205 protein-coding genes and 2 other RNA genes (2 of these 207 running past the window's edge) are annotated in these 230,686 nt (G+C 46.3%); 112 read left to right on the forward strand and 95 right to left on the reverse strand.

The genetic code is table 11. The features are described 5' to 3' along the window. On the forward strand, nucleotides 1–218 hold the final stretch of the coding sequence (locus GV64_RS05240; RefSeq protein WP_020581196.1) for a multiheme c-type cytochrome. Its footprint begins 1,939 nt before the window's first position; the window shows 218 of its 2,157 coding nt (coding positions 1,940–2,157); the start codon falls outside the window, past its left edge; its stop codon occupies nucleotides 216–218. A gap of 2 nt (nucleotides 219–220) precedes the next feature. Here the strand turns inward: GV64_RS05240 and GV64_RS05245 are convergent, their stop codons facing one another. Next, on the reverse strand, nucleotides 221–916 hold the full coding sequence (locus GV64_RS05245) for a response regulator (RefSeq protein WP_020581195.1): 696 nt from the start codon (nucleotides 914–916) through the stop codon (nucleotides 221–223). Between the two features lie 26 nt (nucleotides 917–942). Continuing rightward, nucleotides 943–2,532, reverse strand: a complete 1,590-nt coding sequence (locus GV64_RS05250) for an ATP-binding protein (protein ID WP_236632920.1) — start codon at nucleotides 2,530–2,532, stop codon at nucleotides 943–945. 224 nt (nucleotides 2,533–2,756) lie between these two features. On the opposite strand from GV64_RS05250, the gene GV64_RS05255 reads away from it, so the two are divergent. The 3 genes from GV64_RS05255 (at nucleotide 2,757) to GV64_RS05265 (ending at nucleotide 5,852) form a co-directional block, all read left to right on the forward strand. Further along, nucleotides 2,757–3,746 carry a tripartite tricarboxylate transporter substrate binding protein gene (locus GV64_RS05255; RefSeq protein ID WP_020581193.1) on the forward strand — a complete coding sequence of 330 codons (990 nt, stop codon included), beginning with the start codon at nucleotides 2,757–2,759 and terminating at the stop codon, nucleotides 3,744–3,746. 82 nt (nucleotides 3,747–3,828) lie between these two features. Continuing rightward, nucleotides 3,829–4,311 carry a tripartite tricarboxylate transporter TctB family protein gene (locus GV64_RS05260; protein WP_020581192.1) on the forward strand — a complete coding sequence of 161 codons (483 nt, stop codon included), beginning with the start codon at nucleotides 3,829–3,831 and terminating at the stop codon, nucleotides 4,309–4,311. Nucleotides 4,312–4,313: 2 nt separating this feature from the next. Further along, nucleotides 4,314–5,852 carry a tripartite tricarboxylate transporter permease gene (locus GV64_RS05265; RefSeq protein WP_020581191.1) on the forward strand — a complete coding sequence of 513 codons (1,539 nt, stop codon included), beginning with the start codon at nucleotides 4,314–4,316 and terminating at the stop codon, nucleotides 5,850–5,852. Between the two features lie 71 nt (nucleotides 5,853–5,923). On the opposite strand, the gene GV64_RS05270 is transcribed toward GV64_RS05265, so the two are convergent. The 4 genes from GV64_RS05270 to grpE form a co-directional block, all read right to left on the reverse strand. Next, nucleotides 5,924–6,346 (reverse strand): N-acetyltransferase, encoded by a 423-nt coding sequence (locus tag GV64_RS05270; RefSeq protein WP_020581190.1) that lies wholly within the window; start codon nucleotides 6,344–6,346, stop codon nucleotides 5,924–5,926. Between the two features lie 74 nt (nucleotides 6,347–6,420). Continuing rightward, complete coding sequence (dnaJ, locus tag GV64_RS05275) at nucleotides 6,421–7,563, reverse strand: molecular chaperone DnaJ (RefSeq protein ID WP_020581189.1); 1,143 nt, start codon at nucleotides 7,561–7,563, stop codon at nucleotides 6,421–6,423. 329 nt (nucleotides 7,564–7,892) lie between these two features. Next, nucleotides 7,893–9,824, reverse strand: a complete 1,932-nt coding sequence (gene dnaK / locus GV64_RS05280) for a molecular chaperone DnaK (RefSeq protein ID WP_020581188.1) — start codon at nucleotides 9,822–9,824, stop codon at nucleotides 7,893–7,895. 213 nt (nucleotides 9,825–10,037) lie between these two features. Beyond that, complete coding sequence (gene grpE, locus GV64_RS05285) at nucleotides 10,038–10,655, reverse strand: nucleotide exchange factor GrpE (protein ID WP_033402705.1); 618 nt, start codon at nucleotides 10,653–10,655, stop codon at nucleotides 10,038–10,040. A 232-nt stretch (nucleotides 10,656–10,887) separates the two neighbouring features. Between grpE and recN the strand changes: the two genes are divergently transcribed. Next, nucleotides 10,888–12,606, forward strand: coding sequence for a DNA repair protein RecN (recN, locus tag GV64_RS05290; protein WP_020581185.1), 1,719 nt, complete (start codon nucleotides 10,888–10,890; stop codon nucleotides 12,604–12,606). Between the two features lie 217 nt (nucleotides 12,607–12,823). Here recN and fur read toward each other — a convergent pair whose 3' ends face one another. Continuing rightward, on the reverse strand, nucleotides 12,824–13,231 hold the full coding sequence (gene fur, locus GV64_RS05295) for a ferric iron uptake transcriptional regulator (protein ID WP_033402704.1): 408 nt from the start codon (nucleotides 13,229–13,231) through the stop codon (nucleotides 12,824–12,826). 95 nt (nucleotides 13,232–13,326) lie between these two features. Between fur and GV64_RS05300 the strand changes: the two genes are divergently transcribed. Next, nucleotides 13,327–13,701 (forward strand): outer membrane protein assembly factor BamE, encoded by a 375-nt coding sequence (locus GV64_RS05300; protein ID WP_020581183.1) that lies wholly within the window; start codon nucleotides 13,327–13,329, stop codon nucleotides 13,699–13,701. A gap of 35 nt (nucleotides 13,702–13,736) precedes the next feature. Here GV64_RS05300 and GV64_RS05305 read toward each other — a convergent pair whose 3' ends face one another. The 3 genes from GV64_RS05305 to GV64_RS05315 form a co-directional block, all read right to left on the reverse strand. Then, the gene (locus GV64_RS05305; protein ID WP_020581182.1) at nucleotides 13,737–14,075 is read right to left on the reverse strand and encodes an RnfH family protein; all 339 of its coding nucleotides are present in this window, start codon (nucleotides 14,073–14,075) and stop codon (nucleotides 13,737–13,739) included. Beyond that, on the reverse strand, nucleotides 14,068–14,499 hold the full coding sequence (locus GV64_RS05310; protein WP_026258057.1) for a type II toxin-antitoxin system RatA family toxin: 432 nt from the start codon (nucleotides 14,497–14,499) through the stop codon (nucleotides 14,068–14,070). Before GV64_RS05310 ends, GV64_RS05305 begins: the two co-directional genes overlap by 8 nt. Before the next feature lie 68 nt (nucleotides 14,500–14,567). Beyond that, on the reverse strand, nucleotides 14,568–15,926 hold the full coding sequence (locus tag GV64_RS05315; protein WP_020581180.1) for a sodium-dependent transporter: 1,359 nt from the start codon (nucleotides 15,924–15,926) through the stop codon (nucleotides 14,568–14,570). Between the two features lie 688 nt (nucleotides 15,927–16,614). On the opposite strand from GV64_RS05315, the gene smpB reads away from it, so the two are divergent. From smpB to GV64_RS05360, 11 genes are all read left to right on the forward strand, one after another. Then, nucleotides 16,615–17,094 carry an SsrA-binding protein SmpB gene (gene smpB, locus GV64_RS05320; protein ID WP_020581179.1) on the forward strand — a complete coding sequence of 160 codons (480 nt, stop codon included), beginning with the start codon at nucleotides 16,615–16,617 and terminating at the stop codon, nucleotides 17,092–17,094. 454 nt (nucleotides 17,095–17,548) lie between these two features. Further along, nucleotides 17,549–17,915: a transfer-messenger RNA gene (gene ssrA / locus GV64_RS24155) on the forward strand. A 279-nt stretch (nucleotides 17,916–18,194) separates the two neighbouring features. After that, nucleotides 18,195–19,103 (forward strand): hypothetical protein, encoded by a 909-nt coding sequence (locus tag GV64_RS05325; RefSeq protein ID WP_152553929.1) that lies wholly within the window; start codon nucleotides 18,195–18,197, stop codon nucleotides 19,101–19,103. Between the two features lie 112 nt (nucleotides 19,104–19,215). Then, complete coding sequence (locus GV64_RS05330; RefSeq protein ID WP_033402553.1) at nucleotides 19,216–19,899, forward strand: tRNA (adenine(22)-N(1))-methyltransferase; 684 nt, start codon at nucleotides 19,216–19,218, stop codon at nucleotides 19,897–19,899. Nucleotides 19,900–20,055: 156 nt separating this feature from the next. Then, complete coding sequence (locus GV64_RS26175; RefSeq protein WP_020581176.1) at nucleotides 20,056–22,248, forward strand: immunoglobulin-like domain-containing protein; 2,193 nt, start codon at nucleotides 20,056–20,058, stop codon at nucleotides 22,246–22,248. A gap of 259 nt (nucleotides 22,249–22,507) precedes the next feature. Further along, the gene (locus tag GV64_RS05340; protein WP_020581175.1) at nucleotides 22,508–23,542 is read left to right on the forward strand and encodes an oxidoreductase; all 1,035 of its coding nucleotides are present in this window, start codon (nucleotides 22,508–22,510) and stop codon (nucleotides 23,540–23,542) included. Between the two features lie 4 nt (nucleotides 23,543–23,546). After that, nucleotides 23,547–24,011: a GNAT family N-acetyltransferase gene (locus GV64_RS05345; RefSeq protein WP_020581174.1), complete on the forward strand. Its 465-nt coding sequence runs from the start codon at nucleotides 23,547–23,549 to the stop codon at nucleotides 24,009–24,011. A gap of 8 nt (nucleotides 24,012–24,019) precedes the next feature. Then, nucleotides 24,020–24,274 (forward strand): lysozyme inhibitor LprI family protein, encoded by a 255-nt coding sequence (locus GV64_RS25530; protein WP_201772467.1) that lies wholly within the window; start codon nucleotides 24,020–24,022, stop codon nucleotides 24,272–24,274. Between the two features lie 6 nt (nucleotides 24,275–24,280). Continuing rightward, nucleotides 24,281–24,448 carry a lysozyme inhibitor LprI family protein gene (locus GV64_RS25535; protein ID WP_201772468.1) on the forward strand — a complete coding sequence of 56 codons (168 nt, stop codon included), beginning with the start codon at nucleotides 24,281–24,283 and terminating at the stop codon, nucleotides 24,446–24,448. Nucleotides 24,449–24,699: 251 nt separating this feature from the next. Then, nucleotides 24,700–25,302 carry a pentapeptide repeat-containing protein gene (locus tag GV64_RS05355; RefSeq protein ID WP_020581170.1) on the forward strand — a complete coding sequence of 201 codons (603 nt, stop codon included), beginning with the start codon at nucleotides 24,700–24,702 and terminating at the stop codon, nucleotides 25,300–25,302. Between the two features lie 161 nt (nucleotides 25,303–25,463). Then, entirely contained in the window at nucleotides 25,464–26,282 is an 819-nt protein-coding gene (locus GV64_RS05360) for an enoyl-CoA hydratase/isomerase family protein (RefSeq protein ID WP_020581169.1), read from the forward strand. Nucleotides 26,283–26,508: 226 nt separating this feature from the next. On the opposite strand, the gene rlmF is transcribed toward GV64_RS05360, so the two are convergent. From rlmF to GV64_RS05375, 3 genes are all read right to left on the reverse strand, one after another. Beyond that, on the reverse strand, nucleotides 26,509–27,522 hold the full coding sequence (gene rlmF, locus GV64_RS05365; RefSeq protein WP_020581168.1) for a 23S rRNA (adenine(1618)-N(6))-methyltransferase RlmF: 1,014 nt from the start codon (nucleotides 27,520–27,522) through the stop codon (nucleotides 26,509–26,511). 196 nt (nucleotides 27,523–27,718) lie between these two features. Continuing rightward, on the reverse strand, nucleotides 27,719–28,021 hold the full coding sequence (locus tag GV64_RS05370; RefSeq protein ID WP_020581167.1) for a hypothetical protein: 303 nt from the start codon (nucleotides 28,019–28,021) through the stop codon (nucleotides 27,719–27,721). Between the two features lie 346 nt (nucleotides 28,022–28,367). After that, on the reverse strand, nucleotides 28,368–28,553 hold the full coding sequence (locus tag GV64_RS05375) for a hypothetical protein (protein WP_020581166.1): 186 nt from the start codon (nucleotides 28,551–28,553) through the stop codon (nucleotides 28,368–28,370). Between the two features lie 415 nt (nucleotides 28,554–28,968). Here GV64_RS05375 and GV64_RS05380 point away from each other — a divergent pair, with 415 nt between their 5' ends. The 4 genes from GV64_RS05380 (at nucleotide 28,969) to GV64_RS05395 (ending at nucleotide 33,493) form a co-directional block, all read left to right on the forward strand. Continuing rightward, complete coding sequence (locus GV64_RS05380; protein ID WP_020581165.1) at nucleotides 28,969–30,027, forward strand: M48 family metalloprotease; 1,059 nt, start codon at nucleotides 28,969–28,971, stop codon at nucleotides 30,025–30,027. A gap of 448 nt (nucleotides 30,028–30,475) precedes the next feature. After that, the gene (locus GV64_RS05385; RefSeq protein ID WP_026258055.1) at nucleotides 30,476–31,831 is read left to right on the forward strand and encodes an MATE family efflux transporter; all 1,356 of its coding nucleotides are present in this window, start codon (nucleotides 30,476–30,478) and stop codon (nucleotides 31,829–31,831) included. Nucleotides 31,832–32,103: 272 nt separating this feature from the next. After that, a complete protein-coding gene (locus tag GV64_RS05390) occupies nucleotides 32,104–32,544 on the forward strand; it encodes a hypothetical protein (RefSeq protein ID WP_020581162.1) in 441 nt (146 codons plus the stop codon). A 193-nt stretch (nucleotides 32,545–32,737) separates the two neighbouring features. Beyond that, nucleotides 32,738–33,493 carry an SDR family NAD(P)-dependent oxidoreductase gene (locus GV64_RS05395; protein WP_020581161.1) on the forward strand — a complete coding sequence of 252 codons (756 nt, stop codon included), beginning with the start codon at nucleotides 32,738–32,740 and terminating at the stop codon, nucleotides 33,491–33,493. Nucleotides 33,494–33,592: 99 nt separating this feature from the next. On the opposite strand, the gene GV64_RS05400 is transcribed toward GV64_RS05395, so the two are convergent. Next, entirely contained in the window at nucleotides 33,593–34,558 is a 966-nt protein-coding gene (locus GV64_RS05400; protein ID WP_152553930.1) for a hypothetical protein, read from the reverse strand. A 247-nt stretch (nucleotides 34,559–34,805) separates the two neighbouring features. Between GV64_RS05400 and GV64_RS05405 the strand changes: the two genes are divergently transcribed. Beyond that, a complete protein-coding gene (locus GV64_RS05405) occupies nucleotides 34,806–35,204 on the forward strand; it encodes an acyl-CoA thioesterase (protein ID WP_020581159.1) in 399 nt (132 codons plus the stop codon). A gap of 55 nt (nucleotides 35,205–35,259) precedes the next feature. Here the strand turns inward: GV64_RS05405 and GV64_RS05410 are convergent, their stop codons facing one another. Then, nucleotides 35,260–35,853 (reverse strand): HvfX family Cu-binding RiPP maturation protein, encoded by a 594-nt coding sequence (locus tag GV64_RS05410; protein WP_020581158.1) that lies wholly within the window; start codon nucleotides 35,851–35,853, stop codon nucleotides 35,260–35,262. A gap of 107 nt (nucleotides 35,854–35,960) precedes the next feature. On the opposite strand from GV64_RS05410, the gene GV64_RS05415 reads away from it, so the two are divergent. Then, nucleotides 35,961–36,557, forward strand: coding sequence for an RNA polymerase sigma factor (locus tag GV64_RS05415; RefSeq protein ID WP_020581157.1), 597 nt, complete (start codon nucleotides 35,961–35,963; stop codon nucleotides 36,555–36,557). Beyond that, on the forward strand, nucleotides 36,551–36,784 hold the full coding sequence (locus tag GV64_RS05420) for an anti-sigma factor family protein (RefSeq protein WP_020581156.1): 234 nt from the start codon (nucleotides 36,551–36,553) through the stop codon (nucleotides 36,782–36,784). Before GV64_RS05415 ends, GV64_RS05420 begins: the two co-directional genes overlap by 7 nt. Before the next feature lie 17 nt (nucleotides 36,785–36,801). On the opposite strand, the gene GV64_RS05425 is transcribed toward GV64_RS05420, so the two are convergent. From GV64_RS05425 to GV64_RS05440, 4 genes are all read right to left on the reverse strand, one after another. Further along, nucleotides 36,802–37,800 carry a C45 family autoproteolytic acyltransferase/hydolase gene (locus tag GV64_RS05425; protein ID WP_020581155.1) on the reverse strand — a complete coding sequence of 333 codons (999 nt, stop codon included), beginning with the start codon at nucleotides 37,798–37,800 and terminating at the stop codon, nucleotides 36,802–36,804. 80 nt (nucleotides 37,801–37,880) lie between these two features. Next, complete coding sequence (locus GV64_RS05430; RefSeq protein WP_020581154.1) at nucleotides 37,881–38,639, reverse strand: HvfC family RiPP maturation protein; 759 nt, start codon at nucleotides 38,637–38,639, stop codon at nucleotides 37,881–37,883. Further along, nucleotides 38,632–39,483, reverse strand: a complete 852-nt coding sequence (locus GV64_RS05435; protein ID WP_020581153.1) for an HvfB family MNIO-type RiPP peptide maturase — start codon at nucleotides 39,481–39,483, stop codon at nucleotides 38,632–38,634. The genes GV64_RS05430 and GV64_RS05435 overlap by 8 nt, the downstream gene beginning before the upstream one ends. Next, nucleotides 39,483–39,833 (reverse strand): HvfA family oxazolone/thioamide-modified RiPP metallophore, encoded by a 351-nt coding sequence (locus GV64_RS05440; protein WP_020581152.1) that lies wholly within the window; start codon nucleotides 39,831–39,833, stop codon nucleotides 39,483–39,485. Before GV64_RS05440 ends, GV64_RS05435 begins: the two co-directional genes overlap by 1 nt. A gap of 280 nt (nucleotides 39,834–40,113) precedes the next feature. On the opposite strand from GV64_RS05440, the gene GV64_RS05445 reads away from it, so the two are divergent. Further along, entirely contained in the window at nucleotides 40,114–41,502 is a 1,389-nt protein-coding gene (locus GV64_RS05445) for a PP2C family serine/threonine-protein phosphatase (protein WP_020581151.1), read from the forward strand. A 29-nt stretch (nucleotides 41,503–41,531) separates the two neighbouring features. Here GV64_RS05445 and GV64_RS05450 read toward each other — a convergent pair whose 3' ends face one another. Continuing rightward, nucleotides 41,532–42,590, reverse strand: a complete 1,059-nt coding sequence (locus GV64_RS05450) for an aldose epimerase family protein (RefSeq protein WP_020581150.1) — start codon at nucleotides 42,588–42,590, stop codon at nucleotides 41,532–41,534. A 417-nt stretch (nucleotides 42,591–43,007) separates the two neighbouring features. Between GV64_RS05450 and ssrA (GV64_RS24160) the strand changes: the two genes are divergently transcribed. Continuing rightward, nucleotides 43,008–43,413: a transfer-messenger RNA gene (gene ssrA / locus GV64_RS24160) on the forward strand. A 39-nt stretch (nucleotides 43,414–43,452) separates the two neighbouring features. Here the strand turns inward: ssrA (GV64_RS24160) and GV64_RS05455 are convergent. Both GV64_RS05455 and GV64_RS05460 read right to left on the reverse strand, forming a co-directional pair. Then, on the reverse strand, nucleotides 43,453–44,550 hold the full coding sequence (locus tag GV64_RS05455; protein ID WP_020581148.1) for a phage integrase: 1,098 nt from the start codon (nucleotides 44,548–44,550) through the stop codon (nucleotides 43,453–43,455). Nucleotides 44,551–44,582: 32 nt separating this feature from the next. After that, nucleotides 44,583–44,915 (reverse strand): helix-turn-helix domain-containing protein, encoded by a 333-nt coding sequence (locus GV64_RS05460; RefSeq protein ID WP_020581147.1) that lies wholly within the window; start codon nucleotides 44,913–44,915, stop codon nucleotides 44,583–44,585. Between the two features lie 143 nt (nucleotides 44,916–45,058). Here GV64_RS05460 and GV64_RS05465 point away from each other — a divergent pair, with 143 nt between their 5' ends. The 11 genes from GV64_RS05465 (at nucleotide 45,059) to GV64_RS05505 (ending at nucleotide 51,480) form a co-directional block, all read left to right on the forward strand. Beyond that, nucleotides 45,059–45,280, forward strand: a complete 222-nt coding sequence (locus GV64_RS05465) for a hypothetical protein (protein WP_081622039.1) — start codon at nucleotides 45,059–45,061, stop codon at nucleotides 45,278–45,280. A 68-nt stretch (nucleotides 45,281–45,348) separates the two neighbouring features. Next, complete coding sequence (locus GV64_RS05470; RefSeq protein WP_020581145.1) at nucleotides 45,349–45,597, forward strand: hypothetical protein; 249 nt, start codon at nucleotides 45,349–45,351, stop codon at nucleotides 45,595–45,597. A gap of 59 nt (nucleotides 45,598–45,656) precedes the next feature. Further along, complete coding sequence (locus tag GV64_RS25190) at nucleotides 45,657–45,818, forward strand: hypothetical protein (protein WP_157236914.1); 162 nt, start codon at nucleotides 45,657–45,659, stop codon at nucleotides 45,816–45,818. 238 nt (nucleotides 45,819–46,056) lie between these two features. Continuing rightward, nucleotides 46,057–46,344 carry a hypothetical protein gene (locus GV64_RS05475; protein WP_152553931.1) on the forward strand — a complete coding sequence of 96 codons (288 nt, stop codon included), beginning with the start codon at nucleotides 46,057–46,059 and terminating at the stop codon, nucleotides 46,342–46,344. Continuing rightward, complete coding sequence (locus GV64_RS05480) at nucleotides 46,344–46,556, forward strand: hypothetical protein (RefSeq protein ID WP_020581143.1); 213 nt, start codon at nucleotides 46,344–46,346, stop codon at nucleotides 46,554–46,556. The genes GV64_RS05475 and GV64_RS05480 overlap by 1 nt, the downstream gene beginning before the upstream one ends. A gap of 23 nt (nucleotides 46,557–46,579) precedes the next feature. Further along, complete coding sequence (locus GV64_RS05485) at nucleotides 46,580–46,783, forward strand: major capsid protein (RefSeq protein ID WP_020581142.1); 204 nt, start codon at nucleotides 46,580–46,582, stop codon at nucleotides 46,781–46,783. Between the two features lie 28 nt (nucleotides 46,784–46,811). Beyond that, nucleotides 46,812–46,946 (forward strand): hypothetical protein, encoded by a 135-nt coding sequence (locus tag GV64_RS26065; RefSeq protein ID WP_020581141.1) that lies wholly within the window; start codon nucleotides 46,812–46,814, stop codon nucleotides 46,944–46,946. Further along, nucleotides 46,943–48,265, forward strand: coding sequence for a virulence factor TspB C-terminal domain-related protein (locus GV64_RS05490; RefSeq protein WP_020581140.1), 1,323 nt, complete (start codon nucleotides 46,943–46,945; stop codon nucleotides 48,263–48,265). Before GV64_RS26065 ends, GV64_RS05490 begins: the two co-directional genes overlap by 4 nt. 26 nt (nucleotides 48,266–48,291) lie before the next feature. After that, nucleotides 48,292–48,603: a DUF2523 family protein gene (locus GV64_RS05495; protein WP_020581139.1), complete on the forward strand. Its 312-nt coding sequence runs from the start codon at nucleotides 48,292–48,294 to the stop codon at nucleotides 48,601–48,603. Nucleotides 48,604–48,750: 147 nt separating this feature from the next. Continuing rightward, nucleotides 48,751–50,055, forward strand: a complete 1,305-nt coding sequence (locus GV64_RS05500; RefSeq protein WP_020581138.1) for a zonular occludens toxin domain-containing protein — start codon at nucleotides 48,751–48,753, stop codon at nucleotides 50,053–50,055. 117 nt (nucleotides 50,056–50,172) lie between these two features. After that, a complete protein-coding gene (locus GV64_RS05505) occupies nucleotides 50,173–51,480 on the forward strand; it encodes a hypothetical protein (RefSeq protein WP_020581137.1) in 1,308 nt (435 codons plus the stop codon). 80 nt (nucleotides 51,481–51,560) lie between these two features. On the opposite strand, the gene GV64_RS05510 is transcribed toward GV64_RS05505, so the two are convergent. Then, entirely contained in the window at nucleotides 51,561–51,779 is a 219-nt protein-coding gene (locus GV64_RS05510) for a hypothetical protein (protein ID WP_020581136.1), read from the reverse strand. A 732-nt stretch (nucleotides 51,780–52,511) separates the two neighbouring features. On the opposite strand from GV64_RS05510, the gene GV64_RS05520 reads away from it, so the two are divergent. The 10 genes from GV64_RS05520 (at nucleotide 52,512) to GV64_RS05565 (ending at nucleotide 61,513) form a co-directional block, all read left to right on the forward strand. Next, on the forward strand, nucleotides 52,512–53,423 hold the full coding sequence (locus GV64_RS05520; RefSeq protein ID WP_152553932.1) for a hypothetical protein: 912 nt from the start codon (nucleotides 52,512–52,514) through the stop codon (nucleotides 53,421–53,423). Nucleotides 53,424–53,540: 117 nt separating this feature from the next. Beyond that, nucleotides 53,541–54,242: a hypothetical protein gene (locus GV64_RS05525; RefSeq protein WP_020581132.1), complete on the forward strand. Its 702-nt coding sequence runs from the start codon at nucleotides 53,541–53,543 to the stop codon at nucleotides 54,240–54,242. 111 nt (nucleotides 54,243–54,353) lie between these two features. Continuing rightward, a complete protein-coding gene (locus GV64_RS05530; protein WP_081622028.1) occupies nucleotides 54,354–55,856 on the forward strand; it encodes an AAA family ATPase in 1,503 nt (500 codons plus the stop codon). 2 nt (nucleotides 55,857–55,858) lie between these two features. Further along, entirely contained in the window at nucleotides 55,859–56,488 is a 630-nt protein-coding gene (locus GV64_RS05535) for an HNH endonuclease (RefSeq protein WP_020581130.1), read from the forward strand. A 90-nt stretch (nucleotides 56,489–56,578) separates the two neighbouring features. After that, nucleotides 56,579–57,496: a DUF6731 family protein gene (locus GV64_RS05540; RefSeq protein ID WP_020581129.1), complete on the forward strand. Its 918-nt coding sequence runs from the start codon at nucleotides 56,579–56,581 to the stop codon at nucleotides 57,494–57,496. 4 nt (nucleotides 57,497–57,500) lie between these two features. Next, nucleotides 57,501–57,959: a hypothetical protein gene (locus GV64_RS05545; RefSeq protein WP_020581128.1), complete on the forward strand. Its 459-nt coding sequence runs from the start codon at nucleotides 57,501–57,503 to the stop codon at nucleotides 57,957–57,959. Nucleotides 57,960–58,177: 218 nt separating this feature from the next. Then, a complete protein-coding gene (locus tag GV64_RS05550) occupies nucleotides 58,178–58,765 on the forward strand; it encodes a DUF6988 family protein (RefSeq protein ID WP_201772469.1) in 588 nt (195 codons plus the stop codon). A 60-nt stretch (nucleotides 58,766–58,825) separates the two neighbouring features. Beyond that, nucleotides 58,826–59,254 (forward strand): hypothetical protein, encoded by a 429-nt coding sequence (locus GV64_RS05555; protein WP_020581126.1) that lies wholly within the window; start codon nucleotides 58,826–58,828, stop codon nucleotides 59,252–59,254. Nucleotides 59,255–59,436: 182 nt separating this feature from the next. Further along, a complete protein-coding gene (locus tag GV64_RS23605; RefSeq protein WP_152553933.1) occupies nucleotides 59,437–60,666 on the forward strand; it encodes a restriction endonuclease in 1,230 nt (409 codons plus the stop codon). A gap of 85 nt (nucleotides 60,667–60,751) precedes the next feature. Continuing rightward, entirely contained in the window at nucleotides 60,752–61,513 is a 762-nt protein-coding gene (locus tag GV64_RS05565; RefSeq protein ID WP_020581124.1) for a nuclease-related domain-containing protein, read from the forward strand. Between the two features lie 323 nt (nucleotides 61,514–61,836). Here the strand turns inward: GV64_RS05565 and GV64_RS05570 are convergent, their stop codons facing one another. From GV64_RS05570 to GV64_RS05600, 7 genes are all read right to left on the reverse strand, one after another. Next, a complete protein-coding gene (locus tag GV64_RS05570; protein WP_020581123.1) occupies nucleotides 61,837–64,173 on the reverse strand; it encodes a hypothetical protein in 2,337 nt (778 codons plus the stop codon). 440 nt (nucleotides 64,174–64,613) lie between these two features. Next, nucleotides 64,614–66,458, reverse strand: a complete 1,845-nt coding sequence (locus tag GV64_RS05575) for a cholesterol oxidase substrate-binding domain-containing protein (RefSeq protein WP_020581122.1) — start codon at nucleotides 66,456–66,458, stop codon at nucleotides 64,614–64,616. A gap of 290 nt (nucleotides 66,459–66,748) precedes the next feature. Next, nucleotides 66,749–67,621, reverse strand: a complete 873-nt coding sequence (locus GV64_RS23610; protein WP_020581119.1) for a dienelactone hydrolase family protein — start codon at nucleotides 67,619–67,621, stop codon at nucleotides 66,749–66,751. A gap of 228 nt (nucleotides 67,622–67,849) precedes the next feature. Beyond that, entirely contained in the window at nucleotides 67,850–68,143 is a 294-nt protein-coding gene (locus GV64_RS05585) for a SemiSWEET transporter (protein WP_020581118.1), read from the reverse strand. A gap of 247 nt (nucleotides 68,144–68,390) precedes the next feature. After that, nucleotides 68,391–69,170 carry a metal ABC transporter permease gene (locus GV64_RS05590; protein WP_201772470.1) on the reverse strand — a complete coding sequence of 260 codons (780 nt, stop codon included), beginning with the start codon at nucleotides 69,168–69,170 and terminating at the stop codon, nucleotides 68,391–68,393. A gap of 2 nt (nucleotides 69,171–69,172) precedes the next feature. Further along, on the reverse strand, nucleotides 69,173–70,111 hold the full coding sequence (locus GV64_RS05595) for a metal ABC transporter solute-binding protein, Zn/Mn family (protein WP_020581116.1): 939 nt from the start codon (nucleotides 70,109–70,111) through the stop codon (nucleotides 69,173–69,175). Further along, on the reverse strand, nucleotides 70,101–71,219 hold the full coding sequence (locus GV64_RS05600) for a membrane protein (RefSeq protein WP_026258053.1): 1,119 nt from the start codon (nucleotides 71,217–71,219) through the stop codon (nucleotides 70,101–70,103). The genes GV64_RS05595 and GV64_RS05600 overlap by 11 nt, the downstream gene beginning before the upstream one ends. A gap of 353 nt (nucleotides 71,220–71,572) precedes the next feature. Between GV64_RS05600 and GV64_RS05605 the strand changes: the two genes are divergently transcribed. Then, nucleotides 71,573–72,010, forward strand: a complete 438-nt coding sequence (locus GV64_RS05605; RefSeq protein ID WP_020581114.1) for a hypothetical protein — start codon at nucleotides 71,573–71,575, stop codon at nucleotides 72,008–72,010. A gap of 155 nt (nucleotides 72,011–72,165) precedes the next feature. Here GV64_RS05605 and GV64_RS05610 read toward each other — a convergent pair whose 3' ends face one another. Next, entirely contained in the window at nucleotides 72,166–72,651 is a 486-nt protein-coding gene (locus GV64_RS05610; protein WP_020581113.1) for a hypothetical protein, read from the reverse strand. A gap of 59 nt (nucleotides 72,652–72,710) precedes the next feature. Next, nucleotides 72,711–73,049: a hypothetical protein gene (locus tag GV64_RS05615; protein WP_020581112.1), complete on the reverse strand. Its 339-nt coding sequence runs from the start codon at nucleotides 73,047–73,049 to the stop codon at nucleotides 72,711–72,713. A 739-nt stretch (nucleotides 73,050–73,788) separates the two neighbouring features. Here GV64_RS05615 and GV64_RS05620 point away from each other — a divergent pair. Together GV64_RS05620 and GV64_RS05625 are read left to right on the forward strand one after the other, a co-directional pair. Continuing rightward, complete coding sequence (locus GV64_RS05620) at nucleotides 73,789–75,429, forward strand: hypothetical protein (RefSeq protein WP_152553934.1); 1,641 nt, start codon at nucleotides 73,789–73,791, stop codon at nucleotides 75,427–75,429. A 253-nt stretch (nucleotides 75,430–75,682) separates the two neighbouring features. Next, entirely contained in the window at nucleotides 75,683–75,892 is a 210-nt protein-coding gene (locus tag GV64_RS05625) for a cold-shock protein (RefSeq protein WP_020581110.1), read from the forward strand. Nucleotides 75,893–76,023: 131 nt separating this feature from the next. Here the strand turns inward: GV64_RS05625 and GV64_RS05630 are convergent, their stop codons facing one another. Beyond that, nucleotides 76,024–76,413, reverse strand: coding sequence for a response regulator (locus tag GV64_RS05630; protein WP_020581109.1), 390 nt, complete (start codon nucleotides 76,411–76,413; stop codon nucleotides 76,024–76,026). Between the two features lie 177 nt (nucleotides 76,414–76,590). Continuing rightward, nucleotides 76,591–76,884 carry a hypothetical protein gene (locus tag GV64_RS05635; RefSeq protein WP_020581108.1) on the reverse strand — a complete coding sequence of 98 codons (294 nt, stop codon included), beginning with the start codon at nucleotides 76,882–76,884 and terminating at the stop codon, nucleotides 76,591–76,593. 279 nt (nucleotides 76,885–77,163) lie between these two features. Between GV64_RS05635 and GV64_RS05640 the strand changes: the two genes are divergently transcribed. Further along, nucleotides 77,164–78,219, forward strand: a complete 1,056-nt coding sequence (locus GV64_RS05640; RefSeq protein ID WP_152553935.1) for an MBL fold metallo-hydrolase — start codon at nucleotides 77,164–77,166, stop codon at nucleotides 78,217–78,219. A 105-nt stretch (nucleotides 78,220–78,324) separates the two neighbouring features. Here the strand turns inward: GV64_RS05640 and GV64_RS05645 are convergent, their stop codons facing one another. Next, nucleotides 78,325–79,086 (reverse strand): hypothetical protein, encoded by a 762-nt coding sequence (locus GV64_RS05645; protein WP_020581106.1) that lies wholly within the window; start codon nucleotides 79,084–79,086, stop codon nucleotides 78,325–78,327. Nucleotides 79,087–79,426: 340 nt separating this feature from the next. On the opposite strand from GV64_RS05645, the gene GV64_RS05650 reads away from it, so the two are divergent. Both GV64_RS05650 and GV64_RS05660 read left to right on the forward strand, forming a co-directional pair. After that, nucleotides 79,427–79,939 (forward strand): ProQ/FINO family protein, encoded by a 513-nt coding sequence (locus tag GV64_RS05650; protein ID WP_020581104.1) that lies wholly within the window; start codon nucleotides 79,427–79,429, stop codon nucleotides 79,937–79,939. A 229-nt stretch (nucleotides 79,940–80,168) separates the two neighbouring features. Beyond that, the gene (locus GV64_RS05660) at nucleotides 80,169–81,233 is read left to right on the forward strand and encodes a calcium/sodium antiporter (protein ID WP_236632921.1); all 1,065 of its coding nucleotides are present in this window, start codon (nucleotides 80,169–80,171) and stop codon (nucleotides 81,231–81,233) included. A gap of 111 nt (nucleotides 81,234–81,344) precedes the next feature. Here GV64_RS05660 and GV64_RS25810 read toward each other — a convergent pair whose 3' ends face one another. Together GV64_RS25810 and GV64_RS05670 are read right to left on the reverse strand one after the other, a co-directional pair. Next, nucleotides 81,345–81,755, reverse strand: coding sequence for a hypothetical protein (locus tag GV64_RS25810; protein ID WP_020581101.1), 411 nt, complete (start codon nucleotides 81,753–81,755; stop codon nucleotides 81,345–81,347). Between the two features lie 184 nt (nucleotides 81,756–81,939). Beyond that, nucleotides 81,940–82,800: a methyltransferase domain-containing protein gene (locus GV64_RS05670; protein ID WP_157236910.1), complete on the reverse strand. Its 861-nt coding sequence runs from the start codon at nucleotides 82,798–82,800 to the stop codon at nucleotides 81,940–81,942. A 362-nt stretch (nucleotides 82,801–83,162) separates the two neighbouring features. On the opposite strand from GV64_RS05670, the gene GV64_RS05675 reads away from it, so the two are divergent. From GV64_RS05675 to GV64_RS05685, 3 genes are all read left to right on the forward strand, one after another. After that, a complete protein-coding gene (locus tag GV64_RS05675; RefSeq protein WP_051087772.1) occupies nucleotides 83,163–84,647 on the forward strand; it encodes an alanine/glycine:cation symporter family protein in 1,485 nt (494 codons plus the stop codon). After that, a complete protein-coding gene (locus GV64_RS05680) occupies nucleotides 84,644–84,919 on the forward strand; it encodes a hypothetical protein (RefSeq protein ID WP_020581098.1) in 276 nt (91 codons plus the stop codon). The genes GV64_RS05675 and GV64_RS05680 overlap by 4 nt, the downstream gene beginning before the upstream one ends. A gap of 336 nt (nucleotides 84,920–85,255) precedes the next feature. After that, a complete protein-coding gene (locus tag GV64_RS05685) occupies nucleotides 85,256–86,725 on the forward strand; it encodes an alanine/glycine:cation symporter family protein (RefSeq protein WP_020581097.1) in 1,470 nt (489 codons plus the stop codon). A gap of 65 nt (nucleotides 86,726–86,790) precedes the next feature. Here the strand turns inward: GV64_RS05685 and GV64_RS05690 are convergent, their stop codons facing one another. Then, nucleotides 86,791–87,456 carry a hypothetical protein gene (locus GV64_RS05690; RefSeq protein WP_020581096.1) on the reverse strand — a complete coding sequence of 222 codons (666 nt, stop codon included), beginning with the start codon at nucleotides 87,454–87,456 and terminating at the stop codon, nucleotides 86,791–86,793. A 2-nt stretch (nucleotides 87,457–87,458) separates the two neighbouring features. On the opposite strand from GV64_RS05690, the gene GV64_RS05695 reads away from it, so the two are divergent. The 3 genes from GV64_RS05695 (at nucleotide 87,459) to dxs (ending at nucleotide 90,890) form a co-directional block, all read left to right on the forward strand. Continuing rightward, on the forward strand, nucleotides 87,459–87,722 hold the full coding sequence (locus tag GV64_RS05695) for an exodeoxyribonuclease VII small subunit (protein ID WP_020581095.1): 264 nt from the start codon (nucleotides 87,459–87,461) through the stop codon (nucleotides 87,720–87,722). A 2-nt stretch (nucleotides 87,723–87,724) separates the two neighbouring features. Then, nucleotides 87,725–88,636, forward strand: a complete 912-nt coding sequence (locus GV64_RS05700; RefSeq protein ID WP_020581094.1) for a polyprenyl synthetase family protein — start codon at nucleotides 87,725–87,727, stop codon at nucleotides 88,634–88,636. 316 nt (nucleotides 88,637–88,952) lie between these two features. Beyond that, nucleotides 88,953–90,890, forward strand: coding sequence for a 1-deoxy-D-xylulose-5-phosphate synthase (gene dxs, locus GV64_RS05705; RefSeq protein WP_020581093.1), 1,938 nt, complete (start codon nucleotides 88,953–88,955; stop codon nucleotides 90,888–90,890). Between the two features lie 120 nt (nucleotides 90,891–91,010). Here dxs and ribA read toward each other — a convergent pair whose 3' ends face one another. The 7 genes from ribA to ribBA form a co-directional block, all read right to left on the reverse strand. Beyond that, nucleotides 91,011–91,604, reverse strand: a complete 594-nt coding sequence (gene ribA, locus GV64_RS05710; protein WP_020581092.1) for a GTP cyclohydrolase II — start codon at nucleotides 91,602–91,604, stop codon at nucleotides 91,011–91,013. Nucleotides 91,605–91,718: 114 nt separating this feature from the next. Further along, nucleotides 91,719–92,351: a retropepsin-like aspartic protease family protein gene (locus tag GV64_RS05715; RefSeq protein WP_020581091.1), complete on the reverse strand. Its 633-nt coding sequence runs from the start codon at nucleotides 92,349–92,351 to the stop codon at nucleotides 91,719–91,721. Between the two features lie 125 nt (nucleotides 92,352–92,476). Beyond that, nucleotides 92,477–92,950 carry a phosphatidylglycerophosphatase A family protein gene (locus GV64_RS05720; protein ID WP_020581090.1) on the reverse strand — a complete coding sequence of 158 codons (474 nt, stop codon included), beginning with the start codon at nucleotides 92,948–92,950 and terminating at the stop codon, nucleotides 92,477–92,479. 22 nt (nucleotides 92,951–92,972) lie between these two features. Then, the gene (gene thiL / locus GV64_RS05725) at nucleotides 92,973–93,974 is read right to left on the reverse strand and encodes a thiamine-phosphate kinase (protein WP_020581089.1); all 1,002 of its coding nucleotides are present in this window, start codon (nucleotides 93,972–93,974) and stop codon (nucleotides 92,973–92,975) included. A 340-nt stretch (nucleotides 93,975–94,314) separates the two neighbouring features. Then, nucleotides 94,315–94,800 (reverse strand): transcription antitermination factor NusB, encoded by a 486-nt coding sequence (gene nusB, locus GV64_RS05735; RefSeq protein WP_020581087.1) that lies wholly within the window; start codon nucleotides 94,798–94,800, stop codon nucleotides 94,315–94,317. 59 nt (nucleotides 94,801–94,859) lie between these two features. Beyond that, complete coding sequence (locus tag GV64_RS26180) at nucleotides 94,860–95,051, reverse strand: 6,7-dimethyl-8-ribityllumazine synthase (protein WP_081622037.1); 192 nt, start codon at nucleotides 95,049–95,051, stop codon at nucleotides 94,860–94,862. Nucleotides 95,052–95,166: 115 nt separating this feature from the next. Then, complete coding sequence (gene ribBA, locus GV64_RS05740; protein ID WP_026258049.1) at nucleotides 95,167–96,285, reverse strand: bifunctional 3,4-dihydroxy-2-butanone-4-phosphate synthase/GTP cyclohydrolase II; 1,119 nt, start codon at nucleotides 96,283–96,285, stop codon at nucleotides 95,167–95,169. 117 nt (nucleotides 96,286–96,402) lie between these two features. Here ribBA and GV64_RS05745 point away from each other — a divergent pair, with 117 nt between their 5' ends. Then, nucleotides 96,403–96,690: a hypothetical protein gene (locus GV64_RS05745; RefSeq protein ID WP_020581085.1), complete on the forward strand. Its 288-nt coding sequence runs from the start codon at nucleotides 96,403–96,405 to the stop codon at nucleotides 96,688–96,690. Between the two features lie 62 nt (nucleotides 96,691–96,752). On the opposite strand, the gene ribD is transcribed toward GV64_RS05745, so the two are convergent. Further along, complete coding sequence (gene ribD, locus GV64_RS05750; protein ID WP_020581084.1) at nucleotides 96,753–97,898, reverse strand: bifunctional diaminohydroxyphosphoribosylaminopyrimidine deaminase/5-amino-6-(5-phosphoribosylamino)uracil reductase RibD; 1,146 nt, start codon at nucleotides 97,896–97,898, stop codon at nucleotides 96,753–96,755. Nucleotides 97,899–98,161: 263 nt separating this feature from the next. On the opposite strand from ribD, the gene GV64_RS05755 reads away from it, so the two are divergent. Continuing rightward, a complete protein-coding gene (locus tag GV64_RS05755; RefSeq protein WP_152553936.1) occupies nucleotides 98,162–99,538 on the forward strand; it encodes a hypothetical protein in 1,377 nt (458 codons plus the stop codon). A 190-nt stretch (nucleotides 99,539–99,728) separates the two neighbouring features. Beyond that, nucleotides 99,729–102,539: an ankyrin repeat domain-containing protein gene (locus GV64_RS05760; protein WP_020581081.1), complete on the forward strand. Its 2,811-nt coding sequence runs from the start codon at nucleotides 99,729–99,731 to the stop codon at nucleotides 102,537–102,539. 55 nt (nucleotides 102,540–102,594) lie between these two features. On the opposite strand, the gene GV64_RS05765 is transcribed toward GV64_RS05760, so the two are convergent. Continuing rightward, on the reverse strand, nucleotides 102,595–103,116 hold the full coding sequence (locus GV64_RS05765; RefSeq protein ID WP_020581080.1) for a HugZ family pyridoxamine 5'-phosphate oxidase: 522 nt from the start codon (nucleotides 103,114–103,116) through the stop codon (nucleotides 102,595–102,597). Nucleotides 103,117–103,468: 352 nt separating this feature from the next. Between GV64_RS05765 and GV64_RS26075 the strand changes: the two genes are divergently transcribed. The 9 genes from GV64_RS26075 (at nucleotide 103,469) to GV64_RS05810 (ending at nucleotide 128,699) form a co-directional block, all read left to right on the forward strand. Next, nucleotides 103,469–110,125, forward strand: a complete 6,657-nt coding sequence (locus tag GV64_RS26075) for a cadherin-like domain-containing protein (protein WP_020581079.1) — start codon at nucleotides 103,469–103,471, stop codon at nucleotides 110,123–110,125. An 83-nt stretch (nucleotides 110,126–110,208) separates the two neighbouring features. After that, on the forward strand, nucleotides 110,209–117,453 hold the full coding sequence (locus tag GV64_RS05775) for a cadherin-like domain-containing protein (RefSeq protein ID WP_034844070.1): 7,245 nt from the start codon (nucleotides 110,209–110,211) through the stop codon (nucleotides 117,451–117,453). A 281-nt stretch (nucleotides 117,454–117,734) separates the two neighbouring features. After that, complete coding sequence (locus tag GV64_RS23615) at nucleotides 117,735–119,624, forward strand: hypothetical protein (protein WP_020581077.1); 1,890 nt, start codon at nucleotides 117,735–117,737, stop codon at nucleotides 119,622–119,624. 475 nt (nucleotides 119,625–120,099) lie between these two features. Further along, the gene (gene dapB / locus GV64_RS05785) at nucleotides 120,100–120,903 is read left to right on the forward strand and encodes a 4-hydroxy-tetrahydrodipicolinate reductase (protein WP_020581075.1); all 804 of its coding nucleotides are present in this window, start codon (nucleotides 120,100–120,102) and stop codon (nucleotides 120,901–120,903) included. 229 nt (nucleotides 120,904–121,132) lie between these two features. After that, nucleotides 121,133–122,263 carry a glutamine-hydrolyzing carbamoyl-phosphate synthase small subunit gene (carA, locus tag GV64_RS05790; protein WP_020581074.1) on the forward strand — a complete coding sequence of 377 codons (1,131 nt, stop codon included), beginning with the start codon at nucleotides 121,133–121,135 and terminating at the stop codon, nucleotides 122,261–122,263. A gap of 27 nt (nucleotides 122,264–122,290) precedes the next feature. Further along, a complete protein-coding gene (gene carB / locus GV64_RS05795) occupies nucleotides 122,291–125,527 on the forward strand; it encodes a carbamoyl-phosphate synthase large subunit (RefSeq protein ID WP_020581073.1) in 3,237 nt (1,078 codons plus the stop codon). After that, the gene (gene greA / locus GV64_RS05800; RefSeq protein WP_020581072.1) at nucleotides 125,524–126,000 is read left to right on the forward strand and encodes a transcription elongation factor GreA; all 477 of its coding nucleotides are present in this window, start codon (nucleotides 125,524–125,526) and stop codon (nucleotides 125,998–126,000) included. Before carB ends, greA begins: the two co-directional genes overlap by 4 nt. 281 nt (nucleotides 126,001–126,281) lie before the next feature. Then, complete coding sequence (locus tag GV64_RS05805) at nucleotides 126,282–127,748, forward strand: hypothetical protein (protein ID WP_020581071.1); 1,467 nt, start codon at nucleotides 126,282–126,284, stop codon at nucleotides 127,746–127,748. A 126-nt stretch (nucleotides 127,749–127,874) separates the two neighbouring features. Further along, nucleotides 127,875–128,699 carry a M55 family metallopeptidase gene (locus GV64_RS05810; RefSeq protein WP_020581070.1) on the forward strand — a complete coding sequence of 275 codons (825 nt, stop codon included), beginning with the start codon at nucleotides 127,875–127,877 and terminating at the stop codon, nucleotides 128,697–128,699. A 282-nt stretch (nucleotides 128,700–128,981) separates the two neighbouring features. On the opposite strand, the gene GV64_RS05815 is transcribed toward GV64_RS05810, so the two are convergent. Beyond that, nucleotides 128,982–129,596, reverse strand: coding sequence for a trimeric intracellular cation channel family protein (locus GV64_RS05815; RefSeq protein ID WP_020581069.1), 615 nt, complete (start codon nucleotides 129,594–129,596; stop codon nucleotides 128,982–128,984). 346 nt (nucleotides 129,597–129,942) lie between these two features. Between GV64_RS05815 and GV64_RS05820 the strand changes: the two genes are divergently transcribed. After that, the gene (locus GV64_RS05820) at nucleotides 129,943–131,121 is read left to right on the forward strand and encodes a hypothetical protein (protein ID WP_020581068.1); all 1,179 of its coding nucleotides are present in this window, start codon (nucleotides 129,943–129,945) and stop codon (nucleotides 131,119–131,121) included. 96 nt (nucleotides 131,122–131,217) lie between these two features. Next, on the forward strand, nucleotides 131,218–132,363 hold the full coding sequence (locus GV64_RS05825; protein ID WP_020581067.1) for a hypothetical protein: 1,146 nt from the start codon (nucleotides 131,218–131,220) through the stop codon (nucleotides 132,361–132,363). 243 nt (nucleotides 132,364–132,606) lie between these two features. On the opposite strand, the gene uvrA is transcribed toward GV64_RS05825, so the two are convergent. The 3 genes from uvrA to GV64_RS05840 form a co-directional block, all read right to left on the reverse strand. Then, nucleotides 132,607–135,444 (reverse strand): excinuclease ABC subunit UvrA, encoded by a 2,838-nt coding sequence (uvrA, locus tag GV64_RS05830; protein WP_020581066.1) that lies wholly within the window; start codon nucleotides 135,442–135,444, stop codon nucleotides 132,607–132,609. A gap of 38 nt (nucleotides 135,445–135,482) precedes the next feature. Further along, the gene (locus GV64_RS05835; protein ID WP_020581065.1) at nucleotides 135,483–136,340 is read right to left on the reverse strand and encodes a hypothetical protein; all 858 of its coding nucleotides are present in this window, start codon (nucleotides 136,338–136,340) and stop codon (nucleotides 135,483–135,485) included. A gap of 208 nt (nucleotides 136,341–136,548) precedes the next feature. Beyond that, nucleotides 136,549–137,070 (reverse strand): hypothetical protein, encoded by a 522-nt coding sequence (locus GV64_RS05840; protein WP_152553937.1) that lies wholly within the window; start codon nucleotides 137,068–137,070, stop codon nucleotides 136,549–136,551. A gap of 566 nt (nucleotides 137,071–137,636) precedes the next feature. On the opposite strand from GV64_RS05840, the gene GV64_RS05845 reads away from it, so the two are divergent. From GV64_RS05845 to GV64_RS05855, 3 genes are all read left to right on the forward strand, one after another. Next, nucleotides 137,637–138,980, forward strand: coding sequence for an MFS transporter (locus GV64_RS05845; RefSeq protein WP_020581063.1), 1,344 nt, complete (start codon nucleotides 137,637–137,639; stop codon nucleotides 138,978–138,980). 266 nt (nucleotides 138,981–139,246) lie between these two features. After that, nucleotides 139,247–139,810 (forward strand): single-stranded DNA-binding protein, encoded by a 564-nt coding sequence (gene ssb / locus GV64_RS05850; RefSeq protein WP_020581062.1) that lies wholly within the window; start codon nucleotides 139,247–139,249, stop codon nucleotides 139,808–139,810. Further along, nucleotides 139,791–140,375 (forward strand): 5-formyltetrahydrofolate cyclo-ligase, encoded by a 585-nt coding sequence (locus GV64_RS05855; protein ID WP_020581061.1) that lies wholly within the window; start codon nucleotides 139,791–139,793, stop codon nucleotides 140,373–140,375. Before ssb ends, GV64_RS05855 begins: the two co-directional genes overlap by 20 nt. Before the next feature lie 329 nt (nucleotides 140,376–140,704). On the opposite strand, the gene GV64_RS05860 is transcribed toward GV64_RS05855, so the two are convergent. Together GV64_RS05860 and GV64_RS05865 are read right to left on the reverse strand one after the other, a co-directional pair. Further along, on the reverse strand, nucleotides 140,705–141,532 hold the full coding sequence (locus GV64_RS05860) for an SDR family oxidoreductase (RefSeq protein WP_020581060.1): 828 nt from the start codon (nucleotides 141,530–141,532) through the stop codon (nucleotides 140,705–140,707). A 408-nt stretch (nucleotides 141,533–141,940) separates the two neighbouring features. Next, the gene (locus GV64_RS05865) at nucleotides 141,941–142,735 is read right to left on the reverse strand and encodes a hypothetical protein (protein WP_152553938.1); all 795 of its coding nucleotides are present in this window, start codon (nucleotides 142,733–142,735) and stop codon (nucleotides 141,941–141,943) included. A 583-nt stretch (nucleotides 142,736–143,318) separates the two neighbouring features. On the opposite strand from GV64_RS05865, the gene GV64_RS05870 reads away from it, so the two are divergent. Beyond that, on the forward strand, nucleotides 143,319–144,050 hold the full coding sequence (locus tag GV64_RS05870) for a copper homeostasis protein CutC (RefSeq protein WP_081622027.1): 732 nt from the start codon (nucleotides 143,319–143,321) through the stop codon (nucleotides 144,048–144,050). A 151-nt stretch (nucleotides 144,051–144,201) separates the two neighbouring features. Further along, nucleotides 144,202–145,146 (forward strand): hypothetical protein, encoded by a 945-nt coding sequence (locus GV64_RS05875; protein ID WP_020581057.1) that lies wholly within the window; start codon nucleotides 144,202–144,204, stop codon nucleotides 145,144–145,146. 52 nt (nucleotides 145,147–145,198) lie between these two features. On the opposite strand, the gene GV64_RS05880 is transcribed toward GV64_RS05875, so the two are convergent. From GV64_RS05880 to GV64_RS05890, 3 genes are all read right to left on the reverse strand, one after another. Then, complete coding sequence (locus tag GV64_RS05880) at nucleotides 145,199–145,588, reverse strand: Dabb family protein (RefSeq protein ID WP_020581056.1); 390 nt, start codon at nucleotides 145,586–145,588, stop codon at nucleotides 145,199–145,201. Nucleotides 145,589–145,812: 224 nt separating this feature from the next. Beyond that, on the reverse strand, nucleotides 145,813–147,825 hold the full coding sequence (gene rep, locus GV64_RS05885) for a DNA helicase Rep (RefSeq protein WP_020581055.1): 2,013 nt from the start codon (nucleotides 147,823–147,825) through the stop codon (nucleotides 145,813–145,815). A gap of 99 nt (nucleotides 147,826–147,924) precedes the next feature. Further along, a complete protein-coding gene (locus tag GV64_RS05890; RefSeq protein ID WP_152553939.1) occupies nucleotides 147,925–148,581 on the reverse strand; it encodes a hypothetical protein in 657 nt (218 codons plus the stop codon). A 349-nt stretch (nucleotides 148,582–148,930) separates the two neighbouring features. On the opposite strand from GV64_RS05890, the gene GV64_RS05895 reads away from it, so the two are divergent. Further along, nucleotides 148,931–150,400, forward strand: a complete 1,470-nt coding sequence (locus GV64_RS05895) for a hypothetical protein (RefSeq protein ID WP_020581053.1) — start codon at nucleotides 148,931–148,933, stop codon at nucleotides 150,398–150,400. A gap of 805 nt (nucleotides 150,401–151,205) precedes the next feature. Here GV64_RS05895 and GV64_RS05905 read toward each other — a convergent pair. Further along, nucleotides 151,206–151,967, reverse strand: a complete 762-nt coding sequence (locus GV64_RS05905; RefSeq protein WP_020581051.1) for an SDR family oxidoreductase — start codon at nucleotides 151,965–151,967, stop codon at nucleotides 151,206–151,208. Between the two features lie 197 nt (nucleotides 151,968–152,164). Here GV64_RS05905 and GV64_RS05910 point away from each other — a divergent pair, with 197 nt between their 5' ends. The 4 genes from GV64_RS05910 to groL all read left to right on the forward strand — a co-directional run bounded on the left by GV64_RS05910 (nucleotide 152,165) and on the right by groL (nucleotide 155,803). Then, nucleotides 152,165–152,878, forward strand: coding sequence for a HugZ family pyridoxamine 5'-phosphate oxidase (locus tag GV64_RS05910; RefSeq protein WP_034844074.1), 714 nt, complete (start codon nucleotides 152,165–152,167; stop codon nucleotides 152,876–152,878). An 80-nt stretch (nucleotides 152,879–152,958) separates the two neighbouring features. Next, nucleotides 152,959–153,453 carry an FxsA family protein gene (locus tag GV64_RS05915; protein WP_020581049.1) on the forward strand — a complete coding sequence of 165 codons (495 nt, stop codon included), beginning with the start codon at nucleotides 152,959–152,961 and terminating at the stop codon, nucleotides 153,451–153,453. 348 nt (nucleotides 153,454–153,801) lie between these two features. Continuing rightward, on the forward strand, nucleotides 153,802–154,095 hold the full coding sequence (locus GV64_RS05925) for a co-chaperone GroES (protein ID WP_020581047.1): 294 nt from the start codon (nucleotides 153,802–153,804) through the stop codon (nucleotides 154,093–154,095). A 64-nt stretch (nucleotides 154,096–154,159) separates the two neighbouring features. Beyond that, nucleotides 154,160–155,803 carry a chaperonin GroEL gene (gene groL, locus GV64_RS05930; RefSeq protein ID WP_020581046.1) on the forward strand — a complete coding sequence of 548 codons (1,644 nt, stop codon included), beginning with the start codon at nucleotides 154,160–154,162 and terminating at the stop codon, nucleotides 155,801–155,803. A 151-nt stretch (nucleotides 155,804–155,954) separates the two neighbouring features. Here groL and GV64_RS05935 read toward each other — a convergent pair whose 3' ends face one another. Beyond that, the gene (locus tag GV64_RS05935; protein ID WP_020581045.1) at nucleotides 155,955–157,400 is read right to left on the reverse strand and encodes a hypothetical protein; all 1,446 of its coding nucleotides are present in this window, start codon (nucleotides 157,398–157,400) and stop codon (nucleotides 155,955–155,957) included. Between the two features lie 368 nt (nucleotides 157,401–157,768). Between GV64_RS05935 and GV64_RS05940 the strand changes: the two genes are divergently transcribed. Next, nucleotides 157,769–160,075: a hypothetical protein gene (locus GV64_RS05940; protein WP_020581044.1), complete on the forward strand. Its 2,307-nt coding sequence runs from the start codon at nucleotides 157,769–157,771 to the stop codon at nucleotides 160,073–160,075. Between the two features lie 98 nt (nucleotides 160,076–160,173). Here GV64_RS05940 and GV64_RS05945 read toward each other — a convergent pair whose 3' ends face one another. After that, on the reverse strand, nucleotides 160,174–161,319 hold the full coding sequence (locus tag GV64_RS05945; RefSeq protein WP_034844076.1) for a cupin domain-containing protein: 1,146 nt from the start codon (nucleotides 161,317–161,319) through the stop codon (nucleotides 160,174–160,176). 388 nt (nucleotides 161,320–161,707) lie between these two features. Between GV64_RS05945 and GV64_RS05950 the strand changes: the two genes are divergently transcribed. Beyond that, nucleotides 161,708–162,349, forward strand: coding sequence for a glutathione S-transferase family protein (locus GV64_RS05950; RefSeq protein WP_020581041.1), 642 nt, complete (start codon nucleotides 161,708–161,710; stop codon nucleotides 162,347–162,349). A gap of 131 nt (nucleotides 162,350–162,480) precedes the next feature. Here the strand turns inward: GV64_RS05950 and astB are convergent, their stop codons facing one another. The 3 genes from astB to astA all read right to left on the reverse strand — a co-directional run bounded on the left by astB (nucleotide 162,481) and on the right by astA (nucleotide 166,516). After that, on the reverse strand, nucleotides 162,481–163,821 hold the full coding sequence (gene astB / locus GV64_RS05955; protein ID WP_020581040.1) for an N-succinylarginine dihydrolase: 1,341 nt from the start codon (nucleotides 163,819–163,821) through the stop codon (nucleotides 162,481–162,483). A 78-nt stretch (nucleotides 163,822–163,899) separates the two neighbouring features. Then, the gene (gene astD, locus GV64_RS05960) at nucleotides 163,900–165,381 is read right to left on the reverse strand and encodes a succinylglutamate-semialdehyde dehydrogenase (protein ID WP_020581039.1); all 1,482 of its coding nucleotides are present in this window, start codon (nucleotides 165,379–165,381) and stop codon (nucleotides 163,900–163,902) included. A gap of 76 nt (nucleotides 165,382–165,457) precedes the next feature. Then, nucleotides 165,458–166,516: an arginine N-succinyltransferase gene (astA, locus tag GV64_RS05965; RefSeq protein WP_020581038.1), complete on the reverse strand. Its 1,059-nt coding sequence runs from the start codon at nucleotides 166,514–166,516 to the stop codon at nucleotides 165,458–165,460. Nucleotides 166,517–166,764: 248 nt separating this feature from the next. Here astA and GV64_RS05970 point away from each other — a divergent pair, with 248 nt between their 5' ends. Beyond that, nucleotides 166,765–168,036: a hypothetical protein gene (locus tag GV64_RS05970; RefSeq protein ID WP_020581037.1), complete on the forward strand. Its 1,272-nt coding sequence runs from the start codon at nucleotides 166,765–166,767 to the stop codon at nucleotides 168,034–168,036. Nucleotides 168,037–168,178: 142 nt separating this feature from the next. On the opposite strand, the gene GV64_RS05975 is transcribed toward GV64_RS05970, so the two are convergent. Continuing rightward, a complete protein-coding gene (locus tag GV64_RS05975) occupies nucleotides 168,179–169,177 on the reverse strand; it encodes an NAD-dependent epimerase (RefSeq protein WP_020581036.1) in 999 nt (332 codons plus the stop codon). A 118-nt stretch (nucleotides 169,178–169,295) separates the two neighbouring features. Next, nucleotides 169,296–170,630 carry a UDP-glucose dehydrogenase family protein gene (locus GV64_RS05980; protein ID WP_020581035.1) on the reverse strand — a complete coding sequence of 445 codons (1,335 nt, stop codon included), beginning with the start codon at nucleotides 170,628–170,630 and terminating at the stop codon, nucleotides 169,296–169,298. A 182-nt stretch (nucleotides 170,631–170,812) separates the two neighbouring features. Between GV64_RS05980 and GV64_RS05985 the strand changes: the two genes are divergently transcribed. Genes GV64_RS05985 through GV64_RS05995 form a run of 3 tightly spaced genes read left to right on the forward strand, consistent with a single transcriptional unit; the run spans nucleotide 170,813 to nucleotide 173,858 of the window. After that, nucleotides 170,813–171,592: a glycosyltransferase family 2 protein gene (locus tag GV64_RS05985; RefSeq protein WP_026258045.1), complete on the forward strand. Its 780-nt coding sequence runs from the start codon at nucleotides 170,813–170,815 to the stop codon at nucleotides 171,590–171,592. A 20-nt stretch (nucleotides 171,593–171,612) separates the two neighbouring features. Further along, complete coding sequence (locus tag GV64_RS05990; RefSeq protein ID WP_020581033.1) at nucleotides 171,613–172,758, forward strand: glycosyltransferase family 4 protein; 1,146 nt, start codon at nucleotides 171,613–171,615, stop codon at nucleotides 172,756–172,758. 8 nt (nucleotides 172,759–172,766) lie between these two features. Continuing rightward, on the forward strand, nucleotides 172,767–173,858 hold the full coding sequence (locus GV64_RS05995) for a glycosyltransferase family 4 protein (protein ID WP_033402684.1): 1,092 nt from the start codon (nucleotides 172,767–172,769) through the stop codon (nucleotides 173,856–173,858). A 101-nt stretch (nucleotides 173,859–173,959) separates the two neighbouring features. Here the strand turns inward: GV64_RS05995 and GV64_RS23625 are convergent, their stop codons facing one another. The 12 genes from GV64_RS23625 to GV64_RS06050 form a co-directional block, all read right to left on the reverse strand. After that, a complete protein-coding gene (locus GV64_RS23625) occupies nucleotides 173,960–174,226 on the reverse strand; it encodes an LbetaH domain-containing protein (protein ID WP_020581031.1) in 267 nt (88 codons plus the stop codon). A gap of 90 nt (nucleotides 174,227–174,316) precedes the next feature. After that, nucleotides 174,317–174,508 carry a hypothetical protein gene (locus GV64_RS23630; protein ID WP_020581030.1) on the reverse strand — a complete coding sequence of 64 codons (192 nt, stop codon included), beginning with the start codon at nucleotides 174,506–174,508 and terminating at the stop codon, nucleotides 174,317–174,319. A 57-nt stretch (nucleotides 174,509–174,565) separates the two neighbouring features. Then, nucleotides 174,566–175,567 (reverse strand): hypothetical protein, encoded by a 1,002-nt coding sequence (locus tag GV64_RS06005; protein ID WP_020581029.1) that lies wholly within the window; start codon nucleotides 175,565–175,567, stop codon nucleotides 174,566–174,568. A gap of 37 nt (nucleotides 175,568–175,604) precedes the next feature. Next, nucleotides 175,605–176,744: a putative lipopolysaccharide heptosyltransferase III gene (gene rfaQ, locus GV64_RS06010; RefSeq protein WP_020581028.1), complete on the reverse strand. Its 1,140-nt coding sequence runs from the start codon at nucleotides 176,742–176,744 to the stop codon at nucleotides 175,605–175,607. Nucleotides 176,745–176,899: 155 nt separating this feature from the next. Further along, the gene (locus tag GV64_RS06015) at nucleotides 176,900–178,213 is read right to left on the reverse strand and encodes an O-antigen ligase family protein (RefSeq protein ID WP_020581026.1); all 1,314 of its coding nucleotides are present in this window, start codon (nucleotides 178,211–178,213) and stop codon (nucleotides 176,900–176,902) included. 215 nt (nucleotides 178,214–178,428) lie between these two features. Next, nucleotides 178,429–179,241: a DUF1338 domain-containing protein gene (locus GV64_RS06020; RefSeq protein ID WP_020581025.1), complete on the reverse strand. Its 813-nt coding sequence runs from the start codon at nucleotides 179,239–179,241 to the stop codon at nucleotides 178,429–178,431. Next, complete coding sequence (locus GV64_RS06025) at nucleotides 179,238–180,509, reverse strand: hydrolase (RefSeq protein ID WP_020581024.1); 1,272 nt, start codon at nucleotides 180,507–180,509, stop codon at nucleotides 179,238–179,240. The genes GV64_RS06020 and GV64_RS06025 overlap by 4 nt, the downstream gene beginning before the upstream one ends. A gap of 76 nt (nucleotides 180,510–180,585) precedes the next feature. Next, the gene (locus GV64_RS06030) at nucleotides 180,586–181,800 is read right to left on the reverse strand and encodes an aspartate aminotransferase family protein (RefSeq protein ID WP_020581023.1); all 1,215 of its coding nucleotides are present in this window, start codon (nucleotides 181,798–181,800) and stop codon (nucleotides 180,586–180,588) included. 116 nt (nucleotides 181,801–181,916) lie between these two features. Then, nucleotides 181,917–185,000, reverse strand: coding sequence for an efflux RND transporter permease subunit (locus GV64_RS06035; RefSeq protein ID WP_020581022.1), 3,084 nt, complete (start codon nucleotides 184,998–185,000; stop codon nucleotides 181,917–181,919). A gap of 4 nt (nucleotides 185,001–185,004) precedes the next feature. Next, complete coding sequence (locus GV64_RS06040; protein ID WP_034844083.1) at nucleotides 185,005–186,120, reverse strand: efflux RND transporter periplasmic adaptor subunit; 1,116 nt, start codon at nucleotides 186,118–186,120, stop codon at nucleotides 185,005–185,007. Between the two features lie 252 nt (nucleotides 186,121–186,372). Further along, complete coding sequence (gene aes / locus GV64_RS06045) at nucleotides 186,373–187,341, reverse strand: acetyl esterase (RefSeq protein ID WP_020581020.1); 969 nt, start codon at nucleotides 187,339–187,341, stop codon at nucleotides 186,373–186,375. A gap of 117 nt (nucleotides 187,342–187,458) precedes the next feature. After that, nucleotides 187,459–188,133 carry a hypothetical protein gene (locus GV64_RS06050; protein ID WP_020581019.1) on the reverse strand — a complete coding sequence of 225 codons (675 nt, stop codon included), beginning with the start codon at nucleotides 188,131–188,133 and terminating at the stop codon, nucleotides 187,459–187,461. Between the two features lie 148 nt (nucleotides 188,134–188,281). Here GV64_RS06050 and GV64_RS06055 point away from each other — a divergent pair, with 148 nt between their 5' ends. After that, on the forward strand, nucleotides 188,282–188,488 hold the full coding sequence (locus GV64_RS06055) for a DUF2061 domain-containing protein (protein WP_020581018.1): 207 nt from the start codon (nucleotides 188,282–188,284) through the stop codon (nucleotides 188,486–188,488). Here the strand turns inward: GV64_RS06055 and GV64_RS06060 are convergent. Further along, nucleotides 188,469–189,326 carry a 6-pyruvoyl trahydropterin synthase family protein gene (locus tag GV64_RS06060; protein WP_020581017.1) on the reverse strand — a complete coding sequence of 286 codons (858 nt, stop codon included), beginning with the start codon at nucleotides 189,324–189,326 and terminating at the stop codon, nucleotides 188,469–188,471. The two genes, GV64_RS06055 and GV64_RS06060, sit on opposite strands and share 20 nt — an antisense overlap. Before the next feature lie 243 nt (nucleotides 189,327–189,569). Between GV64_RS06060 and bioA the strand changes: the two genes are divergently transcribed. Both bioA and ribH read left to right on the forward strand, forming a co-directional pair. Next, nucleotides 189,570–190,862, forward strand: a complete 1,293-nt coding sequence (bioA, locus tag GV64_RS06065; RefSeq protein ID WP_020581016.1) for an adenosylmethionine--8-amino-7-oxononanoate transaminase — start codon at nucleotides 189,570–189,572, stop codon at nucleotides 190,860–190,862. A 170-nt stretch (nucleotides 190,863–191,032) separates the two neighbouring features. Continuing rightward, a complete protein-coding gene (gene ribH, locus GV64_RS06070) occupies nucleotides 191,033–191,518 on the forward strand; it encodes a 6,7-dimethyl-8-ribityllumazine synthase (RefSeq protein ID WP_020581015.1) in 486 nt (161 codons plus the stop codon). Between the two features lie 32 nt (nucleotides 191,519–191,550). On the opposite strand, the gene GV64_RS06075 is transcribed toward ribH, so the two are convergent. Beyond that, nucleotides 191,551–192,786, reverse strand: a complete 1,236-nt coding sequence (locus GV64_RS06075) for a dicarboxylate/amino acid:cation symporter (protein ID WP_020581014.1) — start codon at nucleotides 192,784–192,786, stop codon at nucleotides 191,551–191,553. 391 nt (nucleotides 192,787–193,177) lie between these two features. Between GV64_RS06075 and GV64_RS06080 the strand changes: the two genes are divergently transcribed. The 5 genes from GV64_RS06080 (at nucleotide 193,178) to GV64_RS06100 (ending at nucleotide 196,677) form a co-directional block, all read left to right on the forward strand. Continuing rightward, nucleotides 193,178–193,504, forward strand: a complete 327-nt coding sequence (locus tag GV64_RS06080; RefSeq protein ID WP_020581013.1) for a hypothetical protein — start codon at nucleotides 193,178–193,180, stop codon at nucleotides 193,502–193,504. Nucleotides 193,505–193,575: 71 nt separating this feature from the next. Then, on the forward strand, nucleotides 193,576–194,235 hold the full coding sequence (locus GV64_RS06085; RefSeq protein WP_020581012.1) for a histidine phosphatase family protein: 660 nt from the start codon (nucleotides 193,576–193,578) through the stop codon (nucleotides 194,233–194,235). Between the two features lie 120 nt (nucleotides 194,236–194,355). Next, entirely contained in the window at nucleotides 194,356–194,997 is a 642-nt protein-coding gene (locus GV64_RS06090; RefSeq protein ID WP_020581011.1) for an MBL fold metallo-hydrolase, read from the forward strand. A 52-nt stretch (nucleotides 194,998–195,049) separates the two neighbouring features. Further along, nucleotides 195,050–195,709: an OmpA family protein gene (locus GV64_RS06095; protein ID WP_020581010.1), complete on the forward strand. Its 660-nt coding sequence runs from the start codon at nucleotides 195,050–195,052 to the stop codon at nucleotides 195,707–195,709. 167 nt (nucleotides 195,710–195,876) lie between these two features. Beyond that, entirely contained in the window at nucleotides 195,877–196,677 is an 801-nt protein-coding gene (locus tag GV64_RS06100; RefSeq protein WP_152553941.1) for a hypothetical protein, read from the forward strand. Nucleotides 196,678–196,723: 46 nt separating this feature from the next. Here GV64_RS06100 and GV64_RS06105 read toward each other — a convergent pair whose 3' ends face one another. The 5 genes from GV64_RS06105 to GV64_RS06125 form a co-directional block, all read right to left on the reverse strand. Next, nucleotides 196,724–197,869 carry an acyl-CoA dehydrogenase family protein gene (locus GV64_RS06105; RefSeq protein ID WP_020581008.1) on the reverse strand — a complete coding sequence of 382 codons (1,146 nt, stop codon included), beginning with the start codon at nucleotides 197,867–197,869 and terminating at the stop codon, nucleotides 196,724–196,726. A 22-nt stretch (nucleotides 197,870–197,891) separates the two neighbouring features. After that, nucleotides 197,892–199,451, reverse strand: a complete 1,560-nt coding sequence (locus tag GV64_RS06110; protein WP_020581007.1) for a long-chain-fatty-acid--CoA ligase — start codon at nucleotides 199,449–199,451, stop codon at nucleotides 197,892–197,894. 65 nt (nucleotides 199,452–199,516) lie between these two features. After that, nucleotides 199,517–200,428: an HpcH/HpaI aldolase/citrate lyase family protein gene (locus GV64_RS06115; RefSeq protein WP_020581006.1), complete on the reverse strand. Its 912-nt coding sequence runs from the start codon at nucleotides 200,426–200,428 to the stop codon at nucleotides 199,517–199,519. 5 nt (nucleotides 200,429–200,433) lie between these two features. Then, on the reverse strand, nucleotides 200,434–200,913 hold the full coding sequence (locus GV64_RS06120; RefSeq protein WP_020581005.1) for a MaoC family dehydratase: 480 nt from the start codon (nucleotides 200,911–200,913) through the stop codon (nucleotides 200,434–200,436). Nucleotides 200,914–201,008: 95 nt separating this feature from the next. Continuing rightward, nucleotides 201,009–203,048, reverse strand: coding sequence for an acetoacetate--CoA ligase (locus GV64_RS06125; protein WP_020581004.1), 2,040 nt, complete (start codon nucleotides 203,046–203,048; stop codon nucleotides 201,009–201,011). A gap of 232 nt (nucleotides 203,049–203,280) precedes the next feature. Between GV64_RS06125 and GV64_RS06130 the strand changes: the two genes are divergently transcribed. The 6 genes from GV64_RS06130 to GV64_RS06155 all read left to right on the forward strand — a co-directional run bounded on the left by GV64_RS06130 (nucleotide 203,281) and on the right by GV64_RS06155 (nucleotide 209,606). After that, the gene (locus GV64_RS06130; protein WP_020581003.1) at nucleotides 203,281–204,801 is read left to right on the forward strand and encodes an acetyl-CoA carboxylase biotin carboxylase subunit; all 1,521 of its coding nucleotides are present in this window, start codon (nucleotides 203,281–203,283) and stop codon (nucleotides 204,799–204,801) included. Next, nucleotides 204,801–205,349, forward strand: a complete 549-nt coding sequence (locus GV64_RS06135) for an acetyl-CoA carboxylase biotin carboxyl carrier protein subunit (RefSeq protein WP_020581002.1) — start codon at nucleotides 204,801–204,803, stop codon at nucleotides 205,347–205,349. Before GV64_RS06130 ends, GV64_RS06135 begins: the two co-directional genes overlap by 1 nt. Further along, on the forward strand, nucleotides 205,349–206,956 hold the full coding sequence (locus GV64_RS06140) for an acyl-CoA carboxylase subunit beta (RefSeq protein ID WP_020581001.1): 1,608 nt from the start codon (nucleotides 205,349–205,351) through the stop codon (nucleotides 206,954–206,956). Before GV64_RS06135 ends, GV64_RS06140 begins: the two co-directional genes overlap by 1 nt. A 119-nt stretch (nucleotides 206,957–207,075) precedes the next feature. Next, on the forward strand, nucleotides 207,076–208,248 hold the full coding sequence (locus tag GV64_RS06145) for an acyl-CoA dehydrogenase family protein (RefSeq protein ID WP_034844086.1): 1,173 nt from the start codon (nucleotides 207,076–207,078) through the stop codon (nucleotides 208,246–208,248). Between the two features lie 5 nt (nucleotides 208,249–208,253). Continuing rightward, nucleotides 208,254–209,114: an SDR family oxidoreductase gene (locus tag GV64_RS06150; RefSeq protein ID WP_020580999.1), complete on the forward strand. Its 861-nt coding sequence runs from the start codon at nucleotides 208,254–208,256 to the stop codon at nucleotides 209,112–209,114. A gap of 240 nt (nucleotides 209,115–209,354) precedes the next feature. Beyond that, the gene (locus GV64_RS06155) at nucleotides 209,355–209,606 is read left to right on the forward strand and encodes a hypothetical protein (RefSeq protein WP_020580998.1); all 252 of its coding nucleotides are present in this window, start codon (nucleotides 209,355–209,357) and stop codon (nucleotides 209,604–209,606) included. Nucleotides 209,607–209,645: 39 nt separating this feature from the next. Here the strand turns inward: GV64_RS06155 and GV64_RS06160 are convergent, their stop codons facing one another. After that, nucleotides 209,646–210,356, reverse strand: coding sequence for a TetR/AcrR family transcriptional regulator (locus tag GV64_RS06160; protein WP_020580997.1), 711 nt, complete (start codon nucleotides 210,354–210,356; stop codon nucleotides 209,646–209,648). Between the two features lie 246 nt (nucleotides 210,357–210,602). Between GV64_RS06160 and ptsG the strand changes: the two genes are divergently transcribed. Both ptsG and GV64_RS06170 read left to right on the forward strand, forming a co-directional pair. After that, entirely contained in the window at nucleotides 210,603–212,066 is a 1,464-nt protein-coding gene (gene ptsG, locus GV64_RS06165; protein WP_085931357.1) for a PTS glucose transporter subunit IIBC, read from the forward strand. Between the two features lie 162 nt (nucleotides 212,067–212,228). Next, nucleotides 212,229–213,011: a hypothetical protein gene (locus GV64_RS06170; protein WP_020580995.1), complete on the forward strand. Its 783-nt coding sequence runs from the start codon at nucleotides 212,229–212,231 to the stop codon at nucleotides 213,009–213,011. A gap of 215 nt (nucleotides 213,012–213,226) precedes the next feature. Here the strand turns inward: GV64_RS06170 and GV64_RS06175 are convergent, their stop codons facing one another. Beyond that, nucleotides 213,227–214,105, reverse strand: coding sequence for an SDR family NAD(P)-dependent oxidoreductase (locus GV64_RS06175; protein ID WP_020580994.1), 879 nt, complete (start codon nucleotides 214,103–214,105; stop codon nucleotides 213,227–213,229). A 191-nt stretch (nucleotides 214,106–214,296) separates the two neighbouring features. Here GV64_RS06175 and GV64_RS06180 point away from each other — a divergent pair, with 191 nt between their 5' ends. Next, the gene (locus tag GV64_RS06180; RefSeq protein ID WP_020580993.1) at nucleotides 214,297–215,580 is read left to right on the forward strand and encodes a cytochrome P450; all 1,284 of its coding nucleotides are present in this window, start codon (nucleotides 214,297–214,299) and stop codon (nucleotides 215,578–215,580) included. 2 nt (nucleotides 215,581–215,582) lie between these two features. Here GV64_RS06180 and GV64_RS06185 read toward each other — a convergent pair whose 3' ends face one another. The 4 genes from GV64_RS06185 to GV64_RS23635 all read right to left on the reverse strand — a co-directional run bounded on the left by GV64_RS06185 (nucleotide 215,583) and on the right by GV64_RS23635 (nucleotide 219,495). Next, the gene (locus GV64_RS06185) at nucleotides 215,583–217,106 is read right to left on the reverse strand and encodes a YifB family Mg chelatase-like AAA ATPase (RefSeq protein WP_020580992.1); all 1,524 of its coding nucleotides are present in this window, start codon (nucleotides 217,104–217,106) and stop codon (nucleotides 215,583–215,585) included. A 176-nt stretch (nucleotides 217,107–217,282) separates the two neighbouring features. After that, a complete protein-coding gene (locus GV64_RS06190; protein ID WP_020580991.1) occupies nucleotides 217,283–217,624 on the reverse strand; it encodes a hypothetical protein in 342 nt (113 codons plus the stop codon). Nucleotides 217,625–218,168: 544 nt separating this feature from the next. Next, nucleotides 218,169–218,477, reverse strand: a complete 309-nt coding sequence (locus GV64_RS06195) for an accessory factor UbiK family protein (RefSeq protein ID WP_020580989.1) — start codon at nucleotides 218,475–218,477, stop codon at nucleotides 218,169–218,171. Between the two features lie 61 nt (nucleotides 218,478–218,538). Further along, entirely contained in the window at nucleotides 218,539–219,495 is a 957-nt protein-coding gene (locus tag GV64_RS23635) for a 2OG-Fe(II) oxygenase family protein (protein ID WP_020580988.1), read from the reverse strand. Nucleotides 219,496–219,993: 498 nt separating this feature from the next. Here GV64_RS23635 and glnK point away from each other — a divergent pair, with 498 nt between their 5' ends. Further along, entirely contained in the window at nucleotides 219,994–220,332 is a 339-nt protein-coding gene (glnK, locus tag GV64_RS06205) for a P-II family nitrogen regulator (RefSeq protein ID WP_020580987.1), read from the forward strand. Between the two features lie 106 nt (nucleotides 220,333–220,438). After that, complete coding sequence (locus tag GV64_RS06210) at nucleotides 220,439–221,689, forward strand: ammonium transporter (RefSeq protein ID WP_020580986.1); 1,251 nt, start codon at nucleotides 220,439–220,441, stop codon at nucleotides 221,687–221,689. A 138-nt stretch (nucleotides 221,690–221,827) separates the two neighbouring features. On the opposite strand, the gene GV64_RS06215 is transcribed toward GV64_RS06210, so the two are convergent. The 3 genes from GV64_RS06215 to GV64_RS06225 all read right to left on the reverse strand — a co-directional run bounded on the left by GV64_RS06215 (nucleotide 221,828) and on the right by GV64_RS06225 (nucleotide 224,213). Continuing rightward, nucleotides 221,828–222,589, reverse strand: coding sequence for an isocitrate lyase/PEP mutase family protein (locus GV64_RS06215; protein ID WP_020580985.1), 762 nt, complete (start codon nucleotides 222,587–222,589; stop codon nucleotides 221,828–221,830). Between the two features lie 116 nt (nucleotides 222,590–222,705). After that, nucleotides 222,706–223,800 (reverse strand): bifunctional DNA-binding transcriptional regulator/O6-methylguanine-DNA methyltransferase Ada, encoded by a 1,095-nt coding sequence (ada, locus tag GV64_RS06220; protein ID WP_020580984.1) that lies wholly within the window; start codon nucleotides 223,798–223,800, stop codon nucleotides 222,706–222,708. Nucleotides 223,801–223,904: 104 nt separating this feature from the next. Next, nucleotides 223,905–224,213, reverse strand: coding sequence for an antibiotic biosynthesis monooxygenase family protein (locus GV64_RS06225; protein WP_020580983.1), 309 nt, complete (start codon nucleotides 224,211–224,213; stop codon nucleotides 223,905–223,907). A gap of 108 nt (nucleotides 224,214–224,321) precedes the next feature. Between GV64_RS06225 and GV64_RS26080 the strand changes: the two genes are divergently transcribed. Then, entirely contained in the window at nucleotides 224,322–224,450 is a 129-nt protein-coding gene (locus GV64_RS26080; protein WP_269078655.1) for a hypothetical protein, read from the forward strand. A 75-nt stretch (nucleotides 224,451–224,525) separates the two neighbouring features. Here the strand turns inward: GV64_RS26080 and GV64_RS06230 are convergent, their stop codons facing one another. Beyond that, complete coding sequence (locus GV64_RS06230) at nucleotides 224,526–225,392, reverse strand: DNA-3-methyladenine glycosylase family protein (RefSeq protein WP_020580982.1); 867 nt, start codon at nucleotides 225,390–225,392, stop codon at nucleotides 224,526–224,528. Nucleotides 225,393–225,395: 3 nt separating this feature from the next. Beyond that, a complete protein-coding gene (locus GV64_RS06235) occupies nucleotides 225,396–226,244 on the reverse strand; it encodes an AraC family transcriptional regulator (protein WP_020580981.1) in 849 nt (282 codons plus the stop codon). Nucleotides 226,245–226,467: 223 nt separating this feature from the next. Between GV64_RS06235 and GV64_RS06240 the strand changes: the two genes are divergently transcribed. From GV64_RS06240 to GV64_RS23640, 3 genes are read left to right on the forward strand one after another with little or no spacing between them, the layout of a single operon-like run. Continuing rightward, on the forward strand, nucleotides 226,468–228,933 hold the full coding sequence (locus tag GV64_RS06240; RefSeq protein WP_020580980.1) for a DMSO/selenate family reductase complex A subunit: 2,466 nt from the start codon (nucleotides 226,468–226,470) through the stop codon (nucleotides 228,931–228,933). Nucleotides 228,934–228,935: 2 nt separating this feature from the next. Then, nucleotides 228,936–229,556: a DMSO/selenate family reductase complex B subunit gene (locus GV64_RS06245; RefSeq protein WP_020580979.1), complete on the forward strand. Its 621-nt coding sequence runs from the start codon at nucleotides 228,936–228,938 to the stop codon at nucleotides 229,554–229,556. 2 nt (nucleotides 229,557–229,558) lie between these two features. Then, entirely contained in the window at nucleotides 229,559–230,362 is an 804-nt protein-coding gene (locus GV64_RS23640) for a dimethyl sulfoxide reductase anchor subunit family protein (RefSeq protein WP_051087771.1), read from the forward strand. Between the two features lie 191 nt (nucleotides 230,363–230,553). Here the strand turns inward: GV64_RS23640 and GV64_RS06255 are convergent, their stop codons facing one another. Beyond that, nucleotides 230,554–230,686, reverse strand: the 3' end of a protein-coding gene (locus tag GV64_RS06255) for a DM13 domain-containing protein (RefSeq protein ID WP_020580977.1). The gene runs 347 nt beyond the window's last position; the window shows 133 of its 480 coding nt (coding positions 348–480); the start codon falls outside the window, past its right edge — the gene reads right to left on this strand; it ends in the stop codon at nucleotides 230,554–230,556.

Raw genomic sequence — 230,686 nt, forward strand, 5'->3', positions numbered from 1 at the left:
TTTATCTGGTGCGTCAGAAGCAACGTGAAGCATCCATTGTTTACCTGCAAAAGGCGGCCGATTTAATGCCGGATAACCCACGGTTTATTTATATATATGGTGTTGCATTGCATTCGACGGGCAATAGTCATAAAGCTATTAAGGTGCTGACACAGGGACGCGAGCGCTTTCCTGATAACCCGGATATAAACAATGCACTGAAAGCTTATGACAAATGAGCTTAGGCAATATGATTTTTAGCGAGGAGGTATCTTCGCTCGGGTCGTCCCACGGTACCGTATACGATTTCAGCCTGTAGCTGCTGCTCACTGGTCAGGTACTCGAGATATCGGCGGGCAGTGGTTCGGCTGACGCCAATGCACTGGCCGACCTCTTCAGCATTGAACGTACTGTGACTGCTCGAAAAGACACTGCGAACCTTGTCCAGCGTTAGCGCATCAACGCCTTTTGGTAAACGGCTCGTTGCTTTTGGAGATGATGATGATCCCGAGTCGTGTAGCAGGGTATCAACATCTTTTTGAGCGAGCGTCTCTAGGGAGGAGAGTCTTTCAATATGTGTCTTATACTTCTGGAGTGAGGCTTGCAGCCGCTCAAACACCAATGGCTTCAATATATAATCCAATACGCCGCCGTGAAGTGCCTCCCGCAGAGTATCAACCTCCTGGGCTGCGGTGACCAGAATCACATCCGTCCCCCGGTTGCTGGCGCGCAGCCAGCGTAATAGCTCAAGACCGGTGCCTGTTGGGAACTGGATATCCAGCATAAGCAGATCAGGTGAAAGCACCTCGACCATATCTCTGGCATCAATCAGGCTGTGGGCCAGACCAACGACCTCAAATCCCTCTATACGTTCAAGGAAACGACGCTGGATCTCTGCAATCTGTCGATCATCTTCAGCTATGACGACACGTACCATCGCTTGTTCACACTCCTTTTAATGTCTTAAACTTGTTTTTTTACAGGGGGTATTTTGGGTATAAAGACAATAAACCGGCTTCCGCCATGGTCTCCGGGTTCTACAATAATCTGCCCATTCAGTTCATCCAGCTGTTTGCGAACCAGGTAAAGCCCAATGCCATGGCCTGCCCCCTTTTTGCTGGTTACCCCTTTTTCAAAAATACGGAGCTGGTCTTCTGGTGTAATACCAGGACCATCGTCATCCATTTCAAAAATAAGGTCGTTGCCCAGATCGGTCATGCTGAGCCGGACCTCTCCACCTGTACCATGGTGACGAAGGGTTGCTTCCAAGGCATTATCCAGCAGGTTGCCAATAATAGCGACCAGCTGCTCTCTGGAAAGGTCATCCGGTAGCTCGGCCATATGACTGCTTTCATCCACCGTCAGAGAGAGCCCAAGCTCTCTCGCACGGTTATATTTCCCTAAAAGACAGCCAGCAAGTATGGGATCAGGCACTGCCTCAACCAATAGTTGTATCAATGCCTGATGGCTCTGATTTTCCTGACCAATAAACGTCAGTGCCTGCTCAGTAGCACCAATCTGAATCAGTCCGGCAATGGTATGCAGTTTATTACTGTACTCGTGGGCCTGACTGCGCAGTGAGTCAGCATACTGTTGTACCCGGTCCAGCTGCTGACTGACTCGGTCCAGCTCATCTTTGCGGCGAAAGCTTGAAACAACCCCTGTTATCTGACCACCATTTGTCAGTGGAATACGGTTGACGATTAATTGTTTTCCCTGCATCCAGACATGCTGGTCGTAGTGGGGCTCTCCAGTAGCCAGAACTTCCAGAATATTGCTATCCGGGAGGACCTCTTGCACTGGAAGGCCAATAAGATCCTGACTGGTGGGTAAACCCAGGGTAGCCAGTGCTGTTTGATTACAAGTGGTGATTCTGCCATCACCATTAATGGCAATAATTCCTTCCCGGACCGACTCCAGAGTTGCGTTTCGTTCCTGGTACAGTCTGCCGATCTGATCCGGTTCCAGTCCAAAAATAGCCCGCTTAACGTAGTCAGCAAAAGCAATGGCCATCACCGCGCTGACCAGAAAACCGAGAATAATGACCAGAGCCAGAGTCTGACGGTATCGATTAACGACGCTGGCAATGCGATCCGTAAGGTACCCTACCGATACAACCCCAATGACTTCGTCAGTATCCGGGGAAATGATGGGCGCTCTGGCTCGCATTGAGGTCCCGAGACTGCCCTGGGCGGTATAGGCATAACCTTTGCCACCGGGGAAGGTCAGTGGGCGTTCATCGGGCTCATCATCCAGCATGGATAATCCGATGGCATCAATATCGGGGTGAGCCAACCGGATTCCTAGATGGTCAGCAATGACGACATAACGTGCACCGTTCTTTTCAGCCAGCTTCAGGCTCAATGGGTGTAGAAAGTTGCTGTCACGTTCTGTCACGGCACGCTGAACGGACGGTATGTCTGAAATGGTGTTAGCCACATGCATGGCTTTCTGAGCCATCTGCTCATCCAGTGCCTGGCTGAGATAGGTCAGGGCAAAACCTCCCACCAGGCCTGTCTGAATCAACACCATGACACCCAGAATTAAAATCATCCGGGTCTTCAACTTGACTATGCGCTTAAAGAGCAGCTGTTTGACGTTATTTGTGAGATTCATGCTCAATATTTTTTGGCGACGTCCATAAAAAAGCAGTCGTGAACTTTATGATCAAAATACCCGTTAAGTTCAAAAGCTTCAGCTCATGTGAAGGTCTGGGTAATCTTTATTTAAAGAAATAAAAACCTCAATAATCATAACAATCTATGAGGGTGTCCCCGATGATTCGCTCTATTTCCAGAAAAAAGCGTTCCTCTCTTCTTGCCATAGCACTGACTGGTTTTCTCACTGCAGGCGCTTCGATACATGCAGTTGCACTGGATGAACTTCACTTTCTGATTCCCGGTGGTGCAGGCGGTGGCTGGGATAGCACTGCCCGTGGAACCGGTGAGGCTCTGACCAAATCAGGCCTGGTGGAATCAATCTCGTATGAAAACATGTCCGGTGGTGGTGGTGGCAAAGCCATTGCTCACCTAATTGAAACAGCTGCTCAGCAGGATGACACCCTGATGGTGAACTCCACCCCGATTGTTATTCGCTCGCTGTCGAAAGTGTTTCCCCAGTCTTTTCGTGATCTGACACCCGTGGCGGCTACCATTGGTGACTTCGGTGCTTTTGTTGTTCGTGCTGACTCCCCTTATACCAGTTTCCAGCAGGTGGCAGAAGATTTTGTTAAGAACCCACGTTCAGTAAAAGTGGCAGGCGGTTCCGCACGGGGCAGCATGGATCATCTGGTGGCGGCAATGGCCTTTAAAGCTTCTGGAGGTGACCCGCGTCGTGTGAAGTATGTCGCTTATGATGCGGGCGGTAAGGCGATGGCCAGCTTATTGTCTGGTGAGACGGATATTCTTTCTACCGGTCTGAGTGAAGCCTTGAGCCTGGCAGATGCTGGTGAAGTTCGGGTACTGGTGATGACAGGAGAAGAGCGTTCTGATGCTGCTCCTGAGGTGCCGACTCTGAAAGAGCTGGGTTATAACAGCAGTTTTGTTAACTGGCGGGGCTTTTTTGGCGCTCCAGACCTGAGTGAAGAGAAAAAAGCGGAGTTTGTGAAGACCCTTGAGAAGATGTACGAAACAGCCGAGTGGGAGCAGGTGCGGGCCCGTTATGGCTGGTCTGAAATCTTCAAACCTGACGCTACGTTTGTCGCATTCCTTGGCAATCAGGAAAAAGAAATGGGGACTCTGATGCGCGAACTGGGCTTCCTGAAATAATTTTCCCAATCTTGCGGGGATTGTTTAATCACTCCCCGCCTTTTCAATATGCCCTTATCTGATATCGCCTGAGGTTATTCACATGACGTTGAGTAAGGATCAGATTGGTTCTCTGGTATTTCTTTGTCTGTCACTCAGTTATGGCTATTACGCAGGTCAGATTCCCCTGTTGCCGGGTGACGAGTTTGAGCCTTTCCATGCTCAAACACTGCCGTACGCCTTGGCAGGGCTGGGAGCACTGTTCTCGTTTTTACTGTTAGCGAGCAGTTCAATGGCAGGAAGTCGCAGTGAGGCAAAGTCATCAAACGCATCTCTCGATTTTTCGTTGGTCGCAAAACTTCTGGCTTTGATTGTTCTTTTTGCCATTGCGTTGCAGTGGATTGGTTTTCTTCTGGCAACAACCATGTTCCTTATTGGTGGTTACTGGCTACTGGGCGAACGTCGTCCAAAGGTTCTGATTCTGGCTTCACTACCATTTGCGGCAGGCATTTGGGGAGTATTGACTCAGTTGCTTAATATTTATCTGGCTCCGGGTCAGCTGTTGATCATGGTGACGGGAGGCTGATTATGTTGGATGGTCTGTTTACTGGATTAACAACGGCCATAATGCCGTTCAATTTGTTAATGGTGGTGGTTGGCTGTTTTGCAGGCACATTCATCGGTATGTTGCCGGGCCTTGGGCCTATCTCTGCTGTGGCATTGATGATCCCCATCACCTACGGTCTAGATCCTTCGTCAGGCATTATTCTGATGGCGGGCGTTTACTATGGTGCTGTTTTTGGTGGTTCGACATCATCGATTCTGATCAATGCACCAGGGTGTGCCAGCACGGTAGTGACCGCGTTTGATGGCTATCCTCTGGCGCAGCAGAATAAGGCGGGTAAGGCTCTTGCTCTGGCCGCTTATTCTTCTTTTACCGGTGGCACTATCGGCGCCATTATTCTGCTGTTTGCAGCACCCTTTCTGGCCTCTGTTTCTCTCAGCTTCCAGTCTGGTGATTACTTTGCCCTGATGCTCCTTGGTTTAACAGCCGTTGCCGCATTTTCAGGAAAAGGTCAGACGCTCAAAGCGATGATCATGACCGTTTTTGGGTTGATGATTGCGACGGTGGGAACCGATTTGATGTCAGGCACCACACGGTTTACGTTTGGGAATGTAAACCTGATTGATGGTGTCAGTTTTCTGTTGCTGGCGATGGCCACCTTTGCCTTGGCAGAAGTTCTGATGTCGGTTATGAAAGGCGCTCATCGAGAGCAGGATCAGGCGATGGATAGTGAAGCGCTGGGCAGTATGAAACTCAGTCGTGATGAAGTAAAAGAAGTGGCGCCAACGGTCGCCCGTTCATCTGTATTTGGCTTTCTGGTCGGTGTGCTGCCGGGGGCTGGTGCAACGATTGCCTCTTTCCTGGCTTATGGTCTTGAGCGCAACCTGGCCAGCGCCAAACAGAAGTTACAGTTTGGTAAGGGAGCGCTACGTGGGTTGGCTGCGCCTGAGTCTGCCAATAATGCAGCCTCTACGGGCTCCTTTGTTCCCCTGCTAACGCTGGGTATTCCAGGCTCTGGAACCACAGCCATTATGTTGGGTGCATTGATCGCCTATGGTATTCAGCCTGGGCCTCGTCTGTTTATGGATAATCCGGATGTGTTCTGGTCCGTCATTATTTCCATGTACTTTGGCAATCTGGTGCTGTTGATTCTGAACCTACCATTGATTCCATACATCTCCAGGTTACTGGCGATTCCAAGGCCTATATTGATTCCACTGATTCTCTTTTTCTCCATTACCGGCGTTTACCTGGTCAGCTTTAATACTTTTGATATTCATATGATGGTTGCGATTACCGTTATTGCCCTTGGGCTGAAGCTGCTGGATTTCCCTATGGCGCCAATGCTGCTTGGGTTTATTCTGGGTGGAATTCTCGAGAATAATCTCAGTCGGGCTCTGACGCTTTCCGATGGAAGTTTGTCTTTCCTGTGGGAGCGTCCACTGACGCTGAGTATTTGCCTGATTACCCTGGTTCTGCTTCTCTTGCCAGTACTTCGCAGCCTGCTGGACATGAAAGCAAGAAATCAGGAAGTACCGGGTGCGAATGTCGGTGAAGGTTGAAGCTAACAGAACCTGATCTGGATATTGAATAAAAAGCCCTGGTGTCAGGGCTTTTTATTCATTGTTTTTGTTTAGCTTAGGTTCATCGTGTATTCAGGATGCCCGGTGTGCGGGTCGGCCTGTTCACTGGCCTTAACGAACCCTTGAGACAGGTAAAATTGATAACTGGCTTTGTTTTCCTTGTAGACTGAAAGCGTTAATTCAGACCTTTGACCTTTTGCATGAGTGATCAGGGATTTTCCGATTCCCTGCCCTTGAAACTCCGGCAGCACAAAGATTGCAGCCAGAGTATTTTCATACAGTGCGTAAAAGCCAAGAACTTTCCCTCTCTGTTCATATACCCAGCTTTCTGAAGCCGGCAGATAGGTATTCCGCATATTGTCTAACTGAGAACGCCAGAAATCAGCTTCGATAAAATCATGAGCTTTGATTGAAGCATTCAGCCAGATAGTGAGAACAGTATCAGTATCGTTCTCGTTGGATCGTCTAATCATCGGAGAGAATAATTAACAGAGGGTATGGATATAAAAAAGCCCCTGAGTTCAGGGGCTGATGATTTGCGAGGATATCACGAAGTCATGTCATCAAAGAATTTTTTCACGCCATCGAAGAACGACTGCTTCTTCGGTGACTGACGACCAGTGCCTTCTTTTTGGAAGGTTTCTTCCAGTTCCTTCAACAGTTCCTTCTGACGCTCAGTCAATTTAACCGGAGTTTCAACCACCACACGACACATCAGGTCACCGGCACTACCACCTCGTACCGGGATAACACCCTTGCCGCGCAGGCGGAACAGCTTGCCAGTCTGCGTCTCTTCAGGAATCTTCAGTTTCACACGGCCTTCAAGGGTTGGAACTTCCAGTTCTCCGCCCAGGGCTGCATCCACAAAAGTAATGGGTACTTCACAGTACAGGTGTTTGCCGTCGCGCTGGAAGATCGGGTGATCGGCAACACTGACCTGAACATAAAGGTCTCCAGCAGGACCACCATTGCTGCCGGCTTCGCCTTCACCCGCGAGGCGGATGCGGTCGCCTGTATCAACACCCGGTGGAATTTTAACAGACAGAGTCTTGTATTCCTGAACTCGGCCTTCACCGTGACAGGCGTGGCAGGGATCTTTGATCATCTTGCCCGTGCCGCGACAGTCAGGGCAGGTTTGCTGAACAGAGAAGAAGCCTTGTTGCATACGCACCTGGCCAATGCCCCCACAGGTGGTACAACCAACAGGCTGGGTGCCTTTTTTCGCGCCGGAGCCGTCACATTCAGTACAGCTGACCAGCGTAGGAATACGAATTTTTTTGGTGACACCGCGAACGGCCTCTTCAAGGCTCAGTTCCAGCTGATAGCGGAGGTCTGCACCTCTTTGTACAGAGCTGCGGCTGCGGCCACCACCTGCACCGAAAATGTCACCAAAGACATCTCCAAAAATATCGCCAAAGTTACCACCGGCAAAACCGCCAGCCCCGCCCATGCCACCCATGCTTGGGTCAACACCAGCATGGCCATACTGGTCGTAGGCGGCTTTTTTCTGGCCGTCGGAAAGTACTTCGAAAGCTTCATTAATTTCCTTAAAGCTCTCTTCGGCCTCTTTATCACCAGGGTTACGGTCCGGGTGATGCTTCATGGCCATACGACGATAGGCCTTTTTTATGTCCTTGTCCGAAGCGCCCCTGTCTACACCAAGCACTTCGTAATAGTCGCGTTTTGCCATCAGTAAAACCCTGAGCTAACTGCATTCACCAGTCGAGCATGAAAACACAGAACTCACTGGATTCATGGTCAAGTCTGACAAAGCCTTCATTTTTGATATATACGACAACGCGGGAGTTAAACCAATCGCGTCTTTTGGAGCCGTATTGCACTGGTAACCTGAACTGAAATCCATCGTTAATGCTACTTACCATAGTGACGACTATGACTCGTTGCTTCGTTGTCTTTCAATCCAGCTAACCATGCTCATAACGGGGTTAGAAGACTTGATCGGTATTAATCCCGCGTTGTGGCCAATCCAATCATCAGTCATTGATGATTGCCATGGTCTTACTTCTTGTCATCCTTTACTTCTTCAAACTCAGCGTCGACAGCATCGTCTGCAGCGGAGTCGCCTTTGCTGCCTTCGCCACCTTCAGCCTGGGCTCCACCCTGCTGTTGCTGAGCTTCCGCATACATCTTCTGAGTCAGGCCGGCAGACGCTTCAGAAAGAGCCTTGGTTTTAGCATCGATCTCTTCTTTATCGTCACCTTTGGCAGCTACTTCCAGCTCTTCAACGGCTTTGTTGATGGCTGTTTTCTCTTCTTCAGTCGCCTTGTCGCCTGCTTCTTCAAGCATTTTGCGGGTAGCGTGTGCAAGACCGTCGGCCTGGTTACGTGCAGTTGCCAGCTCTTCAAACTTCTTATCGTCTGCGGCGTTGGCTTCTGCATCCTTAACCATCTGATCGATTTCTTCGTCAGACAGACCGGAAGATGCCTTGATGACAATAGACTGTTCTTTACCAGTTGCCTTGTCTTTTGCAGAAACATTCAGAATACCGTTGGCGTCCAGGTCGAAGCTGACTTCGATCTGAGGCATGCCACGCGGTGCAGGAGGAATATCTGCCAGGTCAAAACGACCCAGTGATTTGTTGTGAGTCGCCTGTTTACGTTCACCCTGCAGAACGTGAATGGTCACTGCACCCTGGTTATCGTCTGCGGTAGAGAAGGTCTGTGATTTCTTGGTAGGAATCGTGGTGTTCTTCTCGATCAGCGCAGTCATTACGCCGCCCATGGTCTCGATACCGAGGGTTAGAGGTGTAACGTCCAGCAGCAGAACGTCTTTAACGTCACCCGCCAGAACGGCAGCCTGGATAGAAGCACCCATGGCAACGGCTTCGTCTGGGTTAACGTCCTTACGCGGCTCTTTACCAAAGAACTCAGCCACTTTCTGCTGAACCAGTGGCATACGGGTCTGACCACCCACCAGGATAACTTCGTCGATATCAGACAGATCCAGGTCAGAGTCTTTAACCGCGATACGACATGGCTCCAGGGAACGGGCAACCAGATCTTCCACCAGAGATTCCAGCTTGGAACGGCTAACTTTAACGTTCAGGTGTTTAGGGCCGGTAGCATCAGCAGTGATGTATGGCAGGTTGACGTCAGTCTGCTGAGTAGAAGACAGCTCAATCTTGGCTTTTTCAGCGGCTTCTTTCAGACGCTGCATCGCCAGAGGGTCGCCTTTCAGGTCGATGCCCTGGTCTTTCTTGAATTCGTCTGCAAGGTATTCGATCAAGCGCAGGTCGAAGTCTTCACCACCCAGGAAGGTGTCACCGTTGGTCGCCAGTACTTCAAACTGGTGCTCACCGTCTACGTCGGCGATTTCGATAATGGAAACGTCGAAAGTACCGCCACCCAGGTCATAAACCGCGATGGTCTGGTCGCCTTTCTTCTTGTCCATGCCGTATGCCAGTGCCGCAGCAGTTGGCTCGTTGATAATACGCTTAACGTCCAGACCCGCGATACGGCCGGCGTCTTTAGTGGCCTGACGCTGAGAATCGTTGAAGTAGGCTGGAACAGTGATAACCGCTTCGGTGACTGACTCGCCCAGGTAATCTTCAGCCGTCTTCTTCATTTTCTTCAGAATTTCGGCAGAAATCTGAGGTGGAGCTTTTCTGTCGCCTTTAACCTCAACCCATGCATCGCCGTTTTCAGCTTCGGTGATCTTGTAAGGCACCATCTTGATGTCTTTCTGAACCACTTCATCTTTGAAGCGGCGACCAATCAGGCGCTTGATAGCAAACAGGGTATTGTTAGGGTTGGTTACCGCCTGACGCTTGGCTGGCTGGCCTACCAGAATTTCACCATCGTCAGTGTAAGCGATGATGGAAGGTGTGGTTCGCGCACCTTCAGCGTTTTCAATAACTTTTGCTTTTTCGCCATCCAGGATCGCCACACAGGAGTTGGTGGTGCCCAGGTCAATACCAATGATTTTACCCATTTTTTCTGTCTCCATTGCCTTGAAGCCAAGGCGGAATTCTTTGAAATCAGTGATCGCTTCCCAGTGGTTTCAGCAGATTATGAAGTCTGTTGAAACAGCGTCTATGTGGTGATTACCACGATCTTGGTTTGCTATATGGGAGCGGCATTTTCTTTTTCAAGGGGGCTGCTCCAAGAATCTGGTCCTTAAAACAGCCTTGCAGCGAGATCTACCTTAGGCGGCGCTGGAAACTACAACCATTGCCGGGCGAATAACCCGTCCATTAAGCGTGTAACCTTTCTGGAAGACGTTCATCACCGTGTTAGGCTCCATATCCGGGTTCGGTACCATGGAGATGGCCTGATGAAAGTTCGGGTCAAAAGGCTCGCCTTCCGGGTTTACCTGCAGTACCTGGAATTTTGCGAGCGCATCCAGCAGCTGCTTATGAGTCAGGCGCATGCCTTCCAGCATGGTCTCGTGAGAACCGTCACCCTGCTCGGCACTTTCAATGCCTTTTTCCAGGCTATCAACCACCGGGATCAATTCGTTGACGAACTTTTCCAGTGCAAACTTATGGGCCTTTTCCACATCCTGCTCAGCACGGCGCTTGATATTCATGGCCTCGGCATGAGCCCGCAGAGTCTGGTCTTTTGACTGGGCAAGCTGCTCTTCCAGCTCTTCAATACGTCTCGCGGTATCGTCAATGACCTGTTCTTCGGCTTGCTCTTCTGAAGCAGCCGCTTCCTCCAGAATAGGGTCAACGACTGCTGCTTCAACATCTGCAGAGGTTTCAGCCTCAGTGGCTTCAGGCTTCTCGACCTGATCTTCTGCTTTGGTGTTTTCTACAGTCATTCCAGCGTTTCTCCGGATTTCAATCCAGCCTGACATGCTGGCTGGAGCTTGTCTTCATTTGATAGCCAAGCGTTGTGAACGGTCACTCGGCATAAGTAAACATCAACTGATAGCCTAATATGGGGGTCATGGCTGCTTATTCAAGGGGAAATTTTCTTTACCAATTCAGCTTTTGCGTTTACTGTATAAATAAACAGTAATCCAATATTGTATTGGGATCGTGAGAGCTGCCATGCTGAACCAAATCTCCATCAGCAACTATGCCATCGTTGACCACCTGAACCTGGACATCAATCCCGGAATGACAGCCATTACCGGAGAAACCGGTGCCGGTAAATCCATCATGCTGGATGCTCTCGGACTGGCACTGGGAGGACGGGCCGACAGTGATTGCGTTCGGGATGGTGCTGACCGTGCGGACATTCAAGTCTGTTTTGACCTTGAGCGAATTCCCGTAGCCAGACAGTGGTTGATAGAGAAAGAGTATGACAACTGTCCGAAGTCTGAGCGCTCTAATTACACAGAAGGTTCTGACCAGACTGCAGAATGTATCTTGCGCCGGGTGATTACCCGTGAAGGCCGCTCCCGGGGCTATATCAATGGTACTCCGGTTACGCTTTCTGAATTAAAGTCTCTGGGTGAGCTGTTAATTGATATCCACAGTCAGCATGCCCATCAATCACTGTTAAAAAAGACCAACCATTCTGAGCTGGTGGATCAGTTTGCCGGCTCATTGCCTCTGGCCAGAGAGGTTGCAAGGGTTGCAGCAGCGTATCGTCAGACGCGAGACCAATTGCACAGCCTGTTGTCTGATCAGCAGGAAAGAGAAGAGAAAGTGCAGCTGTTAAGTTACCAGCTGAATGAGTTGGAGCAGCTTGGCCTTCAGCCGGGTGAGGTTGAGTTACTGGAGCAGGAGCACAGGCAGCAGTCTCAGGCTGGTGCAACTCTGACGGCCTGTCATCAGGTAACCCAGATCTGCACCAGTGATGAAGGTGATAACCTTCTACAGCAACTCTCTTCCTGCCTTCATCGTCTGAGTGAGTTGCAGATTGAGCACTCTGCCATCAATAACGCCGTTGACATGCTTTCATCCGCACAGATTCAGGTGGAAGAAGCCGTGGGTGAGTTGAATCATTTTATTGATCACTTCGATGCCGATCCTGCAAGAGCCCGTGAAATTGAAGAGCGGCTCAGTGCCATTTTTGATCTCGCCAGAAAACATCGTGTTCAGCCGGAAGAGCTGCTTGAAAGGCAGCAGCTGATCAGTGAAGAGCTGGAAAAAGTGCAGTGCCATGACGAGCAGGTAGCAGAGCTGGAACTCTCTCTGGAGCAGCTGCAGAAACAACATAATCAGTTAGCAGAAAAGTTATCTGTCAGGCGCAGAACAGCCGCCCGCAAGTTGGAGAAACTAGTTTCAGAGCGAATTGCATTGCTGGGTATGCCCAAAGGGAAGTTCTGTGTTGAGCTGACCGAAATTCCGGAGCGTACCGTTGCTTCCCAGGGGTTTGAGTCTATTGAGTTTCTGGTGACCACCAACCCCGGGCAGGCACCCCGCCCATTAGGGAAGGTGGCCTCTGGTGGTGAATTGTCCCGTATCAGTCTGGCGATACAGGTGATTATTGCCCAGACAGCATCAACACCCACTCTGGTGTTTGATGAGGTGGATGTCGGTATTGGTGGTGGAACTGCAGAAATTGTTGGTAGCATGCTGAGAGAGGTTGGCAAAAGCGGACAGGTGTTGTGTGTTACACATCAGCCTCAGGTGGCTTCCCAGGCTCATCAGCATCTGCATGTCAGTAAGAAAGTCAGCAGGAAAACCTCAAGTACCCGTATTCTTGAGCTGGATGGCGATCATCGTGTTCATGAGATTGCCAGAATGCTGGGCGGTGTTGAGCTGACGGCCCCGACTCTGAGCCATGCCCAGGAAATGTTATTTCAGGCTCAGGCATAATCAACCACAAATATACATGACGATTCTCTGTTACATTCAGCAATAAGCTTTGGCCACAAAGGCACTGAGTCACAGAGGAAAAGCCTTTTCTTTTCTCCATATCTTTTGTCTCTGTGGCAATTTTCTTTCACGGCAAACATTAAAACAAACCCCCGGCAACAAGGGCGGGGGTAAGTCATCTCACAGGTTAGAAAATCTGGCAGCTTCTACCTTTCTTTTACTTTTTCTTCTTTGGACGCACATAGATCACAAGGTTGTGATCAACGATTTCAAAACCGTGCTTTTCAGCAATCGCGTGCTGACGTTTTTCAATCTCGTCATCAATAAACTCGATGACGTCTCCAGTCTCCATACAAACCATATGATCATGATGCTCACCACGGGACAGCTCAAACACTGAGTGACCGCCATCAAAATTATGGCGAACCACAAGGCCTGCACTCTCAAACTGGGTCAGTACCCGATAGACTGTCGCCAGTCCCACATCCTCTTCCGCTTCCAGCAGAGCCTTGTAGACATCTTCCGCAGACAAGTGCTTGTCCTTAGCGGCTTCAAGGATCTGCAGAATCTTTACTCGAGGCAGGGTGACTTTCAATCCTGCTTTGCGCAACTCTTGATTTTCCAACACGTTTCCCTAACCCTTTGCAAGATAATCCTGCTATTATCACATTTTCGTGCAAGTATTTCATTTTTGAGCAAGATAGTGGAAGTCTGAAACCGATGCAAAAAACCACGATCGCCCTGGCCGCCGCACTTTTTTCAACCACCCTGCTGACAGGGTGCGCCAGCTCTACGGACAGTGGTTCGAAGCTTATCAGTTTCCCCGGCGCCTATAAAATTGATATTCAGCAGGGAAATGTCATTACCCAGGAAATGATCAATCAACTCCGCCCTGGAATGACCCGCGCCCAGGTTCAATACGTTATGGGTACTCCATTACTGGAAGATACCTTTAACCGCAACCGCTGGGACTATATCTACAGCCTGCAGCCAGGTGGCAAGGATCGTGAGCAGAAAACAGTAACACTGTTTTTTGAAAACGATCAGCTTCGTTCTATCCAGGGCGACCTCAAACCTGAGAATAATCAGCAGTAGTGACTACTGGTGTGGCTTTGACAATAAGCGTATTCTCAGTTCGCACTTTCCTGTACTGACTTTTTCTGCTTTGCCTGTTCAGCCCTGCGCTTGCGGACCTCTTTTGGGTCGGCAATCAACGGGCGGTAAATCTCGACGCGTTCACCTTCCTTTATAGCCTGCTCTGCTGGTTTGGCTACTGCTTTGCCAAAGATACCCAGTTTGGCCTCATCCAGATTAATTTCCGGAAAGTAGTCAACAATACCCGATTGTTGTACGGCTTCGAGCAGTGTAGTCCCCTGTTTGACCTGAACGGAAATTATTTTCTGTTCATTAGCTCTGGCGTAGGCTACTTCCACGCGGATCTTAGGGTCATCCATCATCATCTCAGCCATAAATCTGCTTCGCTCTCTTGCCAAAGGCATCCACCATGGCGTTCATCATCTGCCCGATCACGGAGCCCAGGGTTGCCTGGGTGAGCTTACTGCTCATCTCGAACTCAAGATCCAGAGAAACCTTGCAGCCGCTTTCTCCCAATGGCTGAAACGTCCAGATGCCAGACAAATGTTTGAATGGCCCTTCCAGCAGTTGCATTTCAATAGACTTCCCGGGCGTCATTTTGTTCCTTGTGGAAAAGCTATGGCGCAAACCAGCTTTGGCAACCTCAAGTGTTGCTTCCAGTCGCTCACCTTCCTGATGATCAATTCGTCCACCAGCACAACCGGGCAGAAATTCGCCATACGCTTCAATATCACTGACCAGATCATACATCTGTTGAGCGGAATACATGACCAGCGCGGAACGGGAAATCCTTGGCATAGAACAGGCCTTTCATAAAAAAGGCCGGATAGGATAACCCATTCCGGCCTCGGATAGACAGATGGTTCTTAGAAGAGAGTAGTGATCAGTACAGTCAGCACACACAATGGCACAACTACGCGGATCATGGCGCGCCACAGGTTGAACACGCCGACACTGAGTCCCAGCTCTTTCATCATGGTTGAACGCTTCATTACCCAACCAGCAAAGACAGAGATCAGCAGACCACCCACAGGTAGCAGAATATTACTGGTGAAGTAATCCAGCAGATCAAAGAAGTTCTTCTCGAACAGGGTGAAGGTCAGGTCACCACTCATGGAGAACACTGTACCCAGGCCAACAAACCAGATGGCAGCGCAGAGAATCACCGTGGCAACCGTACGGCTCAGAGGCGTGCGTTCAATCAACCAAGCCAGTGCCGGTTCAACCAGAGAGATCGCAGAGCTCAGTGCTGCAATCCCCACCAGAACAAAGAACAGGAAGCCAAACAATTCACCCATTGGCATATGAACAAAGGCAGCCGTCAGGGAGACAAACAGCAGGCCGGGGCCAGCAGAAGGCTCCAGACCATAGGCAAATACAATCGGGAATACAATCAGGCCGGAGATAATAGCCATCAGTGTATCCAGCGCCGCAACATTAATGGCGGTTCTCGGAATGGAGTTATTCGCCGGCATATAGGCACCGTAGGCCATCAGACAGCACATACCCAGGCTCAGGGTAAAGAAGGCCTGCCCCAGCGCCGCGACAAAGGCTTCACCAGTCACCTTGGAGAAATCCACAGAGAACATAAAGTTGAAGCCACGCATGAACTGCCCGGTTTCCAGCATACTGTAACCCAGCATGACTAGCAGAAGGGCGAACAGGGCGGGCATCATAACCTGCAGGCCTTTCTCAAGACCTTTGTGAATGCCCCGGGCGGTAATCAACAGCGTTATCAGCATAAAGGTGGTGTGCCAGAAGATCTGACGAGGTGCTGATGACACCAGCCCACCAAAGGCATCACCAACCTGGTCGGTGGTCATACCGTTAAATGCACCAGTGACAATATCCCAGGCGTAGGAAAGCGACCAGCCCGCGATAACACTGTAGAAAGAAAGAATCAGGAATCCAGCAAGCATACCCATCCAGCCAATAATCCCCCAAAGCTTTGAAGCCCCCAGGTCGCTGGTGAGTTTTTTAATGGCGTTCAGTGGACTCAGACGGGTATGACGGCCAATGGCGGTTTCTGCCATCAGTAGTGGAACACCCATAATAGCGATACAGAGCAGGTAGAGCATGACGAAGGCGCCACCACCGTATTGCCCGGCGATGTAAGGAAATTTCCAGATGTTGCCCAGACCGATGGCAGAGCCTGCCGCAGCGAGCAAAAAGGTCCAGCGATTGGCCCAGGTTTTTTTCGATGTCGTTGGATTTTGTCCAGACATGAGTTCCCCAATGAGTCGAATTATTTTATTAACTCAGAGGCCGTTTGAAAGACAGGTAAGGTCAGGACAACGAAAAACAACAATGAAGCTATGTTATGGATAACCCGCTGTAATACAGCAGAGATCATCTTTATCAATCAGGGCCAGTTGTCGAAGACCAGAGCAGTCACACTGCATTTCAGACGGCTTCTTGAACTATTACCACGCGAGAATTTCACGGGAACAACACAATCCCAGTAAATCCTCCAAACCGTGCAACCAGCGATAAAGACTACCTTCAGGGCCTGTTGACGTTTCGTCCTCCGGATGGCCCAGAAAAGTGCCATCTACTTTGTCAGACTTGCTTGATGTAGCGTAACTACGGTTTGCGTAAGTCTTTCGTGCATATGACACTTTTCTGAGCCACTGAGTCTCGTAACGAAACGTCAACAAGCCCTGATAAAACAGCCTGCTGACAGAAGAACGGAGAAGATCAGACAGGGTTGGCAGTCATTGTACCGGTTAGGCATTACATCTCAACCGTTTTTGCCGTCCATATGGTCAAAATAGAGTTTTTTGAATACGGTAGTTATTAAATACAGAAATATTCACTATGCTAAACATTCGTTGATCCGACGCTATTGCTGAAACTGGCCCGGATCCCCCAGAATAAGTGACTTTACATCAAGCTACTCCTATAATCCGCGCCATGGCAAAAAGTTCAAAGAAAGGCAAACAGGGCGATTCATCCATCGTCGTCAACAAGAAAGCCCGTCATGACTATCACATTGACGAAACTTTCGAGGCAGGTCTGTCCCTTGCTGGCTGGGAGGTGAAAAGCCTCCGGCAGGGCAAGGTTCAGCTGGTGGACAGCTACGTCCTGCTGAAAGATGGCGAAGCCTGGCTGATTGGTGCCCAGATCACTCCATTAACCACGGCGTCTACCCATGTGGTAGCGGATCCGCTGCGTGATCGAAAACTGCTGCTCCATCAACGAGAGCTGGCAAGGCTGTTTTCTGAAACCCAGCAGAAGGGCCACACCTGTATCGCTACCAAGCTGTACTGGAAAGGTCATTTGATCAAATGCCAGATTGCACTCGCGCGAGGCAAGAAGGAATTTGATAAACGTGCCGCCACGAAAGAGCGTGAATGGAATATTGAAAAGCAGCGGGTCATGCACCGCGGCTGATAACCCCTTTACCTTTAGGCACACAGTTTCACTGTGTGCCGATAATTTATCCTTATCCTTCTTGATTTTCCTCCTGATATTGCACTCTTTTTAAGCCTTCACCATAAATACACAGAGGTACAAAGAAAAGAAGGGCACGGTTTGTACTACAGGTCGAGTTAGTTCCCATAATCTTGATATTCTCACGAGATCAGCAGAGGCTTTGGAGCCACGACGCAGCCTTCTCATTAGCGCTCTTCGTGTTCTTTGTGGTTCCAAAAAAATGCTCTCGAGATATCCCTTTCTGCCTTTTGATTCCACCTTAGTTTAGAAACTCATGTAAAGGTCAGTTACAGTCTTTTCTCAGAAATATTTAACGACAATAGACTTTTTTAAAGTGTAAAAGTACTTATGTACTAATCACGGTTGCATTTGTTATTCGTTTTTGGCATAAATACGACAGTGTTTTGTTACTGGGGGCGATCAGGATTCGACGACGGTTACGAAACCTAAGGTGCATGTCGAGCGTGTAGTGACGCTCGTAAATCAAAACACTACAAACGTATTAGTTGCTAACGATAATAGCTACCACGGAGCTATGGCTGCCTAATAACAGCCGACTCCCGATCACTCTGTTTTGTCTATTGGGTGGAAATGATCGCAATCGAAAATAGAATCGTCACATCAGTTTTCCTGTAGCTGTTGGATTAAAACCTTTCAGGATCGCGTGGTTCACCCTGACCGTTGGGTCGTGCTGCGTTAATTTAAAAACGGAAGCTAAGCATGTAGAGCCGAAGGCGTAGAGCTGGCGGACGCGGGTTCAAGTCCCGCCGCCTCCACCAAATATAAACCCCGTAGATCATCGATTTACGGGGTTTTTCTCTATATAGGATTTGTTAAATCTGGCAGGGTGTCGAAAATTAATTTCGGTCAATTTTCAATATCTACGACTTTGTCGTTCAAGACTTGTCAGGGGGTTAAGTTCTTCGGCTGCCATGAAGTGGTCGGGGACAAATTAAGCCACATAGGAGGAAACCTCTAAAAACGCCATAACTGTTTGCTTTGCATCATAGAAGAAAAATGAGGTTTGATTTATAAGACACACTTTTGTGTCGCACTGTATGACAAGATATCCCCTGCTATATCTGCTGTTACTCTTGTCTTCGATGGCTCAAGCTATCGGGAGACTCAGTATTGGCAATACAGACCTGCCCCTGGTTGAAACAGAGTGGATACTGGGTCAGCCATCAATATCGACATCAATTGATTTGTGTTTGGTCTCATCTGTTTATTGGGCCTTTAGTGGGTGGAAGCCGGAACCATTCTGGGTGGAAGTACGCCCGAAATCTGCAGGAAATGGATACCATCTAGGGGATAACCAACAAATTCCCGTAACTTTTACCTTTCAGAAGAATGGTGAGGGTGCCAGAGACATCAAAGAAGGACAGCCTTCTGCAAATATCGCTGGTAACAATCAGTGTAATGGAACCAATCTCTATAAGCTAAATGTCACAATGTATGTTGATGGTCATGAATTCTATGGCTCTACATATAGCGGTGCTTTTACCCTCAGGTTAGGTTGGAGTCATGATGGTCAGACGGCAGAAATTGGTTTCGACCTGTCACTTGTCGTGCCGGAGGCGGCGTATGTTTCTGGTTTGGAGCATTTGACTCTTGTCGACTCCGGATCAGGCTGGACTGATGAGAATAACTTTGTCTGTGTATATTCTTCAACCAATAATGCCAAGTATAATGTTGAAGCCTCTGGAGAGAATAGTACAACTGACTTCAAACTGAAGATGGATAATAGTGATGCAGCTCCTATTGACTACACCCTTGAATGGAAAGATAGGAATGGTAGATGGCGAACATTCACTCCAGGAAAAATAATCCAAAACCGGAAGGGAAGTTCTTCTGTGGACTGCCTTGATGGCCATTTATCTGGTGTAAAAGCAACAGCATACCCCGATGGTACCTCTCAGCCAGGTGTGTACCAAGATACGGTGACGATAACGGTTTACCCAAGATAGTAAGGAGCGTCTCGCAAAAAATTAAAGTGATAGTGCGTCGACTCTCATTACGGGCATCATCACTACAATCCCTCCTTTTTCACCATTCGGTTCATCGGGCAGGTTGTGTCTATTGAAACTTAGCAAACGACTCAAACAGATCGATTCCATGGTTGCCTCTGGGTACACTCATATCTGGGACTGCTGCTGTGACCATGGCTTTCTGGGGGCTGCACTGTTATCAAGACAGGCTGCAGAGTGCATTCATTTTGTGGATATTGTACCCGAGCTGATGGTTGAACTGAGCCGTAAGCTGGAACGCTTTTTTCCACATTCATCTTCAGCCTGGGAAGCCCATTGTCTGGACGTGAAAGCATTACCGTTGAATCAGTATGAAGGGAGGCATCTGGTCATCATTGCCGGTGTCGGCGGTGATCTGATGGTTCAGTTTATCAATGCTCTGGTTCAGTACTATCCGGATCACGCTATTGATTTCCTGCTCTGCCCTGTCTATCACCAGTATATGGTACGGCAACACTTGATTGAGCTCGGCTTTAGCCTGAAGCAGGAAGTGCTGGTAGAAGAAAACCAGCGGTTCTATGAAATTCTGCTGGTGTCGTCAGTTAGTGATGTTCAATCAAAAATCAGCCCCTTTGGTGATGGAATCTGGAAAGCCGATAATGCACAGCAGGCTTCAGTAGCCAGAAGGTATCTTAATAAAACGTTGGGTCATTACCAGAGGATTCAACGAAGCAGCGCTGACAACGTCCAGCCCGTGATTGATGGTTATCAACGTGTAATCATTTCTTCGTCGTGAACCTTTTTTTATTCCAGTTCTCAAAACCGATAGCTTGTTGAGTTCTATTCAGAGCTTTATCCGTAATCTGTGAACGGGATCCTTTTGTGACTATTGCCTTATTAATCAATAATCTATAAAAAGCGCGGGCAAATGAAATGTGTAAGGAACAGAAATTTGTTCAAGCGTAAATTATTACAACTGGCTACTTCCACTGTACTGGCTGCCATGGGTGCAAGTGCACAGGCTAATGGTTCGGCTATGGTCAATCCTGACAGTGGCGTTGTTGTGGGCTATTGGCACAACTGGTGTGATGGCGCAGGTTATCAGAGGGGTAATGCTCCCTGTGTGAAGCTGGATCAGATTGACCCGATGTACAACGTGGTTAACGTCTCTTTTATGAAGGTGTACGACACGGCGGCAGGTCGTATTCCGACATTTCATCTGGATCCGGCCATTGGTCTCTCTGAACAGCAGTTTATTAATCAGATTGCAGAACTCAATAACCAGGGGCGCTCTGTGCTGATTGCCCTCGGCGGTGCTGATGCGCATGTTGAATTGAAAACAGGTGATGAGCAGCCCTTCGCGGATGAGATTATCCGTCTGACGGACATCTACGGTTTTGATGGTCTGGATATCGACCTGGAGCAGGCAGCGGTTACCGCTGCAGATAACCAGACGGTGATCCCAGCAGCATTGCGCATTGTTAAAGACCATTACAAGGCACAGGGTAAAAACTTCCTGATCACCATGGCACCGGAGTTTCCTTACCTGACCACCGGTGGCAAGTACGTTCCCTATATCGAAAATCTGGAAGGTTACTACGACTGGATCAACCCTCAGTTTTACAATCAAGGTGGTGATGGTATCTGGATTGATGGTGTTGGTTGGATTGCCCAGAACAACGACGACCTGAAAGAAGAGTTCATTTACTACATTTCTGACTCTCTGGTGAACGGCACCCGTGGTTTTCACCAGATTCCTCACTCCCGGCTGGTCTTTGGTATCCCGACCAGCAATGATGCGGCCGCTACCGGTTTTGTTAAAGACCCGCAAGATCTTTACAACGCCTTTGAACGTCTTGATGCACAGGGGCAGGGGCTGCGTGGTGTGATGACCTGGTCGGTAAACTGGGATATGGGCACCGATGCATCGGGCAAGGCTTATAACGAGCAGTTTATTAAAGACTACGGCCCGTTTATCCACAGTAACTCGCCAACGCCACCACCGGTTGATGGAAAGCCGGTATTCAAAGGCATTCAGAACTCCCGCATTCTGCACGGCAGTGATTTTGACGCGATGGCCGGAGTAACCGCCATCGATAACGAAGACGGCGATCTTACGGGTGCTATCCAGCTCGATGGCTATGTCGATACCCATGAGATTGGTACTTATGCCCTGACTTACCGTGTGACAGATAGCGATGATAACGCAACATCCATCGTTCGATCTGTGGAAGTGTACAGTCTGAAACCTGTCTTCACCGGGGTAGATAACACAATCATCCAGCTCAATACCCCATTTGATGAAATGGCGGGTGTTACGGCTACCGATGCTGAAGATGGTGATCTGACATCAGCCATCCGGGTATCCGGTTCTGTGAACACATCAGTCGTTGATGTTTATACATTGAACTATTCCGTCACTGACAGTGCTGGTCAGGCGGTATCAGCTAAGCGCAAAGTTACCGTATCCGACGGTACCAGCTGTGCTAACCCCTGGGGTGCAGGCACTGTCTACTTAAAAGGTGATGAAGCATCTCATAACGGAATTCTGTGGCAGGCCGGCTGGTGGACCCAGGGTGAAGAGCCGGGAACCACCGGTGAGTGGGGTGTATGGCGTAAAGTCTCTGACAGCTCCTGCGGTGGTGGTGGCCAGCCCGATCCTGAGGCAGAAATGACAGTTTCTGGTGTTGCTTCTGAGTACATGGCAGACAATGGTCAGGTAAACCTGTCACTTCAGGTGACCGTTAATGAAACGATGGATCTGAACGCTGTCATCACTGACTCGAACGGTGATGTGGTGAGCGATGCCAGTCTGTCGGTTACTGATAATGCCAGCCTTGCTTTGACCATTAATAATGCAGAAGCGGGTCGTTATGCCCTTACTGTAACCGGCACCACCGCTGATGGTGAAACAGCCAGCTACGAGGCAGGCTTTACGGTCAAAGTTGATGGTGGCGTAACACCGCCTCCGGGTGAGTATCCACTGTACGATGCCAATGCCAGCTACGCGGCCGGTGATATTGTGCTCGGCAGTGATAATGCCCTGTATGAGTGCAAGCCATGGCCTTACACCGCCTGGTGTTCAAGTCCGGCTTATGCACCAGGCAGCAGCCAGTATTGGCAGGATGCCTGGATCAGACTGTAATCGTGTAGTGAAATAAGAGAAGCGGTGAGTGATTACCGCTTCTCAAGCACCGAATAAATATATCCTCACCCTCATGAAACTTTTCTCCCAGGCGGTGTTGGCCGGCAGAGCTCAAACCTGAATTCTGCTAGAGTGGCTGCCGGATAAATCCAGTGTCATTTGAGTCTGTGTGTTACGTAATCTGGATGGTGCACGGCATAGGCGAGGCGTGAGGCTTCGTTCTGTCGCGACTCGTTTTCATGAATAAGGTGTAGTGAAAGTGATAAAAGTAGGTGTGATTGGCTATGGTTATTCTGCAAACACTTTCCATATTCCATTGATTGAATCAATCGAGTCAATGGAATTGACGGCTATTAGCAGTTCTAAACCAGAAGTCATAGAAGCTGAGCACCCCTCCGTTACCGTATTTGATTCGGCAGAAGCATTAATTACCAGTGGTAATGTTAATCTTGTGGTTATTACCGCGCCAAATCACGTTCATTTTTCATTGGCAAAACTGTGCTTGGAAAATGGTGTACATGTGGTTGTTGAAAAACCAATGGTGACCACGAGTTTGGAGGCGGAAGAGCTTGAGTCCATCGCTGAAAAAAGTGGATTAGTGCTATCAGTGTTTCACAATCGGCGTTGGGATGGTGACTTTCTAACGGTGCAAAAACTGTTGAGGGAAAATGCCTTAGGAGACCTTAAGCTCTTTGAGTCGCGCTATGATCGTTTTCGCCCGATTGTTCGTCAACGGTGGCGGGAAGAACCCGGGCCTGGAGCCGGTATCTGGTATGATCTGGGTTCTCATCTGGTTGACCAGTCAATTACCCTGTTCGGATTGCCAGAGGCGTTGACGGCAAGATGCTTACCGTTAAGAGACGGTTCAAAAACAACCGATTATTTTCACGTACTGCTTCATTATCAAGGCTTTGAAGTCATTCTTCATGCCAGCTCCTTTTCAGCTGCACCCAATAGTCGCTTTCGACTTGAAGGCAGTCAAGGCAGTTTTGTTAAGTATGGATTTGACCCCCAGGAAGCGCAGTTGAAAAATGGTATGGTGCCATCTCAGTCAGGGTATGGCATTGAAAATAAAGAGCAGTATGGCAGTCTCTACGGTGATGCCGCTGTTGAATGCATTGCAACAGAAGCCGGTTGCTATCAACACTATTACCAGGATGTAGCAAACGCAATAATTACTGGCGATAGAAATCCGGTTAGCCCCAGTGATGCTGTGGAAGTGTTAAAAATTCTTGAGTTGGCTGAAAAAAGCAGCCAGCAGGGCCAAACACTTTCTGTGTGTGAGGCAGATTGAACTCATGACTATAACTGAAGTAAGAAGAGCGACCGGGCAAGATCTTGAAACGATCCAGAAGATCGCCAGAGAGACCATTGATAAGAGTTATCGCTCTTTTCTGGGTGATGAAGCGGTTGACTGGTACATCAACAGTGGCGAGTCCGACAAAGAGCTGGCAAGTTATTTGGATCGCTGTGATGTGCTGACGCTGGATAATGAGATTGCCGCCTTTACCATCTATTTTGATGACCTGATCCATCTGATGATGGTGGATGTGAAGCTGCACCGCAGTGGGTTGGGTTCTACACTGCTGGCACATTCCGGTGCCCAGCTGTTTTCCAGAGGCCATCAGGTTATTCGACTTGAAACTTTTCAGGGCAACACCCAGGCTATTAACTTCTATAAGAAGAACCACTGGTTGGTAGTGAAAGAAGAAAAAGACGAGGCATTTGGTTTCGTTCGTGTGTTCTTTGAAAAGCGGGCATAGTCGGGGAAATGATGAAAAAGGGCTGGGGTATCATTCTTGCTTTGATGGCATTTACCGCCTCGGCAGCAGAAACTATAGATTGTAGTAAGGCCTATACGACCATTGAAATCAATCAATGTGCCACCATTGAGCTGGGTGTAGCTCAGAAGGAAATGCAGCGTTATTTTGACGCTAGTTTAAAGCATAATAGCTTTGATACTGAGCTGGTTGCAGCGATTAGAGCAGCACAAAGCGACTGGGAGAAGTACTACAATTCCCATTGAGATGCTGTGTATACGCAGTGGCGTGAAGGGACTATTTGGGGAGTGATGGCGCTTTCCTGCCAGACAAAACTGACCCGACAGAGAACCCATGAGCTGTGGGAAAATTTCCTGACGTATATGGACAGTACGCCGCCAGTGTTGCCTGAACCTAAATTCAGCAGCCAGGTGCTTTAATTTCTCTGCGAGCCTCAGAACTAAAGGCTCTCCGCGGAGTTACCTATTCACCTTTTGGGGGATCGGCTATAACGCTCTGCGGCTTTCTGAAAAATTTCAGCGCCCTCCGCTGCGTTGTGCCATTTGCCAAGGACTACGGCCATTGGCTGCATGACGCGCCTTGCTGAGAACACTGAAATTTCCCAGAAAATCCGCATCCAACTGCTGAATTTCGCCTGAACCAAACCATTAATCGGTATAACAAAGACAGTATGAGCAACCTTATCGAGAGTAGTGCTGAATATCTTTCCATAACGTTCAGTGATGGTGATTTTGCCCACGGGAAATTCCAGGATATTGAGTTTGATGCCTGTACGTTCGTGAACTGTGACTTCAGCGAGACGGTGTTTGAAAAGTGCCGGTTTATTGATTGTGAATTTGAGAAATGCAACCTCAGCCTGGTTAAGCTGAACCACAGTCGGTTTTCGGATGTTGTCTTCAAAAACAGCAAGATTATCGGTGTGGACTGGACGAAGGTGGCCTGGCCCAATATTTCTGTGGCTTCGCCTATCCAGTTTTTTCAATGCATTATCAATGACTCCTCTTTCTTTGGACTCAGCTTAACCGAGATCACCCTGGAAGAGTGTAAGGCGCATGAGGTCGATTTCAGAGAAGGTGATTTCAGAGACGGTGTGTTCGATTACACCGATCTCACCAATAGTCTTTTCAGCAATACCAACCTATCTTCGGCCAGCTTTGCTGAGTCAACCAATTACGATATTGATATCAATGTGAACAAGATAAAAAATGCTAAATTCACCCGCCATGAGGCAATCCGGCTTTTAGCCAGCCTGGATATCGAACTGCTGGACTAACATTTTTGTGTTGTGCGTTGGGAGGCCGTCAAGCAACGGCTGATTTTAGCCTGTGAAACCAATCCCTTTTAAAATCCTCTGCTGGGGATGGTCTATATTAAAAGGCACGTGTTTGGTAAAAATGCCTGCATTCTGCTCAATCAGTAGAGGAATTCATCTCGATGAGCGTATTAGATGTTACCAGGGAAGCCAGTGTCACTACTGCTTTATTGAATAACCCTCCCGCCAATGTGCTCACTATTGACCTGATCAATGAGGTCAACCATTTCCTCGCTTCTGTTGATAATGAACAGGATACTAAAGTGGTGGTGTTCAAATCTGCGAACCCCCTGTTTTTTTCGGCTCATTTTGATTTGAATCTTATTAATGGTACAGCAGAAGGGCATGCTGGCTGTATGGCATTCAGCCAGATGATCAAGAGCCTGAAGCAGCTCAAGCCCCTTTCAATAGCGGTAGTGGATGGCTGTGCCCGTGGTGGCGGTGATGAGTTTGTGATGGCGTGTGATCTTTCTTTCGGTACCGAGAATGCTGTTTTTGCTCAGCCGGAAATTGGTGTGAATATTCCTACGGGGGGACAGGGTGGTGTGCAATACGCACGTCGTATGGGGCGAAGCAAGGCGCTGCAGTCTTTATTAACCGGGCGTGACCACTCTGCCCAGGAAGCCGAGCGATTAAACATCATCACCCAATATGTTCCCAAAGCGGATATGGACAGCTTTCTCGACAGTCAGCTTGCTGTGATTAACAGTCTCGATCGGCGTGATATTGCGATGTATAAGGATATTGTGGCTACTTCCATTATGGATGAAGATGCTGGTGTTGAGTTGGAGCTGAAATACTTTCTGGATCGGGCCGGAGAGGAAAAATCACAAACCATCTTTAAAGCTTTTCTTAAAAGTGGTGGCCAGACGGAACGTGAAGCCACCGACTTTATGGGGATTTTTGCCGACACCGTGGCTGAGTTAAGCCGACATTCTTAGTATAGAGGTTAAGGGCTTCCATAAAGGCTTCTGGGGGGGCAATGCCAGTAAGATTACTGCTTGTCTCTGACCTATTGATTCACGCTGGGAGCCAGAGCATGCTGCGGGGATTCTTTTTTGAACCACTGAGATCACAAAGAGCACAAAGGAAAAGCAAAGCTCTCCTTCGTGGTCTTTGTGGTTCAATCGATAACCCATGGAAACAGGGAGTAAGTGCTTAATGTCTTCACCCCCAACGCTCCTCTCTCCACTGTATTTGCTGCTCTTTGGATAGAAATGTCCATGCCACAATACGAGTCAGCTTTTGACCCTGCACCATTTTAATAGTGCGAACATCAACAGCATTCACTTGTTTAAGGACTTTATAGAGTGCTGGTAAGTTTTCTTTCTTAGACACCAGGGTCGAGTACCAGAAGCAATTTTCAGGCTTTTCTGAGCTTTCGATAGTCATTCGCTGAATAAATGCAGCCTCACCACCAGGGCACCAGAGTTCCGCTTTTTGACCACCAAAGTTTAAAACGGGTTTTATGGCATGATTTTTTGAGAAAAGACCTCTATTCCTGCCGCTGCCTTTCTTACTTGCATTGGCCCTCAGGTTGCGAACCTTGCGCTCAGACCCTACTGTTGCTTCTTCTAATGATGCATGGAATGGAGGGTTACATAGGGTGAAATCAAAAACATCGTGATCGTTTATTATCCCGATAAAAATATTATCTGGGTTTTTCTGTAGCCGACACTGAATAGCACCGGCCAATGATCGGTTCGACTCAACAATCAGTGTTGCTGATTTTACTGATAATGCATCAATATCTGAGCCTGTAAAACGCCAGCCATAAGTTCGATGACCAATGATCGGATAAACGCAATTAGCACCCATACCAATGTCCAGGCCATGAATATGCTTGCCTTGAGGAATAACCCCTTTGTTAGAGGCGGCTAATAAATCAGCCATATAGTGAATATAGTCAGCACGCCCGGGAATTGGTGGGCACAAGTAACCTGGAGGGATATCCCAGTTCTCGACCTTATAAAAATGGTGTAATAAGGCTTTGTTCAGCATTTTTACTGCAGCAGGATCGGAAAAATCAACCGACAGATTACCAAATTGATTTTTGGCCACAAATGGGGCTAAGCCGGGACAGCTTACTATCAACGCATCAAAATCATAGCGTTGATTATGAAGGTTGCGAGGGTGTAGGCCTTCTTTCTTCTGCGTTGGCTGGTTTTTCTTTGGGGCCATTACACATTACCAATGGGGTATGATTTCATAGAACTGGATAGTTAACAGCCGGTGGGCGTTCGGGTATCGTGCAGGCGCTGAACACGTTAATCACAAAGCTGTTAATAAAAACAGAAGGCTATCTTGAGTCTTGCATTTCTTCAAAATTAAAGGCTATCCGACCTTGCTTTTGTGATCAACAAGCATAACCCATGCTTCATGACAACTCACTTATCCACCCCCGTCCTGTTTCTGTCAGAACGTATCGCTCCTGCGCAACCGGCTTGTGGATAAAACCTATCGCTTTTTTGTTTTTCCCGGATGCTAGCACCAGCATCCTCAGCAACTCCCTGACTTTATCTGGCCCGAAGCCGGTTCGCTCACACAATTCCTCAAGATTCATGGGAGACTCTTTTAAAATCAGCAGGATAACTAGCTGAGCCATGGTAATGTTGTAGTTGTGGGAAATACTGATGTATTTCTCTAGTCTTGCCAAGTTGTCAATCAGCTTTGCCGTCATTACATAAGATACCTGAAGAAAAACTGCCTATGGTCGTTTTGTTCTACTAATTATCCACAATAAGTCATCCAGAATTTGTGTGGATAATGTTGTGGATAAACCGTTAGGTGATTAACGAGAGCATGAATTCATGTGGTGCTGTTAAAATTGATTGTTTTTTGATCAAATTTAGAGTCTGTGTTCTGATGCAGGCTTCACACTATACCAGCCTATGCTCAAAGAATGATCGGTATATGTACTAGGAGACAAGTTTGGCAAAATATAGGTGGAAGTCTTGGTGGAAGTGATCATGGTATGAACGCTCCCTGATAAATTTGGTATTTGGGAGCGTGTGCTTCGAGAAAGCTCAGCGGTTAAGATAAGCCCAGATCTTGGGCAGTGATTCGGAACCTATCAGCTTGATCACTTTATCAATGATGATTTTTTCTGAGTCGGTAGCGTTTTGATAGAGGGTGTTCAGGTCTTCTGCTCTCTCGAATTGATCCTTGTAATTATTAATAGCCAGTTCAAGCATTACTCTTATTTCATTCATTGTGCTACTCCATAGCGATAGATATCCACATCATTTCTATAATTTTGATGCGATCTCAAATGACCTGCTCGTTTATGTTTTTACCGATCGAATAACCCTATGTAAATGCTATATCAGAGAAAAAACTATCAAGAATATTGGTTATTAAGAAAAGATATAAATGGCCTATTTTATTGCAACTACATCATGTGCTGAGAGATTTTAGAAAAAACAAAAATTGCCCTGATAAAGTTTCTGAATTCATGGCGGCAAAGTCATCTGACTTTGGTGTTTTACTTACTGTTGTACGATTATCGTGGATCTCAATCTTGCTTGGCATTTTTCGATGACTTCTAGAAAGTATTTCATTGTTGGAACTATTGTAAAGTTGGCTGAGTCTGACCTGAATTAGTATAGGGGTTAGATGAGGTATGTGATGCATCGAACTGTTGGCTGTATTTTTATTATTTTTATTTTTTCTCTCATACCTGTTGCCGCTTTTTCTGAAGAACCTTCGGAGGGTGGAGGTGCAAATCCGGTTGAAGCGATTGGCTGGGATAGTGAAGAAGCAATTATATTCAAGCTTCGCAATGCAACAAATAGAGGCCTTTTGGATGAGATTGCCAAGACTGGTTTTGCATCCATTACCGGTGGTATTGTTGGTTCTGTTTTTGGCTTTAGCTGGCCGGGGCTATTAACGGTACTGCAAAGTGGTGGGCCTGGTAACCTGCTATATCTTAACTTTTTTGCTGGAGCTATTCTAAAGGGTGCGGCTTTGGGTGCACTTTCTATGATATCAAGGGTGTACCTGAGAACTCCTGCTGATTATATTGCCTGGCCCTATTCATGGTATGTAATTACTAAAATAAGGTTAAAAAACTGGGTCTTTTATGAAGACCCTGCTCCTAAGACACAGCAGGATATGTCGGCCTATATAGATCCGGTCGCCAGCCGTTTAAAAACAGTGGTTGAGCAGATTTTCCAAATCCCTGCCAGTTCATGGACGATAGTAACTTTAGCAGGTGGTTCTCCGAATGCCTTATCTGGAATAGGCTATAAAGTTATCCTCTTTTCTCCGGTACTTTCTATCGCCAAAAATCAAGCAGGGCTTTCCTGTGTTATTGCTCATGAAATGGGGCATGCTCTGGCACAACACATTGCACAGGACAATTTGGATCTGCTGTTTTTTCAAAAATGGGGAATAGCGAGTATTCCTTTTACCAAAGCTATATCACAGGAAAGGGAGCTTCAAGCTGATGAAATAGGTCTTTATCTTACAGCTCTAGCGGGGTATGACCCATCCGAGTGTGCGGCGGTTTGGCGCAGGATGAGTGTTGCAACTGGAGATATCAGACCAATTGTGAATATGTTTATCTCAGACCACCCTACCAATAAAACACGGTTTGATGAAATGAAAAAGTTAAGTGATAAATTAAAGGGCTATCACTTAAGAAATCCTGACTCTCTAGGTTTGGGAATTGAGTATGAACTGTAATGCTTATTCCAGTTACATGAAACTATGAAGCATATGGCAGCTTTTACCTGTACAGATAATACTATTTCCTCGGCTTTGGTAGTTTGATTGCTTGTCTTCAAAGAAAGAATGGTTCCATTCTGGTAGATGGTCTCAGCAGGAAAGAGGCGGGATTTTTCTTTTCTGAATGCAGTGCCTGTAAGGAAAAGGTTTATAGATGGAACCATTGACCTTTCTCAGGCCTCCAATGAAAAAGTTGAAATAGAATCAGGCAAAGGTGATATGACTGGTTAAGCCACCATCGACGAAGAAAAACAGGTTATAGGGTAGCTGCTCTGCAGCTGGCCCATTTAAACGAAACCCTCAGGGTGATAGTATTCCCGCCGCCAAAATGGCCGCATCCTGCCCCTGCTCACTTTGCCATCCTGCCTGAATCCGAGCCTGTGTATTGGTGTGAATGCTCTGATTAATGCAAATGTTATCTTCCCGCTTTCATCATTTTATTGATGAATCCAAAGCACTGTTAGGCCTTTCGTTACCGATTATTGTTACTCAGCTGGCCACCAATGGTATGAATTTCGTCGATACCAGTATGGCAGGCCAGGCCAGTGCCAGAGATCTTGCTGCTATTGCTGTGGGCACCAGTCTATGGTTACCGGCCAGCTTATTACTGCGTGGCATCCTGATGATGCTGACGCCGGTGACAGCACATCATCGTGGAGCTGGTAATAACCCGGGTATTAGCAAAGATCTGGGGCAAACGCTATGGATAGCCTTGCTCTGTTCCGCAGCCTTGATCAGCTATCTGAATTTCAGTGAAGACATTCTTGTCTATATGACGGTCGCACCGGAGATTATCCCGGTGGGGGTTGGTTATCTTCATGCATTGGCATTTGGTTTGCCCGGTATCGCCCTTTTTTACATGCTTAACAGCTTTCTGGAAGGTATGGGCAATACCCGTGCACCGATGGTGATCTCCCTGTTGGGGCTACTGGTGAATATTCCAGTGAACTACGTGCTGATTTATGGAAAGTTTGGCCTTCCTGAATTAGGGGCTGTGGGCTGTGGCTGGGCGACCAGTATCGTTTATTGGATGATGTCTATACTGATTTTTCTATATATCCGAACACATCATCGCTACGAGCATTTGCTGGATTTAAGAGCGACACTTCCTGACTTTACACGAATCCGGGAGTTATTCCGTCTGGGGTTGCCTATAGGAGTTAGTATCTGTGTCTGCGGCAGTATTTTTGCGGTGATTGCTCTGCTGATAGGTAAGCTGGGAGCCAACAATATTGCAGCTGCCCAGATTGCCCTGAACTTTTCCAGTATGACGTATATGGTTCCCATGAGTCTGTCGTTTGGCATTACCATCAGAGTGGGCCACTCACTGGGTAAAGGACTGAATGATGAAGCCAGAATACAGGCCATCTGTGGCATTCTGACGGCTGCGTTGATCGCTGTGCTTTCCGTACTTTGCATCTTGATATTCCGCCAGCAAATCATCAGCTTATATACCAATGATCCGCTTATTGTTAAAGGGGCTTCGGTGTTGCTGGTCTGTGCTGCGATGTACCAGATCAGTGATGCAGTACAGGCATCAGCCAGCGGGGCTCTTAGGGGCTATAAAGATACCCGTGTTCCCATGGTGCTCTCATGTGGTGCTTATTGGGGCATTGCCTTACCTGTAGGGTATGCTTTTGCTATGACGGATATTTTTGGAGCTCCAATGGGTACTGAGGGTTTCTGGGTTGGTATTATAAGCGGACTCACTTTAGCTGCAGGTTTATTGTTAGGTCGCTTGGTTCGTTTGATGAAATTGTAAATACCATGAGGGGGCTTTATGATCTGTCTTAGATTGTAAAGCCACCATATCAGATATGCCTGCTTGATTGTTTTCGGTAGGGCTAATTAAAAACTGCACGTTAACTTATGGAATTTATTATCGAATATATTTGCCATTGATTTATTAGAATTTTTTAGAAAGCTGAATCAATGGTTTATCTTGATAAGGTTGTTGAGAAAATCAAAAAAATAGAATTCTTCAATAAAATTGTATAATGTCTTTAGAATGTCTTATTTTTTCCGGGAGGTGACATGCTGAAGGCAGGGTTGGCAGGTTTTGCAGTCTATGTTTCTTCAATGTTTAATACAATATTCGTAGCTTCTCGTGGTTCTGGGTGGATATCCAATACTATTCCTCAGTTCATTAAGGTGGCTCTGTCAAATATGACACTCGAGATTTTATTTTTACATTTACCTTACTATTTTGTTGGTATATATGTTTATAAGTTGATTGCCAGATCCACACTGTTTAAAAAAATGCTTGTAATTACTCTTCTTATTTTACCTGTACTCGATACAGTTATTTTTCGTGGTTTGACCTTCAGTATTTTTGCTTTTCCTCTTGCATTTGGCTATGGGGTTTCTGAAGTGAAAGCAATAGCACTGGTCTACTCAGTGTACGCAATTTTCCTTGCGTGGGGGTTATATAATTTGAACCGAAGGCCATCTGAAGAAAATAGACAGGAGGAATAGAGTTCTGTGTGGTTGTAGGCTCTTCTCCAAGCTAATGAACCATCTGATAGTGGGCTTGGAACACACAATAAAACCTTATCTCACTCTATATCAACAATGCATTACATCTATGAAATCCCCTGAATGGATTACGCCCTTTCCTGCCAGTCTTATTAAGCTAGGCGACAGTGACTTATCCGGATGCATAAAAACAATGAAAAAACTAACGGGAAAGATTGCCCTGGTGACCGGAGGCGGTCAGGGCGTTGGTCAGGGTATAGCGCTTTCTCTGGCTAAGGAAGGGGCTGTTGTGGCGGTCGCTGGTAGAACGCTTGCAAAATGCGAAGCCACCTGTGAACAGATCCAGGAAGTGGGTGGTAAAGCCATTGCTATTGCGATGGATGTAAAAGATCCAGCATCTTTGACCACTGGTGTTGATCGTATTGTCAGTGAATTGGGTGGGCTGAATATTCTGGTCAATAATGCTCAGGAAATTGCGCTTGGCACTCTGAATAAAATTACTGATGAAGCATTTGAAGCGGGCTGGCAGTCAGGACCATTGGCTACCCTGAGGCTCATGCGCCTCTGCTATCCGCACCTTAAAGGTGATGGTGTCATCATTAACCTGGCGTCCACTGCAGCCAAGCGTTGGGATATGTCTGGCTATGGGCCCTATGCGGCGGTAAAGGAAGCGATTCGTTCCCTGAGTCGTGCCGCAGCCTGTGAATGGGGGCCAGATAATATTCGCTGTAATGTGGTGTTGCCTCATGCCAAATCCCCAAGCCTTGAGTGGTGGATGAATGCGAACCCTGAGGAGGCAGAGGCGTTTGTGAATGCCATTCCCATGCGCCGGGTCGGTGAGTGTGAAGACGATATTGGCAGGGTAGTGGCTAATCTCTGTTCTGAAGATATGCGTTATATCAATGGTCAAAGCATCGCTGTTGATGGTGGTCAGGCGTTTATGGGGTGAATTACAAGACGCTGACTCTTTTTTGCAGTCTTGGAGATAGTCGCTTTAAGCGTCAGAGCTCTGCAGGTCTCCCATCAGGGAGACTCTGTTGGTTAAGTATCAGTCATCATCACTGTCGCTGAATACGGGGGTATCTTCTGTAGACTCAATAACAACAACGCCGGAATGCACGGAGCTTCCAGTGCTCTCGACACTTGACTGGGGTTTCAGTCTGCCAAATAGCTGTGATTCTGATGTTGTCCCATCCAATAACTCACTGATAAAAGGAGGGTAGAATATTTGATGATCCTCCCTGTATGCCTTAAATAAATCAGGCATCTTCTCCCGGTAAAATGGATAAATATTTGAATAACTTTCAGCTATCACTGTTGCCGAAAGTATTTCTTCTCTTAAAATATCAGTGATTGTTTTATCTTTTTCTTTTAAGAGTTTGTAGATATTAAAAAATAGCTGTAAATGCAGTTGATCTATTTTCTCGAAGTCTTCTTTAAAGTGGTTGTGGCATCTATTGTTTTGGTCCAGACACCTTTCTTTATATCTGCAGTAAATCAATAATGTCGTTTTAATGAAACAGCTGAGTCTTTCAGGATTACCTGTCAGAGTAATCGGTGTATCGCGAAACTCCTCGAAATAACCTTTGACCCTGTCGACCAGGTGGGCTTTTAAACCGGTAAAACCAAAACCTCTAATACAACAGGCCTGGTATTTACTTCGATATTTTTCAGAAAGTTGTTCATAGAGTTCTTTATAGTGACTGTATTTTGGATGAGTTGCCCCCTCTGATTCTGTTGATCCTGTCCGCCTTTGATGAATGTTAACTATGGGGATAGGGGCATGCATTGGCGTTATTGATTTTTCTGTGTTGTTTCCAAATGTCAGGGTCTTTCCCTGAAATACTCTGCAGGTGGGTGGTGTTTCAGAACATAAGGCATCATGTGCTGGGCTTGGATACTCCTTTGCTGAGTGAAAAGACGGACTGCTTCGTTCTGGGCTACTGGGTACGGACATGTTAATAAACCTGTTCATTAGCAAAAGGCTCAGGACTACTTCAAGTGTTGGCCCCATGAAATATTGAGCTATACCGCAGTCATTAAAAAAGCGCAGTATTGATGTTATTAAATCGACGCTCGGTGTTTTCCTCTTAGTCAGAAGGTTAGTTGTGCAGCTTCATTTTGGCGAGCTGGAGCTGGAGGATATTGAGTGTATCAATGTCTATTGATGCTGAATAAATACAGCTGAGAAGTCATAGTGGCATATTTCACTTATGATAGTGATCCCGGTTTAAGTTGATCATTTTTCAAGAGAGTAAACCATGCCATTCAGTTTGGAGATGAAGGTTCGCGACTATGAGTGCGACCTGCAGGGAATCGTAAATAACAGTGTCTACTTCAACTATCTTGAACATGCACGCCATGAGTTTCTGCACGCCAATAACATCGACTTTGCGAAGCTGGCAGCAGAAAAAATTAATTTAGTCGTGCTGAGGAGCGAGATGGATTACAAAATGTCGCTGGTGCCAGGGGATGAGTTTTATGTGGAAGTGGAACCGGTTCGGCTCTCCAGACTGAAATTTGGATTCAAGCAGAAAATCTTCCGTAAACGGGATAACAAGTTGGCCATTGATGCATTGGTGGTAGGGACTTCGTTGAATGCTAAAGGCCGGCCTTTTGTATCGGAAGATATTGATCGGGTGTTTCCGTTTATCGACTGAGAGTAAATGCAAAAATAAAGAAACGTCAGAATTCATCTGACGTTTCTTTGTCCATTTATTTTTTCAACAGCTTTCTTCCCACAAAGTAATCCACGCTGACATAGCGTCCTGCACCCTGGAAAAAGAGCACCAGCAACATAACCAGATAGGTTGCAGCAAACTCAATACCATTGTTCAGAATCACCGGCTTACCAAACTCGGTAATGTAGTTGTAGCGGCCAGGATGGTTCAACTTCAGCCAGCCCAGAAAACCATTCAGTCGTTTTGCTGCTTCCGCAGCATTTTCATTGGGTGCAAAGCTGCCTGGATCAGCAATAGCCTGCCACCCGTGGGGCCAGTGCACGGCAAAAATAGCAACCAGCATAGTGATGATCAGCGGAACAGAGATCAATCGAATACCCAGGCCTGCGACCAGTAAAACCGCACCAATAATCTCTGTCCAGGTTGCCAGGGCGGCCATCAGCCAGGGTAAGGGCAGGGCAAGCCCATGTTCAAACCACATCACAATATCTTCAAAATGCGCCAGCTTATTGGTGCCGGCAATCCAGAAAATGGGGGCAAGGTATAGGCGAAGGGCCAGCAGGGGTAGTCCATCAGCGTGATGGAGGCAGTCCACTGTTTTTTGGTAGAGTGACGGGATCGTATTCATGGCTGACTCCCTGAATCTTGTTTTTATTGGGTTATTAACTCAACGTATGAGTGGGATGGTTGTTACAGCATGAAGGTCATTTTTTTCATTCCCGGGTTTGTAACGGTATGGACGATGAAGCGTTATTAATAAAACAGGCACAAAATGGTGATCAGCAGGCGTTTACGGTGTTGGTGCGGCATTATTACCGCCTGATGAGCTTTGTTGCCCTGCCCATTGTGGGTGAAAGCGATGCCGATGAAATTGTTCAGGAAGCCTGGTTGACGGTGCATCAGAAGCTGCCGGAATGGGAGCCCAGAGGCAGCTTTAAAGGGTGGTTGCTGACCATTACTGCCAATGAAGCCCGTTCCCGGTATCGCAAACAGAAGCGGGAGTTTCTGTCAGATGCTCCGGAAGAGGAACCTATGGCTCACCGCTTTAAGGCCAACGGCCATTGGCAGCAGCCTCCGTCTAACTGGGACCTGGGAGGGCCAGAGGCATTATTGGACAAACGTGAACTGATGGACTGCCTGAACCATAAGATCACCGCGTTGCCAGAAAAACAGCGTCTGGTGTTTGGCTTGAAAGATCTCAGCCAGATGTCACTGGAAGAGATCGCTGGCTTTATTGATGAGTCGGCGGCGAATGTCAGGGTTCTGCTGCATCGGGCACGAGCCAAGTTGTATTCCGGTATTGAACATTTTCAGGAGACAGGCATATGTTGAAATGTCGGGATATTGAGCGCATGGCGGGTCAGCTTCAGGATGATGAGCTGAACTGGCGACAGCGCTTTAGTATGCGGATGCATCTGATGATGTGCCATCATTGTCGCCGTTTTGTCAGGCAGTTTGCTGCCATAAAAAAACTGGCCGAGCGCTCTGTCAGTGAGCAGGCTTCTGATGATGAAGTACAGTCAGTGATGGATAAAATCAACGATCCGCAGAAGGGTTAGAATAACCCTTCGTTATGTTAAAGCGTATAACTCTCAAAATTGATCATTGGATTAAAACCTTCTCTTAACTGCATCTGCCGTCTACCCAGATCCATCATTAGCGTAACCAGCGTACCGCCATTGCCAGTCAGCTCATGATAGCTGTAGGGCCTCAGTATTGGATAAGGTTGCTCATTGTTATCCAGAAGCAGCTGTATGGCTTTCAGGCTTAACTCCGGATTTTTTTGATGATTTTCCTGCAGTTTTTTCAGGCGGGTTTCTGTGCAGGTTCGGGTGGTTGTGGGTAGCGCCTGCCCTGGTTGCAGATAGTGGTTGGTATGGAAATAGGTGGTCTGCTCTGTTGACTGAAACCAGGGTTGATCCGGCGCCAGCTCCACGGCAATCGTCGTTTTTTTGTCGGCCACCATCACATGGCTGGCCTTGCCTGCACCATGTATTTTGATCATTGCTTTGGCCTCCTGCAGAGTCTGGCACTCAAGCAGCGCCCTGAGCAGGAAGTGTACGGGCAGACCGGTCAGCTTCTGGTTAGCGGGCAGAATATTCAGGCAGACGCCAAGGCCAGCAGAGTTCATACCAATTTTGGCCAGCATACCCGGTTCGGTCATGGTTAATAGGCGATGGCCCGATTCCAGCTCAATGTCTACCAGCGCCAGTTGACCTTCCAGAGCCTGAGCCCAGTCCCAGTTTTGACCTATTAAGCCCTGTTGGGGAAAGGCAATGGATGAACATTCCGTGGGAACGGGCGATGACATCAATTCACTGCGGGCGTTAATACAGTAGATCCAGAATGGCTCAACACCAGATGCTTTGGCAATGGCATCCATTTCAACCTGATACTCTGGTCTGAAAGCGATCAGCTGCTGCATCAGCAGATCTACATGACTCTGCAGCTTTGCCCTGTCCGCCAGGAAGCGGGAGCGGTAATAGTCCAGAACGGTGTGGATTTCTTCACGCATCAGCTCGCCATGAAGGTGTCCACGGTCTTTGGCTGATCCTTTCAGCAGCAGCTTTTTCATTGGTGGTAATCCAGCGCTCAGTGACTCCTTATTATTGCTCTGTTAGCAATGGCTTTGACAAGAGCTTTTACCAGATATCTTTAAGGGCTATGCCCCAGAATCAAACCCAGTTGATAATAGTTTACCAGTGCCTGTTCGGCATAAGGTTTAACTCGAGCCTGCTCTGTCGTCGTCAGGTGCTCCAGGGTCTGGTTGATAAGCATCTTCTGGTTAGCTGGTCGGTCAAGATCGCAAGCCGCTTGAAACAGCTGCCAGGCCAGCGCATCCACGGAAAGAAAGCGAGTCTCGTTTTCCTGTCGGTAAATAATCAGAAGCGTTGGTTGTTCGGGAATAGTCTCTGGCTGAAAGTCCTGGCTGATTTTATGGACGGGGTATTGATAGGCTGCGGCCACAGCATTCACTGACCAGATAAGTTCATCTTCACATTCTGAAAAATAGTTGATCAGCATTGCTGGTGGTTCGTCCTGCTCGTTACCCAGCAAGACGGTTTCGAGCCATTCGTAATGTGCCAGTTCCTGAAGGAAGGGTGGCAGAGTCCGGTCTTCATCGGTCACTGGTCTTGTATTAAGCCAGGCCAGAAATTCAGCCGAGATATCGATAAAGTAGGGAGAACCTGCGTGATGCCCAGCAATAAAGCGATCAATCAGACTACTGAACTGTGCCTCGGATAATATCTTCTTCAGCACAGGGTAGCCCTGGCTGACAAAGTTAAAAATATTATTTCGGATTAACCTTGAATAGACGGCAAAGCCTTCAGGCTTGATCTGGTCGAAAGGATTATCTGCCTGATGACGTATAGCCTCAGTGAACTGTTGCTGAACCTTTTGAAAATCATCCACAGGCGTACTCCTTCTGCTGATTCATCTCAGCCTGCTGTATACGATGAATGGTGGTCAGCTCTTCGACCAGTTCCTCCAACGGGGGAATATTAAAATCCCGTTCCAGCAGGGTCGGGAAGACTCCGTGGTGCTTATAGGCTTTGTGGAGCAGCTGCCAGACATCATCCCGCACCGGTGCTCCGTGACTGTCGATAATCAGATCTGGCTGTTCGACAAAATGACCGGCAATATGGCCATAGCTGATGCGCTTCGAGGGTAGCTGCCTCAGAAACGTATCCGCGTCATAACCATGATTGATGCTGTTCACAAAGATATTGTTGATATCCAGCAGCAGCTCACAATCTGCCAGTTCCAGAATCGTGTTAATAAACTCAATTTCTGGCATCTGCTGCCCGGGAGCACAGTAGTAAGAGACATTCTCCACCGCAATAGGCTCCCCCAGAAAGTCCTGAGTCTGCTTAATGCGGTCTGCAACATAATGTGCTGCGGCTTTGGTAAACGGGATGGGCATCAGGTCATAAAGGTGCCCCTGGTCAGAGCAGTAACTGAGGTGCTCGGTATAACGCACCACACGGTGCTCTTGAAGAAATGTTTTGATCTCTTTCAGCAGGTTCATGTCCAGAGGTGTTGGTCCGCCCAGTGACAGAGAGAGACCATGACAGACCAGTGGCGTCTGTTCCAGGATTTGTTCCAGCAGCTGGCGCCTCTGCTTTGGGGCTTTAATCCAGTTTTCCGGAGCCACCTCCAGAAACTGAACGGTGGATGGCACCTCTCTGGCCATAGCCTGAAGGTGCTCCCGGCGCAGGCCAAGGCCTGCACCGCAGAGTGAGTGAAGAGGCTTCATCAGGCGGCTCCGCACTTGCCTTCGCCACATTTGCCTTCTTCATCCTTGCTGGCCGATTCGCCACATTTGCCCTCACCGCACTTGCCTTCGTCCACTTTGGTCGCATTGTCGCCACCGCATTTCCCTTCGCCACACTTGCCTTCTTCTGTTTTAGCAGAGGTTGATGAGGCACCGCATTTGCCTTCCCCGCACTTGCCCTCTTCGAGCGTTCTCTCCGCCAGAACAACACCTTCATAGCCCTGATTCAGCGCTGTGATTGAGCCTGTCATATCAGCGCTGACGGTGATTGATGCGGCGGATACGAGAGTGGCTGCAACCAGTGTGGTCAGTTTATTGGTTCTTGTAGTCATTGGTGACGCTCCTGTCGTTTTTATCAGGCCGCAAATCGCGGACTTATCAATACAACGTGGGAGTCGGAGAGATGTTACAAAAAAAGTTAAAAAAGTTTGAGGTAGTGGTTTAGTACTATCAGTTCAACCCAGTTCTTGTGGGTAAAGAGATGCTTTGTTCATTATTTCTTCAGGAAGGCTCAAAAACTGGTCTTATGGTTGTTTAATCTTGCTGTCATTGAACTGTTTTCCAAGAACGATTTCTAAATAAAGAGAATTATAACGTTAACAGGTCTGACAAATGTTAAATCTTGATATTTCAAACGCAGTTCTGAATCAAAGCTCCTGGAAAAGTGAGTCTGTTGCCAAAAAGCACCGTGGCAGTGATGAGAATACGCCGCCGCCCGATCTATTCAGGGAGGCGAGCCCATTCAATACTGAGACTCAATACGACCTGGGCTATGAAGTTAATCATAATACCCTCAAAGATGGATTCCGTTTGATTGACTCACATCCTAGAGTGCTGGAGAACCCTGAAAATAAAATTAGTAATATTGAGCAAGATGAGCTCAGGAAGTTTGAAGAAGGCAAAGCTGAGTTTTTTATAAAGCGTGCAGGAAGCACAGATCAACAGAGAATGGAGCGGTGGGTTGAGTCAGTTTTAGCTGAAAACCTCGAGTATGCCAGAGACCAGAAAGATAACCCGATCCGTAGGCCTGATAGTCAGAGGCAGACTAACCCTGTCTTGGAGGCTGGGCCTCACTTCCTTTCTGACAGGGCAGTCAGTTTTGGTTGGCAATATAAAAGCAAGAAAGGAGAAGATTTCTGTATAGCTGGAAGATTTGAGATCCTTGTTTCCGGCGAGAGGGCGCCTTTTTTCTTTTCCTGTGTTTGTGATGGGCATGGAGGTCAGGAAGTTGCGCGGCTGGTTCAGGCAGAGATTCCTGCTGTTCTTTCAAAAGCTATGACGCTTTCCTGCAAGAATGGTATTGATCCTGCCAGTGTTTATTATGCTCTGAACTTAACGTTCGAACATTTGCAGAATCAGGTGGATGAACATATAAAATCAATGCCATTGGCGGTGGTTAAGAAAGGTAAGGGAACTACCGTCAACCTGATGGTTCAGGAAGGAAAACATACCTGGTTTGCCAATGCTGGTGATAGCCGTGGTTGCGTCCTGAAACGGGATTTCTCCGGGATTATACAAGCTACTGAAGATGCAACCTGCAGTAAGCCAAGGTTTGTTGAAAAAGTTACAAATATGGGCGGGTTTATTGCTCCGAACAAGAAAGTTAATGAGGCAGTTGCTACGCCCTGCGCTATCGGAACGTACTATATACGAAAGTCAGAATATACTCAGGAGCGGGGATTTATAAAAGTGATTGACCATGAGCCTGCCATTACACGGGTGGTCACTGGAAAATATCCTTGGGTCGTTCAGGCTTCCGATGGTTTGTGGAATGTGGTGTCCACAGAAGACACTCAAAAGTTGATTCTTAAACATCAGTTGAACAAGCCTGATTACATTGCCCAAATGCTATTGAAAGAGGCGCACAGCCGGTGGGATAGGGATTTAAAGCGGGTACCTGAATATAAGCGTCGTCCCATAGATGACATTACTGTCCAGGTGACCATTTTCTCCACTCCCAAGGTACTCGGCCTGTCGCAGGAAGTAAGTACAGACAACTGATGCCTGTACTATCGGTAACAAACTTCGACTCACATTAAACCAAAACGGAAAACTGTTTTCTCTTGATAAGTGTCACCCGGGTTCAGCTGAGTGGATGGAAACTCTGGCCTGTTTGGTGAATCCGGAAAGTGCTGAGTCTCCAGACAGAAACCTGCCCGCATTCCGTACTGAAGGCCTCCCCGAGCAGGCTCGCCTTTCAGGAAGTTGCCTGTGTAGAGCTGCACACCCGGTTGGGTGGTGAGCACTTCCAGGGTTCGGCCACTTTCTGCCTCTTCTGCCAGTGCGACAGGTTTCAGAGAGTGATCACTGCCTCTTTCCGTCCATATGACCCAGTTGTGGTCATATCCCCTGGCCTGTTTCAGCTGGACAAAGTCTTGACCAATATCTTGGCCGATGGGCTTCATGGTGGTGAAGTCCATGGGGGTGTTGATAACAGGCTCAATCTCGCCATAGGGGATGGAAGTTTCATCAGTAGGTGTGAAATGGCTGCAGTGAAGTTGCAGCTGGTGGCTCAGGCAGTCTTCGCTGCCGTTAAGGTTGAAATAGGCATGGTTGGTCAGGTTAACCACAGTAGGGGCATCCGTCGTTGCCTGATATTCAATCCCCAGCTCATTCTGGTTATTCAGGGTGTAGATCACATTGACTTTCAGCGTCCCGGGGTAACCCTCTTCACCATCCTCTGACTCATAATAAAGAGACAGTGTGCAGAGGTTGTCGCTTGTATGATGTTCAGCCCGCCAGAGATGATGATCAAAGCCCACCTTGCCACCATGCAGATGATTGGGTGCATCGTTACAGGCCAGCTGAAACCGCTCACCATTCAGTTCAAATTCACCTCTGGCAATACGGTTGGCATAACGGCCAACAATGGCGCCAAAATAAGCACCTGAGCGTTCATAGTCTGCCACTGAGTCGCAGCCCAGGGTGACTTCGCCCAGATCGCCAGCTCTATCCGGAACACGAATGCTCTGGATAATCCCCCCCATGGTCAAAATGGTGACTTCCATGCCTTTCTGGTTACAGAGCCTGAAAGCATAAACCGGTTCACCGGAGCGATTGGCTCCAAACACTTCCTGAAAAATCTTCATAAATACGCCATTGCTCTGGAACACAAGGTCTCCAACATTCACAAAACGTGGAGTCAGGCTTCGTACGTAAAGAGAAATTTACGTAGTCAGCGGTATCACCAAAGATAGCCATAGTATCCAGAGTTTGTATATCAATTCACTGCTTGGGGTCATGGCAGAGGGCCTTCATGGTGTATTCAGTAACCAGAGTTCAAAAAACATCCAGCAGAATTAGCGTTAAGCCTGCAGTTGACGTGGTGGTGATCGATCGGTACAGGCAGGCTAATCTGGGGAAGGAGGCTCAACTGGTCTGGCCCGGTTTACTTTGCCGGCTGGACCGTACCGACCCATCATGGCGGGAATAACCGGTCGATATGTCCACTGATTATGCTCCAGCCATTGCGACATCGAGCTCAGTGCTCTATAACTATTAGTTCCGGGGGCGATTCGGATTCGACGACGGTATCGAACCCTTAGGTGCATGCCGAGGGCGTAGTGGTTCTCGTTAATCAAAACACTACAAACCTATTAGTTGCCAAATCAAGCAACTTCGAAAGCGCAAACGACGCTGAGTACGCTCAGCTGAAACTTGCTTAATCGTAGCTAAACCCTACGAGCTTTCCAGTCTAACCGGTTCGTTTGCTGGCTGGTATTCAGACTGTCATCGTAAGCAAACTCGCCACGATCAGCAGGTCTCTGGCTGACGGGCTAAAACTTGTGGGAATCGCATCGCAGAACCCCGACCACTGGGTCGCTGTGGTGTTAAATCAAAGGTGGATCTAAGCATGTAGAGCCGAAGGCTGAGAGCTGGCGGACGCGGGTTCAAATCCCGCCGCCTCCACCACTATAAAGACCTCGTAGGTTACTGATCTACGGGGTTTTTTTATGGCTGAGGGATTGGGCTATTTGTCGAAGTGTCCAAAAAGTGTCCAACTGCTTTGTTGGCATACTTGTCGGAGGTATGGAGGTTGCACAGTTGGGAGGAAAGCGGGTTGAGTCTGGTGGCATCTTTCAGGTGTTCAGGATCAAACTTTGCATACCTCATGGTCATGGCAATGTCTGAGTGCCCCAGTATTTTTTGCAGTACCAGGATATTGCCGCCATTCATCATAAAGTGGCTGGCAAAGGTATGCCTTAATACGTGGCTTGCCTGTCCTTTGGGCAGTTGGATACCGGATCGCTTTAACGCCCTTCTGAACGCGCCTATTGATGACTCAAAGCGTTTGTAGACTTTCAGGTGTGCTGAAATCTCGTCAAACAATTGAGAATCTACAGGGATTGAGCGTATCCGCTTACCTTTGGTATTGGAGTACTGAACACGGTAGTCCTTGAAGTGATAAAGCTGCCTGCTTTCGACTTCTCCCCATCGAGCACCGGTACTCAAACATAAACGAGTGATCAGTCCTACATGGGGGTTACTGCATCCCGTGTCGATGTGGAAAAGCAGTGTTTTGATTTGATCATTCGTCAGGTAGGCAAGCTCCGGCTGTTGCGTCTTGATCATCTCGGCTTCTTCCAGAGGGTTGCGATAGCGAATGTCTTTGCTTTTGATCAGCGTGTTATACATCGCTCTCAGATAGCCCAGATGATTGTTTACGGTTTTATCCGCAATGGGCTTGTCTGTCGCACTCCCAGCCTTCTTGATGTTTTTGTATTCGTGGAAGTCCTTGATGGTCAATGCACGGGCAATAGGGTTATCAAGAATGTCTGCCATCGCCAGTAAAAGCCGTTTTCTGGGTTCTCCATCGGATAAATCGCAGCCTTTGGCTTTGTACCAGATGTCGATCAGTTCAGTTAACCGGCGATTGTCAGCGGCTTCGGCCTTCCACGGCTTCCCTTCCTGATATTTGGCTTTGAGAAAGTCGATGTACTCAATGCATTCCCGTTTTGTCGTGCAGGTTTTTCGGTAACGCCTTCCGTATTTCCCTACCCTGACATCAACTTTCCATAATCCTGATACTTTGTCTTTTGTTATGCTCATACAGTTCCTCGCTTTTTGCCTTGTTTTAAAGGCTATTCTTTAAGTGGGTTTTTTCTATACGTTCTCCGACGTTTAGATATTTCCGTATCTAAATCTTCAATAGATTCAACTTCTTGGGCTAATTGCTTAATTTTCTCCTTCTCTTTTTTGGTGAATTTAATTTCGGCTTTGCCGGTGATGAGGTAATTGCTGGCAAATGGGAAAAGAATACAAAGCTGCTCCACCAGGTCAGCCGGTGTGCGCTGTTTTCCAAATTCAATGTTCTCCAGCGATTGCTCTGAAATTCCACATTTTTGAGCTAATTCCCCTCTGGTTAGACCTTCTAATTTGCGAATTAGTTCGATTCTCTTGTTTATGTTACTCATTGATTTTAAACGCCATTTTAATTTTTTTAATAAATGTATTTGTATACTGTACGGAAATAAAGTATACCTTCTAATCCGTATATATAACGGATTATATATACATTTGACTAATACTATCCTGTTTCATGGAGGAAATGGCAACTATGGAAAACTCTGGATTGTTCCAGACTGCTGAAGGCTTTGCCGCCGATCTTGGTGTGACTGTGCGCACGGTGGAAAGTTGGATGGAGCGAAATCTCTTACCTACCCAGAAAATCGGCAAGCGCCGATTGATTAACCTCTATCAGATCAAAAAGAATCTTGATGCGGGTGAGCCAATTAATAAAACGACAATAGCGAAGTTCTTAAAGAAGTCTAAAAAATAACGCCGCGACGTTCAGCATTTCGGTAACTCATTAAAAAATCAAAGTCATTACTTTGGTAGGGGAATCTTATGTCTGAAAAAAATAAATCTATGATAGAGGTGTCCGAGCTGTGTAAACAGATTCAATTGATCTGCTACTGCTTGAAGCTTATCAGTGATGAGCGGGAACGAATTAAAAAAAGTATTTCCGCATTTAATCAATACACCAGCGATGATGATCGTGGGCTTTGGCTTTCGGAATTGAATGAGTGTGATCTCAATTATGCAGAGCTGCAACACTGGCTATCGGATTTAATTGCTTCTCTTGGTAATGCATGAGAAGAAGCCAGTCAAAGGTCAAGCCAGGTTGCAGCCTTCGGGAGCGTCATGATGAAGCAATGGCTAGACTTAAACAGTACGGCCATCATCCACCCTCTCTGCAAATAAAGCACACCACCCGTAATAAGTACTGGCGGTGTGTTTACCACTGGAATGACCGGAAAGGGGTCATTATTGGCGATGAGCCACCTAACGACACATGGCCAACCCATAACCGATGAATTTTTTTCTTGAACTGGAATAAGGCAAAGACAGACTTTGATCGCAGTCAAAATCCATTTTGACTGCGAGCGAAGCGATTCGTTTTTGCCTTAAAGGTTCCAGATCAAGAAAAAAATTCACCCCGGTTTTTACGCTTTATTACTCATTAACCGGAATTTTATTTTTGCCTATTGTTTTTAATTTTTTTGAGAGCTATAGATTAACAGGCCAACTAATCAAGCATGGAGAGCTTAAACAATGTATTCATACGTTAATGCAATGTACCTGGGAATCAAAGTCACCGAATTTGAAACCAGTCGTTATTTAAAAGTGTTTCTTGCTGTACCTCCCGATCCTGAAAATAAAAACATTTCTGGCCTTGATGTAATGATTTGTTCTGCGGATGTGGAAAACCTTTTCGAGTACGAAAAGCTCGAACCCAAAAAGAATTATGAGTTTAAAACCAAAATTCAATCCGGTGCACAGAACAAGATCTCCATCAGGGTTGTTGGTATCAAACAAGTGCCTGCTAAACAGGCTCAGTAATGCAACTGCTTCTGTGTGAGGGTTTCAGTTTGGATGCCGAAGGGCGGATTTCCTGCTCTGGTGAGTCTGCAACCATCACACTTGAAGAGGTGCGGGCGATCCCTGCATCGAATGGGCTGACGAAAGAGCAGGCGGATGGCCTGATCAGTGCCACTCTCCTGACGCTGGTTATCGGTTTCATATTTGCCCTGATCCTTCGTCAATTACGTTAACCAAAACCACAAGGACGTGAGCTATGAAAAAGCTAAAGCACCTTGGTCTGTTGGTGGCTTCTGCCCTGATGTCATCCAGCGTTTTCGCTGCAATTGATATCAGTGCTGCCACTACCGCTCTGACAACTGATGGTTCTGCTGCGATTACCGCCGTTGGAACCGCTCTGGTTGGCCTGGCGGGAATTGCCGTGGTCTTCAAGTGGGTGAAAGGCGCGATATTCGGCTGACACCTGTTTGTATGGGGAATGGGAGGTAATGCCTCCCATTTTTACAACGACCAGCGATGGTCATGAACAACAACACAGGGATGACAGAAACATGATGATTCCAGACTATGGATGGTTCTATGTGCTGGTTGTCCTGATGGCTGTCTGGGTCATGCGGCCATGAAACTATTTTTACTGATTATATTTCTATCTACCCTCAGCCTGGACTCTTTCTCTTATCAACAAGGAGCAGCTGACTGTACTTCGCCGATTGGCCAGACCTATTCCGAAACTTCCGGTTCAACCTATTCGGTTCGTTTGCTGTCCCATGTTCATAATGGCTTAAACCAATATCCAGGCAGCACTCTATATAACTACTGTGCTCCTGATGATCAGTCTTCAAACTTCACAGCACTCTACAATTTCAGCACAGCGCCTGAGTGTGAGGTGTATGACGAAACGGGTGCTTGTACTTCTTCCTGTTTATCAGCGAGACCCATCACCAGTTCCACCGATACCCAAACCGCCTGTTTTAACCAGTGCAGCTACACCTCATTAGGCGGCTTTCGTGACTATGACAATGCACTGGCTCCCATCGCTTATGAATACATTCCGACTGGTGGTGCCTGTACCGGCAATGAAGAAACCACTCAATTAGCGGGTGTCAGCGAATACACCGAAATCAATGAAGATGAACTGCCTTGTCGTTCTGATGGCAGTACTCAAGTGTGTATCAGTGCTGACCAGACCTGCAAACTGATTAATGGGGTTCCTGTTTGCATTGATAATGAAACACGGGAAGACCAGTTCAACTGCGGAACCTTTAACGGCGAAGTTGTCTGCTTCGAAAAGAATGCTTACAGCAACTGCCAATACGTCAATGGTGAATACCTTTGCACTTACCCTGAAGGTGATGTCGTCGATCCTAACTCTGTTGATCATCCTGCCAATGGTGGCAATGCGAATGGCAGTACCACGGATGATATTCTCGATCAGCAGGATCTCACGGACAACACACCAGAAGCTCAAAGCGTCCAGCAAATTGTCAAAGAAACGGGTATTCGCCAGCAGGCCGAAAAACAGGCAGAAAAAGACAATCCCAAATCGGCGTTTTCCGGCTTTGAATGCGATAAAGAAGTGACCTGTTCAGGTGATGCAGTTCAATGCGCCATTGCTCGAATGGAGAAGAAGCAGCTGTGCCTGTCGGAATTTAACGACAGTGAAATCAGCACCATCATCAGCAGCAATACAAACATGTCTCCATTGGGAACACTGCCAGGTGACACGTTGGAAGTGCATGTGGACGATTTTCTGGAAACGGACGAATACGTGTCATCGGATAACCAGTGCCCTGACCCTATCGGTTTCAATGTACTCGGGACTGACTACGACATTGCGCTGAATCCACTCTGTGACCTGGCTTCCTATATTTCCTATTTCATCATTTTTGCCACCTGGTTCTCGATGTCCGTCGTGTTGGCGAAATCCCTCGGTAATGGATAAACGACAAAACGGATAAGGAGCCGATCATGGGCTACATACTCACTTTTATTGTTTCCACCATTGTTCCCATTGCCTGGCTACTACTGCGTGGTCTGGGTGCAGGCGTGGTGACTTATTTTGGGTTAGACCTATTGATTGATTACCTCGGTGATCAGATGCAGGCCAACTTTGATGGTATGCCAGTGGCCATGTTCCAGATGCTTTCTCTTCTCGGCATCCCCAAAGCGGTCAATATCGCACTGTCGTTTATCACCGTCATCATGGTGATCAAGGGTGTCTCCTATTTTAACGGACGGCCAAAACAAAGCGTTTCCTTCTGGAAAGGCTTTGGTGGCTAGTCCTGAACCACGGGTTGTTAACGCTGTCTATTGAGCCGCTGGAAACGGTGTTCTTTTCCTGAAAAGAACTCGGTTTCCTGCGGAACCCAAAATCAGCAGCCATTAACAATCCGCAAGGATGACCACAGGAGAAAAGGGACACGTGCGATGCTTCACTTCATTACCGGCAGGCCAGGTGCCAGCAAAAGCCTGAATTGCTTCAAAACCGTCTGCACCGATAAGAAATACGCTGGCAGACCCAAGTTCTACAACAACATCAAACTGAACCTGCTGGACTATCAGCAGTGCCAGACCTTTCAGGCGTTTTTCTACGACATCTATCTACCGTCGCTGACCAAGAATCAGAAGTCCGTCATCGCACCCATGATTCAACCGATCCATGAACAAAAGCGATTTGTGGAACTCAAGGATGCGCCATTTCTGGAAGCGGTTTTTAAACAACACGATCCATTGAGACAATGGCTGAAGTGGGTCAAAATCTGTTATCCCGCTGCACAGGTTCAGAAGGTCTCTGAGATCGAGAAGAACGCTCCTGAAGGTGTCGAACTCACCTTCAAGGACTTCGAGCATCTGAACCTGCACTGGACACATTTCCCTGATCCTCACCAATGGTATGATCTGCAAGGCTACTCGGTACTGGTGATTGATGAGGCACAGGAGTTCTTTCCGGTACGCTCCGGCAAAGACAAAGTTCCATTGTATGCATCACGCTTTGAAAAGCATCGCCATGACAGCTTTGATGTCATCTTGATAACCCAGCATCCGAACTTTCTTGATGTACACCTGAGAAGGCTGTGCGGACACCATACCCACTACTTCAATTTCTGGGGTTCCTCTAAAGTTACCCGATATACCTGGGACAAGTGCGCTGACCCCGATGATCACTTTGCCAAGAAAGAAGGGCAAAAGACCGTCACTGGCAAACCTAAAAAATACTTCGGGGTTTACTTCTCTGCTTTTGAGCACACCCACAAGCTGAGCCTGCCGCCGGTGATCTGGCTGATCCCGATACTGCTCGGTGCTGTCGGTTTTGCACTCTATCTCGGCTACACCACGCTTACCCCTGATCAACAAGGCGAAGCCGCACCGGCACCAGAACCCTCCGGTTCTCTGCTGCCGGTTGCTGACACCGAGCCTCAAAGCCGTGAGCAGTATCTGGAAGAGCGCAAGCCGAGGATCACCGGCATGGCTCATACGGCGCCGGTCTACGATCACCTGACCAAACCCCGTTCCTTTCCCAAACCACAAAACTGTGTGCTCTGGCGGGAGGGAACCGCACAGGAAGTCTGCATCTGTTACTCCCAGCGGGTGACTCGCATGGATGTGCCGGACTACCTGTGCAAGGCCATTGTCCGCAATGGCTACTTTGACGAAACACTCTCGGATAAACGACACGACAGAAACAGTCGCCGCAGCAGCAGAAGAGAAGTTGAGCCTTATGACGAACTCTAGAGTGGGCACTGTGCCAGGCTGCAACGCGCAGCGCAGCCTGCACAGGCAGACGTCCCTGTAGCACGTCTTTAAACCAAACCAGTGGAAATTATAAAAGTTATAAGAAAAGGAGTTTTTATGAAATCGTTAGAACGATACGAACTGTCCGAGGACAGAAGCGAAACCATACCCAGTGAAAAAGGGCTGCTATTTGTTCATCCCAAATTTGGGAAAGTGGCAGATTTTTATCAAGACAATTTCCAGATTGTCGGAACCTATGTGGATACATTAAGGCAGTTATTCAAAGGGCAGATGAATTTGGACTTCATCACTGACTGTGAACAGTCTTTGAGTCTTGGTGAGAAAACCTACCGGTTTTTAAGCGTTGACTGGTTGCTGGGTAAAAGCTCCAAGTCCTCTGGCTATCAGTACCGGCTCCAGAACAATCAGCTGGGGATCATCATCTTCTTTAAGATGTACCACACCAAAGCGGAGTCTTACGGCTCCCACCTGAAAATCGAATGCTCCCCGTGGTTCCTGGATAACCGGTCTCCGAAAAAGGTGGATCAGTATCTAAACAGGATTGCGAAAAAAGTACTGGTCGGTGCAGAAGCCCATTATCCAGCGATTCATCTGGCTGTGGATATTCAGGGTTGGAGACCTGATAACGAACTGTCTGAAAGGATGCACTGTCGATCAAGACGCTCTGCACAGTTCAATGGGTTTGATAAAGCAGAATTTAACCTGTCTGAAATCTCCTGCACCTACGACCGCTCACAGTCATTCAAGTTTGGTTCTGCCGGTGCAGTCCAGTTAGCGATTTACAACAAAACCATACAGGCCAGAAGCAACGATAAGCTGGATTACATGGAACACAAATGGCAGGAAACCACGAAAACCACGGATGGCTCATTCGGTTATGAACAGGATAAAGATGTCTTCAGGTTCGAGCTTCGTTTCCACCATTCAGTAATACAGCAATTTGCCCTGGGTAGCTGTGATGTCAAAACCGGAGAGGTGGGTGTCAAAATGAACACGTACTCAGAGGTAATACAGCATATACAGGCACTCTGGAACTACGGCCTGACCACTTTCAAGCTCAAGTACAACAGCAACTATATAGACCCTATCTGGACAGTGCTTCAGGAAGACATTGTCTTCCGGTTTCCTGAATCCTCTTATAAAGACAACCTGCACTATAAGCGGTACTACAAAAAAGCCACGTCCTTCTCCGGCAAAAATTACCAGCTCTATGTGGGCAACTTTCTCTCAGCCTGTGCCAGAAAGGGAGCCACCTTCCACAAAGTGCTCACAGAACTTCAGAAAAGCTATATCTGGAACGATATTGCTCTTCACTATGAGAGCAATGACACAACAGAGCACCAGTTGATCGAACGAATGAAGGAGTCGTACCAGGAAAGACTGTTGCTGGGGTATAGCATCTAATCAGTAAGCCCTGAAAATTGCTCCTTGCATTTTCAGGATAGATTACATCCCTGTAAATAAGAGGGGATAACCCCTCTGAGTTATTTCTTGGTGGACTTCGGCTTATCATCGTGCAGTTTGAGAACTGAGTCGAGGATATCCTTGATGGCCACCAGTTCTTCCACTTCTGAGTTATAGCTCTCTCGGATAACTTTGGTGGTGTACTGAGAGAGGTTAGCAATCTCCTGTCTTTTGGTTTCCAGCTGGTTTTTGGTCAAGTGAATCAGTGTGCAGAGCATAGAGTTAGTGAGTGTTTCCATGATGTGTTACCTCTTTTTTTTGAATGTAATTTGTCCAGGAACAGCAAGAGAACGTGTCCAAAAAATGTTTTGTCCACAGGACAACAGATATTTTTGAGTAAGTACGATGTTGTTCAAAATTACGGCAATTCAAAAAAAGGGGGATGACAGTGATATGGAAATCATTCTTTTAACGTCTCTGTGATGGCTGATGCAGCTCATCAGAGCTGGAAGAAAAGATACTGAGAGCGTCTACTTATCCACATTGATGTAGAGAGCTGAGGTACAGAGAGGGCAAAGGCTGTAGCTGTGTATAGCTGGATAGGTAGATCCACTGTAGTGGATGGAGAAAAAAGAAATAAGAAGCAATATAAAGATGGACGGAGCGATGGTACTATTTGCAGCTTATGAAATTAAACATTATATGTCGTGCAAAAAGAGCATTATCTGACTATTCCTGGAGATGTCTGGACGGGCGGTAGCGTGGGTTTTAGTACTGAGAAAAGTTAAAGAGCTCAAAGCCCAGAAGATCAAAATTTTCATTCATATCTTTACTCCAGCACTAGATATCAAGTTTGCCTTGCTCAGCAGTAAGGTGCTTGGGACGCCTTCGACACCTCACATACAAGCGTTAGACTCCACACTAAGAAAAAGATGAAGAAAACTAGAAAATATCTTTCAGAATACAGTGTACATATATGTAGTTCGAAGTGGCTTATGATGCCATCAGATCAAATTCAGTCCGAAGGAACAATGGATGAAGAAGCTGAGAATGTCTCAAAAACTTGCCACATCTACTTGATTTGTAGGAGGCCATCCACGTATTTCATCAAAGATACTATGAAGCATGATGGTGAAACTTTAGAAGTTGATGTGGGATACAAAATTGATGGAAAAGAAGAAAAATTTAGCTATAAGGGTGAATTTCCATTATTAGATGGCGCTGTTACCCTAGCCGTGAGTGATTATCCGCATAGAGAAATTACTACTTATGACCAAGAGGGGAAAAAAGTAAGGGGATTACCTGCGAGTGTGATTTCTGTAAATCAGGGGTGGGAGAGCCCGCTCAAACAGCTCGAAGTACTTTACATCGGTCAAGCATTTGGAAATGGAACAAGGTCTGCTCACGAAAGGCTAAAAAGCCACTCAACGTTACAAAAGATACTTGCTGACAGCTACCATAAGTATCCTGACAGTGAAATATCAGTATTGATGGTGAAGTTTGAACCATACCAATTGCTTATAACTATGGATGGCAGTTCAAATGTTAAAAATGATAATAATGTAGAAAATAACCGTTTCCGAAGCATTCTGGAAAACTCTTTATCTGAAAAGCAGCAGATAGGTATCGTGGAAGCTGCATTAATCCGGTATTTTCAACCATTCTATAATGACAAGTTCAAAATTAAATTTCCTTCTCCAAAGGTAAAAGTATTAAAAAAGTGCTATGAACTCGATTTTTCGGGGCTTGTTGTAGAGATAAATACACAAGAGCTTATGTTCCTTCTTTATTCAAAAGAAAGAGGGCTTAGAGATCATCATATCTGTAATGTTGATATTTCTGATGAGAAAAGTAGAGCTGGATTTTTTTACGTAAATTTGGGTTCAGGGAATATGGTTAAAATAAGTGATTGCATTGAACCTAGTTCTTATAGAAAAAGCTAATAAGGATAAATACAATCATTCTATTTAAAATAGTATATTGAACTGAGCAGCCTTGTCCAAGTTTCGGCCATTTGTGTTGGCGGTATTAGGTTTTAGAATAAATTAAAGGGGGTTGAGTTGTTTGAGAAACTACCAAATGTAATCACCGGTTTTACTGCTTTGGTTTTATCTATATCTGTAACTTATGATTTTGGTTTCTTCTTCTGGTATGGAGTTTCATTTTCTGAAATACCTACAACCTTATCTGATCATTTGCGGAGTTCTCTAATATGGATTCCATCAACGTTTTTTGTCATTTTTATAATAATAGCTAATGAACTCATTTCGAGAAGGATTGAGCGTGCTCATACAGAAGAAGAGATAATTCAAAGTTCCAAAAATCCAAAGTTACTAGCACTTTGGCGTCGATCACCGATAATTCCTTTTATTCTATTAGCAGCATTCCTTCCATTTGCGTATTTTATGGAAATTGAAGTGCCTCTGTTTGGTTGGATGTTTGGGCTAATTACGTGGTGGTTTTTTATTCACGACTTTAGCTTTAGCCACAAAATGGTTGTAGAAAGAACAAGTACTAATTTTTATTTTTTTACGCGCTGGTTTCCAGTAGCTGCAATATTAATACTTTTTTCTGGTGCAATATCAGCTCAAAGACTGCCCGAGGGAGAGCATTACTACTTCGAAATTGGTAAGAGTAAAAAAGAGTATGTGATTGCAAGAGCTTACGATAAATATTTTGTCTTATGGAATGTTGAGAGTAAAACTTTAGACTTTATCCCTTCCTCACAAGTACAAAAGTACTACTCTAAAGAAAAAATCTAATTACTTACGTCACTTACGGTAGAAGCAGCCTGAGACGCCTGCAGCGTGCCGAATAAGGGTGTTAGTTGTCAAATCAGTATTGAGTAAAACATCACTTCTTAAGGAGTTGAAGTGTCATTTAGAGTGAATAAATTTAGAGTGCATAGTGAAAGTTTCACATGCCCACATGTAGATTTAACAAAAAGTATTTCTCAAGAAAATTATTTTAGTGTGATTATTGGAGATAATGGGACAGGTAAGAGCAGGTTTATTTCAAATTTAGTTAACGCATTTTTAGAAAATATTGAAGGAAAACGAAGGAAGCCTATTGAATACGAGATAGAGTATGAGCTTGATAAGGAGGTCGTAAAAATAGAACGTTTTTTTAAAATTAACGATGAGAATAGAAGAGCTAGTGAGAATTTAAAAGTCAAATTCCCGAACAAATTGATTGCTATCTCAACAAGTCTTTCCGATAAATTTCCTCTAGATAGACAAAGCAGGAATAAAAACTTTGAAAATAGATTGAATTCTAAAGAAGAATTTTACACGTATCTGGGTACAAAGAACCGTGTGAATGCATCCTCAAGTCGTGCTCTAATGGACCGTGCGATTGGTACCATGCTTGAAAATATGCACGAAAATAACAACAATGAACGGTATCGTGAAATATTTAATTACTTGAATTATGAGCCAGTTATTAAATTATCATATCGCATACGAATACCTGACTTCATAAAGAATCACAGTCTTTTTGTTTTTAGTGGGAATGACCTAAAATCATTATTAAAAGATTGGTCTGAGAAAAGAGGTGGGTTTAGAACGAGTTTCTATAATAGGGCTATTGAAATATATTCAGATACTTACTGGGATGATCTTGCCAGGTTTTATGCTGAAACATTAGATAAAACTATTTTTAGTGGTAAGCGTTCTGAATATTCTTTCATAGTAAACTTTTCAGAAAAAAATAGTATCAGGTATGAAAACAATTTAGACTTTCATGAAAGTAATAAGTATTTCTTTTTAGAAGAGCTAAAACGGTATGATTTGGTAAGGGGGCCAGAAATAAGTCTATATAAGATCGGAGGAGGAGAGTTTGATTTTTATGATGCTAGTTCTGGTGAAGCTAGCATTCTTTCAACTCTTATAGGTCTAATTCCAAATCTTACAGATAATTGCTTGGTGGTAATTGATGAGCCAGAGATTAGCCTTCATCCGACATGGCAATATCGTTATGTAAATCTGATTGATAGAATAATTAGTAAGTTTAAAGGTTGTCATGTCATTATCGCAACACATTCACACTTTATTATTTCAGATTTACCTTTATATCGTTCACATGTCATTCATTTTAAAAATGATAAAAGATCAAATATCCAAGTTAATTATATAGATCATGAAACACATGGTCTGTCAGCTGAAGATGTACTTCTGAATATCTTTGATTTGCCTTCAACACGTAATTATTTCTTATCAAAAGAGGTTTCAGAAGCTCTAGAACTTCTTGCTGATGGTAAAAAAACATCAGCTAGATATATTGAGCTTTCTTCTAGGTTTGCTAGATATTTACCAAATTTAAAATCTATAGATCCTATGCATGAAATTCTCAGCATTCTAGTATCTTCGAGAAAATAACGATGTCATCAAGAATACTGGAAGCATATCAACTCACTGCTAGTGAAAAAAAAATTATAGATACTCATTTTTCCACACACAAAGATTGGGAAAAATCAGTATTTGAGGGAATAAAAGAAAATCTAGTTAATGATCTTCGTATAAAGCAGAATAATAAGTGCTGTTATTGTAGAAATGAATTGGGTTATGACATTAAAGCTGTGGATATTGAGCACATTTTGCCAAAATCAAAGTATGAGAAATTCACATTTCACACCAAAAACCTCGCTTTATCTTGTCCTGGATGCAATACGTCAAAAGGGTCAAAAGAAGTTTTAAAGTCACCTATCAAAAAATATCCAAGGACAGGGACCAATATAATTATCGTACATGCTCATTTCGATAACTATGAATCAAGCATTGAAATTCACTCAGGCTCAATCTACGAGGGACTGGATGAAAAAGGCTGTGAAACAATAAAGCAGTGTAAGCTTTACAGGTTGAAACGAGTTCATAAGAAAGCTAGAAAAAATTTATCAAACAGCTCGCCTATACAACAACTTGTAGAAAGTCTGCGTACAGCATCAGATGCAGATAAGCAGCTTTTTATTAATCAAATGCGTGAAATGACTAACCAGTTTCAAGGTCCCTAAAAATTAAATTCAGGTGAAGTATGAGGGCTGCCTGATTTAGGTGTTAGGGGATTGTGAGACCTAAGTTTTAAATATTAAAAGGAGTAATAAATGGTAAAAGTTACAACAAAGAAATTCTATTTTGATTTCTATCAGTGTGATGTTAGAAGTTCTAATCAATTGCCAACAATGAGTATGGAAGGGATTTTATCTCACTTTAAGTCCTTATTTGATGGTTTAGAAACGAATACTGTCCGAAAAGTTGCTGGACGTGAAATTGAATTGAGAAGTATTGAAATTACTGATTATGGTTATCGTGGTACTGTCGGTAAATACAGAAAGGCCAATTTACCACATGCAGCTGTTCCAGGAGGAGAAGAAAGAGAAATAGATTTGAACGAAAATGAACATTTGTTAGAGAAAGCGTATTTTAAATATTTTAGTGATTATTCATTAATAATCTTCCAAAGAAATCGTTATGCTATAAGTTCAGATTATTTTTCTCATTATTTGTCAATTAATGGTTATAATGTTTCTCTTAATCCAATAATTGAACCGGCTGATCTTCAAAGATTAATGGATGATGAAGTTCAACTCAGAGCTGCGACATTGACTATCGCAAGGCCAACAAATCCAGCTCTTTTTGAAAATGTTGAGCATGATTTTAATAATACTATAATTCAGAGTTTGAACAGTTCAAATGCCGCAACAGTAAACCTAATTCTTAGAGGGGATGGACATTCTGGAGATCCAGAAAAGCGTTATCTTGACTCTTCGCTTAAGCGTGCATTCCTTGAGTTAAAGAATAAGTTTGATGTCAAAAAGGCTGATCTGGTTCTTGAGGATGGCGGTATTTCTCATCCGCTTGATCTCGTGACAGATAGGTTAGTTTTTGATAAAGATATTACAATTAGCGGTCGATACCCTTCAAGTTCTGATATGTGGTCGGCAATTTGGGAAGCCCGTTCAGAAAAAGAAGTTGAAGTGTCAAGTTATTTTGGAACTTTAGACCAAGAAAGGCTGGCCTAATGCTATGAAAAAACGTGAGGCGGTGACTTATCTTATGATTTCTACTGCTGTAGCTTATGCCTCATGGTCTGTAGTACCAACCATGAAAATTGCTCAAATCCAACCCATATCATCTACTGTGGCAACTGTTGCAGGGATTTTATTTGGCTTTGTTATGGCATCAGTAACAATGATTGCTTCAGCCAAAGGTAATAAACTTGTCCAGAATACTCAAAAAACAAAATATCTTCCAAAGTTAGTTAAAAAGCTACATACGACTATGGGTTTTTTACTATTTGTATGTGTCATTTTTTTGATTTGTCTTTTTATACCTGATCAAAAAATGGTGGCTACTACAGGCCTTTTTTCAACAGTAAAAATTTTGAGTGTTATTTTAGTGTTTGGAGTATTCATTCTTAGCTTTTCCATATGCCAATTTATTAGTGTGTGGAGAGAGTTTTCAAAATTTGCATCTCATATGTGATCTACCCCTAACAAAAATGTCCTGCGGACATTCACTCCACTTTTACCGCTAAGTTTGTTGTTAGGCCCTCAAAGGCTGCTCAAAGGCTGGTGTCAGGTCTTGAAACTTGAATTTATTGGAAAAAAGGGCTTGATCTTTGAATTATTTTTCAGAATTACAAAATAAGGCTTTTTAAAATAGACATCCTACTATCCAGATCTTCAGATTATGAGAAATTTGTGACTCATATTTTGCAGCAGCCAGCGTATGATAGCTCTGACAGAATCAGAGTCAGTAAAATAATGTGCAGTGTGTCTCTTGAACACGCTGAGAGTTTCAAAATATTGTTAGCTTCAAGAAACTTTACTTCTGCGATCAGTCTATTGAGATTACAGTTTGAGTCTTTAGTCCGAGGTATGTGGGTTCTCTATGCTGCTTCTGATACAGCGTTAAGGAAATTGACTGCTGACTTAACTGAAGAAAGCCAGAAGAGGGCAAATAACCTTCCTATGTTATCTGAGATGATAAAACAGCTGGAGGGTAAAGCTCCAAAAAATGCAATTGATCCGATACTTGAATTTAAGGAATATTCCTGGAAGCCTTTAAGTTCGTATGTACATGGCGGGCTTCATGCGATTGATCGACACAGTAAGGGATATCCGCTTGATATTTTGATTCAAGCCCTTAAAGCTTCTAATGGTGTAAATGGTTTGGTCGCAATATTTGCGTCAGTCCTGACTGGCCAGAGCGACTTAACTAAAGATGTCTACAGGTCTCTAGAGGAGTATTCTGACTGCTTTCAAATGAAAGTAGAGATTGCTTTATAAAAAATTCTGTGTGCAATTGAAGATTAGGGCAGTATCAATATGAATAAGGAGAATTAGGCGTTGATCGAGAGTATTCCAAAGTTTGCTGAATTAAAAACTTTGAAGGAACTGAGTAAAGTTCTTGTAGTACCTTTACTGGTGACAGCATTTCTTACGCAGACAAACTTCACTTTTTTTGGTTTAGAAGTTGATTTGAAAACTTCAATGAGTATCCAGATATTTCAATTCATTGCTGTTCTAGTGTCGGCCATTGCTGTTATTGGTGGCATTGCCTGGGGAGTACACGATCTTTTGGTTTATCTTCAAATAATAACGCAATCAACAGCGCTTCTTATTTTATCAACGGTTTCTATAACGTTGGGCCTTCTTGGAATATTCGGTGAAAAAATACCGTTATTGATGGATTTGAATCATCTATGGTTTTATGGTTCATTTGTCTGTGGTTTCTACTTTTTAGCACGAGCTGCAGATATTGAAAAAATGTTGTAATAAATATGTGCTGCCAATTCATTTTGGCTTCAAGTAAAACTAGGGTCTAGTCTTGAATGTTGAATTTATTAAAATGAAAGATCTGACCATCATGACTACGAAGGTGTTTATTTTTTGCAAAGTCTAGATAATATCGGGAGCAAGTCTTTCATTGAGCGAAATCTATTATCAGGTCTTTAATCTTGTCTCATCTAACAATTAATCATCTTCAGGAAATGGACTGGAAACGGTTCGAAGAGCTTTGTCATCAATATTTCCTGCATAAAGGTTATGATTCACAATTAACGGCTTCTGGTGCAGATGGGGGTGTTGATGTTGTACTGAAAAGGACATCTCCTGAAGGTAAGCTTGTTAAGGTTTACGTTCAATGCAAAGCCTGGTCAAATCAAAAAGTTGGAGTGAAGGTTGTTCGTGAACTCTATGGTGTCATGGCTGGAGACCAGGTTCCTATCGGTATTTTTATCACTGCCAGTGATTTTACTGACGATGCTATGGCTTTTGCGAAAGGGAAGAAGCTGCAACTGATTTCTGGTGAAAGGCTTTTATCGCTTATTAGCCAGTTACCTGAAGATCAGCACAAAGAGCTGGCTGATCAAGCTCTGGCTGGAGATTATACCACCCCAAGCTGTCCGAAATGCGAAGTTAAGATGGTGCTTCGTACTGTCTCAAAAGGTAAAAATAGTGGAGAGCAGTTCTGGGGGTGTCGTAACTTCCCTTCATGTCGTCAGAGGCTGCATGTAAAAGGAGGCCAATCTAAGGCAAGCGATAGTGATGATTTCTATGACCGTATCTTCAATACATCCAGAAATCGGTCAAGGCAATACACAGGTTCTTCCAATAATAACTGGTCATCTGGTGGCAATGACCAAACCAAATCTTCCTATAGGTATTCAGGTGCTTCTGCATCCGCTGAAGCTTGGGCTGCTGAATCCAGTGGCGGAAGAAACTCTAGGCAGAGCTCGAAAAGTAGAAGTAATGGCAAGGTGCTTTTGGTTAGCATTGTTCTTTCCATTGGTCTTGTCGCAGGAGCTATAAAAGCCATTGGCTCTGTGTTTGACTGGTTCGGCGCCTCTATGGTGGAAAATGCCCAGAACGTTCAGCAAGGTGTGCAACAATCCCATAAGCAGAGTGAGAGTGGGCAACAGAGGACTCAAACTGCTTCTTCTGTTCAGCCTGTAACTGACTCCTATGATGAGCAGGTGTTTGCTCTTGAACGTAAAGCAGCACTGGCCTATGAGCTTGAGCTGGCGCAGGAGATGCAAAGAAAATCAGAAGCATGGGAGAAATGGTACGAACTCCCTTGGCGTTGTGATGACTGGCGCTCCGAAGATCACATGGTTGAGTGTGTTAACCACAAGCGAAAAGCAAAAGAGGCGTTCGATATACTCTGGGCTGAAGGGAAATTGAAATAATTCTTTGCGGGGTTTATCTATGCCTCCAGTGACCTGTGCATACACCGATATATCTATGTCGGAGACCAAAATGGTATAGATCAGTATGCGCAAGGGCTGGCGATCCCCTCTCAAGGAAAAGCCTTTAAGGAATCCAGGGCAATCTCTGGATGAATATATTCAAAATCTACTTGATGTTGAAATCAATTCTTATCTTGTTGTTGCTTTAACTGCTTTGGTTTTAGCTTTCTACGAATGGTACCGCTGGTATACTGATGTTGGCTATCATCCCGTAGCGTTGACTATTATCGCTGTTTTGGCTGTCTTATACAGCGCATGGAAGATCCGCCGGCTGATGGTTAAGGTTAATCGGCTAAAGCAGGGCAGGGATGGCGAGAAGATCGTAGGCCAATACCTTGATAACCTGAAAGCCAGTGGTTATAGAGTCTTCCATGATATCGTCTGTGATGACTTCAATATTGACCATGTGGTGATTTGTGAGCATGGCCTTTTTACGATTGAAACCAAGACTTATTCCAAGCCAGGTTCAGGAAGTTCGGCAGTCGTTGTCAAAGGTGATCAGATTACGGTGAATGGCTTCACCACTGAAAAAATAGTTCATCAGGCAAAAGCAGAAGCCGACTGGCTAAGGCAGCTGCTACTTGAAACAACCGGTGAAACGCATCCTATACGGCCTGTCGTTTTATTCCCCGAATGGTATGTAAACTCCTCCCAAGCAAACCGTGATATTTGGGTCTTGAATCCCAAAGCCCTACCTACCTTTATTGCCAATACCCCCAAGCTGCTTTCAAAACAGCAGGTCATGCAGGCGACTTACAGTGTATCCAGATACATCAGGACTACCTGATCAGTCTTCATTTATCCCCCTTTTCAAGTGTCCAAAAAGTGTCCAGAAAATAGCGTATTACTGCGGGAAATAGCGGGAAAACGGCTATTTCTTGATGTCTGAAATTGGTTAACTTATTGAAAAATAAAGAGAACCCTAATTTAGAACTAGGGTTCAAATCATATCTTTTTAATAAATACCAACTGTCTAACTTATTGATGCTTGTTGCTTTTATTCTGGTAATACCGTTATCGAAGTTTATAAAGTCCAGGAAGTGTCCAACAAATTTAACCTAAGCGATAGTTAACGGAAGTATTCGCTCTCAGCCTGCAAGTTTGAATCACTTATCTGACAGCATTCCAGTTGTCTGAAATCATAGGTAACCCCATTGCCTTGTAAATGTAGTTACTTCCTTTTTCCTGGTTGAGGCACTCAATAGCCAGTCGATTTACCACCTTTACAGGGAAAGCCTGCCCCTTGTTTCCTGCGCTTTTGCCAATTACCAGGAAGTACCCACCCTTTCTTCTGTCGTTAAACAGTGCGACGACCATGCTGTTAATGTGTTTGACTCTGGCTCTTTCAACAGATTCGTGAGGCAGCGTTGTTTTCGTTCTGACTCCTTCTACTATTATCTGTTTAAGCGTAGACATCACCTCTGTGCCAAAGAGTGTTTCCAGAAATTTGTGCTTTTGCTGATCTGTGAATACATCCAGACGCTTGCAGTCTCTAAAATCAAACAGCGGCTTGCCAATAAACCTGTCGTACATGACGTTAGCCATGAGTTCGAATTCTTCGTCAGCCGGTGTTGCTTTGCGCTCCCTGTCAAATCCCCAGCCGAATGGATACTGCTTCAGCTTGAAGAGCTTTAAAATATCATCAACGTACCTGCGAACACATTGTCGCTGACTTTCCGAATGCATTGAGGCTCCTTTTTCAAACTCAGCCAAAAATTCCCTGCGTGTCCATTTTGCTGGATCACCTTTTACATCCCAGCTTTTTGGAAAGACTACTGACTGTTTTAGCAGGTGCAGCATGGTGCCATCAATATTGCCGTCCTTACTGGGGACTTTTTCATTCTCTGCTATTTCAGAGAGTTTTCTTGCTGAGGGTGGAGCAATCTGTTCGGCAATCTGGCGGTAGCCTACGGTTTCTGAAAACTTGTGGACAGATTCACTGGGTTTCATCGCCTGCTTTTTGACCTGGTTAAGATCACGGACAATGGTTTTTGATTTTTCTGCACAGCGCTCTTCCAGAAATTTATCAAGCTGTTGTCTTTCACGCTCGCTTTTACAGTTTTCTACAAATTTCAGCACTGCATCTGCAATAGCCATGTCTCCCTTAAGCTTGCGGATGTCTGCGATTGATGGGTAGGTTTTAGTGACAACAGCAGGAGTAACAGGCTTTGGTTTTTCCTTTGCTATGGGTGGTCTGCTGGCAACAGGTTTAGGTTTTGCTTCAGGCCTTGGAGTAGATGGTTTTGGTTCAGCTGCTTCTTCTTTTTTTCTTTTTGACTGCTCGAGAAATTTAGCTGTATCTTCGAGCATTTTATCGAACTCCTCCATTGCTTTTTCTGTGGCTTCCTGATGCTTTCTTTCCAGCTCTGAAAGCTTTGAGCTTGAGGCTTTATCAGTAGTGTCTGTGTTGTCCTGCTTTTTATGACTTGTTGATGGTTGATCAAGAGATCCAGCTACAGGCTCTTTTGTGTCTTCATCGTCAGATTCTGGTTCATCGAGACCAGAATCACATCCAGGATCTCCATCATCGGGAGCTGAAGGTGCCGAAACTCCAGAATCTCTTGCCAGTGCGTTAACCTCATTTTTCATAAAGTTAAAAGCGGAAAGTGCCTGTAGCCTTCTGAGAAGAGACTTATCGGTATCCGATTCTACCTTCTCCTGAGCATCTTTAAAGGTAGGATTACTGAAGGCTTTGGCTATGCAGGCAGTCCTGACATCATCCATGAGCATATCCATTTTGTCAGTCATTTGCTCTATGGCATGCCGGACAACCTCACTTTTCGCTTCCATACTTGCTGGCATTAGCTTGTCGAGCTGATAAACACGTCGAACATACTCAGTAAAGTGGTGTGTGGCTTTTGTTTTGTCAGGGGTAACAAAGTCATGGGCACTATTTCTGAAAAATGCTTTTAATTTCTCTGTGGCCTTTTCTCCATTGCCCTCTCTGATTTGTTGTAAGTCTTGCTGCAGTTCTTTATCAAATCTCTGGTAGCGAACATCAGGTGCTTCCCAAACTTCTATGGGTAGTTCCAGATCCATCTCTAAAAACTCGTCCAGTTCTGAGTCTGAAATGTGAAGGTCATCTAATAGCCTTTGAGAGTTCGGTTCTTTAGGCTTTTCTGACTCTTTGTTTTTCTTTTTTTCTGCCGGTTTTTCCATTTCTGGCATCATCATTCCAAGCAGTTTTTCATGTTCCAGATGGGGAGTCTTTTCAATATCAGAGAAAAAAGGGTGTACTTGTATAACAGTCTGAGGATTGTACTTGTTGAGGCTTTTGTGGGGAGGAGTAGGCGCCAGGTTATTAGTGAGAATAGATTTTTGGCCAAGCAATTCATCTCTTTGGTGGCAAGTCCATCGCCCTGTATGTGCAGAGTTATTGTCATGGAGAGCAGCAGAGGAATAGTGTGAGTTAAGGTGGTATGGTAAGAGCTGGTTATTAGTATCCACTTGATGATCCCTGACTTTAAATAGCTTGATTCAGTGAAGTTGGAGTTTTATTAATCCAAAAAATTCAATGCCAGCCCAGGTAATTCGTGATTATTTCGTAAATTACTGAATAAAAAAGTTATTTTATACTTCTTTAATACATGCATTGTTAGGAATGATAGTGCCTATTAGCTGTTGATTTAGTCGATCTGAAGTGTCCAAAAAGTGTCCAGAAAATTGAGTATTACTGCGTAAAATAGCGTAAAAACGGTGATTTTTTGATTGAAGATTTTTCATAATTAACTGAAAAATATAGAAAACCCCAATCTAAGACTGGGGTTCAAATCCCGCCGCCTCCACCAAATAGAAACCCGGTTGATCCTGGATCTTCCGGGTTTTTTATTGCCTGATATTTTTCAGATATCAAGAGGGGAAAACCTTAGTTCCCTTCGACGTGTACTTTATTGCAAAAGCTCGTCGAGCATGGCGTTCGAATACAGGTTCATTGGGTCATACTCCTGCATAATGCGAACGGTGCTGACGAAGCTTCGTGGCGTTTTTGCAAATGATGCCGGGATTTTGGTGCGCAAAATATCACTATCCGTCCATGGGCCTTTATCATCGGTGTATCCCCATCCCTTTGACCATTCCGAACGCATTTCTGCAGTAGGGTATCTGTCGTATAGCCATTGCTCAATTTCCCGATAAAGGGCATTCGATGCAGGGGCTCCGGGCAACGTCAGTAAGTCAAGCCACACCGCGGTATCAACCTTTGAGTCACTGGTGCTGGATTTTGTTAAGGCTGAAATAGCGGGTGGTTTGGGCTTTTGTCCATTGCGGGTTTTCAGGCTGCCCGTTTCTTCCAGCCCGGTGACCCGGATTTCCATAGGGCCAGCCATGGGGTATAGCCCCCGCTGGGCGTACTCTTTTGCCAATGACTGATACTTCTGAACAAAATCATGAATCATTTTCTGGACATCAGCCCTTGGGAGATGAATGGCATAACCATTGGCAGTTACTCTCAGGGTCGATTTTTTCACATAGAGCAACGTGTGCCAGGCAGGGCCCCAGAGATCATTCAGTCGGATTACGCTGGCAGGCGTAGTGGATAAATCAAGCTCTGAACTGTCTGCGTCGTTCTTAGACATGGCATTTTTCAGCTCGACACTGGTCAGTTTTCCATCAAGGGCAAGGTCAACCAGACAGTATTGAAACTGTCCAAAGCTCGGTACCAGGCTGGGGCTATCGTTGACGATAGATTTGATCAGGCGGCTTCCTATCACCGGTATTTGATCGGCAAAGGCATAGTTATAAGGGCCCGTTGTTACTTTTGATTCCGGTGGTTTGGTCGGGCTGTTTTCCCAGATTTTCAACCATGGGTATTCTGTGAATGGGAACCAGATCGTTTCCATCCGCCCGTAGCGGTCAAGAATACTGGCAACAGTTAATGCACTGTTATTGGCATTTTCATGAAACAACTCTTTCCAGCTGACGTTGGTGTAACTTCGACAGCGCAGGTTGAAGTTAGGCACAGCCTGAAGCGTCACTTCTGTAATTAACAGGCGACCCATGTGGGTGAGGAAAACATCGGTATCTTCTTCGTCTCTGTGAAAGGTTTTGGCTTCATACTTCCCGGTGCCCCGATTGTAGACGATGGCTCTCAGTGACAAGACCGTATTACTTAAACTGCCATGAAAGTTAGGGTCTTCATTAGAATTATTATATTCAACACCGGTTCCATGGCCGTTAATCGCCAGTATACCTGCAATGGTAATATCACCGGGTGCCGGCGTATTTTGGAATGCGTATCCCTGGCTGGCTCCACCGGGCGTGCGGTTGTCCGATAAGAAACGATATAAATCTTCCGCAAGGGTGCCAGAGCCCGCTCGCACAACACCGTAATCTGGCAGGGCTTTTACCATCTCCAATTGGTTGAGCAGGGATGTATCCACCAATAATATTTTGTCGTCTTTCGTGGTGCCCTGGGTAATGATGAGGGGGGACCAGTTATGCATTTCCCCAAGCGGCCTTACCTTGTAGCCATTTTCTGCCGCCCACTGCACGATGGTTACCGCATCACTCTCATTGGTGGGTTTGGTTGCCAGCATATCTTTGGCCTGTATGTTTTCAGACCAATTGATAAAGTTGATTTTGTAAAAAGTCGCATCACAGCCTGTTAATAAAGCAGACATGGGTAAAGCTGTGGTGACCAGCGCGGTAAAGGTCAGGGTTGATGAGTTTTTCAGGAATTGACGTCGGCTTTTGTTGACTTCAGGAGAGATTGTTTCGCTGCGATTTTTCTTCATTGAGACCTATCCGTGGGCAAATGGAAGTTTACAGCTATCAGTTTCTGAAGGTATCGAAGATTGTTGGGAAAATGAACCGTTTCAAGAAACCTTCACAAAATAATTTGATGCACTGGTAGTCTTTAAGGCATCTTCGGTCACTTTATTGAGTGCTCTATGCTTTTTCTGAAAATTCACAGTCTATTGGATGTTGAGGTTAATACCTGCCCGGTGGTTGCGCTCAGTACTCCGGTGCTGGTTTTTAGGAATGGTTTCGTCGGTTTATTGATGTAGGCTGCCATCCGATGACGTTATTCGGGAGCTGGCTTTTCTGCTTTTGGCGAGAACGCTTCATTCAGAAACTGTGCCACGGCACTAAGCGCTTGTTGGTGGACTGTGGGGTTAGCGTTTTTATGGCCAGAGATATCAAAACCGTGACCGGCTTCCGGGTAGGTAATGCTTTGCACAGGCAGGCCCCGGGTTATCCATTTATCCGCCATTGCTTCACATTCAGCGGGGTTAACCGTTGTATCCTCACCGGCATTAATGATGAGCAACGGCGTAGGGTTGCTGTAGGTATAGCGTGCCCTTGAAGGAAGCCCACAGTAGGGGTAATACACAATAGCGGCTTTGACGGACTGTAATGCATCTGGCGGTGCTGAGGCCAAAGCATAAGGTGTATCTCCTTGGTAGGACAGGGCGTCGTGAATGGCCCAGCCTCCATGGGAATAACCAAGTAACGCGATATTGCTGGTATCAGCCTTTGGGTGCTGGCGGATGGCTTCTAAAGCAACGTATATATCTCCTGCCCGTTCAGCTCCCCAGAGTGCATGGCCACCACACACAGTGTCTTCATCAAGTCCACGTCCTTTATGGCTATCAACCATGACGGCCATGTATCCTTGTTTGACCAGCCACTCCATCCTCGGCTCAGCCCTTTCAGGTTTAACGCCCTCACAGCCGGGTATAATCAGCACGACAGGAAAAGGGCCGCTGCCAGTGGGCGTCTCAATTGTCATATGCGGTATGACGATATCGTTTAGCTGTTGCCAGCTGTGTGCCCTAGCAAAGATGGCGCTTTTAAACGGCCAAAGCCCGATAATAATGAGCAGTAATACTGTTAGAAAAAGGGGAATAAACAGTCGAAAGACAAGGTTTCGAGTACGGGATTTTTGACTGGTCATGATTTTTTACTCCGTACTTTCTAATTGTATCAGTAAGTTGAACCTTGATTCTAAAGCACAATAATCCATGCAGGATAAGTTTGTTTATCATCGAAGGAGAAGATCAAGTCTTAGATAGTGGATGCTTTCGAAAACGGTCACTTTCAGTAGTTGCTACTGCAGCAAATACCTTCCATAAAGTGTCCAGCTGGAATTCCTGGCAACTTTGCGATTGTGAATTTACCCTGATTAAAATGTAAAGCCCACACGATCAATAATCCCTGCGACCATCGCCAGATACATTAAAAAGCCCAGACCATTACCGACCCAGATGGTAGGGTTTTTGTGGTAAAGGCCATAAATCGTCCACAAAAGGGCGATGAAGGAATACATCGACCATGTTGTAAGAGACAGTCCCAGGGCGTATTGCCCATGGGAGAAGTAGAGCTTGTAAAGCTGGGGGAGTGTTGCAAGTGGGCTGATTAGCCCCATAAGGAGCATTACGGGTTCGAGTGCTTTTCCAATGCGTTCAATCAGAGTCATCGCAGTCTCATCGATGGTTTATTTCTATCAGCGTATTTGGTGATCATAGAAATGCTCGCAGGAATCATCAAACCCGGTTTTTGATCAACCGTCTCAAGCGAAGAGAGCAGCCTTATCTTTATAATTGCTCTAATGGATAACTGAGATCTAACTCCTGGGTCCAATTAAAAAGCCTTGTAGGATTTAATCTACAGGGCTTTTTTATCAGTGCTTGCATCAGCAGGAAAGCGCATGATGCTTATGATGGTTAAAATAAACGCCAGAATAATTGTCGGTGTAAGTGTGTCAATAATATAAACAGCGCACCTGATAAAAACAGGGTAATGACAATACTGGCTCCGCTGGGCAGGTCAAACACCGCGGAGGCTGCCAGCCCACTTAAAATGCCCACGCTGCCTAACAACAGGCTAATCCACAGCGCTGCCTTTCCCTTTAATGAGGCGGTAAATAATGCCGGGATAACCAGCAGTGCAAACTCCAGATAGATACCTGTCAGTTTTACGGTCACTGGCATCAGAATGGCAAAGATCAAATAAAAGCCCCTGCCTTTCATTAGTAAAGGGCGGTAAGCAATGATGGTCAGTATCAGTGCGGTAATCACACCCAGATAGACGACGTCACTCCAGGTTGCCCAGAGCAGTTGACCATTGAGAATGGATTTCAGAAAGTCTCCACCGTGAGGGTCTTTGCTGACCAACAGCATCGCCAGAGACGCTGTAACCGCAAACAAGCATCCGATCATGGCCTCAAGGTGTTGCTTCCAATGATCTTCCAGTAGCGCGATAAGAAGACAGAACATAATGGAGAGCACCCATGGCCCCAGCATTTGTCCCAGCCAGCTGCTGGAGAACACATCAAATTGTGTAAACCAGTATTGGCTTAATGCTGCACCTAATGCGGCTACCTGTGCGACCGCCAGGTCGATAAATATGATTTTTCTTTCCAGTACCTGCTGACCAAGAACGATATTCCCAATAAGTGCAATATACCCGCAGAGCACTGCGGGGAGGAGCCATAGGTAGTCCATGATCACTGTTCGATACTCTTTTGATCACTATTAACGACAAGTACCTCCAATAGCCCTGCCAGCGTTTGATCCACAAGGTCTGTTAACTGCTCATTACCAGACACTGTGAGTGGTAATTTAATCACTGGTTTACCCGTTTGCCGGTGTAACCATTCTGCAGGTTGATGATCCTGGTGCGAGGAAAAGACAATGGCGTCATAACTTGCTTTGTCCAGTCTGGTCAGTGATTGAAGGTGTGCTGTTGTCGGTGAAAGGCCCGGTTTTGGCTCCAGGTCTGCGACTTGCTCAATGTCAAGCCATTTGAACAGGTAGCGATAGGTAGCGTGCTGTCCAACCACCTTTTTCCCTTTCAGCGGTTTACTGAGCTCTCGCCACTCATTGACATGCTGACGCCAATTGGCACGGAAACGAATGCCTCTTGCCTGGTATTGGTGAGCATTACCTGGATCAAGTGCCTGCAAACGTTGGGTGACCACTTTGGACAGTTCAGGGATATCATTAATCGCAAACTGAACGTGAGGGTTGCCATGAGCGTGGATATCCCCCATGGAGCGATCAACATGCTGATGGGTATCCAGCATGGCTACATGATCCGAGGCAAAGATCATGGTTTCAGCATCGTTTTGCACAGACAGGTTACCACTGCGGCTCTGCAGCATGGGTAGCCAGCCAATCTCAAGCTCAGCGCCGGAACACATGGCCAGGTCAGCCTGACGCATTTTGGCAATGAGTGATGGCCGGGCCTGAACATAGTGGGGATCCTGCCGTGCCGTGGTGGCAGAAAAAATGTTGGCATCGGGTGCATGGGCTGAAATGAGGGCTTGCCATTCGGGCTGGCAGACGAAGATATTCAGGGCTGCTGCGGGTGTGCAGAAAATGGCTGCCGAAGCAGCCAATACAGCCTTTAAGCCCTTGGACGGTCTCAGGATGTTAGAAAGCATGGGCACCGTGCGCTCCAAAGCTCATGACATACTGAAGCATAAAGACGTTATCCTTCTCTTTATCCTGGTCTTCAGTCCTTGAGAACTGTGCCCTGATGGTGCCAAAGTGGGAGGAGTTCCAGGCCACCATTGCCGTCGCTTCTTTTTCTTTCTGATCAGTGAAGTGCACATGGTCACCATGGGCGTGTCCATCGTAAGTTTCAACCTCGCCGTAGCGAATGCCTGCAGACCAGCTCGGGCTGAAACGATAGACGCCAGACAGGTAGTAACCACTCAGTTTATCAGGAGCGTGATCCTCATCTTTGAACTTGTTATCCACAACGCCATCGAGCAGCATATATTCGGCAGCCAAGGTCAGGTTCCGGTATTTGTAGTTACCATCGGGAGCCCATTTCCAGACAAAATCAGTACCGTAGAGGTGTTTACCAGTCTTCCTTGCATCGTGAGAGTGGTCGTGGCCATCGTGGCTGTGGTCACTCTCTTCAAAATGGTCGGCAGTGCCATTTTTGTTGTGCAGGTAGCTCAAGCCGAATTGCCAGCTTGATGACTCAGAGATGTCGCCCCCCATCTTCATTGCTGCTGTATATACGCCAACGCTGTTCTGGTCTTCAGCGTGTTCGAGCGCTGACATTTTGTCACCACTGAACGCTTCTGCACTGAGGCGGATATAAAGATCGGTAGGCAGTACGATACTGGCACGTAGACCATCATCATAATAATGAGTGCCCAGGTAGTCTCTATAGATACCGGGACGGGTCGTAAAGTTATCGGTATGCATATGCTGGTTATTCATATAACCAAAGTTCGATAGAAAACGTCCCGCGCGAACATTGAAACCATTGGGCAGAGCAATTGTTTCAATAAAAGCCTCTTCAAGCAGAAACTCAGTATCGTCATCGTGTGTCTCGATAACCGACGTCAGTACGCCATGAAACTTGTCGTCAATGTTGGCAGACATGCTGAGCTCAGTGTGGCCAAGACTGAATCCGTCACCCTCTTCGAACCGTCCATCAAGGACAACACCAATCTGTGGGTTAGACAGAACATCCGCTGCCACAGACATGGAAGTTAAGGAGGCCATTAAAACTGGTAATAGCTTTATTCTCATTAGTGAGTCCATTTATTACGAGGTGAAATTGTTATGTTATAACATTTCTTTTTCGGGGCGGGATCATACGGGTAACTACTGAGTTGAGTCAATCAAGGGAGGGGGATTTTTCCGGGAATCTGTCGGTGTCTGAATTGGCGTTATCAACTGGGCATACAACCAGTCAGATGTACAATTGGTAACACCCCCAATAAAAAAAGATGGCCATAAAGGCTGCAAATACTCGCCTGTCTCAAGCGGTAAGAACCCTCTTTAGACTTTAGGTGATGCCTGAAAATGACTAACCATCTTGTTAGTTAATTGCACAGGTAATAACGGTAAGGTACTTGAAATCGTTTAAAGGACTTATCGATATGGCCAGACCTTACTTTTTTGAAGAGCCGTCACTCAACGGCATATTTTGGGGGGACAGAGACAAAATCCCTCTTCACCTGATGAACCCTGACATTGAAAAGGCGCTAAAGATCTTCCGCCAGATGGAAGAGTTCCTGTACATCGAGTTTAAATTGGGAAAGCCTACTTATGTATTTCTGATGCAGGATATCTGCCCATCCACAAGGTATGACTGGGCAAAGGTCTCGATTACTGATCGTAGCGATATGAAGTACGTGTTCGTTTACAATGACCCTCATCCTGAAGAACGGTGGTGGATTGATTACCAGCCCGTTGATGAGTCCGGTATCCCGGTCAGTACCGAGCGGTGTGTCGGCTGGTTTATTAATGAGTTTGCAGCATTTAAAAAGGCCAAGGAGATACTCGCGCAACCGGACAGGGTCAGCAAAGTAAACTGACAGGTGGTGTTGTTGCCCCTAGGTTATTTGACCAGCGTTATAACGCTGTACGATCTTACGACTGTATGGAAACAGGGCAAAGCAAGGAGCCGTTTCTGGGAGCGGCTGTCCAGTGAATCGGATGGTATGATGTCATGTGGTTAAGTTCCTGCTTATTACGAGTAACCTGACTCACATTCACCCTTAAACGGTTCCGTGGTTTGATGCAGCAGTTCTAAACGGCCATTCTCAATGATGTAGTAATAGGTAAATGCCCAGTCTGGTAGATCTTCGTCGTAAGTATCAGCGATGTATGGGTTAATAATCAGTAGTTTGCTGTTTTTCGAATAGCATGATCCATCCGATGAATTGACCGGCATCGTAATATTACCAGTATCCACATCGACTATTGTTACTACCTGGCACGCAGTGCCGCAACCAAAGGCTGTCAGGATGTATTTACCAGCGAAATTTGGTGCTCTTCCAATCAGAAGCATAAGTTTGTCTTTTAAATATTCAGCATCAGGGTGGCTATCAAGATTGACTTGTTTAAGGGTGCTGTTTGAGTAGGAATCGGTGGGGAAGTCATTAAAGCGATATTCTTTTGCTCCCGCACTGACGGTAATGAATAGTGTACTTATAGTGATGAGTAATCTGAGCATTATTCTTTCCGTGAATTATGAATGCGGTATTCAATGACCTGTTCGCTGCAATTTTTTGTTCATGGCTGATTTGTGAATGTTATCACTGGCCACTCTGCCTCAAAACCAATAACGATGTCACGACAGCACAGACCGAAATGCCAGGCTGGGTGATTGCTGGGTTTAGAGTCAAATCGAATAATGTCCCATGGCAAGTTGAAATCCAGAAAGGTGTCCAATGGATCTCGTTCCGCCTCTATGTAGCTGACTTTCAAGTGGTTAAATACGGCGGTTCCTTCATTATCCAAATCATCCCAGGGAGCAACGGTTAATTCTAACCGATCTTCCGATATGCTCAGTCTCTTGACTGCATGGGTTCCAAGTGAGCGAAATAACAATTCTGAGATGGATGTTGTCATAAATAGAGTTTTTTCCCGTGCGTGTTTTTCCTTCAGTATGATGAATCAGGCACGTTTATGCGACAGTCAATAGGAAGGGAGGGTGGGGATTCTTGCTATATTTGCAAGATGCATCACAAGCAAGTTACCGGTTATCCATATTTTTAAATTCACAGGATTGAAATAAACAGTATTCATCACGTGAACGCATTGTCTAAAAATAAATGAGCATGAAATTGAATATGTCCCAGAACATTTGTAATGTTCTCGCTTGGTAAACTTCATATTGTCATTTCCTGATGAGTTACGTGTATAGAGTTATCCCCAAATTCTCATCAAGGAACTTCCTGCCTTCTTCTTACTCAAAAGCGCAAGAGTGTGTTGAGCTTAAGCCTGATTGATCAGTTTTAAAACATCGAGTTTGAATCATCCAATGTTTCGCTTTCCTAATAGTTTAGATAGTCCAAAATCAGATACGTTTACCCCTGATCCAACTGCAGACAACGGTCATTACCGACACTTTCCATATCCTCAGGGAAGGTATAGGGCTCATGGAGTTGTGAATCTTGGTTCTCAAGGCGTCGTACCCTATTCAGCCTCAAGCTTGCATCGCCAGCCCTATGCAGTTAGCGAAATGCCACAATCAATTAATCTTTTTAAGAGGCCAGTAACAATCAGCTCTTCGGGCACCACTGATCTTTACACTGGAACCCGTGTATTTCAGTATTCAGAAGCCGATTTGGCCTCACAAGCTGAACAAATGAGCTTTGCTGACAAGGAACCTGCAACCAGATCAAAGAGAGCGATTACCACGAGCGCAAACAATGATGTTCCTGATACGGATATGAGAAATTTCCCGGCTGTTGATCATTGGAATAACCAGCTGGCGGAAGAGCAGGGCAAGGTGAGTCAACCAGTTGAAAAGCTGGCTGTGAGCACTGGTTTACAGCGTTCGGCTGCTTTTCGCCATCAATCACCAGCAGGCCGGGTTTGCCCAAACGACACAAGAAGTCTTTCAAGAGCACCTTTTTTGCAAAAAAATCATCAGATATGGCCAGAGGGTCAAAGGGGGGCATTGAGCCAGTTTGCTGGTTCCCAAAGACCTGAACGTAACCAGTCTATCGCTCATGTTTATAGCAGCTCCAGACATGTACCAGTCAGGGCGGAGTTCATTGACTCGGCAAAAAAAACAATCAATGCCGCTTATAACTCATTAAAAACAAATCCTTTAAACGCTGAAGCAGAGTTTAGAAAAGTATACCCAACCATGCTTGGCAGCTTAAATCGGAAAGATCAGTGTCGATTGGTTGCCGGGCTGGCAAGAGCAATTAAGGATCAAGGTGGTATACATAACTGTCAACGGGCCGTTGAAACTATATTGAAATTTAAGGGAGAAAGGGTTCATCCAACGGTACCTTCGGGCTTTCACTCTTTAGATATAACTTTGGCTAAGGCTTGGGAGGGCTTGGGCATATATAGGTGGGCAGAAATGCTACTACTGGCGATGGTTAATAGGGGTAGGTTTGTGCCAGTGGATGTATTGAGCCAACCTACCGGCAATCGTGATATTGATTTGGCCCTGATAATGCTGTGGCAGGCGATGGGTAAACAAGATCTGGCTCAAAAGCTGCTTATGGCGATAAGAGTCAAGAACCCGAACCAAATGCAGTTAGCTATAGCAGACAAGAATCCTGAGATGACAAAGGAAGATGCTGAGACCATTCTATGCAAACCCACTGGTGACTCCGATCTTGATTTGGCGCAGGCAAGACTCTGGGAGTCCATGAAGCAATATGCTCTGGCTGAAACACTGTTGCTGCTGATGTCAGGAAAGGATCCGTATGAACTGAGGTTGGCTATGGTAGGCAAAAACCCGAGGATGACAAAAGCCAATGCTGAGGCCGTACTGTGCACACTTTCCGGCAAGCAAAATATGGATCTGGCTAGGCTCTGGCAGGCTATGGACAAAAAAGAGTTGGCTGAAAACCTGTTCCTGGTTATGGCAGGAAAGAATCCAAAAGAGCTCAAGCTGGCCATGGCAGGTGAGAACCCGAGAATGACCGCAGAAGAAGCCGAGGCTGTGCTCTGTCACCCCTCTGACAAGCATGATATCAATTTAGCGCTGGCAAGGCTCTGGGAGGATATGGAGAAATATGATGAGGCCGAAAACCTGTTGCTGGCTATGGCGGGCAAGAATCCTAAAGAGCTCAGACTGGCCATGGCGGGTGAGAACCCGGGGATGACAAAGGAAGAGGCTGAGGTTGTGCTCTGCGAACCTTCCAGCAAATACGATGTCAATCTGGCACTGGTTATGCTTTGGGGGATTATGGACAAACAAGCGCTGGCAGAGAAGCTACGAGCGGCGGCCGGAATGCCGTCTTTGAAGAAGAGCGTCAGTTGATAACTCCTCCTGATTACCTGTGACTGGATTTTCAGGTCAAGAAATATTTCAAGATAAGGTAATTCCTGATGAGTTTTGCGCTTTAAGGGTGTATGATGGTACAGCGTTAAAAGTGATATTAGTTTTTTATGAATAGATTTGATGTTCCGAGTTCAGGCTCTCGACATATCCTTCATAAGCAAAAATAAAGCTTCTAGCAACATGGTTTTGCTCGCAAGGCCGCTCTTACTTATTTGAATTTTAGGATATGACGATGTCTACCTCTAAAGGAACCGTTAAGTGGTTTAACGACGAGAAAGGTTTTGGTTTCATCAGCCAGGAAAACGGTGGACCAGACGTGTTCGCTCACTACCGTCAGATTGCTGCTGAAGGCTTCAAGACTCTGACTGAAGGCCAGCGCGTTGAGTTCCGTGTAACTCAGGGCCAGAAAGGTCTGCAGGCTGAAGAAATCCGTCCTCTGTAAGACGAATTTCGAGATGGTTCAATAGCCTTCTGGTGAATTGGACCATTAAAAATAAAAAAGGCAGCCCTTTTGGAGCTGCCTTTTTTTATGCCTCTTCCTATTGTGTAACCCTGATTAGCGAGGTTGCAGAGCTACTGTAAGTACTGGCTCAGTAGCTGCATCATTTTGTCTCGCTCAATGGGTTTTGTGAGGTAATCATCCATCCCACTGGCCATAGCTTCATTGGTTGATCCGGTAAAGGCATTGGCGCTTAGCCCGATGATCAATCCTTTCTCCAGTCCATTTTCCCGTTCAAATTGCCTGATGGCCTCAGTAGCCTGATAGCCGTCGATTACGGGCATTTTGCAATCCATGAATACCAGGTCCCATTCAGCGTATTTGCTTTTATACATTTCAATGACTTCTTCACCATTTTTGGCAAATACCGGAGCAATGTTGACCTTTTTCAAGAGTTGCTTGATGACAAACTGGTTCGCCATGTTGTCTTCAGCAATCAGGATGTGTTTACCGGATAAGTCCATAGATAGCCCCAGGTTGTGGATTCAGCGCTGCTCCTGCTTACCCGGAAAATTAAGTCCAGTGGTAATACGGAAAAAACAGTCCTTTCTGTAAGACTAGCAAAGGCATGATGTCTTCATCCTTTGGTGCGTGTGCTGTGGGGCAAAATGGGGACATAAAAAAAGCATAATTACCGGGAATCATGCTTTTCTTTTAGCCTTCTGGCCTGCCAGTAGCGGACTCAATACCTGTTCCGGACCTTTATCATCATAACCAGCGTTATTAAGGGGCTGACACAGTACGGTTTGTGGGTCTTCCCAAGGGCTGGTTTTTTTCTTTCCGGGGTGAATGGATCGGGTTATGTAGAATTCATTGGTACCGAGCTGGCGGGCATGTTCTTCGCTGTCTGCTCTGACAATTGCCTCTCCGCGGTAGCGGCTGCTCTGCCACTTCATGGGGGCGTGATCCACAGGATACAACTTATAAATAGCCATAACGACCTCCCTGTCAGATATATGCGCTTTTTATAAATCTAGCAATGGTTTAGAGAAAGTGTTTGTCCGTACTGTAAAAAAATTTGGTCTTACTGGTCGTAATATGACTGAGGCTCTGTTTTTTTATGAGCTTTTACAGAGGGTTAGCTCTCTTTCTCTGCAGTGGGGAAATCTAAAGATATTAAGGTGAATCAAAGGATGCCTGATACGGCCTTTCAGGGTGCACGTCCCTTATGGGGTTGGTATTCTTTAGACCATCAAATTTTTCCGGAACTGAATATGAAGAAGAAAACTGCGATATTTGGGCTTGCGAGTATCTTAGGGATTATGGTTGCAGCAGTCATGCTGGTTGCCTGTTCTTCCGGAGGATACAACGGACCGGTATCCGATCACTTTGATGGCAGACAATTTCATAATCAGGTCAAAACCCATGAGAAAACGGTGATGGATCTGCTGAAGTGGCGCTTTAACAGAGATCAGCCTGAGGGTGCCTGGCAGCGAGTAGAGGAAAAGGCCTCGGTTACCGTTCCAGAACGTAATGCTGATGGTATTCTTGCCACTTTTATCAACCATGCCACTGTGTTGGTTCAGATTGGGGGGAAGAATATCCTGACGGATCCCGTGTGGTCTGAGCGGGTCAGCCCTGTGTCGTTTATAGGGCCGAAGCGTTTTCATCCACCGGCGCTGGCCATAGAGGAACTTCCCCCTATAGATGCGGTGGTGATTTCCCATAACCATTACGATCACCTTGATCTGGCAACATTAACGCAGTTAGAGAAACACTCCCAGCCAGTGTTTATTGCAGGCCTTGGTAATCGAGAATTGCTTAAAGGTGTGGGGCTAACCCACGTTGTTGAGCTGGACTGGTGGCAGGAGCATGCCCTGGGGAATCAGGTGGTTATTACCGGCACCCCTGCCCAGCATTGGTCCACCCGAACACGAATTGATCATAACCGGACGCTCTGGCTGGGGTATCGGATCGGTGATGGCCGTTCGCAGCTTTTCTTTGCAGGTGATACCGGGATGGGGCCTCACTTTGCCCAGATTCAGGAACGTTTTGGTTCCATGGATCTTTCTCTGCTCCCCATTGGAGCGTATCTACCCCGCTGGTTTATGAAGGATAACCATTTGTCACCAGATGATGCGCTGGAGGCTCATTATGACCTCCGGTCGCGTCAGAGTATGGCGATTCATTTTGGCACATTTAATTTGGGCGATGATGGTCAGGATACGGCCAGTCAACGTCTGAGGGCTTTATTGGAGGATGAGCAGCATCAACAGGTCCACTTTATGATTCCTGAGCCTGGAGGGCAGGTTCATCAGAAAAGTGGGTGATAGACGACGTTGAGCTGGAAGGTTGTACCGGACTTTGTTGAATGGACTGACTACTGTCAATGTAAGAGCAGTAGTCAGTGAATTTATCGCTGTTGGTAACGTCCCCTAGATTAGAGACTCCCTTGCCGGTAGTATTCTGGATACTTCTGGCAGAACAACAAAGGTTCTGAATCCTTCCTTTTCCTGCTTTTTTCTCTGTTCATGCTTGGCGATTCGTTTTTGGAAACGTACCAGTACTCGTTTGGACTCCTCTGGTGTCATAGATGAATACTCTTCCTTACCATCAAGAAAGTTTTTCAGGTCCCTTTTGGTAACGTCATCCAGATCAGAAGAACGGAGCAGCTGTTTTGCCTTTTGGGTATAACTGGTAAAAAAAGCCTCGTTTAACTCCCTGCGTATATCACCCAGGGGTTTTTCAAGCTCGGTTTTCTTGTTCTGTAATTTTTGCCAGTTAGGCATCCGCTTTAGTCCAATAATTACTTGCGAGCGCTCATTGAGGTTCTCTTTATTTTCCCTGTGGTACTGAGCTTTGGATAACGCAAAAGGTAGATCTTTTGTCTCACCGACAAAGCTCCTCACTTGCTGCATGGTTTTGTCATCCGGTATGCGGTCACCATCATCATTTATTTTATGGAAGGTTTGCAGCTGGATTGTTTCTGTAACGGTGGGCTTTTGGGGGTGTCTGTGACGAATTCTGATCCGGAAAATAGAACCGATTTTTTTAAGAATATGTAGCAGTTTTCTTGCATGAGTCCCTACGACTTTTCTCAGTTTAAATTTTCCGTATTTGACTCGTTTTCTATTTTTTGACTTGTTTCGATATTCTCCGCCAATACCCGTGGTTGGGGAGGTCGTATAGCGATTCATAATTCCACCCTCCTTGGTTGTGTAACAATTGCATTATGCGCCTCCGTTGTTGGTATTGCTAAACAGGGTTGTTAGGCATACTAACATTTCCAGTACTTGATTTGTCGGTATGGCTGACGGAATGGACAGTGGTATTAGCAGGTGGTTCTTTGATGTCTGCCAGCTGATTGGTACGGTTTGTTGACAAATTACGCTTTTATGGTGGAGCTGAATCCGTCATTATAGTGCTCCCGTTGGCACAGGCTGATGGCGTGTTGGTTTTCAAGGGCATCTCAGAAAAGTTATTACATGACTTATTTATTTTTCTGAAGTGCCCAGGATTATTTGGGCAAGGCAGTCGATGACAGCAGAAAAAAGTAATATTTCTGACCAGAGCATCCAGGAACAGGAAAAGCAGCTGGCACCTGAACAGGATGGCTCCGTTATGAGTAATGAGCTTCCGGAAGAGGCCAGGAAAATTCTTGAGAGGCTGCATAACCGGCCTGAAAGTGATGTCATGAACTCTGAAGCTCTCCGGCTGGTTCGGATTCTCTGGCCTAATGCGTTTAATGTTTCTGACCCCCGGCCACTCAAGATTGGCATTCACAAAGAAATGGCAGAGGCAAATCTGTTACCTGCTCATATCATTCCTGTTGCCTTGCGCTTTTTCACCTCCATGGAACGCTACCTTGAGAAGGTTAAGCCTGGAGCAAACCGGATTAATCTTCAGGGGCAGGCGGCAGGTAAGGTGAAACTCCGGGAAGCGGTGGATGCCGAGATTAAGCTGTATACTCAGAGTAGTGATTTTATTACCACAAGAGACCGGGTCATTATCAAGAAGATTCGTTTGCTCTCTGTGAATAAGCAGCCTTAAGGTGATAAAGCAGTGTTGAGTTAGTGTTTTTATAGTAAAAATACTTGCTCATACAGGCTTAAAAACTGCTTTCCTCCCTCACTGTAATCGCTATAATCAGTGCATTCTTGAGGGAGTAGCCTGCTTTAGCCAGTTTTGACTGGCGGGTGTATACATCAACATGCATTAGCCGTTCGGCTATGGTGTATACGATGCTTGCTAAACAGCAGCATTTGGCCAGACTCAGATGGTGGATGTCAGCAAGAGGGCCTGGCACCTGTCGTCTGATTGTCATGCCCTCCGTACTTTCCCATTCATGATTTCCATTCTTCAATTTATTCTGGCTGTTGCCGCAGGCTTTATTGCGCTTTGCTGGAGTGCAAACCGTCTGGTTGAGGTCGCATCTACCCTGGCCTTTCGTCTTGGTATGCCTTTGCTGACCATCGGTGTCACCGTGGTTGCTTTTGGTACTTCTGCACCTGAACTTATGGTGTCGTCGGTTGCGGCATTTAATGCTTCCGGGGGAATCGCCATCGGTAATGTGGTGGGCTCCAATATCGTCAATATCGGTCTTATTCTGGCGATTGGTGGTCTGATTGCGCCGTTGGTGGTCAAAGCCCGCATTGTTTACCGTGAACTTTCTATTTTATTGGTCGCCACTCTGGCAACGGCCCTGATGCTTTTGGATGGTGTGTTAAGCGTTTGGGATGGCGCCATCCTTTTCGTTGTTTTTATTGCTTATTGTTTCTATTTGCTCAAGTCATCCGCAGGTCAGGAAGGCGAGCAGGACATACCGGTTTTGCCCATCAGTACGCTCAGGGCTTCCATGGAGTCTCTGGTGATGCTGGTTATCCTGGTGCTGGGTTCTCAGCTTTTGGTTTGGGGAGCTAAAGGGATAGCGCTGGCGATGGGTGTTAATGAATTGGTTATTGGTTTAACGCTGGTGGCTTTTGGTACAAGCCTTCCGGAGCTTGCCGCAGTGGTGGTCAGTGCTCGAAAGGGGCTTCATGATATGACAGCGGCTACCGTCATCGGCTCTAATATCTTTAATATCCTGGGTGTGCTGGGTGTGTCTGGTATTATTGGTCAGGGTATTACCGTGGATGCAGTCGCACTTCGTATCGATATACTGACCATGGTGGTGATGACAATACTTTTAGCTGTTGTCGTGTATTCCAGTAAGGCATCGTTTGAATCTGAAAAGCAGCATGGCAATCTTCCGGCCAGTATCTGGAAGATTTCAGGGTATAAGTGCCTTATTCTTCTGTTCACATTTGTGGCCTATATGGCTTGGCTGATTGTTAAATCCATGTAGCAACCTGATGTTATAAACGCAATCGCTCAATGTATTTACCCGTTGGGCGATTTGCTGCTGAGCAAAAGTATTTTTATAAGGCAGAGAGCCTGCAATCTTGGTCAGGGAATGTTATGACTGTTCTTTATGAACTTGTTGCATGAGTTCAATAATTTGGCTTGAAGAGGCAGAGGTTGAAAATATACCTTTGCCATCATAGTCCTGGCTGGATACTGAAGAGATGGTTCTGGCGAGGGTAGGGATTTCAGGGGAACTCTTTCTGGTCTCGTCTATCCATTTTTGCACTCTACCATTTGTATCGTTCATTGAAATGCTCCTGATGCTGTTTGATGGTGATTCAATGCTTTTTGTCTCATCAAGCATTTCAACAGAAACCTCTCTGGGATATATCTTCTGGCCAAATGGTAAGCACATGCACCACCAGCTGACAGACTGCTTTTTTATAGGGTGATGGTTGATCCTGACGTTAGTCGTGCCTTCTTGCTGTGAAGCAGCTGCACCAGTTAATGCTGAAATATCCATATACTTAATGTCCCCATGCTTCAAGATATGGAATCTGAGTGTAGTCTGAAAATAGGGGGGGCGGGAGTGTATGAATTTTGATCAGTTAAGGGTGAGTGCCTCTGTTAACGGAGCTTTAGGCATTGTCCATAATGTTGTCACAAGTTTATCCACAGAAGATGTGGATAAACTATTCTCAGTCCTGCTATCGGGCAATAATCATCAGGTAACGGAGTTGTTCCCGGTGAAGCATCCAGCGAATAAACCAGACTTGTAGCCGAAGCCTTATCCACATTTTTGAGCGGGTAAATGACGAAAGATTCTGGTAATGCTGGCCAAACCAGAAGCAGAAGCCGGACAGGACATCATCGGTAATATCCATGATCTCAACCTGCTCGAACTGGTGTTGCTTAAGGAGGTTTTCATAGGTCTCCTTGATGGGCATATCTTCTACCAGAAGGCCTGATATACGACCAAGCTTGTTTAGTAGGCGTTGTTCCCGGCGATCCTGAAAGGGGCGGGCCAGCACCATATCGGTAAAAGCCAGTGTACCGCCTGATTTGAGTGCTTTTCTGGCATGATTGAAGAAGTGGGAGCGGGACTCAAGGTGGTAAACACAGTCCAGGGAAACTAACTTGTCGCAGCTGTCTTCCGGTCGTTCTGCCAGCGCCTTTTCACCACCTCTGATCAGTTTGAGCGTGTTGAAATGTCCACAATGTTCCAGTGCTCTGGCCATCTGTTGCTCGTCACTGGCAATGGCTGTCAGGTGTTGAACCTGATAGTAATCCAGCCAGACCAGTAATTGATCGTGGCTGGTAAAACCAACATCGAGAATTTCATCCTGACTCGAGATACAGGCTTTATCTGCCAGAAGCCCTGCCATTTCTGAACATGCCTGACGATATAGGGAGGTGTCTTTCCAGTAACCTAGCAAGCGCCACCCAGAGGAGGGTTGCACAGGGTTGTTTAACAGCCACTGATCAACCTTCAGCTCACGTTCACGGCTTGAAGATGGCCACCAGATACGTATAAACAGTGCCAGGCCTTGAGCCATTAGACCTGACATGAACAGCCAGGTCAGGAGCACTCCGAGGAGAAATGAAAGAATTGGCATAAGCTAACTTTTAGTTATATCCATGCTTTTTTAATTGAGTACGGATAATAGATAGATCATTCAGTATTTGCCAGAACTGCAGTTTTGCTTATCTCTTGGTTTCAGGGTGATCTCAGTATTTGTGTACTTTGGTTTCAATTATTCTTGTGGCTTTTTTCAAGGTGGATATTTCTGAATGCTGGTTGCTAACCGTTGATTAACAAAGGCATTTTTTACTTTTTGGTTTTTTGACCAGTCTTTATTCTGGAAAAGCTCCCTTTCGATTAAAAATCCTCTGCTATCCTTGTGTGGTGTAAAAAATCATAGGGGCTCAAATGAGTACATTCGTTTCAGGAATTACTACAGTTATTTGGGAGTACTTGCTGATCTATTTGCTTCTTGGAGCAGGTGTTTACTTTACTATCAGAAGTCGTTTTGTTCAGTTACGTTACTTTTTTCATGCATGGAAGTTAATGCTGGGGTCTCGTAAGACCTCTAAAAATGAAATCTCGTCTTTTCAGGCTCTGTGCACCAGTCTGGCTGCGCATGTTGGCACAGGTAATCTGGCGGGTGTTGCCATTGCTATTTTTCTTGGTGGGCCGGGTGCCGTATTCTGGATGTGGGTCGTAGCCTTACTTGGAATGGCCTCCAGTTTTGTTGAGAACACACTGGCTCAGTTATACAAAACCAATAATCAAGACGGTACTTTTCGTGGTGGTCCAGCTTATTACATAGAAAAAGCGCTGGGTCTTCGCTGGCTCGGTATTCTCTTTTCTGTGCTTTTACTGGTGACGTTTGGCTTTGTATTTAATGCGGTACATGCCAACTCTGTCTCTCAGGCAGTCTCCGGGCATATGGAGCTGGACCCCTTCATTATCGGTTTAGCCATTGCGGCCATTACTTCTCTGATTATTTTTAGAGGAATTCACTCTATTGTGCGTTTTGCCGAGCTGGTTGTTCCTATTATGGCGCTGGCGTATCTGGCTATTGCTATCGGTGTTGTGGTTGTCCGGCTGGATGAAATGCCTGCAGTTATTTCTCTGGTAATAGACAGTGCTTTTGGGCTTCATTCTGCGACTGGTGGCGTTATTGGTTATTCCGTTGCACAGGCTATGATGCAGGGCATCAAGCGTGGGCTCTTTTCCAATGAAGCCGGTATGGGGAGCGGGCCTAATGCTGCTGCAACTGCAACGCCAAAACCGAATCATCCTGCAACCCAGGGTATTGTATCCATGATTAGTGTATTCATTGATACGATAGTCATCTGTACTGCTACCGCTGCCATTGTCTTGCTGTCAGGCCAGCTGGAAGCCGGAACGACGCTTAATGGTATCCAGCTAACCCAGGCTGCATTGGGTGGTATTGTTGGTGGCTGGGGACAGTGGTTTATTTCAATCGCAGTGGTATTCTTTGGGTTTACTTCTGTTATTGCCAACTACTATTACGGTGAATCCAATCTACTGTTTATTCGTAATAGCCCACGGCTGTTGATGGCCTATCGTGGAACTGTCGTATTTTTAGTGTTCCTGGGCTCAATTGCTTCACTGGAAGTTGTATGGATGGTTGCTGATTTGGCCATGGGGCTCATGGCGCTGATTAATCTGGTCATTATTGTTCTTTTGAGTGGTCCGGTAATGCAGGTTCTGAGGGATTATGATCAGCAATCAAGGTCAGGTTTGACTCCAGAGTTCAATCGGATTCGTTTTCCATTTCTGGACCGAACTATTGATAAAGATGTTTGGGTGAGTCAGGACAATGATCCAGAGATTCCTATGGATGATATCAATAGTGGCGATTTGCAGGAGTCTAAGTCCTGTTGACTGGTATCTCTGGTAAGTTTTTTATTGAAAAAGCTGAGTATCGTCTCGGCTTTTTTTCGGTTTACTCTACAACGAAACGTCAATACGCCCTAAATATTGATCAATTAATTATCAATATTTCCTTATTGAAGGAATATAAGAACAAGGTAATCTGGTTTTCTCCTCATTTTAATACTGACTGTAATAAGTCAGTGGCTTATTGTTCAAGGTCTGTGGGTGTTAACCACTATCTTAGTTTTGATGATTTGTTTATCGTTGAAAAAACACTTTGATAGTTTGTTATTCTGAAATAGTGGATAAAAGCAGAATTATTTAAGGAATGTTCTATTTTCTCGTAAAGATATTCTAAATATTTGTTAAGGCTTTCAGTGTTGTGGGTTGTTGATTGTACCTATGTGCGCCTCGGATTTTACTATTTTTTGCTTTGATTGATCAGTGCCTTTGTAAGCACTTTAAGCCTTATAAACTCAGGGGTTCTATTGATTATTCAGTACGAATGCCTTGCTTTTATCGTAAGTGATAGTACTCAGTACGTAAGGTTTATTCCCTAATGTTATAAATATTGATTTGAAATAAAAATCGGGAATACAAAATGCGCCGGAAAATTTATGAATAATTTAATAGACTCCATCAATGGTCTGCTATGGGGCAGCATTCTCATGTACCTGCTGTTGGGTGCAGGCCTTCTTTTCACCGTAAAAACCCGCTTTGTGCAAATTCGCCGCTTTTCCATGGCGTTGAAAATTATGCTGGGAAGCCGGGCTACTGACTGTTCTACCCATGTCTCTCCATTTCAGGCGTTCTGCACAAGTCTTGCTGCACGAATTGGTACCGGAAATATGGCCGGTGTTGCGGTAGCAATTACCATGGGAGGCCCAGGTGCTGTCTTCTGGATGTGGTTGATTGCTGTCCTCGGTATGTCGACCAGTTTGGCAGAAAATATTCTGGCTCAGCTGTACAAGACCAATAATGGTGACGGAACCTACCGTGGTGGCCCTGCCTACTACATCGAGAAGGCTCTCGGTCAGCGTTGGCTGGGTATCATCTTCTCGATAGCGCTGATTATTGCATTTGGTTTTGCCTTTAACAGCGTTCAATCCAATTCGATTGCTGCTGCTTTCACTGGTTATGGTATTCCTTCTGAAGCCATTGGTATCGGGCTGGCGATGTTGAGTGCTCTGATTATCTTTGGTGGTATTCGTTCTATTGCCAAAGCTGCTGAGATGATTGTTCCTGTCATGGCTTTCGGTTATCTGGGCGTGGCTCTGGTAGTCGTGTTCATGAATATTGGTGAGCTGCCAGCGGTATTTACATTGATTATCAAGAGTGCTTTCGGTCTGGAAAGTGCTGCCGGTGGTGGTGTTGGCTATATGGTATCTCAGGCCATGCAGCAGGGTATTAAACGCGGACTATTCTCTAACGAAGCCGGTATGGGTAGTGCTCCTAACGCAGCAGCAGCAGCACATTCTAATCACCCGGCCAACCAGGGTTTGATGGGAATGCTGGGCGTATTTATGGACACCATTATTGTCTGTACTGCAACGGCTTCCATCATTCTGATGTCTGGTGTTATGGATGGCTCAGGTGTTACCGGTATTGAGCTGACTCAGCTGGCTCTGGTGAGTCAGGTTGGTCCGGTTGGTCAGCACCTGGTGGCAGGCGCTATCCTGCTGTTTGCTTTCAGTTCGATTATTGCCAACTACTACTATGGTGAGTCTAACCTGCGATTCATTATGGATAACAACTGGCTGGTCAATGCTTACCGGGTAGCTGTTCTGGGCATGGTTATCTGGGGTGCTACCAGTAATCTGCCAACCGTATGGGCGTTTGCAGATGCATCCATGGGTATTATGGCGTTGATCAACCTGACCGCCATTCTGGTTCTCTCCGGTATTGTTGTTAAGGTGCTTAAGGACTTTGATGATCAGGTCAAGGCAGGTGTCACTCCGGTATTTAACCGTCGAAAATTCCCATTCCTTGATAAAACGATGGATGCGGATGTCTGGACTGAGCACAGCTCAGGTCCGGTAGAGGCTGATAAGGCGAAGATGAAGCGTAATCCGCTAGCGGATGCCTGATCGAGTCTTTGATCGTTTAAGAAAAAAGGCCACTTTGTTTTAAAGTGGCCTTTTTTGCTTTAAGGCTAAGGTAAGGCTGTATTGTGTTGATCGTGTATGGCCCGGATAAATAGCCGGGCATTTGAAAGGTCAAGATCGTCCAGAGTTAAATCCTGATAACTTCCTGATTCGGGTATTTTTAAACGAAGTCCGTCAAAGTTCAGCTCTCCGAGGGAGCTGTGGATGCGAAGTTTAAGTAAATTGTTGTCTTTGATCTCTATGGATATCTTGTCTGGTGCATACTCGAATGGGGTTTTGTTTCTTGTTGATGGATGTGTGAGTAGCGGTGTGATCAGGTTTTCCAGAGTACTGTCTAATGGTTTTTTACTTTGTTTTCCAGATAGGAAATTGTCAACAGGCTTAAGCAGAATCATTGCCAGTGAAGCCGATAAACGCAGTTGAATTTGGCTGGAAAGAGCCCTGCGTAACTGCCACCGTGAAATAATGCGATGCTCGATTAAATATTCCCCCAGCAGTTTGCTGTTCGCTTCCTGGGAGAGAACTGCTTCATCCAGTTGTTGAGGGGAAATATACCCTTTTTTTATCAGGATCTGACCCAGCCTGGATTTATGATATGCTTCTGTCCGTTTCTGTTCTTCCATCGCCAAAAATCCATCATGAGCCCGAGCATTGCTTTCACTATCGGCCAACTGGATAATGGTTTTATTGAACGATTTCTTCAGCAGGCTCATTCATGTCAAAAAATACAGAAAGTTTTGCTTTTGAGCAGTCATTGGCTGAACTGGAGACTCTGGTCCAGAAAATGGAGTCTGGTGATATGAGTCTGGAGGCATCCCTTAAAGCATTTGAGCAGGGGATTCGGTTAACCCGAGATTGCCAGAAAGCGTTAACCGATTCCGAGCAAAAAGTTCAGAAGCTGTTAGAGCAAAATGGTGAACTGACCACTGAGCCCTTCAATGCAGTAGATGGAGAGCCATCAGCGGATAAGGAGTACTAAAGATGGCAAGCTCAGAGCCTCTTTCAGAATTTATTGAGCAATGTCGTATAGAAGTTGATCATTCTCTGTCCGCGGTTCTGCCTGAGGAAAGTAATGTCAGCCCACGATTGCTGGAAGCGATGCGATACAGCGTATTCAACGGGGGGAAACGAATCCGGCCAATTCTGGCCTATGCAGCCTGCCATGCATTGGGTGGCTCCATTACACAGGCGAGTCCTGCTGCCTGTGCTGTTGAGCTGATTCACGCATACTCTCTGGTTCATGATGATCTTCCTGCCATGGATGATGATGATCTACGCAGGGGGAAGCCAACCTGTCACCGGGCATATGACGAAGCGACAGCAATACTGGTTGGGGATACCCTTCAGAGCCTGGCTTTTGAAGTCCTGGGTAATGCCCGGTTATGTCCGGAGTCAGAGCTTACTGATGGTGTCCGGCTGCAGCTTGTAACAGCGCTGAGTCAGGCTTCTGGGTTGACTGGTATGGCTGGTGGTCAGGCGATGGATCAGTGCGCCACAGGCAGCGTCTTAAATCAGCAGCAGCTTGAGTTGATGCACTCTCATAAAACCGGTGCTTTGATACGTGCAAGTGTTCGTATGGGCGCCTTATGTGCAAGCGCTGTGATTGAAGATGAACTGAAATCCCTTGATCACTATGCCAGAGCGATTGGTCTCGCCTTTCAGGTTCGTGATGATATTCTGGACGTCGTAGCTGATACTCAGACGTTGGGTAAAAATCAGGGGGCCGATATAGCTCTGGATAAACCAACCTATGTTTCTTTAATGGGGCTTGATCAGGCCAGAGCCTATGCAGAAGAGCTTCATCATACGGCTATCAGTGCCCTTTCAGGGTTTGATCATACCGCTGATTATCTTCGCCAGATTGCCGATTACATTGTTAGAAGAAGCTACTAGGAGCCTGTTGTACTTTGCCGACTATAGCGAGAAAAAGTCCGGTTTGAGACAGTTTTTATACTGCTATTCAACAAAAAGCAGTATAAAAAATGGCCAAATCCGGCTTTTCCGCAGTAGGTCAGTAGTAAGTCCAACAGGTTCCTAGGTCAATAGAACCTAAAATCGCCGTTGGTTTCTTCAGGGGCCAACCTGTCCCTTAGTCAATTTAACGAGAAGTAATGGGCTAGGCTGCACAATGAGATTGTGCGATGCTATTCACATCAGGTTGGGTGTACAATGCCAGCCGGCAGATTAGCCCAGACGTTATTACGAGCACATGTTTCACGAGATACCCAAGACACTGCCTGAGACCCCTCTTCTGGATCAGGTAAATAACCCGGAACAACTTCGCGCACTTGATGAGTCCCAGCTACCACAGCTAGCTCGGGAACTGCGGGAGTTTCTGTTGTATTCCGTTGGTCAGACGGGGGGGCATTTTGGTGCCGGGCTCGGTGTGGTTGAGCTGACCATTGCACTGCACTATATGTTCAATACACCCGAAGATCGGTTGGTCTGGGATGTTGGCCATCAAGCTTATCCTCATAAAATCCTGACAGGCCGGCGGGAGCGAATGTCCTCTCTGCGCCAGAAAGACGGTCTGGCTGCCTTTCCGAAAAGAGATGAGAGTGAATACGATACGTTTGGTGTCGGACACTCAAGTACTTCAATCAGTGCTGCCCTGGGAATGGCGATTGCTGCACGGGCAAAAGGTGAAAAGCGACGAGCTGTTGCTGTTATTGGTGATGGTTCCATGACTGCAGGTATGGCTTATGAAGCGATGAACCATGCTGCAGATGTGAAAGCCAACATGCTGGTTATTTTGAATGATAATGATATGTCCATTTCCAGAAGTGTGGGTGGCCTATCGAATTACCTTGCCAAAGTGTTGTCCAGCCGAACCTATCACCATATTCGTGAGGGCAGTAAAAAAGTCTTGAATGTCATTCCTCATGCCTGGGAGCTGGCGAGGCGGACAGAAGAACACGTCAAGGGTATGGTAATTCCCGGAACACTGTTTGAAGAAATGGGTTTTAACTACATTGGCCCCATTGATGGGCATGACCTTCCCATGCTGGTTCATACATTGAAAAACATGAGAGACCTGGAAGGCCCTCAGTTTCTGCATGTGGTTACCCAGAAAGGGAAGGGGTTTAACCCAGCCGAGCAAGACCCTATCGGTTATCACGCGATTACCAAGCTGGAGCCAAAGGCAAAGCAGTTGCCGAAAATCGTGGCGCCTAAAAAGCCTAAATACGCCAATGTTTTTGGTCAGTGGCTGTACGACATGGCTGCAGCAGATGAGCGCTTGCTGGGTATCACTCCCGCAATGAAAGAAGGTTCTGATCTGATTCGTTTTGCTGATCATTTTCCTGAGCGCTATTTTGACGCAGCCATTGCTGAGCAGCACTCGGTAACGCTTGCGGCAGGAATGGCTTGTGAAGGCCTTAAACCTGTCGTTGCTATTTACTCTACCTTTTTGCAGCGTGCTTACGATCAATTAATTCATGATGTGGCTGTGCAGAAAATGGATGTGCTGTTTGCCATCGACCGTGCAGGAATGGTGGGTGAAGATGGTCCTACTCATGGCGGTTGTTACGATATAGCTTATCTACGCTGTGTTCCGGGGATGGTTGTGATGACTCCGGGCGATGAGAATGAAACACGACAGTTGTTATCGACTGGTTATCTTCATAATGGGCCTGCATCGGTTCGTTATCCCCGGGGTACTGGGCCGGGTGTTAAGATTTCTACAGACCTTGAACCTCTCCCCATTGGCAAGGGTGAAATTCGCCGGAAGGGGAACCGGATCGCTCTTCTGGTCTTTGGTACATTGTTGGGTAATGCCCTGGAGGCTGCTGAGTCTCTGGACGCTACTGTTGCTAATATGCGATTTGTTAAGCCCCTGGATGAAGCCCTGGTAAGGGAACTGGCAGCCAGCCATGAACTACTGGTGACTATTGAAGAAGGGTGTATTGCTGGTGGAGCGGGTTCTGGTGTTATGGAATACCTGCAGAGGCAGGAAATCAATGTGCCAGTCTTGAATCTCGGTATTCCCGATCACTACATTGAAGCCGCTAGCCATAAGGAACAGCTGGCTCAGTGTGGTCTGGATAAGATGGGTATTATTAGCTCAGTGCGTGACCGTATGGAACGGATTGAGCTGAAGTCATTCAGTCTTGGCAAAAAAGCGACTGCTACGTCTGCATTGGGATAATTTCTTTTTCCTGCAGAGGGCGCTGAGTGAAGAGCAAAAGCTTTTTATCATCGCTCCCTGTAGGGAAAACGGCATAAAAAAACGGGAGCCTGATGGCTCCCGTTTTTGTTATCTTTTTTCTCAAGCCATGTTGTACATGTGACCAAGCTTCCAGACTTTGGTTGCCAGATAACGTTCGTTATGTGGATTCTGGCCTGTCTGATGTGGAATTCGTTCCGCAACCTGAATGCCAAGACTTGTCAGGGCCTCGACCTTACGTGGGTTGTTTGTCATCAGTTTGAGGCTGGAAACACCAAGATGGTCCAGCATGGTTTTGCACATATCATACTTGCGCATATCTGGTTCAAAGCCCAGCTCTTCATTCGCCTGAACCGTGTCCATACCACTATCCTGAAGATGGTAAGCACGAACCTTGTTCAGCAGGCCAATACCCCGGCCTTCCTGTCGTAGATAAAGCAGGACGCCGTGGCCTTCCTCGGCAATACGCTCAAGAGCGGCCTGAAGCTGAGGCCCGCAGTCACAACGCATGCTGAAAAGTGCATCACCAGTCAGACACTCGGAATGAACTCTGGCAAGCACCGGTTCCCCCTGGCTGACATCCCCCATGGTTAATGCCAGATGCTCCTTGCCCGTACCACTGTCTTCGAAGCCATACATGATGAATTCGCCATAGGGCGTGGGTAAGCGAGACTCTGCAACAAAACTAACAGACACTCACTGCTCCTTAAGTAATTCGTGACTGGATTGTACCAGTCTGCGAAGCTTCTAGCGAGTATGGTAATAAGGCAGAAAGATAGAGAGAACTACAGGCTGATCTGGGTCAATAGACTAAAATACAGATTCAATCTGCATGACTCCACGATGTTCAGACAATTTGACGTGTTTCAGGAAGCTCATCCCCAGTAGCACGATATCAGGGTAGGAACCTTCGATAACCGTTGCTTCTACATGGTTTACCCGAATACTGCCAATAGAAACGCTTTTTAGCGTTACATGGTATCCGTTAACAAGATCGCTGGCTGTTTCCACTTGGACGGGTTTACCTGCTTGGTAATTGATCCCGAGGCGCTTGGCATCTATTGAATTGATAGCCAGCACATTCGCTCCGGTATCCACAAGAACATCAATGGACTGGTTGTTAATCATGCCTCGGGTAATATACTGACCCTGATTATTGCGGGTGATGCTGATTGTGGCTTTTTCTGGTTCTTGAATACCGCCGTTCATGTCTCGACTGAGCTGAAAAGTACGGGTTTTGCCATTGATTTCAAGGGTTGCACTGTTGCTGGACGCTTTTAGCAGTTTTACTCCTGCTACTGGCTTTCCATTTGCAGACAGTAAATGCCGTTGGCCATTAATCATTACCAGTGCTTTACCGGAAAAAAGCCCGACAACCTGGACATTGCTGGCATAGCTATGAGTAGCAAATATCAGTGCAAAAAGGAGTGTTGGCAGTCTCATTCTGTGTTCATTTTTTTTATGGTTACTGCACTTAATGATAACAGAGGCTTGAGCCTGGCTGTGACCTCTGTTTTACGGTTTTGCAATATTAAGCGAATATCCCCATCGCTTTGGGGGGCTGGTTATCACGCTATTACATGATAAATGGCTTGTAGCGAAACAAAAGCGAAGACACCGGCTACCAGGTCATCAACCATAATACCAATGCCCCCGTGAACCTTTTTATCAAGCCAGCCAATAGGCCATGGTTTCCATATATCAAAAAGCCTGAAAAGCCCAAAGCCCAGTAAAATCCATTGCCAGCCTGCCGGAGCAGCAATCATGGTAAGCCAGAACCCACAGAACTCATCCCATACAATGGCGGGATGATCGTGAACTCCCAGATCTTTTGCCGTGCGGTCACATAGCCAGAAGCCGATCAGTGTTGCGACAACCAGCACTCCAAGATAGACCCATAAAGTCAGCCCCTGCAGTAACAGGTAAAAAAGAACGGCGGCTATTGTGCCAAATGTGCCCGGGGCTTTGGGGGCCAGACCGCTTCCGCAGCCAAAAGCTAGGAAGTGAACCGGGTTTTTCCAGCAGGTATCTTTTGGTGTCATGAATACGATGATCTTTTGGAAGTCAGAAGTGAGTGTAGGCTTTTTCGGTTAGCAGGTTGCCTTGAGAGTCTCTGATTATGCCTGGCTCATCATTGATCTGGCCAATACAGGTGATATGACAGCCATCTGCCAGTGTTGAGGGAAGCTTTTGGGCAAGTGCTCGGGGAATGGTAAAGCAGAGTTCATAGTCATCGCCACCGGTCAAAGCTAATTTCAAAGCGGTTTTCTGATCATATTGCTGCATCAGGGATGAAGATCTTGGTATCAATTCTGGAGCGATTTCTGCGCCTACGTGGCTGGCTTTGAGAATATGCCTGAGATCACCAAGTAATCCATCTGAGATATCCAAAGCCGCAGTGGCACCCATCTGGCGCAACCATTGTCCGGCGAAAAGACGGGGGGATGGATACCAGTACCGATTAAGCAGATATTTAAGGTGGTCATCGCCGCAGGTTTTCGGGGTGTCGCCCTGAAGTACTGAGGACAGTGCGCCAGCAGCATCTCCCAGCGTGCCGGTAACACAGATCAAGTCCCCGGGGCTGGCTCCACTGCGTAACAGAGCCTTACCTTTAGGGACAAGCCCTTGTACCTGAAGAGAAAGAGTGAGAGGGCCTCTGGTGGTATCTCCACCAATTAACGGTGCTTTAACTTGCTGGGCAAGCTGGGCAAGCCCTTCAGAAAATTCTTTGAGCCAAAGTTCAGAAACCCTGGGCAGAGTCAGGCCAAGGGTAAAACTGTGAGGCTCTGCGCCCATCGCGGCCAGATCACTGAGGTTAACGGCCAGGGCCCGATAACCCAAGGCAAAGGGGTCGCACTCTTTGGGAAAGTGAACACCTTCAACCAGCGTATCCAATGATTGAGCCAGTTGCATATCCGCAGGGATATCGAACAGCGCACAGTCATCCCCAATGCCGATAAGTCCGTCGGTGTATTGTCCTTGAATCTGTGAGATTTCAGGTCGAGCAAAATAGCGTTTTATCAGCTCGAACTCATCTATTTCACCAACAGCTTCACCGACGTCCATAAATCCCCATTAAATGATCAAGTCGTTTTATTAAGTGCTAGGGTCTGTTGGCGTTTCGTTGTGTGCTCAGCGTATCAGGGCGCCCCTAAGACTAGGCGCGGCATTGCAGGAAGGCTGGTTGCCTTTCAAATGCTGTAACAACGTCATAGGGGCGCCCTGATACGCCCTTCGGGTGGCCCAGAAAAACGCCATCTGCTTTGTTAGACTTGCTTGACGTAGAATAACTACGGGCTGCGCAAGTCTTTCGTGCATATGGCGCTTTTCTGGGCCACTGAGCTTCGCAACGAAACGTCAGCAGACCCTTACCATACCCAGCTTCAAACAGGGATGAAGAGCGTGCCTACTTTTTGCGATAGGCTTTGACTTCCTCTGCGCGCAGGCGCGGAGCCAACTTGTCGAGGATGCCATTGATGTAGCGGTGTGAATCTTGGGCACCAAAGCGTTTGACCAGTTCAATGGCTTCATTGATGACGACGCGGTAAGGGACATCCTTCCGGTTGATCAGCTCAAAGCAACCAATGCGCAATGCGGCCAGCTCGACAGGATCCAGCTGGGTCAATGGGCGATCAAGCACTGCTGACATCGCTTCGTCCAGCTGAGTTGCCTGATTTGGAACACCATGAACAATAGCGCTGAAATAGCCCTCATCCACTTTGCTGAAATCATTGTCAGTACGAAACTGTGCTTCAATCTGAATCAGCGGTGACTTGGCAATCTGCCACTGATAGAGGGCCTGAAGAGCCAGCTGTCTGGCTCTTCTACGAGCCGACGGACTGAGCCGATCGGCACTCTTTTTTTGAGAGGTTTTAACTTGTGGGTTGTTCATTGGCGAGGTGCTCACCTCAAGCCTCCAGTTTTTTAACAGGGATACCACAGCAGAGACTGCTAGCAGCCTCTTCGCCCTTGTTGCCCGTTTTGGATACCCGCAGACTCAATCGCCTGTTCAAAGGCATCCTCAGTCAGAACACCAAAAGCGACTGGAATTTCATATTCCAGATTAACCTGAGACAGCCTTTTAACACATTCGTTAGCAACGAAGTAAAAGTGCGGTGTACCACACGGAACAGGGTTGAAAATGTAATTATCGCATTAATATAGAGATGGGCGATATTTGATCAGTTTATATGATCACTTATCGCCCATCCTGATTTATATCCATTAGGGTCTTGGATATGTCTGTCTGCCAGAGAATTTACTCTCCGAATGGCAGGTATTCTACGACTTCAAGGTCAAATCCGGAAAGGGCTGCAAATCGAATAGGGGAGCTCAGCAGGCGCATTTTGCCGACACCCAGATCCCGTAAAATCTGTGATCCAGTACCAATCGCCTGATAGGCTCGGGACATGCCGTCAGATGAAGAGCGATCATTGTTATCGATAAAGCGCTCTAGTGCCATGCCCAGATCCTGATGACTGCCGGAATCCAGCAGTACCACAACCCCAGCCCCTTCTTCAGCTACTTTGGCCATTGCTTTGTGAAGAGACCAGCTTGTACGTCCCCCTTCACTATGAGCGGCCAGAAGATCACGGAATGGCTCCATGGCGTGGACTCGAACCAGTGTTGGAGAGTCTGGTGTGATATAGCCTTTACTCAGCGCGAGATGTTTACAGTCGCTGATACTGTCCTGATAAACCGACAGATCAAACTGCCCAAAGTCAGTATTGATCACCCGCTGCTCAATTTTATCCACCGTTTTCTCATGAAGAATACGGTAATGAATCAGGTCTGCAATGGTTCCAATCTTCAGGTCATGCTTTTCAGCAAAAGCTTCCAGGTCGGGGCGGCGAGCCATTGAACCGTCTTCATTCATGATTTCAATGATGGCCGCCGCAGGTGTAAGCCCGGCCAAGCGAGAAAGATCACAGCCAGCCTCTGTATGACCGGCACGGCTGAGAACGCCACCAGGTCTGGCACGCAGAGGGAAAATATGGCCTGGCTGTACAATGTCTTCCGGGCGGGAAAGCGGGTCCACAGCGGTTAAAATGGTCTTGGCTCGATCCTGAGCAGAAATACCGGTGGTAACACCTTCTGCAGCCTCAATGGATACGGTAAATGGTGTGCCATATCCGGACTGGTTGTCAGAAGCTCCGACCATTTGAGGCAGACCAAGGAAGTCGCAACGATCACCGGTCAGTGTCAGGCACAGAAGCCCCCTTGCCTCACGGGTCATGAAATTAACAATTTCCGGGGTGATTTTTTCCGCAGCGATGATTAAATCACCTTCGTTCTCACGGTCTTCATCATCCATCAGTATGACAGGCTTACCGAGGCGAATGTCCTCTAGAAGTTCTTCGATGGAGTTCAGCTGCATAATGTCCCTCTGATAACCGGTGTTTCCGGCGCGATTTTTATCAGCAATAAGCAAATAGTTTTCTGACGGCTATTCTACTCTTTTAAACGATGGTTAAAAGCTGTTTATGGGAGAGCTATGGATAAAGTAGATCAACAGCCGGCTGGTATGAATGCTCAGGGCTATGATGTCTGTGATCATGATGTTTGTGTTCATATGAGAGAGGTGAGGGCCACCTGGAAAACCCGGATGGGGAGATCGTGCTGCGTTGCAGCAGCTGCTATGGGATGTTATCTGACTTGGGGAGATGGCGTGTTTTGGACATCTATCGGTAGTGTGCTTTGGGGGGCTTTAGGAAAAACGCTGGGGGAGCGCTTAATTGGCCCTCAAAAGTGTAACCATAAACTTGCGGCAAAGATGGAATAAAGCCTGATCGCAGCAGGCTTTGGTACCCGGTTGTGAGAAACGTACTTTATTGATTGGTTCAATCAAGATGCTTGTGATATTGGTCGGGCAGTGATTTTCCAGTCATCACCCACAGCCCGGATATCTTTGATAATTAGTTCTTTTTTTTCAGACATGCTGTGCAGAGGTAAATTAAACAGTGGCCTTGCTTCTGATCCCATCAGAACTGGTGCCATGAAAACAATGAGCTCATCTATCAGGTTTTCAGAAATCATACTGCCAGCCAGTTGAGCTCCGGTTTCCAGAAGTACTTCATTACACTCCCTTCTTCCCAGCTCTTTCAGTACTGCCTTAAGGTCTACTTTGTCATCAGTATTGTTATCAGTATTCTCTAATATCAATACTTCTGCACCCGCTTGCTCAAGCTGTGCTTTTTTCTCGGGGCTATGTTGTGAGGTTGTAACGATCAGGCATTGTCCCAAGCCTGAAATCACTTTTGCACCAATGGGTGTTTTGAGGGTTGAATCCAGTACAACTCTTAATGGCTGGCGCTTACAGATGTCTTCTGCATTGGCCAGGCCCAGTTCGCCGGGGCGAACCGTCAGTGAAGCGTTATCTTTTAGGATAGAGCCCACGCCAGTGATAATTGCGCAGCTCTGTGCCCTGAGCTTTTGTACTTCACTGCGTGCCGCAGGCCCGGTAATCCATTGGGATTCACCGCTGGCCATGGCCGTCCGGCCATCCAGGCTCATGGCAAGTTTTGCCCTGACAAGCGGAAGGCCTGAAGACATTCGTTTGAAAAAGCCTTCATTCAGAGCTTTGGCCTCTTCTTCAAGAACACCTGATCGGGTTTCAACCCCCGCTTCCTGAAGAATGGCCATACCTTTACCGGCTACCGCTGGGTTCACATCCTTTACTGCAGCAACAACCCTTGCAACACCTGCGGCTTTGAGGGCCTCTGCACAGGGCGGTGTCCTGCCAAAGTGGCTGCAGGGTTCCAGTGTTACATACGCGGTAGCCCCTTTTGCTCTGGTTCCAGCCATACGCAGTGCATGTACTTCAGCATGAGGTTCTCCAGCTCGTTCATGCCAGCCTTTACCAATAATATGACTATTGACGTCTACTATTACGCAACCTACTCTCGGATTAGGCATGGTCGTATACCAGCCTGAGCGAGCCAGCTCTATTGCTCGGGCCATATAGTAGTTGTCTATCGCTTCTGGAGTCATTTGAACCTCAGTGGAAGTGCCTTGACCTTCTGGAAAAAGACACTTTTGTGTCTGGAGCTGTTAAAAATAAACGCCTAATTTATTGATTATCGACTTTCATCTTACCATCGTCTTTTAGACAGCAAATATGTCAGTTGTTTAATAATACCTTCTGCCATTTTTTTTGAACATTTTGATTGGTACATCAATAGAGTAATTGAGCCCTCATGAATTAATTTGTCGACTAAGATTAGCCGTGCACCAACCGGACATAGGCCAGCATCATGATCAGTCGCAGATTGTTGTTGTGGTTGTTACCCGCCTTTTTACTCACAACATTTCCGATAAGTACAAAAGCCAGCGTGCCTGACTCTGTAGACAGCACAATTGCCCAAATGTGCCCCTACATTGAAAAAACTCCGGTGGGGGTATATATGCAGAATCAGGAGAGCCCCAAGCAGTTCAACCGCCTAATGTTAGATGTCCTGTCCAGGGTGGCCTCTCATGCTCCTGGGCTGCTGTTGGCATATTATCAGCATGGTATCGCATACAATTTGCTTGTACCTCTTGCAGGGTTTGCCCTATGGGATGTGGGTATCTCTGTTGGTAACTATTTAAGGCCTGACCGTGTCACTCCTGACTCGGCCACACCGGGTTTTCTGGTGGATTTTCTTGGCTCAGCCTATCAGAGTATCTATGGTATTGCTGTCGCAGCATCGACAGCTGCACAGTTTAAGGCAGGCTTGATCTTCCCTGCATTGTTTGCCTGGAAATATTTGACCAGAGCACAGACGGTGAATATTGCTGACATAGCCTATTACCGAAATCGCATAGCTTTTAAAAGTGCACCCGCAAATTCTTTGGTGAACAAGATTGCCAGGTATAATGGACGTTTGAGAATGTGTACTAATGTAGGAAGTGTAAATAAAGCTTCTACTAATTCTCTGGTGCAATTTGTTGTGGATCATAAGCGTGATAATGTGGCGCTTATGCGACATGTTTATCCACGCTTGGATCCTTGCCGTAATATCGAACAGTTAAACGATCGCGAACAAAGAACTTGTCATCATATTCTGAAAGTTCAGAACCTTTATGAAAGAATCAGAAAACCCAATATAAGATCCCGATTTAAATCAAGCCACCGATCAGCAAGAGGTGTGGTTGCCACCTTAATTCATCAAGATCTTGGATTAAGTATGACGCTGTTAAGACCTCAAACAAATTTGGTAGATGAAATCTTTGAAGATACATTGGTTTCAGAAGATGGGTGGCGGATGCTGGAGTTCAGTGATTATGATGACTATCAGTCAACAGCAGACCTAATGAATGATTACTTTCAATACTTGATAACAGTTGTTGGTAATAAAAAATACTATATTTTCTTGGGAATGGAAGTTCGCCCGGTAGTAGATGATGATGGCATTATGACTAACACATTGGTCTATCTTTCACCCTTTGGATCAATCAGTCAGCATCCTTCTATGGTTGCAATACCCGTTGAGTTTAATAATCGGGAGGATGTTTTTCGCTTTGCTGAGGCTCTCATTGGAATGTTTGACGGTAACAGGCAAAGGGTGCTCTTATTCAAAATTGGGCCATCTGAGAAAATCTCAAGCTTACATGATCACGCACCTGTTTTAGATGAAGAAGAAGGTGGATAGCAATTAATGAGAACTAGTCTCATGAAGTTTTTGCAGGTTCGTAATAGCTGATAGTTATTTATTGGATAGGATGGCTAATTCTTGAATTTCAAGATGTTAGCCGGTTATTACACCGGTTTTCTGATCTTATTAAGAGCAATCATTCGTTGCCTATAATTGTAAATGGACTGAGTGCTTTTAAGGGATTACTATGGATGGTTGCATTAGTAGAGGCTATCACTGTTATATACCTGATTTTGGTCAAGTTGGATTACCATGCCAGGGTAGCATTGCTGCTGGGCCATCAACCTCTGTTTCATCTTTAAAAGAAACGTCGAACTCTCCAGAGTTGCCAGATAGAAAACTTAGTGACAGGGAGGTCTCTGTAGCTGATATTCCTGACGATACTGAAATTGTTTTGAACCGTTTAAAGCACCGAAAGCTTGAGCTTTTAGATAGAAAAGCTAACGTTCAGAATGATAGAAATGATCAGGAAATAGATGCTTGGATTAGAGAAATAGAACAATGTAGCTGTGATTATGATCAGAGTGAAAATGAGTTTGAGCGGTTGGTTGAAAATTTGACGGACTTGGCAAAGCATAAGGATTTCGAAGATCTTAATCTTCTTGATGCTAAAGAGGGTATCTGTTATGCACTGGCCTTTAGTCATATTCAGTCAGTTCTCACCGGTGCTCAGAAAGAGTTTGCAGAAGCTCTGCAATTATTAAGTCGGTCTTCTACGGTTGGTTGGCTTTATCGTGGAACAGTCTACAATAGTCTGGTTGAGCCTATTAATCATTCTTTTAATGATTACAGGGAATATGTTTCACTTAAAGCTGGTCAGCCGGTTCCTGAAGGGAAATCGCTTTTCTTTGATTTATTTGCAAAGGATCATCCTGATTCTTTTAAATATATGCAAATTCTGGCAAGGCTGAATAGTTTGAGCGTCTATCAGGTGCCAGACAAAACATTCCTGAGAACATCACTAAAAAGCCCGGATGGGGTTAAAGCATCTACAGTCCTGCACCCATGGGTTATGAAGGATGCTCCTGCCGATCAACCTCCTTTTCAAGCAACCCGGGAGTGGGTGATGACGGTAACTCCTGATGGTCTTGAAGGAATATTAGGTTGCTTGTCTACGGGAACATATCTTCTGCTAATAGATGAGCATGCCTTATCTATTGATATTGCTGATGAAGCTATCACTGTTTTTAATCAGAATGCCAGGTTATATTTTCTTCAGGCAAAACGAAATGAACATCAATCTTTAAAAATGCTAGCCAAAAAGTTACATCATTGCTTATCTGGAAGTGTGGTTGAAACAGATGACTTAACCCCTGTTCCGTTTAGTATACAACGGATTGATCAGCAGTCGGATGACGGCGAGGAACAGGAACAGGATCAGAAGCTGAAGGATATATTGAAAAAACATGGAAGTCATGTCACTTCATGGTCTCTGGGGAATAAGGCACGAATAGCTCTTGAATTAGCGATTTGTGCAGATAATTTAGAAAGTGTCCAATCTTTTTTACCTGGAAGGTCTTTAGATAAAGAGCCTGATCAAGGGGAGCCATTTTTAATGATGGCTCTGAATAGCGGTGCTGGAGTAGACGTTGTTAAGACACTGATGGATGCCGGTGCGAATCGGGATAAAAATCGGGAATATTGGGAAATGCTCCGGGGACAGAAAGCAGGTACTCGACCTGGTGGTAGGCGGCGGCTGGTTCACCGGCCTCGAGAGGGGACTAGAGACTTTCGTCGGGATCTGCTGATTTCTGCAATTGAAGGGAATAATTTGGAAACTCTCAGGTGGATTACCTCCGGAGAGTTCAAATTTCTTCCTGCTGGAATCATTAGAGATAATAGCCTGTTGAAAGAAGCACTTGAAATTGATTCTATGAATGCAGCCAGAGTGTTGATCCAATTAGGTATGCCTGACAGATTTGGTCATCCTGACTCGGAAGAGCTTATTGGAATCGCTATCAGTAAAGGTGCGCATGATATTGTTGATAGTCTTCTGGCTAAATGCGGTTGGCCATCTTCTCGGTCTGACTTATTGAAAATGGTAATTACCCATCCAAATGGAGATCTGTATGGTGAGATGCTCTCTGTTTTATTGAAGTATTTGCCCAAAGGGGAAATAAACTTGGCTCCGTCCGGTAAATCAGCGCTTTATCATGCCGCCAGTGCTCAGAACTTTAATACTATTCAAAAACTGTTTGAGTATGGGGCAACCATTAATCCTGAGGGAGAGCCTCCTTTGATTGCTGCAATAGAAACAGGTTCGCTAAGTTTAGTAGAATTTCTGCTAGACAAAGGCTCAAGCCCTAATCAATCCAGGTCGGATGAAAAACATCCTCTTCAGTGCGCAATAGAAGGTGCAATAAAAAGTCAAAAATTGGATATCGTCGATTTGTTGCTAAATAGAGGAGCTGTTCTTAGTTATGATAATTTCGAAAAAGCCGTAGATGTTGGGAATTTATCACTGGTTAAATTTTTGTTAAGTAAAAGGAAGGGGGGGGGATTAGGCACTATTCCTGCCTCACTTATCAAAGTAGCAATATGTAAAAAGCATTTTAAAGTAGCTGAATTTCTTGTTAAGGGTGGTGCTTCCCTTGATTCTGATGATGGAGCGGTGGCACTGGATATCTCAGTGTCATATGGTTATCCGGAAATGGTCGAGCTACTTTTAGTTAATGGTGCATCAACAGATAAAGTTGATTATTCGGGTAATTCGATATTGCATACTGCGGTTGAAATTGGTCGGGATGATATCGTATCAATTATTCTGAAATATTGTCAGCCAAATACAGTGAGTAGTGTATTAAATCGAAAGAACATAGAAGGGTTAAATCCCTTGGATATCGCTATTAAAAAAAATAGAACAAAAGAATATTGTAATATAATCGGTGCTTTGAAAGAGTGTGGTTTCGAAGCAAGTAAAACCTCAAGGCCAAAAAATAGATCTGCACAACCACGAACAGGTAGAAGGTCAAGAAGAGGAGGCTTTGATATATCCTGAAGTAGCTTAGGTAAAGACTGAAAGCGCCAGGTATGGCGCTTCGTCTTACTTGGATTTATTTTTTCTTATCGATAACAATATGGCTGAATGAGCCATCTGCATTGATTTTAAACGCTTTACCAAAACCAACAGTGTATTGCCCATTCTGAGGCTTCAGGGCAAAGAGGTGGAAGTCTGGCAGGTTACGCAATACTTCAACGGTATTACCAAACTTTTCCTGAATCAGGTCCAGCCAGTGATCACATCTCTCGGTTCCTCGTGGCAGCTCTTCGGCCTGACAGTGGAAAAAGACGCGCTCGCGGGCAAACAGGTTTTTAGTTTCTGACTCTGGGGCTGCAAACAGGATTGAGCAGAGAGGGTTGGCCTGAAGATTGGGGGTGTGATGCGCCAGCTCACTGATGAATATATAAAAAGTGCCATCTTCCCCGCGAAGATACGGGGTGTAGCTGATTTCCGGCTTTCCATCCGGTGACAAGGTTGAGAGTGTTAACGTTTTATGGCTATTGACCAGCTTCTGACAGCTCTCAGCAATGGCCACAAGCTCTTCACCTTCGATTACTGCTACTTTCTTGCTCATGATTACCTTAAATGAGAATCAACATCATTAGCGGCGTACTATAACTCATCATGAACTCTAATGCTTCTCCATTAGTGAGTGATGTGTCTTTGGTGGTCAGGAGCTGGAGTAAAAACCATGAATCTGCTCCGGGATCGTAGGATATAAGTAAAGGTGTAGTGTTTTTGACACTTCTACATATATAGATAGTCATCTTTTATCTCAATAAAATTTCTTATTAATCATGAAGATGAGGCTTTTCACGCTAGGATATCCGCTATTGGCTAACATTAATTAGATAAGACCAAAATCGTAGAGTCCTTGGGAATTGGCTCTAGTAGTGAGTGGTAGCTGTAAGGGAGTACACTTAATCATGAATTCCGAGAATAACAATAATACCCATACTCTTGATAACCCTGAAGTTATTCAAACGCTTGATTTCCGTTCTGACGATTCTCAGCAGGATGTGTTGGATATTAGCCAGCTTTTGCCGGAAAGTGGGGTTAGCTCTTCCAATTTAAAGCAGTTTGTCAAAATCAGCTCATCTGGCATTTTTGTAGATTCTTCTGGTGCAGGGCAATTTTCCGCAGATAATCAAGTTGCGCGGTTTGCATCGGGTAACCCAGCGCTTAATGCCATGGTTGCTGTTCAGGTTGCAGATACTTCTGTCATTCATTTCGACCGCTCTGTTACAGCCAATGACCCTCTGATTGATGAATTATCTATTGAAGATATTGATCTTAATGAACTCAATGAAGTTACCGGAACAGCTCAGCAGGACTTTTTAGTCGGTTCTGCATCTGCAGATGTCTTGTATGGGTCCAGAGGTGATGACGTTCTTGAAGGTGGTGCTGGTAATGATGTGTATATTGGTGGAGCGGGTGCTGACCGATATGTGCTGAATGATCCAGACTCTGTTGAACTTCTGGACTTCAAATCTACGCGCTTTGAAAAAGATGTGTTGGATGTTAGTCAGTTACTTCCGGAAGGAGTTGATGCCAGCAACCTAAGCACCTTTTTAAAAATCACTGAAAATGGTGTTTTTATTGATGAGTCAGGCCTTGGGGATTTCGGTGAAGATAACCTGGTTGCCCGTTTCACTGAAGAAAGTATTTTTTCCCGAAACGAGATCATTGTTGATATCGGCAATAATATCCAGGTGGTTTTCAATGTGTTTGCACAGGCTGGTGTCCGCTTAGAGGAAGGAGAGTCATTCCAGAGTTCAGAGGCCTTAGCCAGCCGAACTGATAAATACAACCCAAGAGCTTCCAGCTTTGAGCCTGACAGTGGTCCAGATGGTAATACCAATACTGCATTTCTCCGAAGCCGTGAAGGAGAACTGTTTAACTTCCGCCTGGATGAACAGCAGGTAGAAGAAGCCCATGGTTATGATGGCGACGAAATTCTGGATGCGACTCAGGTTGCTGAAAGCTCTCAGGCTAAAAACGATGATGTAGCTGATCATAAACTCTGGACCTATGGTCGTTCAGGCAGTGACACGCTTCAGGGTAATGCGGATGGCGTTTACCTGGATGGTGGCCTCGGAAATGACCTGATTGATGCAGGCCGAGGGCGTAACTTTGTCACTGGTGGTGCGGGACAGGATGAATATGTGCTTCAACTGGAGACCACAACCGATGACGATTTAAGGTCAGACCTTTTATACGACTACACAAGTATAGAGGGGCATCGTGATCTGATTGACTTGCAGCATATTCTGCCGTTAGAGGCGACAGCTGAGAACATCCACTCTTATGTCAAGGTAACTGACGTTGGTATTTATGTAGATGTCACTGGTGCAGCAAGGTTTGATAAGTCGAATGAGCTGGGTCGTTGGGGGGAACGCGTTGATATCGATAACCTGATCACTCTGAGGCTGGCAGATGGTTCCAATATTGAACTAAACCGTGAAGATGCGCTGTCTGAGTTTATTGCTGATGAGAATGGCGGCCTGCTGCGAGGTGGGCAGGGAAGCGATATTCTCCGAGGGCAATCCGGTGATGACATTATGGACGGCGATGCTCTGTCGCAGGAAAAAAGTGCAGACCATCTCTATGGTGGCGCAGGAAACGATCAGCTAACGGTTGATGGTCTGGATTTAGCTTCAGGAACCGTAGAAGGGGGAACTGGATACGATACCGCCAGACTTCAGGGCGCAACCGGAGACACTCTCGATCTTGATTTGAAAGCCAGAGGAATAGAAAGGGCCTTTGGTGGTTTCAGTGATGATGTGTTGGATGGTTCCGGGTATACCGAGCAGTCTGGTTACAACAGAAATACCGGGGAATTTGAAGGTGACAGTGCGCAGCGTCTTGGCCTCTATGGAAAATATGGTGATGACACCCTAAAAGGCGGTGTGGGGAATGATTACCTGGATGGTGGTCAGGGCGATGATGTGATTGCAGGAGGCCTGGGAAAGGACTTTCTTGCCGGTGGGGCTGGCAGCGATACATTTATCCTCAGTGATGATGGTGAAGTTGACACTATTTGGGATTTTTCCTCGGGTGGTGAACAAAGGGACGTTCTGGATATCAGCGCATTTGTGCCTGAAGGCTTTGAACTGGTGGATCTGGATCAATACTTCAACTTTGATAACCAGTTTGTGTACTTTGATCAAACCGGTCAGGGGCGATTCACGTACGATCAGGCCATTGCCAAATTTGGTGGTGCATCTGCACTAGGCTCTCCGGTTTCTATCATCCTTGGGGATGATATGACCATTGTCCGGGATCTCAATGGTCGGCTTCATGCAACCACGTTGCGCGATACGGTCGAAGAAGATGGCAGCTACACCATTACCGAAGCGAGTTTGTTCGGTGCGGTTTATGGAAATGGTAACCCGGATTTAAGTCTTTCCGGTCTTGAGGTCACCAATGGTTCCGGTGAGTTGGTGAACAACCAGGATGGTACCTATACCTTTACACCCACTCCGGACCTTGGTGGTGTGGATGCCGAATTTGGTTACACCGTGTCCGATGGAGAATCTGACATTGATGTCGTGTTCTCTCTCGGGATTACCGCTGTTGCCGATGCACCAATACTGTCAGTCACTGACAGTGATGGCAATGATATGGCGGGACAGGCTTATTACACAGAAGCTGGTGGCAGTGTTGAACTTAACATTGCCGCAGAAACGCTGGATCAGGACAACTCTGAAAGTGTGACCGTGACGGTTGATGGGTTGCCAGAGTCGTCAGTTATACACTTCGATGGTCAGGCTATTTTCGAGGAACAGAGCAATGGTTTGACCAGCTATGCGGAAACTGAAGTAACCGTCACGTTTCAGGGGGAGTCTGCTGGCTTTCAGAATGCTGCGGGCTATTACATGGTCAATGCTGATGGTTCCATTGGTGACGTTCATCTGGTTTATGAAAATGCCTCTCAGCAGGGTGGTGGAGGTGATTTGGTTCCTGGTCAGGAATCGTTCAGCTTTAATGTTGGAGAAGGTGAGAGCTTCAACCTGTTTATTGTTCCCAATGGCTACAACTACAACGACTTTTCTCAGCTTCAGGATGGTACCTTTGAATTGAGGTCCTCAGACGGTTCACCCGTCACCATGCAGACGAATGATCCACAGTTGGTATTTGTTGGTAATGATGGCTCGGAAACGGTCATTCAAAGTCAATTTGGAGATGCTGTTTTCCATGGCAGTTCCAGCTACAACCTCAATGAAGATGGCATTGTTCATGTTCAAACAACCATCAACAATGATGGGGACATTGTCTATGGTTTTGAAGATCTCTACGGTGGTGGTGACAGAGACTTTGCTGACTTTAACTACACCATTGATATGGGTGAGGTTAACAAGCAGGTTTATACCGGTGCTGTGGTGGTGGGTGATGACGGACCCGCTGTCATTCCAACCCCAGCTTTGCAGCAAACCATGCAGATCGATCTGGCAGAGGGACATAATGGTCAGTTGGATGTCGTCATAACCGCAACTTCTTCTGAGCCCTCAGCAGAAGGGGAGGCATCAGTCTCTCAAAACATTCATATCAATGCTGGCGCAGAACTGCAGGTTGCAGACCTGGAAGCGTCAACCTCAGAAGACAGCAGCTTAACCATTCTTGAAGCTGACTTGGTGAGCACTGTTACCGGCTGGGGGTACTCAGATCTCAGTGTGTCCAGTGTGCAGGTAACCAATGGTGCTGGTGATGTGATCAACAACCAGGATGGGACCTTTACGTTCAGACCGGGTTATAACCTGGGTGGAACAACGGCCCAGTTAAGTTTCACGGTTACTGATGGAACCTATGAGACCAGCGGAAACTACGCGATCGAGATTGCAGCTGTTGCGGATGCACCAAAACTGTTAATTAAGGCGCAGAGCGTTGATGAAGTGATTGTGCCTGTGACCGATGCGGATTTCTCCAATGCCACTGGAAGCGTTGTCTTTGATGCAACCGTTGGTGACTATCAGTCAGTGGGTGGTGGTGTAATTCGCAATGTATGGGATGTTAATGAGATCACCGGCTCAGCTTATGATGATACCTTTAAATTTGAAAATTTGCAGGCGGGTGATGTCATTAACCTTAATGGTGGCGCTGGTAGTAACACAGTCGATTTAGGAAACTTCAGATCGGATCAGGTAACACTGGACCTTTCAACAAAGACAGCAACGATTGATGTTGATGGCACAGGAAATACGGCGACCATTAATTTCAACAATGTGGATTTGTTTCAGTTCAGAACGGATGTCTTCGATGGTACTCCACATGCTATTGAAATCGATGATTTTCCCTGGGTCATTAATGGTACCGGCCTCTCTATTGACTCTGACAGTAGTAGCAATAATTTCCCTGTGACTTTAATTAATTATGAGGGGACTATTTCCGAATCGTTCACTCTTGATGCTCAGGTTAAAACCAATGCCAGTGACTCTGGCTGGTATAACGGTGGGATTATTTTTGATTATCAGGATGAAAATAACTACAAGTTTGTGATGGCAAGAATCGGTGCACAAAAATGGAGTATTGAACAGATAATCGATGGTGTTCATTCCAATGTTGTTGCTATACCCGCAACGATTCCCAAAAATGTGTATGTGCCTATTCAGCTCAGGGTTGATGGGACCGTTGCTAATTTTTACTCAGAGGGTGAACTTAAAGTTTCACACGATTTTGGTGAGCCATTGAATGATGGTCGTATCGGTGTTTTGAATAATAATGCTGACACAGACTTTATCTTGGAAATGTCCCCTTCCAATTGGGCTCCTTCCGTTGAAGACTACCAGTTTGAAATGCAGGTTCAGGATGGTGTTCTGACAACCAACAATGTATTTGATGGTGCGGTAGACCCTGCAAATGAGGTGCTCTCGGTTTCTGGTTTTACCAACGGAGTCAATGGTTCAGTTACATACAATGGTGATGGCACCTTCAGTTACACACCGGCAGATGGCTTTGTTGGTGCAGATCAATTCAGTTATCAGATAACCGATGGCACCAATGTGACTTCGGGCACGATTGATGTGGTAGTGAGTGATAATGCGAGTGTCACCATTGATGAAGGTGGTGCATTTCAGGTTGATCTGGGGGCTGAGTTGGTGGATACCGATGGCTCAGAAACTTTGGAAGTCACTTTATCAGGTATACCTGAAGGTGCACTGGTCAGTGATGGAGCAAACAGTGTCACGCTGTCGAGCAGCGATCAGGTTGTTGATATCAGTACCTGGGATATTAATAGTCTTCTTATCACACCTTCTGAGCATTATTTTGGCAATTTCAATGTGGATGTTTCCGCCACATCAGCAGAATCCACTGGAAGCACTTCCGTTTCTTCCAGTTCATTGACGGTCTATGTATTACCTGTTGTAGATGCACCGGTTGCGGGGGACGTTACGATCTGGCAGGTAGTAGAGAGTGCCAGCTCAGGCAATACTATCAATGGTACTGATGTAAGTAATATTCTGGTGGGTGATGGAGAAGACAATGTTATTAATGCCGGTGCCGGTGCTGATATTGTTGTTGCTGGTTTTGGTAATGATGTGATTGATGGCGGTGAGGGGAATGATCAGTTAAATGGTGAATACGGTGATGACACGATTACCGGTGGCGCCGGTAATGATCAGATCAACGGTTCTTTTGGTAATGACACCGCTGTTTTCAGTGGTGCAAGAAATGAGTACACCATTGAAGAAAGAGTCGGTGGTGGCTTTATCGTTACCGATACTGTTGTTGGCCGGGATGGCGCTGATCAACTAACCGCTGACGTTGAACAGTTTCAGTTCTCCGATGGTATTTATGACCAAAATACATTGTTAAATGGGCAGCCTATTGCTCAGCCAACTAACAACTCTTCATCACTGACAGGTACTGTATTTGTTATTACCGCAGAGCAGCTTTTGGCAAACTCGGTAGATTATGACGGTGATAATCTGACGGTTCAGGAAGTCACATACTCCGGTTCTAATGGTGCATTAACCAATACTGGAGAGGGGATCTGGGAGTTTGAACCCAACGATAGCTTCAGTGGTTCAACGGAATTCAGTTTTACTGTCACCGATGGCGAACTTACGAATACTGCAGTGGCGACATTGAATACCCAGAATGGCAGTAGCTCTGTTACAGGGGCTGAGGGTGTTGATGTTGTACTTGGATCTTCAGCGGCAAATAGTATCAATGGCAGTTTCGGCAACGATACGCTGATTGGTAATGCCGGAGATGACCTCCTCTTTGGAGGGGCTGGAGATGATCGCATGACAGGGGGAGAAGGCTCAGATACGTACTCGTGGGTATCATCTGACCTTGGTACTGCTGCTCTGCCAGCAGAAGATTTAATTACCGACTTCCAGACCGGTCCGGGTGGCGATGTTCTGGATCTGGCGGACTTACTGGATGAAGCTGATCCTCTGGATAACTATTTGAGCTTTAGCTTTGAAGACAGTGACACTGTTCTGGAAGTCAGGTCTGATGCATCTGATGTTACCCAGAGAATTACCCTTAAAGGCGTCGATTTGTCAGGGTATGGCGGTGGAACCTCTAATATGGAAATTATTAATAACCTGATTGATGATGGAAACCTTCAGGTTTGATTGATAGTAAAACTTATTAAATAAAAATAATGAGAAATAATTAAACCAGTTTTCGCGGTGAACATAAGGGAGTATGTGACGTTATGGATACCAGTTCGGGTAATAACCGGCACACTATCGATAATCCAGAATCTATCCAAACACTGGATTTTAAGTCAGATAACAATCAGCAGGATGTTCTGGATGTCAGCCAGTTGTTACCTGATAGTGGCGTCAATGCTTCCAATTTAAAACAGTTTGTTAAAATTACCGGCTCTGGTGTATTCGTGGATTCTTCCGGCAGTGGCCAATTCTCAGTGGACAGTCAGGTCGCCCGTTTTGCTTCTGGGGGCCCGGCTTTGAATGCCATGGTGGCCGTGCAGGTTGCAGATACTTCCATTATTCATTTTGATCACACTGTTAATGCAGATGACCCCCTCAGTGATTCTCCAGCTATTGATTCATTCGATCAGGGTGATTCCAATGAAATTCGAGGCACGCATCAGTCCGATATGCTGACGGGGTCTTCCAGTGCTGATGTTATGCACGGTTCCTGGGGGGATGATGTTCTGGAGGGGGGCGCTGGCAACGATGTTTATATTGGTGGTGCGGGTTCAGACCGTTATGTCCTGACGGATACTGGCTCGGTGGAAACTCTGGATTTTAAGTCAACCCGCTTTGAAAAAGATGTTTTGGATGTCAGCCAGTTACTTCCCGAAGGAGCAGATGCCAATAATCTTCTCAGTTATTTAAGTATTACCGAAGAAGGGGTGTTTCTTGATACTGCTGGCAATGGTGACTTTTCGGAGGAAAACCAGGTAGCCCGTTTTACTGAGGACAGTGTTTTTTCCCGTAACGAAATTCTGATTGATATTGGTGACAATGTACGTGTTGTATTCAATATCTTTGCTCAGGCAGGCGTTCAGCTTCAGGATGGTGACGCATTTCAGGCCTCAGATGTGCTGGCCAGCCGGACCCAGAAATATAACCCCCGTGGACAGGATTATGAGTCCGACAGTGGTCCTGGTGCTGATGCCAGTACTGCCTTTATCAGAAGTAAGGCTGGAGAGCTGTTTAACTTTCGTCTGGATCAACATCAGGTAGAAGAAGCGCACGGCTCCGATGGTGGTGAAATTCTGGATGCTGCTCAGGTTGTGCTAAGCAGTGACGAAAAAGACGACAATGTAGCGGATCATAAGCTCTGGATGTACGGTCGCGATGGCGGCGACACCCTGCAGGGTAATGCCGATGGTGTCATGCTGGATGGGGGCCGTGGTAACGACCGCATTGTTGCCGGTGGTGGCCGTAACATGCTGATTGGTGGCGAGGGACGGGATGAGTTTGTACTTAACCTGGAAACGACCACTGGTGATGATCTCAGGTCCGACCTGTTATACGACTTTACCAGCCTGGAAGGCCACAGAGATCTGATTGATCTACAAACTGTTCTGCCTGAAAACGTGGTGGCTGAAAACATCCACGCCTTCGTTAAGGTAACGGATGCGGGGGTATTTGTTGATGTGAATGGTGGCGGACAGTTTGACGCCTCTAATCAACTGGCTCGCTTTGGGGAACGTTCGGATATCGACAACCTTGTTCGCTTCAGACTTCCTGATGGACAGGAGATCGAATTTAACCGTGAAGATGCCTTGTCAGAACAAGTGGGGACTCGTAGCGGTGAACAGCTTCGTGGTGGTGAAGGTGGAGATGTTCTTATTGGTCTTGCTGGTGATGATGTGTTGGATGGTGATGCCTTAACCAATGATGAGAGCGCAGATCATCTTTATGGTGGTAGAGGCAACGACACCCTGATAGTTGATGGGCTCGACCTTGCACAGGGAACGGTAGAGGGGGGCGACGGTTTTGATACTGCAAAAATTCAAGGTGATACTGGCGAGAGTCTTTCCCTGAACTTGCAAGCCGCTGGTATTGAAAGAGCCTTCGGTGGCTTCAGCGATGATGTTTTGGATGGGTCCAGTTATACCGGCCCTGATGGGTTTAATAAAAACAGCGGAGCCTATGAAGAAAATAACGCTCAGCGGATAGAACTTTTTGGTAAATATGGCAATGACACACTGAAGGGAGGTATTGCTAACGACTACCTGGATGGCGGTTATGACGATGATGTGATCGCTGGTGGCGCTGGCCGGGACTTCATGGTGGGTGGCAGCGGTAATGATACCTTTGTGCTCAGTGATGATGGTGAAATTGACACAATATGGGACTTCAAATCGACGGCAGATCAACACGATGTACTGGATCTCAGTGCCTTTTTACCTTCAAGTACGTCATTGGACGATTTAAGCAGTCATGTCCATATCGACAATAAGTTTGTTTATTTTGACCCGGAAGGGAACAGTCAATTCAATTATTCAAATGCTGTTGCGAAGTTTGGAGGAGCCTCGGTTGTTGATGAGCCAGTAAAAATCAGTCTTGGTGATGGTAGGGTATTCAGTAAAGAGGCTGGCTGGTCTTCTGATGTTGTGAGTACACAGAATGATGGGGCATTTATTATTACCAGTGAGTTATTGATTGCCAATTCTTCATTGAGCTCCGCCTCAAATGTCTCAGTAACCAATCTTTCCAGTGATAGCGGTCAGCTGACTGATAATGGCGATGGCACCTGGACGCTGATGCCTAACGCTGACTTTAATGGTCAGCTGAGTCTCGATTACCAAGTAATAGAAACGACAATGGAGGCTGATCAGCTTCTGTTCTCCACCGATTTTGCCAATTTTTCTTCAGCGACCGCAGGTGCCTCTGTACTTGAAGCAAACACCGGATGGCAAACCAGTAATCCGTCAGGGAATGTGGAGTTGCACTATGAAACCGTCTACGGTGGATCTGATGGCTCTAACAGAGTGATTGAGGTAGAAGCCGCTGTAGGTGATAACAATCTCTACAGGAATATTTCTACGGAAGCCGGGCGTAGTTATGAACTTAATTTTGATTTCTCAGCCCGTCAGGGAGTTGTTAGCTCAGGTATCGATGTGTACTGGGGGGGAGAAAAAATCTCTGGGCTGGATGGCAGTTCAGGGCAGTTCAACTGGCAAAATCAAACGCTGACACTTACCGGTGATGGTTCTGAAAAACGTCTCGAATTCAGAGCAACCAGTAATGAGGGCGCAGGTGGGCTTCTGGACAATATCCAGTTAACCCAGGTTGGCATTGAGGTAGAGAGTGACCCAGTTGAAACCTCCGTCATGGTTTCTGCCAATACACAATGGTCTGTTGATGGAGCCCATATTATTGCAGATGGCAGTGAAGATCAGGTTTTGCGATTTACAGAGTCAGACTTACTCTCCAGTTCTGGTGAAAGTAACGGGCAGTCTGAAGTCAGCAATGTTCGCTATGAGGGTAGTGATGGTTCGCTACTAGAGGTTGCTCATATTGAGTTTGGTTCTGGTACAGATGGGCGAATTGAGCTTGATCAGCGGCTGTCAGAATACGATGCTTTTTCCATTGAGTTTGAATACACATCAACGGGGGCTCATTCCGGTGGTATTGATAACGTTGTGAGTGCGCAAGTCCCTTCCAGTGACAATATGTTGAATATCTATATCCAGAATCATGATGGTTCATTGCACCTCGATCTGGGGGGGACTGGCATTGATTTTGATGGTTTGAATATACAGGATGGGGGGATGCATACCATCACCATGACCTGGGATAGCCAGAATGGCGCTATCAACGTGTTTGATAATGGTATTTTGATCGAAAGCAATACGTTCAAGCAGGGGCTTACGGTTCCGTCTGGTGGCTGGGTGATGGTTGGTCAGGAACAGGATAGTTATGGCGGTAGTCTCGATAGTACTCAGTCCGTGACCAATACTCGAATTGGTTATGTTGCCATGTCTTACGATGCGGTTTCCCAGGGGCTGGTTGAGTCTGGCATCAGTATTGTTGATGGCAGCAGTGAACTTGCATTTGATCTGCGGGCTCGGAATGGAGAAGTGGTTGATACCACAAATAATTTCTCCGTCAGCACGACAGGAGATGTTGATGCTGTTCATGAGTATTTTGAGTTTACTCCGGTCGATGACTTTGCTGGAAATGTCAGCCTGAGTTATGACGTGTCAGATGGAGGCAGTACCGTTTCCAGCAATGGCATTTTGAGTTTTGCCCCCGAGAATGATGGGCCAGAGTTGCAGGTTCATAGCCTGAGTAACCATATTTATGCGGCCTACAGTTTTACAGATTTATCGGATATTTCAGGCAATGGTCATGGGCTTGCGTACTCAGGCAGTGCTTCTGTTGGCACTGGGCGAAATGGTGACTCTTCTGCTTTTGAGATGAACGGAACATCCGGCGCTGCTGAAATCAGTGATTTGACGACGGGTGGAGCAATGACGGTTACTGCATGGGCCAAATTTGACAGCTTTGACCAGTCCTGGTCGAGGGTGTTTGATTTCGGTGATGGTGCAGCTAATAACAATATTCTGGTTGGACATGTTGGTCAGACTAACGCTTTGGGTTTTCACCTGCACGATGGGCAGGGGGGAGCACCAGAACTGAATGTTGAGAACTTCTTTGAAGCCGGGCAATGGGTTCACGTTGCTGTTTCTATTGACTCTGAAGGGGTTATGAGAGCCTATAAAAATGGCGTACTGGCGGGTGAGGCTCAGGGGTATGTGCCCACGGAAGAAGTTCGTTCAGGTAACTATATTGGTAAAAGCCACTGGGATGTTGATGGTCATTTAGATGGCTCTATTGATGACTTTGTGATTTTTGATGGGGCTTTAACATCTGAGCAGATATTGCAGATCTATGAGGCGGGTTCTGTAGATAATGTGGTAGACAGTGTTTTCTCAGTGCCTGAAGGTAGCTCAAACGGAACTGCGGTAGGACAAGCTACCGCCAGTGATATAGATGATGCGGATTCCCTGACTTTTTCTCTGAGTGATGATGCGGGTGGTCGCTTTACTATTGACCCATCAACAGGAGAGATTACTGTTGCCAACGGCGCACTGCTAGATTTTGAAACCTCTGGCTCTCATGATCTTACGATTCAGGTCAGTGATGGCAGCTTGACCAGTAGTCAGCAAATAACAGTGCATGTTTCTGATGCGAATGAAGCGCCAGTGGTGAATGCGCCCATAGACCTTGGTGTGATGACAAGTGTAGACAACATGATCATAACTAAGGCTATGTTATTGGCTAATGTTTCAGATGAGAACGGTGATGATTTAAGCATTCTTAATCTGTCGTCCAGTAATGGCTCAATTGCTGATAATGGCAATGATTCCTGGACATTCACGCCTGGCGGAGACTTTACCGGCGCAGCAAGCCTTGATTTTGATGTTTCTGATGGGCAGGCGGTAAGCGCGTCACAGGCAACACTGAACGTTAATCAGGTTATCTCTGAAGATAACTTCAATACAGGCTCTGATGGCTGGAATCAGTCCACCAGTACCAGCGGTAACTTCAATACCGGCAATATGCTTGGGCGGTTTGGCGGTACTGAAGGCAATGAAGCGGTCTATAAAACATTTGCTGTGCCTGAAGGCGCTTCTGAAGTTACGCTCAAATTTACCCTGTATGAAATTGACTCCTGGGATGGTGAGCAGTTCCAGATGTTTGTCGATGGGCAGCAATACCATGCCAGAAGTTACTCTCATGGCAGTAATGCTCCGGGGGTAGAAGTGATCGCTGACGATCAGGGAAATACGATTGGACAGATTGAGCATGGTCAGGGTGGACATGTAGGTTTTTATGGATGGGTTGATCAGGCTCATACTTACAGTATGACAATTCCAGTTAGCTCAGATCAGAGTTCTCTTAAAATTGGTTTTGGGTCAACCCTGAACCAGGCTCTGAATGATGAATCCTGGGGGATCGACAACCTGGTTCTTTCCATTTCGCAGTATGCCCCTGAGTCTTCAGATAACAGCCTTATTATTCAGGGCGGCAGTATTTATCATTTCTCGGTTGCTGATTTTGAATTCTCTGATTCTGACGCTGGTGATGCACTTCAATCAATAATTATTACGTCATTACCGCAGAACGGTTCGCTGATGTTGAATGGTACTGCTGTCACTGCTAACCAGGGGATTGCAGTGACAGATATTGGTAATCTGACGTTTGAATATGGTGATGACAGTGTTTCACCAACGGGCTTTGGTTTTACTGTGAGTGATGGTCAGCATGTCAGTAACGAGCATCAATTTTCAATAAGTCAGGGCACTCAGGTTCAGTCAGAGGATCTCAATAGCTATTCAGCTGGTGATGTGGATGGCCAAAATGGCTGGTCTGTTCAGAAATTTAATACTTCCTCTTCTATCACAGTGAATGATACTGCAGGTCATGATGGTGGTAAGGCGATGGTTTTCAACTCCAGTGGTCCTGGGGTTGGTGCCAGTGCAACACTTCCAGATTCAGACGTTGGTATCCTGCCTGATTTCAATGTCACTTCTTCTTTTGCCCTGGAAGTTGATATCAAGAAAAACTATTGGGGTTCGGTTTTTGGGGTTGGTGCTGATGGTAATAATGATGGTCAGATTACCGCCAAAGGAAGCAACAGTGAACAGGGACTGAAATTCAGTTTTGGTAGCTATAACAACAGTGCTATGTATATAACTCTGGCTGATGGCACCACGGTTACTACCAGTGCAGGTAATGGTTCCGGGTGGTTACGTTTTCGGTGGGAAGTCGATATCGCAGCAAATGATGGCCAGGGGCAGGGCTCATTGATGTTCAAGAGCCTGACGGATGGTGCTGCAGAGTGGACAGCTTTGCCCGAGCTGACTGGTTTGAACCTGGGGTTGGATCCAGAGTCATCGGATGCCAGTAACCCCGCCAACTGGGATGGTTTTTTCCTTCATTTTGAGGGAGCTGGCAGTGGGTTGGATGGGCTCAGGGTTGAGACAACGTCACTTTCTGGCACAGTTGACAGCGACATAGTTCAGGGTACATCAGAGGCCGATCAGCTAATGGGTAGCCTGGGAGATGACACGCTGTTGGGGGATGGTGGAGGTGATATCATTTTCGGTGGTGCTGGCGATGATGTGATGACTGGTGGAGACGGATCAGATACGTTCTCATGGCAGTTAAGTGATGTTGGAAGTGCCCAGAATCCTGCTGAAGATATGATTGCTGATTTTCATGCCGGACAAGGAGGTGATGTGTTGGATATCAGTGATCTGATAACGGAAGAGGAGAGTGCCGTTGAAGATCTCCTGGCTCTGAATTTTGAAGATGGGAGTACAATCATTGGTATCAAATCTTCTGAAACAGGAGATGTTACCCAGAAAATTAAACTCGATGGTGTTGATCTATCCAATTATGGGGGCGGCTCCACGGATATCGAAATCATAAATAATCTTATTGATGATGGAAATCTTCAGGTTTAATGAGTTTATTGCTTATCAATCAATAAAAAGTTTTGAATGATAAATAAAAGAAATTTTTAAGGAAAAAAAGTCTCTGTAAATTACTTTCAAGATGTTATTCATAATTCCGGGTTGGCCATAGACCCGTCAGATTTTGGGCTTGCGGGCGAGTTATCAATCTGAAGGAGCTAACTTAAATCTTAGTCAGAAGACGTAATGCTCTAAATTACGTTGATCTATGACAATATGAGTTAAATACAGTTGTTTTGGATATCATAATAGTAAGGCAAGGATGGTGAGTTATGAAAATAGTGGGTGGAAAAGAAAGCGAGGTATACCCTAATACTCCAGCTGTTCTTTGCAAAGATGATGGTGTAGTTGCTAAATATGGACAAAAAGATACTACAAAAATTGATGTTGACGAGGATGCAGCAAGTCTAAGAAGAAGATTCGACCGAGACCGGATTCCTGTAAAAGTAATTGAAAGGGAGATAGAAGGCCTTAAAGAGTTAAATAATCATATGAAAAATACTGGTCATAAATCGAATGATACTGATTTAGATAGAGCAATTAGGTGCCTGGTATTAGTGTGTAAGGATTATGAAAGGATTTTGTTACATGGTTATTTTAATACAACCAGCTTAAAAAGCATTAATCAAAAAATAGATGAGATTGGAAAAAAAATTTATGACCTGGTTGAAGATGTAAATTATTCTGTTTATGAAAATACTATTGATATGAGTGTTATAGAAGATGGAACTGATAATATCCTAAAAGATGTAGGTGAGCTTCTTGATTTCGATCCGGAATCAGAAGATTGTGATGATCTGAATGAATCCCAAATAAAGGTAGTAGAAAATAGTGATGGTGTCTGCGATGTAGAGCAAGGCCCTATAAATCTGAATAATAGTGCAAGAAAAGAAATGCAATACTGGATTTATAATGAAACACCTGTAACTGTTTTCAGAGGCGATGGTAGAGCACCTGAAGAGATTATAAAGGTTGGAGGGATGCGCCCTAGAAAATTTAGTTTGGAAAGCCTTGAGTATCATTTGTCAGGTTCAGCATACAAACAAGGCATGCAGTGCGGTGGAGCGGTGTCAACAACCAAGAGTCAGCATAAAGCAGAAGATTTCATGAAAACCATCAGGAAAACAACAGGAAAGGAGTCTTATTTATACAAAATTGAGCTCAAAGAGAGTCAAGGTGTAGATATGTTGAAAACAATTCAGGGAAAAAGCCGTGGCATAAATAGATTCGGTCATATTGTTTCTCCCCCAGAAAGGGTTTCACCGGAAAGTTTGCAATGGGCTATGAGTGAGCAGGAAATAAGTATTATTGGATGTGTTGGTGTAGATCAAATATCCGTGTGGGATGACAGAGAGAGGTGTTTTGTGCCTCTGAGCAATGCATCTACTCTTAAAAAGCAAGCACCAGAACCGATCTTAATTCCAGTCAAAAAAGATGAGCCTCTTCAGGTAGCGCCAAAAAATATCCACCCCAAATGGAGTGATCTCACTAAGATCGAGGGCCAGAAAGGGTCTAACCCCGGCGGTGTTTATCAGGACTCAGTCACGGGCAAAAAATACTATATTAAAGAACCCGCCAGCGAAGATATCGCCAGAAATGAAGTAATGGCAGCAAAACTATATAAAGCTGCAGGTGTGGATGTACCCAATGTTTTCCTGCTTAAAGACGGTAAACGGATAAAGGTTGCTTCGGAAATCATCGATGGCATACAGCAGGGGGGGAGGCAACTGACCAGCGACAAGATCCAGGGTATACGGGGTAACTTTATGGTGGATGCATGGCTGGCCAATTGGGATGTTGTGGGTCTTTTTTACGATAATTTTATAATACAAGACAGTAAGGCCATTCGTATCGATACCGGGGGGAGTTTACGTTACCGCGCTCAAGGTGGTCTGAAGGGTGAAGCCTTCGGAGGGAAAGTTCTTGAGATAGAGAGTCTGAGGGACAGTACCATAAACCCGCAATCGGCTGAAGTATTTGCCAGTGTTACCCGAGAGGATATGATTGCCGGAGCCCGGAAAGTATTGGTATTGGGTAAAGAACAAATCACCGAACTTGTGGAGTATTACGGACCGATCGACAAGCAGGAGTGTACCAGTCTAATCAACATCTTGGTGGCTAGGCAGAGATACATTGCGGAGCGTTATCCTGAAGCGAAGTAACACAGTGTATTGGTTTGAGAATGCTTTTGAGTGAGATTATGAAAAAGTTGAGTTGCTATTTTATGATTAATTCTCGGAATGGGTGAGGGGAGATTGGCTTATTTAAGCCGTAGATACTTACTTGTATGTAACTTGACCATCTGTTGCGAGGCTTTGGTTTTCAATCTTCAAAAGATCTGCGCTTCCCGAATCATTACTGAGACAGTTTTCAGAATTACCAGTGCCAGAATCAGCCTGGGTGCCCAGTGCATATCCCGAACATCTTTCATAAACTGCTGGATCATATTTTTCACCTACAACCGGTATGGGATGCTATTTGGTGGTAGGTTATCGTTTTTTTCTTAAAAAATAAAAGATGGACTCGTATTTTTCTCAGTTGGCTTGCTGTTTGTGCGTAGTCCGATAGACTGTTTTCGTTTTTCAACGATTCGTGTTTCATAGGCGGATTCAAAAGCCAGACCAGAGGGATTGTGACGTGACCAGAGTTGCCGTTGTGGGTGCTGCCGGAAGAATGGGGCGAATGCTTGTGGAAGCCGTTGCGGGTGATGAGCAGTGTCAGCTGGGAGCAGCTATTATCAAACCTGACGATAGTCTGCTTGGGGTTGATGCGGGTGATCTGGTGGGTGTTGGTTCACTGAGCGTGGCTTTAACGGATGATTTGACTGCGGCTATTAATGATTTTGATGTTTTGATTGACTTCACTTCACCTGATTTGACCATGCAGAATGTTGAATTGTGCAGGCAGCATGGTAAGGGTATCGTCATTGGTACTACGGGTCTCAATAGTGACCAGAAAGAATTGCTGGCCAAAGCTGCAGAAGATACGGCTGTTGTTTTTGCTCCTAACATGAGTATCGGCGTCAACCTGGTGTTCAAGCTTCTGGAGATGACTGCCAAAGTGCTTGGTGATGATGCAGATATTGAAGTTATTGAAGCACACCACCGCCACAAGGTGGATTCCCCTTCTGGTACTGCTTTAAAAATGGGGGAGGTTGTTGCAGATACTCTGGGACGTGATCTTGAAAAGTGTGCGGTATATGGTCGTGAAGGATATACCGGACCACGGGATCGTGAAACGATAGGCTTTGCAACCGTCCGTGCTGGCGATGTGATTGGTGACCATACTGTGCTTTTTGCTTGTGAAGGGGAGCGAGTTGAAATTACCCATAAGGCCAGTAGTCGCGTGATCTATGCCCGCGGCTCATTACGTGCGGTTCGCTTTATTTCTGATAAGCGTTCCGGCCTTTACGATATGCAGGATGTACTGGGTCTGAAGTAGGTTTATATGAATTGAATGACCGTTCAGAATTAATCATGGACAAGTCGGGTATCTTGTGATTAAATGCGAAAAATTTGCATTGAATTTATGGTGTTGGCGACAGAATGTGTGATCACAAGCGAGATGGTTTTTAAAAACATCTCGCTTTTTTTGGGTCTGCAAACTGGAGGATATACGGCACCATAGCGTTCGGGCATAAGACGCTCAGGTTCAAATATGGGAGGATCCTTTGACTAAGACGGCTGTTTTAGCTCTGGAAGATGGTAGTATTTTCCGGGGAATTGCCATCGGTACTGATGGTGAAACCAGTGGTGAGGTGGTTTTTAACACGGCAATGACCGGTTATCAGGAAATTCTCACTGACCCTTCCTATTCCCGCCAAATTGTTACGCTGACCTATCCCCATATTGGTAATACCGGTATTACTCCGGAAGATGAAGAGTCTCCTCAAATTCATGCGGCGGGTCTGGTTATTAAAGACCTGCCACTGCTGGCCAGCAACTGGCGCAGTAAGATGTCCCTGGATGAGTATCTGAAGTCTCGAAATATTGTTGCGATTGCTGGTATTGATACCCGTAGGCTGACCCGTATTCTGCGGGAAAAAGGGGCTCAGAACGGCTGCATTATCGCAGGCGACTCTGTTGATGAGGCTCTGGCGCTGGCCAAAGCCCGTGAGTTCCCAGGCCTTAAAGGTATGGATCTGGCGAAGGAAGTCACCACTGACCAGGCTTATCCGTGGACAGAAGGTGTCTGGAGCCTGGAAACTGACAGTCATGCTGAAGTGACTGACCTGCCTTTTCATGTCGTTGCCTACGATTTTGGTGTTAAGAGAAACATTTTGCGCATGCTCGCTCAGCGAGGCTGTCGCCTGACCGTTGTTCCAGCCAAAACACCGGCCAAAGACGTTCTGGCTATGAATCCGGATGGTGTTTTTCTCTCTAATGGCCCTGGTGATCCTGAACCTTGTGATTATGCCATTTCTGCCATTAAAGAGATCCTCGAAACCCCTCTGCCTGTCTTTGGTATCTGTCTGGGTCATCAGCTGCTGGCGTTGGCCAGTGGTGCGAAGACTGAGAAGATGAAGTTCGGGCATCACGGTGCCAACCATCCAGTTCAAGATCTCAAATCCGGACAGGTTCACATCACCAGTCAGAACCATGGCTTCGCGGTAGCTGAAGACTCTCTGCCGGAAACGCTGAAAGCAACCCATAAGTCGTTGTTTGACGGCAGTTTGCAGGGGATTGAGCGGATAGATCGTCCTGCTTTCAGCTTCCAGGGACACCCTGAAGCAAGTCCTGGCCCACATGATGTTGCCGGACTGTTTGACCGTTTTGTTGAGATGCTTAAGGCAGCGAAATAACCAACCCCGTTTTGATGTGAGAGAAAGATGCCAAAACGTACTGATATTGAAAGTATTCTGATACTCGGGGCTGGTCCAATTATTATCGGCCAGGCCTGTGAGTTTGACTATTCCGGAGCGCAGGCCTGTAAGGCTCTGAAGGAAGAAGGTTACCGGGTCATCCTGGTTAACTCTAACCCAGCTACTATCATGACCGACCCGGCTATGGCGGACTCAACCTATATTGAGCCGATCCGCTGGGAAACGGTAGAAAAAATTATTGAAAAAGAGCGTCCTGATGCGATTCTCCCGACCATGGGAGGCCAGACCGCTCTGAACTGTGCCCTGGATTTGTTCCATAAAGGCGTGCTGGAAAAGTATGGCGTCGCCATGATTGGTGCCAACCAGGAAGCCATCGATAAGGCGGAAGACCGGCAGTTGTTTGACAAGGCCATGAAAAACATTGGTCTTGAAACCCCTCGCTCCGGTATTGCTCATACCATGGAAGAAGCCCGTGCTGTTCTCGATGAGCTGGGCTTTCCATGTATCATTCGGCCGTCGTTTACCATGGGCGGAACCGGTGGTGGTATTGCCTATAACAAGGATGAGTTTGAAGAGATCTGTTTCCGTGGGCTTGATCTTTCACCCACCAGTGAGTTGCTGATTGATGAGTCGTTAATCGGCTGGAAAGAGTATGAGATGGAAGTGGTGCGTGATCGCAAAGATAACTGCATCATTGTCTGTGCCATTGAAAACTTCGACCCTATGGGGGTTCATACCGGTGACTCTATTACTGTCGCACCAGCCCAGACGCTGACCGACAGGGAGTACCAGATCATGCGTAACGCTTCTATTGCGGTACTGCGTGAAATTGGTGTGGAGACGGGTGGTTCCAACGTACAGTTCGGTATCTGCCCGAATACGGGCCGTATGGTGGTCATTGAAATGAACCCCCGTGTGTCCCGTTCTTCTGCCCTGGCTTCCAAGGCGACCGGTTTCCCGATTGCCCGGGTAGCCGCGAAACTGGCAGTGGGCTACACCTTGGATGAGCTGAGCAACGAAATTACCGGTGGCGTGGTTCCTGCCTCTTTTGAACCATCTATCGACTATGTTGTTACCAAGATTCCTCGTTTCGCTTTTGAAAAGTTCCCTCAGGCTGATGATCGTCTGACCACTCAGATGAAGTCTGTGGGTGAAGTGATGGCCATTGGTCGGACTTTCCAGGAGTCTGTGCAAAAAGCGTTGCGTGGTCTGGAAACAGGAGCCACCGGATTTAATCCGATGCTGGATCCAAAGCAACCTGATGCGTTGGATATTATCCGTCGTGAACTGGTGACGCCAAAGGCTGATCGAATCTATTACGTTGCGGATGCTTTCCGTGCCGGCCTTTCCCTGGAAGAGATCTTTGCCGAGTGCAAGATTGACCCCTGGTTCCTGATTCAGATTCAGGACATTGTTGAGGAAGAAACCGCTCTGGCCAGCGAATCGCTTGCTGACGCTCCTCTCAATGGGTTGACTAAAGAACGTTTGTTCCGTCTGAAACAAAAAGGCTTCAGTGATGCCCGTCTGGCGGAGTTGCTGGATGTAAAAGAGGTGGAGGTAAGAAACCTTCGTCGTGAGCTGGGCGTGAAACCGGTATTCAAACGTGTTGATACCTGTGCTGCCGAGTTTCAATCCACGACTGCGTACATGTATTCATCTTATGATGAAGAGTGTGAAGCAGAGCCTTCTGACCGTGAGAAAGTCATGGTCATCGGTGGTGGCCCAAACCGGATTGGTCAGGGCATTGAATTTGATTACTGCTGTGTACATGCGGCTCTTGCAGCACGGGAAGACGGTTACGAAACCATTATGGTTAACTGTAACCCTGAAACCGTTTCCACCGATTATGATACGTCTGATCGTCTCTACTTTGAGCCGGTAACTCTGGAAGACGTGCTGGCAATTATTGATGTTGAGAAGCCCAGCGGCGTTATCGTTCAGTACGGTGGGCAGACCCCGTTGAAGTTGGCTCGTGCACTGGAAGCGGAAGGCGTATCGATTATCGGTACCAGCCCGGAAGCCATCGACCGTGCAGAAGATCGTGAACGCTTCCAGCAGATGATTCAGAAACTGAATCTGCTGCAGCCAGCCAATGCTACTGTGCGCAGCGAAGGTGAAGCCGTCGCTAAAGCCGCAGAAATCGGTTATCCACTGGTCGTCCGTCCATCTTATGTTCTGGGTGGTCGCGCTATGGAAATTGTAGCGGGTGAAGATGAGCTGGTGCGTTACATGAAAGAGGCGGTTCAGGTATCCAATGATAGCCCTGTATTGCTGGATTCTTTCCTGAACCGTGCGGTAGAAGTGGATGTGGATGCAGTTTGTGATGGCAAGCAGGTGGTGATTGGTGCCATCATGCAGCACATTGAGCAGGCAGGTATTCACTCTGGGGATTCCAGCTGCTCACTGCCGCCATACAGCTTGAGTCGTCGTCATCAGGATGCTATTCGCGAGCAGGTTCGCGCTATGGCTATGGAGCTGGGTGTTGTTGGTCTGATGAACGTTCAGCTGGCCATCCAGGATGACGAGATCTACGTGATCGAAGTTAACCCCCGTGCTTCCCGTACCGTGCCTTTTGTTTCCAAGTGTATCGGCCACTCTCTGGCCAAGATTGCTGCACGGGTCATGATGGGCAAGAGCCTGGAAGAGCAGAACTTTACCACTGAGATTGTGCCACCATACTACAGTGTGAAAGAGGCGATCTTCCCATTCAATAAGTTCCCGGGTGTGGATCCAATTCTCGGCCCTGAGATGAAGTCTACCGGCGAAGTGATGGGTGTTGGTGCAACGTTCCCGGAAGCGTTCCATAAAGCCCAGCTGGCAGAGAATATGCAGTTACCCAGTGGTGGTAAGGTCATTCTCACTGTGCGCGACTTTGATAAGCCTGAAGTGCCAATGATTGCTCGTCTGCTGATGGATATTGGCTTTGAACTGCTGGCCACTTCAGGTACTGCTAAAGTTATTGAAGAAGCTGGCTTGCCGGTTACCACCATCAATAAAGTACATCAGGGAAGACCGCATCTGGTGGACATGATTGTTAATGGTGATATAGCCTTCATGATCAATACCACTGAAGGTCGTCAGGCCATTGCCGATTCTTACTTGATTCGTCGCTCCGCATTGACCAATAAGGTGCTATATACAACCACCATGGCGGGAGCAGAAGCGATTGCACGTTCAATCGCCTTTGGATCAGAAAGATTGGTCAGACGACTTCAGGATTTACACGAAGGTAACGTTGGATGAAAAGAATTCCCATGACTGTGGAGGGAGAAAAAGCCCTCCGTGAGGAACTGGCCCATTTGAAAGGGGTTGAGCGCCCGCGTATTTCTGCAGCCATTGCAGAAGCCCGGGAGCTGGGAGACCTGAAGGAGAATGCTGAGTATCACGCAGCCCGTGAGCAGCAGAGTTTTGCAGAAGGTCGTGTTAATGAAATTGAGGCCAAGCTGTCTAATGCTCAGGTGATCGATATCACGTCCATCAACAAAACCGGTAAGGTCCTTTTTGGTACAACAGTTGTACTGATCAATATGGAAAATGATCAGGAAGTGGAGTACAAAATTGTTGGTGATGATGAATCGGACATCAAGGTGAACAAGATCTCTGTGAACTCGCCCATTGCCCGCGCAATGATCGGTAAAGAAGAAGGTGATGTCGTTGTGGTAAACACACCTTCTGGCGGTGTTGAATATGAGATCGATGAAGTGAAGCATGTTTGAGTTGTTGTTTTCACTAGTCGCTATTTGAGTATCAGTTTTTCTGATTATCTCTAGAATGAGAACAAACCCTGCTCTATAAAAGATGAAATAGAGTGGGGTTTTTTTATGTCATTTTGTAAGTAATGGAATACTTTTAGATTCTATCTTAATGTTCTACAGAAATTGTTAGGGTTCTAATTAATTTTGAGACCTATTGATTAATGTAGTGGTCAAAAAAGCTGTTTGTTATGATTGTTATTAGCATTCCGGGAAGTTGCTCTGAGTCATAGGTGGTTATAAATATGCAAGGTAATTATCGGTTAGAGGGGAGTGAAGGGAGTCAATTTAATAAATTACCGAGGGGCAGTACGGCATCATATTCGAGTCAAGTTGCTGAATGTGTTGGTGCTACAGGGCAATATCTAGGATATCAGATCAGTTCTTACAACGGTCGAGAGAACTCGATTATGAGCCCTAGGTCACATTATCCGTCAATACGGCGCTTAGCAAGAGTTTCTGAGGCTCTGCAAACACTTAGAGACCCCTGGCGGGAGCTTCAGCGTGGAGCGGCTACGGATAAAGAATCATTAAAGGCGCGATTGAGCCGTGGTGAAATAGGGATTGGTGAACTCAAAAGCTTTGTTGATAATTTAGACAGGTTGGATGAGAAGGGCAGAGGTTTTTTTAAGTCAGGTGATTTAGTTGATCCTGATACTATACAATTTTGTTTAGCTATACGTGAGCAAGCATTACAAATATTTGAAGAGCATCTCGAAAAGTTCCCAAAGTCAAAAAAAGCGGAAAATGGGAAGCTGTTTCTTTTAAAAAGATTAGGTGAAGATCGTAAGCTATTAGATTACTGTGACCAGTTGCTTTGTAATGGCCGCAGAGTCGAACATATTGAGTTTAAGAGAGTCGAGGCTTTGACTGCGCTTGGGGATTTTGAAAGAGCATATGGTCATTTAGAGGATATAAAAAAGTTTTTTAGGGGTAGGGTTCAGGCAGATATTTCTGATATCCAGATTGATATGGCTAAGAAGGAGTGGGGGATAGCTAAGCAAAAACTATATGAACTGAAAAAAAATATTGACCCAAGAGATCAGCGGTATCTTCCTGTGATTGATTGGATGATTTTTTGCAGTGATAATCCTGAACGATATAATATCGACCCTGTCTATTTACGAAACCTATCATTGGCTCAGTCATCAAGGATTGAAAGTGTAGCCAGTTTATCTGGCGATACAGATAATGGCTTAAACAGTTTCTATTCTAGAGAATTAGATTCGACGCCCGAAGGTTTAGGTAATGATTTTTTAAGAGAACCTCATGCTGAACCAGTAGAAATGACAGCAGAGGCAGGGGCTGCCTATTGTCTCGCTCATCATGAGAATCAAATAGATCTGCTTAATAATGAGGTTAATAGGCCTGATCAACCCACTTCTGAGACGCATCTACCTGACTCTGAAACATACTCACATGCTTCTGGTGATATAGATAATTCAAAAAGCAGTGACTTTAATATGATTATGGAAGATGTATACAATTTTGTTGATTTTTCCTTGGGGGAGGATGAGCCTGATTTATTAATTAAATACCAGCTTAGTGATTATGAATGTCAACAATTGTCTCATGCTTTAGATTGTTTTAATGATAAAAATTATGGGTATGCATTGTTAGCTATTTATCGAATTAAAGATAATCATTTGAATCAAGAAAATACTGAGGTAGATATGTTGTTTAGATCTTGTATAAAGGAAATATGGGGTTAATACTTGGTGTTTTTTCTAAATTTATTCTAATAAGTACTCTCATTAGAGATTTTTTGACTTGCATCATTTTAGTTTCAGCTTATGGACTAGCATTATGAACTCCCTGGCTAAGGGGAGAGTATATAAATGAAACTGCTGATCATTGCGGATATTGAGGGTGTGGCCGGTGTCTGCTGTCGGGAGCAGACTGTTTCTGGGAATGCAGAGTATCAGATGGCTCGTCAGCTGATGGTTGAAGAGGTTAATGCCGTTGTTGAAGGTGCTGTGCGAACAGGTATTAGTGAGATTACGGTGATTGACAGTCATGGGCCTATGATTAACCTGCCTATTGATAATTTATCTCCACAGGCAAAGCTGGTTCAGGGCAAGCCCAGGGCGTTAGGAATGATCGATGGCATTCAGTTTGCCGACTATGATGCCTTGATGATGGTTGGCGCACACAGTGCTGCTGGTGAATATGGCGTTCTTGCCCATACCATAAATAGCCGTGCTTTTTTAAAAGTGGAGGTCAATGGCCAGGTAATGGGAGAGGTGGATCTATATAGCAGTTTGGCTGCTGAGTTTGGTGTTCCTCTTTTGATGGTTTCTGGAGATGATCACCTAAAGGCTCACGTTGCTGAAGCATTCCCGGAAAGTGAATATGTGCAGGTGAAAAAAGCCCGTGGAGCTTATGCTGCAGAGAGTTTGCCGGTGTCAATTGCCAAGGAGTTGCTGTCAGCAGCTGCAAGACAGTCATTATTGAAAAGGCACCAGCCGAAAACAGCATTTTGCCTGGAATCTCCCTATAGGCTGACTGTCTCTTCTATCTCTCAAGCCCAGTCTGATCTCTATGCATTAGTGCCGGGTGTAGAGCGGGTTTCTCCCAACCAGGTGTCCTATGAAGCAGGCAGCTTTAAAGATCTGGTAACTTTGCTCAATAGCTTATCTGCCATGAGTGCATCTGTTCCATAAAATAGCAGGTTCTGTTGAAAGCCTTATGTTAACAGATCTTCTTAGACTGGCTTAAAGATTGAACCACAGAGATCATAAAGTGCACGAAGAAGAGCTTTTCTTTTCCTTTGTGCACATTGTGATCTCTGTGGTTCAAAAAAGAATCCCTGTAGTACGGCCAGAACCTTAGAGTGAATCAATGGCTCAGAGGCAGGCAATGGCGTTATTGGTACTGCCCTCCAGAAGTATTAAGGAAAGCCCTTAATGTCTACCCGAAGAACAGAAGCTGAAGCCAGTCCCGGATTAATGGGGCGATTCTTTGTAAACAAATTTCGGAAGTTCAAGCTTAAAGCGTACAGCGATCATTCGGAACACAAAACCGAACACCAGTGTTGATATCACGGTGACGTTTGGGTCCACTCCCAGCAGTTGCAGGGTAAAGTAAAAGCCAATAGAGATCAGGGCGACACTGGCGTATAGCTCTTTACGAAAAACCAAGGGAACGTTATTACAGAGAATATCCCTGAGAATTCCACCAAACACCCCGGTAATGACGGCCATAACGCTGGCAATAATATAGCCATGCCCCAGGTCCAGTGTTTTTTGTGCTCCGATAATACTGAAAGTGATAAGGCCTACAGCGTCCAGTACCAGAAACACTTTGAACATATGTTTCATATATCGTTGCAGGAAAATGGTCAGGATAGCGGCCGCCGTTGTAATGACGATATACATTGGCGTTTCGACCCACGTCAGGGGATAGCTGCCTAGCAGCATATCTCTGACAGAGCCACCACCGATGGCGGTGCAGCAGGCAACAAAAATAACACCAACTGGGTCCATGCCTCTCCGTCCGGCTGAAAGAGCTCCGGTCATGGCTTCTGCCGTGATGGCGATTACATAGAGGACTGTCAGCATGGCTTCATCCGTTGATCTTAAACGAAGTGATTGTAGGAACCTGATGATGACAACACAAGGAGTGGCTGGGGAGGGCTTTCCGAAAAACGTTGTCGTGATCTAACACTTATATCTGTGTTCTTTCCTTAGGCAACGGCTTATAGCTAATCAAGAAATGAGAGGCGAGATTTGTTGTCTATACTTGAGAAAATTGTTGGTAATTCTTGTTCTAATATTATCTCTTTATATACTGGTGCTGAATAAGTCGATTTTTAATACGAATTTCGTCGTGTGGTCTCTCCTTTCTAAATTCCTGCCTTTATTTTTGTTCAATCTAACTGTGACATTAGTTTCCGGGAGATATGTAATGCCCCTGCTGAAAAAAAAATCGCTGTTATTGATTGTTATTTTTTCTGGAACCGGACAGTTATTTGCCAGCACTTCTCTGTCGATTCTTCCACCTGAAGATTTATCCAATAACTTCAATGATCTGGTTCGAGAGGTCAGGCCAAGCTGGTGGGGGAACTGGAACCTGGATCTGGCCATTAAACCCGGGGCAATAGGTGTCATTGATACCAACACTGGAACATTTCACCCGGCAGGCCAGCAAATTGCGAATATTTCCGTAGTTTCAGGCGTTATTTCAGAGGAGTTGAAACTATCGACCAGCGACGTTAAAGGGCCACAGGTCGCCTCATTCACGATGAGTGACCAGTCATCAAAGGTGAGTGTAAATACTGACCTTAAATGGCAGTTCAGCAAACGGGGAGCGATGATGGCTCAATGGGACCTGGTTCAGGAACAGAGCCTGAAGGGACCATTTCAGGTCATTAATGAAAATATGGATCTTTTAAAATCTGTCGCAGCGGATATGGATATGTACGACCCTGAAGCCGGTGCTATTTCACAGGGTTTTGGAGTGGTAACCAGTGTGCTTCTGGCAAAAAGTGGTATGAATGTAGCATCACTTTCAGACTCTTCACAGTGGAGCATTACTGGTCAGGCCGATAGTCTTCAGAGCATGTTGGGCCGTGGTTCTGCAAAGGCGTCATATTCCAGTGCTGGGGGTGATAGTGATGTGATGAGTATGGTCTGGCCCAGCCAGCCAAACACAACAACCGATGACCTTGTGCCCGTTGCTTACACTTTTGCGTCAATCAATGGTGAACAGATTATTCCTTACTGGATAGAAGAGATCGAAGCGTTTCAAATCATCTTTGAAAACAAGGGAAGTTATTTTGTCAAAGCAACCTTGAAATACCAGACTCCGGGGGGCGAAAAAGAACTGCATCAGGATATCGTCGGCTTTATGACCAGAAGTATGGATAACATCCCGTTGGATGCAACAGAATTGACTCTGGAAATGGAGTTTGTGGATGCGATACCCAGTACCACAGACTTCTATCATTGGGATACTCCACTGGGCACATGGTCGACTGGTAAAAGGCATGTCGAGATTGACGGGTGGTGGCCAGGGCAGCCTTCATTCGTTATTCAGGAGGATCGCACTAATACAACATCACTAAGAGTCGCAATAGACAAATGAGAGCACCCCTTGGCCATTCAATATTGAATGGCCAGACCGATAGCCGGGGCGGAGGTTTTGCTGGTTCGATTTATATCGACTTCCAGGAGTGGCTCTATGTTGATGCTTATGCGTTGTTTGATCGTTATGGTAGGTGTACTGCTCACTGAAGAGATCTCTGCCAGTCAACATATAAAACCCCTTGACTCTGGTTACATAACCAGAACCTTTAACCAGTTGATTCGAGAAAGTCATCCGAACTGGTGGGGGAACTTTAACCTAGATCCGATGATAAAACCGGGGGCTATTGGCGTTATTGATATTGGCAGTGGCGTATTTCAACCAAGTGGTGAGTATTTAAGTGATTTTGAAACGATCATTTCTCCACTGAGTGAAGTGATGAAACTATCTTCTGAGCATGTTCGTGAGCCAAGGCTTGTGGTGGGTGGAAAAGGGCGTCTGGCTCAAATGGGGGATGCCCAGGTTCAATTGAAGTGGGAGCTCAGCAAGCGGGGAGCAATGACATCAAGATGGGTCCTGGTTGAGAAGCAGAGTATTAAAGACCCAGGTAAAGTACTAAGGGGGCATCTGGACTTATTAAAATCCATTGCCAGCTATGAGTCGATGTATGATCCGGGGAATGGTATTTCTCAGGGCTTTGGTGTGATTACCAGTGTCATTATGGCGCAGGCGGGTATGAACGTGGTCGCCCTGAGTGATGGTTCTAACTGGAGCGTTAGTGGTCAGGCTAGCTACCTGCAAAATATGTTGACCCAGGTCGGTGGGGAGGCATTGTATTCGAAAGCTGAGTATGAAGGGAATGTTCTCAGCTTTCTCTGGCCAGGGCAGGGAAACCAGTTCAGTTCGATCCTGGTGCCTGTTGCCTATACCTTTGCTTCCCTTGATGGAGATAAGGTTATGTTGCATTGGATCAGGCCAATTGGATCATTCAGGATGATCTTTAACAATCATGGCGATCATTATGTGGGTATTTCTCTTTCTTATACGACCCCTATTGGAAGTCAGCATGTAGATATTGGACTACTGCCATTTCTCAAACAGGAAATAGATAATATTCCGTTGGACGCAACGAACCTGACAATGACTTTAAACTATCTTCGCATTATGAAAACGGTGCAGACTCATCGTTGGCAAACGCCATTGGGATCCTGGCCAACAGGAGACCGTCATATTGATATCAAGGGGTCGTGGCCCATGTATCCGTCTTTTTCCATCAAGGAGGAAGGGTACTCTTCACAATAGGTACAGATAGCTCATCTGTACCTGAGAGGCTGTCCGAGAATAGACTGCCCTACGCGGCGACTGCTCCTGTGTTGTTCTAGCTCTTGCATCCATGCAGTCGTGCGGTGGTAGTAATTGGTCTAAAAAAATCCGTTTGCTTGGCAAATAGAACCACTATTCACCTTACAAAACGATTTGTTTATCCTCAATTTTCTGCCATCCTCGCTACGTGCGCTATTCTCGGACAGTCTCCTGGTTAGCGTGTTAAACCAGCATCGGTTTGAGGAAGCGCCCGGTGTGAGACTCTGGGATTTCTGATACCGCTTCCGGTGTACCGGAGGCAATAATCTGACCTCCGCCATCCCCACCTTCCGGACCCAAGTCAACGATCCAGTCTGCAGTTTTAATAACATCAAGGTTATGCTCAATAACGACAACGCTGTTTCCGTGATCTCTCAAACGGTGGAGAACGGATAGTAGTTGCTCAATGTCGTGAAAGTGCAGCCCGGTGGTTGGCTCATCCAGAATATAAAGGGTTTTACCGGTATCCCGTTTTGAGAGTTCCTTGGCCAGTTTTACCCGCTGCGCTTCACCGCCTGACAGGGTGGTCGCATTCTGTCCGAGATGGATGTAGGAGAGACCAACATCCATAAGGGTTTGAAGCTTGCGCTTCACTGCAGGGATCGGGTCAAAGTACTGAAGAGCCTCTTCTACCGTCATTTCAAGAACTTCGTGGATGCTTTTGCCTTTGTATTTCACTTCCAGGGTTTCACGGTTGTATCGTTTTCCCTTACAGACGTCACAAGCCACATAAATATCCGGTAGAAAGTGCATCTCTACCTTGATAACACCATCCCCCTGACAGGCCTCACACCGTCCACCCTTAACATTGAAGCTGAAACGACCGGGTTTATAGCCCCGTGAACGGGCTTCCTGAGTACCGGAAAACAGTTCACGTATGGCGGTGAAAATGCCGGTGTAAGTAGCAGGGTTGGAACGCGGCGTCCGGCCAATAGGGCTCTGGTCAATATCAATGCATTTATCAAAATTACTGATCCCTGACAGTTTCTTATAAGGGGCAGGGGTTAGTGTTGTTGCTTTGTTCAGGGCTGTGGCGGCCAGTGGATACAGTGTTCCATTGATTAGTGTAGATTTTCCAGAGCCAGAAACCCCGGTAATACAAGTCATCAGACCCACCGGAATTTCCAGTGTGACGTTTTTAAGATTGTTGCCGGTACAACCGCTGAGCTTAAGTATTTGCTTTGGATCAACGCTCGTTCTTTCAGGTGGTACATCAATCTTGCGAATACCAGAGAGGTATTGCCCGGTTAAGGAAGCTGCTGTATCCATCACCTGCTCGGGTGTCCCCTGTGCGACGATGGCACCTCCGTGAATACCTGCACCGGGGCCAATATCAATCACGTGGTCTGCAGAGCGAATAGCATCTTCATCATGCTCAACCACAATAACGGTATTACCAAGGTCTCTCAGGCGAGTCAGAGTATTGAGCAGACGCTCATTATCTCGCTGATGCAGCCCAATACTGGGTTCATCCAGAATATACATGACACCAACCAGGCCAGCGCCAATCTGACTGGCCAGTCGTATTCTCTGAGCTTCGCCACCGGAAAGTGTGTCTGCACTACGGTCCAGTGTTAGGTAGTTCAGGCCGACATTCACCAGGAAGCTGAGACGGTCGCAAATTTCCTTCAGAACCTTTTTAGCAATCTCCCCGCGACGACCAGGCAAACTCAGGTCCTGGAAGTAGGCTAGTGCTTTTTCAACGGGTAATTTAACCAGATCCGGCAGGCTTTCATCCAGCAGGAAGACATTCCTGGCTTCTTTACGGAGGCGGGCGCCCTTACAGGAGGGGCATGGTTGTGTGCTCAAATACTTGGATAGTTCTTCCCGGACAGATTGAGACTCTGTATCCCTGAAGCGACGTTCAAAGTTAGGGATGATGCCTTCAAAGATGTGTCGCTTTTTGTAGACATCACCCCGGTCATTCACGTAGCTAAAATTGACTTCTTCGTCATCGGAGCCATGAAGAATGATGTGCTGCTGTTCAGGGCTTAAATCATCAAAGGGGGTATCAATACTGAAGCCATAGTGTGCGGCCAGAGATTTCAGCAGATGAAAGTAGTATACGCTGCGGCGATCCCAGCCTCGTATGGCACCTTCAGCAAGGGTAAGTTCAGGGTGTTGGACTATACGGTCCTGATCAAAGAATTGTTTAACCCCCAGACCATCACAAGTAGGGCAAGCACCTGCAGGATTGTTAAAAGAAAATAGTCTGGGCTCCAGTTCGTTGATGCTATAGCCGCACTCTGGGCAGGCAAATTTGGAAGAGAAAACAATGTCATTTTCTTTCTCTTCTTTAGAGTCATTCTCCATGTAGCTAATGGTTGCCAGACCGTCTGTTAACTCCAGGGCTGTTTCAAACGATTCTGAGAGACGCAATTGCAGGTCGTCACGCACTTTGAATCGATCAACAACCACTTCAATTGTGTGTTTTTTCTTTTTATCCAGTTTTGGTGGTGTATCGAGGTCTGTGACGATTCCGTTGATTCTGGCCCGGATAAATCCATTGCTTCTCAGCTCGTTGAACACATGCAGGTGTTCACCTTTTCTATCCCTGACAACTGGAGCCAGTAGCATCAGTTTTGTGCCTTCTGGCAGAGCCAGTACCTGATCAACCATCTGGCTGACTGTTTGAGCTTCCAGGGGCAGGTGGTGGGTTGGACAGCGTGGAATACCAGCACGGGCGAAGAGCAGACGAAGATAATCGTAGATTTCTGTGATGGTGCCGACAGTAGAACGCGGATTATGGCTGGTGGATTTCTGTTCTATGGATATGGCTGGAGAAAGCCCTTCAATATGATCCACATCCGGCTTTTCCATCATGGAAAGAAACTGGCGGGCGTAGGCTGACAGTGATTCTACATACCGCCGTTGACCTTCTGCATAGAGCGTATCAAAGGCCAGTGATGACTTGCCAGAGCCGGATAGGCCGGTTATTACAATCAGGCTGTCACGGGGCATCTCCAGGTTGATGTTCTTTAGATTGTGTGTACGGGCGCCCTGTACGGTAATCTTTTCCACAGCCTTTTCTCCGTGCCAGATTGGAAGCGAACGGAGTATTATAAATAGTCAATCGCCAAGTCTGTAGTAAAAATCGCGACATTTAGCAAAAGCATCCAAAGGTGGCCATTAAAATAAAGGCCTCCTTTGGCGTCAGTAAAATAGCCAGCGCATCGACAGTCCCATTTAAATGCGGCTGAGTCGAGGGCAAGTGACAGAATATGGCTGGCATAGGGGTGTTCAGTGAATGTTGAAATGATGCTTGTCAGGGTTTCAGCCCAGCCTTCTGCCCTATCGTTTAACGGATGATTAGCATTGTCATTCGTGCTATCTATGTCTCTGTGCGCTTTTTGTTCAGGCAAAAGGTAAGGGCTCAAGTAGCTCCACCCATGGTGCATCAGGCTGGTAATATAATACGTGAAGAAAAACTTTTGTGTGTTTGTCACTATTTTGGGTTGTCCTGAACAAGGGCAAACGGGAGGCCATAATATTCTGCTTCCGGAGTCCCATACTTTGTATAGGTGAACTGCCATATAGGCCCATGTCAGCAGGTTTCGGGTGGTTATTAAGATCTGTTTTGTCTCATGGTAAGGACTATGACTGATCAAAATGACTGACTGATCATTATTTTCATTTGAGACAGGGAGTTTGCAGTCGGTATTTTTCAGCTCATTCAGCGTTTCAATGCTGTCGTTACTTGAAATTGTGCAGAGCGTTACTTTTCCATGTTCATTGGTCGTTGTATAGCTTGCTGAGATTGGAAAAATTGTATTTTCTTCTTTTAACGTGTTGGATACCCCTGAGAACGAAAGCATCAATAATAGTGGAAGAATACATAGAGTCTGAAAATACAACAAACTTCGAAGTTTTTTATTGTTTATTTTATCAATGGAAGGGGCGAGTATTTTTTTTGACATAAATGGATCTATACCTCTGGATCAATACCTGTGGGGTGTGCTATCCGGTTTTGGATAACCGTTATTAATGGGTGTTGTAATGAAGTAATGCTTATATATTTAATGTCCGCCTTTTCAAGGCTTGGTTTCTTGGACATACTTTATTAATAAGCAAGTTTGTTTGGGTATCTTTTCAGTAAGGCATTCATATGTGAATGCCTGGTGCTGTTTAGATGGCCATGTCAAGAGCAAAGTGTAATAAGTCCAGACCGAGCATCAGCCGGTTAATATTAAAGCCAGCAATAGGAACATCTAACCACCACATGATTAGATCTGATCCAATGATCAGGATATGGCCGCCAATACCGACTTTTTCTATTTCCTCATTGCTGTTTTCGATCTCTGCTTCACCATTTTTATCCTGCCCATCAGGATAAAAGTAAGAAGAAAAGTGTTCTCCAAGAAATGGGTAGAGTGTTTGCTTTGCATTACGGGAAAGGCCAACGTTATATAATGCTGAGTAAGCTAGGTATCCAAGTGAGTCAATAGGGCGAAGATCAACCAGGCTTGTTACAGCAAATGGTAAGTTTCGAATAATATTAACCGCATGAAGCCCACTGTTTAGCCACATTAAATAGTATTTGGAAGTCAGTAGGATAGATTTAAAACCACTGTTGGTTTGTAATGTAACCTCGACTTCAATATCACTGTCCTTTCGGAGAGTTTCCAGAGTACAGCCTCTTTTCTGCATGCTTTGTCGTTCTTCTTGTGTTTCATTACCGGTTACGATGCAATGGGTTTCTGATCCATCATTATTTAGCTTTGTGAATCGAGCTGAAATAGGGGGTTCAGGTTTCGAAGAAGAATCAGATAACGCGGTAGCTGCAAAAAAAAGCTGCAGTAAAAGGATGAGAATAGAACAAACTATTTTTCTGGAAATATATTTCATGAATTGATCTACCCATTTGAGGATAGCGTCCCAAGTCTCTGAAGCACTTTTCAGGCTAAGGCCGCTATCATTAGATAAATGCCTGACCTCACCAGTCAGGAAATGTCTGAGGATAGCAGTCAGTTAGCTGATCATTTTTTAATAGGGTTACAAGTCAGTCGGCCTGCTCAAAGTTATGGACTTAAGGTTACCGAGCTATGTATAGGCAAAATATCACCGATCAGGCAGTGACATTTTGCCGCAGATAATCGCTATAATCTGTGAATTTCTCCCTGCATAGCATCCGGGATCCAAATCCTGATAGACTTGCGGCGACACTATTTATCAGTAATAACTACCAAAATAATTCAGGACTTTGCTGTTACCCCATGTCATTTGTTGAATTGAAAGCAGCTGTATCCCTTACCATGGTCTTTGTCTTTCGAATGCTTGGGCTTTTCATGGTATTGCCAGTTCTGGCACTCTTCGCTGAGGATCTTCAAGGAGCTTCGCCCAGCCTGATTGGTGTGGCCATTGGCGCCTATGGATTCAGTCAGGCGTTGTTACAAATTCCTTTTGGCTGGCTTTCAGATCGCTGGGGAAGGAAGCCGGTTATTCTACTTGGGCTTTTTATTTTCTTGTTGGGAAGCCTGCTGGCTGCTGAGGCTACAACTATTGGGGGTGTCATTGCCGGGCGTATTTTACAAGGTTGTGGAGCAATTGCCGGAGCAGTGACCGCCTTAATGGCTGACTTGACACGCGATCAGCATCGAACTAAAGCCATGGCAATGATAGGTATGGGTATTGGTGTTGCTTTTGCCGTCGCCATGGTATTAGGGCCGCTGGTCAGTCATGCGTGGGGATTGTTTGGGTTGTTTATCTCAAATGCTCTGATGGCTGTGGCTGCAATGCTGGTCATTATTTTCCTTGTGCCAACCCCCGTAGTTAAGAGGAGGGACCTCAACTGCTCTGTTGATCAATCGGGTGTTCGACAGGTCTTTGCCAACATGGAGTTGTTGAGACATATCATCGGTATTTTTTCGCTTCACTTTGTTCTGATGGCTTTGTTTGTTTTCATACCAGAGCTTCTGAGTAAAGACTTTGATCGGTCTGCGCATGGTGGTATTTATCTGGTTGTAATGGGGCTATCGTTTATCATGATGATACCTCTCATCATATTCAGTGAGCGCCAGCGCCTCCTGAAACAGTGCTACTGTTTTAGTATTGTCATGCTATTTATTGCTTTTGTCCTGTTCTATCAAGGGGTTCTCAGCTCAGCGATGTTGCTGGCAGGATTGTTTGTTTTCTTCTTTGGTTTTAATTTTCTGGAAGCAACTCTACCTTCGCTGGTAAGTAAGCTTGCTCCTGCTGGGACTCGTGGCACTGTCATGGGGGTTTATTCGACCAGCCAATTTCTGGGCGCTGCCCTGGGGGGAAGTCTTGGGGGCGTAGCCATGGAGTATGGTGGTGTTATTGGAGCAGTCGCTCTTTGTACAATTCCCACTGCCCTGTGGTGCTGGTTGTCTGTTACTATGAAACAACCACCTTATGTGAGTACTATGGTAATGGCTTTGAACCCTGATCTTGGAGACATAAGCTCAATAGGTGAGCGACTTTCCGATATTGTTGGTGTTCAGGAAGTTACTGTGCTTTCAGCAGAGAAAACAGCTTACCTAAAAGTTGATAAGCAGACATTGGATTGGTCTGGACTGAAGCAGTTTGGCCAGTGCTAGGCTCAGTTGACAAAGCCCTATAGGCCTCAGGCCTGTTTTCCGGTAATAAGGTTCATTAGAATCAGTTGATATGCTGGTCCACAAAGTAAGTTTGTTAGCTTACAGAGAATAAAAAGCAAGGAACCAGGTATAGAGCTGTGGTTCTAATAAAGTGTTATTGATATGGAATGACTGCGTTAAGAAAAGATGTCATTCCATGGCGTCTTCACTGAATGTAAGGTTCTTGAAGGCTACTTGAATTTGAATGAAATCGGCGGAGAAGCTAAATGGCTCGAGGCGTTAATAAGGTAATACTGATAGGCAATCTGGGTAACGATCCAGACGTACGTTTTACCCCTAATGGCAGTGCCGTTGCAAACCTGAACCTGGCTACCAGTGAGTCCTGGAAGGACCGCAATACTGGGCAGCAGCAGGAAAAAACAGAGTGGCATCGTGTTGTTGTTTTCGGAAAGTTAGCGGAAATTGTACAACAGTACCTTCGTAAAGGCTCAAAAGTATATATCGAAGGGAAGCTCCAGACGCGTAAGTGGCAAGGGCAGGACGGGCAGGACAGATACACAACTGAAATTGTTGTCGATGGTTTCAGTGGGCAGCTGCAAATGCTGGATGGCCGTCAGGACGGAGGTATGGGAGCCCCAATGAGTGGAGGTTACCAGCAACAGCCTGCGCAGCAGCAACAGCAGCAATCATATGCTCCACAGTCGCAGCCTCAGCAGTATGGTAGTGCTCCTCAGCAGCAAACTGCACAGCCGCAGCAGCAAGTTGCACCTCAGCCTCAGCCTCAGCCCGCTGGTGGCTTTGACGATTTTGATGATGATATCCCGTTCTGATTTAAGAGCTGCTCTTCGTGAGCGCCGTCGGGCGTTGAGTGCTGACCAGCAGGTCAGCGCAGGTGAAGGTCTTTATAAAACCCTCAGCGCTCGCCCTGAGTTGTTTGATGGTCAGCACATTGCGGTTTATATAGCCAACGATGGTGAGATAAACCCCGATGCTCTCCGGGATTATCTTTGGGCATCTGGCAAGCAGTGTTACTTACCGGTTGTTGGTCAAGGTAGTAGTAAAGATCTCATGTTCATTGAGTATCTTCCAGATACCCAATTGGCTTTGAACCGGTTTGGTATTCCTGAGCCGTCTCATCACGGTGCCAGGCAGATTTTGCCTGAAGAGCTGGATATTGTATTTGTTCCTTTAACCGGCTTTGATACATCAGGCAGGCGCTTGGGGATGGGGGGAGGCTTTTATGATAGAACGTTTGCCTTCACCCGCACTTCAGAAAAACCAAAGTTGATTGGCCTTGCTCATGAGTGTCAAAAGGTGGCCTCTATTCCAGTAGAGCACTGGGATATTCCAATGGCTGCTATTGCAACGGACTGTCAATTTTATCTAATGCCTTAGCCGGAGTACCGGCTGAGTCTGAAACCTTATACCAATTGCATTTTTTAAACCCTCTGTTGCGCTTCAGAACTGAACAGAAATCCCACTCTGGTCGTGAGTTGGGAAGTCAGTAGAGCGTATACCCATCGTGCTTTCTAACTACGCTTATTACGTTAGTTAGAAGGCTTATTTGTATTACTCACAATTTCTGAGTTGCAGTTTTTTTAACCTGATCCAAAAGTGTTTGTATGATCTTCACTGTATAAAAGCTCACTTGAGTATTTATCCAGAAGATTCGGCTGCCGTAGACAGCCTTATGTCGTCAGTGGATGTAGTTCAAGGAGGGAGTTTTACTGGTCGATATATAGATCCATGAAGAAGTCCGTAGTACCAGGGACAACAGCATAGTGATCAAAATCTGTCATGCCTTTTTCCCGCAAAATATCCTCGTCAATGCAGTGGTTGCCAGTGAATTCAGTTCCACTTGTTAAAATGGAATAAGCTGCATCGGCCATGATGGCTGGCTTTCTTGAAACGTTGAATAATTCCTTTCCACCGGCCTCGAATTCAACGGCAGCCGTTGCAATACTGGTTTTTGGCCAAAGAGAGTTAACAGCGATATTTTTTGAACGAAACTCTTCAGCAAGACCCAAGGTTAGCATCGACATACCGTATTTTGTGATGGTATATGGAGTGTAGTTCCTAAACCATTTCGGACTCAGGTTGATAGGCGGAGAAAGGTTAAGAATATGGGCTGTGTCAGATTTTTCCAGATAAGGCATGGCAAGCTGGCTACATAAGAGCACTGCTCGGGTATTGATTTGATGCATCAAATCAAATATTTCGATTGGTGTATTTTCTGCAGGCGTCAGTCGGATTGCTCCTGCGTTATTAATTAACCCATCAATCCCACCAAAATCCGAGACGGTCATTTCAATCATTTTTTCGACAGAATTTTCATCTCTTACATCTACTTGAATAGGCAGAGCCTTACCACCTGCCGAAATGATTTCATCTGCAACCGAGTAAATAGTACCAGGAAGTTTTGGGTGGGGCTTGACCGTTTTGGCAGCTACAACAACATTGGCACCATCCATTGCACAGCGAATGGCAATTTCTCTACCAATACCACGGCTTGCACCAGTGGTAATAATGGTTTTTCCTTTAAGTCTCGACATTTTGAACTTCCTTATTGTTATTGCATGTACTGATTGTTCGATAGAAAACTAAAAGCAGAATTGGAATCATTACTTACGAGAGAGTTAAATCAGATGGCGAAAGAAAATTTTCATAATTTATGGATTGTTATATTTCTGAGATTAAGGTTCTAGAATTGCCTAATACTACTATATAGACTGATTAATCTGTATAGCATCCAGGAGAAAAGATCATTTGATATGTCATGTACGACACTTGATGCGGAATGACGAGAATCAGGAGCTCACTGAAACTGGAAAAAATCTGTATGTGAACTGTTAATTTTTTGTGGTGTACTGCAAAGGAAAACCACCCTGTCTAGCTAGAAGAGGGTGGTCTTGTTTCGTATTTTTTGAGATCAACCAATCATTATTACCTTGGTTGACGGATCAGTAGCTCTCACATGCTTCTCCTGGGATGCGCATCAGAGCTGGCTTTCCGTATGCAGCAGTTAGCGCTGTTAGTGTTGATACTTTAGAGTCAGTACCGGAGTTAGTCAGGCAAAAGGATATATCATCGCCTTTGATCACAGAGGCATGAGCTTTACCATAGTTCCATAATGTACATGAGCTTTTCTGAATATTGATGGTAGAGGTTTGACGGCCATCGGAAACCGTCACGTAGAAGTCAATTGGGTTCTCAGTAATATAGGCGCTTCCTGCTGTTGTCCAACCAGTCATTTGTTTGACTAATAGAAGGTTAGTGATACCTCTGTTTTTAGGGACATAGAGGTTGTCACCAATATGCTCGAACTGTGAATCATTCTGTATCGATCCCTGATTAACCAAGACGCTGTCAATGTAATAACCATCCTCAGTAGTCAGTGTCATCATGCCGCAGACATAATCATTGGCTACAGGAAGAAGCCTTAAGGCTTGGCTTAAGAGGACACTACCAGCAGCACGGTTCAGGAAGCGGTTTGATGCATTAAAGTCATAAGCAGAGTTGGCATATCCCAGCGCTTTTGTAAAGACATTGGTTGCGGGTTGCTCCCCAGACCCCAGAAGTATTGTGAGGTGAGCAAGACCTTCAAGTAAAGAGAAAGTACCACTGCCAATGGTTGACAAAGCACTCCCGCTAGAACGCCCATGCTCGATCCCAGTGCTTGCATCTGGAGACGATCCCCAAGATGCCGATGTGATCGATAACAATAAGACGATGGATAAACACTTTCCTCTAAACATGCTAACCCCTTATCCGGATGGCTGTTTTAATTAAGTAAATACGGTTCCACCTTAAATAAAGATCAGAACCGAACGGTTGGACAGTAAGCAGTCCTTATTATTCCGAGCTTTAAATATATTTTTTTGAAATATTTCACTGCTGTTTATTAGTTTTTAAGCCCGATAATGGAACTTGTTTACTGTATAAAATGATACTAAAGGGATTCTAGAGTAATATTTTATTTCCGCAAAATGGTCTGGCTATATAAAAAAATAAATAAGTGTTTTTTTTTCATATGAAGAGATTTTCATAATCAATATATATAAGGCAGTTGTTGTTATATTTCTATGAGTGTTTATTTTGTTTCGCACTATGGTTTTTTAAATAGTGATTAATGAAATGTTTTCTCTACTTTTGTAATGTTGCAATGTGATTATTTTTTGGAATTTTGTATGGTGTGCAGGTTTCATCGTTATTAAAGCGAAAAAAGGGCAACTTTCTTGTTCATGATGCATGTATAATAGAGTTTTAAGGATATTCCCTTCATTTTAATAGAAGGGATCCTGTTTAGTTAACCTGAATAGATATACTGTCTAAAATTACATGATACCTATCGAAGTTTGTGTTCATAGTAAAGATGACTTTTACGTTTTCAACTCGGTTTCCAAAGCATGGGAGGGAGGAGCTGATAGAATCGAGTTATGCTCCCATATGGAACAGGATGGTTTAACGCCTTCTGTCAGACATATAGAGCTAGCAAGAAATGCATTTAAGGATCGCTCCGGACTGTTGGTTATGGTTCGCCCTATAGGCGGTGACTTCTTTTATACCCCGGATGAAATTGTCTTAATGGAACAGCAGATTCAAGATGCTGCTAAGGCGGGGGCGGATGGCGTTGTCATTGGTGTATTGGATGAGAAGACATCGGCTGTTCACCGGACGTATTGTGAGCGACTGATAGGAAAGGCTCGGGAGTATGATCTGACAGTCACATTCCACAGGGCTTTTGATGCAACGCCAGATTGGCAATACTCGCTTGAAACTCTGATTGATCTTGGTTTTGATCGGGTATTAACCAGCGGTATTGCCTGGGGAAGTACTGGAACAGCGCAAGATGGCATTAAGCAGCTGGTAAATATAGGGGTATTTGTCTCGGGTGGGCTTGAAGTTGTGGTCGGGGGGGGCGTGTCTCTGGAAAATGCGCTAGGGATTATCGACGGGCTGAAGACTGAGTTAACACGTTTTTCCCTGCATACATTTAGTGCGGTGCTTGAAAACGGTAACGTCAGTTCTGCAAAAGTTCAGCAACTGAAGTCTTTGCTAGCTCCAAACTAACGTGCTGCTCTGTTCATGATCACTAACCTTCGTTATCTTAGGAGAAAAGGCATACGAGTACTGATGCACAAAGCAGGAGCTAAGGTGAGTCTCGGAGCTGGCCGATTCTTTATGACAGGGAATGTCAAAGGACAATACAGGGACGTCTGTGATGAAACGGTTGCCGATCATCTTATTGATAATGTTTTTTCTTATTCCGGTGGGAAACTCTGCAGATAATACCTCTGAAGAGCATGTCCTATCTTCAGGTGAAGAAGGCCAGCGTGGCGAAGCTCCATGTGTTAATGGAAAGTGCTCAGGCAGTACCGGTGATTCGATTGCAGTAGACAATAGAGGCTGGTGGCTGACTGGAACATTAGTTGGACAGCAAGGTTTCAGAGAGTGGGTTGATGGGATTCTCTGGAGTTCAGGAGAGCTGGAGGTGCATACAAGTACAAAGGAACAGCTTTCCAGCTACCCATCTTTTCAATATTCACTCTCGGTCGAAGAGCAAAATAGTGAACTTTGGCAGGGGGTGACAGATATTCAAGACTCTCGGAGTCTTGTTTTTTCCTTCAGAAGTAAAGCTTTTTGGGGCAGTCCTTTCAGTTCTGAAAGTAACTTCATTCTTACTGGTATTTCCGATAGCGATGAAAGCTTTTTTGATTCTCGATCTTTCGAGGAGTTCCCGGAAGGGGTTGAAGCCGGATGGGATTATCGCGGTACCTGGTTTTTCCGTGAGAAAGTTTCCAAAGGACTGGTCACTCGGGTTCAGCGTATAAACAGAAGGTTGTTAAGTAATCAGTGCGTTATTGATGTTCATTTAGGTGGATCCCGTAATATTGCGCACTACAGGAATGAGTGGATACCTGAACAGAACACTGCTGGCGAAACAGATATTGAAGAGGCTCGGAACTACCTGATTTCACGCAAGCAGTACAGCTCTGTTCCGGATGTGGGGCAGTTTACAACGTATCAGGAAAGTCTCTGCCGCTACGCAGAAGATGCTGCAGTCTCAAATCAGGAAGTGAGCATTCTCTATTCGGATTTTTGGGATTCAAGAGAAAGCCTGGTCGAGGCAGAACTCTATAAAATATGGGTTGAGACTTCAGAATAAGCGGATATCAATCACCTTATTCAATTAATGAAGTCTCAGGCTTGGGGCAGTGTTAATAGCGAATGTCATATATGAGAATTTTACGGCTTAAAGGAGCAAAGTGGGTTTTTACCTTTTGTTGATGAAGTGGATGTTTGATATAGGCATCCATACTTTCCTGATCAGAGAATGTCATAACCAGCCCTACGTCAAAACTGTCATCAACAATTTTTCGATCACTTGGAACACTGAGGCCTACCTGTAAGTCAAGCAGACCGGGAATTGAACGAAGGTCTTCAGAGTGTTTGATAATCTCAGCGCGATCCTGCTGGTTACCGGTATTTTCTAACCAAACCAGGACAATATGTTTAATACCGTTAGGTGGAGAGGTTTCTGCAGTTGATGCACAGCCTCCGAGTAATACCAAGCTAATGAGTAAAATTGAGTTGAATAAATGTTTCATGCTTCCTTCCAGGAATCAGCGTTGGACGACTTGAACATGGAACCAGCATGCCTTTGGGGCCTGCGCTGTTCGCCTTGCTTGAGTGCTTATGTGATCAACTGGTCTCATGGCGAATTGTGAACACCCCGTAGTGGCACATCAGGCAAAAGGCAGTGTATTTATTCTGGTTTTAGTGAGTTCAGCAGAAACCAGGAGTGGTTACCCTTGGCTTCTGCTTGTCATCGTCATGCGCCAATTGATTTATACAGGGCATCAAGTCCCATTTTACCCGCCATTTTTTTCGTTTCCTGACGAGATGACTCATCAAAGCCTGTGTACACTAAGTCTTCCTGAGGAAGTTCATCCAGAAAGCGACTGGGCATCGTATCAATGATTTCGCCAAACTGTTTTCTCTGTCCAGCCAATGTCATTGTTAAGGATTTTCGAGCCCTTGTAATGCCTACATAAGTCAGGCGACGCTCTTCTTCAATATTGTCCTCTTCAATACTGGTACGGTGTGGAAGCAGTTCTTCCTCCATTCCCATCATATATACATGGGGATACTCCAGGCCTTTGGAAGCATGAAGGGTCAGCAGCTGAACACGATCCGCATCTTCCTCTTCCTCGTTACGTTCCAGCATATCCCGAAGAATCAGCCTGGCAATAGCGTCTTCGACTGTTCTGTCTTCGTCACCCCGTTCCAGTGTTTGTTGCAATGCATCCACCAGAAACCAGACATTAGCCATGCGCTTTTCAGCTTGGGCTGGCGTTGAGGAGTGCTGCATCAACCAGTTTTCATAATCGGTATCGGCAATCATTTCACGAACTACCTGCATAGGATCTTCGCTGGTTTGCAGCCGTCGTGAAACATCATCCATCCACCCGGTAAAGCGGCGTAGCTTTTCTGCATACTGAGGTGCAAGGTCTTCTTCCAGAGCTGCTTCTTCACAGGCTCTGTACATACTGATGTGATGTTTATTGGCGTAGTTGCCCAGCTTTTCCAGTGTGGATGGGCCAATTTCCCGCTTTGGCGTATTTACAACCCGTAGAAATGCATTGTCATCATCCTGGTTAATCAGTAGTCGTAGATAAGCCATGATGTCCTTCACTTCTGCCCGGGCAAAAAACGAAGTACCGCCATTGATATGGTAGGGAATACCATGGTGCTGAAGTTTTAATTCCAACAGTCTTGATTGAAAATTACCTCGGTATAGCACTGCATAATCTTTATAGCTGTTCTCGTGTCTCAATTTGTGAGCCAGAATCTCCGTAGCAATCCGTTCACATTCCATCTCGTCATTACGGCATTTGATGACACGAATCTCATCCCCAACCCCCATCTCACTCCAGAGGGTTTTCTCAAACACGTGGGGATTGTTGGCAATCAGAGTATTCGCTGCTTTCAGAATACGGCTGGTGGAGCGGTAATTCTGTTCCAGTTTGATAACCTTTAAGCTGGGATAATCTTCTTTTAGCTGTGCAAGATTTTCAGGCTTAGCACCACGCCAGGCGTAAATGGACTGGTCATCATCACCTACTACGGTTAACTTACGGCGGTCACCTACCAGTCGTTTGACCAGCTCATACTGAGCACCATTGGTATCTTGATACTCATCTACAAGCATATAGTGAACTTTATCCTGCCAGCGTTGCTGAACTTCAGGGTAATTTCTGAATAGCTCGACCGGTTTCATGATCAGGTCATCAAAGTCTACTGAGTTATAGGCTTTCAGCATACGGTTATAGTGTTCATAGACAATCGCTGCAGTCTGCTCCCAAGGCTGCCTTGCCATCTCTAGTGCCTGAGCCGGTATGATCAAATCATTTTTCCAGTTGGAGATACAGTGTTGAATCTGATCAACACCATTGTCATCTGCAGAGGCATCCCGTTGCATCAAATCAGTAATCAGTGATCGGGCATCCTGCTGATCAAAAATCGAAAAACCGGGTTTGTAGCCCAGTATTTTGTACTCACGACGGATAATATTCAGACCCAGGTTATGGAAAGTAGACACCGTCAGCCCTGAAGATGCTTTGCCTTTGACCAACTTGCCAACCCGCTCTTTCATTTCTCGGGCGGCTTTATTGGTAAAGGTAACGGCCACAATGTTTTTGGCGCTGATGCCACACTGTTGAATCAGGTATGCAATTTTGGTGGTGATAACACTGGTCTTACCACTGCCTGCCCCTGCCAGTACTAGCAGGGGAGTATCGATATATTTTACGGCCTCGGCCTGTCGATCATTGAGTCTTTGCACGCGTTCAGTTTCAGGCAAGTCATAGGGGGAGTGACTCAGTATACCAAGGTTAAGGGACAGGACGATATGTCTGGTTATCAGACAACGTTATAGAGAGATCTACTTAAACCAGTTCTCAATAGTTTGTTGGGCTGCCTTCTGTGATAGCTTCTCGGTAATGGTATCGGTTAACGTATCTTTCAGCTCTTTTGTCCAGTTGTGATTACTCTCCTGTGAATCCGGATCATTAAACGGCAGCAGAACATAAGCAGGGGTGTAGTTGGCTTTTTTGTGAAGGTCAGTTAATTTGCTATGACTGTCCCTTTCGGACTGGTAAACAGTAATGCTCATTGGGTTTCCTGCTTTTAGTGTGACAGATGTCTGCCCGGTTTGAAGTGCATTACAGACCCCTTTGGTCAGGTGAAATGTGGTTATGTTAGAGCCATGAGGCTGGGCAATCACCATTTCTGCTTCAAGGGGGAATTCCATGATAGAGAGCTTTTCCACCTTGCCATCATCAATGGCCTGTTTGAAATGCGCAAGTGTTGTATTGGCAAACTTAGGGACAAAGGCTGACTCATCGCCTTCCTTTTGCTGATATAAGCGAGCGTTTTGTAATGAACCTTTTTTTATATCAATAGATACAATGGACCAGTCTTCCTGAAGTTCAACAATCATCGACCCGCAATGAAACTGGTTGGCTTCTGCACCAAATAGCTCATCACCGAGTACTATGGAAGAAAGCAGTAATAACAAGTTTGAAGAAAATATTTTCATATATCTAAACATCATAGAAGTCCTGTGATTTTGGGAGTGGGCTACAGGGTATCAATTTAGAGCTGGTTATTTGTTTTAGCACTAATTTTAATAGTAAATATGAATACTAAATAGACGGCTCTAATAATGTTTAATAAAAATCTTATTGTTCGTTCGTGTTAAATAAATACTTGCCTGCTAAACATTGTTAAAGGGCTTTGGTTAAGTTTTTTAGAATTAGTTTTGTTTTCTTATGGTTATTTGGAATTAATTTGCAATCTAAATGATAATGATTATTAGAATTAAAATAATTTAGAAACTAAATAGCTTTTGCTCTGTCTATCAATTGTCAGGAAATTGCATGCATTGAGTGTTTATCAGTCTGGTGATTTCTTTCTACAAACAGAACTTGCAAGGGGAAAATATGGAAACGCTACAAAGTGATCCAGTTATGTTTGATAGGTCCTCTCAGCAACCAGTCCATCGTAATGCAGGTCATCAAGAGGGAAGTGGTAAAATAGGGTGGTTTTCAGTGAGGAATTTTACCGGGAGTACATGGAGTTCTTTAAAAGAGGTCGCAGGAGCATCATACAATCGTGGTAAAAGTATGGTTGATAGAGCGGTGAGCATACCAAAAGAGGCTCGGCCAGCAATCTACGAACTTGGTAAATCTGTATTAAGTAGGGCTGTTACGATAAATAAAGTTGCTCAACCAGCAATGGCTAAGTATTTATTAGGTTCTCTTGTGTGTGGTGCTGTATTTAAAGGAGCAGGAGCAGTCAAAGATGCACTTATGGCACCTGTGTGTCCTGATCCAAAATTAACTGATGTATACCAAGCTTTTTCAAATGGGTTTGGAAATAAAACACTCCTAATGGATCTTAGGGGGAATGGTACAAGTGTTTTACGAGCTTCAGCTGAAGTAGCTAAAGATTACCGTGATTTAACGACAGCGGTAAATGCTTGGGGCGGGACAGGCCCAATTAAAGATCCGGTCACTTCAAAAATAACAGGGCAGCCAATAGAAAATCCTATCGAGTATGTGTGTGATCGCTTTGCTGAGGGCACTAGGAAAGGAACCCCCCCTTATCGAGATCTTGGGCATATTATCGAGGATGAAGCAGCACAAACAGGAGTCGTTTCCAGAGATATGGCAAGAGCAACGAGGGCAACGTGTTTGCCCAGCAATGCAATGACAGCGAGTTGCAGTGATTTGAATCAAGGTCATTATGCTGAATTTTTAGGGGAGCACATTGGTCATGATACTGAGATGTATAATGGCCCGGCGTCGACAAGTGACTTTTCTGCGAAAGTAAATCGGCTGAATACTACCAACCAACCTTTAGCTGAATCAGCACATGAATTTTATCAGGACTCCGAGGCTCTTTCTCCATCAATTACGTTAAAGCATGGAGAGAATGCGGGGCTGAAAGCGGGCTCACCGGAGAGGTATGCTATGGATCGTTGGATGAATGATGGTAAGCCAAGGACGTTTGGCCACCTTAACGCTGATGAACTTAATAGAAACAAGCCTATGCCAGACTATCAAAAAATGGCGATAAGGCCCGACTGCTTTGCCCCTTTAACTCTTACAGAAAGAATCATAGTGAAAACCTCCATCCCTGTTGCTGGAGCTATTGCACTTGGTAGCTCTTTTGGAGGTGGTCTTCTTGTCGGTGGGATTTGGGGCTTTAAAACTTGGTACGATAGCCGTCGTGCAACACCACCTCAGCCAGATAGCTTTGATCTTCAAAGTGTACAAGGGAGTCAGCGAGACCTTTCCAGACATGCAACTCCCATGGGGCAAGCGGATGCTGTTGGGATGGCTGAAAATGCTTAATTTGATCGAGTGATTTTGATAGTAAATTTTTTATCTAATTACTTCTGGTAAATATCATTGATGGCTTTCAGAAGCAAAATTCTGGAAGCCTTAGTAATCATGTTTTGTTTTGAATGATTTTCAACGGTTCTATATGTTACCTGTTCTAAATACCGCTAGGTATAATTATGAATATGATAAAAATAATTTGGACTTACAAGGTGTTAAGTCTGGATTGTTGGGTAGGTTTTCTGTTCATAGACAGTCCGATTCATTATTTAATAAGCTTTCATATAGTATGAAACAATTGCTTAATGAGTGTGTTAACAGTTTTGATTCTCGAAGTATTGCTCGCTTCGCATCAATCGTAGTAACAAATTATGTGCTCCAATATATGGTGGCTTCCAGTGACGCCTTACATATAGAAAATGAATATGATGATAGTGCTCGGCAGTTGTGCTCTCCTAATGAATATACATGTGATCATGGTATGTGTATTCCTAGAGAGTTTTTATGTGATGGGGACAACGACTGTTTTGATTATTCTGATGAGTTATATTGTTGAAGATGCTTTAATAATGGTGCTTTCTAGTACATGGTTGTTGATAATATGTAAATTTTTCTCTGATATGAATGTTATTGCTCCTGAAAGGCACTAGGGGGTGGGAATACCTGACCATTGACATTGACTAGATTGTCACCCATTAGTGATAGTGATATAGATCACTAAAGCATAGTTTAATTATTCTGGCTTCAAATTTAATAAATAATGCTCTGCTTCACCTTTGAACGGAAGCAGAGTTTGATTTGTATGATATAGTTAAATTCAGAGTTTTAACCCACCATCCAGCTCCAGTACACGCCCATTGTAATAATCATTTTCAAAAATAAAGCCAACGGTCTGGGCAATCTCTTCCGGTGTTCCCATTCGTCCAACCGGTATACCAGCGGTTAATCTGGCTTTGGCTTCTGGCTTCATGCTGCCAGTCATTTCCGTTTCAATAACTCCTGGAGCAATGGCTGCACAACGGATGCCGTATTTGGCCAGCTCCTTGGACCAGGTTACCGTCATGGCTGAGACACCGGCTTTGGCAGCAGAATAGTTGCTTTGGCCAAAGTTCCCTTCACGGGCAATGCTGGCGATATTGACGATAACGCCCTGTGAACCACTTTCAATCATGCTGGCTGCGACTTCACGGCCGCAGAGGAATACACCGGTCAGGTTAACATTTATGACGGCCTGCCATTTGTCGAAGGAGAGTTTGTCCGTCACTTTGCCGTCTTTGGCTTTGATCAGGAGACCATCCCTGAGAATTCCAGCATTATTGACCAGACCATTCAATGGACCCAGTTCTGCGGAGGCTTTCTGGACCGCGGCTTCAACCTGAGCCTCTTCAGCAACATTGGCTGGTAGTGCTATAGCATTAACACCTTTTGAACGACAGAGTTCTGCTGCTTTATGAAGCTCGGGAGTATCAAGGTCAATAAGGCCAATATTGGCACCACGTTCTGCAAGCGAGTTAGCCATAGCCAGGCCGAGCCCTCTGGCGGCACCAGTGATCAGAATATTTTTATCTTTAATGTTCATAATTGTTCTTATACTTCTGTGGTGGACGGTACAGTGATCATCCTGAAACGAAACTGAATAAAAGACAACATCCATAATGGTTATTGATAATAAATCTCATTCCCATATAATGCGGTCAACGCACCAACAGTGGTTGATTTTTCAACAGTTACACTGTTAATAAACGATAATGAATAAACACCCAGAGGAGTTTAGTTATGATGGATACCAAGGAAGCGGCGGCATTTGAGGCCAGAAAACTGCTGCTTGGGGAATACCACGGCATTTTGTCTACGCACTCCAAGGATGTTCCGGGCTATCCCTTTGGTTCTGTTATGCCTTATTGTCTGGATGCCAATGGTTGTCCAATCATTCAAATCAGTACCATTGCTCAGCACACCAAAAATATCGAAGAAAACCCAAGGGTTTCTCTTATCGTCAGTGATACGGACACTGATGATGTTCATACTGCCGGGCGCCTGACCTGGATGGGGGACGCTGAAAAAATTGAAGATCCTGAAGAGGTTGCCGAACACTACTTCAACTTTTTCCCTCAGGCCAGAAACTACAGCAATACCCATAACTTTGACTTTTATCGTATCAAGCTGGTGAAAGCTCGATTCATTGGTGGCTTTGGTAAAATTTTCTGGGTTAAAAATGAATTGCTCTGCAAAGAAAACCCATTCTTTGGTGAGGGTGGAAAAGGCATGATTGATCATATGAATGAAGATCATGTGGATGCCATGGTGAAGTATTGTCTGGCTGCTAAAGTTGTTATTCCTGAAGGGGTTAGTCCAAAAATGGCCGGAGTCGACTCAGAAGGCATGCATATCCTGCTGGGGAGAAAAGTAGTCCGTATCCCATTTCCGGGGAATGCTGGAAGTGCGATGGAAGTTCGCCAGCAGCTGGTTGCCATGGCCAAAGCTGCCTGATGTTACTCTGAACTGACAACCCTTGAAAAAAAACGACACCGCCTCTATATAAGAGGCTCCAATGATTAACGGGGCCTTTTATGCGCTTCCTCTTTCTACTATTTATTCTATTGCCCATTCTGGAAATGGTGGTGCTGATCAAGGTGGGCAGTATCATCGGAGCCTGGAATGCGGTTGCGCTGGTTATTCTGTCGGTATTTATTGGCATCGAAGTGATTCGCCGCCAGGGCTTCAAAACAACATTAAGAGCCCGGCAGAAGATGGCCGCAGGCGAACTGCCCGCTATGGAAATGCTGGAAAATCTGGCCATTGCCTTAGGGGGCTTGCTGATGTTGATCCCCGGCTTTATTACCGACTTCCTGGGGATATTCCTGTTGATTCCTCCAGTTCGCAGGTTTCTGGTTCGTCGCTGGTTGACAGCGACAGGTATGAAGGTCCAGCAGACCAATATTTACGAAGCAGAGTTCCACCGAGAGCCTACATGGCAGAATGATCAGACCCATATCCACCACACCATTGATGGGGATTATACCCGGGAGCAGGATAAGGAAGATCCTGAAAACAGGAATTGCTAGGGCTTGAAAGTCTCAAGTCTCTGAACGTTTTAAGAATTTGCCAGTCTATTTGGAGAGCGTGCCTGGGGTTAACTGGGAAAAGTCAGTTTTTTTTCCACCTGCCTCTTGAAAATAGCATTGGCCACCCATACTAAGTGGAACATCTGATAAGACTTCGGCAAGGGCTCGAACCTACTGGAAAGACCTGCGCCAAAGTAGATTTCACTCTTGGTGAATACCAGGGGGGTCGGGTAAACCGGGCCATAGTGAGTAGTGAAACGATAGTTCATCATTTCACTGCCATTAAGTTGATAACGAGCAGCCTCTAAAAGGTTGCACGGCATAAGCAAACTGTTGGAGAAAGAATCGATGAAAATCCGTCCGTTGCGTGATCGCGTGGTCGTTCGTCGTGTCGAAGAAGAAACTACCTCTGCTGGTGGCATCGTACTGCCAGGTTCTGCAACTGAAAAGCCTAACCAAGGTGTTGTGGTTGCAGTCGGCGATGGCGTGTTCCTGGACAATGGTGAAAAGCGTCCTGTTGGCGTTAGCGTTGGTGACAAGGTCATCTTCGGCAAGTATGCAGACTCAAACACCGTGAAGATTGATGGTGAAGAGCTGATCATTCTGTCTGAAAGTGACATTTCCGCCGTTCTGGAAGGCTGATTGTTAGTTAAACAATCACACTGCATTTTTCCGATTTCACAAATAGTGCATAGGGTCACCAACCATGGCAGCTAAACAAGTTAAATTCGGCGACGAAGCTCGCAAAGAAATGCTCAAGGGCGTCAACATTCTGGCTGACGCTGTAAAAGCAACACTGGGTCCAAAGGGTCGTAATGTCCTGCTGGAAAAATCCTTTGGCGCGCCAACCATCACTAAAGATGGTGTTTCTGTTGCTAAGGAAATCGAACTGAAAGACAAGTTCCAGAACATGGGTGCTCAGCTGGTTAAGGAAGTGGCTTCTCAGGCTAACGACCAAGCAGGTGACGGTACTACCACTGCTACTGTATTGGCTCAGTCCATTCTGAACGAAGGCCTGAAGTACGTTGCCGCTGGTATGAACCCAATGGATCTGAAGCGCGGTATCGACAAAGCAGTTATTGCTGTTGTTGAGCAGCTGAAGGTGATGTCTACTCCTTGTGCAGACAGCAAGTCCATCGCTCAGGTAGGTACTATCTCTGCGAACTCTGATGAAGTGGTTGGCCAGATCATCGCTGAAGCCATGGAAAAAGTGGGCAAAGAAGGCGTTATCACTGTTGAAGAGGGCAGCGGTCTGGAGTTTGAACTGGAAGTCGTTGAAGGCATGCAGTTTGACCGTGGCTACCTGTCTCCATACTTCATTAACAACCAGGAAAGAATGTCTGCCGATCTGGAAGCTCCTTTCATCCTGCTGGTTGACAAGAAAATCTCCAACATCCGCGAACTGCTGCCGGTGCTGGAAGCCGTTGCAAAAGCTGGCAAGCCACTGCTGATCATCGCTGAAGATGTTGAAGGCGAAGCCTTGGCGACTCTGGTTGTGAACAACATGCGTGGTATCGTTAAGGTAACTGCGGTTAAAGCTCCAGGCTTCGGTGACCGTCGCAAGGCCATGCTGCAGGATATCGCTATCCTGACTGGTGCTACCGTTATCTCCGAAGAAATTGGCCTGTCCCTGGAAACAGCGACTCTGGATGACCTGGGTTCTGCCAAGCGCGTTCAGATCACCAAAGAAGATAGCACCATCGTTGACGGTGCAGGCGTTCATGCTGATATCGTTGCCCGTGTTGAGCAGATCCGCGCTGAAATCGAAAACTCTTCTTCTGACTACGACAAAGAGAAGCTGCAGGAGCGTGTAGCCAAGCTGGCTGGCGGTGTTGCCGTTGTTAAAGTTGGCGCTGCTTCTGAAGTTGAAATGAAAGAGAAGAAAGCCCGCGTTGAAGACGCCCTGCACGCTACCCGTGCAGCGGTTGAAGAAGGTGTGGTTGCCGGTGGTGGTGTTGCGCTGGTGCGTGCTCTGTCTGCCATCAACGTTGAGACCATCAACGCTGAGCAGCGTGCTGGTGTTGAACTGATCCTGCGTGCTCTGGAAGGTCCAATCCGTCAGATCGCCAACAACTCCGGTGATGAAGCTTCCGTAGTAGTTGACAAGGTTAAAGCCGGATCCGGCAACTTCGGTTACAACGCAGCTACTGGTGAATACGGCGACATGATCGAAATGGGTATTCTGGATCCAGCCAAGGTAACCCGTTCTGCTCTGCAGGCGGCTGCTTCCGTTGCAGGTTTGATGATCACGACTGCTGCCATGGTTGCTGATGAGCCACAGGACGACGCTCCAGCTATGCCTGATATGGGTGGCATGGGCGGCATGGGTGGTATGGGCGGCATGATGTAATGCTCCCCGGCAGATGGTAAACAGAGCCCAGATAGCTCAGTCTTATCATCTGTAATGTCAGAAATGACAACTCTGCTTATATGGCTCAAAGTGAAACCGGCGTCTGATTTCAGACGCCGGTTTTTTTGTTCAAAGCTAATCTCCCAGCTTATTATCTAGCCTCCACAGACTTAATCCGCTGGACTCTGATTGGCATGGTAATGGTTCCCCCGCCAACCCTCACCTTCAGTAGCAGTGCTTCACGATCTACAGCAAGAAGCTCGCCGCTGAAACTCTTTGATCTTTCCACAAAGACTTCCACCTGACGGCCAATATGGTCGGACAGTTTGTAGACAGGAATATCCCTGGTCTGGGGCTGGCGATGCAGAAAAGCCGTTTCATGCTCTTCTAAAGGCTGCTCTTCAATGAAGGTTGATGAGAACGTACTTTGCTCATTCGCAGATTCTGGTTCCCAGTCCATCTCAATTTGTGGTTCGGTATCCATAGAAGGGTCTTCAATAGCTTCAAGATCGTCCCATCCATCTTGAGCCATTTCAAAGCCTTCAAATTGATCGACCATAAATTCGGAAGGATCTGGGGTAATGAGTTCAAAAGGTGAAACGACGTTGTTGTTTACTTTCAGTGAAAGTCCCAGGGTTGAGACCCAATGTTCGGTATCGTATACAGCGAATATCATCGGGTTAAAATTGGGTGGAAGATATGAGGTAACACTGATGCTTTCCGGCTTTCTTAAAAAATCAATATAAGCCTTTTTCATCGCTTCATTTGGAATAATCCCAATAGTGTGGAAGTAATATTCGTCAGGAAGAGAGGTGTTACGTTGGATGTACTCATCGACAGAAATACCAGATTGCTGGGCGCAGTATTTATTTGTTGTGGGAACCAGCCCCTGGTCTTGATATACCATTTCTACGCTGGAGATCTGGGGCATTTGCATCAGGTCTTGAATACCAATAGATTGTTGGTTGGAAATATTAATTTTCATTGACGCTGTGTAAAGGTCGGTGGCGCTAAACCCAAAGCTGGCCATTAATTTCTGATTGTCTTTATTGTATTTGTATTCCCAGTAAAAACCGGTTATCAGACTGCTGATCCCCATTTTTTTATAGTCATCTGGGCCGATTATGTAATCATCTCCACAGATGGGTTCACTGGTATTTTTAAGTTCTTCCCTTAAAAAGCTATTTCGCTCTTGGGTGATACCCGCATAAATACTTCGATCGTCAATAAAGGGGTCATTGATTCCATCAAGCTGGAGTCGCAATGATTCTGGCATTTCAACATCATTCCCCATTCCTACGTTATACATCAGTTTGATCATTTCAAATGTACTAGGAAAAATAAGTGATATTTTCTCTGCGTGAAATGGATCTTCAGAAATGCTGACCGGCGTTATTTCAATATTTGAAATGGATATCTTTCCAGTTATGTGAACGGTTACATCTTCAAAACGAATGATTGCCTGAGAAGACGCAATAAAAGCAAGCTGGTTTAACTTTTCAGATATCTGGCTTTCAGAATAAAATTTAAATCCAAACCATAGTGCTGACAGGAGAATAGAGAGTACTATGAGTCGTCTAATTAGTATGTTAATCATTGAGTCACCTGAATACTGCAGAACTACGTTAAGGTGAATTCAGATTATTATGATATTTTTACTATCTAATAAAAGATTCACATATTAATAAGAATACGTTTCAGTTTTTTGTTTTCAAGTCTGGTTTTTATAGGTTGGTATTTTTTTTTATATTCGTTATTTTAATGTCGTGAGCTTCTGGTTTTTATTGATTGTTTGATTTGTTGTCAAAAAAATATCGTGTTTAACATTATGAATTCTATTGGGTTTTATTATTGGCTTTTGCTTCTTTGGTTATAATTGCTTTCATTAATACATTGAATTAAAAAATTAACCCCGCATAGTTATTGTTGCTTAATGGGTGGGCTTGTTTTTAAAAGGAATTTGTTATGCCAGGACCGATACAGGATAAATCTGTTCATTCAGCAACGGTAGGTGAAAATGCCAGCCCAGTTCCTGAAACGAAAAGTAAAAGTGGAGATACAGGAACTCGTAAAGTAGATTCAGTTCCTGATTCTGAGGTGACACGTGAAATCTCCAAAGTAGAACATAGTGGAACAAAGAGTGAAGTGCTTGATGGTGCTCAGCCAACGGAGGGCAAGAGAGTCGTTGGTGCAAATAATGATGCGTCAGCTGAGGCACAATTAAACGCAATTTTGTCAGACGATGAATTGGCTAAATGTTATAAATCACAGGCTAAAGATACTTATTTTTATGCTTCTGATCATGCATTTAGAAAATTGCAATCGAAGATGGATATGGTTGACTCGGACGATCCAAAAAAAATGGCGAAAGAATTCAAGCAGGCTTTGAAAGAAGTAAGACAAGATTTGAAACGCTTTGAAAGAGATGCCTCTGACTTAAAAGTTACTGTTACAACGCAAGATAGTGGTTCGGTTCAGCTCATTCCATTTAAATTGAAAGAGATAGATCCTGATTTGCTGAAAGAGTTACTGAAAAAAGCATTAGCGCTAACAGAAAATGCTATGGCGCAGAGAGAGAGTGATCCAGACTATAGATCAGCAGATGTCTATAAAGGAAAAATTTCCAGTTGTTGGAGCCAGATTCCTCCCCTTTTACAGCAAGTGGATGAGAAAGCTAAGACTACATTCGAATCCAGTTTTAAACTGCTGCAGTTTCCAAGAGTAGAAATACGTTTTGATGCCAGTGCTTTCAGGCCGGTAGAAAAGCCTCAGGCTCAAAGCAGCGCTCCGACCAGTATCCCATCAGGTCAATTGGATGTTGAGAATACAGGGGATTTTTATAACGAGAAAGAATCTATAGAAGAGGCTGAAGAGAACCCTGAGAATCTCGCTCCTGATGAGCTGTATCGACAGAAAGTGCTGAAAAATGCTCAATTAGCATACCGAAAACAAATTGAAGGCAATGGAACTGCAGCAGACGCGGATCAAGCTATTGCTAAGCAGGCATCAGTCAATGAGGAAGTGAAGCGGGCTCTCTCAGATGTTCCTTTTAGTAGCTTTGGTGGATCAAGTTCGCAAAACACAGAAGCACCTGTACAGACAAATAAACCAAATGTCAGTGAGGTGACAGTAGAGGAGAGTCAGCCACAGGTCACTGAGAAGCCCATGCAGGCAGATAAGCAACCGGTAGGTGTAGTGCCTCCTCCCCCGAAACTGGGCCCGGATGAAATCCTTCTATTTGAAGGTCCTGAGAATAAGGAAACTTCTCTTGAGGTGATGGGTGAAAAACAGAGGCTTCTCTTTAGTGATAGAAAGCTGTGGGTTTATCTAGAGCCTGAAGAGGTGGGGTATATCGCATTACATGCGGATGGTTTGAAGGAACTCATTCCCGGTGATGTATTTACGCAAACACCCAAAGTTGAGAAAAAGAGTGATGTACCTAATGCACGCCTTAACCCTCTGCCTACACTGGGTGATATAGCAAAAAGATTCTGGGCTGACCCTAGAAAAGATACTTATCAGGTGGAACCAAAGGAGGAGCACCCAGAGGATAGCAAGCTTGACATTCGACCTGTACTTGTCAGCGATAAGCCTCAGAACTCACCCTCTGGTACCGACATTCTAGTGATGTCCAGCGACCAGCAACGCTCTTTCAGAAAGAATAAATTGTGGAAATATATGGAGCCAGGTCAGGTTGTGAAGCTATACAGCACACATAGAGGCCTGGTTACCACAGACGGTTATAACGAAGTAAAAGGCGTGGCAGGTATAAGCCTTACTGACGCATCAAAGAGCGATATTGTTTTACCAACACTTGAAGAGTTATTAGCAAGGCATAAGGAAGCTCAGGAACCGATATCCCAACTCAGCCTTTTTAGGGGCTCAAATAGTGAGCAGCCACTGAATATGATGACTAAGCAGCAGATGGACTTTTTTGACGAGAAAAAACTATGGCAGTATCTGGAGAGTTCTGAGATTCGCATGATAGATAATGTGCCCGACGTAGGAAGTCATTTCAAACACTTGATTCCTGATAATGTGTTTGAAGAAGCTCGCAATGCTAAAGCTGGCAGTTCTAAGGGTATTAGAAAAATGCGAACGCCAACAATTGGTGAATTGGCTGATAGGTATGCTCAGGTACAATCAAGGTCGGAAGAGCCAAAGGGGGGTAACCAGGACGTTCAAGCGGTTATAAAAGGCGACCAGGCATCTCCACTTCCACCGGGCTTTGAGGGTTTCGATCAGTGGGCCGATGATCAGGAAAAAAAATGAGATCATGATTGATGAAATAGGTTTATCGTTTGTATCTTACGTGTAAGTGACGATGCAGATTCAGACAGGTCTCTTTTAGCCTGTCTGAGTTTTTTATTTCAAACATTTTCTATATATAGTATTCCCCGATTAAGTAGCTCTAGCAGCCACTGTTGGCTTCCTTCAGGTTTGCAACCGCACCATTCTTCAGGTTGCAAATGTTGGTGACTACAGAGTTTTTTTGCCAGCAACAGTCGTTGTTCATCTGTGCAGTCATGGCATTCACCATCAGCAAATACGACAGAAGGTGAACCTTCATAAAAAGCAAGCCTTGAGCCTTCATTCATTCTCAGGTTACAAGTACCAAATTCAGAGGTTAATTCTGACCATTGTTCAATTGTCTCTTCTTCACTCTGTGGATGCTTTGTTTGAGTCATCGCTGAGCCAAACCACCGGGTAATCAGGTTTCTGTCTTCTGTGTATTGGCGAAGTACTTTCTGTATCCGGTCTATTGCCTGTTCATCTATTTTTCCGGGATTGCTTACCGGCTGCTGATCGGCATCTGAGTAGCGGAGGCTTTCACTGAGCTGGTCAGCCACAAAGTCGGTAAACTGCATCAGAATATCCCGATGACTGGGCGCCCGAAAACCAACCGAAATGGTCATGCATTCACCCTGAGCTACGCCATGATGACCAACGCCGGGCGGAAGGTAAAGCATATCACCGGGTTCAAGTACGTAGTCTTCAAGAGCATCGAATTCGGAAAGAATATGCAGTGGCGTGTTTTTAACCATGGGTGTCTGATCATTATAAACTGGCCCTATCTGCCACCGGCGTTTACCTTCTGCTTGAATCAGAAAAACATCAAACTGGTCGTAGTGAGGCCCGACATTCCCACCGTCAGTCGCATAACTGATCATAATATCTTCCAGACGCCAGCTGGGTAGAAAGCGAAAGTACTCCAGCAGCTCATGCACTTCCGGCACCCAGTGATCAACCGCCTGAACTAATAATGTCCAGTGACTTTCTGGCAACGAGCTGAACGTCTCTTCAGTAAAAGGCCCGTGGCGAAGCTCCCAGGGTGTTTCTCCATGTTCAAGGATCAGCCTTGATTCAACGTCTTCTTCCAGAGACAGGCCGGCAAGCTCGTCTGCAGAAATCGGGGGCGAGAAATCAGCTATCGCCTGTCGAATCAACAGGGGCTTTTTTTGCCAGTATTCACTGAAAAAATTATCTGGAATGAGAGTTTTTAGTGCTTTGCTCATTGCGCAGTGGCTCGATTTATAAGGGCAGGGAGATCATGCTCTGGTTTTCTTTATATTGCAAAGGCTGTGGCGAGAGGTAGGATAGCCCTAGGCTCTGTTGACATAAGGTTACAGGCTCAGTGGCTCGTATAGCCGTTTTCCATAAGGCGGGCTGGTGCAGGTTTAGTGATTCTACATCAAACCAGTCCAACGCAGCTGGAAGACGGCTATACGAGCCACCCTTCGGGCTAAAACCAGAGCGTCCGTGCCGTCGTTACAAGAACTTGAAAGACGTTGGTATTCCTTCATTCTTGCGCCTGGCCACGAACGCTCTGGTTTAAGCTGAGCCAGCAACCTTATGTCAACAGAGCCTAAGCTCAAGATAAAACTAATTATAAAGGATATGTCCATGAGTAAGCTTTATGGTGTGCCACTATCACCCATGGTGCGCAAGGTGTTACTGGCTCTCGAAATAAAGCAGATTGACCATGAAATGGTGCCGGTCACCCCTTTCAGGAAACCTGAGGGCTTTGAAAAAATCAGCCCTTTGAAGAAAATTCCTGCCTGGGAGGATGAAAGAGTGACTCTGGCCGATTCTACGGTTATTTGTGAATACCTTGAGGACCGTTATCCCGAACAGCCGCTTTATCCAAAGTCCCCTGAGGACAAAGCTAAAGCCCGCTGGTTTGAAGAATATGCCGATACGGTCATGCTGCCAGTACTGGGAACAGTCTTTTTTGAGCGTGTTGCCAAGAAGCTGGTGAGCCAGCCTGCTGACGAAGTCAAAGTGCAGGAAATTTTACAAACCAAGCTGCCAAAGACCTGTGCCTATCTGGAGTCTCAGGTTCCGGAAACCGGGTTTCTATTTGGGGTAAGTCTTCAATTGGCAGATATTGCACTGGCCACACATTTTATTAATCTTGCCCATGCTGGAGTGAACATTGAGTTTGCTGAATACCCAAGGTTGGCGGCTTATATTGATCGGCTTTTCCAGCATCCGGCAGTGGCGCACAGGATAGCAGAAGATAAAAAGGTATTTGGTGGTAAGTAGGACTGATTAAAAAAGTTTCATTTTTTCAACACAAAGACAGCAAGGTACAGAGAAGTGCTTTTCTTTGTGCCTTGGTGTCTTTGTGGTAGAGAAGTAAACTTTACCTGCTTAAATACATTTGATGGATATTATTAATTCTGAAATGGATAAACAGAACCCAGGTTAAGAATTCCTGTCAGTTCGTCCAGGGCTGCCCGGGATTCAGTCAACAGTAATGGATCAGCCAGATCCTTCTCGGATAACTGGTCACGGTAGTGTTTGTTAATCCAATTGCTGATGGTTGAAAAGAGTTTGTCGTTTATCAGGCAGCTCTGGTTAGTAGCCGCCAGTTCCTGATCATTCAAGACAACTCGTAACCTCAGACAGGCCGGGCCACCGCCATTGTTCATGCTCTGGCGAAGATCAAAAACCTTGAGATCCGTAATTGGGCATTTTGAATCGTTGACCAGACTTTGCAGGTAGCTCCAGACTGCAGGCTCCCTTTTACACTCTGAAGGGACAACAATCATTGTTCCGCCATTATCAAGCGATAGCAGCTGGCTATTGAACAGATAGGTACCTACAGCCTGCGCTACCGAAACCTGTTGATCAGTTGCTTCAACAATATGGAAGTCCTGTGCTCCGTAAGCCTTTCTCAATGACTCATACACAGAAGCCTGATTCAGAAATGCCTGCTCGTGGCAGAACAGCAGATTGCGGTTGCCGACAGCGATAACATCATTATGAAAGACACCCTGATCGATTACCGCAGGGTTTTGCTGCGCAAATACTATTTTATCGGGACTTAGCTGGTGTAATCGGGCAATAGCCTGGCTGGCTTCAAAACTCTGGCGTGCAGGGTATTTCTGCGGTGATGTGCTCTGTGGATTAAAGGCTTCTTTACCGTAAACGAAGAACTCAACACCCTGCTCTCCATACTCATGACAGAAGCGTGTGTGGTTTGCGGCGCCTTCGTCTCCAAAGTAGTCGGTGGATGGCAGGGCTTGATGGTGAACAAAATGCTCAGGGCTGCTAAACGTTGCTTTGAGTATATTTCCCGTGACTTCGTGCTCAATGGAACGGTGAAATTTATTGATTAAGTTGGCGGGAGTGAAATGTACTTTACCATCAGAGCAGTCAGAACTGGGAGAGACTGTCGCTGCATTTGCTGTCCACATACTTGAAGCTGAGCAACAGGCAGCCAGTACAGCAGGCATATTCTGTGCTGCATCTGAAAGTACTCGTGAGTCGCTGCCTGTAAAGCCCAGTCTTCTGAGCATAGCAATGTCCGGGCGTTCTTGGGGGGCAAGCACACCCTGAACAAAGCCCAGCTCACTGAGCGCCTTCATTTTTTCCAGGCCCTGGAGTGCTGCTTTCCTGGGGTTGGCTGCATTGCCCGCATGATTGATTGAGGCCTTATTCCCGCGAGATAGCCCTGCATAGTTGTGTGTAGGGCCAACCAGCCCATCAAAGTTTGCTTCTATTGTTCTCATTATTTACATCTTCATAATCGATTCAAAGCTCAGGCGCTGTTGAGGTTCTGCTGCGTGCTCAGTAGGTCCGGGAGCCTTTTATAACTCAAGTCCGGGAGCGAGGTCTTTTGGCATACACAGTGACTCCGACTCGACACTGGCCACAGGGTAAGCACAGTAGTCTGCAGCAAAGTAGGCACTGGGGCGGTGGTTTCCACTGTCTCCGGGGCCTCCAAACGGAGCGGCACTGCTGGCACCAGTAATCGGGCGATTCCAGTTGACGATACCTGCACGTATTCTCTGTAAAAAGTACTGGTACTGCTCTGGTGCTTCACTGAACAGTCCGGCAGAGAGGCCAAAGCGTGTGTTATTGGCTTCTGCAACGGCATCTTCAAAATTCTTGTAGCGAATCACCTGTAATAGTGGACCAAAGTACTCTTCATCAGGGCGGTCTTTAATATCAGTCACATCAATAATACCCGGAGATACTAATCCGGTTCCGGTTTTAAGGTGTGTTGATGGAAGCAGGCTTTTGCCTCCCAGGTTTTGCAGTGTTTCCTGGGCTACCAGTATTTTTTTGGCTGCCATTTCAGAGATAAGTGCTCCCATAAAGGGCGCTTCGTGATCATCCCATTGGCCTACTTTGATTTTGGCTGTAGCTGCAGTGAGTGCACCAAAAAACTGGTCTCCCCAGGGAGTTGCAGGAACAAAAAGGCGGCGGGCACAGGTACAACGCTGACCGGCAGTAATAAATGCTGAGTGGATTGTGTCGTGTACCACAGCTTTGATATCTGCCATCTCTGTGACAATCAATGGATTGTTACCGCCCATCTCTAAAGCCAGAATTTTTCCGGGTTGTCCACCGTATTGCTGGTGGATCATTTTACCGGTGTTAGAACTGCCGGTGAAAAAGAGGCCATCAAGGTCGGGGTGTCCAGCCAGTGCAATACCCGTGTCTTTCTCTCCCTGAATCAGATTAAGAGCACCGTCAGGAAGGCCTGCCTGCTGCCAGAGTTTTACCGTGTATTCGGCCACGGCAGGTGTCAGCTCGCTGGGTTTGAAAACCACAGTATTACCGGCCAGAAGTGCGGGAACAATATGCCCATTGGGGAGGTGGCCTGGAAAGTTGTAGGGACCAAACACCGCAACAACACCGTGTGGTTTATGACGAATGACCGCTTTTCCCACAGGCATCGAGTTTTCAACAGTACCGGTACGCTCATGGTAAGCTTTTATTGATATCGCGATTTTACCAGCCATGGCGGCGGCTTCGGTTTTGGCTTCCCAGAGAGGCTTGCCGGTTTCCCTGGCAATGATTTCTGACAGGGTGTCTTTATTCTGTTCAAGCTCATTTGCGAAAGCCTTTACGATCGACTCCCGCTCTGAAAAGGATCGATACGCCCAGTGATGACTGGCTTCACGGGCAGCCCTTATCGCCTGATCAACTTGCTCAGCTGACGCACTGGCACCCTGCCAGAGGACATTGCCCGTACCGGGGTTTTCGGATGAAAAGGATTTACCATTTGCCTTGAGCCACTCTCCATTGATGAAGAGACATTGCTGTTCTTTGGTTTCTGACATGATTTTCACCCTCTTATTCGTTTGCTATGCAGCGTGAGCCGTTAGGGCAGTTTATTCTCGGGCAGTCTCCCTGGGGCTAACTGGATGATAAAGGTACTACCCGCAGCAACTGGCCTTCTTCAAGGTTAAGGGCTGAAGCCTGCTCCTTTGTTATTTTGACGAACTCCAGCCCCTCATAGGATAAGTTGCCCATGATGCAGCGAAAGTTTTCCAGTTCATTATTCGCCATCAGCCAGCGGCGTTGATCCGTGGTATTACTGTCAACGATTTTAACCTTGTACTGTCGAGATTCTCTCACCGATCGTACATCTTTGACCCTGGCTTCCAGCAGTGGTCCTGCATCAAAAATATCCACGTATCCGGTGTAATGGAATCCTTCTGATTCCAGAAGGTGCCGGGCAGGTGTTGTGCTTTCATGGGTAATGCCAATGACCTCCCGTGCCTCATCAGGCAATAAATTGGTGTAGATAGGGTGGCGAGGCATCAGCTCGGCGATAAACGCTTTATCTACCGTGGATTGCCGGTCAGCCTCCGCAAAGTCAACGGCAAAAAAGTGTCGGCCCAGGGCTTCCCAGAACGGTGAAACCTCCTGATCATCGCAGTAGCCACGCATTTCAGCAAAGAGATCTTCCGCAAACAACTCAGGAAATGCTGCCATAAACATCATGCGGCTCTTTGAAAGAAATGCGCCATTTTTTGAGTGGCGATAATCCGGAAGCAGAAAGAGCGTACACAGTTCTGAAAAGCCGGTATGGTCACTGCAGAGCATCAGGGTGTCTACCATCGTGTAGACATTGAGCTGCTGTGATGCGTGAACCTGTTTACTTACCTTGTAGTTATACCAAGGGGAGTCAAGCCCGACAGCAGACTCTATGCCAGCAGTACCAACCACCTGACCGGTTTGTGTATCCTCCATTACAAACAGATAAAGTGCATTTTTATGCTCTGGGTCCGAGGCATCTTTCTTATAAGAATTTTTTTGGGAAGCCTGCTTAAAGGAGGTGAGAGCCCATGCCAGTTTGTTGTCTACCATGGGACGGTTTGGTTGCAAGGATGTGAATCCGGCACCGGTCTGGTTAGCGATTTGCCAGAGTACCTCACGATCCTGCTCATGTATGGGGCGAATAACAATCATAGTCAGGCTCTGCCTTTGTTTTAATAATCAGTTAGTTATCGCGGTGCAAAGAGACTTGGAAATGTTACCTCAATTTTTATTGATTGAAAGACCATGCAAACAGAAAAAGTGGATCTATAGTTAGCTTCACGTCAGGGGCTGTTGATGTTTCGCTGAGTACGTAACGAAACGTCAACAGCCCCTAGGGAGATTATAACGGTTCGTGCAGTAGTGGAAAGAATAGCGAAAACTGTTTCTCAAAAATACCTATGAATCAATCACCTGTTCTTCTACCTCCAGCTCCGCAGCCTCCTGTATTGAATGATCTACCTCCTGTACAAGCTGCTGCTGTCTCTGTTAGCCAGCCTGATGGAACTTATCTTAAAAAAGAACCTTTTACTTTTGTTGAGCGTTGTAAGTCGCTTTTCAGCAGAGTCATCTGTGCAGTAGAAACTACACTCTGGCACGTTGTGGACGCATTTAACTGGGCTGGTTATCTCGCCGTCTGGGCCATGGCTGGCGCTACCTTTATGGTTGGTATGATGGCATTGCCCATTATTATTAAATCTGCAGTGACCGGCATTATTATTATGGCTTGTGAAGCGATAGGAGAGGCTGTACTGCGATATTACTCAAGTGATCAGTTTCCAACCGATCGTTTCCCTGTGTTATTGGACAGGCTTCCGATAGAGAAACTCCCCGTTCTTGGTGATTTTCTGAGCTTTCGATGGCTCAGACATCTTCCTTTTCAGGGGGAGCGCTGTGATGAAAATAAATTGACCTATTTTGGTAGCCGTATGGTGGTTGGTGGTGTCTATGGCAGTTTTCTTGGTTTTTTCACCGCGTTAATTAACTTGTCTCCGCAAAGTATACTTGCAACGGGGGCTGTAGCTGCTGGGATTGCTTTTGGTTTGAGATTTCTGATGTGTGCCAAAGTAGCTCTGGATTTTATGTTTCTTTCCAATCATGAAATGAACGAAAGTCGTCTTTACCACAAGGATAACTTTACCAATCGCCCTATCCGGGACAGGTTGATGGGTAAAACAGAGTCTTCGAATTATGTTCCCATGCCCCCTCCTGAGAATATCGATACTGCCTTACAGTTACTCAACGTGCAGTGGACTAACAAAGAGTTTGTTACAAAGGAAGAGGTTTATCAGGCGGCGGAAGCGTACTGCAATGCAAAAAAAGCTGAGTTGGAACAAGGGCTGCTGACAAAAGAGCGGTTTGATCGTGAGGTAAGTCTTGCTAGGCATGCTCAGGAACAGTTATATCGGTTTATAACACAAAGAGATTTGATGGCGGCCAAAAAGCGGGAGCGCCAGGAGAAACTTGTCCGGCTAACTCAGGAACAGGAGAGAATAGATCGTGATTTGTTGGGTTTACCGCGGGAAGGAAAACTGACACTTGAACAGATTGAAGCTGGCTACCGATGGTCCTTAGCTGAGCATGAGCGTCACAGGGATATAGATATTAATGAAATTGACCGGTCAGCAGCCCGGTTGAGAACGGGTTACTCCAGTGCTGCTCCTGCAGCGTGATCTGGAAATAGTTGAAACAAAGCTTTACCACTAGACAGCCCACGGAGGTAGGTATCTAAAGTGCTTGAAGGTGCAGATAGTAGGCAAGTGACCATTATTCTGCATCTTCATATACACAAGCACTTCCGAGTAGTTCAGGGACTTACTTTCCCCAGTTCCCATACCACTGAGCGAACTTTTGTAGCCCTTCTTCAATGGACGTCGATGGTTTAAAACCGACCGTTTCCATCAAATCGCTGACATCAGCATAGGTTGCGTATACATCGCCTGGCTGCATCGGCAAATATTGTTTTTCTGCCTGTTTGCCTATTGCGCTTTCCAAAGCCTGAATGAAGGTCATCAGCTCAACCGGCTGATTATTACCGATATTGTAAACCCGGTAGGGGGCAGAACTGCGACTAGGGTCGGAGCTATTAAAGTGATCAGACTTGACTGGAATAACATCCTGAATTCGCACGATGCCTTCAACAATATCATCAATGTAAGTGAAGTCTCGTTTCAGTTTACCTTCATTAAAGACGGGAATGGGCTCTCCCCGATTAATCATCTGGGTAAACTTGAAGTAGGCCATGTCAGGTCGACCCCAAGGTCCGTATACGGTGAAAAACCTCAGGCCAGTAGTTGGCAAACCATAGAGGTGTGAGTATGTATGAGACATCAGCTCGTTGGATTTTTTGGTAGCTGCATAGAGTGAAACTGGGTGATCTACTGCATCAGCCGTTGAAAATGGCATTTTAGTGTTCATGCCATAAACGGAGCTGGAAGAGGCATATACCAGGTGTTCAACATCATTATTGCGACAGCCCTCAAGAATCGTGGCATGGCCTACGAGATTGCTGTCGATATAGGCCATTGGGTTGTCGATGGAGTAGCGGACGCCCGCCTGAGCGGCCAGATGGATCACCCGGTTAAATTTTTCCTTTTGGAACAGAGCTGCTATACCTTCACGATCGGCAAGATCAAGTTCAACAAAGCGGAAGTTTTTCATAGGTGCCAGTTCATTGAGGCGACCATGCTTGAGGCTGACATCGTAATAGTCATTGAGGTTATCAATACCAACGACTTCATGCCCCATTTCACAGAGGCGTTTGGTGGTAAAGAAGCCAATAAAGCCTGCAGCACCTGTAACTAGATATTTCATCGTGGTTTACCTGTTGATAAAACCACAAAGAGCACAAAACTCATTGAGTTTTTCTTTGTGCTCTTTGTGGTTAAACAGTCGTCATTAACATAGAGACTATGGTGAACAGTAAGCCGTATCAGCGACCAATGGCGTAATACGCAAAACCTTTCTTTTTCATGCGCTCTGGCTCGTACATATTACGACCATCAAAAATGACTTGCTCTTTCAGTAGTTCTGCTATTTGCTCAAAATCAGGAGCACGGAATTGCCGCCACTCAGTACAAATAACCAAGGCATCGGCACCTTTCAATGCTACCTGCGGAGTGCCAGACAGGGTCAGATCATCACGCAGGCCGTAGATACGCTGGGCTTCTTCCATTGCTTCCGGGTCAAAAGCCTGAACCTTGGCTCCTGCCTGCCAGAGAGCCTCCATCAATACACGGCTCGGAGCATCCCGCATATCATTTGTGTTGGGTTTGAACGCCAGCCCCCACAGAGCAACCGTTTTACCCTCAAGCTGGCCATTGAAGTGAGCGCTTATCTTGCTGAATAACACATGCTTCTGTTGGGCGTTGCGTTCTTCAACGGCTTTCAGCATAAGAGGCTCAAAATCAATCTCTTCTGCGGTTCTTTTGAGTGCCTGAACATCTTTCGGGAAACAGGATCCACCGTAGCCACAGCCGGGATAGATAAAATGGAAGCCGATACGAGGATCTGAGCCAATACCCTGACGAACCATCTCAATATCCGCACCCAGTCGTTCTGCAAGACCGGCCATTTCATTCATAAAACTGATTTTTGTGGCCAGCATACAGTTAGCCGCGTATTTGGTCAGTTCTGCGCTGCGGACATCCATGAAAATCATGCGGTCATGATTTCGATTGAAAGGCGCGTAAAGCTCTTTCATGGTTTCAACAACGTAATTGTTTTCATGATCAAGGCTATCGGTACCCACCACGATGCGGTCAGGTCTCATGCAGTCATTAACCGCAGCACCTTCTTTCAGAAATTCAGGGTTAGAAGCAACGGAAAACTCAAGCTCAACACCACGCGTCTTTAATACCTCCGCTATTTTAGAGGATACTTTGTCAGCTGTACCTACCGGTACTGTGGACTTGTTAACAATGATCTTTCTATCATTCATGTGTGTGGCGATGGTTTCAGCAACAGCGAGGACGTATTGCAGATCGGCAGAACCATCTTCATCGGGTGGAGTGCCAACGGCTATAAATTGCAGAGTGCCATGCGCTATCCCCTCTGCAGCATCCGTGGTGAATTGCAGGCGGCCTGTCTGACTATTCTCTCTTACGATCGGTTCCAGCCCAGGTTCATAGATAGGAATGATGCCCCGTTTGAGGTTATCCACCTTATTTTGATCAATATCGACACAAATAACGTCATGACCCACTTCAGCCAGAACCGCAGCTTGCACCAGTCCAACATAGCCGATGCCAAAAACAGTGACTTTCATACCCGGTAGTTACCATGAAAAATGAGTGGGACAATTCTAACGGAAAGCCTATTCGGCTGAAATGCTCAGCTGGTATTGTCTGCGTTGGTTACATTTACTGAGTTTGTGAAAGCCGATATTATTCTACTATTTTGCTGGCTGGATCTTTGAGACAGCTTCTGACAAAGCGAGTCGAGTCATTCATGCCCCAAGCTAACTCCCTTTCTGTTGTCCTGATTGCTAAAAACAGTGCTGTCACCCTGGAGAGTAGTCTTAAGTCTGTTCAATGGGCAGATGAGATCGTTCTTTTGGATGGAGGCAGTACCGATGATACGGTCGATATAGCCATTCGTAACGGTGCCAAGGTCTATCAGCACACTGACTGGCAGGGCTATGGTAAGCAGCGACAGATAGCCCAGCAGTATGCGACGTCTGACTATGTGTTTATGCTTGATACGGATGAGCAGGTCACGGATGAACTGAAAGCCAGTATTCAGGTGGTGTTGTCTGAAGCACAGCAGATGAATAAGGCCTATACCTGTGCCCGCCGCAACTGGTTTCTTGGTCGTTATATGATGCACTGTGGCTGGTATCCTGATCGAGTCATACGTCTCTACCTGAATAAAGAGCGAACTTACAACAGTAACCTGGTGCATGAATCAGTGGACATTTCTGGTGCAGACGTCGTCGATCTGGATGGAGACCTGCTGCATCGTACCTGCGATGACTACATGCAATTTCAGCAGAAACAATTGGTTTATGCCCGCAGCTGGGCTGAAGAACGTTTCCTGAAAGGGAAGCGGAAAGGGCTTGGATCAGCATTCAGCCATGCTCTTGGGGCATTTATTAAAACCTATTTTCTGCGAAGGGGCTTTCTTGATGGGGCTCACGGGCTACTGCTGTCGCTGGTGGTTACCCAGTACACCTTCAATAAATATGCGGCACTGTGGGCTTTGGGCAAGACCCGTAAGCAAACTGATTAATCACGGGAATATCTTCTAGCATGATCAAGCTTGCCATTGTCAGACAGAAATACCGGCCAGATGGAGGGGCGGAACGGTTTGTCGCCTCTGCTCTTTCTGCGCTTTCTCAACAAAATCCCGCTCAAAAAACAGAGCAGCAACTGGATATTACGGTATTAACCCGACAGTGGCAGGGTGCCCGGAACCCTTCTTTTCACGTTGAGCTTTGTAACCCTTTTAAGTGGGGGCGGGTCAGTCGTGAACGGGGCTTCGCCAGATCAGCACAAAAACACTTCTCCAGTTTTGATATTGTTCAGAGTCATGAACGTATCCCGGGCTGCACAATTTATCGTGCCGGTGATGGTGTTCATAAATGCTGGCTGGAGCATCGCTCGAGAATTACCTCTAAAGCTCAGGCGAAGCGAATGAAAAATGATCGCTTTCACCGTTATGTTATGGATGCAGAGAAGCAAATGTTTGAGCATCCAGAACTGAAAGCAGTGATCTGTAACTCCCAAATGGTAAAAAAAGAGGTGTGCCGGGAGTTTGTGATTAATCCTGAAGCTGTTCACGTTATCTATAACAGTGTTGATCAGGAAAAATTTAATCCCGCCCTGAAACAGAGTGAAGGCATGAAGGTCAGGGAAACGCTGGGCATTGAGACTGATGCAACCGTTATGTTGTTTGTGGGTTCCGGTTTTGAGCGAAAAGGTCTGGCTGCATCGCTGGAGGCCGTTGCAGCGACAAGGGCTCACCTGATTGTCGTTGGCAAAGATAAAGAGGAAGAAAAATATCGACAGAAGGCCCGTGATCTGGGGTGTGCCGATCGCGTTCATTTTGTGGGTATGCAGAGCGAAAGTCGTCGTTTTTATGGTGCAGCTGACGGCTTTATTCTACCCACGGTTTATGACCCATTCCCTAATGTTATTCTTGAGGCCATGGCATCAGGTCTTGGAGTCATTACCAGTACCAGTTGTGGAGGTGCTGAGATTATTGACGAGGGGCGCAATGGTTATTGTTGCGATGCCCTCGATATTCCCGCTTTGACATCAGCCGTACAGGCATTTGCGGATAAAGGTCATGCTGAGAGTCTTGGTATGATGGCTCGCGATATCATCCAGCCATTCACCTCAGAAAGGCTTACGAGTCAGCTGTTATCTCTGTATAACCAGATATTGAACACTTGAGAAAAAGCATGAAAATTTTACATACAGAGTCATCCTGTGGATGGGGTGGTCAGGAAATCAGGACGTTGACAGAGTCCGAAGGGATGATTGAGCGTGGCCATCAAGTTACCATCGTTTGTCCAGAACATTCAAAAATCTATGAAGCGGCTTTGAAAAGAGGAATTATGGCGGTTGCTCTGCCTATCCAGAAAAAAAAGTTGTCGTCTTTATGGGCAATGCATCAGTACCTGTCTGCAAATGACTTTGATGTTATTAACACCCACAGTTCTACCGATAGCTGGCTGGTGTCACTCTGCCTGGCCTGGAAAAAGAATCGTCCCCGAATTGTACGAACCCGTCACTTATCAACAGAGGTACACAATAATCGAAGTACATTGTGGTTATACAACAAAGGGAATGATTTTATTGTTACCACAGGAGAGCAGCTAAGGCAGACATTACATAACCATAATGGTATTCCACTGGAAAAGATGAAATCGATTCCTACCGGTATTGACCAGTCGCGTTTTGTGCCCGCTGATGATAAAGATGAAGTTCGGCAGCAGCTTGGTTTACCTGTGGATAAAACCATTATCGGTATTCTGGCAACGCTACGTTCTTGGAAAGGGCATGAATATCTAATCAATGCGTTTGCCCAGTTGTCCAGAGATGACGTTCATCTGCTGATCGTTGGTGATGGCCCTCAGTATGAGAGTGTTAAACAGCAGGTTACTGAGCTTGGCATTGCTGACAAGGTGACTATGCCCGGCAATCAGGACAATGTTGTTCCCTGGTTGCAGGCGATGGATATCTTCTGCCTTCCTTCATACGGAAATGAAGGTGTTCCGCAGGGAATCATGCAGGCAATGCTGTGCAGGCTCCCGATTGTATCTACCGATGTTGGCAGTATTCTTGAGGTTTTGCACCCTGGGAAAAATGGTTTGCAGGTAAAGACCAAAGATGTTGCAACGGTTAAGGAAGCCCTTGAGTCACTGGTTAATAATTCTGAAATGAGGGAGTGGTTCGCAAATTACAGTCTGGATCATGCCCTTGCTAACTGCACTAAAGACAAAATGGTTGATGATATGGAATCTGTTTTTAAAGGAGGGGGAGGATTATAGCCTTCCTTGCTCGTAGGCTTATTTCTCCGAGCAAGTCAGCTGCAGGTTTCCTCTCAGGTAACTTGCAGCGTCTGTCACTGAGAGCGATAACATAACTCCCCTTAGATAAAGATCTTTCTCCTGTCTGAATTGACTTCCGGGTCTTCATAGCACCGGTTTTCCTGGATCAATACTTCCAGTTTGCTCTGGTTTCTCTGTTTAATTACTTGAGCAGGATTTCCGCTAACGACGCTGTACGCTGGAACATCTTTCACAACGACACTGCCCGCTGCAATGACCGAAGCATCACCGAGAGTTACCCTAGGCATGATCATCACATTGCGACCAATCCAACAATAGCGGCCAATATTGACGGGCTTTTTGATCATCCGATTATCATAAGGCAGGAACTTAAGGTCATTTTCATCATAAAAATGATTGCTGGTGATGATTGTGCATAGAGGTGCTAAAACTGCACCTCACCCTATATGAATACCTCCACTACCATCAATATAGGCTTTACCAAGAATCTTACAGTGGTTATCTAGAACGATGTTTTCTGTGTGGAGAAACTTTGAGTCCAGCTCTTTAAACTGAACATTCTTACCAAGTGCTTTAAACGTTTTTTTGCGATACTTAAAAAAGATAGCCAGCTTTTTGTATAAGCTCATAGTCGTCTCAGGCCTTGGCAAGATCGTAAATGGAAAGCAAAAGACCCCGGATATCGGTTAGATATGCCGAGAAATGGTCCACTTATGTGTGGATTTGCTAATTCGGTTGAGTACTCGTCTTCGAGAATAGTTGATTAGCCTTTCTGCCTTACCGGTGTTTTTCCACCGTTCAAACTCTGGAGTAACGAACTCCTCCATTCTGGTCCAATAAGTAAGAACTGAAGATTCACTATAGTCTCGGGCAAGTTTTTGACCTTCTGCCAGAAGTTCTGAAAAAAGTTCTGGTTTTTCACGTAAATGGTCAATAATTGTCAGAACACCTTCTATGGTCGTAGCATGCAACACAGCTTTGTTGCTATTAAATGCTGCTGTGATGGCGGGTTCATCGCCAGTTATGCACAATGCGCCAGCAAGCCAGGCATTCGTTGCTTTATTCACGGGTTTTATTCTTAGAAGCTCCACAGGTACATCACGTACAGCGATCACAATATCGACGTTGGAGTAATCATGCCACTCTACGGTATTGTTGTTCTTTCCTTTAATAATGAATTCGATATCCCGGTTTTTTAGCTCAGCTGAAAATGCTTCAGACTGAAATACTTCGGCAAGGTTCCGTTTTGGCTGACCAAAGAATGCTACCGTTTTGATGTCGTTGCCACGCTGGCACTCACGCAAAATCAGGCCAGGTTGTGGCCACTGCGGGATGTAGATTTCATTCCGTTTACCAGACTGAATCAGGTTCTGGTGTAATACAAAGTGGCCAAACTCTGGGTAGTGCGCATCCGTTCGGCAGGCCACATAAAAATAGTCTGCAAATGTATTTTTTGGGCGGGACTTTACACCGTCGATGACGTTAATTTTATCGGGACAAGCTTCTGTACCCAGAGTGACTTCATACCCTGCATGACGAAACTGCAAGTATGTCAGTAGTACCCAGATATCTTCACCTGTGATAATGCGGTGCTTAATCTCTGCGGGTATTGGTAAATCGCCGGACAGCAAATCCTGCCAGCGATCTTTATCATTCAAAATAAAGTGGAGATTGGATGGTTGGCTCATTGGATATAAAGTCTGGGGTTGGGAATGTATAGCTGTACTATATTGCACCTGAGGGCTGCTGGACAGCATCCGTCGTATTGATCGGTTTCTTGTGGCTATCTTTAGATAAATTATTAAGTGCGCTATCAAGCTCGGAGATAACCTGATTCAGAGTTATTGCCATCATTCCCCTGGAAAGCTTGTTGCCATCTTCAAAGTAAAGCTCAAGGTTATCGTTGGATATCACGCAGTGCAGGCCATTATGCTGGATATCTGTCGTTAGCTTATAGTTGTTACCTTGTTCGTTATCCCAAGGCCCCCATAGGTTTGGTTCACTGGCTCCGAACAATGCGACAACGGGCGTATCGGTAGAGGCGGCAATATGCATGGGCGCTGAATCAATGCCAAAGAATAAGCAGGCTTTTGAGGTCAGGTAGGCATAAGCCTGAAGATCAATTTGCTGTGGTAGTTGAAGTGGTTTTTGTTGGCAGAAGCCAGCGATTTCTTCTGCCATACTCATCTCTTTGGGGTCAGAAGATGTGGTCAGCAGAACAGGTTTTTGCCAATTTTTCTGTATATGGTCAATGCATTTAGCCACTTTACGGGAGTCCCAGCACTTATACATCCATCGTGATACAGGATGAACGATCACAACGTTCTCTGTAAGGCCTAAATCAGATAGAAGTCCGTCTACCAGGTCTTCATGGTCTTTTCTCCAGCCCAGTGTTACTTTTTTAACAACTTTTTCCTGATCAATAGCTTCGGCAAACTGCAAATCTTTCTGAACCGTAGGAATGCGCTGTTGGCTGTCGAAGGTGGTATCAAAGCGGGCCAACCGATTGATCAATGTTGGCTTTTTGATGTAGCCCATTCTTTTGGAAGCACCTGATAAGGCACTGATAATGCAACCCCGATCGCCTTCGGTAAGGTTGATCACAAGGTCGTATTTGCCTTTGAACTGTCGATAGAATTTAATTTCAGCACGAATACGCTGCCAGAAGTTTTGCTCGCTTTTTTGGCCTCTGGAGTATGGAATAACCTTGTCTACATGGGGATTATCAGCCACCACCTGCGTGCAGAAATCATTGACGGATACATGCAGCTCAGAGTTTGGGTAGATTTCCTTCAAGCTGGCAAACAGAGGTGTCGAAAGTAAAACATCACCGAGGTTACGAAACTTGGTCACCAGAATTTTCATAAGCGAAGCCTTGCTGTATTTACTATGAAGACACTTATCAAAAAGTCCCTGCTTTCTTCATAGTTATGATGGCACTCGTGCCAGAATAAAGGTCAATAAACATGCTAAAGCCAGCAAAAGAGAAACTGCTCACTGCTGGCTTATTTTCCACAATTTTACAGAGCATGATCCGCAGAGTTCTGGCTGGGTTTTTTTACTGAATGCTCAGAAATATTATAAGTTTGAGAGGCAATAACCTTTCTATCTGATTTTCTCTGAAGGTATCCCATGGATAGTCCAATCAAACAGAAAGCCAATTGGCCATGCTCAACATAAAGGGTTGAGTTACCCATGCCTCCGACAATGATATAGATGCCTGTCATGATACCGATGACTGGTTCAAGCTCCAGCTTGCGGTCAGAATAATATTGAATAAGCCAGCGTAGATGCTTCCAGGCTGTTATAAAGATAAAACTTAAAATCAGGAAGAGCCCAATATAGCCTCGATTTAGTAGAACGGATGTGACCATATTATGGCCATGGTTGGTGTGGAAAAAGCGTTCAGGCTCGAATGGGACTCCTCGTTGAATGGCTACAGACTTCATGTACTCTTCGCTGGTGGCAATGTCAAAATGACGATCACCCGCACCAAACATTGGAAAGTCTGGTAACACAAAAATTACGGAGTTAAAAATAACATCTCTCTTGCTTAAGAATGAACTGCCAGTGTCACCACCTTGAGCGTGAAAAGTTGCTTTGGACTCAAAATTTTTCAATGCCAGAATATGATCACTGGCAAAAAACACTATGACGCCTAATGCAATGACAGAAAATGCCAATGAGGCTAAATTTTTCACATTAGGTTTGAGCTGTATACAGACAGCAACAAGACACATGACGAGAGCAGCACCAAATGCTGTCATGGATTTTGAAATAATTAAGGCAGTTGCAAAGAAAAGGGTTAGTAATAGAGGCAGGGCTTTTTTCCACCCCTTGTTTATCATAAATATTGCAAGAGAAACGCCAAAGGCAATAGCTATGTAAAGTGCTGACTGGTTTACATGACCTACAGAGTTGAGTTCAGGGTGTTCTGCACCATCACGAACCCAGACATACCAAGACTCAAGAACGGCGATAAAGGTTCCCAGTATTATTGACGAGCCTAAAAAGGTCACTTTTGGGGTTGGTATTGAGGTTCTGGAAAATAGCATTGCCGGTATTATCAGCTTGGCAAAAGTCAGAGCACCACTTACCGGCTTCTCCCAACCGAATGGATTTGTATAAGCTGAGATAAAGCCTGTTGCTAGAAATAGAGCAAGAACCCATTCCCAGGAGCGAAGCTTGCCTCCAAAATCCTTTGCTCTCCAGCTTTGTACACACCAGGTAATGATATAAGCCACTAGAAATAAATTTTTAGGACCTTCATACATGGGTAGTACAAAAAAGAAAGCCACCAACAGAAAAAGCTCTGGTTTTGATATGGCTCGCATAAGTTAGGTTACCTTTAACTTTGTTGATGCCTAAATCATTGATTTGGCAGGTAATCTGATGATGTGGAATGAGGTTTCAGGCAGGCCACCTGTCACTACACTGCCCAATCTAAAAACAGCGTAGTGTAACTGGTATTGTTTATATATTCAGTAAGCTAACGCAAAGTGTGGCATATGGCTGAAGTGCGCTTTAGCTTGCTTCTTAAAGGATATATCTAGGGTGATGGCTTCGTATCAGTACTCTCAAAAATCTTATCCGCAGAAGCTGCGACAAACCCTTGGTATAGCTGGCCATTGGGCATAGGGTAGCGAAGGGCAAACTCATAATAGCAGCCTGGTAGCTTCATAACCCCATCAGTGAAGCTCACTTCGATCTCTTTGGCCAGGGTCGAGGATTGCTCCAGAAGAACATCCGGTGAGCCTTTGACCAAACCACCGCTGGTGTTCATGGTATATCCCTTGTCCTGTAATAGTTGGTTGATACTTTCAATATTTGAATGTGAGCTCAAGTGGTTGATGGAAACGGTAAAATGGTTAGGGCGAAAACCGTGTGCTGCCAGCCATGAGGCATACTCGCTCTCGCTGGCAAGCTCCTGGTATTGTTCTTTAGTGACACTCCACGGGCGACCGGAGTAGCAGAAGCCCTGTTGGCTTACTGATTCTTCTGGAACCTGTGATACCAGGTCATGAATAATTTCCTGGCAGTATTGAGGGAGCTCCTCAACTTTCAGCTCACTGATGAACACTTTAGGCAGTGTCTCATCCGGATGCTGAAAGTATCTGGCAAACAGTTTTTTAGCAGGGAACTGATAGTCATCAACGGTTTGGTAACCGGCCTCAATAAAGGATTTAGCAATTTTATCCAGAGAGACTTTCTCAAGATTGAAGGTTCTAAGGGCAATATGATCATTAACAACAATGCCCTGGTTCAGGTCGGCAAAGAGCTGGTGGATTGGCTTTGCATCAGGAGTGAGAGCCAGATAATCCTGCCACATGGCGTTGAGTAATTGTTCTATCGTAAGCGTCATTTCTCACCTCCAGTTAACCATTCCAGTTGGTCGCCATTCGCTTTGTTATAGGCCAGGGTCAGTAGTATGGCAGCGCTGAGTCGGGCTCTTGATACAAGGCTTTTAACGTTTAAATACTCCTGCTCACTGTGAATTGCTCCACCCTGAACGCCAAGGGTATCAATATTGGGGATTCCGGCGGAAGCAAGGTTGTTACCATCACAGCAACCTCCGGTTGGTTTGATTTCCAGCGGAACTCCAAGCTCATGCCCAATACTTCGTGCCAGAGACAATAGTTGCTCGTTGGCAGGGCTCATTACCTTTGGTTTTCGAGTAAAGCCTCCGTATAGATCCAGCTGAATACCATCACGTTGATTGATGGTATCAATAATTTTACTGAGCTTTTTCAGACACCATTGCTCGTCATCGGGATGTTCAAGACGAACGTTAAACTTATGAATGCAGCGGTCGGGTACGATGTTGGTCGGGCCGCCACCATGAATGTAACCGGGGTTAAAGGTTATACCTGGCCGTTGTCCATTCAGGTCATCCATGGCGGAGATAAAATCACAGAGTGCGCGGATGGCATTTCGACCCAAGTGGTGCTCGCGCCCCGCATGAGCCGCTTTGCCATGACTGACAACAGTAAAGTTTCCACTGCCTTTGCGTTGACCGGCAAGGTTTCCATCTGGAAAGCAAGGCTCGAAAATCATGCCAAAATGGACTCGCTGCGCGGCCTCTTCAATTAATGGTGCAGAGCCCGGGGAACCAATCTCCTCATCAGGGTTAAACAGTATTTCCCAGCCAATGTGTTTTGCCCAGGGGCTTTGCTCCAGAACTTCCAAGGCTTTTAGCATCACGAGGATGCCACCTTTTAAATCAGTGACTCCCGGACCATTAATGGTTTCTTCATCCAACCACCGTACTTTCTGAAAAGGGCTTTCTTTGGGAAAGACGGTGTCCATATGACCACACATAAAGACCTGCAAGGGGGCTTCGGGTCGTTTGCGAACTCGAAGCGCATCGCCAAGTGGGTGCTGAATAGTTTCTCCGTTGTCATCCACAACTTCCCAGGGGGGGACGGAGATACGCTCCTGATCTTTTGATAAACGCTCGGTCAGTACTTTCAGTTTTTCCAGGATCTGATTAACGCCATCTTGATTCAGGCTTCCTGAATTGATTTCTGCCAGCTCAATGGTTCTGTTCAGCATTTCATCGTGCTGGTCATTGAGTAAATCCAGCCAGGGAAAAACGTCAGGAGGAAGAGTGGAGTTTGTCGGCTTAACCATATGGTATGCCTCGTTCTATTTGTTCTGAGGTCTATGGCTAAAACACCTCCGCAGAAATACAGAGGTGTTTGGTTTATCAGGCTGTCACTACTTTTGCGACGGCTCTCTCCAAACGAGCCATACCTTCATCGATATCTTCATCGGGAATGATCAGCGATGGTGCAAAACGCAGAACATTAGGCCCTGCAACCAGCATCATTAGTCCCTCATCAGCTGCTGCTGCAAGGATGTCTTTACCCTGACCATGGTATTTTTCAACCAGTTCGGCACCCATCAATAGCCCTTTACCACGGACTTCCGTAAAGATGGCATATTTGCTGTTGATGGCTTCAAGGTGTTTACGGAAACGGTCATGTTTTTTACCGACGTTATCCAGCAGTTTTGGGTCATTAATGATTTTTATGACTTCCAGAGCAACCGCACAGGCCAGCGGGTTACCACCGTAAGTACTGCCATGGGTTCCAAATCCCAGGCTTTCAGCTACCTTGCTGGTCGTCAACATGGCGCCAATCGGAAAGCCTCCACCCAGAGATTTGGCACTGGTAAGAATATCGGGTGTTACACCCAGCCCAATATAGGCGAAGAGTTCGCCGGTTCTGCCCATGCCTGACTGAACCTCGTCAAGCACCAGGAGGGCATTATGCTGGTTACATAACGCCCGAATGCCTCTCATAAACTCAGGGTCAGCGGGAATAACCCCCCCTTCACCTTGAATGGGTTCTAAAACAACGGCACAGGTGTTGTCAGAAATAATCGCTTTCAGGGCATCCAGATCGTTATAGGTCGTGTGGAGAACGCCACCAGGCACAGGCTCAAAGCCTTCGCAGTATTTTTTCTGGCCTCCAACAGTAACGGTAAAGAGCGTTCTTCCATGGAAAGATTGATAGAAAGAGACAATCTCATTTTTCTTGGGACCAAAGTTATCATAGGCGTATTTTCTGGCCAGCTTGAAGGCCGCTTCATTCGCCTCCCCACCGGAATTACAGAAAAAGACTTTTTCTGCGAACGTATTATTGGTGAGTTCCTGAGCCAGTTCGAGGGCTGGTTCATTGGTATAAATATTACTCAGATGCCAAAGTGCATTGCTTTGCTTTTTCAGTGCACTAATCAGGGCAGGATGGCAGTGCCCAAGGGCATTAACGGCAATTCCACCGGCAAAGTCCAGATACTCCTTACCTTCCTGGTCCCATACTCGCGACCCCTCGCCTCGCACTGGCACCATGGCCTGGGGCGCATAATTAGGAACCATGACCTGATCAAAAGTCGAGCGATTAACGGGGTGCTCTGACATGCTGTTACCTCTTTGTTGGTGGGCGAGCCACCTGTATGGCTGCTGCCTGCTTTTTTATCACTTATAAGAATAATTCTACACAAGCTTCAGAGGTTTGTACGTGACTATTTACGTTCTTATACGCTTTCTTGTTGCCTTTTACTGAATAAGTAATAGAGCACTGGGACTACCACCAGGGTCAGAATGGTAGAAACCAGCAATCCACCAATAATGGTCCATCCCATAGGAGACCACATGACCGAGTTAGACAGTGTTAAAGGCAGAAGCCCACCAATGGTGGTCATGGTTGTGAGCAGGATTGGCAGCATCCGGGTTTGTCCAGACTCAATAATGGCTTCTTTCAGGCTCTGTCCGCCGTTACGTAGCAGATTTGCATAATCCACGAGAATGATGGAGTTATTGACCACAATGCCCACCAGTGAGGTCAGACCAATAAATGCGGTGAACGAGAATGTGTAACCAGCAAGCCAGAGGGCCAGAATCATACCGGTTACCGCAAAAGGAATAGCAGTAAAGACCACTGCGGGTTGAGAGAAGGAGTTAAACTGCAGCACCAAAACGGCAAAGATGCCGAGCATGGCAATTAACAACACTTTGGTCATTCCTGCAAAGGACTCTTTTCTTTGTTCCTGCTCACCACCGACCTGATAGCTGATGCCTTCTGGCCAGTCGTATTGATCCAGCTTTTCCACAATGGCATTGGTTACCGGATCAGCCTGGTAGCCACCTTTCAGGTCAGCGGTGACCCTGGCCATTCGTTCAGTCATATGGTGCTGGAAACGGGGAAGCGCACTTTTCATCTCCAGGGTAACCAGTTGTCGGATAGGAATCAGTTGTCCTGACGCTGACTTCACAACCATAGGGTTGAAGTCTTCTATCCTGGGTCGATATTCCTCCACTCCCTCATAGGCTGTGGATTCACGGCCTTGATAGCGGACAATAATCGGGTAATCCTCACCGCCTTCATCACGGAACTGACTGACAGTCATACCCACCAGACTGGCTCGGATAACTTCATCAATGGATTGAATGGTCACACCGTACATAGCGGCTTTTTCCCGATTTATATTGACGTGAAGATCAATCTTCGGTTTGTCGATCGGGTTATCAACATTCACCGTTCCGGGGGTATCCATCATAATCTTTTCGACCTCTCTTGAGGCCAGCAGCACCTTATTCAGGTCATCCCCAACAATCCGAATGGATACGGGGGCTTCATAAGGTGGGCCCTGCAGTAGTTCCTTAACGGTAATTCGAGCTCCGGGGATTTGGGCAAACTGAACTCTCAGCTCATCAACAAACGGTTCTACCTCTTTGAGCTTGCCAGTATGAAGTCTCACCACAAGTTGTGCGTAATTAGGCACCTGTCGCTTAGGAAAGATGTTGTAGTAGATGCGCGGGTTATCTTTGCCAACATTGGTAGCAATGGAACGGACCAGTGGGTAGGGTTTGAGAATTTCTTCAACCTTTATCGACATGTTCCGGGTCTGGTCAAAGCTTGAGCCTTCAGGCAGTTCAATATTGACGAGAATCATAGGCTTTTCGGCCTTTGGGAACATGCTGACACCTAGCTGGCCGGCCAATACAATAGAGCCCACCAGTACCATAATCGCAATAGTAAGAATCTGCCAGGGGTGCCTCAGGGCGTAGACAAGTGTTGTCCGATAACCTTTGTGGGCAAACGACTGTACTACACGCAGCATCACAGGATCTTTGGTCTTCTGGGCTGTTTGGCCTTTTAAGAAAAGGCTGGCCAGCAGTGGCGTCAGCATCAGTGCAACCAATAGGGAGGCAATCAGCGTCAGAATGACGGTTACGGGCATCGAACGGAGGAATATACCTGCGCCTGTTTGTAGGCCCAGAATAGGGACAAATGCCAGTACCGTCGTCAGCGTGCCGCTTGCAACCGCCCAGCCAACCTGGCTGGCTCCTTTCGCGGCAGCTTCTTGGGGACTGTACCCCTCTCTCAGAAAACGGCTGACGTTCTCGGTAACAACGATGGCGTTGTCCACCAAGAGGCCAAGTGCAATGACCAGTCCGGCAATGGACATCTGTTGCAAACCAAAACCCGCAAGATCCAGCCAGGCAAGGCCTATCAGCACCGAAATAGGGATCGCCAGAATAACGACAATGGCAGACCGCAAACCCAGTAGCACAAGTGTCAGCAGGCCAACCAGTACCAGGCCCTGGAGCAGGCTGTCGAAGAATTGTGATACTCGCTCATCAACTGACTCTGCTTGATCATGGGCCAGCAGTACCTCAATACCATCAGGAAGTACTTCACGGAATTTACCCAGCGCTTCATTCAGGCCTGACATGACGTCGAAAATATTACTGCCTTCACGCTGAACCACACTGATGAAGATGGCTCGTTTGTCGTTATACCGTGCTTCATAAGTAGGAAGCGCACTGGTTAACTCAATCTCTGCAATATCTTCAACATAGATAATATTGCCGGGGCGGTAGTAAACAGCGGTTCTTTTGATCTGGTCAAGTGTCTTGAAATCACCGCTGGTTCGGACCGTAAATCGGCGCTCACCCGCCAGCACATGCCCTCCAGGCAGGTTGGTACCTGAGCGCTGTATTGCCTGAACCAGGTCTTCAAGGCCAATACCGAGTTCCTTCATCTTGATCAGGTTGGCTCTGATGTGGATTTGTTGTTCGGGAAGTGCTTCAACCGTCGCTCTTTTAACGCCAGGCACTCTTTCAAAGTGCTTTTCCAGCTTCTCTGCAAGGTTCTTAAGCGTCAGATAGTCATGATTATCCGTTGTCATTGCGACTTGAAGAACATTGACATCAATGGGTGATATTCGGTCAATGGCAAGTACTGCAATATCGTCTGGCAGAGAATCCCTGATCCGTGAGACTTCTGCAACGACATCGTCGTATTTATCCTGAGGATCGGTGCCGTACAGAAACTCCACCTGGATAACGGCCAGACCATCCTCAATATTTGATTTAAGAACTTTTATATCATCCAGTTCATTAATCGCTTCTTCCACAGGATCAACTATTAATTTCTCCATATCCAGAGGGCTGGTTCCCGGGTATACCACGCGCACCATGGCAGCGGGGAATTTGAACTGTGGATCTTCCGAGCGGGGCATGGAATTGAGGGATACGACACCAAGAGCGACCATGAGTAAAATAATCACCAGGGTAAAACGGTGATGGGCAATGGCAATGGCAGGTAGCTTCATGATGTTACCGCTCCTGCTGTTCTTTTGGTTCTTTGTGAAGTGTCGCTGAGTTTTTGACTGCTAATGTGTTGCTGTCGATGACATTGACTTTTTCGCCATCTCTCAGCAGGCCGGCTCCAGTGGTAATGAGTGGCTCATCCTGAGCGATGCCATCGGTAATTGCCGCCATGCCGCCATCCAGATAGGCCAGTGAAACGCTGCGCAATTCAGCCGTCAACTGTTGTTGATTGAGAATAAGTACTTTGGCTGTTTGCTGAAGATCGTTGACCTCACTCTGAATGATTGCGCTGACTGGAACCAGTGCAACCTTTCTCCCTCTGGATGGCAGAATCTCGATTTGTCCGATAAAGCCAGAGCGCAGTAATGAGCTGAAAACCGGCAGGCTGATTTCAATCTCAAAGGTGCCGGTTCCGGATGCCAGCGGTGTCATCTGGGTTACTGTCCCTGAAAATGCCTGGTTTGGCAGGGCGTCAAAGCGAATAGTGGTTTTGTTCCCAAGCGCCATTCGAACAATATCTTGGTCAGTAACACTGCTACGGATAACCCAGCCTTTGCTTTCATCAGCAACCACCAGAATGGGCTGATAAGGGGATACCAATTCATTGGGCTCTACATGACGTTGCAGTACAAGACCAGAGGCCGAGGCATGAATGCTGGAGTAAGCCTGATTGAACCTGGCAATACGCAGCTTGCTTTCAGCAATGGTTAGCTCTGTTTCAGCAGATTGAAGCTTTTCCAGGGATAGAACATTGTTTTTATGGAGCTGCTGATAACGTTTCAGGTTTTTCCTGGCCAGGGATACCCGGGCTGTTGCTTCATCGACTTGAGCATCAATTTCATCCAGGGCAAGCTGCGCTAACAGCTGCCCTTTGGTCACCTGATCTCCAGCTTCGACCTGAATATTTTCAACGGGACCCGATGTTTTAAATGAGAGCGTTTGTTGAGATTTGTACGACAATATCCCACTGGCCTGAATAGGCTGGGCATATTCCTGGTAGCTAACGGGTTGTACTTGCACTGCCACCGGAGGCTTATCTTCAGCATTCGCAGAGAGAGTGTGCAGAATAATGACGAAAAAAGGGAGCAAAACCCTTTTCTCAAAAAGGTTTCCACAAAGCATCTGAGCAGTCCTTTGAGCCGTGATCTTTATTATTGAAAATGGGCTCTTTTTATAGCGGCACTAAAGTACCTTTAAGCCGTGATCGGGCATAGCTTACCTGAATATTTACATAACTTAACCTTTTTCTCGCATCTGGCAGCGTACTTTCTTTGTCGTTTATTTGGCAGGTTATTTATGCTGTGGCTCTATTGCGAATGCATTTTGCTTATATCGAGTGGGCTACAGTTGATAGCCCACTCGATCATTAAAGAGTTATCTCTCATTATTTAGGCAGTTGAGAAAAAAACGAGTGCCATCAGCCAAAGCTTGATTGGCTGCTTCCATTACTTTGGAATAATGAAGGAAGGCATGAAGCGTGCCTGGGTACATTTTATATTCACAAGAAATACTGTGATGATCGAGTATTTTATAGAGAGCTTCACTGTCATCCAGAAGAGGATCAAACTCACTGGATGCGATAAAGCAGGGAGGAATATTCTGGGACAGGTCGTTGTTGAACAGACAATTGTAGACAGCGTTTATGTCTTCATCACTTTTCAGATACATCTCTTGATAGTAATTCAGGTCAGCTTTGGTCAAACCGTCCCATTCACCACCATATAATCGCCGGGAGCAGGAGTCTTTAAGGCCATACAGGCCGTAATAAAGGAGCATGCCTTTGATATACCCGGTGTCCATTTTTGCATCACGTTGCCAGAGATAACTGGCTAATGACAGGTAGGCGCCGGCTGAATCGCCGGCATAACCCATATTTTGGGAATCGATACCATATTCCGGACCATGCCGCAGGAAAAACTGACTTACTGCCACACACTCTTCAATGGCCTGAGGGTATTTAGCTTCTGGTGACAGCGTATAATCAATTCCAATCACAACTGCTCCAGACTTTTTGGCCAGAATGCGCATGATTCGATCATGGGTGTTGATGCTTCCGACAATAAAGCCTCCTCCATGAATATATAAAAGTGCCGGTGATTGCAGGTTGGAGGTTGGATAATAAAGCCTTGCTTTTACTTTGTTACCTTTGAAGGCTACGTCCAGCTCCCTGATGTTGTGCATATCTGGTCCACCTTCATTCCAGAATGCCCGTCCCTTTTCATAATCACAGCGCATCTGGTGCAGAGGATCACTGAATGTTTCCTGCTCGGCTATTTGCGGTGAGCAGTTCAGGGCTTCCTTCATTTCTACAGATAACCGACTTAAAACATCAACTTTGTTCATATTGTGGTCTGTCACTACTTTTATACGTGATAATCATTGCAGCAGAACAGATTTAACAATGGGGAGGGAAGTGTGGATATCCGAAGACCACTCCTTTTCAGGAGTGGCTTGTGCTTATCAGTGAAGGCTTTTTTTGGCAATCTCAGCCTGCTTTAGTTCGTGTTGCAGGACACCAAAAATTTGCTGGAATTCACTGTCATAACGAATCAGGCTCTGGGTAAATTCAGGCATCAACTGGGCAATTGACTGACCTGTATTCTCTGGGAGCGTTTCCGGGATTAGTTTGATGGTTTCGGTTAAATGGTATTCCGTCTGCCGGGTAAACGTCATCAAACGTTCATACTCGATCCCTATACCACGAGGGTCTGGTTTTCTACCAGATCGTGAAAGCGCCATTTCATCAAATACCTGCTGAAGTCTCACGTCGTACTCTGCTAAAGCGGCATTGACTTGCCTCAGTTTGCTGACATGACTTGCATCCACTGTTGCACCTACGGGGGCAACAGGAGCTGATTGAACATTAGCACTGGCATCGATGGCTGCGACTTCCGGCTGCTTTCCAAGCGCCATATCCGGACGAAATGGGTTGGTAGCGGCCAGGTTGGCCAGAAGGTTTTCTACCTTATTGAAATCCATTTCAAGCATTTTGGGGAGCTCAGTCAGCTTATTCGTGAAGCTGACCTCAACTTTATCCTCGGCAGCAGCTTGAACTGAGGAGCCAATCTCTGGGTCATTAAGAGGGTCTGGTTGGGCAGGGCGATTATTGATCTGTTCCGTCAGTGATGACGACATAGCACATTCTCCTTTTCGGCCATACCTAAAGACTAGCTGATTATTGATAGTTTTTTTGTATTGAATTCTGATAATTAATCTATTTTATTGATTGATAATCATTCTCATATAATAAAGCCAACAACGATTATGAATACCGGAGGATAATATGGCTAAGACAGTTTCTTTTGCAGCGGTACACTTTTGTGTTGCTTTTTCAGTGGGTTACCTGATGACTGGTGATGTAATGATTGGCGGTGCACTGGCGATGGTAGAGCCTGCTGTGAATACTGTGGCGTATTATTTCCATGAAAAGGTTTGGAATCGTTCTAAAAGCATTAGACCAAAGAATGCTTCTACTTTAGTGAGTGCGTAGCAATGGCTCCCTTGTTTAGGCCTTCAAAAGCGACGACACGAATTGTTTTTCCAGTTTTTTGTGTTGAGAGGCTTTGGGCTATATGGCTGGCAAGTAATTCGACCGTGGAGTCCGTATCGATCAGATAGCAGTATGTGCTAGGCAGGCTGATTTCAAAGTATCCCTGATTTGCGGTGTAATTGAATCGATAATACTCCACACTTTTTTCTGTGAACGTTTCCCGTAGGTCTTCCCTTGTGGCGATATAAATGTCTCGCCATTGCTTTGCCCACAAGGCTTCCAGAACCTGATCACGCTGTTCATCAACAAATACCCGAATTTGAGAGCGATGGCCATGGGCTATTCGCTGGCAGTCACCATCATGTTTTTTCAACCCATGACTGTAATGGTAGTAAGCCCCGCCAATTTCTTCGGGGTATAACCGGAGATCGACTTTCGTGACATTGTCCGGAAGCTCCTTAATCACGGCTTCTTCCAGAAAAGGTCTGAGCAGTTCTGGAGTGATTGCTGCTGCATCGACCAGAAGCATGGCCTGTGCAGGTGCCGAACAGGTTATTTGTCCCTCAGCGGCTTCAAAGCGAACCGTTAGTTGTTTCTTTTCGTGTGTGATGGTGGTTTCTTCAGCCAGAAGAGGAACCAGCAGCCGATGATCCGATAAGGTGTCCAGTGACGCTTTTATCTGCTTTTTTACATGGCTGAAGTCAAACACCATGCCCTGTTCATCGAGCTCGCCCCAAAGAGTTACATCAACAAGCCAGGTTTCCCCCACTATTCCCCGCTCAGGGCAGAGGAAGCTGAAATCCAGAGTAGAAAGCTGGTTGACGAACAAAGCCTGCATATTACTTCCATCGTATCGAATCAGCAGTTTCTGTTACTTTCCTCTTCGCAAGGTAATAAACAGTACAACTGAAAGGTGAAGGTTATCTGATTTTGGGACGAACAATTCAATTTATCCACTTTGAAGGAGATTATCTGTGCATTACAAACATCAAAAATAAGTGTTTCTGCTTGCTCCCAGGTGACGCCAAGATTATCTTCTCCCCCGGAGAGATCAAACACATAACGTGTAAAGGAGTCAGGCTTGAGCCCGCTTATAACCCCGGAAGAGCTGATCTTTGATGCCAGACATATCTGGCACCCATACAGTACGACCATCAATCGGGTTGATATGTTCCCGGTGGTTGGGGCAGAGGGTGTTTATTTGCATCTTAACGATGGGCGACGCGTTATTGATGGCATGTCTTCCTGGTGGTGTATGGTCCATGGTTATAATCACCCGGAAATGAATGCGGCATTAAAGCGGCAGATTGATGATTTTTCCCACGTCATGTTTGGTGGCCTGACCCATAAACCTGCTATTGATCTGGCTAAAAAGCTGGTGGCCATGACGCCGGAGCCAATCCAGACCGTTTTCTTCTCTGACTCAGGCTCTGTGGCTGTTGAAGTAGCGATTAAAATGGCCATGCAGTATTGGATTTCCCGTGATCGCCCTGAAAAAAACAAGATGCTTACTGTCCGGGGCGGCTATTACGGTGATACAACCGGCGGGATGTCCGTTTGTGACCCTGATGGTGGGATGCATCACTGGTTTACCGGTATTCTGCCCCAGCACTATTTCGTACCTCGCCCCGAGTGTCGTTTTGGCGAAGCCTTTGAAGAACAGCACATCGCCGATATTCAGCAGCTACTGGATCGGCAGGGCAACCAGTTGGCAGGTATCATTATTGAACCAGTCGTTCAGGGTGCCGGGGGAATGTATTTCTACTCTCCGGAATATCTGGTGCGCCTGCGACAGTTATGTGATGAGTATGAGGTCCTGCTGATACATGATGAAATCGCGACGGGCTTTGGCCGTACAGGCAAGCTTTTCGCCAGCGAACACGCAGGTATTGTTCCCGATATTATGTGTGTCGGAAAAGCTCTGACCGGTGGCTATATGACAATGGCTGCCACCCTGTGCTCCGAACAGATCAGCCGAACCATTTCTGAGCATGGCCCTTTTATGCACGGTCCTACCTTTATGGCCAATCCACTGGCCTGTGCTGCAGGCAATGCCAGTCTGGAAATTTTGTCCAGAGGTGACTGGCAAACCCAGCTGACCATGATTGAAAAAACACTGTGGGATGGCTTGATGCCCTGTTCCGAAATGCCTTCTGTTGCCAATGTCAGAGTGTTGGGAGGTATTGGCGTTGTGGAACTGAAAGAGCCCGTTGTAATGTCGGAAATTCAACCTCTGTTTGTTGAAGAAGGTGTTTGGGTGCGGCCTTTTGGCAAGTTGGTTTATGTGATGCCGCCCTATGTGATTTCCAGTGAGGAACTGAAAGTTCTTTGTAACAGCATCTGCCGGGTGCTTCATCGGGTTAACAGAACCTGAACAGCCATGAGTGGAGTGGAAAGTTCCGTTCACTCCGAACTATGAAAATGGCTGAAGAGCCTGAGATATCGGAATTTTATCGTAAAAAGTGATTCTGGTTTGCTGGAAGTCCGGTAGCCAACTACTTTTCATCTTCAAAACTATTATTGTTAATTAAAGGAGTATATCTAATGGGTGCAGGCCTTCCCAAAACCCCTGAGCAGTTTCATAAGATTCCCCATGCACGTCTGGCTATTATTGGCAGCAGCTGGCACAGTGACTGTGTTGATGCGATGATCAACCGGGCTCAAAAGGAACTTCTGGCGCTGGATGTTAAGCCGCAAAACATCTCTATCCATAAGGTTCCCGGTTCTCTGGAGCTCCCCTTTGCTGCAAGACTTTTATTTGAGGCAGACCCGGAGCTTGATGCAATTCTGGCGTTTGGTGTCGTGCTGAAGGGCATTACCAGTCATGATGAAATGGTTCTGCACGGTGTGTTCGAAGGCTTCATGGACGTCACCGAGCGTTTTGGCAAGCCTGTGATTAATGAAGTCATTGGTGTTGACAGTGTTGAAGATGCTCAAAAACGCTCAGGGGATAATCATATGAATAAAGGGGTAGAGGCCGTTTATGCGACCTCTGAATTATTGCACTGGGTAAATCAGCTTAAAGGCTAGTTTCTGGCTAAACTTTGCCAAGTGGGTCACTCTTAATGATGATCCACTTGGGTGATCTTCTCATTGTGACGATCAGATCCCTCCCCGTCTAATATCATATCTGGTAGCAAGTCAGCGTTAACCATTGCTGTGACGCAGGAGTCTGACCAGACATTAATGGCGCTCTCAAGCATATCAATCAATGCATAAAACGGCAGGATAATAACCAGCAGTTGAAGTGGGATGCCCATTGCTGCGAGGAATGCACTGGATAGCATGTAGCAGCCCATGGGGACACCGGCATTACCGATGGCTGCGATGCTGGCAATCAGTATCCATGAGAACAATTCCAGAGGGGAAAATGTCACCCCGTTACTTTGAGAAACAAACAGTACTGTAATTAATATGAATGCAGCACAGGCATTCATATTAACAGTAATGCAAAGGGGGAGGCTGAAGCGGGCTACTTTGCTCTGAACCCCCAGGGTTTTCTCAGCGCTTTCCACTGCATAAGGCAGAGCCGCTGCAGAGGATTTGGCAAAGAATGCCACAGTCAGGGCAGGCCACATGGCTTTCATGGTTTGCCAGGGCGATAGCCCTTTAAACTTCAGGAACATGGGAAGAATAAGACCTGCCTGAATAATATTGGCCAGCAGTACGCATAACAGATAAAGCGCAAGATCCTGAAGGATTTTCTGGTTCTGCAGATCATGGATAAACAAATTAACGAATGCCCAGACGGCCAGAGGCATCAGCTTGAGAATTAATCCGGTCATTTTCATGATTGCGGCGAACATGCTGTCGAAGAATGAGTGCAGTACAGACTTGTGTTTGTTTTCCAGGGTTATGATGGCTGCGCTGAGGAGCAGGGCAAGAAATAAAACACCCATGACATTATGGGTATAAAACGGTTCTACAAAACTGGAAGGAATAACTCCGACCAGATATGACCAGTAGCTGGCAGAAGTCTCTGAAAGCTCAGGGGGGGCTGTCAGCGTGTTAACGCTCCCGGCGGGTGCGATAAGCAGATATAACGCCAAAGCAACTGTTGCGGCCAGTAGCGTGGTGATGACTGTGTATTTCAGGACCTGCCCTCCAAGACGCTTTACATCTGAGGCCTCCCCCATACCAGAGAGTGTCGAAACCAGGGCAAAGAAAATGATTGGGAGGCTGATAAGTTTCAGCATCCGAATAAATAGTTCTGAAACCACCTGACTGGCCTGATTCAGTTCATTCAGGTCAAGCCATCCGGTTAAAACACCCAGTAATCCGGCTATGAGCAGAATCATAGTGCTATTTATAACGGGTTGTTTTCCCTTGTCTTTTCTACTTGCGCACATAGGCTTATAAGATCTATCTATTGGAGTGAAGTATGAGAATAGACATGGTTTTTACTGGCTATTATTTTGTTTTGATATTTGCTTAGGCACTATTGGTTGGCATAGGTTCATTATTGCCTAGGCTTATTTCGATAAAACCAAAGTGAAGGCTCTAATTTACTCTTCTGGTTATATCGATTAATGCAATATGCCCTGCTTGGAATTTTTGAAGCTTTATTGTGCTTTTTTGGAACTTCTGACCAGTTTTTTTTTGACTACACTACCTACCTCAAAGGCCTGTGCGGCTGCACACTAATGATTCTATAAAGTGACGTCTGCTGAATTACCGAGGAGTAGTAACGTGTTGAGACGAACCCGCTTTTCACTGTCTATATCTGAGCCAAGGGCCAAGCCGACCAAAAAAGAGTGGACTTATCAATGGTCCCTGATTTCTGACGATTTTCCCACGGAAGATACGGATGATGCCGACGAGTATGTTCAGGAGTGGAACTTTCCTTATCCCGGTCAGAAAGAGCTTTTGGTGATCGACCCTAATAACTTGGTCAGTACCAGTATGCCTCTGGCACCGAGAGAGAAGTTTCCGAAAGGGAGGCTGACTTATCTGAGGCAGGGAGGTTTTTTTATGCAGGTTACTAAACCCATGGTTTTGGCTAGTGTGAAGAAATGAATTCTGTTATCAAAAAAGCACTTTATTATTTCGCATTATTAACAACGATAACAATCGGTGCAGGGGTGTGTATGGAAGTTTCAGTAATGGAAACCTCAAAAGAAAGAGGTAAGGGAGGTATTGTTTTTATTCGCCATGGCGAAGGTGAGCATAATGTGGAACATATTTATAACAGTAATCCGGAAAATCCAGGCTATAAAGCTGTAAAGCTCACTGATCATGGCCGGGAGCAGGTTCGGGAAACATCTGACCAGCTTCTGGATGGAGGAATTAATGGTGACAACGTTTGTAAAGTGATTGTTTCTCCTTTGCCCAGAACCATTGAAACTGCTGATATTGTTATGGGCAAGTTGCAAATCGCCCGTTTTCTCAGAGAGATTGACCCGAGAGTAATAGAACAGAATGCGGGTGAAAGGGATGGTCAAGACTACCTACAATATAAGGATCCTGACTTCTGGTTTCCAGAGCACCCCAAGCGTTATGGAGGTGAAACCCGCTTGGAGATAAGAGACAGAATGGAGTCTCTCATTCTATCTATTGTCAATGATAGAAACTGCGACCTTAGCAAGCAGTACGTCATTGTTGTCAGTCACGGTAGCCCTCTGCTTCTGGCTCAGCAGTTTATGGGTATGGGAGATGAGCGTTTGAAAACAGCAGGTTACCGAATTATTCCCTATTCACAGGTTCAAAAGGTTATGGGCAATGATGTTTTACATAGAGATGCATCTTAATCCCCACACATAGTGTGAAGCCTGATAAAGCCGTTTTTCCCTAGAATGAAAAGGGAAAGACCTAGCGTGAAAATAATATTAGAATCTTCGCCGGACATGTAAAACTACTGCGAAGGTCAAATGACAAACCAAACAGCCTTTATTCGGCAGACTTTCCCTGTTGGGCCCCTGCAGTGCAACTGCACAATTATTGGTGATCCTGTTACCCGCAAGGCATTTGTCGTGGATCCAGGCGGTGACCCAGAGCTTATTATGGCAAAGCTGAGGGAACTTGATTTACAGGTTGTAGCGCTTATCCATACCCATGCACACCTGGATCATTTCCTTGCCAGTGGCGATATCAAAAAGCAGACTGGAGCCCCCATTTATCTCCATGAGGGCGATAAGTTCCTCTGGGATAACCTTGAAATGCAGTGCCGTATGTTCGGTGTTCCCTATCGTCCGGTACCGGATCCTGATTACTGGTTGAAAGATGATGAAGAGTTGCCTTGCTGTGAAGGTGTGGCGATGCATACCCCGGGGCATACTCCTGGCTCCATGTGCTTCTGGTTTGAACAACCCAAGCTTCTGATTGCCGGAGATACCCTGTTCCGTCGATCCATTGGGCGAACAGACCTATGGGGGGGCGATTACAAAGCCATTGAACGTTCGATCAAACAAAGGCTCTATACTCTGGACGAAGAAGCCGTTGTGGTTACCGGTCATGGGCCTGATACAACAATTGGTGAAGAAATCCGGGAAAATAGTATTATTCGCGGCTAAGCAGCCTTGAGCTGATAGAAAGTTCTAAGCTGATTTGCTAAGGAAGATCATTATGCAATTGAAAAAGTTATTTGCCGTCGCAACCCTGTTGGTGGGGGCCTTGTTGGCTGGTTGTCAGACTACCAACCCTTACACTGGTGAACAGCAAGCCAGTAAATCCACTAAATATGGTTTAGGTGGTGTTCTGGCCGGTGCGGCCATTGGTGCTATTGCTGATGGTGGTGATGGTGCTCTTAAAGGTGCCATTATTGGTGGTGCTGCCGGAGCTGGTTATGGCCATTACCTGGATCGGCAGGAAACCGTATTGAGAGCCGAGCTTGAGGGCACAGGTGTTCAGGTCTATCGTCAGGGCGATGAGCTGAAATTGATTATGCCTTCCAATATCACTTTCGATTCCAGCAAGTCAGATATCAAGTCTGCTTTTTATCCAGTACTTGGCTCTGTTGCGAAAGTGTTTAAAGAGTACGACCGTAACCTGATTCAAGTGGTTGGTTATACCGACAGTACCGGTGGGGACAAAATCAATGTTCCACTGTCTCTCGCACGGGCTGATAGCGTTGCCAACTATATTGCCTTTCAGGGTGTTATGGGGGAGCGCATCAGTGCCTATGGGCGTGGTTCAATGGATCCTATTGCCAGTAATAAAACAACCGATGGCCGTGCAAAGAACCGTCGTGTAGAGATTAACCTGCTTCCTGCTCCACAGCGTTAAGTATGTTGAGGCGGAACAGCTTCCGCCTCTTCCTCATCCTCTCAGGTTTGACTTTTGGCTAAGAAAGGCTAATTAACCAATAAGTCAGTTTCTCTAACAATGGCTGTACTTGTGAGAAATTCCCGATACTCTGAATAATATGTTGATTCAGGGTTTTGGGGATGCAGATGGCAAATGGACAGGCTAATATCTCGGGTATTGATCATTCTGACTTGATTGGTCGGCCCTCTGCTGTATTAGTTTCAAAACCTGTGATTGTTCGAGCACGCCCTTCAGGTGTTATGGGAGGGAACTCCGTAACCCAAACATTAAGAAAAAATACTCAGGGGCTTAGTGGCTCCATTAGCAATAGTCGTTTTTCCGATCGAAGTGTACATTTGCTCAATTCTTTCCGCCAAATATGGAGCAGAAAAGAATTAAGTGATATTGATTTGATTAGTGCTTTTAAACTCAAGCTTATTAACCAGTCTCTACTGGATAAATATAAAAATAAGGTAAGAGGGCAGGATCTGGTTGACCTTCAAGATTTAAAGAAAAAATTGAACAAGAAGTCCTATGATGAACAGCTGACGAAAAAACAAAGAAAATTGTTCAAACGAGGAAGAAGGCTTTTCAGAGTTAATGAATTATCCAACCGTAGACTCATGCAAGCTATCAGATATCATCTGATTAACAATGCATTCTTTTCTAAAAAAATGAATTTTCAGGAGCCACACAGGGCCTGTCTTATTAAGGAAATTGCGAAAAAGATAAAAGAATGTGAGAAAAATGAGGTGAGAAGATATCTGTTTCTGAGTCGAAGTATGGTTCCTGATACTCAGCTTATTGACAGAGCTATCTATATCATCAAAAGCTGTTTTGTAAAAAGTAAAGTTGCCCAGCGTTTTATAAATAAGCAACTGAAAAAGTCATCTCAGGGTAAAAGTAAACACTTATTAAAAAGAAACCTGTTGTCAGAAAAAAACTGAATCCCCATCCTGCAAATTGTTTAGGCAATCTGCAGGGAGGAAAAGGCTAAAGATCCATTGCCTTGGCGATCACGGTTTTCATAATCTCATTGGTTCCGGCATAAATTCGGCTGATACGGACATCCCGATACATCTTGGATATCAGGTATTCATCCATAAAGCCATAACCGCCATGGAGCTGCAAACACTCATCAACAACACGACACAGCATTTCCGAAGTCCAGTACTTGCCACCACAGGCATCAGCAGCACTCAATGAGTTTTCGTTGACCTGTTCAATCATACGATCAAGATAGGCAAAGCCAAGATCAATCTCGGTTTTCATTTCTGCCATTTTAAAACGGCTGTTTTGGAATTTACTGATGGACTGGCCAAAGGCCTTGCGCTCTTTAATGTACTCTTTGGTCAGATCTAATGCTGTTCGGGCACTGGCTACCGCATCAATGCAGAGGTTCAGACGTTCTACCGGTAACTTTTCCATCATATATTCAAAACCTTTGCCTGGGTCGCCCAGCACATTGGCTTTAGGTATTTTGACATTATCGAAGAACAGTTCTGCCGTATCCTGGGATTTCATCCCCATTTTTTTCAATGGCTCTCCCCTGGAGAAACCGTCCATTCCACGCTCTACCAGGAAGAGGCCCATTGCATGAGGGTTATCCGGGTTGGTTTTTGCCGCGACGACAATAATATCTGAAAGAATGCCATTGGAAATAAAGATTTTGGAGCCATTTAACAGCCAGTGGTCGTCTTTTTCTAGAGCATGGGTTCTCATGCCTGCGAGATCACTGCCTGCACCGGGCTCCGTCATACCAACAGCAAGTATGGCATCACCGGTGATGCAGCGGCTGAGTAGGCGTTGCTTCTGCTCATCATTGCCATAACTGAGCAGGTAAGGAGCAACCACCATATTATGCAGGCCGAGCATAAAACCTCTCTCGTTGACACGGGCAAGCTCTTCACACATCACGACATCAAACCGGTGGTCAGTAATGCCAAGACCTCCGTATTTCTCTTTCGCCATTGGCACCAGAAAACCGTTCTCACCAGCCTTCAGCCAGAGTTCTCTGTCAATAATGCCGTCGCTCTCCCACTGTTCCTGATAGGGAACAATCTCTTTTTCCACAAAGCTACGGAAAGCAGTGCGGAACTGTTCATGATCCTCGTTGAAAATCTTTCTTGGCATGTACATATTGATGACTTCCAGCCTTGTTTTAATTAATGCTGCGTGCTTTCGTATCCCAGTATGGCTCTCTCAGCTCATTTTTGAGTATTTTTCCTGCGCCAGACAGGGGCAGTGGGCCATTATGGATTGAGATGCTTCTAGGGCATTTGTAATCAGCAATCAGAGCGCGGCAGTGCTCCATAATTACTGCTTCATCAGCGGTTGCTCCGGATGTGGGTACAATAATGGCATGCACCTGTTCCCCCCATTTTTCATTGGGAATACCGATAACTGCACATTGGGCGACTGACGGATGCTTATGGATCGCATTTTCCACTTCGATGGAGTAAACATTCTCGCCACCAGAAACAATCATGTCTTTAACCCGATCAACAATATAAACAAACCCTTCTTTGTCTAGACGTCCACTATCGCCTGTATGTAGCCAGCCATTGTTCAGTGCTTTTTCGGTTATCTCAGGCAGGCCAAGATATCCAAGCATTACATTAGGGCCTTTAAGGCAGATTTCGCCAATTTCACCCGGAGCCACTGGCTCATGGCTTTCATTAAGTATTGCTACCTCAACGCCGGGTATTGCACGTCCAGCCGAGTTCAGTCGACCACTGAGGGGGCCTGTGGTTGTATGGTATTCCGGTGCCAGGCCGGTAATAAAAGGTGAAGTTTCTGTTTGTCCATAGCCCTGATAAAAGCGAGTGTGGGGCAATACTTCCATCGCCCTGACGATAACGGCTTCCGGGATAGGCGAGGCACCATAGACAATGTCCGTCAACGAAGAGAGGTCATAACTCGCCACCTCAGGATGGTTGACGATCATATTGATCATGGTGGGAACAACCAGCATACGCTGTATTTTGTGTTCCTGAACCGCTTTCATAAAAGCAATCGGTTCAAAGGAGGGTAAAAAATAGTTACTGCCTGCCACCATGGCACAGGCATTGATCATGACTCCATCAGCGATATGGAACATAGGCGCAACATGGAGAATGCGCTCATTGTCACTGACCTTAATAAAATTCCCGGCCTGTAGTGTATTGCTGACCAGGTTTTGATGACTGAGCATCACGCCCTTGGAACGTCCGGTTGTGCCGCCTGTGTAATAGATGGCCGCCAGATCATCATTGCCTCTGCCAGCATCAGTAACCGGTGAGGAGGAAAGAAGGGAGTCAAAGTTGATGAAGCCATGAGGAGGCTCATCATCATCCATATAAATCACATGTTTGAGTGCAGGCAACTGAGGCTTTAATGCCGGGATCCTGTCTGCAAATGCCTTATCAACCAGTAATGTACTTGCCTGGCAGTCTTCCAGCCAGAACTGAATTTCCGGATCAGCCAGACGACAGTTGATGGGAACATTAACAGCGCCAGCCCATGGGATGGCAAACATGCTTTGATAGTACCGGTCAGAGTTGAGAGCAAGGATCGCAACTCTGTCATCCGTTTTGATTCCCAGTTGTTTAAGTCCGCCTGCCAGATTTGCTACCTGAGATAACAATTGCTGCCAGGTACTGACACGACCATTCATGGAGGTGGCAACACCGTTGGGATTGATCTGTGCAGAGCGACGGATGAGTTGAGTCAGCGAAAACATATAAGGTCCCTCTTTTTTATTGTTTTAATGAGAATTTGTTTTCATCACGCAGATGCAGAGAAGTATCAGGAAAGACTTTTCCCTGTGCTCTCTACGTCCCTGTGGTTCATCAGTGTTTCCTGATTCAGAATCCTCTGCGCTTGTCTCAGGTGGGGTATGTCCAGCATTTTTCCGGCTAGGCTCACTGTGCCGGCACCACCGGATTCTGAAAATGTCTGAACCACCTGCCTGGCGTAGCAGATCTCTTCCTGTGTGGGGGTGAAGCATTCATTAATGATTGCTACCTGCGATGGGTGTATGGCGATCTTTCCGGAAAAACCTTCCTTGCGTGCGTGCAGGCACTGTTGCCGCAGCAGGTCAGGGTTTTTGAAATCCTGACAGATTCCATCCACAGCCTGCATTCTGCCTGCTGCGGCAACGACCAGACAGTTTGCCCGGTTCATCTGATGCACAAGAAAATAGTTACCCTGTCCATCCTGGTTGGTGATGGCTCCCAGGTCAGCTGACATATCTTCAGCGCCCCAGGTCAGGGCTTTCAGGCGTGGGCTTGCTTCAGGAAAGCGGTGCTGGTTCAAAGTACCTGACGCTGATTCGGCAACACTCATGAGACGAGTAGAGCCGGGCTTAATATCATTCTGGACTTCCAGTGCGGTTAGATAGTTGCTTACCGTTGTAAAGTCTGAAGGGCTGGCTGGTTTCGGCAGAAAAATGCCATAGGGTTTACCAGCCATCACTGCAACCAGGTCTTTAACCAAATGCTCTGTTGACAAGGCGTTAACCCGAACCCAGAGAGTTGCTGTTGATGCCTCGCAGTGGGTTTTCAGATAGTCAGTTACGATTGACCTGGCCTTGGGTTTATTTTCTTCGGTTACAGAGTCTTCCAGGCAGAGAATCAAAGCATCAGCCCTTGTACTCTGTGACTTCGCCAGTTTTTTCTCGCTGTCTCCCGGGATAAATAGATAAGATCGTGCCAGCATCTGTTTTATTTCCCCGAACTGTCTTTGTTGTAAGAACCACCCTGTTTGTGCAGAAGTGCAATACGAATGATGGAGCAGACCAGCTCTTCCCGCTGGTTATAGACGCCATGCTCAAAAGTCACGATACCGGCGTTGGGGCGGGACTTGCTTTCGCGCTTTTCCTTAATCAGGGTTTCTACTCTCAGGGTGTCATTGATAAATACCGGTTTTGGGAATTTCATCTCGCCAAAGCCCAGGTTAGCAACCAAAGTACCCAGCGTTGTGTCTTCCACAGAAACTCCACAGGCAAAAGACACGGTATACATACTGTTGAACACCCTCTGGCCAAACTCGGTATTTTTGGCGTATTCCTCATCCAGGTGGAGTGGCTGAGGATTATGGGTGATTGCGCAGAATAGCACATTGTCGGCTTCGGTCACTGTTCGGGTCAGATTGTGTCGGATAGCTTGCCCGACCTCGCACTGATCAAAATAAATTCCAGGCATTTTAAATCTCTTTATTTACTATGAAATGCTGCTATTTCAGGCTCTTTCGCCATTTTTATGTTTTGAGATGAACAGCGTTTTTTGCTCATGGCTGTTTATACCGCTTCATATTCCTGATGGATTGAACTGGCCAGTTGAATGAAAAAATCCATGGCAGAAGGATTGGCGCATGCACCAAGATTCACCGCCTTTTCTAACGGCATTCCTGACAGGAGTTTTTTTACCGGTATCTCCTGCTTTTTGCCGGAAAGTGTGTAGGGCACAGCATCAATGACATAAACTTTGTCGGGTATGTGCCGTGGAGAGCAGCTTTCAGAGAGGTTGTTCTTGATGGTAGAAATCAGTCTATCGTCCAGTTGCTGTTGCTCGTCGAGAACAATAAAGATGGGCATGAATGATTGAGCGCTTTCAAGCTCAAGGTTAATGATCAGGCTGTCTTTAATGCCCTCGATACTTTCAACATTTCGATAAATTTCCGAAGTGCCAATCCGAATGCCATGGCGGTTAAGTGTTGAATCGCTGCGACCGGAAATATAGCTGCCACTGTGTTGATTGAAAATAATCTGATCTCCCTGGCGCCATACATTGGGCCATGGGGCAAAATAGCTATCCAGGTAACGCACATTATCGGTGTCATTCCAGAAATAAAGAGGCATGGATGGCATGGGTTGTTTAATAACCAGCTCGCCATACTCATTAATGATCTGTTTTCCGTTCTCATTCCAGGCACAGGCGTCGACGCCCAGGCAGGGGGCCTGAATTTCACCGGCATAAACCGGCTCAGTCGGAACGCCGCCAACAAAAGCGGTGGCAACATCCGTGCCGCCACTCATGGATACAATATGAAGATCCTTATGAAGGTGTTGATAGAACCAGGCAAAGTTTTCTGGTGAAACCGGCGAGCCACCCATGGCGATGGTGTCAACTTTGCCCAGGCCATACTGGCCTTTGGGGGAATACCCCAGTTTGATCAGGTTGTTGATATACGTTGGACTGATGCCGAAATAGGTTATACCAAACCGCTCGGTCATATCCCAGAGCCGGTCTGCTGAGGGCCAGGTTGGGCAGCCGTCGTACACCACTAGAGCGCTGCCGCTGGCAAAGCCACCAATCAGCATGTTGAACATGGCCCAGCCGGTGGTGGTAAAGAAAAACTTTACCGACTCCGGTGTCAGGTTGTCGTGCAGCCAGGCAAACTTAATCAGTTCCAGCAGAACCCCGCCCTGGCTGTGTACGATACCTTTTGGCATGCCTGTGGTACCGGAGGTGTACATAATCCACAGAGGGTGTTCAAAGGGGACCTGTTCAAATTCAAAGCTCTGATAGCTGGCCTTATTATTAAGGGCGGATTGCCAGCTGGTGATCTGAATGTGAGATTGGGATTTCGGTGGCTTTGGATTGTTATGATCCTGCCAGGGCAGATGAATCACCTGTTTCAGATCCGGTAACGCAGCAATAATCTGATCGACTTCTGAAGAGCGGTCAAAGGCTTTACCGTTGTATTGATAACCGGTCATGGTGATCAACAGTTTCGGGTTGATCTGGCTGAAACGCTCCAGGACACTTTTTGCGCCAAAGTCTGGCGAACAGCTGGACCAGATGGCGCCAACACTGATACAGGCAAACAAGGCAACGATGGATTCGATTGAGATGGGCATATAAGCCACAACCCTGTCACCGGGTTGGATTCCCATATTTCTTAATGACGTCGCCAGCTTGCAGACCTGATCTCTCAGTTCAATCCAGTTTATCTCTCTTGGTTCAAAGCATTCGGATTCGGCAAAAATAGCGGTTCGGGTAAGTGGCCCCAGCTCTCCCCTGGATAACAGGTATTCAGCCATGTTTAGTCTGGTGCCCTGAAACCATCGACTGCCAGGCATAGAGGAGTTAGACAGGGGAGACTGATATTGGCTTTTGTCAGTTCGAGAGTCGAGTGAAGAGACGTTATAGCACCTACCGATGGCTTGCCAGAATCGGCCAACATCGTTGACTGACCATTGCCAGAGCTGTTGATAGCTTTCTATCTCCAGTCCGTAGTTATGATTGAGCCATTGAATAAACTCGGTAAGCCCTGCATTTGCCACTCTGTCTTTGGATGGGGTCCAAAGCAGATCACCAGCAGCTGTCTGCTCCATGCTATTCACCAACGATTATTTCCATATTTTTATTATTTTGAGTTCAGCTCAATTATAAGCGTATAAGATGAGTTCTCGTCAATAGCTGTCGATAATTATAAAAATATGACGTTTTTATCTTTTAGAAAAGCCAAGTTTGAAACGGTGAAAATAGTGGTTGTTTTTTTATTGAGTCTTACTCATTATTGTTTTCCAAGATGACTCTGTCGACAGAAATAATAAGAAAGTAGCCATGACAGCCAGAAATTCTGATAAGCCAGATACCGAACCACTATTCAAAAAAGTGCTTATAGCCAACCGTGGAGAGATTGCTCTGCGTGTTCTCAAAGCACTTCAGTCACTAAGTATCCCTTCTGTAGCGATTTATCATCACATTGATCGTAAGTCTCCCGTCGTTCAGATGGCTGATGAAGCGGTAGAAATTTTCGGTGGTAGTCCCAGTGGTGCCCATCTTGATATTGAACAGATCATTACTATCTGTGAACAAAGAGGAGTGGATGCGGTTCATCCCTGTTATGGCTTTCTTTCGGAAAATGCCGGGTTTGCCCGCGCTCTGGAAGAGCGAGGTATTCAGTTTATAGGTCCGTCACCGGAAGTGATTGAGCTGATGGGGGATAAAATCACTTCACGGGACTTTGTGGCCAGACAGGGGGTTCCAGTCCCTCCCTCGATTACTCTGGCTGCCGGTGATCCAGGTTTTATGCAGGCTGTTACTGATCTTGGTTTCCCTCTGGTAGTTAAGGCATCGGCCGGTGGTGGCGGGAAAGGGATGAGCATCGTTAATACCCGTGAAGAGCTGGAGAGTACGCTTCGTGTGGCCCGTTCCGAAGCTGAAAAATACTTTGGCGATGATCGTGTATATGTCGAGCGTTACTTTCCCAGTGCCCGCCATATTGAAGTTCAGGTGCTGGGTGATAGTCAGCAGGTGATTCATCTGGGAGAGCGGGAGTGCTCTATTCAACGGCGTTTTCAAAAAATTATTGAAGAGTCACCTTCACCGGTGTTTGCGGGCGCAGCAGGGAATAAACAGCGGGAGTCAATTTGTCAGGCTGCGGTTGCCATTGCCAGAGCTGCCCATTACACCAGTGCCGGTACGGTTGAATTTCTTTATACGCCTGAGGGGGAGTATTTCTTTCTGGAAATGAATACCCGAATTCAGGTAGAGCACCCGGTTACAGAGATGGTTTATGGCGTTGATCTCGTGGCAGAACAGATTCGTGTTGCTGCTGGTCACTCTATATCCGTTAACCAGAATAATTTAACACCTTCAGGGCATGCTATTGAGTGTCGCCTCTGTGCGGAAGATGCCTTTAATCGTTTTATGCCAGCTACAGGCAAGGTTCTTCATTTAAAAGCACCGTCTGGCGAGGGTGTCCGTTTTGACAGTGGCTTATATCAGGGGCAGGACATAACAACCGCCTTTGACCCAATGCTGGCCAAGCTGGTTATTCACGCCAGCAGCAGGGAAGAGGCTATTACGCGAATGATTAAGGCACTTCGTGAATTGGTGCTGCTGGGCATAGACACCAATAACGAATACCTGATCCGGATTCTTGAGCATCCGGCATTTAGTTCAGGGGAGTTTGATACGGCCTTTGTTGAACGCTATGTCGGTGATCTTGTTGCCAGTATTCCTGATCGGGATCAGCTGGATGCTCTGCTAACAGCAGCGCTGTTGTCTGATCGAAAGGTTCAGATATTGGAAAAGGCAACACCTCAGCCTTACGGTGCAATTGGTTACTGGAGAAACTAATGCAGCCAAAATATCGATTTTCTGAAACGCAATTTACTGTGTCACCGCTTAAGCATTCAGCAACCAGACTCATCGAAATTGCCAGCGATCAGGGAGGAAGTCATCAGGTCAATGCCGGTATTCGCTGGCTCGATCATTGTCACGGTGAGCTGACAGTCAATGGAGTTGTACGGCACATCTACGCGGTTCAGGATGATCAGACCCTTCATGTACATATGGATGGCAAGGTCTGGCAGGTTGATATTGTTGATGAGTTTTCTGACGCGGGAGGCGCCTCAGATCAGGCTGAGTCCGGATTGGTAAAAGCGCCAATGCCCGGTGTTGTGCTGGACATCAGTGTAAAGGAAGGTGATCAGGTTGAGGAAGGTCAGTTACTGATGCTGATTGAAAGCATGAAGCTGCAAATGGAGGTTAAAGCAAGCCTTTCGGGAACCGTTCTCTTGCTCGGGGTTGATGGTGTTGGCGCCAGTTTTGATAAAGGCGCACAACTCGTCAACATCCGTCCACACGATGAATCGCTAGAGTCTGGGAGAAAAGGGGGCGAATAATGAGAAGAATTGAATCCAGATTGAACACCCACTCCGAAGAATTTCAGAAGTACCGGGCCCATAACAGAAAGTTGGTGTCCGGTTTTCAGCAGAAACAGGAAGAAGCCCGATTTAAACGTCCACAGCGTGATATTGATCGATTACAGAAGCAAAACAAGATGATGCCGAGGGAAAGGCTTGAGTTACTGCTGGACCCTGGCACTCCTTTTCTGGAGTTTTCTTCTCTTGCTGGCAGTATGGCTTATGATGGCAGTGCACCATCTGCCAGCTGTATCACCGGTATTGGTATTGTGGGTGGTCGTGAAGTGGTGATTAATGCCAGCGACAGCTCGGTTAAAGGCGGAGCATGGTATCCTCTGTCGGTGAAAAAAATTATCCGTGCCCTGGATATTGCCATTGAAAACCATTTGCCGGTGATCCATATGTGCGACAGTGCGGGGGGCTTTCTGCCTCTGCAGTCAGAACTGTTTGGTGATAAGTACATGGCCGGTCGAATTTTCAGGAACCAGACGCAGCTTTCCAAAATGGGGTGTAAGCAGTTGTCACTGGTCTTCGGTAATTGTACGGCAGGTGGCGCTTATATTCCTGCGCTTTCGGATTACTCAGTCATTGTTGAAGGGACCGGTGCTGTTTTTCTGGGGGGGCCACCACTGGTCAAAGCGGCAACGGGTGAAGAGGTGAGTGTGGATGAGTTGGGTGGCGCTCGTATGCATACCTCGGTATCAGGAACCTGTGATTACTTTGCCAAAAATGAGCGGGAAGCGATTGCTATTGGCCGGGAAATTGTTGCGCAGTGGGAGCAAAAGCCTAAAACTCAGATTCAAAGAGAGACTCCGGAAGACCCCTGGTATGACCCGGAAGAGCTCTATGGAATTATTCCCGATGATATCCGCAAGCCATTTGATGTCAGGGAAGTGATTGCCCGGCTGGTGGATGGCAGTCGTTTTTCAGAATATCAGCCGGACTATGGTGAAACTATGATTTGTGGGTTTGCCAATATCTGGGGCTATAAGGTTGGTATTCTGGGGAATAACGGCGTGTTGTTTAACGACAGTTCTCTGAAAGCTGCTCATTTTATGGAACTCTGTAATCAGAATAAAACCCCGCTAGTTTTTCTCCAGAACATTACTGGCTTTATGGTGGGTAAAGAGTATGAGCAGCGCGGAATTACCAAGGATGGTGCCAAGATGATTATGGTGCAGGCCTGCTCAGAAGTACCCAAATTTACCATCATGACCAATGGTTCTTTTGGCGCAGGCAATTATGGTATGTGTGGCAGGGCTTTTGATGCTAGAACACTGTTTAGCTGGCCTAATAGTCAGATTTCAGTCATGGGCTCTGATCAGGCTGCTAACACTCTGGTGACTATTAAGCTTGCACAACTAAAGCGTCAGGGTATTGAGCCTGATGAAAAAGAACTGGCAGAGATTCGAAATGAAGTGCTGGGGAATTTTGAAAACCAGACCAGTGCTTATTATACGTCTTCTGAAATCTGGGATGATGGAATCATTGATCCGGTAGATACTCGGAATGCTCTGGGTATTTCCATCAGTGCATCTTTAAATGCACCGATAGGTGATGCTCGATACGGTGTTTTGCGCCTCTGATTGTTTGAAAGACATATTTGAACCACAGAGGCACAAAGTACACAGAGAAAGAATAAGCTTTTTTGTGCTCTTGGTTATTTCTGTGGTTAACCAATAAAAATAAGAAAAGGATATCAATCATGACTGCCAGCCAGTTTAACCTTACTACAGAGCAACAAAGCCTGCTGGACCATGCTGACCGGTTTGGTCGTGAACAGCTTTTTCCCTATGCAGCCAGAATGGATAACGAAGAATGGTGGCCTCAGGATGTCTTCAAGCAGTTCGGTGAATTGGGCTTTCTGGGGGTGACCATTCCCGAGGAATATGGCGGTGCTGGCATGTCGATGCTGGAAGCGGGACTGATCCTTCAGGGGTTCTCCCGCTGGAACCATGCCCTAGCGTTGAGCTGGGTAGCTCACGATAACCTGTGTGCTAACAATATATACAACAATGGCAGTGAATATCTGAGGGAACAATACCTGCCAAAACTCTGTTCCGGAGAGTGGATTGGTTGCCTGGGGCTGACTGAACCAGGAGCGGGTTCGGATGCGCTGGGTTCTATGAGAACCAAAGCGATTCGTGATGGCGATGAGTATGTTCTTAATGGTTCCAAAATCTACATTACCAATGGTCCGGTAGCCGATGTTTGTCTGGTGTATGCCAAAACCGAACCCGGTAAAGGCTCAAAAGGTATTACTGCTTTTGTGGTTGAAACCAGTTGGCCTGGCTTTAAAGTGGCTCAGAAGCTGGACAAAATGGGCTTTCGAGGCAGTCAGACGGCCGAGCTTGTATTTGAAGACCTTCGGGTTCCTGTCAAAAATATTGTGGGTAAAGAGCACCAGGGGCATCAGGTGGTTATGAGTGGGCTGGATTTTGAGCGTTCCATGATTGCCCCGATTAATACCGGGATTGCTGAGCGTGCGTTGGACCTTTCCATTGATTATGCCGGTACACGTCAGCAGTTTGGTAAGCCCATTGCCAGCTTTCAGATGGTTCAGGCGCGCATTGCTGACATGTATGTCTGGGTAGAAACCATGAAAACCTTCTGCTGGAAAGTGCTGGCAGAAGTGTCTGAAGTGGATGAAACTCAGGCAGGGCGCGGAGAGATTCATGCCCGTACCGCCGCTTCAGTAATGTACTGTGCGGATATGTCTAACAAGGTGCTGGACAATGCAGTACAGGTTCATGGTGGCACCGGGTATATCTGGGAATCGGAAATCAATCGTCTGTTCCGCTCAACCAAGTTGCTTGAGATTGGTGCCGGTACTACAGAAGTCCGTAAAATGATTATTGCTGGTGAGCTGCTGAAGTAAACAGGATGATAATAGATAAAGAAACCTGCGGGTTATCGGATAAACAGCTGGCAGAACTTGATACCGTATTTGCTTCAGACAGCTTTTCAGGCAAACGGGTATTAATCAGTGGCGGTGGCAGTGGTATAGGCAAGGCTGCTGCCTGGTTACTGGCTCGTTTGGGGGCTAAAGTTCTGATTTGCGGTCGTAGCTATGAAAAGCTAATGGCCGCCATTAAGCCGATGCAGGAAATGGGACTTGATGTCGGTTGCAAAACATTAGATATACGAGACCCCGAAAAGGTCCAGACTTTCTTTGATGAAATCATGGATGAACTGGGGGGGCTGGATGTTTTGATTAACAATGCGGGTGGTCAGTTCCCCCAGCCAGCCATTGATTTCTCCCCCAATGGCTGGCGGGCTGTTATTGATAATAATCTGAACGGTACCTGGTTTATGATGCAGGCGGCTGCCCAGCGCTGGCGAGATGCAAAAGAGCCAGGAAATATTATCAATATTGTTACTGTGATTGATCGGGGAATGCCTGATATTGCCCATACCTGTGCGGCTCGTGCCGGTGTTATTTACGCTTCGAAAACGGTAGCGGTAGAGTGGGCTCAATATGGTATTCGTATTAACTGTATTGCTCCGGGTATTATTGCCAGTGAAGGAATGAAAGTTTATCCACAGGAGGCTGTAAACGAATTTCCCCGCTCAAATCCAATGCAACGTTTTGGTTCTGCCTGGGATATTGCGCAGGCTTGTGCCTATCTTGGTGGTGACGCTTCACAATTTATGACGGGGGAGGTGATGACTTTAGATGGCGGAGGTCGTTTATGGGGGGAATTGTGGCCTTATAAAAAGCCAGATTATTTTAAACCTTCCTAGGTGAAAAACTGTCTGGTCATTTATTCATTTGCAATGTTGATCTAACCGCTGAAAAAGGAAGATGTTACGCTTATGACTTGCTTGCCAAGAGCCAATCTGGGTCTATTTTTACTCTAATAGAAGAGTACTTAAATGAAACCAACGCTGCGTTTATCCTTCTTCTTTCCGGATCAATGAGTGCTGCTTTCATCTGCAAAGGTTCAGCTATAGGCTGTTTGGATTGGAAAAGCGAGAAAAGCAATGCAGGAATACATCAAGAAAGAAGAGTTTGAGGCTTTTCAATCTCATGTGCTTAGCCAGTTTCGAGATATTGTTGAACTATTCTGTAAACAGCAGGCTCATATGGAGCGGCACCTTGAATGTACAGAAAGAACTCAGAAGCATCTCGATACTTTTGTTGCCCGTATGGATCATCTTTGCCAGTTTATTCAGAGTGTTTCAGATTCTGTTGAAGGTAAGCCTGGCGAGCACACCAATTCATCGTGTCATTAATTTTATCCATTGTGTTTAATACTTTATTAATAGTATCTGTTACAAGAGCGTATTTAGTTTCTGAATTAATTCACTCACTTCGTTTTTGACAGCGTTGTCTTTCAGTCTCGGATTGGTATTTGAAATACCGTCAAAAATAAGCTGGGTAATCTGCTGTGATATTTGGCGAATATCGAGCTGAGGTGTCTCACTATCTTGTGAGTCCAAGTATATACCCCACAGGTAGTGTTCAAGTGTACCAAACAGAGTATTACGAACCAGAGTGATGCTCACATCTTGCTTGAGCTCGCCCAAGGCAATTCCTTCTTTTGTTATATTGGTAACGACTTCGGTGTAGCGTCTGTTCAGTGCCCTCACCTGTTGAGATAGCTCGTGATCAACTCCTCTGGACTCATTCAGTATCACTCCGCAAAGTGCACGGTTTTGCGTCATAATGTTGAGATGATTCCAGATGACGAAGTAAAAGCGCTCTCGGGTGCCATTAACGCCCTGAATGCCTTCTTCAATCTGCTGTGTTATTTGATGGTAAAATTGTTCCATCACTTTCAGGACTAAAACCCGTTTGGAGGGGAAATAGCTGAATACCGTACCCTCAACGATGCCTACCCTGCTGGCAATCTCAGCCACTGTCGCTTTTTCATAGCCCCTGGCCTCAAAGACTTCCCGGGCAGCGTGAAGAATATCCCGTACCCTGGCCTCTCTGGACTGACGGACTACTTTTTTTCTGACTGTTTTTACTGGTGTTGGCATGGTGCTCGAATGTGCTCAACTTGTTATAAAAGAATAATAAAATGATGTCTTAAAATAACAGAAAATTTGTCATTTTTTGATCTAGATCAGTTCATAAAATGCACAATTGTATAAGAATCGCGCACCCAAATTTATAGAACCTTCTTTTTCTACATCATGAGCAGTTAGTACCGGTAAGAGTACAAAAACTGACTTGGCAACGTTTATATACCCTTTTTTACAAGAACGGTTACTTGAGGTTAACAGGTGCAAAAAGCATTCTCCCTTCTACAGAAAATCGGGCGCTCGCTGATGCTGCCCGTGGCAATTCTGCCCGCTGCCGGCATCCTTCTGGGGGTAGGTAGCGCAAACTTTTCAATCATTCCTGAACTGCTGAATCATATCATGGCTCAGGCGGGCGGCGCTGTTTTTGGTAACCTGCCTCTGTTGTTTGCTATCGGCGTTGTACTCAGCCTGACGGATAATGATGGCGTTTCTTCTCTGGCAGCAATTGTTGGCTATGTCGTACTGCTGGCGACCATGGGGGTTATGGCCAACACGCTGGGTATCGAAACCAAAACCATCATGGGTATTGCGTCTATTGATACTGGTGTATTTGGTGGCATTTTGGTGGGTATTCTGGCATCGGTGATGTTCAATCGCTTCTATAAAATCCAGCTGCCTGAGTACCTGGGCTTTTTTGCGGGTAAGCGCTTTGTACCAATCATCACGGCTTTTGCCGCCATCGTCATGGGTGTGGCCCTCAGTTTTATCTGGCCACCCATTGGTAATGCCATTGATGCGTTTGGTAACTATGCCGTAGAAGGTAACCCAACGACCATGGGCTTTGTTTACGGCTTTGTTGAGCGACTGCTGATTCCTTTTGGTCTGCATCATATCTGGAACGTTCCTTTCCAGTCTCAGATGGGTGAGTTCGTGACGGCCTCTGGCGTTGTGGTGAATGGTGATATTCCGCGTTTCTTTGCCGGTGACCCAACTGCAGGCTTCCTGGCGGGTGGCTTCCTGTTCAAAATGTTTGGTCTGCCAGCGGCGGCGATTGCCATGTGGCGCAGTGCGAAAACCGAAAACCAGAAAGTGGTGGGCGGTATTATGATGTCTGCGGCTCTGACTTCTTTTCTGACCGGTATTACCGAGCCCATCGAGTTCTCCTTCCTGTTTGTTGCGCCAATTCTCTACGGAATTCACGCACTGCTGGCAGGTATCGCATTCGTGATCACCAATTTCTTCGAAATCAAGATGGGCGGTTCGTTCTCCCACGGTCTGATTGACTATGCGCTGTCCTTTAGCATCGGTACCAAGCCAGCAATGATTCTGGTGTGGGGTCTGGCTTACGCGGTGCTGTATTACACCGTATTCACTTTCGCGATCAAAATGTTCAACCTGCGTACACCCGGTCGTGAGCAGGAAGCAGAAGCTGCGAATACCTCAGAAGTTGGCAGTGAACTGGCCAGAAAACTGTTTGTTGCTTTTGGTGGCCAGAGCAATATCAAGAGCATTGATGCCTGTATCACTCGCCTGCGTGTAACCGTCGACAAGCCTGAGAATGTGGATGTTGAAGCCATCAAGGCACTGGGTGCAACTGCCGTGCTGGTCGTTGGTCAGAATATGCAGGCTATCTTTGGCCCACGCTCTGACCAGATCAAAACAGAGATGAATGAACTGATGAAGAGTGGTCAGGCTCCAGAAGTCGGTGAAATGGCACTGGCCTGATGCTGAATAACTGCTCAGCTTAAGAGCAGCAAATGATTGTCTTTGCAGCCGTGTCTACGTTTATCGTGGGCACGGTTTTTTATTTATAAGGAGAAGGATAAATCAGTTGAATAGGTTGTCTAACCAAATAAAGGTAAAACCGTTCTAGGAGGAATAATCTCTGTGTCAGATGTTCAGGCTGCTTCCCCTTCTGTCTCTTCGCCTGTAAGTGGAACTGGCCTTTCTGTAGCTCCTGATCATGTCAGTGATGAAACATGCTGTTCAAGCTTTTTACGTTCAGTTCGGAAGCTCGTTTGCTGCAACCGTTATTTACCAGAATCTGATAGGTCAGAGCTTATAGCAGTGGGGCGTAGGTCTTTGCGTGGTGAAAATCGACAATTGGAAGAAGTAGCTAGAGCTGAAAAACTTTTTAATGTATTTAAACAGCATGTAGATACATTGAATCCGCTTTCAGATGATGAGCATCAAGAAATATTAAACTTCGCTATATGTCGGATTTCGGTAATTTCATCTGTTGCTGATATTACGGTTGAAAATATTTTTGGGCCTGGAGAGGTGGAGTTAAAGAAGCAAGAGGAGTTATGTCGAGCCGCTGAGTTTGAGTCTAAGGTAAAACCATATGCAGACCTTCAGGAGTATGTGCTGAATTCGGATAGGGATTTTGAGCATGCAAAAGAGTGCTCCATCTCATTTGATGAACCATTTGAGATGGTTTGCTATAAAGAAAATTATTTTTGTAACTATCAAAAATTTCTTGAATGTTGCAGGGGTAAGGGTAATTGGCATAACCCTTGGAAACCAAGTGAAGAAGTCGATTTGGATTTAGTGAAAAAGGTAGTTTATCCAACTACAGATATAGCACCAGAAGGCTTTGATAATCCAGCGTATGAACCAGAGGATGTCAATGTCGTTAGTAACAAGGATTCCGAGTTTACTAAACTATAGTTTTTTCTTTCAAAGAAAAAATCAGCCTGTCGTGGAAGTCAAAAAAATCGGAATGTATCAAATCAACAACTTTGATTGATAACCGACATTTTTAGTTTGGGGTAAGCAGGTGAAAACCGGTGCATTAGCTATGGTTAGATGTGAACCATAGTTCTGGGAGCCTGCTGAACTTTTTACGCTATGCGCCAGGTTCAGCAGGCTCCAGTTAATAGGGTTTACAGTACATCCGGAACCAAAGGTGTTGTTCTTTTCAGGATGCTGTTCACTCTTGATTTGAATGCTTCTTCCGATTTTTTACTCATCGGTGTAATCCAGAAAGTGTCTTTGCGCAGTTCCTGTAGTGCAAAGGCCGCAACTTCCTCAGGCTCTGTGGTTTTCAGTTCCCGCTGATACTGAGCCATAATGGCTTTCATATCGTCTAGTGATGAAATACCAGAGCCCGGCTTTTCAGGGTTTGCAGGCAGATCGGAAGGGCGATTACGTTCTGAATTAAAAATACCACTGTTAACCACATGAGGTCCGGGAAAAAGGGCGTTCACTTTGACCGGGGACTGGCTCATCTGAAGCTGATAGTGAAGATTCTCTGTGATGGCCTGAACAGCGGCTTTAGTGGCTGTATAGATGGGGGTGTTTGGCATCATCAGAAAGGCACCGTTGCCTGATCCGGTGACGACAAAATGTGCTTCTTCATTCTGCTCAACCAGTTTGGGGATAAAGGCATTGATGGTGTGGATAAGGCCCCAGGTATTCACCCGAAAACCCCACTCCCAGTCATTCAGGTCATACTCCCACATCATGCCGCCTTCACCGGTACCCACTCCGGCATTGGCAAATACCAGGTGTATTGCTCCAAGCTGCTCTGTAATGGATGCTGCCAGAGCTTTCATCGAGTCACCATTGGTCACATCGGCGATTTGCCCGGCACATTCCAGACCTTCAGCCTTGATGTCGGCAATGGTTTGCTCCAGTGCGGACACTTCGATATCAGAAATAACCACCCTGGCACCTTCACGGGCAAGTTCAAATGCCAATGCTCTGCCAACACCACTGGCTCCACCGGTGATAACGGCTACTTTATCCTGGAAATTTTTCATTGTTATTATGCTCCATTGCTTTTCAGTAATAGGTGTACTGGAATTTCTGTCAGGCAGAAAATGACACTTGATTAAAAAAATACACGGGCGTATAAGTTTGTACAACGGTAATCGTTAGATATGAATCATAATGTCGTAAATAACGGCCTAATACCTCCATAACAAATAATAAAAAATGAGGCACCATCATTATGGGGACCATCGAGCATGATCAAGGCGAAGCTCAATACTCTATAAAAAAAGAAGCTTTACCTCCGATTGAAACGGTTTATAACCCTCACTCCCTTGAATATTGTGAAGACCCGGTGCCTCAATGGCATGAGCTGGTAAAACGGGGTCCTTTGGTCTGGTATCCGCTCTGGCAGGCCTGGATTATGACTGGCATTAAAGACATCATGGACTGCTGGCGTACAGAATACCTGTCATCTGACTTTTATGACTGGGAGTATGCGCCACCCCGTCCTCCAGAAAGTGAGTGGACAAACTTCGAACGTGCATTGATTGGTCATAGCCTGGTGGCCGATAAAGATCATCACCGGCTGGTTCGTAAAGTGTCGTCTCCAGCATTTTCCCGAAATGTTGTGGAAGCGATCAGCATGCGGATTGAGCCGGATATCAAAGCGCTGTTTGATGAGCTGGGAACACCGGACAGCTTTGACTATATCGAAAAGGTTGCCGCTCATATCCCCTTTATCTCCATTACCCGAATTGTCGGGATACCGGAAAAGTACTGGGATGATTTTAAACCGGTAGTGACCAGTTTTACCGAAGCCTGGAATCCGACCATATCGGAAGAGCGCCGGCAGAAAGCGCGGGAAGACAGTAATCGGGCCATTGATATTATCCAGGAGGTGATTGCCGAGCGTCGTTTGATGCCCCGACAGGATGACTTTCTCAGTGCGCTTATCCAGGTGGAAAAAGAAAACGAGCAGTTTCGTGAATGGGACATCATTACGATGGTGTTGGCCCTTATTGGAGCGGGTGCAGATACCACGCTGATAGCCCAGCAGTGGAGTGTTTATTCCCTGCTGAAAAACCGCGACCAGATCGCTGAGGCACTGGAAAGCCCGGAAGCGTTTGGCAAGGCATTTACGGAAATGATGCGCTGGTCGGCCAATTCCAAAATGGGTTTTGCCCGTTATGCGCCTGAGGATATGGAACTTCTTGGACAGAAGGTTCGTAAGGGGCAGATGGTGTTATTGATGCCCCATCTAAAGGACTATGATCCGCAATATTATACAGAGCCTGAAAAATTCAATATGAACCGGAGCCACGATAAGGATGTGCTTTTTGGTTATGGACCGCGCTTCTGTATTGGTGCTGCACTGGCAAAACGACAGTTGTTCCTTTCGTTAAGCGAACTGTTTGCCCGTTTTCCGGATGCCGAACTGGCTTATGAACCTGAGAGGGATGAGACGGATCATAACTCGATTGCTTTTAAACAGTTGGTTATCAAAACGAATATTCAGAAGTAGGCTTATTGAACGGACTGGCGATCCAGTTGCCGATACTGCATGGCTTCTCCAAGGTGTGGGCTTAGCACCTCAGGGCTGCCTGCAAGGTCGGCAATGGTTCTGGCAACTCGCAAAATTCGATGCAGCCCGCGGGTTGAGATTTGCAGGTGCTCGGATGCTCTGGCTATCAGCCCTTTCTCCTTTTCACCCAGTGCGCAGACTTCAAACAGCTCTCTGGATGACAGTTGGCAATTGATTTTTTCCTGCCTTGCCAGTTGTTTTTTCCGGGCTTTGATCACAAGGTCTCTCAGCTTTTCTGAACTGGTTTCTTCGGAATCGTTGTTCTGAACAGCAGGCTCCATAATCGTTTGAATTGTCTGGGATGGCACCTCAATCTGAAGGTCTATACGATCCAGCAGTGGCCCGGATAATTTGTTTCGGTAGCGTCTGACCTGATCAGGTGAGCACCGGCAGTTGCGCTGACTGTCTCCCAGGTAGCCACAGGGGCAGGGGTTCATTGCGCCAACCAGCTGGAATCGGGCAGGAAAACATTCCTGGCCTTTAGCCCGGGTGATGACCACCTCACCATTTTCCAGAGGCTCTCTCAGCATTTCCAGAGCCGTACGGGCAAATTCAGGCATTTCATCCAGAAATAACACTCCATGGTGCGCAAAAGAGATTTCGCCCGGTTGAGGTATGCTGCCACCGCCCACCAGAGAGACGGATGAAGAGGAGTGATGAGGTGTGCGAAAAGGGCGCTGCCAGACAGTGTCCATAGCGCTGGATGTCAGTGAGTGTATAGCGGCCACATCAAGTGCTTCGGATTCTGTCAGTGGTGGAAGCAGCCCGGGAAGACGGCTGGCCAGCATGGTTTTTCCGGTACCGGGTGGACCAAAAAGCAGCAGGTGATGAGAGCCTGCTGCGGCAATCAACAACGCTCGCTTGGCTTGCTCCTGGCCTCGAACCTCGGAAAGATCTGGGTAATGTGTTTTACAACCGTTTTGGTCTGCTTTTGCGGGCTCAATATGAATCTTCTCTCGCAGGTAAGCGCAAACTTCGGTGAGGTTTTGGGTGCCAATAATCGTGACACTGCTGACCATGGCGGCAACAGACGCATTCTGCTCAGGAAGGATCAATGCCCTGTTAGTTTCTTTGCAGGCTAATGAAGCCGGAAGAACGGCTCGGACGGGGCGAAGGTGACCGGAAAGTGCGAGTTCACCAAGGAACTCTTTATTCTCCAGAACCTCACCCGGCAGCTGTCCTGAAGCTACCAGAATGCCCAGCGCAATGGGCAGATCAAAGCGGCCGCCTTCTTTTGGAAGGTCTGCGGGTGCAAGATTTACCGTAATTCGGCCATCAGGGAAGTCAAAACCGCTGTTGATCAAGGCACTTCGTACGCGATCCTTGCTCTCCCTTACAGCGGCTTCAGGTAGGCCTACAATATTTAAACAGGGTAAGCCCTGAGAAAGATGAACTTCCACTGAAACCGCAGGTGCACGGATGCCCTGATTTGCCCGAGTGTAGACCTGCGCCAGTGTTGAAGGCATTTTTATTATTGACCGATTAAACAACGTTAAACGATCTAAGATAGCAGTTTATTTAAGAGTCGCTGCGTAAGTTTGTGTCTGTCAGAGTTGAAAGCCGTAAGATACGTTATGAGTGATCACTCGCCAGATAGACTCGCATAATTTTTACAATTGTTTTTTTCATGCTTTCTTGATTGTTAAATCACACTTTTTCTCAGGAAATTGCCATTTTTGTCAAACATCCTTGATGTCATTTTGTCGAGGCTTAATTCTGCTTTGGTGTAAATTCCTTGTGAGTGTAAATCCCCATCTATTGTTACTACTTCACGTTTTGTTTCAGGATCAACGGCTTGACCGAACTCAGTAATCTTAATCACTTTTTTGGAGTAAGTTCCATCTTCGAGTTTATCGATGATGACCGCCGCGGCGCCTTTACGAATTTTATGACGATACTTAAAATAATCGGTTGCCCATATTGAGTAATCTGCCCCGTAATTCTGCTCTTTGGTAAACCCCTGACAGTTGTTAAAACAAATCATTTCTTACCGCCTCTAACTATGTCGAGGACTTGTTTGCAGTTCAGTTGAGCTAAATACATAATCTCAGAGATGCGGAAGTTGAGTTTCCACAGTGTGATGACTAAATGCTCTGCTTCTTTATGGTTCTTGATGTTCATATTGTTGTCCTTTTCTTATTATAGTATTGATACTGGTACGCATTAGGTATGCTTATTTCCCGAAACCCAATAAGGGTCATCTTTTCGACGTAGCCACATCAGATTTTATGTAAATACCGTCTGTCCTTCAGTTCTTTATGCCGGATTATTGTTCGAGGCAGAGCGATGATATTCGGGCAGTATAGGTCTTTAGAAGGCTGGGTATGCATGCAAGCACAGGTGCACAGATTTGCTCGAGCGTAAACCTGTCCAGTGCTGAAGGTACTTTGTTTTAATTAACGAAAGATACCAAGGGGCATTATCAACTGTTCGGATGGCTAGTTGGTAACGCCCTCTGGGTTATGAGGGTATCGCTGTGTCAGTATTCACCTACCTGAAACTGCAGATGCAAGGTGAAGTGTGAAAAATCAGTTAGCAGAATTTTCCTCGTCTTCTTTATGGTTTTCTTCCCGCTCTTTGTCTTCCTGCTCTTCGTCTTTTGACTTAAGCTTTTTCATCTCTTTTTCCAGCGCTTCAAGGCGCTCACGGGTGTGCCTTAGAACAGCAACCTGAGTATCAAACTCATCACGGGTGACCAACTCGAGTTTTGACAGCGCACTGCCGACCAAGGCCTTGATATTTTTTTCGATATCTTCCCGGGTCTGGCTTTTGTCACCGTTAAAAAATTCTCCGGCTTTGGCGGCAATATTATTAATTAAGGCGGCTTTATCGATCATGGTTATCGCTGGGCTGGTGGTCAGAAAGAGGAAGGATACCTCAACCCGGGCCTTGATAGAACTAGCCGATTTTTTCCCGATAGCTGCTTCCGTAAATCTGTTCCAGACGCTGTTTCAGGTAATCTCCGGCACTGACTGGCGGGTATTTATTGGGCTCATCTGGGAACAAATCTTTGGAATCGACCCAGGTGTTGGAGGGCGGAGCGGCAAAAAAGATCATGGTATAGCGCTCTGGCCAAAGGTCATCCTGGTCTTCGGCATAGACTCGATGGGGTGTTGCCACCAGACGCTCATTGCTCCAGCGCGCCAGCATGTCCGCAACGTGAACCAATAAAGTGTTGGGTTTTCTTTTCAGGGAACACCACTCTCCTCGGGGGTTTTGAAACTGCAGGCCGCCAGCATCGTCCAGTAAGAGCAGCAGGGAGATGGTGTCAAAGTCGGTATGCTCACCAAAGCGAATTGAGCCTTTACGCTGATTTTGCATCATGGCCGGGTAGTGGTTCAGGCGAAACGTGCTGTTGCCCCGGCTTAGTGCATGCTTGGTAGCCAGAAATCCTGGTGTCAGTTTAAGGGCTTTCTCAGTCAGAGTCAGAATAATGGTGGCAGCCTGTGCGGCAACGCGGCGATATTGTTCCAGTTCATCCATTAAACCGGAATCTATAAGCAGGTCTGGCCACTGGCGGATGGTCATGCCACTGACGATATCCAGCGACTCGACATAATGCTCCTGATAGGTGTCAGCAGTATCGCCATACTGTTCGCTACCTGGCCCACTGTATCCACGGATATAGCCTGGGACACCAAAGCGCAGTGCTGCTTTTTGCTCTGCGGTAAACCCGAGAAAGAAACGTTGGGCTGTCTCCAATACCCTGGCCTGAAACGCCTCTGTGGCAATGGGTAATCCCGTGAAGTAAGCAATACCAGTGGTTGTATAGGCTTCCAGCAGCTGCTGCGAGGCGAAGGGGGATGTGACGTCAATGGTGATGATGTCGCTTTGGGTGATTGTGCTGTCTGGCAATGGTTATACCTCTGACGCCTTCGGCTGAAGCCTCAAATTTATTGGGAAGCATGGTGCATATGGAGCATGTGCTGTTTCGTTCTGAGTAATAGATTTAGCTGCTCTCTGATGAAGCATCAAGTTTGGGTGGTTTTAGAATGTATTGATTGTCGCACTGTTTTGGTGCGCTTTTATGGGAGGGGATAAGGTTTTAGTGCATCAAATGGGTGCGCTTGCCTGTTTCGGTACTCATTTGAGCTTATGAAGCCCTCAATCATGCCCATTTATGGGGATATGTGAAAACTGGCACAGAGACTGCTTAAAAAGGGTTAACCATTTAATCAGTGTCAGGTGGGATCGCCTGAAACTAATACTGGCAGGGTTCGTTCTTCCTTTTGTTGGCCGTTGAAATAAAACAGGCTGTTGTAACACAAAGGGAAATGCGTAGACTTTGGAAGCTGTATCGCATCCAGGTCACCCCTCCCGGATGAATATTAAGTAAAGCCAGGAGAATAATGCATGAAGTTAGTATCAGCCATTATCAAGCCATTCAAGCTTGATGACGTGCGGGAAGCGCTTTCTGATATCGGCGTTCAGGGTATTACAGTGACTGAAGTCAAGGGCTTTGGTCGCCAGAAAGGTCATACCGAGTTGTATCGCGGTGCAGAGTACGTTGTGGACTTTCTGCCAAAGGTAAAGATTGAAGTGGCAATCTCTGACGACCTGTTGGATCAAGTGATTGAAGCGGTTTCCAATGCGGCCAACACCGGCAAAATCGGAGACGGAAAGATTTTCGTAACGGCTCTGGAACAGGCCATTCGAATCCGTACCGGAGAAACTGGCGTCGACGCTATCTAATAGCCAGCCAAAGGCATTACTCATCAGCAGCCACTGATGACATCGCTCAGCAGTAATAGCGATATAAAACAGATAAGAAGATGTGAATTTTACTGGGAGGGGTCCCGTGGAAGATATAACTCAGCTGTCGTATGCGCTCGACACTTTTTATTTCCTGATGTGTGGTGCACTGGTCATGTGGATGGCCGCCGGCTTTGCCATGCTTGAAGCCGGTCTGGTGCGCTCAAAGAACACCGTTGAAATTCTGACCAAGAATATTGCCCTGTTTGCCATTGCCTGCACCATGTACCTGCTCTGTGGTTACCAGATCATGTATCCAGGCGCTAATGAAGGCGGCATCATGCCTCTGTTCGGCACGTTGCTGGGCACTGAAAACAGCGTCGAGTCGGTGGTTGCCGGTGGTGATGACGCTCCTTACTACTCTCTGCGTTCTGACTTCTTCTTCCAGGTTGTCTTCGTAGCGACGGCCATGTCCATCGTTTCCGGTGCGGTTGCTGAGCGTATGAAGCTGTGGGCCTTCCTGCTGTTTGCGGTCTTCATGACTGGCTTCATCTATCCGGTACAGGGCTTCTGGAAGTGGGGCGGTGGTTTCCTGAACGAAGCTGGCTTCCAGGACTTTGCCGGTTCCGGTGTGGTTCACATGGCAGGTGCTTCTGCTGCCCTGGCGGGTGTGCTGCTGCTGGGTGCCCGTAAAGGCAAGTACGGTTCTAACGGTGCTGTTAATGCCATGCCTGGTGCTAACCTGCCTCTGGCCACTCTGGGTACCTTTATCCTCTGGCTGGGCTGGTTCGGCTTCAACGGTGGCTCTCAGCTAAAGATTGCTGATGTTGAAAATGCCAACGCTGTTGCACAGATTTTTGTAAACACCAATGCTGGCGCAGCCGGTGGTGTTATTGCCGCCCTGATCGTTGCCAGACTGCTGTTTGGCAAGGCTGACCTGACAATGGCCCTGAACGGTGCGCTGGCTGGTCTGGTAGCTATTACTGCAGAACCTCTGACGCCAACTGCCCTGGGTGCAACGCTGATCGGTGCTGTCGGTGGAGCCCTGGTGGTCTTCTCTATCCTGGCGCTGGACAAACTGCGTATCGATGATCCAGTAGGTGCCATCTCGGTTCACGGTGTTGTAGGTATCTGGGGTCTGCTGGCTGTACCTCTGACCAACAGCGACGCTACCCTGGGTGCTCAATTACTGGGTATCGGCAGCATCTTTGCCTGGGTGTTCGGTGCTTCTCTGGTTGTCTGGGGTGTGATCAAGGTGATCATGGGGCTGCGTATCTCTGAAGAAGAAGAGTACGAAGGTGCTGACCTCACTGAATGTGGTATGGAAGCTTACCCTGAGTTCACCAGCAAGTCTTAAACGCTGAGTTGAAAACGTTGCGTAAAGAAAACGACGTTGATTAAGAAGCCCCCGACAGTAACGTTAATTATTGTCGGGGGTTTTTGTTGCTGAATATTACGTCGACAATAGAGCAGATCTGCTTGTGATGGCGGTGATTTAACTCGGCAGATGGCCCTGTTGAAGAACTGACGCAGCTGCTACTTCAAAACCCACCCAGGCTGATTGAGCCAGGGCAAAGCCTGTACTGAATCGGCGTACACCCAGTGAAGCCAGGGCACCAATCTCCATATCGGCGGTTAATAACAGGACATTTACCGGCTTTGGTGCCACTGCATCGACCATGCTCTTGATATGCTCTTTATCCATAACGCCCGGTGCAAACAACACATCCGCACCGGCATCGGCATACGCCTTTAGTCGGGTAATTACTTCATCCATATCGGCAGTGCCTGTCAGCAGTCCTTCACAGCGGGCAACCAGCAGGACATCCTGACCAGTTTCATCAATAGCCTGGCGACAGGCCCTGATTCGTTCTACCGACAGCTCAGGAGAGTAGAGTTGGTCACCGGTACGATCCTCAATAGAGAGGCCAGCAATTCCTGTTTCTATTGCCTGTTTCACGTTTTCAGCCAGATCGGCGGGGTCATCTGCAAAACCAGACTGGAAGTCGGCATTGACCGGAAGGTCTGTAGCTGCACACAGTTGTGTCAGGTGAGCTAATACTTCTTCTTTGGCAGCCTCGAAGTCTTCACGGCCCAAATGCCAGGAAAAGCCGGCACTGGTTGTGGCGATCGCTTTGGCCCCCAGTTTTTCCAAACGACGAAGGCCTCCTATATCCCAGGGGTTGGTCAGTATAAGCGTGCCTTCTTCATGTAACTTGCGGAAATTGGTGCGTTTGGTTTCCAGAGAAATAGACATCGAATGTTCCAGACTATCTGTGCTCAAGAGCCATCAACACTTATGATTCGTGTTGATGTCCTGCTACTGTAGGTTCCGGATCATTGGAAAAAACTCCGATTCCTGCGCTCAATTTCTTAGGATAAATGGCGATGCGGTTTTTCCTGCGCGAGTAGCTGCTGCTTGCGTTCCACCCCCCAGCGATAGCCAGACAGACTGCCATCTCTGCGCACCACGCGATGACAGGGAATGGCCACAGCCAGACGGTTCTGACCACAGGCCTGAGCGACGGCCCTGACTGCTGAGGGCTGACCAATTTTTTCCGCAATATCGGAATAGGATACGGTTGTGCCTACCGGAACCTCCCGTAAGGCCTGCCAGACTCGTTCCTGAAAAGCGGTACCACGAATATCCAGAGGCAGGTCCAGCCCCAGTTCCGGCGCTTCAATAAAACCCACGACCTGGGCGACGATTTGTTCAAACTGTTCATCTCCCCCAATCAGGTTTGCTTTTGGCATCATATCCTGCAGATCACGGGCAAGCTTATCAGGATCATCACCCAGTAGAATGGCACAAACCCCTCTGAAACTCTGGGCGACCAGGATAGAGCCCAGCGAGCATTCGCCAATGGCAAAATGGATATCCATATTGTTGCCACCTGTCTTGAAATCTTTGGGGCGCATACCCAGTACTTTGCTGGAGCGTTCGTAAAAACGGCTGCTGGAACTCAGGCCTGCGGTGTAAATAGCCTCCGTTACTGTCTTACATTCATTGAGCTGAGCTCGGATTGTTCTGGCACGCCAGGCGGTGTCATAACCTTTTGGGCTCAGGCCAACGATCGATTTGAATACCCGTTGAAAGTGGAAGCTGCTCAGACCTGCCTGTTCAGCCAGTTGTTCGAGAGTGGGTGTGGTCTCACTCTGCTCGATAAAGCGGCAGGCGTTCTCAGCAATCATTGTGTGATGCTGTAGAACATCAGACTTATCTCTGGCTGCCCGTTTGCTGGGGCGGAAGCCTGCCGTTTCAGCCTCCTCGGCACTGTTGAAAAAAACGATATTCTCCGGTTTGGGCAATCGTGCACAACTGCTTGCCCGGCAGTAAATTCCTGTGGTTTTTACGCCATAGACAAACAGTGTGTCCGCTGATGCATCTCGCGCTATTATTTTCTCCCAGCGTGGATCCTGGGTGATTGTCAGTGCATGACGGCGCTGATTCTTTGACAGGCTGGCCATAGCTCCTCCGGATTTCATGTTCACTCTACAGTAAATGAAGGCGCATCCGTAAAAACTCCGGTGGTTGCGGTCAAATTCAGTAGGAATTTATTGGGTTGGGGCTTTTAAGTCCCTGCCATCGTGTAGTCCCGCTCCACATGGGCAATACGGATGCGGTAGTCGTTAAACAGTTGCTCCCTGCCTTGCTGCTGACAGATCAGATGCTCCATGTCCTGCTTCCAGCGAGCGATGGCCTGTTCACTTTCCCAGAAGGAGAGACTGCAGATCTTGCCTTCGGTGACCACACTGGCAAATCGTTCGGCAGAGATGAATCCCTCATAACTGGCAACGCGTTCACGCATTTTTGCCCCCAGAGCCAGATAGGCATCTTTGCAACCTTCTTTGATTTCAACTTCAAAAATAACGGCGTACATTCCGTTCTCCATTGTGGTTAGCTAGGGGGTGTTACCAACTGGGCATACAGCCAGCCACCCATTATTTGCGCCAGACAAGGCGCGAGCTGCGTAGTATGGTTGTTCCACATGAGCAGTGAGCAACGCTGTATGGCGCAAATAATGGGTGGCCCTTCGGGTTGGTCATACAAGCACTCATGCCGTGTTGAACGCCTTGAACAGGGAACCACCATGTCCTGCGCCGTTCGCCTTGCCTGAGTGCTTGTATGACCAACTGGTTGAATGGCCAGTTGGTAACACTCCCTAGTAGTCATGCTGTTGTGATGGTCGGCTTCAGCTTTGCCATAGATAGATCGCCGCATAGGCACGCCAAGGGCGCCACTGCTCTGCCATGGTTTCAATCTGTTTTGGCTTAGGCAGTACATCGCCTTCAGCCAGACCTTTGATAATGCCAAGGTCACTGGCGGGAAAGGCATCGGGCTGGCTGAGCCCTCTCATGGCCAGATAGTGGGCAGTCCATGGGCCAATACCCGGCTCCTGCACAAGGCGATGGACAAAGTCTTCCAGTCCATTGTCGGCATTCAGTTGCAGAGCTCCGGAGGATACCCGTTTTGCCAGGTTCATCAGTGTTGCCTTTCGTGAACGGGTCAGGCCGATTCCCTCGAAATCCTGCGTAGAAAGTACTTCAGCCGAAGGGAAGAAGTGGCTGAGGCCATCCGGAAAAAGGTCACCACTGGGCTCGCCATAAGCGTGGGTAATACGGCCAGCCAGAGTGGTCGCCGCCTTAACGCTGATTTGCTGGCCCAGAATGGCGCGCACAGAGAACTCGAATACATCCCAGCAGCCGGGCAGTCGGGTTCCTGCGTACTGTTTGACTAGTGTCGTTAGTTTTGGGCTGCATGACAGCTTATGGATTATTTCTTCCATGGGAGCATCAAGATCCATCAGCTGCCGGACTTTAGAAACGATTTTGTCTTCAAGCCCCATTTCACTGATAAAGATATCCAATTGCAGGGCATCCCTGTCCGGTGCAGGCTGGAGAATCAGCCATCCCTTCACGGCTTCCAGAGTGATGGTTCTTGAATAAACATTGTCAGTCACCAGCTCCACACCGGGAATGGCCCGGTTACGAAAGAAACCGAGCATTGCAGGCCAGTTGAAAGGGGGAGCGTAATCCAGCATCCAGGTGGTGTGGTGCATAGGCTATATTTTCCGCTGATAGCGACCTGGGGTGATTCCCATCGCCTGTTTGAAACGTTCGATAAATGCACTCTCGCTGGAAAAACCGACACTGAGCGCAGTCGTGGCCACGGATTCTCCGAGAGCCAGCAGTCTGAGTGCTGCAACGAGACGAAGGCGATTTCGCCAGTCCCGAAACGGTATGTTGATATCCAGCTGGAAAGCCCGGGACAGTGTTCGTGTACTGATGCAAAGATCTTCAGCAAATGCTTCCAAATTTCGGTTATCTGCCGGGTTTTCGATAAGATCTCGCTCGATTTTCTGTATCCGTAGATCACTGGGTAACGGCAGGTTAATGACTGGTGTATTGGCAAAAGACAACTGATCAATAATGACACTGATTAAACGGCCATCGGGTCCGGCTTCATCGTAATCCTTTGGTATATTGGCCGCATGTCGAAGCATTTCCCTCAGCATTGGTGAGATATCAACAAAACAACAGCTTTCGGGAGAGTGATTCAGTACCTGACTGTGCAGGAACAGACTGCGCATTTGCACGACACCGTGCATTTTAACCTGATGAAGCGTCCCTGCTGGAATCAATACCCCTTTTTCCGGTGTTGCTACCCAGATTGAGTCGGTAGTGCGAAGGTGAATAACGCCGGTTGATGGGTAAATTAACTGCACGCGTTCATGGTGATGCCAGCCGAGTAAATAACCGTTGGCATAGTCAACCTGCATGGGCACCACGTTCCGGTTGCTCTTTTTGATTTCATTCTCAAGAGGCAGAAATCCTTCTGGAGAGATCGGAAAGCAGCGTGTCCTGTTTTCGGTGTTTATTGGCGTATTAACAGGTATTTTCTTTGCGCCCATTCAATACACTCCCCCAAAAAAACACGGTTTAAACGCAAAAGTTATTTTTAGTAAATGCCATGACAACCCGGTTAATAAATACGTGTGTTTGCGTATTTGTGACAAGGTACCAATGGCTTTCGGTGTTGAATCGTTATGGGCCTGTCGGACTTAACCGGACTTTTTCGCGGTAGATCAGAGTTAAGTCCAACAGGCTCCTGGATTTGGGGAAGGGATCAGCAGCGTGGCAGAAGACAGACATAGAATAAAAACGGCCTCTGACCGTTTTTGTGGAGATGGAATCAGCCGTCGGACATTATTGAAAAGCAGTGCCCTTGCCGGTGGCGCAGGGCTTGTGATGGCTGGCTTACCGTTCCAGAGCATTGCCAAAGAGGACAAAAAGCAGATGCCAGACAGGCAGACCAGAGAGGTCTGGAGTTCCTGTATGGTGAACTGTCAGAGCCGCTGCCCGATCAAGTATCACGTTGAGGATGGTGTGATTGTCCGTTGTGAAACGGACAGCTCCGGTGATGATAAATACAGTGAGCACCAGGTGAGAGCCTGTCTGCGAGGTCGTTCCAGCCGGCGTCGTATTTATAACCCGGATCGCCTGAAGTACCCCATGAAGCGTGTTGGGAAACGGGGTGAAGGAAAGTTCGAACGGATCAGCTGGGATGAGGCCTTTGATACGATCGTTGATGCCTTGAAGCGAACCAAAGCGCAATATGGCAACGAGGCAATTTATATCAATCGTGCCACAGGCCTTATGGGGGCGACACTGGCAGCATCATCCCCGCCTGCTAACTCCCAGTTTGCCCAGTTGATGAACCTTTGGGGTGGCTGGCTGAATCACTATGGTACCTACAGTACTGCCCAGATACGCTCCGCATTTCCAACCCTGTATGGCGACCGTAAAGCGAACGGCATTACTGATATTGCCAATACCCGTCTGTATGTTGTGTTTGGCCATAATCCGGCAGAAACCCGAACCGGTGGCGGCGGTGTGATGTATCACCTGGAACAGGCGCGGAAGAAACACAGTGTGCGCATGATTGTTATCGACCCCCGTTATACCGATACCTGTCTGGGGAAAGAGGATGAATGGGTGCCGATCCGCCCCGGAACGGATCCGGCTCTGATTGCCGGCATGGCCCATGTGATGATCCGCGAAAATCTGGTGGACCAGCATTTTCTGGATACTTACTGCATGGGGTACGATCACAAGACCCTGCCAGAAGGTGTGCCAGCTAATAGTGATTATAAGTCGTATATTCTGGGCAAAGGCCCAGATGGTCTTGAAAAGACCCCACAGTGGGCTGAGCAGATTACCGGTATTCCTGCGGAGCGCATTACCAAGCTGGCTCGGGAAATCGCCATGGCCAAACCGGCACATATCACCCAGGGTTGGGGGCCGCAGCGTCAGGCCAACGGTGAGCAGAGTGCGCGCGCCATCGGCATGCTGGCCGCCCTGACCGGTAATGTCGGTATTCCGGGAGGAAACTCCGGCCATACTGAGTCGAGCTACGACAGTGGCTACCCGGGTTTCCCAGGCACCGCTAACCCGGTCAAGACCAGCATCTCGGTGTTCACCTGGATGGATGCCATTCTGGATGGCGAGAACATGACGGCTACCAATGCGGGCGTCCGTGGTAAGGATCAACTGGGGGTGCCCATCAAGTTCTTCTGGAATTATGCCGGCAATATCATCTGTAACCAGCACTCAGATATTAATAACACCCATAAGGTTCTACAGGACGAAACCCGCTGTGAAATGATAGTGGTGATTGATAACCATATGACCAGCAGTGCACGGTTTGCCGATATTCTGTTGCCGGATGTGTCTACCGTTGAGCGTGAAGACATCGCGGTGCCAGATAACCCGGGCAATATGGATTACCGGATTTATTGCTCTCAGGTGATTGAGCCGATGTTTGAGTGCAAAAATATTTATGAAATCTGTACTGAGCTGGCCAAACGACTGGGTATTGAAAAGGAATATACCCAGGGTAGAAATGAGTGTGAGTGGCTTAAACATATTCACGCTCTGGCCGGTGAGGCAATTCCCGGACTGCCAGCGTTTGATGAATTCCGGGAGCTGGGGATTATCAAATTTCCGAACAGAGGGCATGCGGCAGTTGCCTTCAAGGACTTCCGGGAAGATCCGGTTAAGCATCCATTGAAAACCCCGTCGGGCAAAATCGAGATCTACTCCCAGGTTCTTGCTGAAGCGGCAGCAACCTGGACGCTGCCGGAAGGCGATGTCATCAAACCGCTGCCGGAATATGTCCGAAGCTATCGGGGATTTGATGATCCGCTGACGAAACAGTTCCCTCTGCAGATGATTGGCTACCATACGAAATCCCGGGTTCACTCGACCTACGATAACGTTGATATCCTCCGGGAGGCTCTGCCAGACAAGCTGTGGATGAATCCTGTGGATGCAGAACAGCGTGGTCTGTTACATGGACAAAGGGTTGAGGTGTTTAACGACAAAGGAAGGCTGCTTGTACCACTGAAAGTCACAAGTCGTATTATGCCTGGCGTTTGTGCACTGCCAGAAGGTTCCTGGTACCGGCCGGATCGAATCGGTCTTGACCGGGGGGGCTGTATTAACACTCTGACTTACTGGGGGCGTCCATCGCCATATGCTAAGGGTAACCCTCAGCACACCAATCTGGTTGAAGTCAAAGCCTGGCAGAAGGGGGCCTGAACATGGGCAAGCAATACGGATTCTTTATCGATACGAACAAATGCACCGGTTGCAACACCTGCCGGATCGCCTGCAAGGATTTTTTTGACCTGCCACTGGGTGTGAATTTTCGACGGGTTTATGAATATGAAGGGGGGAGTTGGGCCAGGCAGGACGATGGGTGGTATCCGGATATTTTTGCCTATTACGTCTCTATTTCCTGTAACCACTGTGAAGAACCCGCCTGTGTTTCTGCCTGTCCCACCGGTGCTATGCACAAACGGGGGGAAGATGGGCTGGTGGCGGTGAATCAGGATATATGCGTTGGCTGTCGTTATTGTGAGATGGCCTGTCCTTATGGTGCCCCTCAATACAACGCTGAGAAAAAGGTAATGAGCAAGTGTGATGGTTGTTTTGCTCGCATCCCCATGGGACGAAAGCCTGTGTGTGTGGAAGCCTGCCCAATGCGTGCTATTGAGTTCGATACCCTGGAAAACCTGCGTAGCAAACATGGGGATCTGGCCGATATCGCGCCATTACCCATAGCTGAGAAGACCACGCCATCCCTGGTTATTCGGGCTAACCGTATGGCACGCCCGACCGGTGATACCAGCGGCAATCTGCAGAACCCAATGGAGGTATGATCATGGAAAATCTGTCTTTGGTCGTCTTTACGGTGCTGGGGCAGGGTGCAGCGGGCATGGCCTTTGTTCTTGCATTACAGGGGCTTTCTCGAAAAGAGCCACCTGGCGGCAGGCTGACGGTAAGTTATAGCGTAATGATCGTGCTTCTTGGCATTGCGGGTATGGCCTCTCTTTTGCATCTGGGCCAGCCATTTCGTGCGATCAATGTTCTGGGCGGTCTGGCACACGGGTCGCCTTTGAGCTGGGAAATTGTCTCGGTGGCGCTGTTTGGAGCCATTGCTGCTTTAGTTTCCATGTTGCATATAAGGCGTCATCCACTGGCCAATAACCGGGTTTTGCAGGTTACCACTGCCATAGCAGGACTGGTCATGGTTTTTACCATGAGCCGTGTCTATAACCTGCATACAGTGGATCCCTGGTTCAGTATATGGACACCTGTTCAGTTTATGATGACCAGTCTGGTTCTCGGATTTGCCTCAGTGATTACTCTGGATGCGATGCACTCTACGGGAATGCAGTGGATGAGGGTTGGTGTAACCGTTAGCGCTCTGTTGACCTTTATGAGTATTCCATTGTTTGTTCTGTTTCTTGGCAGTCTGCCGGGCATGACAACGATACTTGCAGATAATGGTTTAACGATGGCCCGTTGTGCCTTGCTGGCAGTGGGGGCGTTATTACTGGGAATGCCATTGGTGAATAGAAAATATATACCTGCTTGCAGCATTGCAGGTGTGGCCTGTCTGGTCGCCTCAGAACTGGCAGGACGGGTGATGTTCTATGATCTTTTGGCCTTCCGTATTCTTTGATAAATATCAGCTCAACAGTGTTACGGCCTCCAGAGGCATTAAGATTATAATGACGTGATAACAGAAGCTGACAATAGCCACAGTGTATCAAGCCCCTCAGTATCTTGGATCAAGGTCTGGGGGCATTAGATTTTTCGTGTCTCTGTGGTTTTTTCTAGCAGGCTTAGTTGCTTATTTAGTGATTGGTGAGCTTAGGGTTGATAGGTCCCGGAAGTAATAAACTGACCAAAAGCTTCGCACCAGATGATGACCGTATTGTATTTGGCCGGATCAATGGTTGCTGGCAGTGGGATAAGAAAGTTATCAAAGGTTTTGATATCGCCA

This window comes from Endozoicomonas elysicola (assembly GCF_000710775.1).
Lineage (GTDB): Bacteria > Pseudomonadota > Gammaproteobacteria > Pseudomonadales > Endozoicomonadaceae > Endozoicomonas > Endozoicomonas elysicola.

What these genes read in the sequence shown, in the direction of transcription:
- GV64_RS23610 (WP_020581119.1), bottom strand. Translation starts at nt 67,621, where the DNA reads ATGACCAGTCAAAAATCCCGTACTCGAAACCTTGTCTTTCGACTGTTT.
- ribBA (WP_026258049.1), bottom strand. Translation starts at nt 96,285, where the DNA reads ATGCAGCTGAACTCCATCGAAGAACTTCTAGAGGACATTCGCCTCGGT.
- GV64_RS05305 (WP_020581182.1), bottom strand. Translation starts at nt 14,075, where the DNA reads ATGGCTGAGATGATGATGGATGACCCTAAGATCCGCGTGGAAGTAGCC.
- GV64_RS06085 (WP_020581012.1), top strand. Translation starts at nt 193,576, where the DNA reads ATGGAAGTTTCAGTAATGGAAACCTCAAAAGAAAGAGGTAAGGGAGGT.
- GV64_RS05385 (WP_026258055.1), top strand. Translation starts at nt 30,476, where the DNA reads ATGCAAATGTTATCTTCCCGCTTTCATCATTTTATTGATGAATCCAAA.
- GV64_RS05310 (WP_026258057.1), bottom strand. Translation starts at nt 14,499, where the DNA reads ATGCCAAGGATTTCCCGTTCCGCGCTGGTCATGTATTCCGCTCAACAG.
- GV64_RS05455 (WP_020581148.1), bottom strand. Translation starts at nt 44,550, where the DNA reads ATGAGCATAACAAAAGACAAAGTATCAGGATTATGGAAAGTTGATGTC.
- dxs (WP_020581093.1), top strand. Translation starts at nt 88,953, where the DNA reads ATGTTTCACGAGATACCCAAGACACTGCCTGAGACCCCTCTTCTGGAT.
- GV64_RS05980 (WP_020581035.1), bottom strand. Translation starts at nt 170,630, where the DNA reads ATGAAAGTCACTGTTTTTGGCATCGGCTATGTTGGACTGGTGCAAGCT.
- GV64_RS05645 (WP_020581106.1), bottom strand. Translation starts at nt 79,086, where the DNA reads ATGAATCGCTATACGACCTCCCCAACCACGGGTATTGGCGGAGAATAT.
- smpB (WP_020581179.1), top strand. Translation starts at nt 16,615, where the DNA reads ATGGCAAAAAGTTCAAAGAAAGGCAAACAGGGCGATTCATCCATCGTC.
- groL (WP_020581046.1), top strand. Translation starts at nt 154,160, where the DNA reads ATGGCAGCTAAACAAGTTAAATTCGGCGACGAAGCTCGCAAAGAAATG.
- GV64_RS05835 (WP_020581065.1), bottom strand. Translation starts at nt 136,340, where the DNA reads ATGTCAAAAAAAATACTCGCCCCTTCCATTGATAAAATAAACAATAAA.
- GV64_RS05360 (WP_020581169.1), top strand. Translation starts at nt 25,464, where the DNA reads ATGAGCGTATTAGATGTTACCAGGGAAGCCAGTGTCACTACTGCTTTA.
- GV64_RS05260 (WP_020581192.1), top strand. Translation starts at nt 3,829, where the DNA reads ATGACGTTGAGTAAGGATCAGATTGGTTCTCTGGTATTTCTTTGTCTG.
- GV64_RS05820 (WP_020581068.1), top strand. Translation starts at nt 129,943, where the DNA reads ATGCCCCTGCTGAAAAAAAAATCGCTGTTATTGATTGTTATTTTTTCT.
- GV64_RS05435 (WP_020581153.1), bottom strand. Translation starts at nt 39,483, where the DNA reads ATGAAGCCTCTTCACTCACTCTGCGGTGCAGGCCTTGGCCTGCGCCGG.
- GV64_RS05760 (WP_020581081.1), top strand. Translation starts at nt 99,729, where the DNA reads ATGGATGGTTGCATTAGTAGAGGCTATCACTGTTATATACCTGATTTT.
- GV64_RS05825 (WP_020581067.1), top strand. Translation starts at nt 131,218, where the DNA reads ATGTTGATGCTTATGCGTTGTTTGATCGTTATGGTAGGTGTACTGCTC.
- GV64_RS05995 (WP_033402684.1), top strand. Translation starts at nt 172,767, where the DNA reads ATGAAAATTTTACATACAGAGTCATCCTGTGGATGGGGTGGTCAGGAA.
- GV64_RS06075 (WP_020581014.1), bottom strand. Translation starts at nt 192,786, where the DNA reads ATGATTCTGCTCATAGCCGGATTACTGGGTGTTTTAACCGGATGGCTT.
- GV64_RS06005 (WP_020581029.1), bottom strand. Translation starts at nt 175,567, where the DNA reads ATGAGCCAACCATCCAATCTCCACTTTATTTTGAATGATAAAGATCGC.
- GV64_RS05805 (WP_020581071.1), top strand. Translation starts at nt 126,282, where the DNA reads ATGCAAGGTAATTATCGGTTAGAGGGGAGTGAAGGGAGTCAATTTAAT.
- GV64_RS06160 (WP_020580997.1), bottom strand. Translation starts at nt 210,356, where the DNA reads ATGCCAACACCAGTAAAAACAGTCAGAAAAAAAGTAGTCCGTCAGTCC.
- GV64_RS06050 (WP_020581019.1), bottom strand. Translation starts at nt 188,133, where the DNA reads ATGTCGTCATCACTGACGGAACAGATCAATAATCGCCCTGCCCAACCA.
- GV64_RS05640 (WP_152553935.1), top strand. Translation starts at nt 77,164, where the DNA reads ATGAAGAAGAAAACTGCGATATTTGGGCTTGCGAGTATCTTAGGGATT.
- dnaJ (WP_020581189.1), bottom strand. Translation starts at nt 7,563, where the DNA reads ATGGCAAAACGCGACTATTACGAAGTGCTTGGTGTAGACAGGGGCGCT.
- GV64_RS26080 (WP_269078655.1), top strand. Translation starts at nt 224,322, where the DNA reads ATGAGCAGTGAGCAACGCTGTATGGCGCAAATAATGGGTGGCCCTTCG.
- GV64_RS06105 (WP_020581008.1), bottom strand. Translation starts at nt 197,869, where the DNA reads ATGTACATGCCAAGAAAGATTTTCAACGAGGATCATGAACAGTTCCGC.
- GV64_RS23615 (WP_020581077.1), top strand. Translation starts at nt 117,735, where the DNA reads ATGAAAATAGTGGGTGGAAAAGAAAGCGAGGTATACCCTAATACTCCA.
- GV64_RS05520 (WP_152553932.1), top strand. Translation starts at nt 52,512, where the DNA reads ATGGATGAAGAAGCTGAGAATGTCTCAAAAACTTGCCACATCTACTTG.
- GV64_RS06140 (WP_020581001.1), top strand. Translation starts at nt 205,349, where the DNA reads ATGAGAAGAATTGAATCCAGATTGAACACCCACTCCGAAGAATTTCAG.
- GV64_RS23625 (WP_020581031.1), bottom strand. Translation starts at nt 174,226, where the DNA reads ATGATCAAAAAGCCCGTCAATATTGGCCGCTATTGTTGGATTGGTCGC.
- GV64_RS06135 (WP_020581002.1), top strand. Translation starts at nt 204,801, where the DNA reads ATGCAGCCAAAATATCGATTTTCTGAAACGCAATTTACTGTGTCACCG.
- GV64_RS05875 (WP_020581057.1), top strand. Translation starts at nt 144,202, where the DNA reads ATGAAACGGTTGCCGATCATCTTATTGATAATGTTTTTTCTTATTCCG.
- GV64_RS05420 (WP_020581156.1), top strand. Translation starts at nt 36,551, where the DNA reads ATGTTGAAATGTCGGGATATTGAGCGCATGGCGGGTCAGCTTCAGGAT.
- GV64_RS06060 (WP_020581017.1), bottom strand. Translation starts at nt 189,326, where the DNA reads ATGCAGGCTTTGTTCGTCAACCAGCTTTCTACTCTGGATTTCAGCTTC.
- GV64_RS05985 (WP_026258045.1), top strand. Translation starts at nt 170,813, where the DNA reads ATGCCCCAAGCTAACTCCCTTTCTGTTGTCCTGATTGCTAAAAACAGT.
- GV64_RS05720 (WP_020581090.1), bottom strand. Translation starts at nt 92,950, where the DNA reads ATGACACCAAAAGATACCTGCTGGAAAAACCCGGTTCACTTCCTAGCT.
- GV64_RS05950 (WP_020581041.1), top strand. Translation starts at nt 161,708, where the DNA reads ATGAGTAAGCTTTATGGTGTGCCACTATCACCCATGGTGCGCAAGGTG.
- ribH (WP_020581015.1), top strand. Translation starts at nt 191,033, where the DNA reads ATGGGTGCAGGCCTTCCCAAAACCCCTGAGCAGTTTCATAAGATTCCC.
- GV64_RS05325 (WP_152553929.1), top strand. Translation starts at nt 18,195, where the DNA reads ATGACAAGATATCCCCTGCTATATCTGCTGTTACTCTTGTCTTCGATG.
- thiL (WP_020581089.1), bottom strand. Translation starts at nt 93,974, where the DNA reads ATGGACGTCGGTGAAGCTGTTGGTGAAATAGATGAGTTCGAGCTGATA.
- GV64_RS05615 (WP_020581112.1), bottom strand. Translation starts at nt 73,049, where the DNA reads ATGACAACATCCATCTCAGAATTGTTATTTCGCTCACTTGGAACCCAT.
- GV64_RS05610 (WP_020581113.1), bottom strand. Translation starts at nt 72,651, where the DNA reads ATGCTCAGATTACTCATCACTATAAGTACACTATTCATTACCGTCAGT.
- astD (WP_020581039.1), bottom strand. Translation starts at nt 165,381, where the DNA reads ATGTCAGAAACCAAAGAACAGCAATGTCTCTTCATCAATGGAGAGTGG.
- GV64_RS05500 (WP_020581138.1), top strand. Translation starts at nt 48,751, where the DNA reads ATGCTTCACTTCATTACCGGCAGGCCAGGTGCCAGCAAAAGCCTGAAT.
- GV64_RS05380 (WP_020581165.1), top strand. Translation starts at nt 28,969, where the DNA reads ATGCATCGAACTGTTGGCTGTATTTTTATTATTTTTATTTTTTCTCTC.
- GV64_RS05935 (WP_020581045.1), bottom strand. Translation starts at nt 157,400, where the DNA reads ATGATTAACATACTAATTAGACGACTCATAGTACTCTCTATTCTCCTG.
- GV64_RS05630 (WP_020581109.1), bottom strand. Translation starts at nt 76,413, where the DNA reads ATGGACTTATCCGGTAAACACATCCTGATTGCTGAAGACAACATGGCG.
- aes (WP_020581020.1), bottom strand. Translation starts at nt 187,341, where the DNA reads ATGAACAAAGTTGATGTTTTAAGTCGGTTATCTGTAGAAATGAAGGAA.
- GV64_RS05650 (WP_020581104.1), top strand. Translation starts at nt 79,427, where the DNA reads ATGACAGCAGAAAAAAGTAATATTTCTGACCAGAGCATCCAGGAACAG.
- GV64_RS05910 (WP_034844074.1), top strand. Translation starts at nt 152,165, where the DNA reads ATGATGGATACCAAGGAAGCGGCGGCATTTGAGGCCAGAAAACTGCTG.
- recN (WP_020581185.1), top strand. Translation starts at nt 10,888, where the DNA reads ATGCTGAACCAAATCTCCATCAGCAACTATGCCATCGTTGACCACCTG.
- GV64_RS05675 (WP_051087772.1), top strand. Translation starts at nt 83,163, where the DNA reads ATGAGTACATTCGTTTCAGGAATTACTACAGTTATTTGGGAGTACTTG.
- GV64_RS26065 (WP_020581141.1), top strand. Translation starts at nt 46,812, where the DNA reads ATGCCTCCCATTTTTACAACGACCAGCGATGGTCATGAACAACAACAC.
- GV64_RS05415 (WP_020581157.1), top strand. Translation starts at nt 35,961, where the DNA reads ATGGACGATGAAGCGTTATTAATAAAACAGGCACAAAATGGTGATCAG.
- GV64_RS25810 (WP_020581101.1), bottom strand. Translation starts at nt 81,755, where the DNA reads ATGGATATTTCAGCATTAACTGGTGCAGCTGCTTCACAGCAAGAAGGC.
- GV64_RS05460 (WP_020581147.1), bottom strand. Translation starts at nt 44,915, where the DNA reads ATGAGTAACATAAACAAGAGAATCGAACTAATTCGCAAATTAGAAGGT.
- GV64_RS06110 (WP_020581007.1), bottom strand. Translation starts at nt 199,451, where the DNA reads ATGTTTTCGCTGACTCAACTCATCCGTCGCTCTGCACAGATCAATCCC.
- GV64_RS05690 (WP_020581096.1), bottom strand. Translation starts at nt 87,456, where the DNA reads ATGAGCCTGCTGAAGAAATCGTTCAATAAAACCATTATCCAGTTGGCC.
- ssb (WP_020581062.1), top strand. Translation starts at nt 139,247, where the DNA reads ATGGCTCGAGGCGTTAATAAGGTAATACTGATAGGCAATCTGGGTAAC.
- GV64_RS05880 (WP_020581056.1), bottom strand. Translation starts at nt 145,588, where the DNA reads ATGAAACATTTATTCAACTCAATTTTACTCATTAGCTTGGTATTACTC.
- GV64_RS05405 (WP_020581159.1), top strand. Translation starts at nt 34,806, where the DNA reads ATGCCATTCAGTTTGGAGATGAAGGTTCGCGACTATGAGTGCGACCTG.
- GV64_RS05925 (WP_020581047.1), top strand. Translation starts at nt 153,802, where the DNA reads ATGAAAATCCGTCCGTTGCGTGATCGCGTGGTCGTTCGTCGTGTCGAA.
- GV64_RS05600 (WP_026258053.1), bottom strand. Translation starts at nt 71,219, where the DNA reads ATGAGAATAAAGCTATTACCAGTTTTAATGGCCTCCTTAACTTCCATG.
- GV64_RS05250 (WP_236632920.1), bottom strand. Translation starts at nt 2,532, where the DNA reads ATGATTTTAATTCTGGGTGTCATGGTGTTGATTCAGACAGGCCTGGTG.
- GV64_RS05765 (WP_020581080.1), bottom strand. Translation starts at nt 103,116, where the DNA reads ATGAGCAAGAAAGTAGCAGTAATCGAAGGTGAAGAGCTTGTGGCCATT.
- GV64_RS06130 (WP_020581003.1), top strand. Translation starts at nt 203,281, where the DNA reads ATGACAGCCAGAAATTCTGATAAGCCAGATACCGAACCACTATTCAAA.
- GV64_RS06115 (WP_020581006.1), bottom strand. Translation starts at nt 200,428, where the DNA reads ATGCTGGCACGATCTTATCTATTTATCCCGGGAGACAGCGAGAAAAAA.
- dnaK (WP_020581188.1), bottom strand. Translation starts at nt 9,824, where the DNA reads ATGGGTAAAATCATTGGTATTGACCTGGGCACCACCAACTCCTGTGTG.
- GV64_RS05625 (WP_020581110.1), top strand. Translation starts at nt 75,683, where the DNA reads ATGTCTACCTCTAAAGGAACCGTTAAGTGGTTTAACGACGAGAAAGGT.
- GV64_RS25190 (WP_157236914.1), top strand. Translation starts at nt 45,657, where the DNA reads ATGGCTAGACTTAAACAGTACGGCCATCATCCACCCTCTCTGCAAATA.
- GV64_RS05605 (WP_020581114.1), top strand. Translation starts at nt 71,573, where the DNA reads ATGGCCAGACCTTACTTTTTTGAAGAGCCGTCACTCAACGGCATATTT.
- GV64_RS05575 (WP_020581122.1), bottom strand. Translation starts at nt 66,458, where the DNA reads ATGAAGAAAAATCGCAGCGAAACAATCTCTCCTGAAGTCAACAAAAGC.
- GV64_RS05390 (WP_020581162.1), top strand. Translation starts at nt 32,104, where the DNA reads ATGCTGAAGGCAGGGTTGGCAGGTTTTGCAGTCTATGTTTCTTCAATG.
- GV64_RS05535 (WP_020581130.1), top strand. Translation starts at nt 55,859, where the DNA reads ATGTCATCAAGAATACTGGAAGCATATCAACTCACTGCTAGTGAAAAA.
- GV64_RS05345 (WP_020581174.1), top strand. Translation starts at nt 23,547, where the DNA reads ATGACTATAACTGAAGTAAGAAGAGCGACCGGGCAAGATCTTGAAACG.
- GV64_RS06230 (WP_020580982.1), bottom strand. Translation starts at nt 225,392, where the DNA reads ATGCACCACACCACCTGGATGCTGGATTACGCTCCCCCTTTCAACTGG.
- GV64_RS05970 (WP_020581037.1), top strand. Translation starts at nt 166,765, where the DNA reads ATGAATCAATCACCTGTTCTTCTACCTCCAGCTCCGCAGCCTCCTGTA.
- greA (WP_020581072.1), top strand. Translation starts at nt 125,524, where the DNA reads ATGAAAAGAATTCCCATGACTGTGGAGGGAGAAAAAGCCCTCCGTGAG.
- GV64_RS05400 (WP_152553930.1), bottom strand. Translation starts at nt 34,558, where the DNA reads ATGGGGCCAACACTTGAAGTAGTCCTGAGCCTTTTGCTAATGAACAGG.
- GV64_RS05440 (WP_020581152.1), bottom strand. Translation starts at nt 39,833, where the DNA reads ATGACTACAAGAACCAATAAACTGACCACACTGGTTGCAGCCACTCTC.
- carB (WP_020581073.1), top strand. Translation starts at nt 122,291, where the DNA reads ATGCCAAAACGTACTGATATTGAAAGTATTCTGATACTCGGGGCTGGT.
- GV64_RS05450 (WP_020581150.1), bottom strand. Translation starts at nt 42,590, where the DNA reads ATGAAGATTTTTCAGGAAGTGTTTGGAGCCAATCGCTCCGGTGAACCG.
- GV64_RS05585 (WP_020581118.1), bottom strand. Translation starts at nt 68,143, where the DNA reads ATGACTCTGATTGAACGCATTGGAAAAGCACTCGAACCCGTAATGCTC.
- GV64_RS05810 (WP_020581070.1), top strand. Translation starts at nt 127,875, where the DNA reads ATGAAACTGCTGATCATTGCGGATATTGAGGGTGTGGCCGGTGTCTGC.
- GV64_RS05620 (WP_152553934.1), top strand. Translation starts at nt 73,789, where the DNA reads ATGAGCTTTGCTGACAAGGAACCTGCAACCAGATCAAAGAGAGCGATT.
- GV64_RS05565 (WP_020581124.1), top strand. Translation starts at nt 60,752, where the DNA reads ATGCGCAAGGGCTGGCGATCCCCTCTCAAGGAAAAGCCTTTAAGGAAT.
- GV64_RS06225 (WP_020580983.1), bottom strand. Translation starts at nt 224,213, where the DNA reads ATGTACGCCGTTATTTTTGAAGTTGAAATCAAAGAAGGTTGCAAAGAT.
- GV64_RS05715 (WP_020581091.1), bottom strand. Translation starts at nt 92,351, where the DNA reads ATGAGACTGCCAACACTCCTTTTTGCACTGATATTTGCTACTCATAGC.
- astB (WP_020581040.1), bottom strand. Translation starts at nt 163,821, where the DNA reads ATGAGAACAATAGAAGCAAACTTTGATGGGCTGGTTGGCCCTACACAC.
- GV64_RS23630 (WP_020581030.1), bottom strand. Translation starts at nt 174,508, where the DNA reads ATGAGCTTATACAAAAAGCTGGCTATCTTTTTTAAGTATCGCAAAAAA.
- GV64_RS05540 (WP_020581129.1), top strand. Translation starts at nt 56,579, where the DNA reads ATGGTAAAAGTTACAACAAAGAAATTCTATTTTGATTTCTATCAGTGT.
- GV64_RS06100 (WP_152553941.1), top strand. Translation starts at nt 195,877, where the DNA reads ATGGCAAATGGACAGGCTAATATCTCGGGTATTGATCATTCTGACTTG.
- GV64_RS06190 (WP_020580991.1), bottom strand. Translation starts at nt 217,624, where the DNA reads ATGATTTGTTTTAACAACTGTCAGGGGTTTACCAAAGAGCAGAATTAC.
- GV64_RS06125 (WP_020581004.1), bottom strand. Translation starts at nt 203,048, where the DNA reads ATGGAGCAGACAGCTGCTGGTGATCTGCTTTGGACCCCATCCAAAGAC.
- GV64_RS05860 (WP_020581060.1), bottom strand. Translation starts at nt 141,532, where the DNA reads ATGTCGAGACTTAAAGGAAAAACCATTATTACCACTGGTGCAAGCCGT.
- GV64_RS05465 (WP_081622039.1), top strand. Translation starts at nt 45,059, where the DNA reads ATGGAAAACTCTGGATTGTTCCAGACTGCTGAAGGCTTTGCCGCCGAT.
- GV64_RS06150 (WP_020580999.1), top strand. Translation starts at nt 208,254, where the DNA reads ATGATAATAGATAAAGAAACCTGCGGGTTATCGGATAAACAGCTGGCA.
- nusB (WP_020581087.1), bottom strand. Translation starts at nt 94,800, where the DNA reads ATGAACAACCCACAAGTTAAAACCTCTCAAAAAAAGAGTGCCGATCGG.
- GV64_RS05975 (WP_020581036.1), bottom strand. Translation starts at nt 169,177, where the DNA reads ATGAAATATCTAGTTACAGGTGCTGCAGGCTTTATTGGCTTCTTTACC.
- GV64_RS06015 (WP_020581026.1), bottom strand. Translation starts at nt 178,213, where the DNA reads ATGCGAGCCATATCAAAACCAGAGCTTTTTCTGTTGGTGGCTTTCTTT.
- GV64_RS05775 (WP_034844070.1), top strand. Translation starts at nt 110,209, where the DNA reads ATGGATACCAGTTCGGGTAATAACCGGCACACTATCGATAATCCAGAA.
- GV64_RS05505 (WP_020581137.1), top strand. Translation starts at nt 50,173, where the DNA reads ATGAAATCGTTAGAACGATACGAACTGTCCGAGGACAGAAGCGAAACC.
- GV64_RS05375 (WP_020581166.1), bottom strand. Translation starts at nt 28,553, where the DNA reads ATGAATGAAATAAGAGTAATGCTTGAACTGGCTATTAATAATTACAAG.
- ada (WP_020580984.1), bottom strand. Translation starts at nt 223,800, where the DNA reads ATGGCCAGCCTGTCAAAGAATCAGCGCCGTCATGCACTGACAATCACC.
- rlmF (WP_020581168.1), bottom strand. Translation starts at nt 27,522, where the DNA reads ATGGCCCCAAAGAAAAACCAGCCAACGCAGAAGAAAGAAGGCCTACAC.
- GV64_RS05545 (WP_020581128.1), top strand. Translation starts at nt 57,501, where the DNA reads ATGAAAAAACGTGAGGCGGTGACTTATCTTATGATTTCTACTGCTGTA.
- GV64_RS05470 (WP_020581145.1), top strand. Translation starts at nt 45,349, where the DNA reads ATGTCTGAAAAAAATAAATCTATGATAGAGGTGTCCGAGCTGTGTAAA.
- GV64_RS06245 (WP_020580979.1), top strand. Translation starts at nt 228,936, where the DNA reads ATGGGCAAGCAATACGGATTCTTTATCGATACGAACAAATGCACCGGT.
- GV64_RS05840 (WP_152553937.1), bottom strand. Translation starts at nt 137,070, where the DNA reads ATGCAGAAAAGAGGCTGTACTCTGGAAACTCTCCGAAAGGACAGTGAT.
- GV64_RS06180 (WP_020580993.1), top strand. Translation starts at nt 214,297, where the DNA reads ATGGGGACCATCGAGCATGATCAAGGCGAAGCTCAATACTCTATAAAA.
- GV64_RS06235 (WP_020580981.1), bottom strand. Translation starts at nt 226,244, where the DNA reads ATGGGCGCAAAGAAAATACCTGTTAATACGCCAATAAACACCGAAAAC.
- GV64_RS05845 (WP_020581063.1), top strand. Translation starts at nt 137,637, where the DNA reads ATGTCATTTGTTGAATTGAAAGCAGCTGTATCCCTTACCATGGTCTTT.
- GV64_RS06020 (WP_020581025.1), bottom strand. Translation starts at nt 179,241, where the DNA reads ATGACGCTTACGATAGAACAATTACTCAACGCCATGTGGCAGGATTAT.
- GV64_RS05480 (WP_020581143.1), top strand. Translation starts at nt 46,344, where the DNA reads ATGCAACTGCTTCTGTGTGAGGGTTTCAGTTTGGATGCCGAAGGGCGG.
- grpE (WP_033402705.1), bottom strand. Translation starts at nt 10,655, where the DNA reads ATGACTGTAGAAAACACCAAAGCAGAAGATCAGGTCGAGAAGCCTGAA.
- GV64_RS05395 (WP_020581161.1), top strand. Translation starts at nt 32,738, where the DNA reads ATGAAAAAACTAACGGGAAAGATTGCCCTGGTGACCGGAGGCGGTCAG.
- GV64_RS05870 (WP_081622027.1), top strand. Translation starts at nt 143,319, where the DNA reads ATGATACCTATCGAAGTTTGTGTTCATAGTAAAGATGACTTTTACGTT.
- GV64_RS05445 (WP_020581151.1), top strand. Translation starts at nt 40,114, where the DNA reads ATGTTAAATCTTGATATTTCAAACGCAGTTCTGAATCAAAGCTCCTGG.
- GV64_RS05990 (WP_020581033.1), top strand. Translation starts at nt 171,613, where the DNA reads ATGATCAAGCTTGCCATTGTCAGACAGAAATACCGGCCAGATGGAGGG.
- GV64_RS05670 (WP_157236910.1), bottom strand. Translation starts at nt 82,800, where the DNA reads ATGTCAGGTCTAATGGCTCAAGGCCTGGCACTGTTTATACGTATCTGG.
- GV64_RS05685 (WP_020581097.1), top strand. Translation starts at nt 85,256, where the DNA reads ATGAATAATTTAATAGACTCCATCAATGGTCTGCTATGGGGCAGCATT.
- GV64_RS05695 (WP_020581095.1), top strand. Translation starts at nt 87,459, where the DNA reads ATGTCAAAAAATACAGAAAGTTTTGCTTTTGAGCAGTCATTGGCTGAA.
- GV64_RS05355 (WP_020581170.1), top strand. Translation starts at nt 24,700, where the DNA reads ATGAGCAACCTTATCGAGAGTAGTGCTGAATATCTTTCCATAACGTTC.
- GV64_RS06025 (WP_020581024.1), bottom strand. Translation starts at nt 180,509, where the DNA reads ATGGTTAAGCCGACAAACTCCACTCTTCCTCCTGACGTTTTTCCCTGG.
- glnK (WP_020580987.1), top strand. Translation starts at nt 219,994, where the DNA reads ATGAAGTTAGTATCAGCCATTATCAAGCCATTCAAGCTTGATGACGTG.
- GV64_RS05755 (WP_152553936.1), top strand. Translation starts at nt 98,162, where the DNA reads ATGATCAGTCGCAGATTGTTGTTGTGGTTGTTACCCGCCTTTTTACTC.
- GV64_RS05410 (WP_020581158.1), bottom strand. Translation starts at nt 35,853, where the DNA reads ATGAATACGATCCCGTCACTCTACCAAAAAACAGTGGACTGCCTCCAT.
- GV64_RS05300 (WP_020581183.1), top strand. Translation starts at nt 13,327, where the DNA reads ATGCAAAAAACCACGATCGCCCTGGCCGCCGCACTTTTTTCAACCACC.
- GV64_RS05270 (WP_020581190.1), bottom strand. Translation starts at nt 6,346, where the DNA reads ATGATTAGACGATCCAACGAGAACGATACTGATACTGTTCTCACTATC.
- GV64_RS05590 (WP_201772470.1), bottom strand. Translation starts at nt 69,170, where the DNA reads ATGGACTACCTATGGCTCCTCCCCGCAGTGCTCTGCGGGTATATTGCA.
- GV64_RS06095 (WP_020581010.1), top strand. Translation starts at nt 195,050, where the DNA reads ATGCAATTGAAAAAGTTATTTGCCGTCGCAACCCTGTTGGTGGGGGCC.
- GV64_RS06030 (WP_020581023.1), bottom strand. Translation starts at nt 181,800, where the DNA reads ATGTCAGAGCACCCCGTTAATCGCTCGACTTTTGATCAGGTCATGGTT.
- GV64_RS05745 (WP_020581085.1), top strand. Translation starts at nt 96,403, where the DNA reads ATGGATAAAGTAGATCAACAGCCGGCTGGTATGAATGCTCAGGGCTAT.
- GV64_RS05855 (WP_020581061.1), top strand. Translation starts at nt 139,791, where the DNA reads ATGATGATATCCCGTTCTGATTTAAGAGCTGCTCTTCGTGAGCGCCGT.
- GV64_RS06155 (WP_020580998.1), top strand. Translation starts at nt 209,355, where the DNA reads ATGCAGGAATACATCAAGAAAGAAGAGTTTGAGGCTTTTCAATCTCAT.
- GV64_RS06215 (WP_020580985.1), bottom strand. Translation starts at nt 222,589, where the DNA reads ATGTCTATTTCTCTGGAAACCAAACGCACCAATTTCCGCAAGTTACAT.
- GV64_RS05595 (WP_020581116.1), bottom strand. Translation starts at nt 70,111, where the DNA reads ATGCTTTCTAACATCCTGAGACCGTCCAAGGGCTTAAAGGCTGTATTG.
- GV64_RS06035 (WP_020581022.1), bottom strand. Translation starts at nt 185,000, where the DNA reads ATGAAGCTACCTGCCATTGCCATTGCCCATCACCGTTTTACCCTGGTG.
- GV64_RS05245 (WP_020581195.1), bottom strand. Translation starts at nt 916, where the DNA reads ATGGTACGTGTCGTCATAGCTGAAGATGATCGACAGATTGCAGAGATC.
- GV64_RS06145 (WP_034844086.1), top strand. Translation starts at nt 207,076, where the DNA reads ATGACTGCCAGCCAGTTTAACCTTACTACAGAGCAACAAAGCCTGCTG.
- GV64_RS05635 (WP_020581108.1), bottom strand. Translation starts at nt 76,884, where the DNA reads ATGGCTATTTATAAGTTGTATCCTGTGGATCACGCCCCCATGAAGTGG.
- GV64_RS05700 (WP_020581094.1), top strand. Translation starts at nt 87,725, where the DNA reads ATGGCAAGCTCAGAGCCTCTTTCAGAATTTATTGAGCAATGTCGTATA.
- GV64_RS05265 (WP_020581191.1), top strand. Translation starts at nt 4,314, where the DNA reads ATGTTGGATGGTCTGTTTACTGGATTAACAACGGCCATAATGCCGTTC.
- ribD (WP_020581084.1), bottom strand. Translation starts at nt 97,898, where the DNA reads ATGACTCCAGAAGCGATAGACAACTACTATATGGCCCGAGCAATAGAG.
- GV64_RS05255 (WP_020581193.1), top strand. Translation starts at nt 2,757, where the DNA reads ATGATTCGCTCTATTTCCAGAAAAAAGCGTTCCTCTCTTCTTGCCATA.
- GV64_RS05890 (WP_152553939.1), bottom strand. Translation starts at nt 148,581, where the DNA reads ATGAAAATATTTTCTTCAAACTTGTTATTACTGCTTTCTTCCATAGTA.
- GV64_RS05425 (WP_020581155.1), bottom strand. Translation starts at nt 37,800, where the DNA reads ATGAAAAAGCTGCTGCTGAAAGGATCAGCCAAAGACCGTGGACACCTT.
- GV64_RS05915 (WP_020581049.1), top strand. Translation starts at nt 152,959, where the DNA reads ATGCGCTTCCTCTTTCTACTATTTATTCTATTGCCCATTCTGGAAATG.
- GV64_RS05815 (WP_020581069.1), bottom strand. Translation starts at nt 129,596, where the DNA reads ATGCTGACAGTCCTCTATGTAATCGCCATCACGGCAGAAGCCATGACC.
- GV64_RS06055 (WP_020581018.1), top strand. Translation starts at nt 188,282, where the DNA reads ATGGCTAAGACAGTTTCTTTTGCAGCGGTACACTTTTGTGTTGCTTTT.
- GV64_RS06090 (WP_020581011.1), top strand. Translation starts at nt 194,356, where the DNA reads ATGACAAACCAAACAGCCTTTATTCGGCAGACTTTCCCTGTTGGGCCC.
- GV64_RS06195 (WP_020580989.1), bottom strand. Translation starts at nt 218,477, where the DNA reads ATGATCGATAAAGCCGCCTTAATTAATAATATTGCCGCCAAAGCCGGA.
- GV64_RS25530 (WP_201772467.1), top strand. Translation starts at nt 24,020, where the DNA reads ATGATGAAAAAGGGCTGGGGTATCATTCTTGCTTTGATGGCATTTACC.
- astA (WP_020581038.1), bottom strand. Translation starts at nt 166,516, where the DNA reads ATGATTGTTATTCGCCCCATACATGAGCAGGATCGTGAGGTACTCTGG.
- GV64_RS05315 (WP_020581180.1), bottom strand. Translation starts at nt 15,926, where the DNA reads ATGTCTGGACAAAATCCAACGACATCGAAAAAAACCTGGGCCAATCGC.
- GV64_RS05370 (WP_020581167.1), bottom strand. Translation starts at nt 28,021, where the DNA reads ATGACGGCAAAGCTGATTGACAACTTGGCAAGACTAGAGAAATACATC.
- GV64_RS05495 (WP_020581139.1), top strand. Translation starts at nt 48,292, where the DNA reads ATGGGCTACATACTCACTTTTATTGTTTCCACCATTGTTCCCATTGCC.
- GV64_RS05510 (WP_020581136.1), bottom strand. Translation starts at nt 51,779, where the DNA reads ATGGAAACACTCACTAACTCTATGCTCTGCACACTGATTCACTTGACC.
- GV64_RS05490 (WP_020581140.1), top strand. Translation starts at nt 46,943, where the DNA reads ATGAAACTATTTTTACTGATTATATTTCTATCTACCCTCAGCCTGGAC.
- GV64_RS05475 (WP_152553931.1), top strand. Translation starts at nt 46,057, where the DNA reads ATGTATTCATACGTTAATGCAATGTACCTGGGAATCAAAGTCACCGAA.
- GV64_RS06185 (WP_020580992.1), bottom strand. Translation starts at nt 217,106, where the DNA reads ATGCCTTCAACACTGGCGCAGGTCTACACTCGGGCAAATCAGGGCATC.
- GV64_RS06040 (WP_034844083.1), bottom strand. Translation starts at nt 186,120, where the DNA reads ATGCTTTGTGGAAACCTTTTTGAGAAAAGGGTTTTGCTCCCTTTTTTC.
- GV64_RS05945 (WP_034844076.1), bottom strand. Translation starts at nt 161,319, where the DNA reads ATGAGCAAAGCACTAAAAACTCTCATTCCAGATAATTTTTTCAGTGAA.
- GV64_RS05905 (WP_020581051.1), bottom strand. Translation starts at nt 151,967, where the DNA reads ATGAACATTAAAGATAAAAATATTCTGATCACTGGTGCCGCCAGAGGG.
- GV64_RS05485 (WP_020581142.1), top strand. Translation starts at nt 46,580, where the DNA reads ATGAAAAAGCTAAAGCACCTTGGTCTGTTGGTGGCTTCTGCCCTGATG.
- GV64_RS06120 (WP_020581005.1), bottom strand. Translation starts at nt 200,913, where the DNA reads ATGCCTGGAATTTATTTTGATCAGTGCGAGGTCGGGCAAGCTATCCGA.
- GV64_RS05940 (WP_020581044.1), top strand. Translation starts at nt 157,769, where the DNA reads ATGCCAGGACCGATACAGGATAAATCTGTTCATTCAGCAACGGTAGGT.
- GV64_RS05865 (WP_152553938.1), bottom strand. Translation starts at nt 142,735, where the DNA reads ATGTTTAGAGGAAAGTGTTTATCCATCGTCTTATTGTTATCGATCACA.
- GV64_RS06175 (WP_020580994.1), bottom strand. Translation starts at nt 214,105, where the DNA reads ATGAAAAATTTCCAGGATAAAGTAGCCGTTATCACCGGTGGAGCCAGT.
- GV64_RS23640 (WP_051087771.1), top strand. Translation starts at nt 229,559, where the DNA reads ATGGAAAATCTGTCTTTGGTCGTCTTTACGGTGCTGGGGCAGGGTGCA.
- GV64_RS26075 (WP_020581079.1), top strand. Translation starts at nt 103,469, where the DNA reads ATGAATTCCGAGAATAACAATAATACCCATACTCTTGATAACCCTGAA.
- rfaQ (WP_020581028.1), bottom strand. Translation starts at nt 176,744, where the DNA reads ATGAAAATTCTGGTGACCAAGTTTCGTAACCTCGGTGATGTTTTACTT.